Source organism: Bacteroides sp. MSK.18.37, from assembly GCF_019129155.2.
In the GTDB taxonomy this organism is placed as follows: Bacteria; Bacteroidota; Bacteroidia; order Bacteroidales; family Bacteroidaceae; genus Bacteroides; species Bacteroides ovatus.
In genome coordinates this window covers 3517961-3748646 of record NZ_JAHOIB020000001.1, presented here as the reverse complement: position 1 = coordinate 3748646, position 230686 = coordinate 3517961, and the positions used below count along the sequence as shown (strand labels likewise).

Sequence of the window (230686 nt, the reverse complement as noted above, 5' to 3'; positions counted from 1 at the left end):
TGTAAAAAATGGAGCCGTTTCTTTGAATCTTTCGGAGTGAATCCTCTCTTTATTTATGTAATGGCAGGTGTCATCGCCGTTTTGGTAGGCGCTATCACCGTCACTTATCAGGGAGAAAGTGTCCCCATCCAACAAGTCGTCTACAGATGTGCCCTCCAACCTGTTTTCGGGGATGAAGGAGGTTCTCTTGCCTATGCTATCCTCTTTGTCTTACTTAACTGGTCAATAGGCTATATATTATACAAAAAGAAAATATACATTAAGATATGATACTCATTGCAGATAGTGGTTCTACCAAAACCGACTGGTGCATCGTTTTCAACGACACCCCAATCAAACGAATTGGAACGAAAGGAATCAATCCCTTCTTCCAATCAGAAGAAGAGATTCAACAAGAGCTGACACATTCCCTTTTGCCACAACTACCGGAAGGAACGATCAACTCCGTCTTTTTTTATGGTGCAGGATGCACTCCCGAAAGAGCTCCCGTTCTCCGACGGGCCATTGCCGACAGCCTGCCCGTGATCGGAAATATCAAAACTAACTCGGATATGCTTGCCGCTGCCCGCGGACTATGCGGACATGAAGCTGGGATTGCCTGCATCCTCGGCACAGGTTCCAATTCTTGTTTCTACAACGGCGAAGAGATTGTCAACAACATCTCCCCTTTAGGCTTTATCTTGGGCGACGAGGGAAGTGGAGCTGTCCTTGGCAAATTACTGGTAGGAGACATCCTGAAGAACCAGCTTCCACCCGCCATCAAAGAAGCTTTCTTAAAACAGTTCGACCTGACGGCTCCCGAAATCATCGACCGGGTGTATCGCCAACCCTTCCCGAATCGTTTTCTGGCAAGTCTCTCCCCCTTTATAGCGCAACATCTGGAAGAGCCGGGGATACGACAATTAGTGCTTGATAGTTTTATTGCTTTCTTCCGAAGAAATGTAATGCAATATGATTACACGCAGTACCCTGTACATTTTATCGGATCAGTGGCTCACTGCTACAGGGAGATATTACAAGAAGCTGCACAAGAGACAGGAATCAGAATCGGAAAGATTCTGCAAAGTCCGATGGAGGGGCTAATTTTATATCATACCGCTTCATCTCAATCCTTGTAATTTGTATTTTTAGTCAATTGCCATTATCAATATGCAGATAACCGAACAACCGTCGCTCTACGACAATCTGGAAAAGAAGTCCGTACGGGAAATATTAGAAGACATTAACCGGGAAGACCAAAAGGTGGCGTTAGCCGTACAAAAAGCCATTCCACAAATCGAACAGCTCGTCAACCAAATTGTACCCCGCATGAAACAGGGTGGACGTATCTTTTACATGGGTGCAGGTACCAGTGGGCGCTTGGGAGTGCTGGACGCTTCTGAAATCCCTCCTACTTTCGGAATGTCTCCCAGCTGGATTATCGGACTGATAGCCGGTGGGGATACAGCCCTGCGCAATCCGGTAGAAGGTGCCGAAGACGATATGAGCCGAGGATGGGAAGAACTTACGGAATATCATATCAATCAAAAAGATACAGTGATTGGCATTGCCGCTTCGGGCACTACTCCTTATGTAATCGGTGCCTTACGGGAGGCCCGCAAGCATGGCATCCTGACAGGTTGCATCACCAGCAATCCGAATTCTCCGATGGCGGCAGAAGCAGATGTCGCCATCGAAATGATTGTCGGTCCGGAATATGTCACAGGAAGTTCGAGAATGAAATCAGGCACCGGACAGAAAATGATTCTGAACATGATTAGCACGTCGGTGATGATTCAACTCGGACGGGTAAAAGGAAATAAGATGGTAAACATGCAACTTAGTAATCATAAACTGGTAGAAAGAGGAACCAGGATGATTATGGAGGAACTGGGATTGGATCATGATCATGCACAAAAATTGTTGCTGTTACACGGTTCTGTAAAAAAAGCGATTGACGCTTACCGATATTCTCAAGATCATTAAAATCTCTACTTACTCTTGTTTAATCAAGAGTATATTATACGCATCACATACCAATCTTATTAATACGGAATATGACACATTAACCATTATTATTCATCCGACAGTCTCATAGATACAATACAAAAAGATTTTGAAACAAAATCAAAAACATTTATTGAACAAACCGGTTTGTTCACACTTCTTCATTTTATCCCCAAAGAAAAAAACTTCAAGAAATAGTAGATTGGTATCAACAGAATAAATAATTGAAACATACCCAAAGCCCGTTCTTATCAATACCAACTATCTTTGCATCGTGTCACAGTACAGACGAAAAATAAACCATTCTTGGAATTTAAGACACAAAGAAGATAATCTCACTAAATATAATATTTATGAAGAAGAACATTTGCATCATTTTGAGCCTGCTGTTATATACAATAGGAATGCAGGCAGAAGTAAGACTTCCCGGAATCTTTTCCGACAAGATGGTTTTACAACGTGACACCCCTATCCCATTATGGGGGGTTGCAGATCCTAAAGAAACTGTTGTCATTGAATTCAACGGAAAGCAATACAAAACCCGGGCTTCCCAAACAGGAGAATGGGCGGTCAACCTGCAGAAGCACAAGGCCGGAGGTCCCTACGAATTGAGAGTCAACCAGAAAATAATACAAGATGTATACGTAGGCGACGTGTATCTATGCAGCGGACAATCGAATATGGAACTTACCGTAAAGCGTGTCATGGATAAATACAGGGATGAAATCATGTCGTATGAAAACAATCTGATCCGTTATACCAAGACGTCGTACGCTTACAACTTTATCGAGCCTCAACAAGATAGCAATAATGAATGGAAAATCTGTACCCGGGAGAATACGTTGGACTTCGCAGCCCTATGTTATTTCTTTGCAAAAGAAATGCAGGCAGAAAAAGGAGTTGCAATTGGCATTATCAATAGTAGCTGGGGAGGGACAAACATAGCATCATGGTCTACCCGCCAGTCACTCGAGAAATATGCCAGATTCCGGGAAAAGCTCCAGTCCCCACAGTACTTCCATCCTGATTATCCGGATTCTGTGAAGAACGCCCAAAAAGAACAAGTGAATCAATGGCATCGACAGCAATCGGCAAATGACCTTGGGAACAAAGAAAAATGGACAAGTGACGGTTTCGACGCTTCAGATTGGAAAAAAGTGGATGTATTCAACTCCAATTGGGGAGGTAGCTGGAACACTCCTCTCAATGGAGTCCATTACTTCCGCCAGCGAATTAACATACCCGAATCATTAGCCGGACAACAAGCTGTTTTACGCGTGGGAACACTAAAAGACTCGGATGCTACCTATATAAACGGTATCTGTGTAGGAAGAACAAGTTATCAATATCCTCCGCGTATTTACCAAGTCCCGACAGACTTACTCCGTGCCGGTGAAAACGAGATTGTCATCCGCCTTGTCAGCAGTGCCGGACGTCCGGAATTTGTAAAAGGGAAGCCTTACCAATTGGAAATAGCCGGTCAGACAATTCCGCTGACCGCTATGTGGCAGCATAAAATAGGCTGTACAATGAAGCGTATTCCTTCCACTATCGGATTCCAAAATGAACCCACCGGACTATATAATAGTATGATTCATCCGCTACGTAACTACGGAATACGAGGCATAATCTGGTATCAGGGAGAGTCGGATACGGGTCCTGAAGGTAGCAAACATTATGAAAGACATCTGATTGATCTTGTAAACGACTGGCGTACCCAATGGAACAATAAAAACCTGCCTTTCGTCATTGTGCAACTTGCGAATTACCAACAAAGAAGCAAGGTGCCTGTAGAAAGCGGCAACGCACAAGTACGTGAAGCACAACGCAAGGCAAGTCTCCAGTTAAAGAATGTCGGACTGGCCACTGCCATTGATTTAGGTGAAAGTAATGATATTCATCCACTCAACAAAAAAGACTTGGCACACCGTTGTGTGCTTCAAATGAACAAACTTTCTTTCGGTGAGAAGAATATCGTAGCGGAAGGGCCTATGGCTGAAGCTGCCGAATTAAAAGAAAACGGTCGGATCGTTATCTCTTTCAGGCGAGGAACAGGCTCTTTAAAGCAAGCTAAATCATTAGAAGGCATTGCCATTGCTGCCAATGATGGAAAATATAAATTTGTAGAGGCCTATACCGAAGGGGATAAAGTAATTGCTTTATGGAACGGAGAAGGAATACCGGCAAGCATCCGCTATGCATGGGAAAACAATCCACCCTCTTCCATCTATAATACAGAAGGACTTCCTGCATCCAGTTTCCAATTACCAATTATCAACAAATAGAATATCCGGTTACAGTGAAACATAAGATCAATGATTAACAACAAATTACTAAATATTGAAACCATGAAAAAGTTATTTCTATTCTTCTACCTCTCTGTTGTGAGTATAGCGGCATTTGCCGCTGAACAATTTGTAATATTCACACCGGCCGGTAATCATTTTCCGTTGGTTGCCAACGGAGTTCCTTGTCCGATATACATAGATTCTTCCGAAGACAAAGGGGTAATGATTGCTGCCGGCAATCTTCAACAAGACATACTGCAGGTATGCGGAAAAAAGCCCGAACTCTTAACAAGCACAAGTTCGAAACGGTGTATCATTGCAGGTACTTATGGCACTCCTTTTATAAAGAAGCTGATGTCAGCAGGCAAAATAGACAAAAAGGAATTGGATGGAAAAAATGAAAAATACATCCTGCAAGTCATCGCCAATCCTTGCGAGGGAATAGATGAAGCGGTAGTTATCATCGGCAGCGACAGACGCGGCACTATTTATGGTATCTACGAGCTTTCTGAACAGATGGGAGTATCTCCCTGGTATTGGTGGGCAGATGTTCCCGTCATGAAACAAGCAAATGTATATATTAAACCCGGACAATACTCGGACGGAGAGCCGGCCGTAACCTATCGCGGTATCTTTCTGAATGATGAAGCGCCGTGTCTTACCCGATGGGTAAAACACACATACGGCACCAACTATGGCGACCATCGTTTTTATGCACGGGTGTGTGAACTGATACTACGCCTGAAAGGTAATTTCCTTTGGCCGGCCATGTGGAGCTGGGCTTTCTATGCTGACGACCCGCAGAATAGTAAAACAGCAAGTGAAATGGGAGTCATTATCGGCACGTCCCACCACGAACCAATGGCACGCAACCATCAGGAATGGTCACGCAAGCGCAAAGAATATGGTGCATGGGATTATACAACTAACCAAAAAGTGATCGATCAGTTTTTCCGTGAAGGCATCGAACGGATGCAGGGTACAGAAGATATCGTAACCATCGGTATGCGCGGAGACGGTGACGCAGCCATGAGTAAAAGCACCAATGTGAAACTTCTGGAGAATGTAGTCAAGAATCAGCGCAAGATTATTGAAGAAGTCACCAAACGTCCGGCCAAAGAGACTCCGCAAGTATGGGCGTTGTATAAAGAAGTATTGGATTATTACGATAAAGGTATGCGTGTGCCCGATGATGTAATCATGCTATTGTGTGATGACAATTGGGGCAATGTATGCCGCCTGCCAAATGCCAAAGAACGCAAGCATCCGGGCGGTTGGGGCATGTATTACCATGTAGACTACGTAGGTGCTCCGAGAAACTCCAAATGGCTGAACGTAACCCCTATACAAAATATGTGGGAGCAACTTCAACTCACATACGATTATGGAGTAGAAAAGCTGTGGATACTGAATGTAGGCGATTTGAAACCAATGGAATATCCGATCACGCTCTTCATGGATATGGCATGGAATCCCAAGCAATTCAACGTCTCCAACTTGCTGGATCATCCCCGTCGTTTCTGCGCACAGCAGTTTGGCGAAGACCAGGCGGATGAAGCCATGCGAATCTTAAACCTGTACAGCAAATACAACGGCCGCGTGACGGGAGAAATGCTCGACCGGAATACTTATAACCTGGAGACCGGCGAATGGAAACAAGTATCTGATGAATATCTGAAACTGGAAGCGGAAGCTTTGAGACAATACATATCACTGAAACCGGAATATAAAGATGCCTACAAGCAATTAATCCTCTTCCCCGTTCAAGCCATGGCAAACCTGTACGAAATGTATTATGCACAAGCCATGAACCATAAATTGTATAAAGAAAACAATCCGCAAGCTAACGAATGGGCAGATAAAGTGGAACAGGCTTTTGCACGGGATAAAGCGTTGAGTGACGATTATAACAACATTATGTCCGGCGGCAAATGGAAGAATATGATGATTCAGAAACATATCGGTTATACCTCATGGAATGATAACTTCCCCGCTGATACACTGCCTAAAATCTACCGAATCGAAAATCCGGAAAAGGCTGTCGGCGGATACGTCTTCACCGGACAAGACGGATATATAGCCATAGAAGCCGAACATTACTACAGCGCTAAAGCAGCGCCTGGTACGGAATGGACAGTGATTCCCTATATGGGGCGTACCCTTAGTGGCATGGCTTTGATGCCTTACACACAACCTACTGACGGAGCTTCTATCTCCTACAAGATAAAGTTGCCTAAAGGAATTGACAAGGTGACTGTCCATGTGATAGTAAAATCAACTCTTGCTTTCCACGATCGCAAAGGACATGAGTATAGTATCGGATTTGAAGGAGGAAAGGATCAGACGATCAATTTCAATCATAACTTAAACGAGCTTCCTGAAAATGTATACAGCATATACTATCCGACAGTCGCACGACGCATCGTTGAGAAAAAAGCAAAACTGAATGTACCGAATACATCAGACGGTATGCAAACAATCACTTTCAAACCTCTTGATCCGGGCATCGTGCTGGAAAAGTTAGTCGTAGACTACGAAGGCTATAAGAAATCTTATCTGTTTATGAACGAATCGAAAAGTAAGAGAGAAAGTAGATAAAAAAGCTCAATCCAATCAATGTAGAGATGAGTTAATAACTACATCACTGATTGTATTTACATATAAATTTTGCAGTTCTTATTGTCAGCCGTCATTCCTATTCATTAGATAAATGATTTTCAACCCTTTAGATGCTGACAATAAGCCCTGACAATAGGCTGACAATAACATTTTATAAGTTTTATTGTCAGCCTATTATTTTATGATTTTGCTCTCCCATATCTCCTATCCTTCCAGCTTTACTTACCTTTCAAGAAAAGCCGCCATTAAACATCCGTCATACAACCAGCATACTTATATCATTCAATAACTATTGTTCGATCAGGATACCGGTATACTTAATTCTTCACGGCCGTGGTAACTTCTTCCCACAGCCGTGACGAGTTCCTACCACGGCCGTGGGAAGATCTTGTCACGGCCGTGGGAAATTAATGATACCGGTACTTTAATGGAACAATACCGGTATCCCAACGCAACTATAGTGGCTTCTCTTCTTATACCTCCCTACTTAATCAGCTTGCAAACAAGCTACTTGACAAGAAAACAAAGCTGATAATAAAAAGAACACCAATCACGATGTATTACCTGAACACAAGATAGATTATACATAAAAACAGCCCTCGCACGGAGAATAACTCCGTAGCGAGGGCTGTTTCTTTCAACAAATAAATACTTAATCTATTTCATCTGTCAGCACAAACTTGACAATCTTGGTTATACCTACCTTTGATTTAGCTATGTAAATCGCCTGCACCTTATCTATATGCTCAAGTTCACAAACGGCTTTCGTTTTTCCGGCATCTATTCCCCCTATACAAGTGCTCTTTTCAACCCCTTCATAAAGTACATAGATTTCCACACGAGAGTCTGTAGCCTCTATCTCTAAAACAATATGATTATAAACGGAAAGATCCACATTTTTTGTGTTTTTCCAGCCGTACTGTCCGTAAGCATGGTCATAAGTAATCGTCTGTGTTTCGCTGTCTCCTCTGGAGAAATACCCATACGTCCGAGGGAAAAGTTGAACAGGCTCTTCTTTTGCGTTCGCCGCTATTGCGGCGAACAGACAAAAAACTAATAAAAGATTTCTCATTATTATCTCACAATTAAATGATTATTCAAAAGCCACAGGTGTAAGTGGAACCAAACGCATGTTGGCAAGCCCCATTTCAAAATTAACGATATTTACGCAAGCCCACTGAGGATCCGGTGTGTTATTCCCACTATTGCGCATAAAATTACCATTGGCAAAAGTAAACAGGGAAATATACGGACTCCAAATTCCGGTTGTAGAGTTTCGTTTCATAGCATACTCTGCCAACCAAGTTTCCAAAGTATAGGTTTCTTTCACTTCTGTACTCAAAACAAAGTCTGTGAGTTTATAAGTAAATGTATGCCATTCTCCGTCAAAATCAAAGGGATTACCGACTGTCCATGGAGCAATATTCATGATACGATTAGAATTCAGAGTTCCACCATCTTTATCCATACGCCATGCTAACATTCCACTATTCCAAGGATTTGGCATATAAACATCTACTTGCATTGCAACATTCTTAATTAAAGTTGAATTTGAAATTTCGGTATTCGTTGCCAATATTTTTTTGATATGCTCATATGTCGAAAACCTCAAATAAGCCCCATGGTTACCGGTACTTGTACTTACCGGAATAGAAGCATTTTTGAAGTAAATAAAGTAATCGGGATTCACCGGATTCATATCATTTGCCGGACGGTTTTCCGGATTATACAGTGCTGATTTATTCTGCGTCAAACTCCCCGACGAAACTCCCAGTTTCAACTCTTCATCCGTAAACTCCTTCAAAAAGACTCCCTGTTTGTAGAACATGACAATTCCTTTCACCTCAACATCAGCACCTTCGCTCTCTATACGAATATATCCTGCTTTATCTCCCACACCTTCCGGCACGAGTACATCCATAGAAGTCGCATCCGATGAGGCACTCTGAACGAGACCTTCCTTTTCACCTGTGGAAGATGGAAAGAAAACCTTCGCTCTATTATACAGATTGACACCTGTAAGCCGGATCACATTACCGGGTTTAGGCATCGTATATGAAATTTCCGTCACACTAGGGACAAAACCTAAAAGAGTAAATTCCCGGCTAACACCAATTTCATCATACGCATTGACAACAGTCAGTTCTCCGTCTCCCACTGTAAAATCTTCCGTATCTACCGGTACGGTGAAAGTGATACGATTGCTTTCTATCGTTGTCGGCTCTATTTCCTGGTTGTTAAAAGACAGTTTTTGAAAAGTGGCAAAGTATTTTCCTTCAATGACCACCACCGAGTTGCGCCCGGCTTCCGTAATGGCATTACCATTTGCGTCCGTAATTCGGTTGATTTCTACCTGCTTGCCCGCAATAACACAATCCAGCGTGCGATCATCATAAGCCGTCACAAGGCGCATTTTATTCCGGCTGTCCGGATTCTCGACAGCATTCCCGAAAGGCAAAGTTTCCGGAATAGTCACAACCAGGAAGGCATCGTTCTTTTCTTCGGCAGGAATACCGGCCAAATCAACAGAAGTACCATTAATATACAGTTCATTGGCTGTTTTCAGTCCGTTACCCTCAATACGTATCTTACCACCTACCGGCAGTTCTTGCACGGCTTCCCACGTTCTTCCTTCATTTTCAGTCAGCGAAAAACCGGTCACAGTAATTTGCCTGCCAAAGAATTGAAAATCTTCGGCCGTACAAGTAGCAGCTCCCGCCTTATTCACTACCCGGATCAAGTTGAGGTTCATCTCTTTAATCTCTCCCTCATCTACAGGAATGTCCGGAATAACAAGCTCTATCGCATTGTCTTCTGCATGAAAAGCAGAAATGAGCCCACCATTGATATAGACGGCAATCGTCTGCGCCATGTTAGTACCCTCAATACGCAAAGGGGTACCAATCCGAATTTTACTTTCTGCTCCAGGAATAATCCATTCTTCAATGTCTTCATCCCAAACACATACTTTTACAATGGTAGGAGGCAGCAAATTATCTACCGTTTCATTGTCATCGCTGCAAGAAAATAATCCCATTACAAAGGTTATTATCAGGCAAGCAATTATTCCCGATTGTATAGATTTAAAAGTTTTCATATCTAATCTGTTTCATGTTTATATTTTATTCTTCCGGAGTCACATAGGGAACCAAACGCAAGTTAGTGATGAACATACGGAAATCCGCTCCCTCTTTCATGGTCAATCCGGCCGACAGGACATCGAAGTTGAGGATAGTGAACAGTGAGTGCACACCGCTCGCACTCCAAGCATCAATCGCCTCGCCCAAGTTGGCATACTTGGTATGTATCTCGAAAGTAAGCGTCTTCCAGCTGCCGTTAAATGCGTATGGCTTATTGTTAGTCCACGAAGCCACATTCCATGCACTTTCACCATTACCCTTTCCTCCATTCTTGTTCATGCGCCAGCCTACCACGCCGGTGCTCCAATCATGATTCATATAGATGTCCGCCTGCAAAGCCGCCTTGCGAGCATCCGTTTCTCTGGCCCATTCTCCGTCGCTGTTGTCTATCAGATACTGTAATTGCATTCCTGTATTGAAACGGAAATAACCGAAAGGCGAATTATTATCGCTCACCACCGGAAGAGTGGCCGGAGCAGTTTCGGGTATACTGAAGATATATGCTCTGGCACCTGCGGGTACTTGCGGCGCATCTGCCGCGTTGATTGAGTAATAGGCGCATTTCTGCGGAGAGATGACACTTCCGGACACACCATAGTTCAAAGCTGTGGTTCCTTCATGATCGTGCGCAAACATTGCTTTGTCGTAGAACATATAATTGGGAGTGTAATAGTTCTCACCCAATTCTGCCATCTCCACCCGGAGGGAACCACTCCGTTCGCCCACTCCATCAGGCACCTTGACAGTTATCCGCGTTCCATCTTCGGACACTACCATATCTCCGGTGCCATCGATATAGGGAACCTGCACTTCATTGCCGTCATTGCCTGGAAAGTAAACGGCTGATGCACCATTGAGGTACTTCCCTATAAGGGTGATGTGATCGCCTGGATGGGGCAACGTGTATGACACGTCTGTAATGCCGGGCATCTTGTTCACATCTTTAAAGATGAAACGGTATACTCCTTCACCGTGGGAAGTCACCACCCTGAGGGTATTTTTCACTGATTCATCTTCTATCTCATGTGCCATCGGAACACTGGAGGGTACTTTAAACGTGAGATGGGAGTCACTCATGTAAGTAGAGTTGTATTCCGTCACCTGCAAACCGTTGCAATAAATAGCTTGCAAACCACTAAAGCCACTACCGTCCACCCGAATCCAGGTTCCGGTATAAACAGAGGTAATCTGTTTGGCTTCTTCACCAAGCATATTACTCCACACACTGTATATGCGGACATCATCGTCGTCGTCAGAACAAGAAAATACGCTAAACAACGAGAACAGCAATAAAGTGCTCAAACACAAATTCGTTAATATCTTATCTGTTATCTTCATAGTAGTCATCTTATTTGTTAAAATCATAAGCAACAGGTGCTGTATTTAATAACGGGTCACGGGTACTTTCCACTTCCGGATAAGAAAATGCCCATACATTATCATCAGAGGTATTCGAATGTACGTAATCTCCTTCCGCCAACGGAGTATGAGTAGCTCGTACCGCCAGTTTGGCTCCGTCGGACTGGCGGGGACTGTCAGAACTGAATGCCGCCTGAAGAGTGTTCTTGTTTATCGTATAATAGTAAGCATACCATCTGTTGCTGTCCCATTCGTCACTGCGCACCTGTTCTCCTTCATCACCTTCGGTCATAATAACCAACTCGTTATTGATAAAGTCGGTCACCCACTTTGTGTCGTAAAGCGAACGGCGTACCAGCGTAGGCCACCAAAGGCCTTCCATAAAGAACTCTACACGAAACTCTCTCAACAAATCATTACGGGTGAGATAGTTGGTGTCATAGTAGGTCAGTTCGCCACTCTCTATCTCCATCTTGTAGCCGCGTTTCCGGACATCGTCGTAATATTTCAAGGCATCCCGGTCGGTCAGCTCATCACTGGTGCCCATGCAAGCCTCCACGTACAACAAGTACACTTCTGCAAGGCGCAACATCGGTGTGCAGAAACCGGAGTTCCCGGCAATAGCGATATTATTCGTGTCTTCAGCACTACCCACTACCTGTTTCTTGAAGGCAACTTTTCTGTTCGTTTCTAATCCGGCAGCTTTCTGTCCGCCTTTATATCCGGCAGCCCAACCACCATCCACCAAATGTGTACCGATATAGTCATAGAACTCTCCCGGACAAAGCACATTACCACGCAGACGGGAACGTCCGCCGGAATTAATCAGCATACGCAAGCAGTCGTAAGATACATAAGAGGAGTTATAGGCACTCAAACCGTTCAGCAATTCTGTGTAAGAGCACAAACCGCTTCCGTTGCTGTTACCCATTCCGTAGGAGTCGACACCTTGCAGCGGTTGCAAAGCAAACAATACCTCTTTGCAATTATTGTTCTGTACCCGGAAAATTTCTTCATATTCTTCCATCAATCCATATCTGTTCTGAGCAAGAATCACTTCTCCGGCAGCCTCCTTGGCCAAATCATAAAGAATGTCAGCCAAGTCGTGAGAACCGCTGGCTTCATAATAATCCATAGTAGCCTGTGTACAGTGTCCGCCACGCGCATACGCTGCCAGCGTTACATAATAGCGTGCCAGTAGTCCCAAAGCCGAATAGCGAGTCACACGACCGTCCGCGTCGGCAAGCGGCAACCACTCCGCAGCGTACTCCAAGTCGCGGATACCGTAGCGAATCACATCCTCGAAGCGTGTGGGAGCCATATTGAAAGCTTCCGTATGAGCAATTGGATTCTCCATAATGGGCACATCGTGCCAGTAAGAAGCCAAATAGTAATAAGCCGCCGCCCGCATGAAACGTGCTTCTCCCTCGCAAGCATTCGCTTGTGCTTCACTGAAATGTTGGCGTCCCTGTGGTGCATAATCGTTAATGATGTAGTCTGCCTGCGTAACAACAATGTAAAGTGAATTCCACGCATCGGCAAGTCCGGGTGTATTGGGTTTGTCGGTAAAGAGGCAATAAGGAGCATAACCTGTCTCGTTGTTGTTGTCACCATAGATATTGTTTCCGCGTGCATCTCCCATCGCAAACAGACGGGTACTGTGAAAACCAAACCAAGGTTTCATATAAAGATAAGCTGTTGCCAAACGCAGCTCGTCATAAGTAGTAAAGGATTTGTCCATTTCTTTTTGGTTGGTGGCACTTACTTGCAAGAAGTCATTGCAGGAAGTGAGGCTTGCCATCGCGACCATTCCACAAACCACTGATAATATAATATTCTTTTTCATGGAAGTTTTCTATTTAAAAGGTTAAATCAATACCAAATGTATAAATACGGGGAGAAGGACAACGTCCCGTATCCACTCCGTACATCAGCATACTCTGACCGGAATAAGAATATTGCGCCTGTGTAGAGCCAATCTCCGGATCGTAACCGTCATAGCCTGTGAATGTATATACATTTTTAATATTCGCATAAATGCGCGCATTCTCTATCTTCAGTTTTTTCAACCAATTCTTCGGTAACGTATATCCCAAAGCAATATTCTGTATACGCAAGAAAGAAGCATCCTCCACATAACGGCTACTGATGCGGTCGTTATCATTGGCATCATTAACAGACATACGGCACAAACCGTTAGAGCCGGGCAATATATACATATTCCAGACATCGGTATTATCCGAATTTCCATCAAGGTATCCCAAACGGGCATGGTTGGCAACGGACGCGTGTACATTACCACTCGAATTGGGGTTAGTAATACGACGGGACAAATAGTTCATCGCTTTGTTTCCATACGAACCATATAAGAATATAGTCAAATCGAAATTCTTATAATTAAAGGTATTATTAATGCCATAGGTAAATTTAGGCAACGGACTTCCCAAGAATGTCTGATCTTTTTCGTCAATCACTCCGTCATTATTCAGATCCTCAAAAATATAATCGCCAATATAAATTTGTTTGATAAGGCTACCTTTATCCGTACCCGAGTTAACCACCTGTTCACCTACCCGCAATACTGGAGTAGCAATCTTTACCGTGCTAGTTCCATCACCATTATCTATCAAATAATCGGAAGCGCTATTGATGCGGCCGATTGCCTTATAGCCATAGAACTGGCTGACAGGCTTTCCGACTGCAGTGCGGGTAATCACTTCCGTCTGACCACTATTTTGATAAGTCTTGTCGATAAAGGCATTCTCTGTATTCATACTTGCTACCTTGTTACGGTTCAAACTGAATGTAACATTTGTACGCCACTGAAAATCCCTATTGGATATATTTACCGTGTTCAATGTAAATTCAAAACCTTTATTCTCCATGGAGCCTATATTCGCCCATTGAGCTGTTGCAGCACCATTGCCCGTAGTTCCCATATATCCCGGATAATCTTGTTGCAACAAGAGGTTTCTTGTCTTTTTGATATATGCATCCAGAATAAACTCGACACGGTTATTAAAAAAGTTCAGGTCGATACCTGCATTCCAGGAACGGGTACTCTCCCATGTCAAATCGGGATTAGCAATATTGGCGGTCTGCAAACTCGTCCCCCAGATAGACTGCACATACGTTCCCATCCGTTGGTAAGCAAATGCACTGACATTGGAATTACCGACTTCACCATAACTCAAACGCAACTTGAAGTTATTAACCACATCTTTCAGCGGACGCCAGAATGACTCTTCGGAAAGACGCCATGCCACAGCTACTGATGGGAATGTCCCCCACTGATTTCCTTTGGCAAAACGGGATGTCCCGTCGCGCCGTACCGTAGCCGTTAACTGGTAACGGTTGTCGTAACTATAAAACAGACGACTGAAATAAGAGAGGTACGTTGTCTTGCTTGCCCTTCCACTATTGGTGGCATACGCAGCATCACCTGCATCCAAGTCTGTCAGCAGATTATCACCATGTGTACGTTTTCCCTGAAGATAATCTGAACTTCTGGAAGTCATCTCATGTCCTAACATCAAACTCGTCTTGTGCTTACGTTTGAACGTCTTCTCCATCGTCACTACATTCTTCCATCCCCAGTAAAGCCCGTAGTTTTTGGAGTGTTCATTAGTAGGATAAGGATTCTTTGAGTATCCCAATTCATATTGGGGAAGGAAATATTGATAATTATCGATATTGCCGTCTGCCGTAAAATCAGTACGGTAAGTCAGCCATTTCCATGGATTGATTTTCATGAAAAGATTGGCACGAGCACCTCCCTTTTCATTATTACGCTGTGTTAACGCTGCCAACGCCACCGGATTACTGTAATTGCTTAAATTCTGCTGGTCGTCCTCTTCCGGTCCGGAAAAGTTACCATTCTTATCACGTACGGGAACATCCGGTGCCTGATAAAGTGCATTGGGAATGATAGACCAGCTAGCCATGCCTGTACCTTGCTTGGTATAAGAAACATTCACCGTACCTCCGAAACGAACCTTAGGAGTAACCTGTATCTCTGTTCCCATACGGAAGGTGTAACGCTCAAAATCCGAACCGATGCAAATACCATCCTGCCCCAAATATCCGCCGGACAGATTATAGCTGACCGTTTTTGTACCGCCACGAATTGACAGGTTATAGTTCTGCAACAGAGCATTGCGGAATATCTCATCCTGCCAGTTAGTACCGTCACCTAAAGTTTCAGGATGACTAAACGCATCTTTCACCCTGCTGGCATTTATAAGAGCATATAGTTCATTATAATGACGGGCATAGTCACGCAAATTCATCATGTCGATTGTTTTCGGTATTTCCTGATTTCCCACAGAGGCTTGGAAGTTAATTCGAGGCTTGCCTGTTACACCAGCTTTCATCGTAATCAATATGACCCCATTAGCCGCCTGTGCACCATAAATGGCAGTAGCCGAAGCATCTTTCAAGATCTCAATGCTTTCAATATCAGCTGGATTAATACCTGCCATAGCATTACTTGTATTCGAGCCTGTTTCACCGGAGATAATAACTCCGTCTACTACATAAATAGGTTCATTGGTACTGTTTAATGAATTCACACCACGAATCTGAATAGATGTACCTCCACCCGGAACACCGGAATTCTGCGTCATCTGCAATCCTGCCGCACGTCCTTGCAACGCCTGGTCAATGGTAGAAGCCATTGATTCTTCTATGGACTTGGCATTGATGGAAACGACCGATCCTGTCAAGTCCGAACGTTTCATGGAGCCGTATCCTACAGCTACCACCTCGTCCAACATATTCTCATCATTCTCCATCGTGATATCCAGCTTACCGCCTTTCGTCACTTTCCGTTGAATGGTCTTCATTCCGATATATGAGAATACAAGGGTAGAACCTGATGCTATATTTAGTGTATAAATACCATTCACATCAGTAGTAGCACCTTTACTAGTACCTTTCACTTGAATACTAACACCTATCAAAGGTTCTCCGGCATCATCAACCACTTTACCGGTAACAGTAATGTCTCCTTCAGAGACAGCATGTGGAAGAGGAGAAAATGCACCTCCGGTCGCATAAACAGGAGTGACTGCAAAAACCATAATAACCGAACATAATCCGGCTAGCAGCACACATCTTGAAAAATAATTGTTCTTCATATATATTACATTTATAAAATATTGCTTTATAATTTCACACCCATATTTAGCAAATGTCCGACACAAAAGTATGAACTTACATTCTATTACACTATTTGAAATGTAACATCAAGTTGCACATACGTTTATTCGCTTTTTAAATACGTTTCAATTTGTTTTGAATTTGAAATAAACAGTGGTAACACTCATTTTTGATAATACTAATTCGACAAATGGATCAGTGTTTTTCAGCTCCTGATACCAACTTTCTTTTTGAGTATCAGTCTGTATTACTTTCCTTATGGAGGATACCTCCTTACTGCCAATATTCTTCAACCTGACCGTTTTCTCCTCCTGTTCGGAGTAATTGACTAAAACGACAGCTATCTGATATTCATCAGGGTCTTGAAAAGCAACTACCTCCACCTCTTTTAGTTCATAATCCACTCCGATCCGCCGCCAACCCGGTTTGACGTACTTTGTAAAGTGCTTAAGCCCATAGAACTCACTCCTTACCACATAGCCTTTTTCCGTCGTCCAGCGGGAACTACTCCAAGGCCACTCGACAGCGATGCAACCGTCACCCCCCTTTTTTAATTCATCAGCATCTGCATATCCCCATAATAGTGCCCAGTGCAAATAAACAGTGGCATTTGCATAACGGAAGGAGTTTGATATAAAATGTGCAATATTCACAGCATCTTCGGGAACAGCAGGATGATAAGAACAGTTCTCCGTCATCATAATTGATTTGTTGCCAACTTGCCGGGCTATGTTTTGAAATTCAGTTTTAAAAGCATGGGCGGAAGAATAACGGTCGTTATCTTTATAATCGGAAGTCTTACCACCATGATAACAATGGAAAGCAGCAGCATCCAATAGGTCAGGATTCAAGTCTCTGTAATAGTTACTAAAAGTACCATAGCCAATTCCAAGCACTTCCGGGCCGATTAACCTGGGACGGTCAGACACCTCTTTGAATGCTTCATAAGTGGCTTCCAATGCTTTCCCGTAATTCGCCTTTTGGGAGTCGTCGATACCGTAGCCTAAGCGGATTTTGGTTCCTGCACTGTTATCCCCATCCGGCTCATTCATCATGCTCAAGTAATCCGGTGACATATCTGCTTCCTGATAAGCTTTTAATGTCATGCGACACCATTCACCAAATTCTTTATACATGTACTTCCCTTCATTATTTCTTTTAAGTGTCGCTCCCTTTTCTTTCGGCCTATCTATCAAATCGGGTGCTACCAGCCAATTAGACATCATTACAGAGAAATTGCTACGCCCCAGTCTTTGAGTTGCTGCATCCATTATCTCTTTTTGCTGTTTAAGAATATCGGGATTCTCACCCGATATCTTCTTTTCGTACCAGTTTCCTATACGAATCATGGAAATCTCCAAATCTTTGAAAATCAAATCAAACAAATCTTTCTTATTGGGGTGTTGACAATACCAATTCTCATAATTGGCTATCCCGCCGCCAATCCCTTCCACTGTCTGATATTGTTCGGAAAGATTTAATTGAATAACCGTTGCATTATCAGTATGATCCCCATCTTGGATCGTACCAGATTCCGTATTTTCCTCTGACGATGAACTCTCTTCCGAGCATCCAGATAAACCGATTACCAATAAAGTAATCCATAAAAGCCTGTTCATACAACTTTGTGTTTTCATGCATTCATTATTAAAATATAGGAAAAGGAGTCAAGAGTAAAATACAAGATTGTACTTTTGCATCTGTCGATTCTTTAGATTGCCCTCAACCAGCACAAAATTACAATCTTGTATTTCAAAACGTTTGGTAAAATGTAACGTAAAGTTAGTTATATGTATAACGCAGTTTTAAATTTGTATCATTCGCCTTTATTTCTGATAGACGCAGCATATTCCGAAGGAGATACTCCATAGAACTTCTTAAAAACAGTCGCAAAATTAGCCTGACTATCAAAGCCTACCGCATCCGCTATTTCTGAAATATTCAGCTTCCCTTCCTGAAGTAGTGCTGCCGCTTTCTTCATCCGTAGATTCCGGATAAAGACAGATGTTGAAACTCCTGTAATATCTTTCATTTTACGATGAAGCTGTACACGACTCAATCCGACTTCCCTGGCAAGCATTTCTACATTGAATTCCGAATCATCCAGAAACTTATTCATCACATTCATAACCCGTTCCATCAATCGTTCATCTCCGGATTTATTTTCAGCAATTTCAATCTTTCCCACCTGATCCCTGACACCAGAGAACTTTCCTTTCAATAACAATCTTGTCTCAATCAGATTCTTGATATGTACTCTCAACTCTTCAACGACAAACGGTTTTCCTAAATATGCATCCGCACCTTTACTTAATCCTTCAATACGGTCTTTATATTCCGCTTTTGAAGTCAATAGGATAAACGGTATATGACTCACATTCGGATTGTTGCGAATCGTTTTCAAAAGTGAGATACCATCCATTTCAGGCATCACGACATCAGAAATTATAAGATCCGGTTGTTGTTTCAGAATGGTTTGCAAACCCTCTTTCCCGTTACGGCAAATGTATACCTTGTATTGCGAGCTCAATTCCGCCTCCAGGAAACGAAGAATCTCGTCGTCGTCATCTACGATCACAATCCTATAATTCGCTTTATGGTTTCTTGTCTTAGCCGTTTCTTCTTCACTTTCTTGAGAAAGCCCCAAGACAGAAGGGACTCTTGAGGTAGTTTTGTTTTCCGCATCCACCCATTCGGATTTCTTCAAATGATCTTTCCCATAAGGAATATGAATAATGAAACGACTTCCTTGTGCATCTTGCCGATTACAAGCATTGATAGTGCCGTGATGCAATTTAACTATCATCCGGCACAGATTCAGTCCTATACCAAAACCGATACTTCCATTGAAACCATTGGAAGGCGCCTGATAAAAACGTTCGAATATCTTTTCCAGTTTATTGGCGTCAATGCCGGATCCGCTGTCAATCACTTCAATCTCAATAAAATGCTGCAAATCTCCAACAGTAAGTTCATTCACCTTCTCGCGCAGGCTGATTTTTATTTCACCTCCATCCGGCGTATATTTAAAAGCATTCGACAGCAGGTTTACCAATACTTTATCAAAATTATTAGGATCAATCCACGCCGGAAGCTCCTCCTGTTCATAATCAAAACACAAGTTTATGTTCCTTTTCTCCGCCTGATAAGTAAATAAAGAGATTAATTCTTTGATATAATCCACCATGTCCGTTTCAACGCAATGAATATTCAATTGCCCTTTTTCAATTTTACGCATATCAAGCAACTGATTCATCAGATTAATAATACGATTCGCATTCTTCTGCATCAGACGCAGCATCTTCATCGTATCGGCATCATAGTCTCTCTTTAACAAATTCTCCAACGGACTCACAATCAAAGTCATTGGAGAGCGAATCTCATGCGAGAGATTGATAAAAAGTTTGATTCTCTCTTCATTCATTTCTTTCTGGTGCCGGCGACGAACACTCAAATAAATCTGGAATGCAACAGCAAGCAATATCAACGCATAGCAGACATAAGCCAGAGACGAACGCCACCACGGTGCCGCAATATCAATCCGTATCACCTTCACAGGGGTATACTGCCCGTTCTCACAGGCACGTATTTCAAATGTATACTTACCGGAATTTAAATGATTGTATGTAATCTGATTGATTCCCAATTGAGTAGAGGTCCAGTTCTTTTCATACTCTCTGATACGATATTCATAGAAAATATTTCCAGAATTACGATAATCCAATGTGGAAAATTCAAGCGTAAACGTGTTGTCTTCATAAGCCAGGCTGATTTTGTCGGCACGTGTTACAAAAGTGTCCAAAATGGGTTTTCCACCGGATTTACTTTTAGCGGTCACTGCTTCTCCTCCCAAATAAAGATTGGATAATATCACAGTCGACTTCCCTTTTTGCGCAGTGACGCTATCCGGATGAAAAGTCGTTATTCCCTTCACACCTCCCAAATAGATAAGGCCATTCATTGACTGGTAGCTGGCACCAATAGTATACTCATTATCCACCAATCCACGTTCGGAATAATAGGAAGCAATCTTATTCTCTGCGACTTTTATCAGGTTAATGCCTTTCAGGGTACTACACCAGATATTCCCCCTCTCATCTTCTGCCAACCCATATACAAAATTATTAGAAAGTCCGTCTTCTTCATCATAGTAATGAAATTCTTTTGTTCCGGGATGATAGCACATAAGTCCCTTATTCGTTCCCGCCCAAATATTTCCACGTACGTCTTCCAATAATGAGTAAGTGATGAAATTACCCAACGATTGACTCAATACAGGGGTAAATTTTTCCGTTACAGGATCGAAATAATCCACTCCATTACAGTGGCCTATCCACAATCTTTCCCGGGAATCAAGAAGTAGAGTATAAATCCAATTGTTCCTTAACCCACCGGAGGAACTTTGATATTCCGTGACTGTTTGAGTGGGCAGGTGATATCGTATGAATCCGGAACCGAATAAAGAAAGATATAGGTTCCCTTTATCATCACCTGTGATCTTCTTTATATCCTTCAATTTAATTTCCGGTAACATAAAACGTACGTTCCCTTTGGCATCCTGCATATAAAGCCCGGAATAATAGCCTCCAAACCACAAATTACCACTATAATCCTTATAGATGGATGAAACCGTTTTACCTGAAAACAAATGATCGGTTATATTTCCTTCCGAAGTAATTTTAAACACTCCTTCGCCTTCCACACCGCTAACGATATGTCCATCATCATCTTTATACAAGGCAGTTATCACACCAGCCTGCGGATATTCACGGGTAGGAACACTCCAAAAATGGAAAGGTGTAGATTCTTTAGACACCATAACCATTCCTCTATGATAACATCCTATCCATAAGTTTTGGTTATGATCTTCATAAATAGCACGTATTTTAGCATTATCGACATCAATAAAAGGGAGAGTGATCACCTCGGAACGGAGTTCTTTCAAATCGGGTTGAATAACCTTCAGCCCTTTGCCAAAGGTTGCCAAATAACGTGTCCCTTTTTGACTTACGAGTATGGAACGTGCCGGCAGCCACGATTCATTATGTTCTATTTTGGTAAAGCGGTCATTCTCTCTATCATAATAATAAGCAGTAGTACCCGTGGAAAGGAGAAAATTTCCCGAATGGTCCTCGGCCATTCCGGAAATTGTAGAACCGCCATCTAAAACTGCCCGTGTGTATATCTTACTCGTTCGTGTAGAAGGATCATATCGAAGTAAACCGGTACCGTTTACTCCAATCCAGATGCTCCCATGACGGTCTTCATATATGACTCCATAATGAGCATGTTCGGATACATCAGGAATATCTGTCATTTGCTCACCTGTTCCTGTATCTTTCCGAATACGGAATATTCCTCTTCCGGAAGATCCAACCCATATTTCGCCCGAACGCAATTGAGTGATACACATGATATGGAAAGATGAGCTTTCTTCAAACTTAATTGTCCGAAATGCATTTTCTTCCGGAACATAATATTGTAATCCGCCAATACCTCCCACCCATAACGTGCCTTCATTATCGAGCATCAAGGCTTTTACAGAGTTATCGGATAACGAAGTGCTATCTTTTGGATTATTATAATAATGCGTAAATTGTATGCCATTGAATTTATTAAGGCCATAATCCGTCCCGATCCAAATAAACCCATCTTTATCCTGGCAAATGGAAGTAATCAGATCGCAAGTTAATTGTTTGGAATCATAGAACAATGTATTCTCGGCGACCACCTGTACAATTCCACCCCAAAATACAATTATCAGCAGTAATAGTCTTTTCATAGTAAACAGTCCTTTCTTTATGCAAAGAAAGTAATTCTTTTCAAAATCGGACTATTTAATTCGTTTCATTTGTTTTTAAATTTAGTCCCCTTTGCACCAAAAGAAGAATGAAACATATACAAAAACTATTGAAACACAGATTTTTTATCTCTCCGAAAAGATATCCTAACTTTGCCAATAGAAAATAAATCAGCTATTAACCTCTAAAAGAAAATAACATGAAAAAGTATTTAGTAGCAGCATTAGTTGCATGTCTGGGAATCTTAAGTGTCAATGCACAAGTAGACAAGACTATCGAAGTCAGTCAATGCGAAGCCAATAATAAACTGACAGTAGAAGGGCAGACCTTAATTTCCACCGGTTATGGAAACTTGGTATTTCCTGAAAATGATTACACTAATTACACCGGAATAAACTTTGAAGCGACCAACTTCGAAAAATTAGATGAAAATGCCACAAATGCCATCTGTTCATTAAAAATAGAATATACCCAAGACGGTGAAACGGTAAAAGTTTCTATGGGATTTTATACCCAAGGCAAGAAGAAGGTGCAATTCAGTGCTTTTAAAGATGAAAAAGCCGGTAAAATTGCAATTGATCCAAGTTCTATTACCAAAGTTTCCATTGGGATGGGAAAAAACAAAAAAGTAGATATCAATAATATAGTTTTAGTTGCTAAAAAGTAACATAGATCAGTATATCTGCTAGTTGCTTAAATAATAACTGCCGGTGCTTGTAAAAAGAAGCCGGCAGTTATTATTTTATCCTGTGGAACATACACCATATATATTAGTAACATTAATATGGAAAGAAGTTACTTCCAAGGTAGATTTCAGAAACAGTTTTTTGCCTTTTGTATTGGGAAATGAGCTACCTTTGCTACAAATCCATATAATATGAACAGAAACACTTTTTTTGTATTATTCCTATTAATAAGCAACCTTGTTTCAGGACAGGATCTGAAACTGTGGTATAGTCAACCTGCACAAAATTGGTCGGAAGCTCTCCCTATTGGTAACTCCCGTCTTGGAGCCATGGTATATGGCGGAATCGAACGCGAAGAATTACAACTCAACGAAGAAACATTTTGGGCAGGTTCTCCATACAATAATAATAACCCGAATGCCGTACATGTGCTACCGGTTGTACGCAAACTGATTTTTGAAGGGAGAAACAAGGAAGCGCAAAGACTCATTGACGCCAACTTCTTAACCCAGCAACACGGAATGAGTTATCTGACATTAGGTAGTCTTTACCTGGAATTTCCGGAACACCAAAACGCATCCGGCTTTTACCGCGATCTGAATCTGGAGAATGCAACGGCAACTACCCGTTATCAAGTGGATGACGTCACTTATACCCGCGCCACTTTTGCTTCATTTACTGATAATGTCATTATTATGCATATCAAAGCAAGTAAAGCAAACGCACTGAACTTTACTATTGCATATAACTGCCCTCTAGTACATAAGGTGAATGTTCAGAATGATAAGCTGACCGTCACCTGTCAAGGGAAAGAGCAGGAAGGTTTGAAAGCCGCACTACGGGCAGAATGTCAAATCCAGGTAAAAACGAATGGCACTCTCCGCCCGGCAGGAAATACGCTCCAAATAAATGAAGGAACAGAAGCCACCCTTTATATATCGGCAGCAACCAACTACGTAAACTACCAGAATGTCAGCGCCGATGAATCCCACCGAACCAGCGAATATCTGAAAAGAGCAATGCAAATACCTTACGAAAAAGCTCTCAAAAACCATATCGCTTATTATAAAAAACAATTTGACCGTGTACGCCTTACATTACCGGCAGGCAAAGCTTCCCAACTGGAGACTCCCAAACGAATTGAAAACTTCGGAAATGGGGAAGACATGGCAATGGCAGCTCTACTTTTCCATTATGGACGTTATCTGCTGATTTCTTCTTCACAACCGGGTGGGCAACCGGCTAATCTGCAAGGTATATGGAATAACAGTACTCATGCACCCTGGGATAGCAAATACACCATCAATATCAATACAGAAATGAACTATTGGCCGGCAGAAGTCACTAATTTAAGTGAAACACATAGTCCGTTATTCTCTATGTTGAAAGATTTATCCGTCACAGGAGCAGAAACAGCCCGAACCATGTATGATTGTCGGGGATGGGTGGCACATCATAACACTGACTTATGGAGAATCTGTGGTGTAGTCGATTTTGCAGCAGCCGGCATGTGGCCTAGCGGCGGCGCATGGTTAGCTCAACATATCTGGCAACATTACCTCTTTACAGGAAATAAAGAGTTCCTGAAAGAGTATTATCCCATCCTGAAAGGAACAGCGCAGTTCTACATGGATTTCTTGGTAGAACATCCAGTGTATAAATGGTTGGTAGTGTCGCCTTCTGTGTCGCCGGAACACGGTCCCATCACGGCCGGTTGCACAATGGACAATCAGATTGCCTTTGATGCACTGCATAATACCTTATTGGCTTCATACATCGCAGGTGAAGCCCCCTCTTTTCAAGACTCCCTCAAACAAACACTAGAGAAGTTGCCACCTATGCAAATAGGAAAGCATAACCAACTACAAGAATGGCTTGAAGATATTGACAATCCCAAGGACGAGCACCGTCATATTTCACATTTGTACGGGCTATATCCGAGTAATCAAATTTCTCCATACTCAAATCCCGAGTTATTCCAGGCAGCAAGAAACACATTGCTTCAACGCGGTGATAAGGCTACCGGTTGGAGTATCGGCTGGAAAGTCAATTTCTGGGCACGTATGCTGGATGGAAACCATGCCTTCCAAATCATTAAAAATATGATTCAACTATTGCCCAACGATCACTTGGCTAAAGAATATCCGAACGGGCGTACCTATCCCAATATGCTGGATGCCCATCCGCCTTTCCAGATTGACGGTAATTTCGGTTATACAGCCGGAGTAGCGGAAATGTTGCTCCAAAGTCATGACGGTGCCGTACATTTATTGCCGGCATTGCCTGATGCATGGGAAGAAGGAAGTGTGAAGGGGCTGGTGGCACGTGGAAACTTTACTGTCGATATGGACTGGAAAAACAATGTGTTAAATAAAGCGATCATCCGATCGAATATAGGCGGTACGCTCCGCATCCGGTCTTATGTCCCACTGAAAGGGAAAGGCTTAAAACAAGTAAACGGGAAAGAGTGCTCAAATAAATTATTCGCCACCACTCCTATCAAGCAACCTCTCGTAGCCAAAGGGGTAAGTGCGCAATCTCCCAAACTGCAGAAGGTTTATGAATATGACATCGAAACAAAGGCGGGTAAAACCTATATTGTAAATACAATCGAAGGAAAACAATAATACAGAAGAAGGGATAAATCTTTTCTCATGTTACATTATTTACAAACGATGTTACAACATCTGATTGTACTCCCGGAGCCTAATGAAAATATTCATTTTTTATTAGGTTATATTTAGGTTTTTAGTTTTCTTTGTACAACAAACAACGATCTATAACTATGAAAAATGTATTCACTTTTCTATTATTATTGTTTTCTTTGTTATGCAACGGGCAATCTCCTAAGTTATTCACTACTGACAAAGAACTCTCCAGTAGTCTGATTAATCAAATATATCAAGACCGGAACGGTTTCATTTGGATTGCAACAGAAGATGGTCTGAACCGTTATGACGGTGCTAAATTTACCATATACAAACATGAGCCCAATAATGAACATTCGTTAGCCCACAATTTTGTTCGTACTGTTTTTGAGGACAGCAAAGGTCATTTGTTTATCGGTACATATATGGGAATTCAAATGTATGATCCGGCTACAGACAATTTTACCCCACTTGCAATAAGGGAAGACAATGGAGAAATATTTGAAAGCAATATTGTTTCCTTTATCGAAAGGAGAAATGGAGAAATATGGGTATCCGGAAATATGTTGTGCAGGTTGAATATCAAAGATTACCTGTTGACTGTTCAAAAAATTGATATCCCCATGACATCAACAGGATTTATGATTGAAGACAAGAAACAGAATGTCTGGATAGCAAAAGACGAAGAAGGAGTATATCGTCTTGATTCTAATAACCAACTTACTTTATATTTATCTAAAGACAACGGATATGTCAAAAGTATATGTGAAGATTCACGTGGGAATATTTATGTAGGAAGTATGAGAAAAGGACTATTCGTCTATAACAAAAGACAAGACTCCTTTATACCTATTGATTTTAAAGAAAAGAGAGAACTTCCTATCTGTTTCCTCTATTCCGGACCGCAAAATGAATTATATATCGGAACTGATGGTAAAGGTATGAGTGTCTACAATAACCAAACTCATGAAATCTCCGAATACAATTTTGACAACAACTATTTTGATTCAAAAAATTCAAAAATACATTCTATCCTAAAAGACAATTCCGGTAACTTATGGTTGGCTGTTTATCAGAAAGGAGTCATGCAGATACCTGCCCGAACAAACAGTTTCAAGTATATAGGACATAAATCTATGGATAAAAACATGATCGGTTCCAGTTGTATAACCTCATTCTGCAAAGACAACAACGGTATGTTATGGGTTGGAACAGACAATGACGGAATTTATGCCCTGACAGAAAAGTTAGAACCGGCTAAACATTTCTCGCATACTAATCACCCTAATTCTGTGCCTTCAACAGTTATAAAACTATATGAAGATTCCGAGTACAACATTTGGGTCGGCTCCTTTATAAACGGTATGGGAAAGCTGAACAAACAGACAGGATTATGCGATTACCAGTACAAACTGGTAGATAAGAACAACAACTATATACAACGTGTATATGATTTCGCAGAAGATAAAAACAAGCGTCTTTGGATTGCGACAATGGGATTCGGTTTGTTCTACTATGACCTGAAAACGAAAGAATTTACATCCGTACAATCTCGGACATCTCTAATCAACGAATGGATAGATTGCCTGCACTATTCCGATGATAATAAGCTGTATGTCGGAACTTATGACGGTGTCAACTGTATAGACCTTGACAGTCCTGATTTTCAAAGTCATAAGATACTCTCACAAAATGTTATTTATTCAATCTTTGAAGATGCCGACGGAGTTGTCTGGTTGGGCAGTTCCGAAGGATTATCCGGTTGGAATAAAAAAACGAAAGAACTAACCACTTATACTACTGCAGACGGATTGCCCAGTAATACAATATATGCCATACAAGGAGACGGAAAAGATTTTCTTTGGATAAGCACCAATGCCGGAATTTCCCAATTCCAAAAGAAAAACAACAAATTTATCAATTATTATGTCAGCGACGGATTACAGGGAAATGAGTTCTACAAGAATGCCTCCTTCAAAGATAAACAAGGTATTATCTGGTTTGGCGGAATGAATGGTATCACCTATTTCAATCCGCAAGACATTATCAATCCGGCAAAAACATGGAATATCCGGATTACCGACTTTTTCCTGCATAACAATCCGGTTAGAAAAGGAATGAAATCCGGTATTCACAATATTATCAACTGCCCTGTATTCAACGCAAAAGAGTTTTATCTATCCCATAAAGACAATGTGTTCAGTATCGAGTTTGCCACTCTGGAATTAAATGCCCCCGAACACATCAACTACCTTTATTCTATCAACGATGAAAAATGGATTAGTTTGCCCAAAGGTGTAAACCGTATCTCATTCAGCAATCTGAAACCCGGTACCTATAACTTTAAAATCAGAGCAAAAGACAACACTGTGTATTCAAATATAAAAGAAATTACCATCTTTATATCTCCTGCATGGTATGCTTCATGGTGGGCCAAAGTTATCTACTCCTTATTATTACTGACCATTATATTTATCATTATTCTTCAGATCAGACATCGGTACAGAATGCATCAGGAAATGCTGCAACATATCCATGCCGAACAAATCAATGAAGCAAAATTGCAGTTCTTTATCAACATCTCTCATGAGATACGCACTCCGATGTCTCTAATCATCAGCCCTCTACAGAAACTGATTAAGAATGAGGAGAACAATGAACGCCTGAAAATATATCATATTATCTACAGAAATGCGGAACGTATTCTAAATCTTGTCAATCAACTAATGGATATTCGGAAAATTGATAAAGGACAAATGTTCCTGATGTTCCGGGAAACCAATATTATTCCTTTTATTGAGGATTTATGTACAACTTTCGGTCAACAGGCAAATACAAAAAATATCCGGCTACAACTTCACAGTACGCTCCGGGAACTGAATGTATGGGTAGACACAGGTAATTTTGATAAGATTATCCTGAATATTCTGTCTAATGCCTTCAAGTTTACTCCTGAAAAAGGAAACATAGATATTACCATCCGTACGGGAGAAGATAATACACTGCCCGATCCCTTGAAACAATATGCCGAAATAATTATCGCGGATACCGGAACAGGCATCGATGAACAGGAAAAAGAACATATCTTCGAACGTTTCTATCAGATCCGTAACAGCCAACAGAATCCGAAAGGAGGCACGGGAATAGGATTACATCTTACTCGTTCATTAGTGGAATTACATCATGGAATTATCTATGTAGAAAATAATAAAGAACAACCGGGTTGCCGTTTTATTATCCGATTACCGTTGGGTAACAAGCATCTACGACCTGAAGAAGTTGACAACAATGAGCAAAAGGTAACAGTAGCCGTACCAACTGTTCCTGTCATCTCTCCCATTATAGAAAATGAGGAAGAAAAGAAAGTCAGGGTAAAAACTAAATATCGCGTATTAATTGTAGAAGACGACGAAGAAATCCGAAATTATATAGCGAAGGAGTTTGGGGACAAATTTCATATCATGGAAAGCCGTAATGGTAAAGAAGCATTAGAGCAAATATTTAAAAAGGCTCCGGATTTAGTCATTAGTGACATCATGATGCCCGAAATGGACGGACTTACCTTATGCCGGAAGATCAAGCAGAATGTAAACCTCAACCATATCCCAGTCATTTTGCTTACTGCGAAAACGAGGGAAGAAGACAACCTGGAAGGTCTGAATACAGGAGCCGACGCCTATATCATGAAGCCATTCAATATCGAAATTCTGCAAAAGACGGTAGAAAATCTAATTAATACACGGCAGCAGTTACGCAAAGTATTTACAGGCCAGCAAAATCTGGAAAACAAGGTTCAGAAACTGGAAGTGAAATCACCCGATGAGAAATTGATGGAACGTATTATGAAAGTGATCAATGAAAACATCAGTAACCCTAACTTGACAATAGAGACAATCACCACCGAGGTAGGTATCAGCCGCGTACATCTTCACAGGAAACTCAAAGAGCTCACCAACCAGACAACCCGTGACTTTATACGTAATATACGTTTAAAAGAAGCCGCTCGTCTATTGTCCGAAAAACAGCATACCATATCCGAGATAGCCATGTTAACAGGATTCACTGATCCTAATAATTTCTCGACAACATTCAAAGAATTGTATGGAATGCCGCCTTCAATGTATATGAAAGAGCAGTTGAGTAAAAAAGAAGAGTAACCCAACTGCTCTCTAGCATGTTTATCTATTAAACTTGTACCAATCAAAGTTAAACAGTTTGCAGCCTTTACGTCCTTTGAATACAAAATAAATATCTTGTATTCCTGTGACCGGTTTTACAATATCAGCCTGCAATGTTTTCCAGCATTCCCAACCTCCCGTTGAAGGAATAGTCAGTTCCGCAATTAATGGTCCGCTTATACTGTCTGTACGTACTTCAAGTGTCCCGCCACGAAGGGCACTGGCAACGGTAGCAGTGAACCGTTTGGGAGATTTATTGCCGAAATCCACTTCACGTACCTTTATATAATCTCCATTATGAATGTCAGATATATATATACCGGTTTTCACATTTGGTTCGGACTTCACACCTTCAGAAAAAGCGATTGTTTCAGCTTCCACCCTTTCGTAAGGATTGAGCGTACCTACCGGTGACACCCCTTCCCGGGTAGCATTAATAATCGGGAAAGTGCCGTCAGCGTTATACTTAAATTGCTCCACCGCCGCACTTCGCCCGAAGCCTCCACCACCCGGCAGCTTACCCGTATGATAGAAGAAATAAGAATTGCCTTTATAGTCTATCACTCCACAATGGTTAGTAAACGAGCCCGTATCTTGTAAAGGCATGATTTCTCCCATATACTTCCACGGACCAAGAGGTCCGTCACTCATGGAATAGGCAATATGTTCGGGTACACCTCCGGCAGCATAAAGAAGATAGTATTTTCCTTCCCGTTTATAAAGCCATGGACCTTCTGTATAAGTATCTTTATACTTAACACCTTTGACACGCTTTTCCGGATTGGGTGCACCAAAGCTCTCAACAGTCTGTTCCAGTTTGCCCACTTCACCTTTCAAGGAAATCATGTCGTCATTCAGTTCTGCATAATAGATATTCGGATTTCCCCAATACAGATAAGCACGACCGTCATCATCTATATATACGGTAGGATCTATATAATCCCAGCTCCCGTCATGAAGCGGTTTGCCGATGGCATCTTTAAAAGGACCGACAGGCGAATCGCCTACCGCAACACCGATTGCCATCGTATTGGAAAGTTTGGAATGCAGGCAGACATACCAATAAAAGTTACCATTACGTTCGATGCACTGTGCTGCCCAGGCACGGTCGTCCGCCCAGTCGAATGATTCGATGGCAAGAGGAGAGCCGTGATCGGTCCAGTTCACCATATCTTTGGTAGAATACACGCGCCATTCCTGCATCCAGAAAAAATCAGCCTTATCTTCATCATGTCCCGTATAGACATACAATGTGCCATCATGCACCATAGGAGCAGGGTCTGACGTATAACAGGTTTGCACAAACGGATTTTGCGCTCCTGCCTCATGGGGTAGAGCACCTCCAAGCAGCAATAATGCCGCCACAAGTTTTGCTTTCAGATTCATATCATTTTCAATGTTTAAACAAGTGTGGAACAAACTCTTTCAGACAGCGTCTCCATGTGAGCCATTCGTGGCCGGTGCCTTGCGATTCATAATAAGCCACGTTGATGCCCAGTTTGCGGAGAGACTCCACCAACTGCTTCGTGCCCATCTGTTCGTCCGTGCCGCAGCCGAGGAAGAGATAATGCACTTTCTTGTTGAACTTACCTGCATCGGCAAACACACCGTCGAAGCACGTTTTCACGTCCAGCCCGAAAATCGCCCCGCTGAACCCGCCAATGTAGGAGAACATGTCGAGACGCGGCAACGCTGTTTGGAACGTCTGGTGTCCTCCCCACGACAAGCCTGCCATTGCACGGTGTTCGCGGTCGGTCTTGGTGCGGAATGTACGGTCTATCATCGGAATGAGGTCTTTCAAAATGACATCATAGAAAGAAGCGCCGTAAAGCGCACGCTCTTCGTTCACATCTTTCCCCGGACGCGGCACGAAGGGAGTCTCCACATCTCCGCTATCCATCACCACGAGCATGGGCACGCACTTGCCGGTGGCTATCAGGTTGTCCATGATGTAGTGCATATATCCCTGGGTGCTCCAGCCGGTTTCATCTTCTCCCATGCCGTGCTGCAAGTAGAGCACCGGATAGCGTTTTTTGGGGTGAGACTCATACTCTGCCGGTGTGTACACCATGCAACGACGAAACTCTTTCTTCGCTTCCGAATAATAGGTGCAGGAGCGCACTTGCCCATGCGACACTTGCTGCGGGCGATAGTAATCGCCCTCTGCCCCTTCGGGTATCTCGATGCCGCTCGCCATGCGGCAACAACCGAAGAAGGTGCACGAAGAGGGATCTACCACCCTGAATCCGTCTACCAACAGGAAATAATAGTGGAATCCCACCGGCAGCGGGTCGGTCTTCACGCTCCACCAGCCGTGCTCGTCCATGGCCATCTCATACTTCTTGCCGCAGACGTCTGCCTGCAAGCGTTTCACATCGGGAGCGTAGCAACGGAAATAAGCACGGTTGTCCTTGTCGATACGAGGGAAGTCGCTGCCGTGCATATTGGTGGGGGCTGCCACTGTGTGCTTACACACATCATCGGGCGAAGGAAGTTCAATGCCCATCAGGTGGAGTGCCTGTGCCGCATAGCGGCGTCCCAGCACCCGGTAACCGGCAGCATCGAAGTGAAGATGGTCGGGAGCACAGCTCAACCCCTTGGAGGAGACAATAGCGCAGTTCTTTATCACCTGCGGCAACATAGCAATTACCTCGTTCATGCCTGCACAAACACCACCGTGGTCGGCATTCACCACTTCACCGGCAATCAGGGGCACCTCGTCAGCCTGCAGATGAAGGTCAGCAAGCAGGTTGTCGTATACGCTCTTCACCTTTTGGGGCCACTCCTTGTCACCGGTGTTCGACTCGCCCTGATGTAGAAGTATCCCTTTTATCACACCGCTTTTCTGTGCAATGCGTGCCATCTCCACCAAACGGGTATACGGGTCGTTGTCATACTCTTTCAGCGTATTCACCATCCAGTCGGGAGCTGTTTTGATATACTCCTCGCATTTGTCTTTCTGGAAAAGCTCGATCCGGCACCCGCCTATCGCCACGTGCACCACTCCGATGCGCACATGCGGGGGCAAGTTTTCTACCAAGGTCCGTCCGAAATAATCAGCCGGTGTCAGCCCGGTGTTCGGACGGCACAGCGGAGCGCGGGCGGGATACCATTCGCCTTTCACGCGTCCCAACTCTTTATTGTCTACCGCCGCCAACACTTGGAAGCGTGCATCCACCAGCGTATCTTGTGCTTCATAGCGGGCATTGCCTTCCATGTTAGACTGCCCCAGACACAGATAAATGTAAAAGTTTGCATCCTGTGCAACCGCGCAAAGGCTTGCACACAACAAACAACTCAACAATAAAACCTTCTTCATTTACTATCTTTCTATATTATATTTATTCCAACTTCATGCTGCTTATCACAATCGGCTTGCCACCAGTCGACCAGAACCCGACAATGTAGAGGTGCGACGGGTCTACCCTATTGCCGTCAGTATCTTTCATCTGCTGCAAATCTACCACCACTCTGCGTGTCTGTCCGAAATCGTAGGTGGCGGGCTTCGTCCAGTAGTCGTTCTTGTCAAAAAGGCGGAAAGAGACACCGCACTCGTTGTCGTTGCCCAATTCCACGGTCAGCCTCCGGTAGCCCGACAAGTCAAGTCCGCCGGGGTATTTCCATCCGCCAAAGCCATATTTGCCTGTCACCAAGGTGCGGGTCGTTTCGTCAAAGGTGCCTTCTTCCCATATCGAAGGGTCAAACACGTCTTCCGTCAGCACAAAAGGCGAAACCACCGTCACCTGCAATGTCTGTTGCATGCTGTTTCCCGCTGCTGTGCGATAAGTCACCGTTACCGTAGCATTGCCTGGTGCCACTGCCACCAGTTTGCCAGTCGGCTCCACCTTCAGCACTTGTTCGTCCGAACTATTGATAGTCGCCTCGGCAGTCACCATTCGCGAGGTGCCATCTTTATACACCGCCTTCACTTTCAGGTAGTGCACTCCTCCCATCTGCAACGAGCGTGTCGCCTGCTCGCCCATCAGTTCCAGTCTCTCGGGCTCGCCATTGACGGTCACTCCTTCGGCATACTCCTTGAACCAATGATACATTGCCCACGGACAGGCTTCGGGATCGTTGAGGAACGTATAGTTGCCCTCTGTACCCGGCACGTCCTTAAACGCTGCCAGCTCGTGGCTTCTTGTAGTGAAAAAGAGCCACGACACATTTCCCGCATTGTCGGCTATATACTTGAAGTTGGCGCCGAACCCCTTGCCACCGGCTTCGCCTGTGATGCTTTTTCCCCAAGTAGCATCGTATTTCAAAGGTGCCCAATCTATTTCCGTCACCATGATGGGGGCAATCGCCGCCACCGGACCTACTTGCTTATCCCATCCGCGCTGGAAGGACTCGTAGCCGCCACCGGTAGAAGAGCCGATTCCTTCGCCACTGTCTTTTTCGGCATCGCTGCCATACCATCCGGGATAGCAGTGCACGGCAAAGCCGATGTTATCGCCCTCGATGCGGTGGGTGGCATACCCGGCATACTGCGACTGGTAGGCCAAGCCCGGCACCCAAATGATATTACGGCAATGGCTCCTTATCTTGTCTACAATGGACTGGAAGTAAATCTTTGCATTGGCAAAGCAGGCATCGGAGGTGCTGCCATAGGCTCCGTCGGTCCCTTTGATGTTGACCGGCTCATTGGCTAGTTCGAACATGATGTCCGTATTGTTCTTCACTTTGGGGTGTTGCGAAACGATGTCCCACACGTTAAGCAGAAACTGTTGATAGCTATCGCCCACCTCTATTCCCTGATAAGGAGCTTCGTTGGGGCATACCCCGGGCGGGCGCATCACCACATACATTCCCTTAGATACAAAATACTCCGCCATCGGCACAAACAGTTCGTCGAGATACTTGCGGAAACGGGTCTCGGAAAAGCGTTCGTGTCCTTCGTATCGCACAAACGGCTTTGAAGTATCATCGCTCCAATAAGGGTCGAGATGCATCCGCACGAAGTTGAACTTCCATCCGGCAGCCACAATTCCGTCTACCATACGTTTGTTATAGCTGAGACACGACTGCACATCGTAGTTAGTCCATGCGTTATCGTTAAAAAAGGGGCTGTAGGTCTGTGTAAATCCATGAAGATTGACCGTCTCGCCCTTTTCGTTTTTAAGGTAGCGTCCCTCTACGTGCAACACCGGCAACTGATGATAGTCTTTCTCCGGAGCAGGTTCGTCCTTAGGCGTTTCCGGTTCGGCAGGAATCTCCGGTTGTATAGGCAGAGAGCTTTCGTCCGAACAAGATACCAAAGCCACACCTATCCATGCCAGCAAATAAATTATCTTTTTCATATATGATGTTGATGTTACATAGTTGTTGCAAAAATATGCATTAAAACAATAAAGGCAGCGGATTCAATTCGCACCGCTGCCTTTTCTCACAAAACTCTATTATTTACCTGCCAATCCATCAGCAAAACCGGCATAAGTATGCTTACGATTGTAGTTAGAATCCCATAAACCTACAGGTTCACCGCCACGCCAGTTAGAATCACCGGGGGCACCAGGAGCATCGGTAGCACACCACTGCGTGATGCCGTATTGCTGTGCCACAGGAATAATCTCGAAGTATTTCTTCACGATAAACTTATAATATTCAGCCATCGCTTTATGTTGTTCTTCTGTCATATCCTTTGTCAACACCGTAGTGCCGCTTTCATCCACATATCCCATATCCAGCTCAGATACTTTCACGAGTTTGCCACTCTTGGCTAAGATTTCAAACATTTTCACTACATGTTCTTCTTGCTTCTGCTGGTCAGCAGCATTGGCGCGATAAGCCACGTGCATCTGTGTACCGATACCGTCAATCTTTGTCACACCGTCAGATTCCCACTTCTCTATCCAGTGTACCAAGCTCTTGGCTTTCTGATTGTTATCCCAAGTGGATTCCAGATTGTAATCGTTGATGAAAAGTTTGAGAGGTTTAACACCACCGTTTTCTGCATAATATTTACGGGCGGCAGCTACAACAATACGAACATAATCTTCACTACCCAAGTAATCTTGCCAGTAGAAATTATTGGCAGCGTCAGCACCGGCATTAGATGCAGATTGCAAGACATAGAAACCTTCACCGTCGTTGCCACCACCTGAAATAGCTTCGTTCACTACATCCCAAGTAGTCACGTAACCACCAGTAGCTTTCATCATTCCTTCAATCCAATTGTTCATTGCCCGAGTAAGCGCTTCTTTTTTCTCTTCGGGAGTAAGAGGAATAGTGTTACCTTTAGTAACTATTTGCAATTTGATATTATCAAAATAATATTTATTAGCAGGTGCATTGGGCGCGCCTACATCCAAGTTCCATGCAAAAGTCTGCATGTTTCCCTCAGGAGAAAGGGTAGTGTTAATAGTAATAGTTTTTTCAAAGTGTTGCCATTCCGTAGTGAAACTAACAGCACACCCACCATCATAATGAATATAAGCTCCAGGGGCAGCATGAGCCTGAGACTCAGAATTATTGGGTGTATCTGCACGATAATCGAAAGAGATACGTACAACATCATTTTCCACCAACGGACGGTCAGCATACAAAAAGAATTGAGTATCCCAACTGTTTGTTCCTCCACCAGCAGAAGTAACAACGAAAGCACGACTACCGTCTTTACCTACTCCATCAACAATATCGCAAGCAGCATTAGCTCCTCCCACATGAGTAGAAACAAAATTGGTAGTTTCACTGCCTTGCGCATCACCATTAGTAATGATGTCAGTTAAAATCTCTACTGCCGCATCTCCCGGTGTAGGTATAATTGAATAAGAATGCGCATGCCAACTTGGTTTAGACCAATTAGAAGGCAGATTTCCTTCTTCAAAAGTTCCGTTCTTTATCATATTTTGCTCAGAACCTTTTTCAACCAGCACCATGTCATCAAACCAAAGATCTCCTCCAAACTGTCCGAAATTGAATAACAAACGAGAACAATCACTATTAGGTGTAAATTCAATGCTTATTGTGCTCCATGTAGTTCCTGCTGAAATCTGTGGTATGCCATAATGTGTATTACCAGCATTCGGTGTTTCTATCCAAAGCGGAAATGTCACAGCTGATGAAGCCTTGGTTCTCATAGAGAATACATAAGATTTCCCTTGTAAAAGAGGAGATTCCAAATCATAGTAATTTTGCCAATCCCATGGATTCGCCTTCGCTTCAGAAGTATTGATATGCAAACAATTTCCTTCTCCTACAGAGGGCGGCAATTCTTTGTCTTTAATCAAAGAATTCAAATACTTATTATTCTGCTGTGCATGCCAAGCCAATGTATGTCCATATATAGTAATTCCGGCAGCTTGGGCGGCAGTGACAAATTTATCCACAGTTTCGAAATTCATCTCCCCTTTATCGTTCACACACGAAGCATATTTCATCGCATTGCCTGCGGTCACTTCGTCGAAGTTGGCTTCCGCTAAACGAAATACCAATCCTCCTTCGATAAATTCGTTGGCTGCCAACGCTAATCCCAATTTAAAATCGGGATTAGCTGCACGGTCTATGTACGATTTCAGCGGGGCATAATCATTCAGATACTCGTATTGCGCTATCGACTCCGGTTTTGTCACCGTGACATCGGCAATCTCGGTATCCACGCAAGAAGCCAGCAAAGCTGCTACCAGCGTGCCCCATACCATATTATTTTTTCTATTCATCTTCATGTAGTTTTCTTAAATTGTTTAGATTGCGGTTCACTTCAACTTCACGTTAAAAGTTTCAAATTTGCTCTGTCTGTCGCGTGACACCAGCGCGTCCGTGCTGCTACATTTGGCAGTGCCCGTTTCACCGGTCACAGCATTCAACACATAAGGCGCATAAGTCACTTCATAGGTCAGTTCGAACAGGTCGCGGTCTTTGTCGCCCCACGCTTTCTTGGCACCATGATAGGTCCACTTGCCCGAACCGCTTGCCTGAGCCCCCGGTGTGTCGGTAGTGATGGAGCAATTGCCGTTGTCGTCAACCGTTATCACCAAGTCCATTGTCAACGTTTGCTTGGAAGATTCGCCTTTCTCATTCACCACATCCACCGAAAGCGAAAGAGGATAACGCACTTTGTTGAGGGCAATAGTTCCCAATGTACGTTGGTCTGCTTTCTCTATATTCTGCGGGTTACGGTTGAGCGTAGAAGTGTTGCCATTGATGTCGAGCTGGTCTGTGCCACGACTCAACCAAACGCCCTCATACTTGTTTTTGTAGGTCACCCCATAAAGCGCATAGTCTTTGGGAAGCACGTCCCAGTCTGCCACATTCAAGCGATTGGGAGACTCAACTTTAGGTTTGCCCGCCAAGATAGAGTCTGAAGCCTGTGCTAACCGTACCGGAATGACATAGGTGAGTTCGGGCGTGAGAGGATCATTGAAGAAAGCATCGGTCAACTGTATGTCCATACGTCCATAAATGTCTCCTTTGGGAAATACCACCTGTTCCGAAGAATAAGTATAATATTCCTTAGGCATAGGAAGTATCGGCTTGCCATTGTCGAAATAAGCATTGGTACACAAACTTTCATCGATAACAATCTGTGCTGTGCGCTCTTTGCGGTTTGACCACACACCGCCCAATGTAGCGATGATCTGCATCCGATATTCATTGTCTTGTTCGGTAGGATATACATCTTCGCCCAATGTGATGGTGCGTATAGGAGTCTGAGTAGCAAAACTGATGGTCTGATATTCGTAATCGTCGAATTCTTTGTCTCCGTTTTCACAGCCGGCAAACAACAAGCCAAGGACCATGCATTTCATTATTGTCTTATTCATAATCATTGTATGCTTTAGCATTTTATTAAATTTACACTATCGGTTTACCAACCCTGATTCTGTTTCAGTTCGTCATACTTAAGAACTTCCGAATAAGGAATAGGACCGTAATACATATACTCACTGAACGAGCGTTTGTCTACCTCCATTGGAGTATAACGGGTTCCACTGATATTCATCCCTTTAGCGGTTTCGGTCAGATTGCTCTTCCAGCGGCGCAAATCCCAGAAACGGAAACCTTCGAAACAAAGTTCGATGCGACGTTCGTTGCGGATGAGTTCCGCCATCTTTGCCTGATCGTTCTTGATGGATTCCAAGTAAGCATCACCATTGTCGCGACCGATGCCGGCACGGTGGCGCAACTTTTTCACCACATCATAAGCAGAATAGCCGTTGCCTCCTTTATCTTGCGGACCGTACGCCTGATTTGCCGCCTCGGCATACGCCAAGAATATCTCGGTATAGCGGATGCGCGGTGTGTAATGATACTGGTCGGCTTTCGCATTCGGGTCGAGGCTGATGTCCTGACGCAACAGTTTGCGCAGATAGTATCCGGTACGGGTAGAACGTCCTACCACCTTGTTCAGTGCATCATTGGTAGTTCCGTCGGCTGCCGTAAAGATTTCCTTATTCGTATTGCCTGCCTTACAACCATTATAGAGAATGTATGCTTCCAAGCGCGGGTCACGGTTGGCATACGGAAGATTTTCATCATATTCGCCGGACAGATGAGACACCGGATAACCGTTCAGCATCGGGAATGCATCCACCAGATTTTGAGTTGGGTTGATACGTCCGTTACCGTAGAGTGTGGGCGGGAAGTTATCTTCTTCGAGCGAGAGGGATTTGGCACGTTCACCACGCCACAGAATTTCAGCAGGTGATTCGGTTGGGCTAAGTTTTTCAATATCATCTACATTGCAATACCATGTCCATCCGGTAGGATCCATACCGTCTACCCCTCCGATATGATTCAGTACCTTTGCAGCACTAGCAGCAGCCGTTTTCCAATCAACGCCTGACTGGTCACTATATGCCGGACTGGCAGCAAGCAAATCCGCTTTTGCCACAAACGCTTCCACCACCTTTCCAGACATACGGCCGATAAAGTTTGCGCCAAACACACGGGTGACTTTGCCTTGGTCTGCTCCTGCATATTTAGCAGACAAGCGTTGCATTTCCGCTGCGTCACCATATTCCCAAGGCAATCCTTCGAGTGCCCACCGGGCGTCTTCTTTCAACGCCTTCATGCAATCTACAAATGTGCTGCGGGGCACATTGAAATTGGATCCGGCTGCTTCCGGTTCGGTCAGGATGGGCACCCCCATCAACACACCGTCTTCGGTATAGCCCGCATGGGCTTCGAGGAGGTAATACATATACATGGCACGCAAGCCATAGGCTTCCGCTTTCTCACGGTCGCAGAACATCTGCGCCACCACTTCGTCTTTCGCCCATTTCACCTTGTCGGCATTGGCAAGGAAAAGATTGATATACTGTATGGCGGAACGGCAGGAAGTCCAACGGTCGGCAGGATTGTTGTTTGCCGTCCACATGCCGGAGGCTATTTTACGCCAGCTGTTTTCCGCATCATTGCTCACAGCGTCATCGGTAGCCACGTCGTTGAAAGAATAGCCTGCGCAGGGTATGCGTGTATAGGCATTTGCCAGTATTCCTTCGGCATATTGCGAATTCTCGTACATATATTCCAGTCCGAGGTTGTTCTCGATAGCCGGTTCGAACAAGTCATCGCATCCGGTCAGACAAGCGGCAAAGGCACATATTGTTATAATTTTCTTCATGACTTATTTATTCTATATTTTTATATTCTACAACGAGAGACCCATCAAAAGTCTACCTTTACACCCAGTGCGTACGAACGGCATTGGGGAGAAGTCCCTACATTCATCTCCATATATTTACGCTCCTTCGCCAAGGTCAACAGGCTTGTTCCGTTGGCATAGATTTGTAAACCTTTCACAAGTTTGCCTTTCAGCATAGCAGCCGGGAAGTCGTAAGACAATTGAACACGGTTCAAATCGAAACGTGAAGTGTCGTACAACCAGAAGTCGGAAGCCACAAAGTTCAGGTCGCCACCTTGTGTTGTGAGACGCGGGTATGTGGCGATATCTGCCGTCTCTTCCGTCCAGCGTCCGCGAACCACTTCAGAATATTTGCGATCGCCATACACGTGCATATAACTATTATTCTTCAGTCCTTTGCCACCAAACGATCCGGTGCCTGCCACAAACAATGTGAAGCCTTTGTACTTGGCAGTCAGGTTGAGACCCATCACCCAGGAAGCACCCCACTTGCCCAATACCACCTGGTCTTGCTCATTGATGACACCATCGTTGTTTTGGTCTACATACTTCAAATCACCGGGTTTGGTATTAGCATTCACCTTTGCCGAGCTTTCCACATCGGCAGCGTCTTTGAAGAATCCGATGCATTGATATCCGCGCAAAGCATCAATCGCCTCACCTTCGGCTTTCAGCCAGTCATATTTCACATTCTCGTCCCATTTGGTGTTCTTGGAGGTGTAGTACATACCCACAAGCCCCACATTCCATTCAAAGTCACCGTGCTTTTTGCCCACATTTACACTCAAGTCCACACCCGTACGACGTTGGTTGTTCATGTTAATATAAGGACGCATATCGGACTTCGGATAATAAGTCTGGAAATAAGACGGATAATTTTGGGGCTGCGCCAGCAATCCTTCGGTATTGGTTACGAAGTAATTGGCATTGAGTCTCACCAATCCCTTCCAAAGAGAAGCGTCCAATCCTACCGTAAATTCCTTACGCTTGATGTAGCCGAGGTCGGGGTTTCCACCTTGCAGGAAGTCGGTGGTCTGCATCGAGTTGTTTACCTCGCTCCATCCCCACCACGTACCTGCCTGTGTAAACTTGGTAGCATACATGTAGTAATCACTGATATCCAAATCCTGATTGAGCACACTATAGCCTGCCATCAGTTTCAGGTTATCGAGCCAATCGGCATCTTTGAGGAAACCCTCTTCGGAAAGACGCCATCCCAACGTAAACGAAGGCGAAAGCCCTATCCGGTTGCCTTCGGGCAATTTGGCGGAATGAACCGCTGCCATGCTGAAATCGGCGTAATACTTACCGGCATAGTTATAATCGAGTTGCAAACCCAAGTTGGAATTGCTAGTGCGATGGTAGGTACCCGAATAGGTCTGCTGGCTGCCTTGAGCCAACAACAATGCATTCACATGATGATTGTCGGCAAAAGTGTTCTGATAGCCGAACTGTGCAGAGAAATAAATGGTCTGATACGCCGTACTGCCCGATACGTTTTGCGTACCGGTATGCTTGTCCATATTGTACTTAGTCAATGAAGTAATACGGTCGCCTCCGAAAGCATTGTTCCAAGAGGCTTCATACACTGCATAGTCGTCGTCGATAGAAGTGATGTAAGAAGTTCCGTAGTCTACGGAGAACTGTGTACGGAATGACAATCCTTTCAGTACTTTATACAAATCGAGGTTGATTCCCGCATCAAACTGGAAACGACGTGAAGTAGCTTTCTGATAACCGGACGCATACATGGCAGCAAAAGGATTAGTCATGTTCAACTGCGTACCTCCCAATAGATATTTGCCGTCAATAAGGTAATTGCTATTATTGATCAACGTCCACGAAGCAGCATCGTTTTTATCGACAAACTCAATGGGAATGAAAGGTACAAGAGGCGCCGAACCGGGAGCAGTCGGACGTAACGTAGCCGAGTTAGCCCAGTAGTCTGCCTTATCGTGACGGGAATCGTAGAAGATAGCATTTGCATTTACCCAACCGCTGATCCAATCGTTCATACGCAAATCCACATTACCGCGGATATTCAGGCGCGAATTGCGGTTGTTCTTACTTTCACCGAAGTTGAGCAAGTCGTTGGAACTCTCGTAACCGATGTTCGTATAGAAGTTGGCGTAGCGTCCGCCGCCCGAAAACTCGGCCACTCCGTTATAGTCCTGACTTGTCTTCCGAATATAGTCATCGGAAAAGAAGTTGATGTTCGGATAACGGTAAGGGTTACTTCCGCTTGCATAGTTGTAAATCTGCTCATCCGAGAAAGCGGGATCCAACCCGTCGTTACGCAACGCCTCGTTATACAACGTCATGTATTCGGCAGAAGCCAGATATTTAGGATAGCTTTTAGGCACATTGATACCGGCATTGGCACGCGCACTCACCCGCAAGTCTTTATCGCATCCGCGCTTCGTGGTGATAAGAATGACTCCCTTCGCACCACGGCTGCCGTAAAGCACCACGGCTTGCGCTGCTTTGAGGAATGTGATTTGGGCTATTTCGGTAGGACGAATGTTGTTTGCCTCACGAGGGACTCCGTCTACCAATACCAACGCTTCGCCCATGTTCCATAATTGTCCGTTGTAACCTCCCACTAAAGATTGCATATTGTCGAGACTGTACAGCGAATAACTTTTATTAGTCAGTTCCTCTACATTGACGGACGAGACACCACCCATCAAATCCGCCCGGTCCACTGTGCGGAAAGCCACATTCACTTTCTGAGCCAATGTATCAGTCTTCTCCACATCCGTCTGAGCCATCAGCCCGGCAGAAGCAAACAATAGTCCGGCGCTAAGAATTATATTTTTATGAATTTGTTTCATGATATTCTATTTCGTTTAATAAGTCACTTGTTTACCATCCCGGATTCTGATAGAACTCCGGATACAAGGTCACGTCAGACAATTTCAGAGGCAACCAGTAATGCTTCTCCGTGAAATTACGCGTCACGATTACCCGATATGTATAGCCGCTTACAGCTGTTTCCTGAGGGTTCTCGGCAAGGTCGCCTACCCGTTGGAAATCGACAGCAGTCTTTTCGGTATAAGGTTTCTTGTCGATAAGCAACCAGCGACGCAAGTCAGTGAAACGGTGTCCTTCGTATGCAAGTTCTACCGCACGTTCGCGGCGAATCTCACTGTTGAACAGATCGATTGAACCGGTATATTTGGCATTGACACCTTCTACTCTCGCACGTTTGCGGATGGTGTTGACTGCGGCCAGTGCCGTAAGTGTACAGTTGGTTGACTTTCCTGTAGACGAGCCGGTAGCATTTGCCGCAGCTTCAGCATACATCAGATAAATGTCTGCCAGACGCATATAGCTGCAATAGATATGCATCTGCGGACTCCATCCCCAGCCATCATCCCATTTATTGGCTGTCACCGGAATAAACTTGCCAAGCAGGAATCCGGTACGGCTTCCGAACTGGTCGTCACGGGCGTTTCCGCCTGTGTAGAGGGATGCAACGGCTAAGTCACCGACCTCCTCCGAATCTTTTTTTGCATCAGATACCATAGGCGAACCGTCGAAGCGAATATCATGATAGAAACGTGGGTCGCGTCCTTTCCAAGGATGAGTCTTGTCCCACTTGGATTCCTGGTCGTCGAGCGGCAATCCATTTGCCATACCGTAATAGTGTACATAGTTGGCTGTGGGCGAGAGTTGCGGATTGTTATCTTTCTTATAGCTGGCAGGCACAAACTGAAGAGCTAAACCAAAAGTTGAGTTTTGCCAGCCATCTGCCACCAATCCTCTGAACAATGCTTCTGTAGAACCCGGCATTTGGGCATTCTTTCCGTATGTGTAGAAGAGGTCGGAATAGTCCTCAAAGTCCACCAAGCTATATTGCGTCTGTCGGTTCTCTACCAGCGTAAGCAACTCCCCGAACGCTTCGGCAGCCTTCCGGCAATATTCCTGATTGTAGGATTCACTTCCTGTGGACACCTTGTTCATCAACGGACTTCCTGCCCACAAGTAGTTTTTACCTAAATAGCCCAGTGCCATGATTTTGTTGATGCGCAGTTGGTTGTATCCTTTCGTGCTCGGGCTGATAGATGTCTTGTCCCAATCAATAGGCAGCAGATCGGCAGCCATCCGGAAATCATCGGCAGCCTTGTCGGCACATTCGTGATAGCTGAGTCGCGGCTCGTTGAATGTTTCGTTGGGAGGCAACACCTTATCTATATAAGGCAATCCGCCGAAATATTGTATCAGCATGAAATGAAACCACCCGCGGAAGAAATAAAGCTGTCCGGCAATGGCGTTCTTCTGTTCCTGCGTTGCATCGGTAAGCAGGTCCAGATTTGCTAATCCCGTATTACATTTACGGATTCCGTACCAAGAAGCGGGCCACAAGTCGCGGTTCCATCTGAATCCGTCGTTCGGAGTAGTAAAGTCCAGATTCAGAGTTCTGCAATCCATAAATCCGGCCCCCCAGCCGTCGTGTTCAGCCTGCCACCCCCAAAAGTCGCCTTGGTCCACTTTATAGCCCATGTGATAATTGCAGTCTACACCAATCACTTCGTCTTCACCCCAGTTCCAAGAGTTTGACCAGTATTGTTTGGCCATGTCGGGAATACAAGCATAAAGCTCTTCTACAAATCCCTGAAAATTGTGGAAGTCCTTAAAGGCATTTTCCGGAGTGACATCCGATTCGGGTGCCTTGTCCAGATAGTCGGTACACGAAGCAGTCGTACCCGTCAATCCGAGACTCAAACAAGCCATTACAGCATATTTTATAATGTATTTTTTCATAATTCGATGATGTTTTAAAGGTCAAATTTAATACCCAGATTGAAACGACGTACAGTAGGATAAGCACCTTGCGAAGCCAATCCCGTACCTGCAAAGTTCGATTCGCGGTCATCCGGCATACGCGACCATACCCAAAGGTTGTTTCCGTTCAGGAATATTTTAAATCTGTTCAATCCAATTTTCTTTACCCAAGGTTGTGTAAAAGTGTAAGCCACTTCAGCATTCTTCAGACGAATAAACGAACCGTCGTAATGGAAGCGAGTACCTTCATAATAACTCGGAGTAGAATTGATACGAGGCATGGGAGCATCTGCATCAAAACGATCTTTCGACCAGAATACTCCTTCGTCGAATACAGTATTCACGTTATTGTGCAAGGAAGTAAAACCCACATAACGGTTGACGTTGGTCACTCCATAGAACTGTACAAAGCAGCTGAATCCCTTGTAATCGAATCCGATAGTAGCGTTGTACGTATTTTCGGGAGTACCCGTATAGCCGTAAGGAGCGCTGTCGTTGGCATCTATCACGCCATCACCATTATAGTCCATAGTGATATACTGTCCGGGCAATTTCTGATCGTTCATCGTATTGTGTGTAGGCATGGCGAATACTTCGTCCCACGTGTTGGCAAATCCTGCCGTAAGATGAGCGTGGTCTTGTCCGATGGCAAATCCTTCCGACTTCTGGTATGCGGGACGCAACACAGGGTCATCGTATTTGAGAATCTTGTTTTCAGCATGAGTCATATTGAAGTTACCCCACAGACGAAGACCGTTGTTCAATGTTTTATTTACACGAAGTTCCAATTCGTATCCTTTCGTACGCACGCGTCCTAAGTTGGCAGCCGGGGCGGAAATTCCTAAATAACCGGGAGTGGCACGTTTGTCGCCGGCTACAAGAATGTCCGAACGCTTGTCATAGAAAAATTCCAAACTACCGGCAAGCAAACCATCGAAGAAAGCGTAATCAACACCGATATTCTGCTTCAAAGCTGTTTCCCAATGTACATCGGGATTACCTACCGTAGCTTCCTTGTACCAAGTGTAAGGAGACTCGGTTCGATTGTTCAAACCGTGGAAAGACTTACCTCCGTAAGCCCACTGTGTAGCATATAGAAAACGAATACCAAGATTATCGTCACCTACCTCACCGATAGAATAACGTACTTTCAACATATCTACCCACTTACGGAGAGGCTTGAAGAATCTTTCTTCGCTTATCATCCAGCCCAACGCACCTGAGTTAAACAACTCGAAACGATAGTCGGGACTAAACTTCTCGGAACCGTTGTATGCACCGTTGTATTCCAAGAAATAACGGTTGCCATAACTATAAGTGGCGCGGAACGCCCAGTCTTCACGATAGTGAGGGAATTCGCTACCAGTGCTTCGTTCGGTACGGTTGAACACTCCCATGGCGCTGACATCGTGGTCACCGAACTTGCCGCTCCATGACAATTGTCCTTGATAAAAAAGATTGCGTTGAGTAGACCAGTCCCGCACAGCACCACCTGCTGTAGACCACAAGATACCTTCCTGAAAATCGAGTCCGGTTTTAGAGTCGGTTTGCGCGTTGCTATAATGCACCTCGCCTGTTTCCGGATCTATCCATTTGGTCTGCGTCCCGTGATTCAAGTCATTGACACCACGACCGGCTTCCACAAACACGTTGTCCCACGAAATCATGGCACTTGCACGTAATCCTTTTACGAGGAAACTCAAATCCTGTTCCAATACAAAGTCAGTATTGACGCGGGTAGTAGTAAGCATTTCATAGCCTGCATTGGCGAGATTCAACACAGAGTTCGGCGCACCTTGCGAATTGGGCTTGTAGTATCCCCACGTACCGTCGGAATAACGGGGCAAGAAAGCGTCTGACGGAGAACTGTAGGCAGCCTGCCACAACTGCGAGGCACCAAATGAATCGTCGGCAACTCCCCACGGTGATTTCTTCACACCGTAAGAACCGAAAATATTGGCTTTCAATACGGTAGTTTTGGTAATCTTGAAGTCCAAATTACTACGTGCATTAATACGGTTGAATCCGTAACCTGCCTGATAACCACGGTTATTGTCCCATTCGCGGAACAAGTCACCTTCATGCAGAAAGTCTACCGCAGCGAAATATTTGACGTGGCGTGTACCACCCGACAGGTTGATGCTCGGATTGTATGACATGGCATAATCTTTGAAAAGCTCTTTCTGCCAGTCAACGTTCGGATAACGTTCGGCCTCTTCCAAATTAGCAGGATGGCGATATTTGTCAATCGTCTCCATCGGCAATATTTTATTCCAAGAAGCAGGATTCAAGCCTAACTCATATTCGGCAGCCTGATTACGCACATACAACGCATCCGCCGACTCCATTCTTCCCGGCAGAGCAGAAACCACTTTAGCCGTCATGTTCATACTTACGTCAATCTTGGCCCGACCTTCGTTACCGCGCTTAGTGGTTACAAGAATGACACCATTGGCACCCTTCACACCATAAACAGCAGTTGCCGACGCATCCTTCAATACAGATATAGACTGTACAGAACTCATGTCCACACTGCTCATCGGACGTTCGATACCGTCCACAAGGATAAGCGGTTCGCTATTATTCCACGAGCTAACGCTACGAATTACAATTTTCGGGTCTTCGTCACCCGGCATACCAGTAGAGGCAGAAGTCACCACACCCGGCAAATTACCCGTCAATGCCGCACCCACATTCGACACACCACCTGCACGCTGTAATGTCTCACCAGTGGTTTGTGCAATAGCACCTACCACAGACGCTTTCTTTTGTTGTCCGTAACCCACCACAACCACTTCTTCCAGTTGCTTGGTGTCATCTTCCAATGTTACTTTAATAAGACCTTTAGAAACCACTTTTACTTCCTGCGGTTTCATTCCTACATACGAAACAATAAGGACAGACTTCTCACCGGGCACAGTCAATACAAAATTGCCATCTATATCTGTGATTGTACCTATTGAACTATTACCTTTTAAAGTTACTGAGGCTCCAATGATTGTCTCACCATTACTGTCAAGAACCGTTCCCCTCACCGTTATCCCTTTCTGTGCTGATGCTGTTACAAAACTAAACAACATAAGGAGAAACAGGTAAGGAATTTTTTGAATTTTCTTCGTTACATTTTTCATTACCATTAGTTTAAGATGTTAATTAACTACATTGTTTTCTAATCATCATTCTTTTTTAATTGCATTAGCTATCATTATAAATATCACCCATAGTTGCTAGTATTAGATTTATATAAAAAAAATAATTATTTGCAAGTAGCGTATAATCCAATTGTAGTACCGGTAAATCCACCAGCCGTTGTAGTAGAGAGATAACTGGAATCTACATCTTTACAAAGCAGTTTCCAGTTTTTTTCACCATCAATAGAATAATAGAAGTCGTAACCAATTCCTTGAGATACTAATTTCAAATATACCTCATTTGTATCTGCGTCTATTTCATCTGAAGCCAATGTCTGTTCCTTTTCACCGATTTGTTTCAGAGAAATATTTTTATTCTCACCCACTTTATTCAAGCAGAAGAAATATTGATGCGCCTCATCTTTAAACAATAACATTCCGGCTGTTTCCTTATCGTTAGAAGGATTGAACAACATACGGGTAGCACATTCAAATTTATGATGTTGTAACCGACGACAGACAAATGCCGGAGTTTTCTTTTCCGTAGCGCTAATATCTGCACACTTCAAGGTCAGGTATCCGGGCGTTTCCGTCAATGAATATAAATCGGAAGCAGAAGCTCTTAAAGTCATCCATGGCATATCAAGTACAGGAGAATCAAAGTTCGCTATTAACTCGAAATTACCATAAGTAACTGTCGTATCGCGTTTCGCACCTTCACGTTTTACAATCATAGGTACTAAATCATCTCCTTGTGTCATGTACGGGAATCCGTCTTCACTCCATTTCACCGGCATCATAAATGTTTCACGTCCCAAATTCTCAAACTGATTATTAATAGGGCGACAAGCCAGAAAAACAGCCCACCAATCTCTCTCTTTTGTTTGAATCAGGTCTGCATGACCAGCACAGGTTACCGAATTAGGACGGTCAGAATTCAAATGTCTTTGCGTCAGAATCGGATTGTTTTTCCATGGAAGAAACTTACCCATCGGAGAATCACCACGGAAAATCACTTCCGAATGCCAGTTTCCCGTTCCACCTTCGGCGGACATCAAGAAGTACTTTCCATTTATCTTATATAAATGAGGACCTTCTATCCAAATTGGTTTGTCTGCCGGTTGAGCTCCTTTGTTTACAAGAATTTTACGGGGACCGATCGTCTTATCTGTTTTCACATCAAACTCTTGTATGCGTATAGTACGGTGTCCGCTATATTCAGGTTTATTATCCGGAGCCTCATCATTATTAACAATATATGCCTTACCATCTTCATCAAAAAAGAAAGAAGGATCAATACCTCCGACCTCCGGCAACATGATGGGTTCCGACCATTCACCAAACGGGTCTTGCGTCTTAACAAAGAAATTTCCGGCTCCGACATTGGTTGTTACCATATAATATGTCTTGTTATACGGATTATAAGAAATAGCCGGAGCAAAAATACCGCCACTCACTTTCTGTCCTTCCATATTCACTAATTGCGAAGCACGGTTCAACACATGCCCTATCTGTTTCCAATTCACCAAGTCTTTGCTGTGAAAAATAGGAATACCGGGGAAATAAGTGAATGTAGATGTTACCAGGAAATAATCACCTTCTCCATTTGTACAAACACTAGGATCAGAATACCATCCCGGCAAAATAGGATTATAGAAATAGTCTTCACCTGACAGAGGATTGGAAATATAAAAATCATCATTTCCCTTATAAGAAAAATAATCAAAGAGGGCCACAGATTTTCCAATAGCCGGTAATTGTTGTTCCTTCTTTGAGCTACATGACATCATTGTTATCCCCAGCATAAATATGGAGAGCCAGACGATTGACATTAATTGTATTACCTGTGTATTCTTCATAATACTTCTTATTTTCTTTATAATCAAATATGAATTACTGATCTTTTCTGCAAAGATATGCCAGTTCATAAAACTACAAACATAATTATGTTACGGGCTTCTTTTCCTAAATAACATCTTCATTTTCAATGTTACATCTATCTTTTCCCTTGTAGCACACCCAAACAATTGCACTGATTATAAACACATTACAATCTTATTTTTTTTTGAATAAAAGCTATTCAAATTCCCAATAATCCAGATTGAAAAGTTTGTTTCCTTTCTCTCCTTTAAAGCAGAAATAAAGATCATGTACACCCTTTGCATTCTTTATCCGACATGACATCTGTTTATATATATCCAGTCCTCCTGTCGGTGATATACTGACACTACCTATTACCGGCCCTTCAGTGCTATCCAGACGAATTTCTATCATTCCGCCTTTTTCAACACAAGCTGCGCTTACACTGAATTTCTTTGCTCCTTTCTTGCCAAAGTCGACACCACGCACACACAGATATTCATTATTATCGATATCGGTTATATACAAACCACCATTCTCATGATTTCCAGTTTTAAGACCATATCCCCAAGCCATCGTTTCAGCTTCCACTCTACGGTAAGGATTAAAGTTTTCAATCTGTTCCAGTTTCGTCTCCTGCCAATAAGGAACTTCCTGAATAGTTCCATCCGGATTATAATGCATTTTTGCAACAGACGTGGAACGACGTTCCTTATGATCCAATGTTTCCAAATGAAGCAAATCATAATTTAGGCCAAATACATAAGAGCTACCTTTATAATCGATAATTCCAGGATGATTTCCTCTACTCCGCTCTGTTGGACGCATAATATATCCTTTTGTACTCCATGGTCCGGTAGCTTTTTCGCTCATAGCATAGCCAATCCCTTCCGGACAACAAGTTGAAGCGAAAGCCATGTAATAATGCCCGTTCCGTTTATACACCCACGGACCTTCCTGGTAATGTTCCGGTTTATTTTCCACTTGTACAATTTCCCCCGAATATGAAATCATATCCTCATTCAGTTTCACATAATAAACATTCGGATTGCCCCAATACATATACGCTTGTCCGTCATCATCAATAAATACGGTCGGGTCAATGTCGTACCAATGCTCCTTCTGCCAAACCAACGGTTTGTTCAAAGGGTCTTTAAAAGGGCCGTAAGGAGAGTCGGATACCAATACGCCAATACCATTACCGTGAATCGGACAATACATATAAAATTTGCCATTACGTTCGATGACTTGTTCTGCCCAAGCACCGTTATCACGTTTCACCCAATCAAAACTCTTCAGAGAAGCGACAGCTCCATGATCGGTCCAATTGACCATATCGGTGGAAGTATAAAGTAACCAGTCCAACATTTTGAATCCTTCGGCATCATCCTCATCATGAGTTGTATAAAGGAAAACGGTATCATTATATACCATCGGAGCCGGATCAGCGGTATATTTTGTCTGGATAATAGGATTTTGTGCCACCCCCGAAGTGGCAGCAGTCATTGCCAACAAAAACGACACGCCTAAAAATTTTAAGTTTCTCATATTCTTTTATTTTAAATGGTTATCTGGTTATTAATACTCCACCATTACAAGGAATAGCCAACTGTAATTCTTGTTTCTTCCCTATTTCTATTTGTTTCACACCGCCCTGCAATGCCTTATCATCACTAAACAGTCTTACCTTTTCTCCATTGGAGAACATCGGCAAATTAACTTTAAGTTTCAGTGTTTCCTTCTGCGCATTTACTCCGGCAATATACCATTTGTCACCATGACGACGGGCAAGAATAACGTATTTACCAGGATAACCGTCAATGAAACGTACTTCGTCCCAAGTCGTTGGAACCTCTTTCATAAAATCAATTGCCCACGACGGAGCATCGGTCAGGTTATTCGGTGCCAAAGCGAAATGCTGTACCGGACTCTGAAATAGCACCGCCGTAGCCAGTGCGTAGACATCTGATGTCACCCGCCGGCTTCCCCGTGGGGCATTATCCGCATTATAATATTTGTTCAATGCACTACCTCCAAAATCCATGCTACCTACCGTGTTACGGATAAACGGATGTAAGGTAGCATTAAAGGCCTCATTATCACAGCTGCCTTGAGAGAAATGAAGATTTTCACTAGCCAATACAGCCTCACTCGATGCGAAGTTAGGATACATACGTTCCCAGCCACGAGGCAAAGTGCATCCATGAAAAATAACCAGAAGGCCGTACTCGTTTGCATCCGACAAGATATCCTCATACAACTGCATAGTCATTTGCTTGTCACCTCCGAAAAAGTCAACTTTTATTCCACGAATGCCAATGCTTTGCATCCATTTCATCTCCTTACGTCTGGCTATCGCATTATCCATGATACTTCTCGGAGTTTGCGGAGCATCATTCCAATACCCATTCGAATTATACCACAAATAAAGAGCTACCCCTTTGTTCTTCCCATATTTAGCCAATTCTTCAATTTTATCACGTCCTATTTGCTTATCCCACAAAGCATCCACCAACACGGACTGATAGCCCATTGCTGCCGAGAAATCAATATACCGGAGTTGCTCTTTATAATTAGTACTTCCATCCATACCGATAATCCAGCTCCATGAACCCCTGCCATACGTATACTCTCCTTTTGCCTGATAAAGCGGTTTTACAACATCAAAAGGAACGGTTGTCTCCACTATTGGAGCCAAAGTCTTGCCCACAGTAATAGTACGCCAAGGCGTCTCGCCCGGCAATGCTATCCCCGGAGAAACTGTACCATTCCCATTTGCTTCACCTTCTTGCGGAAATCCAATGGTATACACCCCTTCTTTGTGTCCCAACAGACGGCTCGCACAATATCCACCATTTACTCCCGTTTCGGAAACAAGCACCCAACCGTTATCTCCATTACGGAACAGACAGGGAAATGTGTATCCTTCTCCCCAGCCATTTTTGCCTGCGACATCATCTGCCGTATAAGACGTCTCATAACTTGGAGAAGTACGGGCAAATCCCCCCATCGGTTTACTTTGCGGACAAAGAAAAGTGATGGTTCCGTCAGGAAACGCAAATCCTGTAGCTTCTTTCTTAATCACGCAACTTAGTGTCTCACCTTGCGGATACATCCTATATTTAAAAGCAACATCGTTATTACTTATGCGGAATATAACATCATAAATTGTTTTCCCTTGTTGCGTAAACGAAAATACAGCTTCATTCGCCACATAATGTACCTTACTCTTTTTAATAGAAGCCAACTCGTATGTTTCATCTATTTTATTTGTTGAAACATTCTTCTCCAGCGACATCCCCGATGAGAAATCTCCTATATTTGCAATCATCCCCAATGGAGATGGTTTCAAAAAGAGAACATTGTCATAACTAACAGAATAAGAGGGCCTTCCATCCATATCTGCGACTGTTACTACCAGCTTTCCATCAGGACTTGTTATCTGTTTATTTTCTGCACTTGCAACGCTACTACCCAATAACATAGCCATTACTATAAAAAACTTCACCATATTTCTACTTTTTAGATTCTTCTCTATTGGCATAATCACACATTCTATTACAATCAAAACTTTACAGAAATAGCCTTTCCATTATAATCGACGTTTTTTTGAGTCCCGTCCTGGAGAGTTACAGTAAACTTACAGTTCTTCAACATTCCCTCATACGCACCTTTTCTTGCTCCTATCGTCAATTTACAAGATGTATTATTCCACGAGATTGGAATTTCCGTATAAACGCCTTTTTCGTAGTTGTAATTATCAAATTCATCTTCATATAAAATGAAGTTTCCATTCGCACCCGCATACACCTTCAGTTCAAGATGATCCCACGGTTTTTCAGTTGCATACTGAACTTGTGGACCGACAGGAATAATACTACCCGCTTTTACATACAATGGAATAACATCAAGTGTAGTCTCTTTGGTAATTTCCTTTCCGCCTTCGTGTTTCTCGTTCGTCCAGAAGTCATACCATAGCGTTCCTGCCGGTAAGTATATGTTAGTAGGTTTCGTTTCCATGAAATCCACAGCAGCGTCAGTTTTTGTTTTTTTCGCTCCATCTCTGTTCCATCCTTCTTCTTCGGAGACTTTTACCACAGCTTCCGGTGTATATTGTGCATGAGTAATCGGAGCCACAAGGATCGATTTTCCAAACATATATTCGTCATTGATATCCCACACCTTTCTGTCATCTACAAAATCCATCATCAAAGCGCGCATAAAACTCGATTGACGATTGCTTACCTCCCAAGAAGTAGAATAAATATAAGGCAACAGAGAGTAACGTAAACCTATCATCTTCTCGATAGCATCATATACAGGCTCGCCTTTCTTTCCGAACTTATAGATTTCCCTATAAACATCCGTCCCGTGCGAACGCATCATCGGATTGAACGTTCCAAACTGCAACCAACGCACATAAAGCTCCTGATACAATGGATTTTTTGAAGCACTATCATCATTCCAGCTTTTATTATAATGTCCTGCAAAAAAGCCACCAATATCACTATTCCAGTGAGGCATACCACACAAAGAAAAGTTTAATCCGGCAGGAATCTGATTTCTAAAACTCTCCCATGTGGAAGCGACATCACCACTCCATACATTTGCACCATAACGTTGCTGCCCCAAGAATCCGGAACGGGTTAAAATAAACACGCGTTTGTCCGAAGTCACTGCACGCTGATGGTCGTAAACCCCTCCGACAGTCATCAACGGATAAGCATTGCGCACCTTACGGAACGAGCCCAGATAGGTTTTGGTATCCATATCCTCCGGCTTCCAATCCAGATGATCGGGTTCGGTAGAGTCCATCCACCAGGCATCCATTCCCAGCTTGAAAATTCCATCATTCAGATATTTCCAATAAATATCACGTGCTTCGGGATTGTAAGCATCATACACCCTTACACCGGAAGGATATTCCATGTTGGGGGGCCATGACTCCAATCCCGATTGCGGCCAGGTAGTGAAGTTAAACAACATACCTTTTTTGTCCAATTCTCTATAAGGTTTGGTCATCGGTCCGAATGACGACCAGATAGATATAGCCATGTGTGCGTTCATCGCATGGACATCCTCCATCATCTTTTGAGGATTATTGAAAGTCGGATTCTGAAAATCCATCGCATTCCACAAATAGTTATGCCCCCAATATTGCCAATCCTGAATAATACCATCCAAAGGAATACCCAATTCACGATATTTACGAACAACGTCTACCACTTCCTCCTGGCTTTTATATCTTTCTTTACTTTGCCAGTAACCATAAGTCCATAAAGGAAACATCGGCGCTTGCCCGGTCAGGTTGCGTACCTGTGCTATAACACCGTCGGCATTTTTCCCATACATGAAGTAATAATCCACACAGTCACCTACTTCAGAACGGAAAGATGTTTCAACTTCGTTATCCGTAAAAAGAGTCGGCGAATAGTTATCCCAAAACACACCATATCCTTTAGTAGACTGGAAGAAAGGTGACACATCTTCAACATTTCCCTGTATCAGATTTTTAGTCATGTTCCGCTGAATCATCTTTCCATTTTGCAATTGTCCCAAACCATAAATGGCTTCCTCCTTATCTAATACAAAAGGTTGATAAACCTGATAAGTTTTTGTCCCGGCATCATCGAAATCGATAAACTGCATACCGGATTTCTCTGCCAATAACGACTTGCCATCCTTTGAGCAATAAGAAACAATTCCCGTTCCGGTGTCCACACTGACACTTAGTTCACTGGTGTTCAATACAATCTTATTATCTTGCATATCAGCCTTGAAATTCACCTTTTCGGGTTTGGCAATTACAGAAAGACTCTGTTTTTCATAGGCAACCCCTTCCGGAGACTTTATTACTCTCGCCACAGCAGGCGCAAAGAATTGTATTTCTATATCCACTGCATTTACAGTGGTTTTGATGCCGGACGATGTTTTCTGATAGTTCTGTGCGAATAAGATATTTGTGCTGAAGCATAAACATATACCCCAAAATAGATGATGTATTTTCATAATTATGGAATGATAAGGTTTCTAATTAATTACCAACAGATGTTGCATACAGTCCGATCATTGCTCCTGTAAAGCCACCAGCCACATTGGTAGAAAGAATATCACCGGAAACGGTTTCTCCTACATTTGTAAAACTTTTGCCATCAATCGAATAATTAAAACGATAATCATCTCCATTGGCTGCTACTTGCAGTGTCACAGGTTTCTCTATTTCTATTTTCACCTCAGCCAGGACACTCGCTTGTCCTTTTTCGGTTCTTTGCAGCATCAGGTAATAGTCTTTTCCCTTTTTAGTGATACCGAAAACATAGTGATATCTTTCATTTTGGTAACATGTTATACCGGCAAAATCTTTCTCATTTTTCGGTTTGTACGCCATGGTCGCTGCCGCTGTAAATTGATTATGCTGCTGACGGTAGAACAAGGTAGAAGTAGGTTTCACTTCATTGATATTTGAGGTAAAAGGGATGATCCGCAACCCTTTATCGGTCATCTCAACGAAATCTTCACGAGGACCTCTAAGACCAATCCATCTTAAGTCTAATGTTTTATCAGAGAAATCATCCTTAAAGACAAAGTTGCCACTAGGCAAATAACCGTTTTCCCCTGTCTGGTTCTCTACTCCCGAAGGCATCTTCAATGTAGGTTTCATAGGGATAAGCCCATTCTCGAAAACGGGAAATGTTCCGCTCCAGTCCACCGGAAGAATAAAAGTTTCGCGTCCGGTATTCACTCTGTTCTTCTCATTGGGGCGTATTCCTAAAAATACACCATAATATTTTCCGTCGGGTCCCTCCACTAAGTCTGCATGACCAGCCCAGTCTACTTTATCCGTCCGGTTTGCAGGAAAATAACGTTGAGTTAAAATAGGATTATTATTTGCCGGAAGATAAGGTCCTTTCGGATGATCACTTACAAAAATGACTTCGCTATGCCAACCTCCGGTTCCTCCTTCGGCACACATTAAATAATAACGTCCATCTTTTTTATAGATATGAGGAGCTTCAATCCATATCGGCTTTTCTTCTATATTGACGCCACCGTTTACTATGATCCGGTCCGTTCCCGGAACCACTTTATCATTCTCCACATCATAATCCCATATTTTTATGACACGGTGTCCTGAGTAACGTTCTTCTCCCTGAGCAGGAGCATCATTATGTACCACGTATGCCTTGCCATTATCATCAAAGAAGAGAGAAGGATCAATGCCTTCAAATTGTAGTTTGATCGGATCACTCCAGCCATTCTCCGGATTCTTTGTCTTTACCACCATATTTCCAAAGCCACCTGAAAATTGAGTGGTTATCATATAAAACGTATCATTATTGGGATTATATCTTATAGCAGGAGCATATACACCTGCACTAATACCACAATCTTCAACCTTTAATTGTGACGTTCTGTCCAGCACATGACCGATTTGTTTCCAGTTGACCAGATCATTAGAATGGAAAATAGGCACCCCGGGAAACATAGCAAAAGATGAGCACACTAAATAATAATCATTACCTTTCCGCGTTATACTCGGATCGGGATAGCAACCCTGCAAAATAGGATTATAGAACTCACCCGGCTTTAAAGGATTGTTTTGATAAATAGCATCCTCCCCCTGATAAATAAATTGCGTAAAGACAGGAGCATTTTTTGTTATTTTACCCTTACCACTCACCTCCATATTAAAAAACAGCATAAAAAATACGACAAGACCCACGGATTGCCAGCCCGACAAAATCAATTTTAATGTTCTCATATTATCACTTTTTATTTTCTATAATTTCCTGTTCCATAGTAGTGTTTGCAAATGTATCGATTCGGTTTTATCATATATGTACAATCATGATACAGGCATCTATATACAGGTTACATTTATCACAGACATGTAACATGATTCTTTTCTGATGTAACAAAAAGCCTCAAAACAGAAAAATGGTAAGATAAATAACTACATTACCTATTATTTCAGCACTTTTATTCCCCATCATGTAAAAGACTGAATATCAAATATTAGCAAATATTCATTTTCCTTTAAAGGAAAGCCCCCGTTGGTTTAAAAGAAACGGAGGCTTGGTTTAAAAGAAACGACCCGTTCCTTTTAAAGGAACAAGGTCGTTCTTTCTTTATTCATTCAATAAATAAATCCGGATTGTCTATCTGTAAAAATAAACAAAATTCCAAAGCGGTATTACTGTACGTTCATTACAATCGTTTTCAACTTATTTCTATCAGAAGTTCCTCCATACAGTAATTCATAAGTACCTTCCAACGGACGCATCGTATTCGACTCTGCATCAAACCATTCAAAGTTCTCACCGGTAAGAGGAATAGCTACTGATTCAGTTTTCCCTGCCGGAATATGAACGCGTTTGAAAGCACGCAAAGTATAACGGGGACCTTCCTTATCACCCGGACGTCTCAAATAAACCTGAACCACCTCTTCTCCATCACGTTGCCCGACATTGCTTACCGGAATAGTCAATACTACATTTTCACCTTTCGCGATTGTATTCTTGCTCAATTTAGCTTCTCCATAAGTAAACGTAGTATAACTCAACCCATGACCGAATGGGAAAAGTGGTTGCTGTTGCATATATCGATAGGTACGCCCCTTCATAGAATAGTCTTCAAAGTCCGGCAATTGATTCACATCCTTATAGAAAGTGACCGGCAGGCGTCCACCGGGATTATACTCTCCCCAAAGAGCATCAACGATAGCTGTACCACCCGCCTGTCCCGGATACCATGCCTGCAGAATCGCTTCACAAGTAGTCGTTTCGGGCACTAGTCCGATAGCTGAACCGGAATAATTGATAAAGACAACCTTTTTACCAGCCTTCTTCAAAGCTTTCAACAAATCACGTTGAACGTCCGGAAGTTCAATATCCGTACGGTCACCACCCTTAAATCCGGGAACTTCTACCGGCATTTCCTCACCTTCCAGACTTGGAGAAATTCCACCAGCAAAAAGAATCACATCAGCATCCATTACTCTCTTCACTGCGAAGTTCAAGTCGATCCCGACCTCTTTGCCCAAATCAAAATCAAGTGTAGCCCTTTCATTCCGTTGTTTGAATAAAATCTCGATATGATACTCTTTTCCAGCTTTCGCCTGTAACGTATAGAGGTTCGTCGGATTCTTAACATATATTTTCTGAGCCACTTGCTCACCATTTATAATAAGAGTCACTTCACCATCCAGTTGGAAACGGAAAGCAACATCACCCGACTGCGAAGGACGAAAGACAGATTCATAACGAGCCGAGAAATTAGTAATTTCCACACCGGGCGCAAACGTAGTAGCCCCTGTTGTCGCAAAATGGAACGGAGTGGAAATCTGATCGGTAGCAACCACTTCCCCTTCACGATCACGATTATTCCAATATTCTGCCAAGAAACCGGGTTTACCATTTATGCTACATTCATCAAACAGGCTTTGGAGTGTCTTTCCGTCCACACGGTCACAACCCGGTTCGTATATGATTTGTCCTTCCGGTAGTTTGGCACGGACAGCTTCCAATAAGGTAACCGTATGTGCCGGAATACCGTTATAATTTCCCCACTGCATCACGGAGTCATTGGCATTAGGTCCCATAACGGCTACTTTCAGATGGGTATTCAGAGGCAGGATGTTGTTTTTATTCTGCAAGAGCACCAATGATTCACGGGCCATACGCAAAGCCAGTGCCTGATGTTCCTTACTATTCAACACAGAGGTTGGAATTTCCGCCCAGGCCGGTTGTTCGTCCATTTCTCCCAGTTCAAAACGTGCTGTCAACAAACGTTTCAATGAAATATCTATTTCTTTTTCGTCAATCAAACCGGCTTTTACAGCATCCGCCAGTGAAGCATATTCACTTCCACATTCAAGGTCTGTGCCTGCCCGCACAGCATCGGCCGAAGCGTGTTCCTTATCCGGGTGAGTCTCATGCGTTCCCGGTCTATAGAAATCGGAAATCGCTCCACAGTCAGAGACTACAATGCCTTTGTATCCCCATTCATCCCGCAATATTTGCATCAACAGGCGATTACTGCCACAACAAGGCTCTCCCTCAAAACGATTATAGGCACACATCACTTCCTTTACATGCGCTTTCTGTACCAAATCTTTAAAAGCAGGCAGATAGGTTTCCCATAAATCCCGGGGATCTATATTCTCCGCATCAAAACTATGCCGGTTCCACTCCGGTCCTGAATGAACGGCAAAGTGCTTGGCACATGCGTGCAGCTTATCATACCTGGCATCTTCCGGTCCTTGCAAACCACGGACTACAGCCATTCCCATTTGTCCTGTCAGATAAGGGTCTTCACCATAAGTTTCCTGACCGCGTCCCCAACGAGGGTCACGGAATATATTGACATTCGGTGTCCAGAATGTTAATCCCTGATAGCGTTTCAGCACGCCGCTTTCACCGAAAATACGCGATTTTACGCGAGCCTCATCGGAAGTGGCATTGAACACTTCATATAATAATGAATCATTAAAAGAAGCTCCCATACCGATAGACTGGGGAAAAACAGTAGCCAATCCGGCACGTCCCACACCGTGCAACGCCTCATTCCACCACTCATATTCTTTAATTCCCAGTCGAGGGATAGCAGGTGACGCATTTTGCATTAATGATACTTTTTCTTCCAAAGTCAACCGGGGCAACAAATCCTCCGCCCGTTGTTCCGCCGTTAAAGAAGTGTCCTGGTAAGGCAGCAATTGCTTACATGCCGAAAACGATAACACCAAACAAACACCCATAATCGGTATCCAACCTCTTTTCATAATATTATACTTATTAGTTATGATTAATTTGGAAACAAAAATAGCCTATTTTCCAATAAAACAATGTTTCATTGGTTACAAATACATATTTGTGTGTTACATTGACGCATCACAGAACGAATAATCAAAAGAGTCCACATCTACATAACCGCCCACAGAACGTGTAGCATAGTTAAATATGGCAAACTTACTGCCCATAAACATACGGGTGTAGTCAAATTTCATCTTGACAGGCAGACCGACAGGTATCCATGCTTTCCCATCAAGACTATAAGAAAAACGAGCCTCATCCCGTCCATTGGTAAAGTCACCTTCCACACGCAAGTAGACAAGCTCTTTGTTAAGAGGTATACGGGCTTGTTCGGTCATATCCACACGGCTAATGGCACGCTTCGTTTTCTCAAATACACTTTTCTGTTCACTCATCACAAGAGACAGTTTATTTCCGTTCTTTTCAATCGTAAGCACACCGCTGTCACCATTAAAAGCCGATAATCCTGCACGGTCACCATCTTTCATGCCCCCCAGAGAGAGACTGACAGTGCCCATACATTTCGGTCCTACCATACGTTGAGTCAACGTATTGGGAGCAACAAACAGGTTATCTACCACACGAGAGGTTTTCAAACGCAGAAATCCGGGACGGTCGGTAAGACTCCATGCCTGATCGACGGGGTTATGATTCCACTGCCAATAGAGGGAAAGCCCGGAAGCGGAAAAATCATCCGAACCGCAGATACCATCCATTGACATATACGATAAAGTGGTATCATTCGGAATGTGCCCATCCTTGTCTCCCAGCATAGGCCAACCATCTTCCGTCCATGTACAAGGCATAAGACACGGCACACGCCCTACGCCACCACGATCCTGAAAAATCAGTCCGTACCATTCACCGTTTTTCCCGTCTACGATGCATCCCTGACCAACACCGCCATGCCCGTCAAACTCCGTTTCAAGAATGACACGCTTTTCGTAAGGTCCGGTAATCTTATCGGCACGATAGCATACTTCACGACGCAGACGGCCGGGAATACTCCAATCCATAGAAATCATCAGCAAATAATATTTCCCATTATGCTTGATGACGGAACTACCTTCCAACAGCCCTTGTTCGTCAGCATCCCGTTCAAATATTTGCTGATTGATACCACCGGGAAGTACATCGGTCAAATCGGGTTTCAACTCCGTAAGCTGTCCTGTACTGTGAAAGAGATACACCCGCCCGTCATCATCAAACAGAAGCGAACCGTCATGGAAATGCGGGGGGCGCGAAAGAAGTTTCCAGGGACCGGCCGGATCTGTCGCAGTATAGACAAACCCACGTCCGGGCGCACCATTGGCTGTAAACCATACATAGAATTTACCGTCATGATAGCGGATAGATGATGCCCATTGTCCTTGCCCGTAAGCAGTGCCTTCGAGCAGATCATAACGGGGACCATCGTCAATGCGGGGAAATACGTAGCTGATAGTTTCCCAATGTTTCATGTCCGGCGAACGCATGATAGGCGCTCCCGGCATCAGGTGCATAGTAGTGGAAACCATGTAAAAGTAATCACCTGCGCGACACACCGACATATCGGGCACGTCAGCATAAAGAATAGGATTACGGTATTGTGCTCCGGCTGATAGCGGAAAGAACAATGTAAAAAGAGTACACAGTAGAATAGTGTTGATTTTTGTTTTCAGCATAATCATCGTTTTTTATTAACTGGCTACATTATCTATTATTTGAAAGCTAATTATTTAAAATGTTTCTTGTTATCTTCCACATCACAAAAATAGAAAATGCAAACAGATATATTGCCCAAAGTATGCTACATGATTTCTTTGTGATGCTACATATCGAATGAAGAATGTTACATCTATATTTACTCATGTTACATCACCCTATCTCCCAAAGAGAGGAGACTGTATTCAGCCTCCTCTCACTTATTACATACCCGAAACAACAGGCATCAACAACTATTCTTATTACAAGAACTTATCAGAACTCAACCAGTATGCGGAACACCTTTCCCGGATTAGCCGTCCATTCCTGCATAGCTTCCAAAGCTCCTTCCGGTTTGGCAATCTTCGAAATCAGTTCTTCCACCGGACAGTTGCCTTCTTTCATATAATTAATAACCGCACGGAAATCGGCAGGTAACGCATTTCTGGAACCACGGATATCCAGTTCTTTCTGAACGAAATATTTCGTTTGGAAAGCTACTTCGCTTTTGGCATAGCCAATGCAAACGACCCGTCCTGTAAAACCGACTTCATCCACCGCCATCACATAAGTGACCGGACTGCCGACAGCTTCAATCACCACATCGGCACCGAAGCCCTCCGTTATCTGTTGCATCCGTTCGTGTACATTTTCTGTCTTGGAGTTAATCACATGAGAAGCACCTACCCTTTTCGCCAGTTCCAGTTTCTCGTCATCCAAGTCGACAGCAATGACCGTTGCCCCTCTCAAAGCAGCACGTACAATGGCACCGATACCGATCATACCGCAACCAATAACCATCACATATTCATTATCGATCACCTGCGCACGAGATACCGCATGGAATCCGACACTCATCGGCTCAATCAACGCACAATCGCGAGGAGAGATATTACCAGCCGGAATAATCTTCGTCCAAGGCAATACGGCATATTCGCACATCACTCCATTGCGCTGTACCCCTAACGTTTCATTATGCTCACAGGCATTGACACGACCATTACGACAGGAAGCACATTTACCACAATTGGTATATGGATTCAATGTCACGTTCATCCCTTTTTCGAAGCCGGCCGGAACATTCGGCCCAACCTCCTCAATCACCGCTCCTACCTCATGTCCCGGGATTACCGGTAACTTCACCATTGGGTTACGTCCTAAAAAGGTATTCAGGTCGGAGCCACAGAAACCCACATACTTGATTCTTACTAATACTTCACCGACACCAACGGTCGGTTTTTCCAGTTCAACCACCTTCATTTCGGAGGGATTGACAATTTGAACTGCTTTCATTGGATATGTTTGATAAATAAATTTATTAATCGATTACTTTATAACCTTTCCAACCATAATATGCACAGAAGACAAAGCAAATCATCGGTACACAATAGGCCATATAATAGATATGCTCATTGGCATGCATGAAATAAGCCGTCAACTGTGGCAGGCAGGCATTGCCGACAATAGCCATTACCAGAAATGCCGAACCACTCTTTGTCTGACTCCCCAGTCCTTTTAGCGCCAATGAGAACTGCGTGGGGTACATTATAGACATAAAGAAAGAGATAGCCAACATTGCGTATAACCCGATCATACCTCCCCATATCATCACTGCCCCGCACAAAAGAATATTCATCAAGGCGTAAACCAGTAGCATATCCTGTGGACGGAATTTCACCATCAATCCGGTACCGATCCAACGCCCCAAAAGAAATGCGAGCATATACAATCCGAAGAAAGTAGTCGCCGTATCTTCCGGCAATCCGGCATAAGTACAACAGTAAACCAGGAACAGACTGTTTATCGCCGTCTGTCCACCGTTATAGAAGAATTGCGCAATCACTCCCCACCGCAAGTGTGAGTGCTTCAATACACCGAAGTCTATCAATTTTTCTTTCTGGCTGCCCTCTTTCGTTTTACCCGAAGAAGTCATTTTATCGGAAGAAGCCGTTTCTCCTTCGTCCCCAATCTTCGGCAATTTTGAAAAGACGAAGACAACAGCTATGGCAATCAACAGTATAGCCAATATCAGATAAGGAAGTTTCATGGCATCCGTTTCCAATTGGATATAGGCCTGCCAGCCTCCCGGATAATCTACAGGAAGGGTCTCTCGCGTGTAATGAGTTCCGCTAAGGATGAGCTTACTCAAAAACATGGCAGCGATAAAAGCTCCGAGTCCATTGAAAGACTGCGCCAGATTCAATCGGCGGGGAGCTGTTTCGGGGGCTCCTAAAACCGTCACATACGGATTGGCAGCTGTCTCCAGAAAGCACATTCCCGTAGCGATAATAAAGAAGATACAGAGGTAAGCCCAATATTCTTTTAAAATGGCGGCGGGAAAGAAAAGCAGGCCTCCGATTGCAGCCAATACCAGTCCGAAAATAATTCCCGCCTTATAGCTGTAACGTTTCATAAACATCGCTATGGGGATGGGGAAAATAAAATAAGCCAACCAGTAGGCAGTCTCGGTAAAGGAGGCTTCAAAGGTATTCAGTTCACATGTCTTCATCAATTGCCGGATCATTGTGGGAAGCAGATTGCTGCTTATCGCCCACAGAAAGAAAAGGCAGAAAACCAACGCTAAAGGTATTGTATATGTATTCTTTTTCATGGTATAAATCTAGTTTTACGATAAGGATGTTTTCTCTATCATTCGGACATGTTCTTGATGTAAGGAAGTACGGGGAGATCCGTGAATCTATAGAAGTTCCGGGCATTTTCTCCCAAAAAGAGTCTTTTGTCCTCTTCCGTCAACTCGGAAGACTTCACCACAAAATCGTATGACATCTTGTAGGTGATTGCTGTAATGGTGCGCGGATAGTCCGATCCCCACATCAGTTTCTCCATGCCAACTAAATCCGCCGCTTCCCGAATGGCTTTCACTGCTCCTTTGAAAGGATAAAATTCATCATTGAAAAGCCAGGTGATTCCGCCGGATTCAATCATCACATTAGGATGACGTGCCAGGCGGATTTGTTCTTTCCAGCCCGGACGTGTCACCATTCCGAAGTGTCCGACAGCTATTTTTAGGCGGGGACATTCCTGAATAATCTCTTCCATTTCGGAAACCTGTGTTGCTCCGTCAGCCAAATCGATGGAAAGCATGACATTCCGTTCTTCCATAGAATGAAACATCTGCATCATTTCCTCATTATTCAGCATTACCCGTCCCTCTTTTAACAACAAGCGCTGGGCAGGGATTTTTATAGCCTTAAAACCTTTGGCTATAAGCTCTTTCGCCTGCTCCAAAAATCCAGGTTTACGAAACTCACACATTCCGCAAACAAAGAAACGGTTGGGATAATGGGAAACGACTTCCGACAAATAATCATTCTGAATACCGTCAATAAACTCTTGAGTAATGACAGCCGCAGCCACTTGCGCATAGTCCATATTCGAAAGAAAAACTTCCGCGCTATTCACACCGTCTACCATAAAGGGCGGAACCATTTGCCGGATTTCTCCCATAAATTCCGAACGGCCATTTTCCAAAGTCCGGATAGGCAATCCGTCCACAACAGTATCCTGCCGTAACCACAGATGGGCGTGCGCATCAATAATTGTATAGTCCATACGAATGACGCTGTTTTATGAGTTTGCCCAACTTACACGTTTCTGCTCTCCGATAATCTCCTGCACTTCCCGAACGAGTTCCCAGTCAATAGGTTCTTCGATGAAAGCGATGTTCTTTTTCACATTCTCCGGATTAGTTGTACTAAATAAAGTCGTTGCTATACGGGGATTGCTGACGGAGAACTGCATAGCCAGCTTCTCAATCGGATAATTCTTAGCTTTGCAATGTTCCATTGCTTTACGGCAAGCCTCTACCAAGGGTTTGGGAGCCGGATGCCAGGCAGGAACACCACGTTCACTCAACAGTCCCATTGAAAGGGGAGAAGCATTAATCACGCCGATTTCTTTGGATTCGAAGTAGTCCAGGAAGTCTGCTAATTTATCATCACACAGGCAATAATGACAGAAGCTAAGCACAGATTCAATCGTACCGCTTGGTGAATGGTCAATTACCCATTTCAGGTTTTCAAGTTGCAAGTCGGTAATTCCAACGTGTCCTACCACTCCTTTTTCACGCAGTTCGACCAAAGCAGGCAGAGTTTCATTAACTACCTGATTCAAATCGGCAAATTCCACATCGTGCACATTTATCAGGTCGATAAAATCTATATTTAAACGCTCCATGCTCTCATATACACTTTCTGTCGCACGTTTTGCAGAGTAATCCCACAGGTTCACTCCATCTTTTCCATAACGTCCCACTTTGGTAGAAAGGTAATAACGGTCGCGAGGAAGATCTTTAAGCGCCTTCCCTAAAACAGTTTCCGCTTTATAATGTCCGTAATAAGGAGACACATCTATAAAGTTCATTCCTGCTTCAACAGCAGTAAACACTGCTTGAATTCCTTCTTTTTCTTTCAAATCATGGAAAACTCCTCCCAAAGAAGAAGCTCCAAAACTAAGAGATGATACTTTCATCCCTGTCTTTCCGATTTCATGGTATTGCATACTTTTAGGTTTTAAATCATTTTGTATGCGACAAAAATAGGTCAGTAATAGTTTCAGTGCAGCAGAGAGCGGTCGAAAAACCAACGTAACGGTTTACGTAAAAAATATTGCTTCAGATGCTCTTAATTTTCCGGGAATGTGCTTTCTTTGTAAAAAGAATCTAAGTTGCAGACTTTCAAATGGAAAACCGGAAACATACTTCACTCAAAGATCTCGCCCAAGCATTGGGGGTATCAATTCCTACTGTATCCAGGGCACTAAAAGATAGTCCGGAAATCAGCCGTGAACTTTGTACTAAAGCAAAGGCACTGGCTAAAGAGATGAACTACCGTCCCAATCCTTTTGCCATGAGCCTGCGGAAAAATGCGCCACGTATCATTGGAGTGGTAGTCCCGGATATTGTCACTCATTTCTTTGCATCAATTCTGAATGGAATAGAGAATATGGCTATTGCCAACGGATATTTCGTGATTATCACGACCTCACATGAGTCTTACGAGCACGAAAAAAGAAATATTGAGAATCTGGTCAATATGCGCGTGGAAGGTATCATTGCCTGTCTGTCTCAAGAAACAACCGATTTCTCCCACATCTCCGCCTTGAAAGACATTAATATGCCACTTATCCTGTTCGACCGTGTTTGCCTGACCGACCAATTTTCATCGGTGATAGCAGACGGGGCACAATTCGCACAGATGGCTACACAACATCTCCTGGATAATGGAAGCGAGCGGGTAGCTTTTATCGGAGGAGCTAATCATCTGGATATTGTAAAGAGAAGAAAACATGGCTATCTGGAAGCCTTGCGTGAGAATCGTATTCCGATCGAAAAAGAGCTGGTAGTCTGCCGGAAGATTGATTATGAGGAAGGCAAGATTGCCACAGAAACTTTACTGTCACTTCCACAGCCTCCGGATGCTATTCTTGCCATGAATGACACATTGGCTTTCGCAGCAATGGAAGTTATCAAAAACCATGACCTCCGGATTCCGAATGATGTGGCAATCATCGGGTATACAGACGAGCAGCATGCTAATTATGTGGAACCGAAATTATCAGCAGTATCACATCAGACCTATAAAATGGGAGAAACTGCCTGCCAACTACTTATCGATCAGATAAAAGGAGATAAGACTATCAAGCAGGTGACGATTCCGACACATTTGCAGATTAGGGAGAGTAGTATAAAATACGATAAGAAAAAATAAAAAACAAGACACGATTTATACCTAAAAAGAAAAAGTTATTTGACGTTCTATAAACAATCAAATAACTTTTTCTTAAATAACAATATATTTTTTAATCTTTTGACGGCTCCGACTTCTTCTGAATACTATCTGCATCAAGCAGTTGAATATCAAAAATCAAAGCTGAATAACCAGGAATGAGAGTTGTATTACTATTTCCAGTACTGCCATAACAATATTTCCAAGGTATATATATCAACCAACGTTCACCAACTTTCATATGAGGTATCGCTTCTTTCCAGCCTTCTATTACGTTACCTGACAAATCGAATGACACTGGAGGGGTATCTGGTTGAGAGGCATTCGAATCTCCATCCACCGGATCAGCTCCCTCAAAACCATCGAAACGTTCACCCAATATATTCGTACCTTTATAGAAAGCCTTCACAACCGCTGTGGATGTCGGCTTCTCTCCGAGAACTTCCGTATGTACGCTATTCACAGTAATCGGAGTTTTCGTCTTATAATAAATATAATCATTGCCTTGTTCCACTTTAATCCGTAGTAACAGGGGGTCAGTTCCCGCTTCAAACACATTTGCCAAAGAATCAATAAATGATTCATTGCGTGAACGCCAATTATCATACTTGTCTACTGTTTCCGTTTCACTGCAAGCAGTGAACGCAAGAGCCAGCAATACTAAGGAGAATAAATAGATCTTTTTACTCATTCGTCAAAGGTTTATTGTAAAGTTTTCAATAGAGAAGTGATGCTTACTCTGTCTGCAATAATGTTATTCAGTTCAGAGATAGCTACACGCTCTTGTTGCATGGTATCGCGATTACGCAATGTCACGCAGTTATCTTCTAATGTCTGATGATCGACTGTTACACAGTACGGAGTACCAATAGCATCCTGACGGCGATAACGCTTACCGATACTATCTTTTTCGTCATATTGGCAGTGGAAGTGGAACTTCAGGCTGTCAATAACCTCACGGGCTTTTTCAGGCAGACCGTCTTTCTTTACCAACGGCATAACTGCCAGTTTCACCGGAGCCAAAGCAGCAGGCAATTTCAGAACCACACGGCTTTCACCATTCTCCAATTGCTCTTCGCAATAAGATGCGCTCATGATGCTAAGGAACATACGGTCAACACCGATAGAAGTTTCGATAACGTACGGAGTATAAGACTCGTTCAGTTCCGGATCGAAATATTTGATGCTCTTGCCGGAGAACTTCTCATGTTGAGACAAGTCGAAGTTAGTACGAGAGTGGATACCTTCCACTTCTTTGAATCCGAACGGCATCAAGAACTCGATATCAGTAGCGGCATTTGCGTAGTGAGCCAGTTTATCGTGATCGTGATAACGATAGCTTGCATCGCCGAAGCCAAGAGCTTTATGCCATTTCAGACGGATTTCTTTCCATTTCTTGAACCAGTCAAGTTCAGTTCCCGGTTTTACAAAGAACTGCATTTCCATCTGTTCGAACTCACGCATACGGAAGATGAACTGACGGGCAACGATCTCGTTACGGAAAGCCTTACCAATCTGTGCGATACCGAAAGGAACTTTCATACGACCCGTCTTCTGTACATTGAGGTAGTTTACAAAAATACCCTGTGCAGTTTCCGGACGAAGGTAAATCTTCATTGCTCCTTCAGAAGTAGAACCCATTTCAGTAGAGAACATCAGATTAAACTGACGAACTTCTGTCCAGTTCTTAGTACCGGAGATCGGGCATACGATTTCTTCATCAATAATGATCTGGCGCAATTCGTCCAAATCACCATCGTTCAGAGCTTTAGCAAAGCGAGTGTGAAGAGCGTCACGTTTTTCCTGATGCTCCAATACACGTCCGTTGGTAGAACGGAATTGAGCCTCATCAAAAGATTCGCCGAATCTCTTGGCAGCTTTCGCTACTTCTTTATTGATTTTATCGTCATACTTAGCCAGCTGATCTTCGATCAACACGTCAGCACGATAACGTTTCTTAGAGTCTTTATTGTCAATCAAAGGGTCATTGAATGCGTCTACGTGTCCGGAAGCCTTCCAGATAGTAGGATGCATAAAGATGGCAGAGTCGATACCGACAATGTTCTCGTGCAACAGCACCATGCTGTCCCACCAGTATTTCTTGATGTTATTTTTCAATTCAACGCCCATCTGACCGTAGTCATACACAGCGCCTAGTCCGTCGTAGATATCGCTCGAAGGGAATACGAAACCATACTCTTTGCAATGCGATACAAGCTTCTTAAAAACGTCTTCTTGTGCCATTTTCTTTTCTATATCTATTAATTTGAATTTGCTTTTTTCGTAAAAAGTGCCACAAAGATAGGGATTTATCTCATAAATAAGACAGGGAGGGTATTAATTTATCTTATTTACCCAACAACCACTTCCAAACCGGTATTACCTCAATCGCACATTTTTCCAACTCAATCCGTTCTTCATCGTCATACGTTATTATCAATAACTGCCGACATTCAAATACCTTATTCAATTTTACTAATGCCTGAACTTCCCGTTGGAAAGTCTCATCAGAGAGATTCATGGTATAACAGACCTGTATAGCCACTCCTGTATCAGGCAAATAAAAATCAACCTCTACATTTCTATTATAAAAGAATACAGCATCGTCCGTCCCATAACGCCGCAATAGTGTCACAGCAACCAAATTCTCAAGCAACGAGGTATCAGCATCCAAAAGAAGCAAATTGAGAATGCCATTATCCGCAAAATAATATTTCGGATTAGTTTCACGCTCCACCAATTTATCCGCAATATTTTGTATAGGAATCAGCAAGCAAGCATCTTTGGCATATTCCATGTAGTTAATGACAGTATTCTTCGATATTTTCACTCCGGTTGAAGCAACAATATTAGTTATACGAGTAAACGAAACCGGTTGCTTTATACTTTCGGCCAATTTGCGGAAAAGGATGCGTAAAGCAAAAGTATTTTCGATGGAATGTCTTGCAGCAATATCTCCTAAATATATCTTTTGGTAAACACTTGTCAGATAATCCCGTTTTGCGGCAAGCGATGCCCCTTCCGGAAAACCACCGGAACGAAAATAATCATTGAATATACGCTTTATTTCTGCCCGGCTCTCTGTTGCAAACAAAGAATTCTCTGTAACTTCAACCCCATTAGCATAAAGAAACTCTTTAAAATCATAAGGGTATACATGTACTGTAATGTATCGTCCCCCCAAAGTGGTAGCTACATCCTGACTAAGCATTTTAGCATTGCTTCCTGTCACATAAGCCCTATATTTATTATCAGCCAATCGCCGAACAAACTTGTCCCAACCATCAATATTCTGAATTTCATCCAAGAAAAGCATCGGCCTGTCTGTTGACATCTCGGCATGTACTTCCAGTATGAGATTTAAATCTGCCGCCGTCATTCCAATCAAACGTTCATCTTCAAAGTTCACATATAGCATTTCATTCCAAGTATGCCCACTATGCAAAAGTTCCTGTATCCGTTGATAAAGTAAAAATGATTTTCCTGCTCGCCGGATACCTACAAATACATAATTTCCAAACTCTTCAAACTGAAAGCTACGAGGTATAACTTGATGTTTGACCACCTCATTTCTATTATCTAATAGAACTTCTTTTAGTATTTCTCTTCTAATCATATTTCAAGATATTGTTCTAACCACTGAACAAATATAATCTAATTCTGTTCAATTAACAAGACAATATTGTTTTTTATTCAACTATTCGTCGATTTCCGGCTCTTCCACAAAAGGAATTCTTCTGTATTTGTGTTATCCCTACATCCGATATTTCTAATAGTTCATAAAACTGTCCAAAAGAGAAGCCCAAGCCTCATTAAGTAGTGGCAGATTTTGTTCGCGGGCAAGAACAATGTCGCATTGGCGACAGAAATCTTCCAAAAGTGCTTCGGTTTTAGCATCTTCCACTTGTATTCTTTGAGGTTTACCGGCATTCCGACGAAAAATTTCAGCAAGTTCCATAAGCATTAACACAGGACTTTTCTCGAAATCATCTCCACAAAAAAACAGGGAACAGATATTCAGAATTCGCATCTATACAAAGCAATATAGCCGGAAAATAAGGAACCTCATCCACTTTGCTCTCTACAGGAGCAGGTGCATGAACAATCCGCAGTTGCAAAACGCCAGATGCGGGAAGAGACTTCACCATACTTGTGAGTATATCATTTTCGAACTTCACCACAGCATACCTGTCCTGCACAAAAGCAGGCAACTTAACGGTACTCCATTCGTATGTTCCGTCAGCGGCAGGAATAAGGTAAGGAACAAGTTTTCCCCCTTTCATCGTGGGATAAGCCCCTTTGATGTCGAACCCAAGGGTTTCAAATTTATGCATTGCCAACTGCTCATCCACAGCAATTGCTGCACGAAGTGCTTCAGTAATGTCGCGAGCATCTTTCTCACATGTAATGCCATATTGCACCTTGTACGGTTGAAACCGAGTAAAATCCGGCCATCCTTTGGAACGACAAATCTTCAGACCAGCGTCAGTGGTATATCTGCGAATTATTTTCTTCGTCGCATCATCCAAAGCAGAAGCTGCCACAAAGTCACAATTAATGCAGTCAAAAGTCATCACAGCTTCAAACGTCTCGCAGCCAAAAGTTTGCTGGCTGCCCATTTTCAAAGTCTTCAAATAGGTTGAAAAACCTTTCTTGCCTCTAATAGAATCCAAGGGAGAAATGCTCACCTGCATTGCCCATTACGCTACAATAACCCGTCTCACCATCCGACAAGCGAAAAGCGAACACATCACTGTCAGTTAGTTTTTCCCATAAACAAATGCTGCGAAAACGAAACGCAGCCTCAAACATTTCATCAGTAAGTATCATATTTTTAGTCCAAATTTTATTTGATTACAAATAAACAATAAATTTATCGGTTTCCCTAACTTTACTATTTTTTTCTGCTATAGAAACCTCCAACCTGCTCTCGAGTATTAATTTATCTTATTCCTGAACTTCTTCATCGATTTCCGGTGCCACCATACGGTCATATTCTTCCCGCTCCTGCTCCCGGTCCGCTTTCTTCATTTCTTTGGTAAGCATCTCTTCGGGCATATACAGATTAAAAGGAATACGCATACATTTCATTTTTTTCACTTCCCGGCTAAATTCAGGACAAGCCACGAAATAGACACGTGAAACGGACACCTTTCCCGGAGTTACCTGTTCGGGGCGTTCAAATCCCGGACTGGTCAGTGACGTATGGAATGTGCCAAGTCCTTCGATAGTAACCGGCTGTCCGATAGACAATAAACTACGAATAGCATCAACCATTTCCGTCAATATACCATCTATCTGCCCACGATGGAATCCACTCCGTTTTTCCATGTACTCGGCAAATTCTCTATTCCGAATCGGATCTATCAGTTTTTTGGGTACACCATACCATAATTCTTTTCTTTCTCCCGATGTTAAATCGGCTTTTTTTCTCACTACATAAGGCACTGCCATCGTCTATACTCCTTTCTTTTTTCGTTTATACTCGCGTTCTATTTGACACCCGGGTGTCAACACCATTGAGACCCGGGTCTCAGACATACCAACACCCGGGTGTCAGTGCTCATGAGACCCGGGTGTCAGATAAGTGTTGGCTGCAACAAAATTAAGTCTTTATTATAGGAAAACAAAGGAATTCTTCTATATTTGTGCATCACTACATTATACTAAAGAAAAACATAGAACTATGATTAAGATTCTTCTATTGATAGACTATTCAAGCGAATTTGACAGGAAACTGCTACGGGGACTTGTCCAATACTCCAAAGAAAACGGCCCCTGGCTCTTTTACCGGCTACCTTCTTATTATAGCGCAATGCATGGTGAACAAGGCATTTTGAAATGGGCGAAAGAATGGAAAGCCGACGCCATTATCGGTCAGTGGAATAATGATACGATCGATTTGCAGAAGGAGCTGAATATTCCGGTAGTACTACAAAACTATCATCACCGGAGCGTCACTTACTCTAATTTGACAGGCGACTATAAAGGAACGGGAAGAATGGCAGCCCAGTTTTTTGCCAAAAGAATGTTTCGCAATTTTGCTTATTTCGGTGTTAAAGGGGTGGTTTGGTCTGACGAACGTTGCGAAGGGTATCGGCAGGAAGTAAAACGTATCGGAGGCGAATTTTTCAGTTTCGAATCGGATAAACAAGAAGATGAAATACGAATGGAAGTCAGCCGGTGGTTACAGGAACTTCCCAAGCCTGTTGCCTTATTCTGTTGTGATGATGCACATGCCTTGTTCATTTCCGAAACTTGCAAAATGACGAATATACCGATTCCGGAGGATATTGCCTTATTAGGTGTGGACAACGACGAACTGATGTGTAACATTTCCGACCCTCCCATTTCATCCATAGAGCTCGAAGTAGAAAAGGGAGGATATTCTATCGGCAGACTGGTCCACCGACAAATAAAGAAAGAACATGAGGGTACTTTCAATATTGTTATCAACCCTATCCGTATCGAATTGCGACAATCTACGGAAAAGCACAATATCAAAGATCCCTACATACTGGAGGTTGTGAAGTACATAGAAACCCATTACAGTTCCGACCTGACCATAGAATCTCTGCTTGCAAATATTCCATTATCCCGCAGAAACTTTGAAGTGAAATTCAAAAATGCACTGAACACTTCCATATACCAGTATATTCTGAATTGCCGGTGTAATCATCTTGCAGACTTACTACTCACAACCGACCGACCATTAGCCGATTTAGCCATAGAAGTCGGCTTTAAGGATTACAATAATATCTCACGTGTCTTTAAAAAATACAAAGGATGCCCACCACTTGAATATCGCCAAAAGAAGACTAGCCAGAGATAACCTTTCGTTTTCTGAAGATTAGTTTTCGGATTTAGATTGAATAATATTCCAGTAATTCCGCACTTTTGCCAAGTAAACATCAAATATCTTGATATTATGAAACGAATCTTTCTAGCAACCGGACTATTATTTTTTATATTCCAACTATTATCAGCTCAAAAAACAATACGTATCTATCCAACCGATGATACTTACATACATGGTGGAAACAATAAAGCGAAGTATGACCGTGTGCAGGGATTAGATGATCCCTTACAACTGAAAAGTTATTATAATAAGGCAAAAGTATATCAATACACGACTTATCTCAAATTCGACCTAAGCAAAATGTCTGCAAATCCGGAATGGATACAAAGTATCAAATTGCATATATACGGAAAAAGTCATAGTAAACGAGAACATATCTTGAACGTTTCTTTAACGAATAGTACTTCATGGGCAGAAGACGACCTTTGTTACAACACACATAAGGAAACGGGGAAAAACAAATTTATTACAAATACAAGAGAAGTGCCGGCTGACGGGAAATGGATAACTTGGGATTTAACCGGAAAACTCCAAAGAGACAGTCATCTCAAAGGCAATCTTATCACATTGGAGATCTGTGACAGCACTAATATAAAAGATGAATCGGGAAAAGGTGATATTGTTGTTTTCAAATCGAAAGAAAACAACAAGACATATAGACCTTATCTTGAAATCACTCAACTAAACAAAGATCACATTTTATTATCCGATATAAACATTAATGGTTCTACGATTGAAAACTTCTCTCCTTATCAATTGAATTATACAGTAAAATTGAAAGCAGATGCGAAAGCAATACCTTCCGTAGAAGCCTGCCCGTTCGTAAAAAGCGCAAAAGTAAATATAGAAAGTTCCAATCAACAATCACCAAACGATAGAGAACAGACAACGATTATTTCCGTAAAAAATAAGGGAGAAAGCTTAAATTACAGTATTCATTTCATAAAAGCCCCTATTACTTCAACAACTACAATAAAACAGATTTCAATAGACGGAGAAAAAATAGAATTTTTCAAACCGGGGAAAAAAGAATACCGTTACTACTTACCTTATAATTACAAGCAACAAACGCCTCTAATTTCCATTACAAAAGAAAATCCTAATCAACAAGTTAAAATTACTCCTCCTCAATCCTTGACCGGCAAAAAGGAAGAAAGAACAAGCTATATACAAATAATAAGCGGAGATAGAAAAAACAGCAACACTTATAGAATAATCTATGAAATCCTCCCGCCACTGGATATTTTCATCTGTATAGGACAATCCAATATGTGTGGAAGAGGATATATGGATGAATCAAAAGGTGATTTAAAACCTGTGGACAATACCTTCCTGCTCACTCCCGCACTCAAATGGGAAATTGCATCAAACCCTTTCAACAAATATTCTTCTGTACGTAATGATATCAGCGTACAACAAATAAGCCCTTCGTATGGATTTGCTCATTATCTAAGTCGGCACATTCATTCCAAAATCGGCATGATCGTGAACGGAAGAGGGGGGACATCTATATCCGAATGGACAAAAGGTAGCGGCATCGGACTTTATGAGGCCGCTATCGAGCGTGCGAAAGAAGCACAAAAATGGGGAAGAATAAAGGCAATATTATGGCATCAGGGAGAAGGAGACGACAGGTCAATCTCTCCTGATGAAGACTGGAGTAATCCTTCCAAATATCCATGCAGACTTCGAGAAATGATTACTAATTTCCGAAAAGATCTCAACGAGCCTAATCTTTGGTTCATTGCAGGAGAACTCGGGCACTGGAGAATAGATTCCAAGACTCAACATTCCCGTTCACAAAACTTCAACAATATGATTCGTCAGATCAATAAACATATACCATACACAGATTACGTCAAGGCTGATGAACTTGTATCCAGAGGAGATCTTTCCGATTCCCACTTCAGCAGAGAAAGCTGTATTACATTAGGAGAACGATATGCACAAAAAGTACTCCAATACATATACAATAAAGAAAAGATTGCAATATATGGTAACAAGTTCAATACTCTTACCTTTAAAAATGAATTAGCCGCTAATAACATTGAGCCTTCATTTCTGACAAGAGCCGAACTAAATACACTTTCCATAGATAAGGGGGCTTTGCTGTTATTATCCGGAGAAACTCCACTCCCACCTGAAAGCCGAATAGCCATTAATCGCTATTTATCAAACGGCGGCAATATTATCTTAGTTGGCGACAAAGGATTCGATTATACCCCACAAGCTACCGATGAAGTCCCTTTAATTAAGTTCTCCGATCGATCTTCTTATCAAATAAGTCGTGAAAAGAAGGATTTTAAGGCCGGTTCTTTGGAGAAAGCAATCATCAACATCATCACATTACCTAATGGAAAAGAAGCTTTAGAATTATCTACGACAAGAAAAGCCATGCATAGTACAATGATAAAGATACCCGTTCAAGATAAAGCCAAGCCGGAACTCTCACTTTTAACATTCAATGCGAAAGGTTCTCCATATATGGATTTACTAGCGATAGAAATAGTTGACAATGCAGAAAAAAGATGGTACAACTTTATCAAACTAACCAATACATGGGATAAATATACTATTTCATTCGCAGATTTTGTACCTGAAGATTATAACAACCCCAATGAGGCTTATAGATTATTGCGGCCTGAAAATATCAGAACAATATCCCTCGGTGTGAATTTATTAACTGTATGGCGCGAGAAAGAAATGCATTGGGCAGTCAGCAGCTTATCCTTAGCCAAAAACAAAAAAGATATTTATGCTCCTACCTCCGCCTTGAAACCCATGGAAATTCCGTTTAAAGAAAATAACATTTGTTTCCCTACCTGGCTATTCGATCCATTTTGGGGAGAACGAAATAATTTTCAACCTTATCCCGGCAGTAAGATGGGAACTGACGTCAGTTCCAAATATGATACAAAAAAGAAACGCGAAAGTCGTATTATTCCAATTCATTCCCATTTTTCCTCTCCCAAAGCTGAGCAACCGATTGCTAATCTTGAGTTATATGCCGGAGGAGAATATAAAGGTTCGGCGGTGGCAACATTCAATCTTCCGCCAGCAACAGTCCTCAAGAACCAAGAAAGCCGGAAGGCCCTTTCCAACATGGCAAACTATCTCCTGAAGAAACCTAGAATCATCGCAACCAAACTAAATACCTGTACAACAACCCAAGGTACATTTCCACAATTACGTGTTACCATCAAGAACCCCTTACACCAAACAATGACCGGTACACTACATATTGAGATTGCCGGAAAATTATTATGCAAAGAGAGTAATATCATAATTACTCCCCTGAGAACCAAAGAATACGACATCGTTCTTCCTGAAATACCGGAAGATTTTCCTTTTCAGCATTTCAATTGGCAAATAACGCTAACAACTGATGAGGGAGGAATAACAGATACTTTCTGTGATTCGGTTGACGTAGAAAAAGCAATGCTTTATGCGTTCAAACATCTGATACGCAACCAACAATTTTACCCGGACGGGCGTATCAGTCATCATTATTTCGGAGATGCTTACGGAGTAAGAGCCATGTCTGCCTATCTGCATTTCTTACAAAAAGAGAAACATTGTGGCGCACAAAGCAATAATACTTTACCAATCGTAACTTCTGAAGAAATAGAAAATTGCGTCTTTCGGTTTTATGACATGTTAGCTGACAGACAATCCGAAGACGGCAAACTCCCCATGGGATATTTGGAACATTCAGGCGGATATAATGTTGCAGATGGTGGACAAATAGCCCTTGCTATCGCACAATCCTTACGCTACATAACAGATCCTGTACGAAAAGGAAGATATCAGAGGTTGTGTTCACGCTTCTTTAATTGGGCGGAAACTTTTTATATAGACAGTATACGTTCTGCTTCATTGAGAGAAAGTCACCCCCAGGAGTTTGCAAAAGGGCATGCTAACGAAGGAATGTACGGATTGGGCAAATATGGGAAAAAGAAAATACAAACAGGACCATCCTGGGTAGGAGCAGATATTCTAGCTTTTCAACTCTGCATGGGAATCTTACAGAAAGACTCTACTCAAATGCAATACCAAGCAATTGCAAAACGCAATGCCAATTATTATGTCAAAGCAACATACCCTGCCTCGGGCTACTACCAAGCAGAAGCCTTGTTCTGGGTACGCCTTGCACTACACGATGATAACCTGAATAAAATTATAGATGACAACCTGAGGCGGACTTTCCTCCCGCCTTTATTAAAAGGACGTGAGAATGAGATGTACTTACGAGGAGGACGTTGTACTTTAAATGCCTTACCACTAATATACTATAGAGAATACATCCAAGATTCACCGGAATTACGGGCTGTTTTATTGAAATATATCTGGGCATTCGGTTCCGAAAGTTCATTCAGTTCCATGAAACGTTTATCAGAAGCTTATCCTAAGGCCGTACACGGAGAGTCTTTGGCTGTCTCCAAATATGCAGCATTAAGTGCTCTTTGGGCCATGGAGTTATTAGTGCCAGGTTCTACTATTTTGCAAGAAATGAGGAATTCCCAGAATATCTTTAGCGTAAAATGAGGATTGATTTGCGTATTTCCACTAACTAAAGAGCACTAAATCCTTTACTTTTGTTGTGAGCTTACGTAAAAGATATAAAGCACTTAAATCGTTTAATTCAAATTTACTGTATGAAAAACAAAATCCTTCTATTACTAATTGGAATCACCGCCTGTTCCATGAGCCTGTTTGCACAAGATAGAAAAGTGTCCGGCATCGTAAAAGGGAAAAGTGACCAAGAGCTGATCATCGGAGCAAATGTCCTTATTAAAGGAACAAAGCGGGGAACTGTAACCAACGTTAATGGAAAATTCGCTATTTACGTTGGACAATCCGACAAAGAACTTGAAATAAGTTATGTCGGAATGAAAAGGAAGATAGTCAAACTGGAAGCAAATAAAACCAGTTATATGATTGAATTAGAAGAAGATTATAATTCACTGGATGACGTTGTGGTCATAGGTTACGGAACTCAAGCCAAGCGAGATATTATTGGCTCGATCACGACTATCTCTTCTAAAGATTTGGACTCTAATTCCGGTGGGAATATCAATACAGCTTTACAAGGAAAGATTCCGGGCATGCAAATTGTGTCAACTTCCGGTGAACCCGGAGCCGGCTCATCGATTAAAATTCGCGGTGCGTCTTCCATTAACGGAGGTAGTGAACCACTGTATATTGTAGATGGCGTACCTATTGAAAGCGAGAATATTTCTTCCATCGACGGTGATGCGACGTTTAGTCCCATAGCCGGTATCAACCCAAGCGACATTGAATCTATCGAAGTGCTGAAAGATGCGTCTTCAGCAGCTATTTACGGTTCACGTGCCGCCAATGGCATTGTTATGATCACCACCAAAGGTGGAAACAAGTTTGAAAAGTCAAAGCCTATTGTCACTGTCAGCCATACGTCAAGCGTCGTCTCCATTTCACGCAAGCTGGATGCAATGAACGCCGAGCAATTTCGTACAGCATATAAAGAAGCACGCGCAAACAATTACCAGGTTGCCGAACAAGGTTGGATTGTCAATCCATTCCATCCCTACTACAATCGCACGACAGATTGGCAAGACGTAATATTCCGGACAGCATACCAAACCCGTAACGATGTAAGTGTACGCGGTGGTAGTGACAGTTTCTCTTATGGAGTATCAGCCGGATATCGAGATCTTAAACCAGTAGTTATTAATACGAAATACAACCAAATTAATCTGAGAGCCAATTTCCTTTACAAGGTAGGGAAACGTATCACTGCAGGAACTAAAGTTTCTTTCAGTAACATGGATTATACCCGTATCCTCTCTTCAGGAAGCAACAATTACAGTGCATTAAGAGCCGCCTTGTTCACTAATCCTTGTTTCTCTCCATACGATCCTCTAACCGGTGAAGTGGTAGACTGGCTAGGAGTAAAAGAACAACGTAACCCACTGGCTGTAGCGACCAAAGTTCCTATACACTTTAAACGCAGGTGGTTGACAATGAACCAATATATACAGATAAATCTAACGAAAGGTCTTAACCTAAGAGTCAGTGTATCCGGAGATATCAGCAAAACCAATCAAGACAGTTTCATGCCTAAGGAATTCGATTCCAATACACCAGCTCGCGATAATGGCAAGTTCCGGCAGAGCGAAAGCCAAAGTTTTTTAAACGAAAACACACTGTCATATAACGGAAAAATCAAATCTCATCATTTAAATGTAGTACTCGGACAATCATTCCAACAAGACAGAACAGAAGCAATCGTTTTAAACGGAAACGGCTATATTGACAAATCTGTTATAACCATTCAAAATGCCTCTACTTACACCAACATATCTAGAAGCGAATCAGAAAGGGCACTACTCTCTTTCTTCGGGCGTGTCAGTTATGACTGGAAAGGACGTTACCTCGCGTCAGCCACTCTTCGAAGCGACGGTTCCTCCCGTTTCGGAAAGAACAAACGATTCGGGACATTTCCATCAGCCTCTATCGGGTGGCGCTTTTCCGACGAGAAATTTATGAACTTTGCGAAAAAGATATTACGTGATGCTAAGTTCAGAGCCAGCGTCGGTGTAACAGGTAATCAGACAATTTCGAATTACGCCTCATTGGGTTCTTACACAGCCTCATCCAACAAATATGACGGAAATGTAGAAATTTTGTATAACGCAATGCCCAACGATATTATCGGATGGGAAAAAACAACTCAATATAATATTGGCTTGGATCTTTCATTCTTCAATGGACGTGTAGTATTCAACGCCGACGCGTATCTAAAGAAAACGAATGATTTATTATTTGACTTTCCCGTCCCCAATTACACAGGTTTCTCCTCCGTTCCAAGAAACTACGGAAGTGTAGAAAATAAAGGATTGGAATTTCTGCTTGAAACGGTCAACCTTACCGGTAAATTTAAATGGAAAACGTCATTCAATATTTCCATGAACCGGAATAAAATCACCGAACTTCCCAACAATGAAGATATCATCATAGGAGACTTCTCACTAGGAAGAGTTGGCGAACCAATGGGAGTATTCTATGCTCACAAAGCACTTGGTGTCTACTCCAAAGATGAAGATAACGTTTATATACTGCCCAACGGACAAAAAGACCAGGTACGAAAAGGAGCCTCTACAGGTGCCCCATTTAAAGGCGGTGACATGATTTGGGAGGATATTGATGGAAACGGAGTTATTGACGACAATGACCGCGTCATCATCGGTGATCCCAATCCTAAGTTTATTGGCGGTATGTCTAATACATTCTCCTACAAAGGAGTTTCACTCAATATCATGATGCAATGGTCATACGGAAATAAAATAATGAACGAGTTGAGACGCACCCGTAATGCCATGAGAACAACTAGCAATCTAGGACAAGACGCATTAGCACGTTGGAAAGCACAAGGCGACATTACAAACTTCCCGATGATTCGCTATCAAGACAAAATGGAAAACTTCCGTCCTTCTTCTTTTAACATGGAAGACGGCTCTTTCCTACGCATCAAAGAAATCACATTAAGCTACAATATTCCTCCTAAATGGTGCAAGAAAGTATTCTTGAAATCAGCCAATGTATACATATCCGGCACAAACCTCCTCACATGGAGCAAGTATAGCGGATACGACCCGGAGGTAAACACTTCGACATCACCATTTATCCAAGGAGTTGATAACGGTGCTTTCCCTAAGAGCCGTTCTTATAATCTTGGTGTCAATTTCACATTCTAATCATCCGTAAATACCATCAAATATGAAAATGCTATCTATTTTAATATGCTTTATAGGCACTTGCTTTTCCAGCTGTTCTCTTTTGGAGTTGGAGCCGACTACTTCCTGGACAGCAGAAAACACACCTAAAGAAGAGTCACACTTATACGGAATCTTATACGGAGGATACAATACACTCCAGTCGGATTTGAGTATCAATTTCCTAGCCTATGGCGAAATGAGGGGTGATGCATTTTACAACAACGCATTTAACGTGAATGCTGATAAAGTAGTGAACAATTCACTTGATAATAATATATTTTGGGCTTCATGGTATAATTACTATCGTGTTATCAAACAAGCAAATGCTGTCATTAAGTTTACTCCACAAGTACTTGAAGCAGGCGGCATAAGTGCAGAAAAAGCCGATGATGTAATGGGACAAGCTTATTGCCTACGAGCGTTCACCTATTTCTGGATTATCCGCATTTGGGGAGATGCTCCATTGGTAACAGCACCTTATTTAGACTCCAACGATAGTTTTGACCTCCCCAAAGCTGCTGTTGCCGACATTGTCGAACAAATTCACAGTGATTTAGAAAATGCATCTAACATGATTGATAAAAATTCGACTTCACGAACGACGTTCACCCAAACAGCAGCTTATGCCATCAATGCTCACGTATATGCATGGGAACATAAATATGAAGAAACAATCAATATGGCTGACAAAGTATTGACTAATACCAATTATACTTTAGCGAACTTATACGACGAAAAATATACCGGTACGACAGACGATGTCAAAAACAAAAATTTCAAAGCATTGGTACAAGCCAGCGAATATGCACAAATCTTTAATACCGGACGCAGTAAAGAATCGATTTTTGAATTGGCAAGCAATGTTGCCGATGGAGATGACCAAAAGAATCTAACAACTTATCTAGCCGGCTCATGGCCTATCTTACGCCCTCGCCCTAGATTCGGAAAAGCCATTGACGCTGAAGGAAGCACTTGGAGATCAGCTGCAATACAAGAAGTAGCCGGTAGTAAATACAAAGTCACCAAATTTACAATTGGCTTTGACTACACTGCTGACAGCCGTAACATTGTCATGCTTCGCTTGGCAGACATCATCCTGTTGAAAGCAGAGGCTATTGCCAATCAGGAAGATACAGATGAAAATCGTAAAGCAACAATGAAACTAGTAAACCAAATAAGGAAAAGAGCCGGAGGAAGTGATTACGAGATTCCCGAAGAACAGTTTCTCAATCGCGAAGAATATGACCAGGAAGGAATAAAAGAAATCGTTCTCAACGAACGTAAATATGAATTAGCTTACGAGGGCCATCGCTGGTTTGACCTAATCCGCACAGGCAAAGTATTTGAAGCCGTTAAAAATAGAGGAAACGATATCGGAGAAGACGAATCTCCTGTCATCGAATTGAGTCCTAAAGCACTAGTATGGCCGATTCATTTAGAGGAACTACGTCGCAGCAAGCTAATCGAGCAGAACGAGTATTACAAATAATTTTATCATTTAAAATATGAAAATATGAAATCGACTCATTACATACTATCAATTATAGTACTACTTTTCTCCGGTTGTAATTTAATAACCGATTATAAACTAGACACCAATCCCGATTATCTAAAAGAGGTATCTTTGATACAGTACCTTGAAGAAGGGAAAGAAAGTACACTGACAATGTATTTAGAAGCAATTAAATACGCAGGTCTGGAGGAACAAATTTCAACAGGAAACCGAACACGCATCATTCCTACTAATGATGCTATAAAAAGTGTATTATCAAGTGCCGGAGTAGAACAAATCAATCAACTTTCCAAGGGGGTCATCCGCAATCTATTTTCTTACCTGACTTTTGACGGTACTTATCGTTCTATCGATATGGAAACTGACCAAAGCGTAAAAGGAATAAGTGATTCCGGAGAACCTATTTTCTTAACTCGTAAAGAAGGAGCAAGTGACAAATTCCTACTCTATGTAAACGATAGTAAAGAAATCGACGGACAATCTATCGCTGTCATCCGGCAAGATTATCTTTTCAAGGATGGTGTAGCACATGTCGTAGGTCAATTGCCCCTATATATTAAAAAAGTAAAAGAGACAGACCCGATTCCGGATGATGTCGACCACTCGCAAGCTCCTACTTATAATTTACCTGTGACCGAAGATGCCAATGTATATCATGGCGCTGCCAATACTAACTACAACGGTTCTAATAGATTGAACTATCTTTGTAACCGCGCCTCTCGTTACAGATATACCTTTTTCAAGTTTGCATTATCAGAGGTGGATTTTATAGATAATCTTTTCTCCGCCAAGCTATGTTTTAATGTAAAAAGAATAGTTGGTTCATTCATTCCTTCATGCGCCGTTTATGCAACGTCAAATGAATGGACAGAAAAAACACTTACTTATAATAATCGTCCGGAGTTCGGACTAGAGGTCTCTATTTTCGATTTGTCAACGGCCTGGAATGAAACCGACATCACACAATACATTCAAAATGCATATAATAATTCTGAGACTGAAGTTTCTTTTGGATTAAAAGTGTTGAACGGCGAAGCAATCAGTACTTCTCAAGTAGAGATATATCCGCGAGAGACCTCTTCTACTAATTTGAATAATAGTCCTAATGCTGCCTATATCAAATTACAGGGTGCCATCGACAGTGAGCTCCAGCTAGATCATAATCAACAGATAAAGGGCAGCGCCGGCAGTATCATTACACTGACCAAAGTGCATCTGCAAATGTCTGCCGGCCCCAACGCACAGTATACATACAATGATAATAATATTATTTTTATTATAGAACACTTACCCGCCAATGGCACACTTGTACGCAACGGACTTCCTATGACCAAGTCGGCTCGATTCACACAAGCGGAACTGGCTGCCGGTATAGTAAAATACATCCATAACGGTCAAGGTACAACAGATACATTTATACTCAAAGTACAAGACTATACCGGTGGAGTATACACAGAACGAATACCTATGCAAATCACTATTCAATAATAAAGTAATCATTACATTTATAAAAATAGAAACAGAATGCCAAACTCTTGTAAACAAAAGCAATATTTCATATCGCTGACGATCCTAGCCGGAATGTTTTTTATATTCGGATTTGTATCATGGGTGAACTCCATCCTGATTCCTTATTTCCGTATCGCTTGCGAACTAACCCATTTCGAATCCTACTTCGTGGCTTTTGCTTTTTATATAGCCTATTTTGTCATGGCTATTCCTTCAGGAATCCTCCTGAAGAAAGTAGGTTTCAAACGAGGAATCATGTATGGTTTTATGTTGACGGCATTAGGAGCTTTTCTTTTTGTTCCGGCTGCTTTAGTTCGACAATTTGAAATATTCCTGATCGGCCTATTTTCTATTGGAACAGGCTTGGCTATTTTACAAACTGCCGCCAACCCCTATGTAACGATCATCGGTCCTATTGAGAGTGCCGCCCGACGAATCAGCATCATGGGAATATGCAACAAGTTTGCCGGGATTATTTCTCCACTCATTTTCGCAGCTTTAATTTTAAAAGCAGACGACAGTGAACTTTTCAGCCTCATAGAATCTGGTACATTGGATGCAATAACTAAAAGTGCCATGCTTGACGAGTTGATACAACGTGTCATTGTACCTTATGCCATACTAGGGGGGCTATTAGTATTAGCAGGAATCGGAATCCGCTATTCCATATTGCCGGAGATTAATACAGATGAACAAAATGCAACTGACGAAAAAGAGAACGGGCATAACTCTAAAAAAAGTATTTTCGATTTTCCTTATCTTATATTAGGAGCTTTAGCTATTTTCTTCCATGTAGGGACACAGGTAATTGCTATAGATACCATCATCAACTACGCCAATTCAATGGGAATAGACTTGCTTGAAGCAAAAGTATTCCCCTCATATACATTAGCTTGTACTATGATTGGCTATATATTAGGCATCCTTATAATTCCCAAATATGTCTCACAGACAAAGGCATTGATTATATGTACCGTATTAGGATTGTTGCTTTCATTCGGAGTTGTATTCGCTGATTTCAACGTGACTCTATTCGGACATCAAGCAAATATTTCCATCTTCCTGCTTTGTGCACTCGGCTTCCCGAATGCTTTAATCTATGCCGGGATTTGGCCTTTATCTATCCACGGGCTGGGCAAGTTCACCAAGACAGGTTCTTCACTACTAATTATGGGACTTTGCGGAAATGCCATTTTACCATTGATATACGGTTATTTTGCTGAAGTATATGATCTGCGCATTGGCTACTGGATATTAATTCCGTGTTTCCTTTATCTGATATTCTTTGCAACCAAAGGCCATAAAATCAATTCCTGGAAACGAAACTATTGATAAAAAGACATACTTCATACAATGAAAAGACTTATTATTACCAACGGAAAAATCATTTTACCTACAAGCATAGAAACTGATAAAATACTGATATGTATAAATCAGAAAATCAGGCAAATTGTAGCGAGCAATGAATTTATGCCTCAACCCGATGACCAAATAATAGATGCTGCCGGTAATTACGTAGCACCAGGATTCATCGATATGCACATTCATGGCGGTGGTGGTCACGACTTCATGGATGGCACCGTAGAGGCGTTTCTAGGCATAGCAGAAACTCATGCGAAATATGGAACTACTTCCATGGTTCCCACTACATTGACATGCTCTGACACAGAATTAATGAATACGTTTGCTACCTATCGGAAAGCTAAAGTCCTCAACACAAAAGGAGCAAAGTTCATCGGTTTACATTTAGAAGGACCTTACTTCTCCCCCAAACAAAGCGGAGCACAAGATCCTATATACTTGAAGAAGCCACAACCGGAAGAATATAACGCCATTTTAGAATCTTCGGAAGATATTATACGCTGGAGTATCGCTCCTGAATTGGAGGGAGCTATTAAAATGGGACATGTTTTACAAGAGCACCACATACTTCCTTCTATTGCCCATACCGATGCGATCTATGAAGAAGTAACACAAGCATATAAAGCCGGTTATACGCATATAACCCATTTATATTCAGCGATGTCATCTGTCACACGCAGAAATGCCTTTCGCTATGCAGGAGTAGTAGAAGCTGCATACCTAATTGATGATATGACAGTGGAAATCATAGCCGACGGTATCCATCTCCCTAAACCATTACTGCAGTTTGTTTACAAATTTAAAGGAGCTGACAAGATAGCTCTCTGTACTGATGCCATGCGGGGAGCAGGTATGCCTGACGGAGAATCCATATTAGGAAGTCTGGCTAACGGACAAAAAGTAATCATCGAAGACGGAGTAGCCAAAATGCCTGACCGTTCCGCATTTGCAGGAAGTGTAGCTACCACTAACCGTCTGGTCAGAACAATGGTACAACTGGCCGACGTCAGTCTCATCAATGCCATTCGTATGATGACACTTACTCCTGCCCGTATCCTCCATATCGACAAGTCAAAAGGTTCACTGGAGGCCGGGAAAGATGCGGACATCGTTATTTTCGACAATCAAATTAATATCATTCACACAATATCAGAAGGCCATGTTATCTATAGTAAATGAAACTGAAACTAAAGTATTTCAACAAAATCAATTAACTGTCAAAATCTACCCAACCGTCCAGCAAATGGGAAAAGCCGCCGCTCAAGAAGTAGCTGACAGAATATGCAATTTATTGGAAGGAAAAGCTGAAATCAATATGATATTTGCCGCAGCTCCTTCACAAGAAGAATTTCTACATCACTTGATCAGCGATCAGCGAATTAGCTGGAACAGAATCAATGCTTTTCACATGGACGAATATATTGGAGTGCTGCCTGATGCGCCGCAAAGTTTCGGAAACTTCCTCCGAATACGTATTTTTGATAAGGTACCTTTCAAGAATGTCTATTATTTAAACGGGCATGCTACTGATCTGGAAGAGGAATGTACACGATACACCAGTTTATTGTCACAATTCCCCACTGATATTGTCTGTTTAGGAATCGGTGAAAATGGACACATTGCTTTCAACGACCCTGATGTTGCCAATTTCAACGATCACAAACTAGTAAAGATAGTAAAACTTGATCATGTGTGCCGCCAGCAACAAGTCAATGAAAAATGTTTTGAGACACTTGAACAGGTGCCTACGGAAGCTTTAACTCTTACTATACCGGCATTATTAAAAGCCAAATGGATGTTTTGCATCGTGCCTTTCAAGAATAAGGCTCAAGCTGTCTATCGCACAATCCATGGAGATATTTCTGAAAAATGTCCGGCCAGTATATTGCGGAGAAAAGAAAAATCTTCGTTATATTTGGACACAGAAAGTGCACAGTTACTCAATTTATAACTTCTAATATTTTAATTGAAAAGAATTATGAAAAACAAACTATGTCTACTTCTTATTTTATCAAGTTTCGTTTTGAATATTCATGCACAAAAATCTATACGGATAGGAATTATCGGTCTAGATACTTCCCATTCAGTAGCCTTTACAGATTTAATTAATGGAGATAAAGACAATGCTTTTGCCAAAGGCTTTAGAATCGTTGCGGCCTATCCGTATGGTTCAAAAACTATTGAATCCAGCGCTAAACGTATTCCAGGTTATATTAAGAAAGTAGAACAACAAGGAGTAGAGATTGTATCTTCAATCAGTGAGTTATTGGATAAAGTAGATTGTGTACTTTTAGAAACAAATGATGGCAGGCTTCATCTCGAACAAGCTATCGAAGTCTTCAAATCAGGAAAAATCTGCTATATTGATAAACCGATCGGCTCAACATTAGGCGAAGCCATTGCTATCTTCGAGATGGCAGAAAAATATAAGGTCCCTATTTTTTCTTCTTCAGCATTAAGATACTCTCCACAAAATCAGAAATTAAGAAACGGAGAATTTGGAGATATTATAGGAGCCGACTGCTACTCTCCGCATAAAGTGGAACCTACACATCCGGATTTCGGTTTTTACGGAATACATGGAATAGAAACTCTATATACGATTATGGGAACCGGATGTGAATCAGTCAACCGAATGTCTTCAGAAAATGCAGACATTGTGGTCGGACGTTGGAAAGATGGACGAATCGGAACTTTCAGAGGAATAAAAAAAGGGCCTGCCATTTATGGAGGAACAGCGTTCGGCGCCAAAAAAGCTATTGAAGTAGGAGGTTATCAAGGATATAAAGTACTTCTTGAACAAATTTTGAATTTTTTCCAAACAGGAATCTCTCCTATCTCCAGAGAAGAAACAATTGAAATATTCACTTTCATGAAAGCATCCAATATGAGTAAAGAAGAGAATGGAAGAATTGTCACATTGGAAGAAGCTTACCAAAAAGGATGGAAAGACGCCCGGAAATTAATCAAAACCTATAATAAATAAGAAAATGAAATTTATATATAAAGGAATCGGGCTTATATCAATCTTATTTATAGTTGCTTCATGTTCTTTCTCCAAGAAACAGACTATGAATAAGGCGGAAGCCAATGATTCATGTAAAATAGAAGTAGTCGTTCTTGATCCAGGACATTTCCATGCCAGTCTGCTTCAGAAAGATGCATTAGCTGTTATTAATGATACCATCCGGATATACGCTCCTGAAGGAATAGGCGTCAATCAATACCTGGAAAGTATAGATTCTTACAACCATCGGCCAAAGTCTCCCACCACATGGAAGAAACAAGTATATACAGGCGAAGATTATCTCCAGAAAATGCTTTCAGATCATAAAGGTGATGTCGTAATTCTGGCTGGAAATAATCAGAAGAAGACACGATATATTATAGAATCTATCAAAGCCGGATATAATGTTCTTGCAGATAAGCCACTGGCTATTAACTCACAGGACTTCCAATTATTGACAGAGGCTTATCAGCTAGCACAACAAAAGGGACTCCTTTTATATGATTTGATGACGGAGCGATATGATATTCTCAACATCATAGAAAAAGAACTCTTACATCAAACAGAATTATTTGGAGAATTACAAAAAGGCTCACCGGACAACCCTTCTGTAATAATGGAAAGCGTACATCATTTCTTTAAAAAGGTTTCCGGTAAACCGCTGGTTCGTCCTGCATGGTACTATGATATAGCACAACAAGGAGAAGGAATTGCAGATGTAACAACACATTTGATAGATCTTATCAACTGGCAATGTTTTCCAGATGAAGCAATTCATTATCAATCGGATGTCAAAGTACTTTCGGCCAAACACTGGCCAACCCCAATCACATTGGCAGAGTTCAGCCAATCAACGCAAACAGACTCTTTCCCTATTTATCTGAATCAATACATAAAAAATGATGTATTGGAAGTTATGGCAAACGGAAGTCTCAACTACACCGTCAAAGGAATTTATATGGGAATGAAAGTCACATGGAATTATATGCCACCAGTTCATGGAGGAGATACGTTTACTTCTATCAAAAAAGGTAGCAAAGCAACTTTAAAAATTGTTCAAAATGAGAAGAATGGTTTTGTGAAAGAATTGTATATTCAGAAAAAGCCAAACATTGACAGCCATGCTTTTGAGACTCAATTACAAAAGACGATAGAACAACTTCAAGAAAGCTACCCGTTCTTATCCGTCAAAAATAAAAGTAACGGGATTTATCTTATTGATATACCACAGGAATACAGACTAGGACATGAAGAGCACTTCAGTAAAGTAGCAAAAGCTTTCCTGCATTATATACGTAACAAAAACATCCCGGAATGGGAAAACGAAAATACATTAACCAAATATTACATTACTACAACTGCTGTAGAAATGGCTAAGAAAGAAAATAAATAAGACAATAGGTGTTAGAGACAAGATGTAAATATTATAAAGATGAAGCCATGTTTCATGGCTTCATTCCTCATATCATGGGGACACGATTCGATATATTGCTTATTCATTCTGATGCAGAACGTTTAAACGGACTTTGGTACCATATCATCAACGAGCTGGAACGTTTGGATAAGATCTTGAACCGTTTTGATCCCCACAGTGAGGTCTCCGGAATTAATAAACATGCTTTGCAAAGTTATATTCAAATTAGCAAAGAACTGGAGGAAATATTGCAACTTTGCCAATATTATTACGAAAACACCTTTCATCTATTTGACATTACATTAAAAGATTTCTCCAAAATACAAATTCACGACCATCAACGCATTTCCTTTGCATCTTCCACTATTTCACTCGATTTCGGAGGCTTTGCCAAAGGGTATGCTTTGAAGAAAATCAAAAGATTCATTGAACAAGAGAACGTCAACCATGCATTTGTCAATTTCGGTAATAGCTCCATTCTGGGCATGGGACATCATCCTTATGGAGACAGTTGGAAAGTGAGTTTTCTGAATCCGTATAACCAGTCTCTTTTAAATGAGTTCAACCTTCAAAATACAGCATTATCCACTTCCGGTAATACGCTGCAATATACCGGACACATTATGAATCCACTTACGGGTTTATTTAATGAACAACGAAAAGCAAGCTCTATCATATCTACAGATCCGTTAGAGGCTGAAATTCTAAGTACCGTATGGATGATTGCGAATAAAGAACAACAGCAATTACTCACAGAGAATTTTAAAGATATACAAGCAACCCTATATGATTTATAACATGAAAGACAATAAAAAAGAAGGAGTAGACTTAGGGCTCAGACAATTTATAAAAAGTCTGGGATATGTTGCCGGAGGAACCGCTTTATTAGCTACCACTCCCTGGCTTACCTCCTGTACCCCCGAAAAATTGAAAGAGATTAAACATGAAAAAGCACGGATTGCTTTAATTGGCACAGGTTCCAGAGGGCAATACCACATCCATAACCTCAAGGAAATACCTCATGCACAAATTGTAGCCGTGTGTGACAATTATGCTCCCAATCTTCAGCAAGCATTGGAGCTTTGCCCGGATGCCAAGTCCTATACAGACTACCGTAAGCTGCTGGAATCGAAAGACATTGATGGAGTCATCATATCCACACCACTAAACTGGCACGCACCTATTGTGTTGGACGCATTAGCTGCCGGCAAACATGTCTTCTGTGAAAAAGCAATGGCACGCACCCTTGACGAGTGCAAGGCTATCTATGACACTTACAACCAGTCTGAAAAAGTACTCTACTTTTGTATGCAACGAATGTATGACGAGAAGTATATCAAAGGGATGCAAATGATTCATTCCGGACTGATCGGAGATGTGGTAGGAATGCGCTGTCATTGGTTCAGAAATGCAGACTGGCGTCGTCCTGTTCCTTCACCGGAATTGGAGCGCAAAATCAATTGGAGATTATATAAAGCCAGTTCGGGCGGACTAATGACCGAACTGGCTTGTCATCAATTGGAAGTATGTAACTGGGCAGCTAAAAGAATGCCGGTAAGTATCATGGGGATGGGTGATATTGTTTACTGGAAAGACGGTCGTGAAGTATACGATAGTGTAAATGTGACTTACCGATATTCCGATGGAACCAAGATTGCCTACGAATCATTAATCGCCAACAAGTTCAACGGAATGGAAGACCAAATTCTGGGAAGTAAAGGAACGATGGATATGGCCAAAGGTATTTATTACCTGGAAGAAGACCATTCTACTTCGGGCATCCGCCAACTGATTGACCAGGTAAAAGACAAAGCTTTTGCCGCCATCCCAACGGCAGGACCTAGTTGGCGGCCGGAAACAAAAATGGAATACACTCCACATTTTATCATTAATGGAGATATTCACGTTAACAGTGGTTTAAGTATGATCGGAGCAGACAAAGACGGATCGGATATCATTCTATCCTCTTTCTGCCAATCTTGTATCACTGGAGAGAAAGCACAGAATGTAGTAGAAGAGGCTTATTGTTCTACGGTCCTTTGCTTACTTGGGAATCAAGCAATGGATGAACAACGCCATATCCTCTTCCCCGACGAATATAAAATACCCTATATGAAATTCTAAACTATGAAAGATATTATTATCACCTCAAAAAAGTTGAAACAAGAAAGGAATATCTTTCTTCTAAGTTTCCTGCTTGCATTTATCATCAACGTAATTGCAATCATTATCTATTCCCGCCCATGGATTGAAATAATATCCCAAATCGGGTATGTCATCGTGATTAGTTTTTTCATCTATCTTATCTTATGGATTCCCCGAGGAATCCTGATATTCTTGAGTCACCTTTTCCGAAGAAAAAAATAAGAGATTTACGTTTTTTGAAGGAGAATTGACGGAAAAGCTCATTCACATATTCTAATAACAACCTAATTTTGGAGAAAAATAGATACTATGACAACAAGAAGAGATTTTATCAAAAAAACAGTAGCAGGTACAGCTGCACTTTCATTAGGAAGCATACTTCCAGGATTCGGTTCAAGCCGTTATCAAGATATTCTGGGAGCTAACGAAAAAATACGTATCGGAGTCATTGGAGTGAATTCGAGAGGTAAGGCCCTGGCGCAAGGATTTGCCAAACTTCCAGATTGTGAAGTAACTTACATTTGCGATGTAGACTCTAGAGCATTAGAAAAATGCCAGGCTGCTATCCACAAAATAACCGGACGTACTCCCAAAGGAGAAAAAGACATTCGTAAGATGTTAGAGTCGAACGATTTTGAAGCAGTGGTGATTGCTACCCCTGACCATTGGCATGCCAAAGCAGCCATTATGGCTATGCAGGCCGGAAAGCATGTTTATCTGGAAAAACCGACCAGTCATAATCCGGCAGAAAATGAAATGTTGGTTCGAGCCGCTTTGAAATATAACCGGATTGTTCAAGTGGGTAACCAACGCCGCTCCTTTCCCAATGTAATTAAAGCTATGGAAGAAATCAAATCCGGTTCTATCGGAAAAGTGAGATATGCCAAATCTTGGTATGTCAATAATCGCCCTTCCATTGGAACAGGGAAAGTTGTACCTGTACCTGATTATCTGGATTGGGATTTATGGCAAGGTCCTGCCCCACGTGTTGCAGATTTCAAAGATAATTTCATCCATTATAACTGGCATTGGTTCTGGAATTGGGGAACAGGTGAAGCGCTCAACAATGGAACCCACTTTGTTGATATACTCCGCTGGGGATTGGGCGTAGATTATCCTACAAAGGTTGATTCTATCGGAGGTCGGTATCGTTTTCAAGACGACTGGCAAACTCCTGACACACAACTCATCACCTTCCAATTTGGCGACGAAGCATCTTTTTCATGGGAAGGACGTAGTTGTAATACGATGCCGGTAGACGGATATGGAGTAGGAACCGCATTTTATGGAGAAAACGGAACTCTCTTCATTGGCGGTGGCAATGAATATAAAATTGCAGATATAAAAGGTAAAACGATTAAAGAGGTAAAAAGTGATTTAAAATTTGAGACCGGCAATCTGTTGAATCCATCCGAAAAGTTGGATGCCTTCCACTTCCGAAACTGGTTTGATGCCATTCGTAAAGGAACAAAGTTAAATTCCGGAATTGTAGATGCCTGTATCAGTACCCAGTTAGTACAATTAGGTAACATTGCCCAACGTGTCGGACATTCATTACAGATTGATCCGGGAAGCGGACGAATTCTCAACGATTTGGAAGCCAATAAACTTTGGGGAAGAGAGTACGAAAAAGGTTGGGAAATACGGGTTTAAATCAACTTCTCATTAAATTATCAGAGATATGTCATGTATACGACATATCTCTTTCTACTATAAAATCCACCCATTATCATCACACTTCCTTCTCTTCATCTAAAGAAACCACCCTACAAAAAGAGCAAAGAAGCTCCCTAATTGTTCCTTAAAAGTACGGAGAGCCAGTTCTATATGTTTCTCGACAGTACGAATGGAAATACCAAGTTTATCTGCAATCTCCTGATTAGTCAGAGATTTAAAGCGACTAAGGCAAAACACACTCCGGCGTTTAGGTGGCATCGTGTTAATCACACTTTGTACTGCCTCTCGCAATTCACGATAGTCTGTAGTCGGTTCATCTATACTTGAAGGTCGCTCCAATGTCATCATGTCTTCCGTTAACACTACATGAGTATTGTATTTGGCCCGAAGATAATTAAAGACTTCACGTTTGGAGAGTACATAAATATAGTTTTTGATTGACATTGTTTCGTCCAGCGCCTCACGGTGTATCCAGATTTTCATAAACACATTCTGAATAATATCTTCCGCTGCCCCTGCATCTTTCAGCATACCTTTGGCAAAAGCAAAAAAAGTAGGATAATAACGATGAAACAAGGTTTCATAGCTCCCCATGTCCCCTTCTCTCAACCGCTGTAACAACAGTTGCTCTTCAGTAGCAGAAGATAAATCAGTTTTATTCATCGTTTTTTCTAAAAAAGATTCTAGTCAACAAAGCTATAAATAATATAGAAGATATACCAAGCCGTATTTAAAATCACATCATATTGTAATATGTAAGGGAGAAATAAACAGGGAGTAGCATACTTCTGGTGACAAAATTATGAAATTAATATGAAAAATTCAAGTCTTATTGAAAATAGTGATGATTTTAAAAAAAAGTTCAAATCCGATTACGTACCCCCGTTAGATGATGTGTTCTTCATTATAGAAACGAATCACACATAGCGCGCTATTAACCATTGAATCAATTTATTTAAAGAACATGAGAAATTTTCTACTTTTATTCCTGCTACTCATGCCCGTGATTGGCAGTTGCACCGATGACTATGATGACTCGGCTGCCTGGAAGGACATTGATGGAATCTACAAAGATCTCGATCAACTGAAAGAGAAGCTAAACAGTTTACAACTGCAAGCGAATGCGTTGAGCCAGATTGTGAAAGGAGGAGCCATCACCTCTGTCACAGAAGCTGCTAACGGTGGTTATGTCATTTCTTATAAAGGAAGTGACAATATTGAGCATAGTTTCACCATTGCTACCACTGACCAAATGGTTTCCAGTCCGATTATCGGAATACAAGAAGAAGCCGGAACATATTATTGGACTACTACCACCAAAGGTCAAACGACTTTCCTGCTGGATGCCAACAAACAAAAAATACCGGTATCAGGTAGCGCCCCTCAAATACGAGTGGATGAGAATGGATATTGGATTATTAACGGCCAGCAAATTCTAGACAGCAACCAAAAGCCGATTAAAGCTGAAGGAAAAACAACTTCACTTATTACTAAAGTGGAAATGAACGATAACGGAACTGCTTCAATTACTCTAGGCAACGGAGAAACTCTATCGGTCAATACCTTTACACTATTTAATGTGGAGTTTAAAAATACAGATCAGACTGCCATTTCTCCTATTATTATAGAGGAAGGAACAAAAAACCTTACCTTAAATTATAATATCATTGGGAAAAAGGCAGCACAAGCATTGATGCTCATCACACGCAACGACGATGGATTAGAAGCCAGGTTAAATAGTAGTAATAAAACATTGGTCGTCACCTTCGCTGATGATTTCGAAGAAGGGGTAACAATGATTATGCTTTATGACACTGAAGATAACGTACTGATCAAACCGATGCGCTTCACTTTGCCTATCATTGAAAACGGAGGCATTGCTACTGCAACAGACTTCAAAGCATTTATAGATGCTGTGACCAGTGGAAGTAGTTTGCGTAAATTCAAAGATACGGAAGGAAACGTTATTCTGTTGAACGATATTGATATGAAAGATATCACGTTGACGAGCGGTGCAGGAAGTAATGTAACAAGCAATACGACCAACGCCAATACAAAAGTGGTTTATACAATCGGCGAGCAAACCTTTAACGATGTATTTGATGGTAAAGGACATTCAGTTATTAATCTGACTTTTACATATAATCTTGAAGACGGCAATATTGCCCATGGATTATTCAATGCACTCGGCAGTTCCGGTGTCATCAGGAATTTAGTGATTTCGGGTAATGCCACCATTACAGGTAAAGCTCCGCAAGGAGCTGCTATTGGCGGCTTAGTAGGCTATTGTGAGGGAAGCATACTGGCATGTACCAACCAAATAAATCTATCTTTTGAAGGAACAGACGCTGCTAATGTAGGTGTTCGAATGGGAGGTTTAGCAGGTGTATTATACGGAAATAAAATAGGCGACACAACACAAGCAAACGGTTGCAGCAACGAAGGTAACCTGACGTGCAGCAACATAGTCAACACTGCTTCCGGTGCCTATTCAGCTTTCAACCAAGGAGGTATTGCGGGATATATAGAAAATGATGAGGCTTATATCGGCTACGCAATTAACAAAGGAAATATCAGTGCACCTTCCGGGCGTGGTGGTGGAATTGCAGGAACTCTACAGGAAGGAATTATTGAAAACAGCACTAACGAAGGAGTCATTCAAGATGACGTGAATGGTGTTTTTGCTTCAACTTCCAAACGATATAATGTGAAACGCATCGGCGGACTTGCAGGAGGTATAAATACAGATAAATACCTCAAAAATTGTATTAACAACGGAAATGTCTATTCCCAAAACGGAAGTCGTGCAGGTGGATTTGTCGGACACAATGCCGGATTTGTTCAATCGTGTACAAACAATGGAATCATCTTGTCCGATGCAACTGCTGATGGAGCCAACAAACATGGTGCCGGATGGGCCTGTGGTTATAGTGGCACCAAAAACGGTACGAACTATATCACAGATTGTCATATCGGAGGTAAAGTTGGAGATTACAGTATTTACAAAAATAATCCGGAAGATACTCCGGGAGCAACTTACAGTAACGCTGTCCGTCACGGAGCTTTCTCCAAAGAAGCCAATAATTTCTCTAACCAGGATGAGGCATACTATGACTGGCAGGTGACCGAGGACCGTGAACTAGCATCAGGTATTGTGTACAAACACTACTCCTTTATCAATTTCAATCAAAATATCTATGCTATTGAAATTGACATGAACAACCCCAAAGTTACATTCGAGACAGTCATGGCAGACGAAATTTGCCCAAACCCGAATGGTAATAATAATTCAAATAATGGTAAAGTCCTCCGCGAAACCTTATCGGAGACTTGTACCAGACGAAGAGATGAAGGAAGAAACATTATTGTAGGTATAAATACCGGCTTCTTCAATTCACATGACGGCTTCCCCAGAGGAATGCATATTGAAGAAGGAGAACCGGTATTCATCAATAACCCGTATGTACGTTCTATCTTAACTAATCATGTCTGGGGATTCACCTTCTTTGACAACCGTACGGTTAGCTTCGAAAAAAGAGATTTCACAGGCAAACTGAAAGTTGGTACCAAGGAATATGAATATTATTCAGTCAATGATACTATTGTCCGTTTGAGTGGAAAACCATCATACGATGCAAACTTGTACACCTTCAGGTATGTAAAAGAGCCCCATCCCGGATTAACTAACCCGATAGGAACTAAAGCCCTATTTATCATCGGCAAGAACAACCAACCGCTAAAGGTTAACTCTGGTGATTTTGAAGCCACAATTACTAAAATCATTGACGGACGAGGCACTACAGTAGAAGCCCCATACGTAACAGATAAAAATGAATGGGTACTGCAAGTAACAGGAGACAAAGCTGACGAACTAGTTCAAAACCTAAAAACCGGTGATAAAGTACAAATCAGTGCCGAACTTAAAATAGGCAGTTCTACTAATCCAATCAAAGTACACAACTCCAGTATGTACCGCTATGTATATAATGGCGTATACTCTGCACCTCCTAAAAAAGAAGATGCAGAGACAATCAACCCGACCACCAATCTCGGTATGACACAGGATAAATCAAAGATTGTTATTTTCTGTGTAGACGGAAGGACAGATAGTGACAGAGGACTTGATTTCTACGAAGCTTACCGTGTTTGCAAAAAGTTGGGATTATATGATGTAATCCGTTTCGATGGGGGAGGCTCTACAGTAATGTGGACTTATGAGAATGGTATCGGAAAAGTAATCAATCACGTGTCGGATACGAAAGGTGAGAGAAGTTGTATGAACTATCTGCATGTCAGAGTACTCGAATAATGAATCAAACGAATGTTAATCACTGAATATATGAAAAAGTTTATAAGTATATCATTATTTATATCTGCCTGTTTTCTGGGAAGTTGCAGTTCTTACGACGACGAACGAATCTGGCAGGACCTCAACGAAATAGAAAAGACGATCGGAGATTATGAAGCTCAAGCCGAAACATTGACCAAGCAAATGACTTCACTGTCTAAAGTGATCGGGAGTTCGTTTATCACTTTAATCAGTCAGGATGCCGATGGCAACCACGTAATATCTTACAGTGACGGTGGTGGGGAAACCCACACCGTTACGATCGCTACTCAAGAAGATGCCATCAAACTTCCTATCATCACGGCCAAACAGGATACTGACAGTAAATTCTATTGGGCGCAGACGACTGATAAAGGGAAGACTTATACATTCATTCTCGACGGTGACGGAAAGAAATTTCCGATAGGCGGAACGATGCCTGACGTTAAAATAAACGAGAACGGTTATTGGAGTGTGAATGGCGCCAGCACCGGTGTATTAGCCAATGATTTAAGTAATCTGTTATTCAAATCGGCTTATATAGATGATAAAACAGGAGAAGCCGTATTTATTCTGGCAGACGGTCAGGAATTGCGTATGAGTTTACAAGAGGCACTCGGTATCCGGTTCAACAGTCCGGTTTACAATGCAGTAACAGACTATGCTACTCCGGTTAGTATTCCATATGAAATATATGGTACCCAATCGGAAAATGCATATGTAGACTTGTTTACTGCCTACAATATGGAAGTCAAAATAGATAAAGCCTCTTCCACCCTCATCGCTACCATGAAAGAAGGAGCGACTGAAGGAAATATTCTGTTGCTGGCAAGTGCAGGAAATAATACCGTATTGAAACCGATATACTTCACATACGGTACCGCAATTCTGGACGATCCACTATACCAAGGTCATGTAGGTCCTATCCAACTCAAAGGCACCCAAATGGACATAGAAATGCAGATATCTGCCAACATATTCTATCAGGTCAGTACAGAAAACGAGTGGATCACTTACAAAGGAACCCGTGCATTAATTACAACCACACATGCCTTCACCATTCTGGCTAATGAAACGGGTGACGAACGTTCCGGGAAAATAATATTCTCTAATTCGCTGTATAATATATCTTCAAGTATCGATGTGATACAAGAAGCTAAAGAAGTGGAAGCTAAAGGAGGAATCAGTACTGCTGCCGATCTAGTTAATTTTGCAAAAGCCGTAAATAACGGAACAAGTACCTCCCGCTGGCAGAATGACGCCGGAGAGATAGTATTGTTGAATGATATTGATATGTCATCCGTGACCAGTTGGACACCTATCGGTGATATAGATGCTTCCAACTATACTACGGCCGAGCCCTATGTTTCCATACATCCGTTTACTGGAACTTTCAACGGACAAGGCCATGCTATCAAGAACCTGAATTGTAGTGCAGATATAACAAATGGTGGATTGGCGTATGGTTTATTCGGTTCGATAGAAAATGCGACAATCAAAAATTTAGTTTTAGGAGATGCCAGTACCACTATAACTTGGATGATGAGCGGAACAGCATCTAAATATACTGTCATAGCTCCTCTTGTCTGCTTCGCCAAAAAATCGGTAATAGAGGGCTGTACCAACTATTATAATATCGACTTCACAGCCGATAATAAATCCGGAGAATTTAACGCACTTTCCGGCCTGGTAGGTACAATTGCCAACACAACCATTGGAGGAGAATCCAAAGCACAAGGTTGTTCCAACAGAGGATTTGTCCGTACAGGACGCATCAGCAATACAGCTAATGGCGGTACAGGTATGCAGACAGCCGGAATCTGCGCCTTCATGGCTAAAGCAGAAGGAGGAAAATTGAATTACTGCACCAACTATGGCGATATCAGTTGTCCGAGCGGAAGAACGGGCGGAATTGTAGCAACACTAATGTATGGTAACATTTACAACTGTGACAACAGAGGAACCATTGAAGATGACAAAGTAGGGCAACATGAAGGCAAAGAAGCGAGTGTGACCTACAATTACAAACGTATGGGTGGAATTGTAGGAGGTACAGACGACCTGAAAACCAAACCGGAATATACAGTAGAGTCCTGCACGAATTACGGAAATGTCATGACTCACCTAAGTGTCCGCACAGGAGGCATCATCGGTCACTCTAACATACAGATTATCGGTTGCGTAAACAAAGGTGCTGTTTTGGGAGATGTATTCACCGAAGGAAATGGGACCAACAGACATGGTCCGGGCTGGTTATGTGGTTATTCTGGTGCTTCCACTGCAACCTGGACCAATTGCAAGGCTTGTGTATGTGGAGGCTATGTCGGTGATTACAGCAAGTATAAGGACGATCCTACTTCTGCACCAGATGCCACTAACCAGAATGCATTTTGTCATGCAAACCAAAATTTCGATCCTAGTATTAATTTCTAAAAGACACAAGATATGAAAAGAATATATTTTGTCTGTTCGGTGCTTTTTTCCCTCCTGCTCACCAGTTGTGGGGATTATGATGACTCTTCGATTCAGAATAAGCTCAATGATTTCAAAGAGCGAATAGCCGCCCTTCAAACCAAAGCGGATAAACTCAATGAAGATATCTCAAAACTGGGATATTTGACGGAAGGAAATGTAATTACCTCTGTTTCCCGAAACTCGGACGGGCAATATGTTATTACCTATAAAGACAACAATAATGAAGAAAAAGCAGTTGTTGTAGCAACCCAGGAAGATGTAATAGAAGCCCCTATACTCGGTGTACGCCTCAACGATGACGACCAGTTGTATTACTGGACCACCACTATTGGCAATGAGACAAACTGGCTCACAGATGATACCGAAAAAAAAGTACCCGTCTGTGGCTATACCCCCGAAATGGGGGTAAATGCCGACGGTTACTGGACAGTCAATGGTGAGATACTCAAGGATAACAAGGGGACTCCTATTACAGCTACAACCGACGAGACGGCCATTTTTAAAAATATTACCAAGACTGATGAGGGATATCTCAAAATCACATTGGGTAATGGGGAAACACTCACACTGGAAGTGTTCAGTTCTCTGAATCTCAGGTTAAAAGCAAATGCTGTTACAAAAATAACCGATCTTTCCAGTCCCCTAAAAATTGAATATGAAGTAACGGGAGCATCTGCAGAAGAAGCATTAGTCACTATTGCCCAAGCGGTGAACGTAAAAGCAACAATCGACAAAGAGACTCATACCCTTACTGTAATATTCGAAAACAATTTTGATGAAGGTCATGTGATCATCACAGCTTACGATCTTCAGCATCTTGTACTTCGTCCTCTTTTATTCAAAAAAAATTAATCCTTAAAATGATATGAATATGAAAAAAAGAATCTTATTCACCGGACTTCTTCTGTTGCTGACTCTAGGCACTTTTGCAGTCACTCCTGTCGCTCCGGACAAGACACATGCGCAAAAGATAGTAGAAGCCATTCACAATCCGAAAACAGACTATGTAGTGGTAGTATCCCACCGGGGAGACTGGCGGGATTATCCGGAGAACTCCATCCCTGCCATCGAATCGATTATCCGCATGGGAGTTGATGTCATGGAACTAGACCTGAAACTAACAGCAGACAGTGTACTTGTCCTTTGTCACGACGGTACTATCGACCGGACTACCACAGGAAAAGGCAGAGTCAGCGACGTAACTTACGACTATATCAAAAGCTGTTTCCTGAAAACAGGTCATAACTGCCCCACTAAATACAAGATGCCGACCTTAAAAGAAGCATTGGCCGTCTGCAAAGACCGTATAGTGGTTAACATAGACCAAGGGTACCAATATTATGATTTGGTAATGGCTATCACAGAAGAATTGGGAGTCACAGAACAAATCTTGATTAAAGGTAAAAAGTCGGTTGATTTTGTAGATGCACAAGCTAAGAAGTATAAACACGCCATGATGTACATGCCCATTATTGATATCAACAAACCAAGCGGACAAGATTTGTTCCGTCAATATATGGACAAGAAAATCATTCCTCTAGCATATGAAGTATGCTGGCAGCAAGAAACTTCGGAAGTAAAAAAATGCATGAAGGATATACTTGCACAAGGTTCTAAAATCTGGGTAAATACTCTTTGGGCCTCACTCTGCGGAGGTGAAGAAGCAGGTATGTACGATGACTATGCTTTTGAACATGGGGCAGAAGTTTACCAAAAGGTATTAGATCTCGGCACATCCATCATACAAACCGACCGACCGGAGTTATTAATCAGCTACCTGAAGAAAATCGGACGGCACAATTAATCCCCGAAAGTAATTATTCTATTTACCAGATAAGAAAACATGAGAAATTTCAGATTGCTCCTTTTGGCTTCGCTTTTGGCACCGACTATCCTATGGGGACAAAGTATAAAAGACATCCGCTATGTAGATGCCTCCCAACTGACCCTTGTAGGAAAAGCCTTGCCTACCCCACATCTATATCACCGTATAGATACGGTAGCTTTCAAGGGATTTTCAAAATCAGAAAACCAGCAAGCCAGATGTTCAGCAGGATTAGCGGTTGTTTTCAGGACCAACTCACCCCAGATTGACCTGCTTCCCTCGTATAAATGGGAATACAGGAAAGATAATGTAACAGGAATAGCAGCTGCCGGCTTCGACCTCTATATCAGACAGAATAATGAATGGATATATGCCAATTCGCTAGCTCCTGCTAAACGGAACGAAGCATTCACACTGATGTATGGTATGGAGCCAAAGGAAAAAGAATGTCTGCTTTACCTGCCGATGTACAGCGAACTCGAATCTCTGAAGATAGGCATTCAGCCGGGATCTTCAATCGAAACGATCCCGAATCCTTTTGGGCAAAAAGTCGTATTCTTCGGTTCCAGTTTTACGCAAGGTATTGGAGCAAGTCGTCCGGGGATGAGTTATCCGCTGCAAATAGAGCGTAATACAAACTTACATGTCTGCAATTTAGGATTCAGTGGCAATGCCAAACTTCAGTCTTATTTTGCGGAAGTGATAGCAGCCACCGAAGCCGATGCTTTTGTATTTGATGTGTTTTCCAACCCCGACGCAATGCAAATCAAGGAACGTTTACAAGCATTTGTAGATATCATTGTAGCCAAACACCCTAAGACTCCTCTGATATTCGTACAAACTATTCAACGGGGCAATGAAGCATTTAACACCTTGATTCGAGCCAGGGAGAGTGACAAACTGGAAATAGTAGAAACTCTTATGAAAGAGATCATCCGGAAATATCCGAATATCTACCTGATAGGCAATCCGTTGCCATCTCCCGAAAACAGGGATACCTGTACCGACGGAACCCATCCGTCTGACCTCGGCTACTACTTTTGGGCTAAGAATTTAGAGAAAAAAATAATCGAAATACTAAATAAAAACAAGTGCTTATGAATATGAGATCAGATTAAAAATACAAATCTATCCCAAATAGAATATCTTATTCAGAAATAATCAACATAATATACTCATTGATAAAGAAAAAAAATGCATTTTTGTACTTTAAACAAATACGCTATGAAGATAACTAATGACATATTAAAAGATTATTTCTATGATAAGTGTTCTCACGAGGAAGAAATAGAAATCCAAAAGTGGTTGACAGAAAATGACAATAGCCTAGTGGACCAGAGTTTCCGTGAGATTATCTCTGAAATTCAAATGGAGAATCATGAGTTATCTCAAAAAGCTTTTGAGAAATTTCAAAAAGCAACTCAACCCCAACAGGTCCGCACACCACGCCCGGGACTTCAGCGTTCAATCCGCTGGATGCAGCGTGTGGCAGCCGTCCTTTTTATACCACTCTTATTTTTAGCCGGATATTTACTTCTTGACAAGAAGGCAAATACACACTGGAATGATATCACCGTACCACACGGTATGCATCAGACACTCACTCTTTCGGATGGAACGACGCTCCATGTCAATTCAGGCACGCGAGTAATTTACCCTTCCGATTTCACAGAAAATAAAAGAGAAATCTTTGTCAGTGGAGAACTCTTTGCCGATGTGGCAAAGGATCCAGACAAGCCTTTTATCATTTCTGCTGGTGACGTCCATGTGCAGGTGCTGGGTACAAAGTTCAATCTCCGTGCCTACGAGAATATCGAGACAGTAGAAGTCGCGCTCGTAGAAGGTTCGGTACTGTTCAAAACTCCAACTCATCCTAATGAGATTTTGAAGAAAGGAGAAATGATTCAGTATAACCGAACTTCACAGAAGATTGTCCGCGATACATTCCTTGCCAATCTGTACAAGTGTCCGGCCAAAAACGAAGGATTCTATTTCAGTAATCTTCCCCTTAATGATATTGTGAAGGAACTGGAATATTATTTCGATACCAGAATCATCATATTAGATCAAAAGCTAGGTGACAGCACTTACATTGCTTACTTCACTAACGGGGAAACTCTCGATGAGATTTTATCCAATCTCAATACAGACGGACAAATGTCCATAACCCGGAGTCAGGGAGTAATCTTGATTACTTCTGCAGCTCCATAAAATTAGCAGTAGTATAACCTGATATGAAGCAAACTAATATTTATAAAAAATATATATCAACGATCTGGTTTGCTTGTGTGATGATATTTTTCTCTCAACCCATTCTAGCACAAGACATAACCTTACAATTAAAGAATGTTACTGTAAAAGAAGCAATAGAAGCTTTACATAAGACCAAAAATTATTCTGTTGTGATCAAATCCGCAGAGATCAACATGAGTAAAAAAGTGTCAGTCAATGCCACTAATGCGCCTATTAAGGCCGTTTTGGATCAGATTTTTGTGGGACAGAATGTTAGCTACGCCATCAACGGGCATAGTATCATTATCAGTAAAAAGTCAGATACCAGTCAGCAAAAGCCCGGTGAGAAAAAGAAACAGACGATTACCGGTATTGTTTATGACGAAGAAGGTAATCCTGTTATAGGCGCTTCAGTGATGAACAAAGAAACCGCACAAGGAGCAATTACCGATCTGGATGGAAAGTTTTCTTTAGAAGCTTTCATACCCTCAACAATCGAAATTTCGTACGTAGGTTATGAAATGGCAACAGTCAATGTAAAAGACAATCAGACCAAGACCATCCGCCTGATTCCTTCCAGCCTGATGATTGACGAGGTAGTCGTAGTAGGCTACGGTAGTCAACGCAGAAGTAACCTGACAGGTGCCGTTTCCACCATCTCTAGTAAAGACCTGAACAACCGCCCGGTAGTGTCTGCTGCCAATGCATTGCAGGGAGCCGATCCATCTGTAAATCTTACTTTTGGTACAGGCTCGCCCGAGTCAGGGTATTCATTAAACATTCGTGGAGGTATCTCTGTCAACGGTGGCACGCCGTTAGTATTGTGTGATGGTGTAGAAGTACCGCTAAATCAAGTCAATGCAAATGATATCGAATCGATTTCTGTATTGAAAGATGCATCTTCATGTGCCATTTATGGAGCAAAAGCATCGGCTGGTGTGGTACTTATTACCACTAAATCGGGAAGTGCCGCAACAAAAGGAAAAGCCAAAATTTCCTATAACGGTCGTTTCGGATGGACACAGAATACGACTTCCACTGATTTTATCCGTACCGGGTATGATTATGTAACTTTCGCCAACAAGTTCTACCATGCATACAATGGTGTGAATATGTATTTGTATGAAGATGAAGAACTCCAGAAGCTCTACGACCGCAGGAATGATATGACTGAGAATCCTGAACGCCCCTGGGTAGAAATCGGAGAAGACGGGAAGTACTATTATTATGGAAATACAGATTGGTATGGACACTTCTACAATCGCACCCGCCCACAGATGGAACATAACGTTTCCATCACCGGAGGTGGCGAGAAGGTGAATTATTATATCAGTGGACGCTACTATCAGCAGTATGGTATGTTCAACATTGATAAAGACCTCTATAAAGATTACTCATTCCGTGCCAAGATGGATGCCCAACTGAATAAATGGATAAAATGGTCGACAAATATCGGATTGGACAACAACAATTACAGATATAACGGAACTTCCAATTATGCAATGACCATTGCTCGTCTGGAATCGAATATCAGTCCGTCATTCGTGCCTTTCAATCCTGACGGAACAATTGTGCAATATACAAACCAACTTTATGCCAACTCCCCTCTCGGAGCCGGCGACGGTGGCTATCTGACATCTCAAAGAGGGCATAACACCAAATCCAGAACACTCTTGTCTGTAGTCAACCAGATTGATATTACTTTACTGGAAGGATTGACTTTGACTGCCAATTACAGTTATCAGCAAAGAAAACAGCTGTATCGCTATCGCAACAACTCATTTGAATATTCACGTAGTCAGGGAGTGACACAGACATTCACTTCCGGAAGTATCTTTAACAACTATGAAGAAGACGAATCTTTCCCCGTCACTCATATGCTGAATTACTATGCTACTTTTGAACATTCATGGGCAAAGAAACATAATCTTAAAGTGGTGGCAGGTAGTCAGTATGAGACTTACCGTAATGTCAACAAAGATACTTCCATGACCAACTTGTCCAATGATAACCTCGACTCCTTTTCGGCAGTAACACCCGAAAGTGTGCTTACCGTATCACAAGATATCAGTGCCTATAAGACTCTTGGTTTCTTTGGGCGTATCAACTATGACTACATGGGCAAATACTTGCTTGAGGTATCCTGCCGTGCTGATGGTTCTTCCCGATTTGCAGAAGGAGACAGATGGGGAATATTCCCCTCGGTATCAGCAGGGTGGAGAATTTCTGAAGAAAACTTCTTCAAACCTGTAAGTGACTGGTGGAGCAGTTTAAAATTACGTGCTTCTGTCGGCAGTCTGGGTAACCAACAAGTAGATTATTACGCTTATCTGCAAACAATCACTTCCGATAACCAATTCAGTTATACCTTTGATGGAGAAGGAAAAGCATACTATGCGAAAATTTCCAATCCAATCTCTTCCGGGCTGACCTGGGAAACTGTTACAACATACAATGTCGGATTGGATATGTCATTCCTTAGAAACCGTCTAAGTATGAGTGCCGACTATTACGTCCGTAAAACAACGGATATGCTGACCACCTCATTGACTTTACCGGATGTATACGGTGCTTCTACCCCAAAAGCCAATTGCGCTGACTTACGGACAAACGGATGGGAATTATCTGTTTCATGGAACGATTCGTTCAAAGTAGCCAACAAGCCTTTCCGATATGGGATACAAGCTACCTTGGGAGATTACCAGCGCACAATCACCAAATACAACAACCCGGACAAACTGATTTCCGACCACTATGTAGGAAAGAAAATGGGAGAAATCTGGGGATACCATGTAGACGGATTGTTTAAAACAGACAAAGAAGCTGCGGAATATCAGGCAAAGATTAATGACAAAGCCGTGAACGGACGTGTTTACAGTAGTAAAGTAGACGGTTATCTACGTGCCGGTGATGTACGCTTTGCCGACTTGAATGGAGACAACGTGATCGGAGCAGGAGCAGGAACCGTAGATGACCCGGGCGACAAACGGATCATCGGAAATACGACTCCAAGATACAACTATTCTTTCCGCCTGGATGCAAGCTGGAATGGTTTTGACGTATCTGCTTTCTTTCAAGGGATCGGTAAAAGAGACTGGTATCCGTCCTCCAGTTCCAGTTCACAAGGAGCGAATTCTTTCTGGGGCCCCTACTCTTTCCCTTCTACCTCATTTATAGAAAAGTCATTCCCGGAAGACTGTTGGACAGAAGATAACAGAAATGCCTTCTTCCCACGCATCAGAGGTTATCAATCCTACTCCGGAGGTTCACTCGGAACAGTCAATGACCGATATATACAGAACATTGCTTATCTGCGTTTCAAGAACCTCTCTATCGGATATACCCTGCCCATCAACAAGCGTTTTTTCGAAAAAGTCCGTGTTTATGTTTCAGGAGAGAATCTATACTATTGGTCGCCTCTGAAGAAGCATAATAAAACCATTGATCCGGAATTGGCTATCTCTAGTAGCACTTACTCATCCAACACAGGTTCGGGATATGCTTATCCACGTGTTTATACTGTTGGAGTAGATATTACTTTTTAATTAATGATTAATCAGATATAGTATGAAAGCTATCAACAAAATAATTATCCTGGGAATGGTGACAACCCTGTTCAGTAGTTGCGACCTGACACTCCTACCGGAAAATGCAGTGACACCGGAGAATTACTTTCAAAATAAATCCGACCTGGAGTTATGGACCAATCAATTTTATACTTTGCTGGATGAACCGGACGCTTCAGCCGGTACAAATGCAGACGATATGATTGACAAAGGCATGGGACAGGTGATTGAAGGTACCCGTTCGGCTGCTAGCGAAACCGGATGGTCATGGAGCAAACTCCGTCACATCAATTATTTTCTGCAACATTCCTCCAATTGTGATGATGAAACCGCCCGCAGCCAATATAACGGTGTGGCACAGTTCTTCAGAGCTTATTTCTATTTCGTAAAGGTACGTCGTTATGGAGACGTGCCCTGGTATGATCAGGTATTAGGTTCGGAAGATCAGGAATTACTGGCTAAAGCCAGAGATTCACGCGAATTTGTGATGGATCGGGTCCTCAAAGATTTCGAAGATGCCGCCACCAGCTTACCAACTAAAAGCACAGACACTCGGAACACAAGAGTCACTAAATGGGCGGCATTGGCATTTGCCAGTCAAGCTGCACTTTATGAAGGGACTTATCGGAAATACCATGGACTGGATAATTATGAGAAATACCTGGAAATTGCAGCAAGCACTGCCCGGCAGTTTATTGACGAAAGCGGCTTCAGCCTGTATAAAGAAGGAACGGAACCTTACAGAGATATGTTCTGTGCCGACAACGCCAAAACCACAGAAGTCGTACTGGCAAGAGCTTATAACTTCGAAGGTTTGCAATTATCACACTCCGTACAATTCAGCATCGCTAACCTGCAAATGGGATTTACCCGCCGGTTTATGAATCACTACCTGATGGCGGACGGAACACGTTTCACTGATAAACAAGGATATGAAACAATGTTTTACACAGACGAGGTGAAAAACCGCGATCCACGCCTGCAACAAACCGTACTTTGTCCGAACTATATCCAAAAAGGAGAAACAACCGTGACCGCCAATGACTTAACTGCTTATTGCGGCTACAGACCTATCAAATTTGTAGGTACCAAAGATCATGACGGAGCCGCTAAAAGTACCTCCGATTGGCCTTTGATGCGAGCAGCGGAAGTCTACCTGAATTATGCCGAAGCCAAAGCCGAACTGGGAACACTCAAACAAGAAGACCTGGATATCTCTATCAATAAAATTCGAGAACGGGCTAAAATGCCGGATCTGAATCTTACGGATGCCAACAGTAACCCTGATCCTTATCTGGCAGCTTGCTATCCGAATGTTGAGCAGGGAACGAATAAGGGCGTCATTCTCGAAATCCGTCGCGAACGTACAATTGAACTAGTAATGGAAGGGTTGAGACAATGGGATTTATTCCGTTGGAAAGAAGGTAAACAAATGTTCAATCATTACGTACCTTACTACGGTATTTATGTTCCCGGAGTAGGAACATACGATATGGATGGTGACGGGAAGCCTGATCTGGAAATCTACGAAACCACAGCGACCTCCCAATGTGATAATAAAAAGAAACTGGATAAGGATATCTATCTCTCCAACGGAACATCCGGTTATATTATCGGATTCCCCAAAGTTACTTATGGCAAAGACTGGAAAGAGGAAAGAGACTACTTATGGCCTATCCCTGCTGACCAGCGCGTACTTACACAAGGCATTCTAACCCAAAATCCGGGTTGGGAAGATGGACTAAGCTACTAACTAACTCTTTATTTATTTCTTCATCAGAAGGTGTATCGGAAGATAATCGATACACCTTCCCATTACTATCGCCTTTCACTAGGCTATCAAATCCTACCACCATGTTAAAACAACTTATCAAATTTTATCACATCAGCACTCCTGCGACTCCTCTTAAAAAAGACAAGAAAAAACTTAAAAGATTGCAGTGGGCTACCTTTCTTTCCGCCACAGCCGGATATGGTATTTATTATGTCTGTCGGCTAAGCCTGAATGTAGTAAAGAAACCGATTGTTGAAGAAGGAATCTTTTCAGAAACAGAGCTCGGTATTATCGGAGCAGTGTTATTTTTCACCTATGCTATCGGAAAATTCACTAACGGATTTCTGGCAGACCGCAGCAATATCAGGCGTTTCATGTCCACCGGACTGCTAATTACAGCCCTGGCAAACTTATGCCTAGGATTCACCCACTCTTTCATTCTATTCGCCATATTATGGGGAATCAGCGGATGGTTTCAGTCAATGGGGGCTGCTTCTTGCGTAGTCGGATTATCCCGTTGGTTTGAAAATAAGAAACGGGGATCGTTCTATGGCTTCTGGTCGGCAAGCCACAACATCGGGGAAGCAATGACTTTCATTATTGTCGCCTCCATTGTCAGTGCTTTAGGATGGAGATACGGTTTCATTGGAGCCGGAAGTATCGGAATAATCGGGGCATTAATCGTCTGGAGATTCTTTCATGATTCTCCGGAAAGTGAAGGGCTGCCTGCCGTCAATCATCCACAAATGCAAAGTGAAACAGGTGATGCTGCCGATTTCAACAAGGCACAACGGCAAGCTCTAATGATGCCCGCAATTTGGATACTTGCCATTTCGAGTGCATTGATGTACGTCAGCCGCTATGCCGTAAACAGCTGGGGAGTCTTCTATCTGGAAACCCAGAAAGGATATTCTACACTGGACGCCAGTTTTATCATTTCTATCGGTTCGGTTTGTGGAATTATCGGTACAATGTTTTCCGGTGTCATCTCCGACAAGTTTTTCAGTGGGCGCAGAAATGCTCCTGCACTCATCTTCGGTCTGATGAATGTAATGGCACTTTGTCTGTTTCTATTAGTTCCGGGTGTCCACTTTTGGGTAGACGCGTTATCCATGGTACTGTTCGGTACTGCGATCGGAGTACTCCTCTGTTTCTTGGGCGGATTGATGGCAGTTGACATTGCTCCCCGGAACGCTTCAGGTGCAGCATTAGGAATCGTAGGTATTGCCAGTTACATCGGGGCAGGTATACAGGATATTATGAGCGGTATTCTCATAGGAGGGCATAAAAGCATTGTCGATGGCAAAGAAATCTATGACTTTTCTTATATCAATATTTTTTGGATCGGAGCCGCATTACTCTCCGTCTTTTTTGCTTTATTGGTATGGAATGTGAAATCAAAGGATTAACAGAACTGTCAGTATCATAAAAAACGTGAGTTCTTTTCGTCCTCATATGAATTTATTTCGTATTTTTGCGTGGACATCCCCTTTTTTGATGTTCAGGAAGATAATTTGTTGTTAAAGCAAAGCGAAGATTGATATATGAGTGACGAAATCAACGAGATAACGGAAGGACATTCAGACTACAAACCGGCGGACACGCGGGACGAAAACGTAAAGCATCAGTTAACAGGCATGTACCAGAATTGGTTTCTGGACTATGCTTCATACGTTATACTGGAACGTGCCGTGCCTCATATCAATGACGGTTTAAAGCCTGTGCAACGACGTATTTTACATTCAATGAAACGTCTGGACGACGGACGGTATAATAAAGTGGCTAACATTGTGGGACACACCATGCAGTTCCACCCTCACGGTGATGCTTCTATCGGAGATGCCCTGGTACAGTTGGGACAGAAAGACCTGTTGATCGATTGTCAGGGTAACTGGGGTAATATCCTCACCGGAGACGGCGCAGCTGCTCCCCGTTATATCGAAGCACGCTTGTCCAAGTTTGCGCTGGATGTTGTCTTCAATCCCAAAACTACCGAATGGAAACTTTCTTATGACGGACGAAACAAGGAACCGGTCACTCTTCCTGTGAAATTCCCGTTATTATTAGCACAGGGAGTGGAAGGTATCGCCGTGGGACTTTCTTCAAAAATTTTACCACACAATTTCAACGAACTTTGTGATGCCTCTATCAGCTATTTACGCGGAGAGGAATTCCAACTATATCCTGATTTCCAGACAGGAGGCTCTATCGATGTAGCCAAATACAACGACGGAGAGCGTGGCGGAGCCGTGAAAGTACGTGCCAAGATCAACAAGATTGATAATAAAACGCTTGCTATCACAGAAATTCCATACGGAAAGACGACTTCGACAGTGATCGACTCTATCCTGAAAGCTGTTGATAAAGGAAAGATCAAAATTCGTAAGGTAGACGACAATACGGCTGCCAACGTAGAAATATTAGTGCACCTCGCACCCGGCACCTCATCAGATAAAACGATTGATGCTCTGTACGCTTTCACTGACTGTGAAGTAAGTATCTCGCCCAACTGCTGTATTATCGATGACAGTAAGCCACATTTCCTCACTGTGAGCAAAGTCCTGAAAAAGTCGGCAGACAATACGATGGATTTGCTGAAGCAGGAGCTGGAAATCAAGAAAGGAGAAATTCTGGAATCCCTGCATTTCTCTTCTCTCGAAAAGATATTTATCGAAGAACGCATCTATAAGGATAAAGAGTTCGAGCAATCCAAAGACATGGATGCAGCCTGTGCACATATCGACGAACGTCTGACACCTTACTATCCGACATTTATCCGTGAAGTTACGAAAGAAGATATTCTCAAGTTGATGGAAATCAAAATGGGGCGTATCCTGAAATTCAACTCAGACAAAGCAGATGAACTGATCGCCAAGATGAAAGAGGAAATTGCCGAGATTGATAACCACCTGGCTCACATCGTGGATTATACCGTCAACTGGTATCAGATGCTGAAGAACAAATACGGCAAGAATTTCCCGCGCCACACGGAATTGCGAAACTTCGACACCATCGAAGCAGCCAAAGTAGTAGAAGCAAACGAGAAACTCTATATCAACCGTGAAGAAGGATTTATCGGAACGACCTTGAAGAAAGATGAGTTCGTAGCCTGCTGTTCGGATATCGACGATGTCATTATCTTCTTCCGTGATGGTAAATATATCGTCACCCCCGTTGCCGATAAGAAATTTGTCGGTAAGAACGTTCTTTATGTCAATGTATTCAAGAAGAACGATAAACGTACAATCTACAACGTAGCCTACCGCGACGGAAAAGAAGGAACGACCTACGTAAAACGTTTCGCCGTAACTTCCGTGGTCCGCGACCGCGAATATGATGTGACACTGGGAACTCCCGATTCACGAATTACCTATTTCAGTGCCAACCCGAACGGAGAAGCCGAAATTATCAAAGTGACATTGAAGCCGAACCCGCGTGTACGCCGCATCATCTTCGAGCATGACTTCAGCGAAGTCAGTATCAAGGGACGCCAGGCACGGGGGATAATTCTCACCCGCTTGCCGGTACACAAAATATCCTTGAAACAGAAAGGCGGCTCTACTCTCGGTGGACGTAAAGTCTGGTTCGACCGTGACATACTTCGCCTCAACTATGATGGACGCGGCGAATACCTGGGAGAATTCCAAAGTGACGACTCCATACTGGTTGTACTGAACAATGGTGATTTCTACACCACCAACTTCGATTTGAGCAATCACTACGAAGACAATGTGAGCATCGTTGAGAAATTCGATCCCCATAAGGTATGGACCGCTGCACTTTATGATGCCGATCAACAGAATTACCCGTACCTGAAACGTTTCTGCTTCGAGGCCTCCAACCGCAAACAGAACTATCTGGGAGAGAATAAGAATAACCGTCTCATCTTGCTGACCGATGAGTACTATCCGCGTCTGGAAGTTATATTTGGCGGACACGACAGCTTCCGTGATCCGTTGGATATCGATGCAGATGAATTCATAGCTGTCAAAGGGTTCAAAGCCAAAGGAAAACGCATCACGACCTATACCGTGGATACGATCAACGAACTTGAACCGACCCGCTTCCCCGAACCTGAACAAGAGCAGCAGGAAAGCCCGGAAGAGGAACCGGAAAATCTGGACCCGGACAGTGATAAGAGCGAAGGCGATATTATTGATGAGATCACCGGGCAGATGAAATTATTCTGATGAAGAAAAAACTAATATATCTGGGGCTGACAGGATGCATCCTGTTCGCCCTTTGCACCAGATTACAAGCGCAGATTGACAGTCTGCAAACCCATCGGTATGTAACACGTGCCACCATGTACGGTGTAGGATTTACCAACGTATTCGACACCTATCTTTCACCGCAGGAATACAAAGGAATTGACTTCCGTATTTCCCGCGAGACGATTCGGATGACTAAGTTATTCGATGGAAATGTGTCTGTGCAGAATTTCTTTCAGGCAGACATCGGTTATACCCATAACCGTGCCGATAACAATAACACCTTCTCCGGATTAGTCAACTGGAATTACGGATTACACTACCAGTTTCGACTGACGGAGAATTTCAAATTATTAGCCGGAGGATTGATAGATGCCAACGGAGGCTTTGTCTATAATCTCCGGAACACCAACAATCCGGCATCCGCACGGGCATACGTCAATTTGGATGCTTCCGGAATGGCTATCTGGCATTTGAAAATCAAACGGTACCCGATGGTATTACGCTATCAAGTCAATCTACCGGTGATGGGAGTAATGTTCTCACCGCACTACGGACAATCTTACTACGAGATATTCTCTCTGGGAAATTCGAGTGGAGTGATAAAGTTCACCTCCCTGCACAACCAGCCTTCACTGCGGCAGATGCTCTCGGTCGACTTACCGATAGGATATACAAAAATGCGATTCAGCTATCTGGCTGATTTGCAACAATCCAATGTAAACAATATCAAGACACATACCTACTCGCACGTATTCATGGTAGGATTTGTGAAAGACCTATACCGTATCCGAAACAAAAAAGGAACAGCTTTGCCTTCATCGGTCAGAGCCTACTAAGAGAACAAAATTTAATGTTGAAACTTCAAGTGAGATCAATTAAGAATGAGAAATAAGATTAGACAAATGCTTTGGCTGCTCTGCTGTCTTCCGGTATTGACCGGTTGCATCGGAGAAGAAGACTACGCCAATGATCCTGTAGGAAACTTCGAACAACTATGGAAGATCATCGACGAACAGTATTGTTTTCTGGAAGCAAAAGGTATTGACTGGGATGCCGTTCACGACAAATATAGCCCACTGATTATTCCGACAATGTCTAATGACGACCTGTTCGACATCCTAAGCCAGATGCTATACATTTTAAAAGACGGACATGTCAATCTATCCTCTGCCAAACGTACTTCTTTCTACGATGAATGGTATCAGGGTTACGACTGGAACTACCGGGAAGATATTCTCTATCAAACTTATCTGGGCAGTGCCAGCACAGGATACTATACATCCGCCGGTTTAAAGTATAAAATATTCGATAATAATATAGGATATATTCGTTATGAAAGTTTCAGTTCCGGAGTGGGCGATGGCAACTTGGATGAAGTTCTCCTCTACCTGGCCACCTGCAACGGATTAATCATCGATGTACGTGATAACGGAGGCGGAAACCTGACCAACTCCACCCGCATTGCCGCCCGGTTTACCAACGAGAAAACACTTACCGGATATATACAGCACAAAACCGGACCGGGACATAATGATTTCTCCAAGATGGAGCCGATCTATCTGGAACCATCCAACAGCATCCGGTGGCAGAAGAAAGTAATCATTCTGACCAATCGTCGTTGTTATAGTGCCACCAATGATTTTGTGAATGCGATGCGCAGCTTAAACAAGGACAACGAAGAGAAAAGAATCATCCAGTTAGGTGACTGGACCGGAGGTGGTTCGGGACTTCCCTTCTCATCGGAATTACCTAATGGATGGAGCGTCCGTTTCTCCGCCAGTCCGCATTTCGACAAAAACAAGCAACCCTTGGAAGAAGGTATTGAGCCGGACATTGCCATCAATATGTCTGAATCAGATCAACTTAAGCACAAAGACACTCTGATTGAAAAAGCATTCGAAATCTTAAGTGAATAACTTTATTGTCGAATTATTTGCCAAATCAGAAAATCTTCCTATCTTTGCACCGCTAAACAAAAAAGCTACACATGCGGATGTGGCGTAATTGGTAGCCGCGCCAGACTTAGGATCTGGTGCCGTGAGGCGTGTAGGTTCGAGTCCTATCATCCGCACCAAAAATAAACTATAAGCCTTCAAGATACTATCTTGGAGGCTTTTTAATTAGTTAAACATGAATAAACATCAACTTTGCTGCATCGGTCACATCACATTAGACAAAGTAGTCACTCCTCAAAACACTGTCTACATGCCGGGAGGAACAGCTTTTTATTGCTCACATGCCATCCGCCATTTTAATGATATCGATTATGCGCTGGTAACGGCAGTAGGTGCCACTGAAATGAAAGTTGTAGAGCAGCTGCGCAAAGTGGGTATTAACGTAACTGCCTTACCGAGCAAACACTCCGTATACTTCGAGAACATCTATGGAGCCAATCCGGACGACCGTACCCAACGGGTATTAGCGAAAGCCGATCCGTTCACAGCCAGTCAGTTGAAAGAGATAGATGCGCAAATCTACCATCTCGGCTCTCTGCTGGCTGACGACTTCTCATTGGAAGTAATCAAAGAACTATCTCAAAAAGGGTTGATTGCAGTAGACTCACAAGGCTATTTACGTGAAGTGCGTGACACCCACGTCTATCCGGTGGACTGGACAGATAAGAGAGAAGCCTTGCAATATATTCATTTCCTCAAAGTCAACGAGCATGAAATGGAAGTACTGACCGGTCTTTCCGACCCGCATGAAGCTGCCCGCCAATTATATGAATGGGGAGTGAAAGAAGTATTAGTCACATTAGGCGGCATGGGCTCACTTATCTTCGACGGAAAAGACTTCTATCGTATTCCGGCTTATAAGCCCAGAGAAGTGGTAGACGCAACGGGATGTGGAGACACGTATACCATCGGCTATTTATATCAACGGGTATCAGGTGCCGGCATCGAAGAAGCCGGTCGTTTTGCAGCCGCCATGTCTACATTAAAAATAGAGAAATCAGGTCCTTTCAATGGCAGCAAAGAAGACGTCATTCAATGTATGACCACTGCGGAACAAATGTTTTAAAACAGGAAAGGCATGAACCACACCGGTTCATGTCTGAACTTTTTCAACAGTCTCCTCACCCTTTTGTGTTAAAAACAAGCATCCTCTCTTTTTTCCCAAATCTTTTTTGAATTTCGTTTGTTTCCTTTGTTACTCTCGCCAAAAGACGGCAGAAAAAAGACTTCAACCTAAATAATAACAAATGGAAAAATTTAATGCAATGAGGACTAGACTTTTACAACATCTTCAGAAAAAAGCCATCAGGTCAAAGAGCATCATGACGCTTGTTTGCCTGCTACTGGCCTCTGCATCAGCCTTTGCACAGACAAAGACGGTGACAGGAACAGTGACGGACGCTGCCAATGAACCATTGATCGGCGCATCGGTACTCGTACAAGGAACTTCCACCGGAACCATCACGGACATGGACGGTAAATATTCAATCTCTGTCACTCCGGAGGACGTACTGGCATTTTCATACGTGGGGATGACTTCGCAAACCATTAAAGTGGGGACACAGAACGTCATCAATGTCACTTTAAAAGAAGATTCACAAGTACTAGCCGAAACAGTCGTTATCGGATACGGTAGTGCAAAGAAAAGAGACTTGACAGGTTCTATCACCAATATCAAAGGAGAAGAGTTAGCCAACAAACCGGCAATGAATCCGCTGTCTTCCCTTCAGGGGAAAGTGGCAGGTGTGCAGATTGTAAACTCCGGACGAGCCGGATCGGACCCGGAAATCCGTATTCGCGGAACAAACTCCATCAACGGATATAAACCGCTGTACATTGTCGACGGATTATTCAATGACAACATCAATTTCCTGAATCCGGAGGACATCGAATCCATGGAAATCCTGAAAGACCCGTCATCTCTGGCTATCTTCGGTGTTCGCGGTGCGAATGGTGTTATCATCATTACCACAAAGAAAGCCAAAGAGGGACAGACACTAGTCAATATTAATACTTCTTTCGGTTTCAAGAAAGTGGTAGATAAAGTGAAACTGGTGAATGGTTCACAATTCAAGGAACTATATAACGAACAGCTTGCCAATCAGAAAGATGACCCTTTCGATTATACCGGCTGGGATGCCAATACCGACTGGCAAGACGAAATTTTCCAGACTGCTTTCATTACAAACAATAACATCAGTATTACAGGGGCTTCGCCCAAACATAGTTTCTATCTGGGTGTAGGCTACTCTTACGAACAAGGCAACATCGAGCATGAGAAATTCAGTAAGGTAACCATCAACGCAAGTAATGATTATAAGATTACGGACTTTTTGAAAGTCGGTTTCCAATTCAACGGTGCACGTATGCTTCCTGCTGATTCCAAACAGGTATTGAATGCCCTGCGTGCAACTCCTATCGCTCCGGTGTATAACAACGAATACGGATTATATACGGCTCTGCCCGAATTCCAGAAAGCGCAGATTAGCAACCCGATGGTAGACGTCGAATTGAAAGCGAATACTACCAAAGCGGAGAACTACCGGGCATCCGGTAATATTTATGGTGAAGTAGACTTCCTGAAACATTTCACGTTCAAAGCAATGTTCTCCATGGATTATGCGTCGAACAACGGACGGACGTATACACCGATCGTAAAAGTATACGATGCCGCTGTCAACGGAGGGATCTCTACTTTGGGAACAGGCAAGACCGAGGTCAGCCAGTTTAAAGAGAATGAAACAAAAGTTCAGAGCGACTACCTGTTGACATACACCAACAGCTTTGATAATGGAAATCATAACCTGACAGCTACCGCCGGTTTTACTACCTATTATAATTCGTTGAGCCGATTGGACGGAGCACGCAAGCAGGGGGTCGGACTGGTTATTCCGGATAATCCGGACAAATGGTTTGTCAGCATCGGCGATGCGGCTACCGCTACCAATGGAAGTACTCAATGGGAACGCAGTACATTATCCGTACTTGCACGTGTGATCTACAACTATAAAGGTAAATATCTGTTCAACGGATCTTTCCGCCGGGATGGTTCTTCCGCTTTCTCCTACACAGGCAATGAATGGCAGAACTTCTTCTCACTGGGTGGAGGTTGGTTGATGTCCGAAGAAGAATTTATGAAAGACATCAAATGGCTGGATATGTTGAAAATCAAAGCATCTTACGGTACGTTAGGAAACCAGAACCTGGATAAAGCCTATCCTGCCGAACCCTTATTGACCAATGCTTATTCGGCCGTATTCGGTAAACCGTCCATCATTTATCCCGGATACCAGCTTGCCTATCTTCCTAATCCTAACCTGCGTTGGGAAAAAGTAGAAGCCTGGGAAGCCGGATTTGAAACGAACCTACTTCGCAACCGCTTGCATTTTGAGGGTGTTTACTATAAGAAGAACACCAAAGATTTGTTAGCCGAAGTTCCCGGAATTTCCGGAACTATCCCCGGTATCGGAAACTTGGGAGAGATCCAGAATAAAGGAGTGGAAATGGCTGTAACCTGGCGCGATCAGATTGGTGATTGGGGATATTCCGTCAGTGCCAACCTGACTACTATCAAGAATGAGGTAAAAAGTCTTGTTCAGGAAGGATACTCCATCATTGCCGGAGATAAGCAGCAAAGTTACACAATGGCAGGTTATCCTATCGGATATTTCTATGGTTATAAAGTGGCAGGCGTTTATCAGTCACAAGCAGATATTGACGCATCACCCCAAAATACATTGGCTACCGTTACCCCCGGTGACCTGAAATTCGCCGATGTGAACGGTGACGGAGAAATCACCCCGGAAGACCGTACCATGATAGGCAACCCGACTCCAAAGGTCACTTACGGTTTTTCTCTCGGAGTAGACTACAAGAATTGGTCGTTAGGCATCGACATGATGGGACAAGGCGGAAACAAGATTTTCCGTACATGGGATAACTACAATTTTGCCCAGTTCAACTACCTGGAACAACGTTTGGACCGCTGGCACGGAGAAGGTACGTCCAACACCCAACCGTTGCTGAACACCAAACATTCTATCAATAACTTGAATTCCGACTATTACATTGAGAACGGTAGTTTCTTCCGTATCCGCAACGTACAGTTAGCGTATACGTTCGACAAGAGCTTAATTGCCAAAATACGTCTGCAAGCCCTGAAAGTCTATGTCAACATACAGAACCTGAAGACATGGAAACATAATACCGGATATACTCCCGAACTTGGAGGAACCGCCACCGCATTCGGAGTAGATAACGGCAGTTATCCTGTACCTGCAGTCTATACCTTCGGTATCAACCTAACATTCTAGTGGCAAGGTGCCACTGCCAGTTTTCCATGCGGAACACAACTTTAATCTTTAAAACTATCATTATATGAAACTGAATAAATATATATTTGCAGCCCTTATTACTTCAACTACATTATTTCTAGGCAGCTGTAGTGACTTTCTGGATCGTAGTCCACAAGGACAGTTTACGGAAGATGATAATCCGAACGCTCTGGTCAACGGTAAGATTTATAATGTCTATACGATGATGCGTAACTATAATGTGACAGCCGGCCCTCCTGCTTTTGCCATCCACTGTTTCCGTTCGGAAGATTCGGAAAAAGGAAGTATTGCCAGCGATGGCTCTGATGTAGCCGAAATGTATGATGATTTTGTGTATACACCGACCAACGGCCTACTGGGTGCTTATTGGGGACAGAATTATGCCATCATCTACCAATGTAATGAGATTCTTGATGCCATTGCAGAAAAAGAAACAGCCGGACAAACAGAAACTGAAGACATCATCAATAAGGGAGAAGCCTCTTTCTTCCGCGCTTATTGCTACTTCAATCTGGTAAGAGCTTTCGGCGAAGTTCCTTTGGTGACTTACAAAATCAACGACGCTTCGGAAGCCAATATCCCGAAGACAACCGCTGATAAAATCTATGAGCAGATTGACAAAGACCTGAAAACAGCAGAAGAGTCATTGCCGGAAACATGGAGCAGCGAATACACCGGACGACTGACTTGGGGAGCTGCCCGTTCCTTACACGCGCGTACTTATATGATGCGCAACGACTGGAACAATATGTACACAGCCTCCACCGATGTCATCAAAAAGGGGCTCTACAACTTAAAGACTCCGTATAATGAGATTTTCACGGATGATGGTGAAAATAACGGAGGTTCTATATTCGAGTTGCAATGTACAGCTACTGCCGCTCTTCCTCAAAGTACCGTTATCGGTAGCCAGTTCTGTGAAGTACAAGGTGTACGCGGAGCAGGTCAATGGGACTTGGGATGGGGATGGCACATGGCAACAGAGTATATGGCGCAAGCATACGAACAGGGTGATCCACGCAAAAACTCTACCCTACTCTACTTCCGCCACTCGGACAGCGATCCTATCACACCGGAAAACACCAACGAACCATACGGCGAGTCTCCGGTTTCCCCGGCAATGGGTGCTTATTTCAATAAGAAAGCCTATACCGACCCGGCATTGCGTAAAGAATATACCAACAAAGGATTCTGGGTAAACATTCGTCTGATCCGCTACGCAGATGTACTGCTGATGGGAGCCGAATCAGCTAATGAAAAAGGTATTCCGGGTGAAGCAATCGACTATTTGGAACAAGTACGCGCACGCGCCAGAGGCACCAACAGCAATATATTGCCTAAAGTGACGACTACCGATCAGGGAGAATTGCGTGAGGCCATCCGCCACGAACGCCGTGTGGAATTAGGGTTGGAATTCGACCGTTTCTATGACCTCGTTCGTTGGGGCATTGCAAAAGAAGTGTTGCACGCAGCCGGTAAAACCAATTATCAGGACAAAAACGCACTGCTTCCACTGCCGCAGACAGAGATCGACAAGTCTAAGGGAGTGTTAGTACAGAACCCCGACTACCAATAAGAAAGTTCCTCGGTGCCGAACGGTTGTTTCCTCGGTGCCGAAACTACTGTTCCTCGGTGTCGAACAATGTCCTCCTCGGTGCCGAACATTCAACGCATCAGGAGGACTTTATATGAATAGAGATAAAATTAACTATAATAATATGATATACAAAAAGTTAAGTCTATCCGTCCTGTTGTTTGCCGCAGGTTTTCTAACCGCGTCGGCACAAAAGTCGCCACAGGATATGGATCGTTTCATCGACGTATTGATGAATAAAATGACGCTGGAAGAAAAAATCGGACAGTTAAACCTTCCCGTCACCGGAGAGATCACTACGGGACAAGCTAAAAGCAGCGACATTGCCGCAAAAATCAAGAAAGGCGAAGTGGGAGGATTGTTCAATCTGAAAGGAGTAGAGAAAATACGTGAAGTACAGAAACAAGCTGTGGAAGATTCACGGCTGGGCATTCCGTTATTGTTCGGGATGGACGTTATTCACGGGTACGAAACGATGTTCCCTATCCCGCTCGGTTTGTCTTGCACCTGGGACATGACAGCCATTGAAGAGTCTGCCCGCATTGCAGCCGTAGAGGCAAGTGCTGATGGAATCTCATGGACTTTCAGCCCGATGGTGGATATTTCACGTGACCCTCGTTGGGGACGCGTATCCGAAGGTAGTGGCGAAGACCCGTTTCTCGGTGCCATGATTGCCGAAGCAATGGTGCGCGGCTATCAGGGGAAAAACATGGAACGGAATGACGAAATCATGGCCTGCGTAAAACACTTTGCGTTATATGGGGCAGGCGAAGCCGGCCGCGACTATAACACCGTGGATATGAGCCGCCAACGAATGTTCAATGATTATATGCTGCCGTATGAAGCAGCCGTTGAAGCGGGTGTAGGCAGCGTGATGGCTTCTTTTAATGAAGTAGACGGTATTCCGGCCACTGCCAATAAATGGCTGATGACGGATATTCTCCGCGGACAGTGGGGATTCAACGGTTTTGTGGTAACTGATTATACGGGCATTTCAGAAATGATCGACCACGGTATCGGTGATCTTCAGACAGTATCCGCCCGTGCCATCAACGCCGGAGTGGATATGGATATGGTAAGCGAGGGTTTTGTAGGGACACTGAAGAAATCCGTTCAGGAAGGAAAAGTCTCTATGGAAACATTGAATACGGCTTGCCGTCGTATTCTGGAAGCCAAATATAAACTGGGATTGTTTGATAATCCTTATAAATATTGCGATCCGAAACGTCCGGCACGCGACATCTTTACCAAAGCCCATCGTGATGCAGCCCGCAGAATTGCAGCAGAAAGTTTCGTTCTTCTGAAGAATGACAGTCCCGACGGTAATCCGAACGGAAATCCGTTGTTGCCTTTCAACCCAAAAGGAAATATTGCAGTTATCGGTCCGTTGGCAAACAGCCGTAGCAATATGCCGGGTACATGGAGCGTAGCAGCTGTGCTCGACCGTTGCCCTTCTTTGGTAGAAGGATTGAAAGAGATGACAGCCGGAAAAGCGAATATCATGTACGCTAAAGGAAGCAACCTGATTAGTGACGCAAGTTACGAAGAACGGGCAACGATGTTCGGCCGTTCCCTGAACCGTGACAACCGCACCGACCAGCAGTTGTTGGACGAAGCATTGAACGTAGCCCGTCGGTCGGATATCATCATCGCAGCGCTAGGCGAATCTTCTGAAATGAGCGGTGAAAGCAGCAGTCGTACAGACTTGAATATTCCCGACGTACAACAGAATCTGTTGAAAGAACTTTTAAAGACAGGCAAACCGGTGGTACTGGTGTTATTCACCGGACGTCCGCTTACGCTGAACTGGGAACAGGAGCATGTGCCTGCCATTCTGAATGTATGGTTCGGAGGTAGTGAAGCCGCTTACGCCATTGGTGACGCCCTCTTCGGTTACGTCAATCCGGGTGGTAAACTGACTATGACTTTCCCGAAGAATGTCGGCCAGATACCTCTTTATTATGCGCACAAAAATACCGGACGCCCATTGAAAGATGGCAAATGGTTCGAGAAATTCCGCAGCAACTATCTCGATGTGGATAATGATCCGCTTTATCCGTTCGGTTACGGCCTTTCTTATACGACGTTCTCTTACAGCGACATCGACTTGAGTCATTCTTCCATGGACATGAACGGTTCGTTGACCGCGGCAGTGGAGGTTACCAATACCGGAACATGGCCCGGCTCGGAAGTGGTACAGCTTTATATCCGCGACGTTGTGGGTAGCAGTACCCGTCCCGTCAAAGAGCTGAAAGGTTTCCAAAAGATATTCCTGGAACCGGGAGAAATGAAGATTGTCCGTTTCAAGATTGCTCCGGAAATGCTTCGATACTATAATTATGACTTGCAACTGGTTGCCGAACCGGGCGACTTTGAAGTGATGATCGGTACGAACAGCCGTGATGTGAAAACCGCGAAGTTCACGTTAAACTAAACTTTTATCACCTTGATTATGAACGATAAATATAAAAGAATAATAGAAATGAGTGCACTTCCGCTCATGTTACTATTTCTATCCGCCGTTGCCCTGACTTTCCAGAGCTGTAAAGGGAAAAGCAAAAGCAACAACCTTTCCACAGCCACCGACTCGTTATCGGACGACGCCCTGATGGATACCGTCCAGCGACGGACTTTCCTCTATTTCTGGGAAGGTGCCGAGCCGAATAGCGGCTTAGCTCCCGAACGTTATCATGTGGACGGCGTTTATCCAGAAAACGATGCCAACGTAGTCACTTCCGGCGGCAGCGGTTTCGGCATCATGGCTATCCTTGCGGGAATCGACCGCGGTTACGTCACCCGCGAAGAGGGACTGGCACGAATGGAACGCATCGTTTCTTTCCTCGAAAAGGCAGACCGTTTCCACGGAGCCTACCCTCATTGGTGGTATGGTGATACGGGCAAAGTGAAACCATTCGGCCAGAAAGATAATGGGGGCGATCTGGTAGAGACCGCTTTCCTCATCCAAGGGCTGCTGGCCGTACACCAATATTACGTCAACGGAAACGAGAAAGAGAAAGCCCTCGCCCAACGGATCGACCAGATTTGGCGGGATGTCGACTGGAACTGGTATCGGCAAGGCGGGCAAAACGTTCTTTACTGGCATTGGAGTCCGACGTATGGCTGGGAAATGAATTTCCCTGTACACGGCTACAACGAATGTATGATTATGTATATTCTTGCCGCCGCTTCTCCTACCCATGGAGTACCTGCGGCTGTCTATCATGACGGTTGGGCACAGAACGGAGCCATCGTTTCTCCGCATAAAGTGGAAGGAATCGAGTTGCACCTCCGCTATCAGGGCACCGAAGCCGGACCGCTTTTCTGGGCTCAATACTCTTTCCTCGGACTTGACCCAGTGGGACTGAAAGATGAATACTGCCCCAGCTACTTCCACGAAATGCGCAACCTGACACTAGTCAACCGTGCTTACTGCATCCGCAACCCTAAACATTACAAAGGTTTCGGACCGGATTGTTGGGGACTGACTGCCAGCTACTCCGTCGATGGATATGCGGCTCATTCGCCCAATGAGCAGGAGGACAAAGGAGTAATCTCCCCTACCGCCGCGCTTTCATCCATTGTCTATACACCGGAATATTCCATGCAAGTGATGCGCCATCTATATAGTATGAGAGATAAAGTGTTCGGTCCTTTCGGATTCTACGATGCTTTCAGCGAAACGGACAATTGGTATCCGCAACGTTATCTGGCTATCGACCAGGGTCCTATTGCTGTCATGATCGAAAACTACCGGAGCGGATTATTGTGGAAACTCTTCATGAGCCATCCCGACGTACAAGCCGGATTAACCAAACTTGGTTTTAACACCAACAAGCAAGACGTGAGACAGAAATAAGAGGGAATCTCGGTGTGCGGAAGTGGTCTACTGGCCACCTCCACCACCGGTGTTTCCACCTCCGCCGCCGCCACCTTTCACATCGTCATTGTCGATGCTTCGTGCGGCTTTCTTCACACTGGCTTTCAACTCTCCAAGCCGATAGCTGATACTGAAACCGTAATACCGGCTCGGATATTTGCTCGAACTCTTCGAAATAAAGTTAGCTCCTTCTGTGTGATTATTGTAAGTTCTGTATTTCTCCAGAACATTGCTGCAATAAATATTCAAAGAAAGACGTTCTTCTTTCAGGAAAGAACGGCTCAATCCCAAACTATAATAACTATATCCTGAACCTTTTCCCTGCAAACTGATTCGGGGTGTGCTACCTCCGCCGTTCAGGCTCAAACGAACTTTTCCCGGTAAGGTCTGCTGAATTCCTCCATAAGCAGAAGCATTCCATCCATAATTGTGCAGCTCTTGGGCAGGACTCCGCAAATCGCTATAATTGCCACGTCCATTGACGTAAATTCTCGTTTTAGGAGAAGCATTCCAGTTCAAATAAAAGTTCAATCCTGTTTCCCGGCTCTTTCCGATATTACCGTATGTGCTATACAGTGCACCGTAGGGAGCTTTATGCCCGCCTTCAAAGATTTCTCCGTCTTTATCAGTAATCAAGCGGCTGATTCTTTCAATTCCGTTGTTATTGAAAGAATGACGCAAAGAAAGATTGATGTTGAACTTGGACGTAAAACTGCTGTAAGACAAGTCGAACGAATGACTCTTCTCACTCTTCAAGTTCGGATTTCCCTGACTGATAAACATCGGATTCTGATTATCGAAATAAGGATTCAAATTCCAGATACCCGGACGCCAGATACGCATATTATATCCACCACGCAAATTCTGCGTCTTTCCTAGTTTTATTCCCAAGGAAACGGAAGGAACCAGATCACTAAAATTCGAATCAAAGTTCTCGCCCGGACCCACCAGATACTTCACCTCTTGTATGGTTTGCTCATAACGCAATCCCGGTTTGAAAGTAAATCCCTTGTATTTCAGCGTATATCCGGCATAAGCAGAGAGAATATGATTCAAATGACGGTACTCGCTACTACGATTCTCATTATATGCATAGTTTTCACTTGCTCCCTCGGCTTCATAAAACCGATTATCACTGGAGTTACGTCGGAAAATATATTTGGCACCGGTTTCAATTGTATGCAGCTTTCCAATCGGAGTAGTATAGTCCACCTGGAAAGTCTGCTCCATCGTATTTGTCTTTCCGTCCGAATGGAAATTCTTTAATGACAATTCTTTGATGATATCCAGTTTATTCTCATCAGGCTCGATATCCAGATAAGTATTATATGAATCATTCGTTTGGGGTTGGGAATTGATTTTATAAGAAAGCGTAATCATTCGTTCTTTATTCTTTCGGGAAGTACGCTGATAGTCTATATTTCCGTTGATAGAATACCATGACCCTTTTCCATGATTGTCGGTTCTATAACGGTACGCAAAATTCTGTCGGTCAGCTCCGTGCATAATCGTATTTCCGCCACTGTTACTTTTGTCACTGCTACCGTACATTCCGAAAGCCACGGTCAGCAGCCTCAACGTATCAATCTCGTAACTGGCTTCCAAATTGCCATATTGGAAATTCCCTTTCGACTTGGAGCTACTTTCCGATTCCAGATATTTTTCATTCTCTTTATCCGGTTCGTAGTTTTCGCGATAACTGTCGGAATAGCTGCGCGGGCTATTATTATAATTGTAGTTATAGTTGGCAGAAACAGTCAGTTTACCTTGTTTCACCATTGCGTAAGTGCCGGCACCTACTCCGTTATTATTAGCATTTCCTCTGAAAGTAGCCGTGTATCCTTCAAATCCGGAACCTACTGTGACGATATTCAGAATACCTCCGATACCTTCCGCATCATATTTAGCTCCCGGTGAAGTTATCACCTCAATATATTTGATCGTGTTTGCCGGCATACTTTTCAGAACTTCCTTCGGATTATTACTCATCATATTATTGGGCTTTCCATTTACATGTATCTTGAAACTGCTACTGCCGTTCACCTGTACATTGTCTTCTCCATCCACCGTTACCAAAGGCACTTTCCGAAGCATCTCCAATATACTGTTCGATTTTGAGTCCGGGTCATCTTCAATATTATATTCAATCTTATCCACATCTACCTTTACCAAAGGTTTTTGTGCAACTACCTCCACTCCTTTCAATACGTTATTGGCCTCTGAAGAAATCATTGTGCCCAAGTCAACCTCCTTCACGGACGGTTTTAGAGTAAATTCCTTTACTATCGGCGCTTTACCAATCGAAGAAATAGTGATGATGTAATTGCCCGCAGCGACATTCAGTTTCTCCTGAAATTTACCATTCGCCCCAGTCACCGCCATCTTGACTGCTTTATCCGGAGCATTTTTCTTTGCTATTTTGATGGTAGCATACGGTTCTCCCTCTTGTGTTAAAGAATCAATAAGTACTCCTTTGACTGTATAAGAAGGAGCTGTGGATTGTGCCCACCCCGCCACGGAGATAGCAAATACGAATAGAATTAGTAGTAACAGTCTGTGTTTCATGACTAGAATATATTAGTTTATGTTTATTAGACGCAAGACATCCAAAAATGCTGCAAATTCGAGAGCCAAAAGTAGTTGGTTTATCTACACTTACGAATTTTTCGGAGTTAAGAATATAAAACGAATGGATAAAAAATCTTACTACAGTATATTTCTAGTATTTTTAAACTTCATTTACCCTCCCCTTATTTTTCCCATCATGAAAAGACTTGTTATCTATAATCTTTTGGCAACATTCCGAATTTCTCTTTAAAACATTTTGCAAAATGGGAAGAAGAAGCAAAGCCTAACCGTTCTGCAGCTTCAGCTATTCGAACACCATTTGCTATTAATTCAGCTGCTTTGTTTAAGCGGAAATTCTTAACATAGTTATTAGGAGGCATACCAAACAAACTTTTCATCTTCCGGTAAAGATTAGAATGACTCATATTCATTTGATCTGCCAATGTTTCAATTGAATAATTTTCATTAACAACCTGCTCCAATAAAATTGCATTGATCTTGTCTATAAATTCTACATCTTTTTGAGAAATGGCAAAATCCGAAAGTGAAGAGGATGAACCAATTGTGATGTCCGTCATCTGTTTATGAAACGCCAATCGCAGTTTTAATAAATTCTCGATCTGTTTATGGAGCTGCTTAATAGAAAACGGTTTCTCTAGATATACATCAGCACCACTTTCAAGTCCTTCCACTTTAGATTCCAATGTCGTTTTTGCAGTCAGCAAAACAACAGGAATATGAGAATAAGCCATATCGGATTTTACATGATTACAAAGTTCAAGTCCATCCATTTCAGGCATCATAATATCACTGACAATAACATCTACACCCTGGTGTGCAAGTATTTCCAGTGCTTCTTTTCCATTACCGGCACGTATCACCTTGAACCAAACACTTAAAGCTTCTCGAGTTAAATTTAACAATTCAATATTATCCTCCACCAATAAAACTGTGAATTTCCTATTACCGAATTCAGAAACAGAAGTCACTTCTTCTCCAACACCTACAACATCCGTTTCAGTCAATCCATCAGATGCATCTTCCGTTTCTACAACTCCCAATGGTAAAGATAACACAAATGAAGCCCCCTCCTCGGAATTATTTTCCAGAAACAAATTCCCATGATGGGCTTCTGCCAAGGATCTTGCAAATGCCAAACCAATTCCGGTACCCTTAGATGATGCCACCGGGTCGTCAGGCAATTGATAAAAAGCTTGAAATATTTTATCGTGTTGGTCCTCCGGGATGCCGGGGCCATCATCAGTAACCGCTATCCTCACCTCGTCATCTACTGATAATACTTTCAATTCCATCCTGGATTTCGCATATTTCATCGCATTTCCCATCAGATTTACGAGAATCTTACTTATCTTCTCCGAATCAATCATCGCATTAATTTCTTCACGAGGCAAGCAAAGATGTAATGTCAGTCCTCTCAACTCCGCAGAACCGCTGAATTGATTAAAAATATCACTTACCAATGCATTAACATTGCATTTCCTCAAATTCAACTGCAAAGCACTACTTTCCAACTTCTGAAAATCAAGTAACTGATTGATGATTCCCAATAGATAATCTACATTCTTTTCTATCACAGAAATATACTTGTTCTCTTTCCCTTTGATTTCCTCTTCTCTCAATTTCTCCAACGGCAAACGAATCAAACTTAGCGGAGTACGTATTTCATGTACAAGATTAATAAAAAAATTGATTTTCGATTTATACATTTCTTTTTCTTTGGTAGTCTGATACTCCTCCATCCGACGTTTATACTTACGCCTGACATACAAATTCCAACGCCAACCAAGAAATACGATGACGGCAAGTAATAACAATGCATATACGACATAAGCAATAGTAGTCCGCCACCAGGGAGGAGTAACCACAATCCATAAAGAAATTGCCTTTTCATTCCAATAATGGTCATTATTCGAACCACGAACCAAAAACTCATACTCCCCCGGAGGAAGATTGGTATAGGAAGCCGTATTATTAGAAGAGTTGTTAATCCATTCCTTATCTACTCCGTTCAAAATATACGCATAACGGTTTCTAAGAGGATCTTCATAGCTAAGTGTCGCAAAACGGATGGTAAGACTGTTATTCTTATAAGGTAATCTTATCTTATCAACTGTATAAAAAGGCTTATCCAGCTGGAGCAGCCGCCTCACTTCCCGCTCATTATTCAAATTAGGAAAACTGATATCCATAACATAAACAGGAGGAAGGTAGGTGTTATCTGCAAATTCTTTCGGTTCAAAAACATTAAAGCCGTTCACTCCTCCAAAATACAACTTCCCCGTCGATGAGGCCAATGAAGATTGCGCCGTGAACTGATTTCCCTGCAAACCGTCATTTATAGTAAAAAGCCGGTTCTCATTCTTATTTATCGGATTAAACTGATATAACCCGGAATTACAGGAAATCCAAAAATTACCTGCCTGATCCTGCTCTATCGAATAAATAACCTTATCCGGCAACCAGACATTTTCCGGATCAAAATCAACAAAAGTTTCTGTTTCTTTGGAAAAAGAGCATAATCCTCCACCATTGGTCCCAAACCACATCGTACCTTTCCTATCTTCAAATAATGTTATCACAGAGTTACTCGTAATAGTAGTCAGGTCCTCCCGGATATGTTCAAAATGCTTCCACTCTTCACCAACTGTATTATAACAGAAAACGCCACGATTTGAGGTCGCAATCCAAAGATTATTGTACATATCCTCATAGATATCAGTTACAGAAGCCATAGCACCGACATTAATCACAGTTATAAAATTATCCGATTGCGGATTATAGCGACATAATCCCCAGCTTGTTCCGATAAAGATTTCTCCTTTACGGTCTTTAAAAAGGCTTAGTACATCATTACTGCAAAGCGTATTCGGGATATTACGGGAATAAGTATAACTTTTAATATTCCCGGTTTTCAGATTCAATACATGCAATCCTTCAGCATAAGTTCCCACCCAAAGATTATCGCCCTCCAACAACAAGCTACGTACATCGTATCTTATATTCGATTTCTTCAAAGAATACTCATAAAAAGAATGAGTTTGTGAATTGAAAAACCACAATCCATTCCGGGTTCCCACCCAAACATTCTTCTCCCGATCTTCACAGAAAGGTCCTATCCCCCTATCTGCTTTTTCCATCCCCGTCAAAGACAGGGAATAAGTAGAAAAACGCTTCGACTGTTTAGACATATAATTTATTCCGCCGGAATTAGTCATTACCCAAAGCGTGCCTTCATTATCCCACATCATCGCGTGTACAGTCGGATCACTCAAAGTCCATAAACCAAACGGAGAGTCTCCCCTACGAAATGTTTTACGCTCACGGTCAAACAAATAAACGCCATTGTCCGTACCAACCAGCATTTCTTTCCCGTTATAGTCCATCAGACAAAGAATAGAACTGAAACTCTCTGCAGATGTATCATATATTTTTAATTCCCGACTTCCTTCCTGATAACACCCTAACGAATTCGTCCCCACGCCACACCAAATCTCATGTTCAATACTATGGAGACAGTTAATCCTTTGATTGCCAATACTCAATTCGGATGAAACCGGATAGTTCTGCAGAAAAGTTCCCTCTTCATCAAAGCAAAGTAACCCCTCCTGCATAGAAGAAACATAGACAAGAGAATCCGTACCCTGGCAAATATCCCAAGCAAAAAAAGTCCGAATACTATTTTGAGTCAAAACATCTTTTGCCGGATCATAAATAAAGATGCCTTGCCCCAAGGTAGCGATCCAGATCAAGCCATTTTTCGTTTTTACAATTTTCTTGACTTCGCAACTAATAAACACTCCATATTTGGTTGTCTTATCAAAATACAAGAAATGATCGTCAGAGCGATCATAAATGTATAGTCCGGAACTTGTTCCTATCCAAAGGTCTTCACCCTCTTCCATCAGAGAACTGACAAAGTTGTTCCCTAAAGAATATTTGTCATTTAAAACATTCCGATAAATCTTATTTCCGCTACCATAATAGCAGTTCAGCCCGTTACTTGTCCCTATCCATAAAAAGCCATAACTATCTTGAATTGCACACCAGGTTGTGTTATGAGACAGTCCGTTCTCTACCTGATATTTCTTAAAGGAAAACTCGGCAGATGCCATTAATGGCTCAATACAAAGAGTAATAAGACTGATAAATGCTATTATTGACTTTTTCATATTATATACTCATGTCGATTCAGTGAGCCAAATATAGCTATTTTAGTAACCTAAGCCAAATCTCAAATTTATTTTCACTTGGAGAATAGATAAAAGCAACACAGATAACGTCTGTTTATATCATCGACGTTATCTGTGTGCCAAACAATACATTTTACCTCATTGTCTTCAGACGATTAATCATGCAATCCCTTTTTTCTCAAATAATCCAGCATGAATCCCGGACGATCAGTCTGGAGAATCCGTGCCCCTAGCTCTTCAATCAGATATCCATAGTTTCCATCCGGATCTTTTAAAGCCTGATCGTCTTCATGCCCTCCCGCAAGAGAAGCCCACAACGTATTGTACCAAATCCGACTCTTTCCCAGAATAATCGATTTCACTTTTCGAGGCAAAGGACTGGAAGAATCCGAATAAACCAATTCGAAGGCAGCAGGATGCAGCTGTGTCATATAGTCCCTGACCTTCTTTTCGCCATCCTTTCCGTCAAGTCCTATCACCGGTATGTAAATCACTTTATCCAGATAATCTCCAAACTCACTTTTGACAGTTTCCACCGGCTGGCCTCCTTTCATTATCACCAAACTGGCAGTTCCGGTTTTCTCGAGCACAGCGTATACCTCGTCAAACACAGAATACGCCTTATCCAAGTTAAACATAATCTGACCTTTGCCTGCCAGCAATGCCTCTTCCAATGTTGGAACAATATGTTCTGTCAGATTTCCATCCTTATCTTTCAGTTTCAACTTCTTGATTTCTGCCAATGTATAATCCTTAATCAATCCTTTACCATTGGTTGTCCGGTCTACACGGTCATCGTGCATCAATATTAATTGTCCGTCTTTAGTCTTGTGAATATCAATCTCCACAATATCCACTCCCATTTGTATGGCACTATCAATTGCCGCTACGGAATTTTCCGGTGCACTCCGCCAGTTCCCCCGGTGTGCCACGACTAACACCTGATCGGACTTCGGATCTAAAAATGCCTTACGGATCGTTTCTCCCCGTTGTGCAAACAATATAAGAGGTTGCAAACAACAGAATATCCCTAACCATATCAGTTTGTAGTTTTTCATTGTCATTCGTTTAAATAAATTGTATCATTATTCTTGATAAGCTCCCGGCCACATCGCATTTTTATCACGCGGATTCCCCAACTGGTCAGTGGAAAAAGCATCCATCTCTTCCAACCATTTTCCAAACTCCTCACCTAAATTCTGGAAAGGACAACTATCCGGTTTAAAGCCGGTTGTGATCGCATTCTTAACAGCGTCGGAAGCAGTCCGGGTAAACTCATTCACATTCCCGTCCCAAGTATAGACAGAACGATTGGCATCCCATACGACATTTAAAGAGCTAATCGTACTGTTATACTTATCAAACTCTGATGTTGTAAACTTGTTGGTTGATGCAGGCATGATCGTACCGCCCATCAGATTATACCCTTTGGATGTCAAATGGCGAGTATCATCACCGGACATTTCAACAACCGGATTAGCTGCATTTTTATTCAGGATGATATTATTCATCAAGAATGATTGCCGGGCCGGCCAGGATTCACAACGAATAACAGCCCCGCTATTTTGAGCACCATCCTCGATAATGGTAGAGTTTACAATCAACATACTCCCCGCGCCGTTAATGGTTCCATCTCTACCACTATTATTGGTAACAGTTGTATTATTCATACATAAATGACCGTTTGACATTTGAATAGCATAACCGAACTGTCCGCCTTCATTGCCTGTAATGGAGCAATTATTCATAAAAAGAATACTCCCACTGTCATTGACGCGAATTGCGCCTCCACGCGAAGATGCCTTGTTGTTTCTCAACTGCACATGATTTAGTTTGGCTGTCCCCTTATACATGAATATACCGGAACCACCAGCCTCACCTGAACCATTTACTCCCGCATTATAGCACTTTTCAATGATACAATGATTCAACTGTAATGTTGCATTGCCACTGCTACCATTCGCAATCAGGAATCCACCGCTATAGCCATTTATTTTCTCATTGGGATGATAACCGCAAGAGAACGTACAACCTTCAAATGTAATATCTATCTGGTTTCCTAATGTAAACAAGGAATAATCACCCGCATCCGCAATGCCGTTATTATTTGCATCTCCTGTGAAAGTAGTCAGATACCGGACAGGATCACGCTTGCTTAAATCCTTCCGGGTACTTTGAGGATCATATCCACACACAACCTTTATTTCGACTTGTTTGCTATATCCGCTATACTCTATTTTCAGACCGGCTTCCTGATCTGCTATCAAATAGGTACCGCCTGCCACATAGATATTCTTACCATCCAATTTCTTAGCATTCGCAGTCGTGATCGCACTGTTAGTGTTAGTTCTCAATAGATTGCGTAACCCGTCTACTCCCATTGCATTATCCCAATCCATACCGGTAGCATTCCCTGTAGCATGCTCTTTCACATAATAAGCGTCCAATTGCAATTCCGTTGCATCTCCCCCATTGATTGTACCAGTCTCCCATGGAGTGACAATCGGTTCACTCAATCTAATGACCGAACCTTCTACTTTCAAAGTAAATTCATAACAAAATCCGGCCTTTATTGCAGGAATGCCCGGCAATACCAGATCTTCCCCTTTGTAATTTAAAGAAACGAAAGTACTATTAGGATTTGCAGCTCCCGGAGCTACGATCGCCGTATATTTACATCCGCTTTGTCCGGCTTTCCCTCCTTCAGGAATGGTGACATACGGTGAAACAAGTGCAGTTCCCGATGAAACATTTCCGTCCGTATATCCCTGATAGGAACCGATTTTAACTCCTAGAGCTTTACTTTGTGAGTCTATATCGTCCAATGTCATGATAACTTTCGCCATTCTCCGGTTCATATTCAGATGAAGGACACCTGATCCCTCATTTATAGTATCTTCTACTGTGCAAGTCATGTAGTCTGCGCTCGCCAGATTTTCCAAACTCTGCTGATTAATAGGAAGAGAGAAGTTGGCTACGCTTGTTCCTTCAGTCACCGGATAAAAGGCAGAATAAGTAACAGGTTCATTTCCCCACCTAAGATAATAGTTATCCGTAGGAGCCCATTGCCCTCCAGACAACATATAAGTCACACTACCATCTTCGCAACTCAACAGAATCTGGTCTCCATTATTAAATTGCATTTGCTGTTCATTTGTTCCTGTAGGATTACTACGGGTATATGCAGCATCAATAACAGCATTGATCTTGATTGCACCGGAGTCTTCATTGAACACGGCTATCTCTTTATCCGTATCACAAGCTGCCATACCCGTTAATATACATGCAGCCAATATATGTTTAGTAATTTTCATAACTCATCTCCTCCTTTTTATTTCTGATAGATAATCTGACCGGTTGCCCGATATTTCATTTGCATGGTAGCCAACCGTGCCGTTTCATTTACATTCAGTGTCAGCGTATGCTCTACTCCCTTTTGCAACTCAATGGGCTCTTCGGCAGTCCATATATACAATTTTCCGTCATAACTGAAATTGACAGAAAAGCCTTCTATTATTGTTTGCGGGAGAAGAATACATTCATACCCATCCGTACCCTTATAAGGGGCGATAGTTGTAGCTACAGCATCTTCCCGTGGAATGACTACCGGTTCCGGCACTGACAAATCACAAATACCACCCGCTATTGTACCATTTACAGCCATATCGCCCAGTTTACTGATCGCCGCATCTTCCATACCATTATTTACCGTCACTTTTATAATCAGCTTGCTCATGGCATGATCCAAAGTAACTTTCAATCTACCATCTGCGGTGAGATCCTGTTTCGGATCAACCATTGATTTAGTCAACAGGAAATCAGAAGCAATCACATTTTCTTCAGTAGTTTGGTTGCTTTGTATGTTGATAGCTAACGGAGTGTCTAAACTAGCTTCCGAAATGTAAGGAGCATACGCCACTACTGTTACCGGAGTTCTTGCATTATCCCAAAGCATTTGTTGCCCGTCCGCCGTATTCCAGTCATTATTAGATTTTACCATTTGCGAATTATAATCATAAGCAATGTTTTCACTGTTATGAATGATCAGTCCAAAACTCTCCAGATTACTTGCATCATATCCGGCACGCGACACAGGAGCCTTCACTTCTGTTACAACACGGATTATATGATCTTCGGGAAAGTTGCCGGTCGGCTGCGTCCCGTCTTCAATGTTTGAACAGCCTGTCAGACTAATGACCAAAGCGGTCATTATATAAAATTTGTTTTTCATATCACAATTACTTTTTAAAGATTCAGTTGGACAATACAGCATCATAAGCTCCCATTTGCATCTTATCAGGATTGCGTGTCACGCCACGCTGATCCAATCCGAAAGCATCTTCACCCATCCATTCCACGAATACCTCACCTAAATTAACCATAGGAGAAGCAGCAGGATTGAAACTTTTCACAGCATTGATTACAGCTTGTTTGGTAGCATAACCACCCACCTGTCCGATCTGGTCAATATTCCACTTATAAACACCCTCTTCCGTCAGGTTGCCATTCACAAGGGTAGGATAAGCAGTATCAGAAACGCCCATTGTGAAATTATTAACTCGCTGATACAAGTTATATCCCATGGAGTAAGCTTCTTTATTCGCTCCGTTCAAAATGAAGCTTGGAGCGGTAGAATTCTCGGAAATCAACAGGTTATTAATAAACTTAGTATCACCATCAATAGAGGTTTCACATCGAAAGGCGCCATACTCCTGATCAATATCATGCCCTACAATCGTACTATTAGCGAGCATGAAACTACCTCCCCCGTTTAAAGCAGCACCTTTTCCCGGATTTCCGACAATGGTTGTGTTATTCATACAAATATGTCCCGATGATATCTGAATACCGACCCCAAAAAGTTCTCTTACTGAATTGCCAGTTATCAGGCAATTATTCATAAACACAACAGCCTTATTGCTGTTACACCGTATTGCTCCGCCACGGCTATCCGCCGCATTATCCAGGAACTTCACATTGTTCAGTTTTGAGCTCCCGGAAGCAATAAGAATAGCTGTACCTCCCGCTACTCCTCCTTGCCCGTTGACAGCTTCCGTTTTACAATCCCTGATAATACAATCCGTTAATTCGACAGAGGTGCTATTGACGTTACCATTGATATAAATTCCGCTACCACACTCGTTAGACTTGGCATCATTATTAGAAAGGTACCCATATTGAAAAGTAACTCCTTCAATCCCAATAATCCCTCCTTTCACCAACAATAGTCCGCAATCACCGGAATCAGCCTGATTATTACCGTTTACATCTCCGCTGATCACTGTCTTATACGTATCAATACGACGATTAGTCAGATCTGTCCCTTCGCTCAACAAACTATATCCTCCTTTGATCGCTTTAATGTCTTTGCGGATAATCACCCCGAGTCCTCCGGTCTCGGACATCACATATTTTCCCTGGCTCATGTAAATAGTACTCTTGGACAGATCGATAGATCCACTCAATAATTTGCGAAAACCAGCTACATCCATTGCCTGATCCCATGAAGTACCATCCATGTCCCCTTCACCGAATTGAGTTACAAAATAACTTTCCAGTCCTTTTTGCAAGACAACTTCTTCATCCAGATCATCATCATAATCAGTAATCATCGGAGGATCAACCATCTCATAATCTTCCTGACACGCCTGGCTCACTAAAATAGTGAAGGCCAAAAGCCCAATCTTTGATATTGTGAGCAACTTATTTTTCATTTTTCTTCATTTTAAACTTGTACACTAAATTGAAATAATTACAGTTCACCGCTTAACGGGCAATATCCGGATAACCGGGATTCTGTTTCAGATATTCATTCTGCTCCAATTGGGTCTGTGAAAACGGGAACAATTCATAATGAGTATCTGCATCCCGTTTCTTGTCCCACCATGCATCCTGAAATCTTCCGAAGCGGATCAAATCCGTACGACGACGGCTCTCCGCAAGAAATTCCCGCCCCCATTCATCAAGCATTTCTTTTAGATCAAGTACCACGTTACCTTCCGGCTGATAAGCGATATCTGCAGTAAAGTTTTCATAGTTGCGTTTACGCACGCTGTTCAACAGCTTGCCGGCCTCGCCTGCCTGTCCGAGACGAAGAAGGCATTCCGCCTGCGAATAAATAATCTCCGCCAAACGGATTTCCGTATAATCCGACTCTATAAAATATCCTCCATCAAACGGATAGAAAGGATACTTCACACAGTAAAGCCCCGAGTTGAAATCTCCGTTTCCCAGTTTAGACTCCTGATAATTCGGGTTGGCAATATAACCGGATTCTGCGTTACCTTCAAAACGTCCCACTTGATCAAGTAGGTAAAGGACATATTGATTATCCGGATTCTTGGCATATCCCCCACTAATACTGGAATTAGCTATTTTCCCTTCCATGAAGAACATACCTTCCCGTGTATTATTACTCGTATTTACATATTGTTTATAACGTTTATCGCCTGCATATTTGGCGAATTTCTGCGTAACCATGCCCAATTCATAATCAAACAATGCACGTGGTTGCTGGTTATTATAACTTGGCGAAAGTGCATATTTGGGATTTCGGCTGCCATTTCCTTCAATTTTCAGGTATTTCTCACAACCATAAGGAAGGGCCCGTCCGTAAACAGTTCTCTTGTCATTTTGCAGATGCCAGCTAGTCAGTCCATAAGAACCGGGAAAACCGAGAATTACTTCATTACACATTTCATTATTCCAGTCAAAAGGTTCGTACCAGTTATTAGCGATTGCATAATAACCGAATTCTCCTCCGGTGATACGCTCACACATATCGATACATTCCTGCCATTTGGGCTGTCCAATCCACTTTTCCGCATTCAAATAAAGACGTACCAGCAATGCAGCAGCTCCCGCCTTGGTAAATTGTCCTTGTTGACCGCCATTACCAGATTGTCCGATTTTGGAAGGTAAAGCTACCAGACAGACATCTCTCAACTCACTTTCGATAAAATCAAACATAACCTGTGGAGATACCTGCTTCCGGTTTTCCGGCTGTTCATTGACCGCTTGGTCAGAAGTCGTAGTTAAGATACAATTACGGTAACTATTAAGCAGGCGAAGATAACAGTAAGCTCTCATACAACGTAGTTGCGCTTTAAAACTATCAAACTCACTGTCACTTAAATTAAATTTAGAAGGATTCAATTGAGACAAATCATCCAACACCAGATTGCATTGACCGATACCGCCATACATGCCTTCCCACTCGTTTGTCCAGTCTTCCTGATTAATGTCATCGTATTGATGATAATGATATTTTTCCCATTTACCGCCATCATACCACCAAGTTCCCCGAGTAGGCGTTATCAACTGATCCCCTGTCAGTTCTTCGTGTTCATGACGTCTGACAATGGATTCATAGATATGCTCAAACGGACGAAAAACGGCGTTGATAACATCCTGTTTGGTATTATAATAGTTTTGAGACATGACCTGATCATACACCGTTTCCGACAGATCTGTACAGGATGGCAAACTAATGACTGTACCTGCCATTATCCCTAATCCAATGATATATTTTGTTATTTTCATAATCGTCTTTTATTAGAAACTTACTTGTAATCCTAAAATAAACTGAAAAGCAGACGGATAATAGTTATATCCTCCTCCGAAAGTACCCGGTGTCAGTCCGTTCACTTCGTAGGTAGAAGGATCTACACCGGTAAACTTCGTAAACGTATAAAGATTGTTGGCCGTACCGAACAAACGTATCTTTTCAATATATTTCCTATTCAGGTTCATGGTATATCCTAAAGTGACGTTGTCTATCTTCAGATAATCACCCGGTTCAATGAAGTAGTCGGTAATCACATTCTTACCTGTCGTGATATGTGCATTCTTCGAATAAGCGGTCGTCAACTGGTTGGTAGTCATGCTCTGCAATCCGAAATAGAAATCATGCACGTTGAATATGTCAAACCCGGCAGCACCACGGAGGGCAACAGACAAATCAAAGTTCTTATAAGTGAAGTTATGCGTCATAGAGCCGGTGAATTTCGGCAAACCGTTTCCGGTCACAGACTTATCCTCTTCCGTACCTTGGGCTACAGGAATCACATTCCCCTTTTTATCATAAATCAGCCAGTCACCTTTTTTATCCACTCCTGCATAACGATATGTAAAGTAGTTACCAATACGTTCCCCCTCTTCAATCCGCTGCAAATATCCCGGATTATTCGGATTCGCCATGCTACAGGTAGAGTAATATTTTTGTCCTTTATATATATCGTTGGAAAAACTGACAAACTTATTGTTATTAGTAGCCCCCACTAATGTGAAACTATAAGTGAAATCCTTTGTCCGGACAGCATTTACTGTAACATCAAGTTCGAAACCGGTATTACGCAATGTACCTACATTGGTATAGATGGTGGAGAACAAGTTAGGTGGTACCGGTACAGAATAATCTCCGAGCAAATCACTTTGTTTACGATGGAAATAGTTAAATGAACCGGTCACTTTGTGTGAGAAGAGTGAGAAGTCCAAACCCACATTCTGATTATGTCCCTTCTCCCAGCGCAATTCCGAGTTCGTATTTTTGCTCGGTCCCCATACATGAAAACGGTTACCATTGTATTGATACCAACCGAAAGCCCGGTAAGTAGCCAGAGAATTATAATTTCCTATTTCCTGATTACCTGTCACCCCATAATCATAACGTACTTTCAAGTCATCAATCCATGAAAGTCCTTTCATAAACTTCTCATCCGAGATACGCCAACCGACAGATACAGCCGGAAAATTGCCCCATTTATGATTCTCGCCAAAGCGGGAAGACCCTTCGTGGCGTAAAGAGAAAGTAAACAGGTAGCGCTCTTTCCAATCATAATTAACACGTCCGAAGAAGCTGATTAACTTATGGTCATTCTTATAGGAGCCCATCATTGTTTTTCCATCTTTTGCCGCTTCCAGCCCGGAACCCAGATTATTATACGTCAATCCATCCGAAGAGAAATTCCAGTTTTCAGCAGACATTCCGGAATTTACACCATAATTATAGCTATACCCCACCATTGCACGGATCTGATGATTCTTGATACGTGTAGAGAAATTTGTTACCCATTCCAGATTGTTAGTCGTACTTTTGTCGAAGTCACGGCTGGCTTTTCCGGTGACACCATCATTTACGTTAGAACCATAAGTAGACGGTGTAAACCATCCGTTAAATTTATCAACTTGATATTGAGAAATAGTGACCTGCGACTTCAATACCATGTCCGGATTCTTCGGATTAAACAGAGGCAGCAGATTAACGGCAGCCGTAGCATTCCATTCCAGCAACTTAATTTCCGTACCATTCTCTTCTTCATTCAATTGCTCTACGATATTAGAACCTTCCGTTCCACTGGGAAAACGATAGTACCCATTAGCCGATTCCGAATCATAAATAGGCATTGTCGGATTGTTTTTAATAGCATTGCTATATACATTGGCTGATTTGTTCCGGTCGATAACACGAGGAGTTATATTAGCAGAAAACGTGAATAGCCCGTCTTTGGTTGTATGGTTAATATTGGCACGTGCTCCATATTCACGACGGTCGGAACGCAAATCAATACCACGGGCATTACGATAGTCGGCGGTCACCCGATAGTTGGTTCTCGCATTACCGCCGGAAAATGTCAATGTATGCATGTGAGTCACCCCCAATTGAGTAACGGCATCAAACCAGTCTGAATCAGCTCCCATATCGGAAAGCGGATTAGACACTGTGCGATAAGCACGGTATTCTTCCGCATTCATTATGTCGAGTTCTTTTTTAGCTTTATTAAAAGTAACGGAAGTACTATAGGTTGTATGAACCTGTCCATCTTTGGTCCCTTTCTTTAGATTAATCAGGATAACCCCGTTACTACCCCGCGTACCATAGATCGCAGAAGCAGCACCGTCTTTCAATACATCAATCGATTCAATATCGGCAGGGTTAATATTCGTCATATCACCTCCCGGCACTCCGTCTACCACAATTAACGGTCCTAAACCTGCATTACGGGAAGAGACACCACGAATCTGAATACTTCCTTGATTGTTCGGATCGGCCAGAGCTGTGTTAGAAACCGAAACGCTGGAAACTTTCCCCTGCAAAAGCATGGAGGCATCGAGGCTGGATATCTGATTCAGATCTTTCGCACCTATATGCGAAATAGCCGAAGTCATTTCTTTCCGTTTCATCGTACCGTAACCCACCACTACCACTTCATTCAAAGCGGTCGATTCTTCTTTCAATACGATCTTCAATAACTGGCCGTTTTTAACAGCCACTTCTTGTGTTTCATAACCGATATAAGACACTTTCAGGTGTCCATTCTTAGGTACGTTCACCAGAAATTTACCGTCTATATCTGTAATAGTACCCTGCTTCGATTCTACGACTACTACGGAAGCGCCAATAACTGGTTCGCCCTTTTCGTCCGTCACCGTACCTGACACCTTACTTTCCTGCTGAACTTCCAAAGAAGCTCCCTTTACCTGTATACCGGAAAACAGTATCAGCAGCATACCTAACAGACAGGTACACGTTTTGAAATGAATATTCTTCATAAATAAATGATTTTATGTTAGATGATAAAGTTAACGCAATCCTCTTGCTTGTAAAGCGGAGATTAATACTTCCGGTGCATCTGTCTGTATCATACGTACTTCAGGATAAATCTGAAGAAGCTCATCCAGATAAGTCGTATTTATATCATATTCAGGTATCAATCCGGATAATACATGAAGCATATTGACTGTAGGAATCATTCCCTCACTGACGGCAGTTCCTATAGGAGTACTTTGCCCGTCGGGAGCATAAGAATATTGCACGAAGTAATTGCCCGGAAGCCCAACCAGAGGTTTGTAAGCGCTTTGTGCCCATGTGTACACGTGTGCCTTTTTAGAAATAGACAACACTTCTTCTGCTTTCTGGCTACTGTTACAATAGAAAAAGACTTGTTCCATCATATCCAGTTCCTTGACAACATTCATCACTTCTTGGGTAGAGGCTGTACGTGGAGAATAATCCAGATTGAAATATATTTTTCCACGCCCTGCTTTCAGAAACTCTTCCAATGTGGGCATCTTCTCATCGGTCACCCTTCCATTCCGGTCCAACAGATTATATTGCTGAATTTCAGCATAAGTCATTTTCGTAATATCCCCTGTGCCGTTAGTCGTAGCATTGATTGTCTGGTCATGGCACACCATAACTACTCCATCGCTTGTGAGATGAGTGTCACATTCAATCACATCCGCTCCTGCATTGATGGCAGCTTCTACAGCAGATACCGAATTTTCGGGAATAGTCTTGTCTGTTGTATGAGAGCGATGCGTCATAGCCCATACCATTTTGTTATCTGCATCCCTGAATTGCTTCATGGCTTCTGTCAGCGCCAATAGGTCGTAAATACGGATCCTTTTCTGTACTACGCGCTCACCCGCTGTCACTAACATCGTGTAGTCACCACTTTGTGTATAAGCATGAGTGATAGGCGTAGCAGCTTTCCCTTCCTTGACCGTTCCGTCACCAAAGTCGACAGTAATGTCAGTATTACTATCGATATTGTTAAACACCACTTCCACTACCTCTTTCAGCATAGCACGGGTGCTCGTTTGCAGATAAGGATTCTTTTTTACGGGATCATCATCTGAACATGCCATAAAACTAATTCCGCATAAAACAATTAAACTGTATGCATATTTTATAGCCAGTAATTTTAAAATTCTTCTCTTTATAAGAAGAAAGGACAATAGATTTTCATTTCTCATTGCGCGTTTTACATTAGTTGATTTATTTAATAGATTACGTTGCAAACATAAGTAATACGCACTAAAAAAAAGGAAAAAAAACATTCAATAAAAGATGAGAATTTTTCTTTTCGTGAAAAAGAAGACCATTTGAATAAGAAAAGAAAGAAACGGGCTCTTTTTGAATAAAACGGGCGTATTGCAAAAAGTACGCCCCCTATTTTCATTTGCGTTCAGGAGTGCCTGACGGTTTGCGAAGCGGGAATCCTTCTTTCTGCGGAATTCCTAAAACAGGGATTCCTTCCTTATCCCACTCTATTTTCTGCATACGCGGCGTCCGGCTATCCAAAACAAGCATATCATACAAACTCTTGCGGGCGTGATAAAGCATATACCATTCCTTACCGTCAGGTGAAGGAATAAAACAGATACTACCGGGTCCATATACATGATTTTCCGGTGCTTGCTTAAACACAGGCTCCGGTGCCTTTTTCCAAGAAGCCGGATTCAGCAGATCGCTGTCAGTATCGGCAGTCAGCAGTCCTACACAGTAGTAAGGAGTCCAATTACCACTTGCCGAATAATAAATCAATAACTTATCTTTCTTCAAAGAATAGAAGAATTGCGGTGCTTCATTGACACGAATCGGATAGGCAGTTTTATTACCATCTATACTGATCCACTGACATTCCCATTCATATTCTGGTTCGGAAATCAAAATACGGTCAGAAGCCAGTGTCCATGGGTTCTCCATTTCGGCAATATAAATACATTGATTTTCCTGATAAACTCTACGTTTCTGCCATCCACACCAGATTAAATAACGCTTTCCTCCATGTTCAAAAGTACTGGCATGAATTGCCCAATTATTATCTTCATCAGTTGATATTCTTCCCTTCATGACAAATTCCCCTTTCATCGGGTCAGCAGACTCATTCTCAAGCACATAAATCTGACGATTATCAATATTTCCATCATCCGCACAACAATAAATATACCATTTATTATTAATGTAATGTATTTCAGGTCCCCAAAGATGAAATGCGTTTGACGAATTTTGAGGTACCCACACATCTTTCTGGGATGCTTCCGCCAACCGGGTTATATCATCTGTTGCCCATAAAGTGATGCGGTCGCTCATACTTTGGGTATAATAATATATTCCGTTATGGAATACCGCCCATGGGTCTCCTCCTCTTGACAAAAGCGGATTCGTATAAACAGGTACGGAATCGAGGTCTACCCGCTCATGTGTTTTTTTATTCTGACCGGATGAGCAACCCACTAAAAGAATAAGGAGAAAATACAATAAAATTCGCATAGTAATACTTATAATATATATAAATAATAGCCTGTTAAATGACCAATTAAGAAATTCAAGACAGATACAACGAAAATGGGACGGCAATATATAACAAAAGTGTTGAACCTGCAAACAAAGAAAGTGAAAAAACAAATCAAAACAGCCCTTTACAAGCAGCAATATATGAAATAATTATTTTTCCGGCAATTTGGTTGATTCTCGCTATTTATTGGCAAATAATCAACCTTTATTTCATTGATTTTTCATCATTTTTGTGGCATAACTTTAATATTTATAGACATGAATTCCAAAATAGTATTCTTTTTCATGATTATGTGTTGCTGTTCAGTAACCTTATTTGCTCAAACAAATACGGGCAAAAAACAGACAAGTACTAATCCGGTTTTTGACGGTTGGTATGCAGATCCCGAAGGAGTCGTTTTCGGTGATAAATACTGGATTTATCCGACTTATTCAGCTCCTTTCGAACAACAATTGTACATGGATGCCTTTTCTTCCCCAGATTTGGTACACTGGAGAAAACACCCGAAAGTCCTTTCTGTCGAAAATATCAGCTGGTTAAGGAATGCTTTATGGGCACCTGCCGTGATAGAAGCAAATGGGAAATATTATTTCTATTTTGGAGCAAACAACATATATCATGAGAGTGAAGTGGGAGGTATAGGTGTGGCTGTAGCCGATCGTCCGGAAGGTCCTTTCAAGGATGCGCTCGGAAAGCCGCTGATTGGCAAGATCGTGAACGGAGCGCAACCTATTGACCAGTTTGTTTTCAAGGACGATGACGGTCAGTATTATATGTATTACGGCGGTTGGGGACATTGCAATATGGTGAAGATGGGATCTGATCTAATCAGTATCGTACCTTTTGAAGACGGAACAACTTATAAAGAAGTGACTCCGGAAAATTATATAGAAGGACCTTTTATGCTTAAACACAATGGCAAATATTATTTCATGTGGTCAGAAGGCGACTGGACAGGCCCCGATTATTGTGTAGCGTATGCCATTGCGGATTCGCCTTTTGGTCCGTTCAAAAGAGTCGGAAAGATTCTGGAGCAGGACACTAAAATAGCTAATGGTGCCGGACATCATTCCATTATCAAAGGTCCGGGAAAGGATGAATGGTATATTGTCTATCATCGCCGCCCTTTGGGTGAAACCGATGGGAACTACCGCATTACTTGCATTGACCGAATGTATTTTAATAAAAACGGTACTATCAAACCTGTAAAAATGACCTCCGGCGGAATAAAAGCCAGCCCATTGCGCTAACCAGTTATTTATTATAGCGATGAAACTTAAAATAATATCCATGAAAAAGTCCTTATTAGTCTTAGCTTTATTGTTTTTATTGGTATCCTTTGCTCAATCTCCGGCCGATAAATCTTTTCCTCCGGAAGAGTTGTTTGCTCTAGGATCTTACTATTACCCCGAGCAATGGGATTCCTCCCAATGGGAACGTGATTTGAAGAAAATGTCGGAGATGGGGATCAAGTTCACCCATTTTGCGGAGTTTGCCTGGGCCATGATAGAACCGGAAGAAGGAAAGTATGATTTTGAGTGGCTGGATCGTGCCGTCTCTTTAGCAGATAAATATGGTCTGAAGGTAATTATGTGTACTCCTACTCCCACACCTCCCGTCTGGCTGTCAAAAAAGTACCCCGATATATTGATTCAGCGGGATAATGGCATTTCCATTCAGCATGGGAGACGTCAGCATGCTTCCTGGAGTAGCGACCGATACCGTCGTTATGTAGAAAACATTGTTTCCTGTCTGGCAATGCGTTATGGCAATCATCCTGCTGTTATCGGCTGGCAGATTGACAATGAGCCGGGACACTACGGAGTAGTGGATTACAGTGAAAATGCACAAGCCAAATTCCGTGTCTGGTTACAGAAGAAATACGGTACTATTGACAAACTGAATGATACCTGGGGTACCTCTTTCTGGAGTGAAACCTATCAGAACTTCGAGCAGGTTCGCCTTCCCAACCAGCAGGAAGTACCTGAAAAGCCCAATCCTCATGCCATGCTCGACCTGAACCGTTTCATGGCGGACGAATTGGCGGGCTTTGTTAATATGCAGGCAGACATCCTCCGGCGGCATATCCACAAAGACCAATGGATCACTACCAACCTGATTCCTGTTTTCAATCCGGTTGATCCGGTACGGATCGATCATACGGACTTCCTGACCTACACCCGCTATCTGGTGACCGGACATAATCAGGGAATAGGTAGCCAAGGTTTCCGGATGGGGATTCCCGAAGATCTCGGATTTTCAAATGACCAGTTTCGTAACCGCGTCGGCAAAACATTCGGAGTGATGGAACTACAGCCCGGTCAAGTAAACTGGGGAGTGTATAACCCTCAACCCTTACCCGGCGCTGTGCGTATGTGGGTGTATCACGTTTTTGCAGGTGGTGGGAAGTTTGTGTGCAATTACCGTTTCCGTCAACCTCTGAAAGGCAGTGAGCAATACCATTACGGCATGATAATGACCGATGGGGTGACTCTTTCTCCGGGCGGTGAAGAATATGTACGTATTACGCAGGAGATGAAAAAGCTTCGTGCCGCCTACGATAAGAAAAGCCGTATGCCCAAACAGCTGGCTTCCCGACGCATTGGACTGCTTTTCGATATGAACAACTATTGGGAAATGGAGTTCCAGCGTCAGACAGACCAGTGGTGGACGATGCCGCACATACATAAGTATTACAACCTGTTGAAGTCCTTTGCCGCTCCCGTCGATGTGATCTCGGAGAAGGAGGATTTTTCGGGTTATCCTTTCCTGATTGCGCCGGCTTATCAGTTGCTTGATAACAATTTGGTAGAACGTTGGACTGAATACGTGAAGAATGGAGGACATCTGATTCTGACCTACCGTACCGGTCAGAAAGACCGTGACGCCAAATTGTGGGAGGCTCCTTTAGCGGCTCCTATTCATCAACTGGCCGGAATAAACAGCTTGTACTATGACCATCTGCCTCACAGTCTCTACGGAAAAGTAGATTTCGGCAGTGAGGAATACGCCTGGAACAATTGGGCGGACGTACTAACCCCAGCTGCCGGAACAGATGTGTGGGCTGTGTATGCGGACCAGTTTTATAAGGGAGCTGCTTCCGTGATACACCGTAGGCTGGGTAAAGGAACGGTCACCTATATCGGAACGGATACCGATGACGGCAAATTGGAGAAAGAAGTAGTACGTCGTGTATATACGGAAGCCGGCGTACCGACTGAAGATTTACCGTACGGAGTGGTGAAGGAATGGCGTGACGGTTTTTACATCGCCTTGAATTATACGTCGGACATTCAGGAAATAGTCATTCCCGATGAGGCAGAAGTACTGATTGGCAGTGCACGCCTTGAACCTGCGGGAGTAGTGGTGTGGAAAGAAAAATCGGACAACAAGTATAAATAACCCAATAACAAGAAAAATGAAGATAAGAAATCTTATATCTTGCGCCCTTTGCGGGCTTACTCTCTTTGCCTGCTCACCATCCGGGGGAGGGAAAGATAGGGAAATGGACCGTTTCATTACCGACTTAATGGACCGGATGACTCTCCGTGAGAAACTCGGACAATTAAACCTGCCTTCGGGCGGTGATCTCGTGACAGGTTCGGTGATGAACGGTGAACTTAGCGATATGATTCGCAAACAGGAAATAGGCGGCTTCTTCAATGTCAAGGGGATCCAGAAAATTAATGCCCTGCAACACCTTGCGGTAGAAGAAAGCCGGTTGAAAATACCTCTACTTGTAGGTGCAGACGTTATCCACGGTTACGAAACTATTTTTCCAATCCCATTGGCACTATCCTGTAGTTGGGATACGCTGGCCGTCGAACGTATGGCACGCATCTCCGCCATTGAGGCCAGCGCAGACGGTATTAACTGGACATTCAGCCCGATGGTCGATATTTGTCGTGATGCCCGTTGGGGACGTATCGCAGAAGGGAACGGAGAAGATCCTTACCTGGGTTCTTTAATGGCAAAAGCGTATGTGCGTGGTTATCAGGGAAACAATATGCAAGGCAACGATGAAATTCTTGCCTGCGTGAAACATTTCGCACTTTATGGGGCGTCCGAATCGGGACGCGATTACAATACAGTGGATATGAGCCGACTACGTATGTATAACGAATATCTGGCTCCTTATAAAGCTGCCGTTGACGCTGGTGTAGGCAGCATCATGAGCTCGTTTAATATCGTTGACGGTATTCCAGCCACAGCCAACAAATGGTTACTGACCGACCTGCTCCGGAATGAATGGGGCTTCGGAGGACTATTGGTAACAGATTACAATTCGATAGCCGAAATGTCCTCCCATGGTGTCGCCCCTCTGAAGGAAGCCTCCATTCGCGCTTTACAGGCAGGAACGGATATGGATATGGTTTCATGCGGGTTCCTCAATACATTGGAGGAATCCCTGAAAGAAGCGAAGGTAACGGAAGAGCAGATTAATATGGCTTGTCGCCGTGTATTGGAAGCCAAATATAAACTGGGACTGTTCTCCAATCCGTATAAATATTGCGATGCCCTGCGTGCCAAAGAGAAACTTTATACGCCTGAACACCGTTCTGCTGCACGTGCGATTGCAGCTGAAACATTTGTTCTGTTGAAGAATGACAACAACCTGCTTCCACTTGAACAAAAAAGCAGGATTGCCCTGATCGGTCCAATGGCAGACGCACGTAATAATATGTGCGGTATGTGGAGCATGACATGTACGCCGTCTCGTCACAGAACATTGTTGGAAGGAATTCGCGCGGCAGCGGGTGACAAGGCTGAAATTCTATATGCGAAAGGCAGCAACATATATTATGATGCGGAAACAGAAAAAGCAGCTACGGGCATTCGCCCGCTGGAACGTGGAGACAACCGGGAACTGTTGGACGAGGCTTTACGCGTGGCTTCCCGTTCAGACATCATTGTTGCCGCTTTGGGTGAATGTGCGGAAATGAGCGGTGAATCGGCTTCACGCACCAGTCTTGAGATACCCGATGCACAACAGGATTTATTGAAGGCTTTAGTGAAGACGGGCAAACCTGTCGTACTTCTTCTGTTCACGGGACGTCCTTTAGTCTTAAACTGGGAGGATGCGAATGTTCATTCCATATTGAATGTCTGGTTTGGCGGTAGCGAAACAGGGGACGCGGTTGCCGATGTATTGTTTGGCAAGATCACTCCAAGTGGCAAACTGACAACTACCTTCCCGCGTTCGGTGGGACAGCTGCCGTTATTCTACAATCATTTGAATACGGGTCGTCCTGATCCCGACAGTCGTATGTTCAACCGCTATGCCAGCAATTATCTGGATGAGAGCAATGAACCTCTGTATCCGTTCGGATATGGTTTGAGTTATACGGACTTTGTTTATGGTGAGTTGCAGATTAGCTCGGAAACCTTGCCTAAAAATGGTGAGTTGACTGTGTCTGTCACTGTAACAAACAAGGGGAACTATGATGGTTATGAAACGGTACAACTGTACCTTCGTGATATTTACGCGGAGGTCGCCCGTCCAATGAAAGAGTTGAAAGGTTTTGAACGCATTTTCCTGAAAAGCGGGGAAAGTCGTGATGTTAAGTTTGTTATTACGAAAGATGACTTGAAATTCTATAATTCCGAATTACACTATGTTTACGAACCCGGAGAATTTGATGTTATGGTAGGGCCGAACTCCCGTGATGTACAAACTAAAAGTTTCCAAGCAGAATAAAGTAACACCTGATAAAAGTTGTATTGTAGGGAGTACTTATTATAATCGCACGAGCTTGCACTCATGACATAGTACAAGCCGAAGATATTGTTGCCGACACTATGATTTTGTTATGAGGAAAGTTCTGCAACTCGGAAGAAATCAGCGCGACGTTACCTTTAAATGAAATCAAGGTGTACCTTCTACTTTAATGAACAGATTAAATTATTCACTATTTAAAATAAAAAAAGATATGCATTATTTAAGAACACTGACTTATTTATGGAGTTTACTTACTCTTCTTTTAATGGTTGCTATCACAACAATCTGCTCCTGTGTCTCTACACCCCAAAGAAGCGGACAGTTGAAAGAACAAGATGAATATGATGTGGCAGCTTATATTTGGCCGTCGTGTCACAATGATCCGATGGGACGCGACACACTGTGGAGTGAAGGTACAGGCGAATGGGAAATTATCAAAAAAGGTAATCCCCGTTTCGAAGGACACTATCAGCCAAAGGTTCCTTTGTGGGGATACGAAATGGACGATGACACGCAGGTGATGGAGAAATGGATTGACGTGGCAACCGCTCACGGCATCAATACGTTTATCTTCGATTGGTACTGGTTCAACGGACAGCCTTTTTTAGAAAGCACCGTAAACAATGGATTTCTGAAAGCCAAGAATAATAAAAAAATGAAGTTTTACCTGATGTGGGCCAACCATAACGTGGCACACAACTATTGGAATGTACACCGTTACAAGGACAACAACTCGCGTCTGTGGACCGGTGTGGTAGACTGGGCCAACTTTAAAATCATTGTAGAACGAGTGATACGCCAATACTTTCACAAGCCCAACTATTACAAGATAGACAATTGTCCGGTATTTTCCATATTTGGTTTTCATGAACTGTTGGAAAGTTTCGGTAATGCAGACGGTGTGAAGAAGGCTATGGATTATTTCCGTAGCGAAGTGAAAAAGGCAGGATTCCCTGATTTGCACTTGCAACTCATCGGTGACGGGTCTCCCACCGACAAGTTTATAGAACTTGTTGTAAAGGCAGAAGTAAACAGTGTGACAAAATACAATTGGGGATGGCCATACGAAGAAGATTATCTGGCATGGGGTACAAAAGCCATGCAACGTCGCGATCAATGGACAGCGAAACTGGATTCATTGGGTGTGCCATTCTTCCCAAATGCATCAATAGGATGGGATGACACCCCGCGTTTCCCGAATAAAACAGCCAAAGAAGTGGTTCATTACAATGACTCGCCAGAAAGTTTTGCAGCTTTCTTGCAGAAGACGAAAGAATATGTAGACCAACGCCCCGACCGCCCCAAACTGATTACAATCAACTCGTGGAACGAATGGGTGGAAGGAAGTTATCTCTTGCCCGATATGAAGCATGGTTATGGTTACTTGAATGCCGTAAAACGGGTAATGAATGGTGAATATGATTACAAGCCCTAAAAATGCGAATTACTAAATAATGGAAAATTTGACACTGTATAAAAAAACATCATACATAATAGTACTTATTTCTATTTTTCTATTCCATGTTGTCACATCATTCGCTCAACAACGTGATAGTCGTGTGCGTGAGTATCTTTCTCCGACACGTATTGTTTGGCAGCAGGAGAGTCAACTGATACAGGGTGCAGAATATTTGCTTCGACCAGGGCATGGACAAGCAAATCTTGTGAATAATGAACTCTGCAAACTTTCGAGTACCGAGCAGCAGCATCCTGCTATTCTTTTTGATTTCGGAAAGGAATTGCAAGGTGGCTTGCAAATTGTCACCGGTATGCCGGATTCACATGCTCCTGTTACTATTCGTGTTCGCTTGGGAGAGTCGGTAAGCGAAGCTATGTGTGACATAGACGAGGTGAATGGAGCGACAAACGATCATGCTATGCGTGATTTTGTTATTAGTGTGCCTTGGCTTGGGGTCTTGGAGGTAGGGAATTCCGGTTTCCGGTTTGCCCGGATTGACCTTTTGGATGATTCCGCAGAATTGCACCTTAAAGAGATACGGGCTATTTCTGTTTATCAAGATATCCCTTATAAAGGTTCGTTCCGATGCAACGACGAGCGCTTGAACCGGATTTGGCAAACCGGAGCTTATACGGTGCATTTGAATATGCAAGAATATATCTGGGATGGGATAAAACGTGATCGCTTGGTTTGGATTGGAGACTTGCACCCCGAAGTGATGACTGTCAATACGGTTTTTGGGTATAATGAAGTGATTCCCAAAAGTATCGACTTGATCCGTGAATCTACACCACTTCCCAGATGGATGACAATGTGTACGTATTCTCTTTGGTGGATATTGATTCAGAGAGACTGGTATCTTTATCAAGGCAATTTGGATTATTTGAAAGAACAGAAAAACTATCTGTGTGACTTGTTGCAACTTTTAATGACGAGAATTGGAGAAGACGGGCTTGAAAAATTCAATGATGATGAAGGTCGTTTTCTTGACTGGCCTTCATGTGAGAATCCGTTGGCTATCAATGCCGGTGTGCAAGCTCTGGTGATACAGGCAATGAAGGCCGGATATGAACTTTGCAGCGTGTTGGGAGAAGACATGTTGGCAGCTAAATGTGAAGCCGTACGAAGAAAGATGGTTAATGCTGCTCCCAAAGTAATAAAACCATTTCTGAAATCAGGCATGGCTCCGGATGCTCCGGGACAGAAACAGGCGGCTTCATTATTGGCGTTGACCGGGTTGATCTCTCCTAAAGAAGCCAATCAGAAATATCTTTCGGTTAATGGTGGTCATGGATTCTCTACTTTCTATGGCTATTATATGCTTCAGGCAATGGCTGCTGCAGGGAACTATCAGGGAGCAATTGATGTAATCCGCCAATATTGGGGAGCAATGATCGACCTTGGGGCTACAACTTTCTGGGAAGATTTTAATTTGGATTGGTTGCCTGATGCTTCTCGTATTGATGAATTGGTAGCTACAGGTAAGAAAGATATTCATAGGGATTACGGAGATCATTGTTATAAAGGTTTTCGTCATAGTCTTTGCCATGGATGGTCTTCAGGTCCAACCTCTTGGTTGAGTGAGCATGTACTGGGTGTGCAGGTTGTGGAACCTGGCTGCCGTGTGGTTCGTATCACACCGCATTTGGGCGATTTGGAGTGGGTGGAAGGAACATTCCCTACGCCTTACGGACAGATTGTTATTCGCCATGAGAAAGGTGCGGATGCAAAGGTGCGAAGTAGGATTGATGCACCGTCTGAAGTAAAAGTTTTGCAATAGCCGGTTGGTGAAATAGGATAAAAGAATATTTACTCGTTCGCTTTTTAGTGGACAATAATAAAAGAATCAAATGAATAAGTTTTTAGTATTATTTTTGTTAGTATTTTCCCTAAGTATTTACGATATACATGCAGAGTGTGCAGATAGCCTGGCATTGACTCCCCCTATGGGATGGAGTAGCTGGAACTGTTTTAATAGCGATATCAGTGAACAGAAAATACGTGAAATCGCTGACTTCATGGTGTCTACAGGAATGAAAGATGCCGGATATGAATATCTGAATATTGATGACTGTTGGCAAACAGGACGTGATGAAAATGGAAATATTATTGTAGATGATAAAAAATTCCCTTCAGGAATGAAAGCTTTGGCAGATTATGTTCATTCTAAAGGCTTGAAGTTTGGAATTTATTCATGTGGCGGAACGATGACATGTGCCGGTCGGCCGGGAAGTTTCGGATATGAGTTTCAAGATGCGCGGACGTATGCTTCATGGGGTGTTGATTACTTAAAATATGATTGGTGTAACAATGAAGGGCGGAACGCACCAGCTGCTTATAAGATAATGGGTGATGCTTTGAAAAAGTCCGGGCGTCCTATCATATTATCAATTTGCGAATGGGGGCATAGCAAACCTTGGACATGGGGACATGGAATCGGGCAACTTTGGCGGACTACCCATGATATAATTAGCGTTTTCAGTGGTACTGTTCACTGGGGAGCTTTGGGCATAGTGGATATTATAGATCAAAATGCAGAACTATATAACTATTCCGGTCCCGGACATTGGAACGATCCGGATATGCTTCAAGTAGGTAATCCCGGACTGTCTATGGAGGAAAATCGTTCACATTTTACAATGTGGTGCATGCTTGCTGCACCGTTAATAGCCGGCAATGACATTTGTAAAATGGACAAGGAAGTTGCTAAAATACTAATGAATAAAGAAGTTATTGCCGTTGACCAAGATCGGTTGGGTAAGCAAGGTCGTCGCTATAAGGTATTGGGCAAAAACGAGATCTGGGTAAAACAATTATCTGGCGATGAGGTTGCCGTTTGTCTTTTCAATCGGGATGATCACTTTTCTTGGAACTTGAACATTGACTGGCAGAAAGAAGACTTTTCTTTGGTCGGCGTGAATCTTATCGAAAAGAAATATAAGGTACGTGACTTATGGAAACAGAAAGATTTAGGAACAGCCTCAGATAAGATGTCATTTGATGTTCCGGTACACGGTGTTGTTTTACTCAGACTAACTCCGGAAAACTAAGTGTAGAGTGATGTACATGATATAAAAAGTAAAAACATCTAATGAGTAAGAGCTTATATTTATTTGTTTTATTGCCCGGTTTGCTCTGCAGTTGCGGCGGACAGCGATGGACGGAATCCGTAGAAGACGGCTATCATCTGATCACCCAAAAAGGCGGTGCTACATTAGGATACAGTCCGAAGTCGGGAATCTCTATCATACAGCAAGATGGATATGTGTTCAAGGACTTGAACCGCAACGGCAAGCTGGATGTGTATGAGGATTGGCGCCAGTCGGTAGATGTGCGTGTGGCAGACTTGACAGCCCAACTCAGTATGGAAGATATTGCCGGGCTTATGTTATACAGTAGCCATCAGACTATCCCTGTGAACAGAAATGTCTATAACGGGAAAACATACACAGAGAGTGGTGTGCGCGCATGGGAACTGACTGATGAACAAAAGGTATTTCTTGAGAAAGATGGTGTGCGCCATGTGCTGATTACCGCAGTGGAGAGTCCGGAAACGGCTGCTCGTTGGAACAATGCTGCACAGAGTTATGCGGAAGGATTGGGATTCGGCATTCCATGCAATAATTCTTCTGATCCTCGCCATTCATCACGTGCAGATGCAGAATTTAATGCCGGTGGCGGTGGCAAGATTTCTATGTGGCCGGGCAGCTTGGGCATGTGTGCCACTTTTTCGCCCGAAATAATGAAACGTTTTGCAGAGATAGGCTCCGTAGAGTATCGGGCATTGGGATTTGCCACTTCTCTTTTCCCGATGGTGGACGTGGGGACTGATCCGCGATGGATGCGCTTTTGCTATACGATGGGAGAAGGTACCAAACTTGCCACTGATATGGCACGCGCCTATTGTGATGGCTTTCAGACATCAGAAGGTGATGCGGAAATTTGTGACGGATGGGGGTGGAACAGTGTGAACACGATGGTGAAGCACTGGCCGGGCACTGGGGCATGCAACGAAGGTGGCCGGGATGGTCATCAGGGATTTGGAAAGTATGCTGTATTCCCCAATGGTAACTTTGAACTGCACACGCTGCCCTTTACGGAAGGTGCTTTCAAATTGGAAGGCAAGACCAAGATGTCCGCTGCTTTGATGCCCGACTATTCTGCTTGCGTAGGAATCGAACCGGAAGGGGTAGGAAGTGGCTTCAGCAAGAAGTTCATCCAAGAAATGTTGCGTGAACAACAGAACTATGACGGAGTGATTTGTACCGACTGGATAATTACACATGATGAGGAAGGGGTGTATGCCTGTGCCGGAAAACCTTGGGGAATGGAAACCAAGAGTGTGGCGGAACGTCACTATAAAGTGTTGATGGCGGGAGTAGACCAGTTTGGCGGAAACAACGATCGGGGTCCTGTGATGGACGCTTACCGCATAGGGGTGAAAGAGCATGGTGAAGAATGGATGCGGAATCGTATGCGGACTTCTGCACGGCGTTTGCTGACTAATATCTTCCGCACCGGCTTGTTTGAGAATCCTTATCTCGATCCGGCACGAACAAGTGAAGTGGTGGGTTGCCCCGAATTTATGCAGGAGGGGTACAATGCGCAACTGAAAAGTGTTGTCATGTTGAAGAACCATGCCGGTGTGCTGCCATTGGAAGGGAGAAAGAAAGTGTATATTTCCGAGCGTTATGTACCCGCATACGTCGGTTTCTGGGGCGAGCAGATTGAGGAGCGGCATATCATCCCGCTAAGCAAGGAACTGGTGGAAAAATATTTCGAACCGGTTTCTACTCCACAAGAGGCTGACGTGGCTATTGTGTTCATAGATTCTCCTAACAGTGGTTACGGTTTTGATAAAGAAGCTGCACGGAAAGGAAAAGATACGGGCTATCGTCCGATCAGTCTGCAATATAGTGATTATACGGCAACGTATGCCCGGGCGCAGAGTTTATCGGGCGGTGATCCATACGAGGAATCCACCAACCGCAGTTATCAGGGGAGAAGCGTGAAGACTGTCAACAAAGGGGATATGGATTTGGTCATCCAAACGAAAAGGAGTATGGGGGACAAACCGGTGGTTGTAGCCATTAATGTGCTGAATCCTCCTGTGCTGAGCGAAATTGAACCTTATGCGGATGCATTGTTCCTTTTGTTTGATGTGCAACACCAGACGGTTCTGGATATGATGGCAGGGAAAGAGGAGCCTTCCGCTTTGTTACCTTTCCAAATGCCGGCAGATATGAGAACTGTAGAAGAACAGGCCGAAGACACTCCACGCGATATGCGTTGTTACCAAGACGCAGACAATCATGTTTATGATTATGCGTATGGGCTGAATTGGCAGGGAGTGATAGATGATGAACGGGTGAAGAAATACAAATAGTTTTTACGAACTAGTCCTTATAGATAAGAATAGGTCCTTATAGAAAAGATAATGAAAGAAAAATCGAAGTACTCATATATTTATGGGGTGTTAATCTTGTTGGTGTGTTGCACTAACTCTTACGCCCAATGGAAACCGGTCGGAAACAGAATTGTTTCCGACTGGGCAACGCAGATAGATATAAATAATGTATTATCCGAATATCCGCGTCCTTTGATGGAACGGACGGAGTGGATGAATTTGAACGGGCTTTGGAAATATGCCATTCTTCCATCGGGCAAGGCGATGCCACAAGTGTATGATGGTGATATCTTGGTCCCTTTTGCCGTAGAGTCTGCTCTATCCGGGGTAGGAAAGGAATTGGGAGAGAATAATGAGTTGTGGTATCAACGCCGTTTTTCCGTGCCTTCTTGTTGGAAAGGACAACGGGTGTTGTTGCATTTTGGTGCTGTAGATTGGAAAACTTCTGTATGGATAAACGGTATCAAACTTGGTGAGCATTGTGGCGGATACACTCCTTTTGCATTCGACATCACACAGGCGCTGAAGAAAGGTGATAATGAGGTTGTAGTGCGGGTATGGGATCCGACGGACAAGGGTTGCCAGCCTCGTGGAAAGCAAGTGAGTAACCCAGGGCATATCTGGTATACACCGGTGAGTGGCATCTGGCAGACTGTATGGTTGGAACCTGTGCCGGAATATGCCATTGAAAACATTCGGACGACTCCAGACATAGACGGTGGCAAACTGACGGTGGAAACGACAGTGAACTGCCATAATGCTACTGACCGGATAGAGGTGAAAGTACTTGATGGCAACAAGGTGATTGCATTCGGTAGTGCATTGAATCACGCTTCGGTGGAAATACCGATGCCTGCCGATTGCAAATTCTGGACTCCGGATTCTCCGGCTCTTTACGATTTGGAGGTTTCGTTCTACGTCAATGGAAAGCTACAGGATAAAGTGAAAAGTTATACAGCAATGCGTAAATTCTCTACTCGGAGAGATGCGAAAGGGTATATGCGCTTGCAACTGAATAATAAGGATATCTTTCATTTTGGTCCGCTTGACCAAGGATGGTGGCCTGACGGACTGTATACCGCACCGACAGACGAGGCTTTGCGCTATGACATCCAAAAGACCAAAGAACTTGGATTCAATATGATACGTAAGCATCTGAAAGTAGAACCTGCACGCTGGTATGCACATTGCGACCGTTTGGGGATAATCGTATGGCAAGACATGCCCAATGGTGACAAGAATCAAGATTGGCAATATAAACAATTTTACTATGGTCCGGAAATGTTGCGCACTTCAGAGTCGGAAGCCGTCTATCGGAAAGAGTGGAAAGAGATAATAGATTGTCTCTATTCTTATCCTTGTATTGGCGTGTGGACACCGTTTAATGAAGCAATGGGGCAATTCAAACCGGTGGAAATAGCCGGATGGACCAAGGAGTATGACCCGATGCGTCCGGTGAATCCTGCCAGTGGTGGCAACTATTTTCCTTGTGGAGACATTCTTGATCTGCATAGCTATCCGGAACCTGTCATGTTTCTTTTTGATGCCGACCGTGTGAATGTGGTCGGTGAGTTTGGCGGCATCGGCATGGCGCTGAAAGGACATTTGTGGAACGAAGACCGTAACTGGGGGTATGGCGACTTGAAAGGCAAGGAAGAGGCTACGGAACAGTATGTGAAGTATGCCAATCGCCTCAAGGAGTTGTCAGCATTGGGACTGTGTGGTGCTGTATATACTCAAACAACTGATGTGGAATCGGAAATCAATGGATTGATGACCTACGATCGCAAAATCGTGAAAATGGATGCAGATGCATTGCGGAAGGTTAACAGGGAGGTCTGTCATTGCTTGAACAATTCACTTCCGGAACAAGAGAAATAAATTGTAGACTGAAATTTGTGCAATCTGTAATGATTATGAATAAAAGAAATCTATTTGTTGGCATTTTTGCCTTGTTGTCACTATTTCTACAGGGGCAAAATATTGTTATATCCACCCCTTGTACACAGTTGCTTCTTTCTGCACCGAAGGGCGGCAGTTTGGAATATTTGTATTATGGATCACGTACTTCGGATGCAGATATCCAAGGTATTTACGAAACGACACACGGAGTAGATGCTTATCCCGTCTATGGAATGGGGTATCCATGCGAAACGGCATTGTCTGTCCGCCATGCCGACGGCAACCTGACACTTCAAATGGCAGTCATAGGCGTAAAAGAAACACGCCTTACAAAAGAAAATGCCACTTTGACGGTGATAGAACTGAAAGACAAAGTGTATCCTTTCTTCGTCAACATCTGCTACAAAGCATGGCAGGATGCAGATGTCATCGAGACATGGACTGAAATCCGTCACGAAGAGAAGAAGCCTGTCCAACTTCAGCAGTTTGCTTCTGCCTACTTGCCTGTCCGCCGCGGCAATGTCTGGCTGTCACATCTTTCCGGTGCCTGGGCAAACGAAGGACAACTCTGCCAGGAAGCGTTGCAACCGGGTATGAAAGTCATCAAAAACACGGACGGGGTACGCAACTCCCAATCGGCACATGCAGAAGTGATGTTCTCGCTCGACGGCAAACCGCAGGAGAACACGGGACGCGTCATCGGCGCAGCGCTTTGCTACAGCGGCAACTACAAACTGCGTATTGACACGCAAGAAGACGACTGGCACCATTTCCTCGCCGGCATCAACGAAGAAAACTCCTGGTACAACCTGAAAAAAGAAGAAGTGTTCCGCACCCCCGCATTGGCACTAACCTACAGCGATGAAGGGATGAGCGGATGCAGCCGGAAATTCCACCAATGGGCACGCCTGCATAAACTCGCCAACGGGAACACTCCCCGCAAAATTCTGCTGAACAGTTGGGAAGGCGTCTATTTCGACATCAACGAACAGGGCATGGACCAGATGATGGGTGATATCGCTGCCATGGGAGGCGAACTGTTTGTAATGGACGACGGTTGGTTCGGCGACAAATATCCGCGCAAAAACGACTCTTATGCCTTAGGCGACTGGACCGTAGACAAGACCAAACTCCCCGGCGGACTGCAATCATTACTTGACAACGCCCGGAAACACGGCATACGGTTCGGCATCTGGCTGGAACCGGAAATGGCTAATACCAAAAGCGAACTGTACGAAAAGCACCCCGAATGGATTATCAAGGCACCCGAACGGGAAGTGGTATGCGCCCGCGGCGGCACACAAGTCGTGCTCGACCTCTCCAACCCGCAAGTGCAGGATTTTATCGTACAGACGGTGGACGAACTGATGAATTCCTATCCCGACATTGATTATATCAAGTGGGACGCCAATATGTCCATCATCACCCAAGGTTCGCAATACCTGACCAAAGACAATCAAAGCCACCTGAACATCGAATACCACCGGGGTTTTGAGAACGTGTGCCGACGCATTCGCGCCAGCTATCCGCAACTGACGATACAAGCTTGCGCCAGCGGCGGCGGACGTGTCAACTACGGTGTACTGCCCTACTTCGACGAATTCTGGACAAGCGACAATACGGATGCACTTCAGCGTATCTACATCCAATGGGGCACTTCCTATTTCTTCCCCGCCATCGGCATGGGGGCGCATATCAGCGCAAGCCCCAACCATCAGACATCGCGTTCCGTTCCGTTGAAGTTCCGTATTGATGTAGCGATGAGCGGACGATTAGGTATGGAAATACAGCCCAAGAATATGACGGAAGAGGAAAAGGCATTGTGCAGAAACGCTATTGCCGAATACAAGACGATACGTCCCGTCGTACAGTTCGGAGATATTTACCGTTTACTTTCTCCGTATGACAAACAGGGCGCAGCTTCGCTGATGTATGTATCGCCAGAAAAGGACAAAGCCGTATTCTACTGGTGGAAAACGGAACATTTCTGCAACCGGCACTTGCCACGGGTGAAGATGGCAGGACTTGCTCCAGACAAATATTATAAGGTGCATGAGCTGAACCGCATCGACACTGAACCTTTGAAATTTGAAGGTAAAAGTTTCAGCGGTGCATATCTGAATGACAACGGACTGGAAATTCCCTCTACCCACAGAGTGGAACCTTCGAAACAAAACGAATATGCCAGCCGCGTGCTTTATCTGGAAGAAGTAACTCCCTCATTTTCCGACAACCGGATAGAACAACGCCCTCCGTTACGTGTTCTTTGCTTAGGCAACTCTATCACCCGCCACGAATATAAAGCGGACATCGAATGGTTCTCCGAATGGGGCATGGCAGCATCCAAAGAAGAAAACGACTATTGCCATCAATTGGAGAAGATGCTCTCGCAAAACCGTCCCGGCACAGTGGTTACCCCGCTGAACATCGCTTATTGGGAACGTAACCTGAATTGCAATATCGACTCGCTGATTGGCACTCATGTTACGGACAAGGATGTGATTGTTATCCGCTTGGGAGAAAACGTACAAGATAAGGAAGCATTCAAATCAGGTATCCTCCGATTGGTGGAATATTGCAAGCGGAAAGCAGACAAAGTAGTCATCACCGGTTGTTTCTGGAAGGATGAGGAAAAAGAACGTGCCATCATCAACGCTGCGCATATGCATGGACTCACTTTCATTCCGATTGACTGGATAGACCGCTTGTATGATTCACGTCCGAAAGTCGGAGACACTCTTTATGACATACACGGAAAGCCATATACTGTAACCAAGGATTTCATCATCGCACATCCCGACGACGAAGGCATGAAGAAGATAGCGGAAGCAATATATAGGGTTCTCTAATGCCCCCGGTGCTTCATTCTTCCATTATTTACAACTGTATAGTTTCCAATTAATGAGAAACTACAGTTGTATGAATAAAGAATTTCAGTTTAAACCCAAAATGGAGAGAACGCCTTGGCTTACCTCCAGAAGAGTCATGGAAAAACGTTCTGGAAAAACTCGCTCCTCTCCCCATGGAAAAAGGAGTATATGTGACTTATGAAGGAATACCTGAAATGTGGAAAAAATAGTCAGTTGCCCGTCATTGATAAACCTCACATCAATGGCGGGTTTCCTTTCAAAGAAACAGTATGCAGCGATAGCCGACAAGGAATTTGCAATAAAAAAGGAGAAAAGACTTACCAAGTCTTAGAATTCCTTTTACCAATATTCTTGAGGAGAAACAAAGATATGGAACTTTAGACAAATAAACTACACCATCAAAGAGTATAAAACACCAGTGCGACAAACAAATTTCTATTGTTTATCGCACTGATATTTAACTATTTAGCTTATCTGTGGATGTTAGTACTCCTCCTCGTTGAAGAAGAAATCCTCCTTACTAGGATAATCCGGCCAAATATCTTCGATACTCTCATAGATTTCGCCCTCATCTTCCATCTCTTGGAGGTTCTCAATAACTTCAAGAGGAGCACCCGAACGCATGGCATAATCAATCAATTCATCCTTGGTTGCCGGCCAGGGAGCATCTTCAAGTTTTGATGCTAATTCCAATGTCCAATACATAATCTTGAGTATTTAAAATGAATACTAAATTTGTCTCGTTTTCTATTTTTCGGCAAAAGTATAATAAAATCTATCATTTCCAACTATTATCCCAAAATATTTCATTATTTTGTTCATCAAAATTAATTTTTCGGGATAATACAAACAAATAATCTGATAATCTGTTGACAAAAGCTAATACTTCGGGAGAAATTGTACAAGTTTCGGACAAAGCCAGAATGCGTCTTTCAGCTCTCCGGCAAATCGTGCGGCAAACATGGCAAACGGCTGCTCCACGACTTCCGCCGGGAATGATGAAAGCACAAAGTTCGGGTAATTGCTCGTCCAGCTTATCAATCTCCCGCTCGATACTTTCCACATGTTCGGGGGTAATGATACTGGCGGGTTTCAGTTGCATTTTCTCCTGGTCGGTGGCCAGGTGTGAACCGATGGCGAATAACTTATGTTGAATACTCAAGATAAAATCCCGGTCGGACTCCTCCTGCAGATAAGTGTGCAGCCATCCCAGGTGAGAATTTAATTCATCCACCGTTCCGTAAGCTTCCAGGCGGATATGAGTCTTTGGAACGCGACTTCCGCCGACAAGACTGGTAGTTCCTTTGTCTCCGGTCTTTGTATATACAAGGCTCTTTTTCATAACTTTCTTTTTTACTATTATAGATGGTAAACGTACAAAGGTTCTTAGAAGTTGATGATATACTGCTGTTTTATCTTCGTTTTATCAAAAAATAGCAAACCGACATCATACAGGTCGAAAGTTATTCCGACCCTTTCGTCAGCCTGCCACTTTTTCCAAAGCACTTTCATCTCTTTGGAATAGCAGATACCATGGACTACAAATACACTTTTAAGGGTAGTACGGTGTACGCAAACCCGAAATACTTCTTCCAATAAGTCCGGATTTTGGTAATCGTTCAGATACAGAAAATCGACTGAAGTATCCGCATCCAGAAACAGTTCCGACAAATCGGAAGCAAAGAGATAAGAAGCCGATGGTTTAGCAGACTGTAAGTACAGGGCTGTCGAGGAAGGACGCCCAACCTCAATAATCGTATCAGGCTGCACTCTATTTACCAACCGGAACAAAAAACGGTTTACCTTTTGAGAACCTTTGGTCCACCCACACTCTCTTACCATCTTTTTTTGTTCTTCTTTCAAGGAAGAATAAGCATAGTAAGGCATCTTCTCATAAATTACATCGGTAATGAGACTGAAAGCAAATGGGGAATGGACACCATATCCGCAACGATGACGGAAGCGGGAAAGCCAGATAAAAGGTCTTTTTATACAGAGTAGAAGATTCATAAAACAATCATTCGTATTTTTATTCTCCCGACAAAGATATATTTTTTTATTGAAAAAGGGTTGGTTCTTTGCAGGAACCAACCCTTATTCATTTATTCCAAGTTACTACTGCAGTCTGAATGACACAGGCACAGTATATTTCACTCGAACTTTCTTACCATTTTGCACTCCGGGAGTCCATTTCGGCATAGAACTTATCACGCGGATAGCTTCTTTATCCAAATAAGGATCAACCCCTCGCACCACTTCAGGATTAGAAATCGTTCCGTCTCTATCTACTACAAACTGAACAATGACTTTTCCTTGTGAACCAGTTTCTTGCGAAATCGTCGGATATTTGATATTGCTACCTAAATATTTCATTAAAGCAGCTGTACCTCCAGGAAACTCCGGCATGACTTCAACACTTACGTGAATAATGTCTTCAACTACCGTTTCTGTTTCTACCACTGGTGGTATCCAAATAACGTCATGAACTGCATTCATATCCTCTGACACTGTAGAAACGTTATCCGTCACCTCCATATTGTTTTCCACTATTTCGAACAATTCTGTTACCTTAGTTTCGGGAGGAGGAGGCGGTTCCAGTTTCTCTTCAAGGAATGTGATCGGAACTAGCTCTGTTACAAAGATGGATTCATCATCTGGTGATAGTGCTGCAACTCTGACATCATGTTGTGTCCATTCGAACGAAACGAACATGAAGGCTAGCGCAACAACCAAACCCATCAACAACCAAGAACCCCGTTGATTCTCAATTGCAGCCTTTTTTGATTTCTTGGCTTCCATAAAAAATGTGTTTAAGTAATTAATAATAGAAAATATATAGTATATATACTACTTTTCGTTTTTCCTCTTAAGCATTACTTAAAGTGCTCTCTTGCTGCAATAAATATAATCTTTTTATGGATAGCTTGTTACAACGTCTCTTGTTTATTTTATTCTTTTCTCTTCTTTTGGATAAAATTAATGACTTTTTTTCTCCTCTTTTTCCTCATAGGCCTCACCAGACCAACAAAAAATCGTGTTGTCTCCGCAAATTAAATCATGAAATCCATTTGTCTTATTCTTTGTGATTCCTATTCGGGAATATCCGGTGTGATATTCTGTCTGCTTACCATTAACAGTTATATTAAAAAGTAAAGCGTCCCATCTATCCCAATAAGTACAATCAATTTGATCCATTATCCCATTTCCATCAAGGTCATAAGTCATTGAAATTGTTTCATTTTCTTTTCCATTATGAAAATCCTGTGCACTTATTTCTTCTATCGCCGTAATAGAATTCTTCTTTGAAGACTCTACTCTCACAGCTCTCCCCTGTTGCAAAACGAATCGTTCACGTAATTCGGTGTCTCTACCATTACGATCTATTATCTGAACAGATAGTTTCCCATTCCATCTTTCAATTTTGGGCGTTTCAGTTACGTTATTTCCAAACTCATTCGTTACAGTAAAGAAACCTGTACCAGCATATTTTACAAAAAAGAAAGAATTACCAATAGCGTTTCCACCACAAGCTTGTATATTCTCAATCAAAGCGTCTTTAATTCCATCCTCATCAAAATCTTCTTGTGCGACAATATCCATACACATATCAGAAGGAATATCTATTTTATACTCATACCCATCTACTTTTGCATATAAACTATTATAGAAGAAACTTTCACCAGCTTTCCCATAGAATATGATATCTACATTATTTTCAATAATTTGAGAAGTATCTTTTGATGTTTCCTCGTTATACTTCGGTTCTTCAGAAGAATTCAACATAAAGAACGATATAACAGCCATCACAATTAGTATACAGACAGCCAGTATCCATTTTCTACTAGATCTGACCGGCTTTGACTTTATAAATCGCTCTTTTAATACGTCATAGAACTCATTAAAATAATATCTATTATATTCCGGTCCATTTTTCTTCACAACTCCCGACACATCCGAAGGCAATCCCTCCGGAAACCCCTTTACTCCCGATAAAAAGACAGGAATTATATTCTTATTTTTTGCTAAAGCATACGCTAGTTCATTCCTCAACCAATCTTTCTGAGGATTAAAGTTCACATCTAATGTACGTTCAAAAGCTTTTTCATCAACAATTAAAATAAAATCTTCACACTGATCTATGCGATTTAATAACTGGACATCAAAATCCCCATTTCTAAGGGTGTCAATATCAAAACTAACCCGATAACCATCACGTACTAAAAGATCATTGAGATGCTTAGCCGTATCATAACCGCCTTGACGACGATAACTAATAAATATATCAAAAATTTTCATTTACAAACTCTTATTGTATGGCATTATTCAAAAGTTGGAATAGCAAAAGTTGTCATATTACGGTAGTAATTATATTACTTTAAAATATCACTCTCGCAACTTAATTCGTCCACATCAACATCATTCGGTACAAAGTAATCAAAACTGCATTTCGTGAATGAGCCTTGCCATATTACAGATTTACAAATATTATCAGCAGTCTCTATAGTAACGTTAATACCAGCTCCATACATCGGGCCTCTGTCTTTCACGTTCATAATCCAATACATAAGATCATCTGTCGCAGTATTTGTAGTTTCGATTTCATTCCTTTCCTCAACAAAGTAGAAAAAGCAGATTTCTGTACCAGTCAATCTGTCGATTCTTCGAGCATTGTCTACTATTTCCTTTACAATGTTCTTGTCATTATAATCAAAGCTACTTACAAAAAGAAACATAAACTTATAATTTTGCTGGTGATAAAACCAATCAAGTACTTTTTTGAATTTTAATGGTGTTATATACATAACAAAAAACTTCTTAAATGATGTTGATCTTATGATTCAGTTTTAATGAATTTAGTATGAGCAAACATTTCTGTACTGCTATTTTTTATATCCCAATATTGAATCTAAATTGTATTAGGACTCATATAATTAAATACCATAAGAGCGATGGCTTAATAAAACCATCGCTTTTAACTCCTTACAATGCCTGCCCACATTCCGAACAAAACTTTGCACCTTTGATATTCCGATATCCGCAGTTCGTACAGAATACCATACCGTTAATATCCAAATTCAGAGTTGTAAAAGAATTCCGATTTCTTAGTACCTCTTCTGCTATTTCGAGTGCCTTATCATCAAGCTTGGACTGTTGCACCATCCCCCAAATTTGCGTGATAAGTACCGGCCAGAAGAATAGCATAGAAATGATAGTAGGAATAGCTTGTTGCCCAAAAATCCCTATCCCAGCTTCAAACGCTATTGCATTGTCTTTAGGTATCAAGCTGACTTTTAATGCAGACTTCAAACCAAGTACGGCTTTAAACAAATTACCTTTGGATATAGAAATATCAACACCACCACTTAATAAATTATCTATTTGTACCTCAAACTGTTCTGCCATAAATTCTGTTCTTATCTGTTCGGCAATGGCAGGAATCAAGGAAGGATTACCCGGAAGTATTTTTTTTGTTGCAAATGTTCCCATAATTCTATTTTTTAAAAGTGTAATGACTGTAATGCATGATATTGGCTCGTTGTAAATAACACACCGGTTTCAACAAGCAATTCCTTAATCTCACGCTGTTGTTCTTCCGTATAGTTCTTTTCCATAGACTTCAATATAGAAATAATTCTTTCAGACTGTTCCTTGACCTCCTGTTCAGTAACTATACCATCTTCCATAATCTTCTTGAATGTGGGCTGGTTCATGACCGCCTCATCTAAATTCAACATTCCTTGTTCATTAAAAAACATAAGCTATTATATTTAAAGTTTATTTCCACAATGTTTGCAATAAGTCCAGCCATCCGCTATCGGTTGCTTGCAATTCAGGCATATCTTGCCTGATTTCTCTGTCGAAAGATGATCGACGATAGTCTTATATTGGGAACTTTTCCCCCATTTCAAGATCTCCTTAACCCGCACGGCCGAAAACGGATGATTCTGATTCATTATAGCTGCGACTTGCAATGTCTTATTCCATAATCCGTCATTACGGATAGCTTCATATTGGTCTGCCTGCTTAGCCCACTCCACCAGATCGATATTCTTTGTTATAGAAGACGGACCTCCAGATAGACGAGCCATCGTGCTTGCCACTATGGCTGGAGTAGTCACAATACTGGCAGCTCTGTCACAAGACAACTCACTTTTACGTTCCCAATACAAAATCGCATATTGGATGGGGACTCCCAAACTTCCCAAAACGCCAAGTGAATCCAAACCATCCATCACATAATGAGCTATGGAATGATATAAGACATGATGACAAAGAATATGCCCGCATTCATGGGCAATCACTGCATCCAGTTCCTCTTCTGTCATCATATCAACCAAGCCGGAAGTGATAGTTATAAAAATCTTTGTATCGCCAAAGGTCCATGCGTTAGGATTAGGGTCCATAGAGAGATAGAATTCCGGTTGTTCAATCCCCAACTTCTTACAAATCGGTGGCAGACGATTATACAATTTAGGCAATTGATTCGGTGATAAACGAATTGCAGATGCCATATTAACGCCATATTGCAGTTGTTCCAATCCCATTGACATCAATTTTTTCACTAGGGTCGGGAATCCGGGAATACTTTCCAGCTGCCTCAATGCAGCTGCATCCTCCGGATGAATAAAATCTGTTGCTTTAATCATGGTTATCAATATTAATATCTATTGTTTTTATGACCTTCATTACAAAACACATCAAGTTCAGTCTTTTCATATCACTGGTATACGCAACAAACTCCTCGTAAGCACCACAGGTTAAAATCCTGATATACAATAAACCGGAAACATAAAAAGAATTATGCGAATAAATTCTTCATTTATCTGACAAAATAAGAAAGCAGCACGATAATCAGTATTAGCTTTTAACAGATACAAATATCATGCTGCTAAAACGTTGTCCTTGTGCAGTCCTTTCATTGGCGATTTCAGAGACCTGGACAAACATATTCTCCATATTCTAGTTCACTGCATCATCTTTACAAGTCTCAAATATAACGAATAATATAGCAGGAAAAAATTACAAAAGTCCCAATCATGCCTAAACAACCCAAAAACAGAACTATTGATACGAAAAACATGTCTATCATGACATTTTTTATTTTGCAAATCACAACAACAAAAAGATAGCATTCATTACAAATACATTATTTATATCTTTCATCTTTCACCGAAAGTCATAAATCCTTTTGTTCATCGCACTTTCAAACCATTGACAGTTCTTTTTCAATCTATCACCTAATCTTTCATCTTTCACCACTTATCACATTCAAAGAAACAGCTATTTCTTTCCTGAACTATTAATAGATAAGTTCCTTTCCATTAAATATAAACTTCCTTTTCATTAATAGATAACTTATTCCTCACCTGATTCAAACTATAAATGCAAGTTCCGTTTTTATAAATGAAACTTGCGTTTATAAAAACGAAATTTGCATTTATATAATCAAAGCTTTCATTTATAGATTGCAAACAGCCAAAAGGAACTTCTCTATTAGACGAAAGAAACTTTGCATAGGAAAGAAAGGAAGTTTTCTATTAATAGCCAATGTAAGAGACAGTACATAAGAAGGTTCCAACAAAGAGAAGATGATATATTTGGAGAGTCCGATAATAAAGCATACCTTTACTCGCCTTTTAAAGAAAGAAACATAAACAATAAACACATCTATCATGAAACTTACTTTGATGCGGGACAACGGAGAGACGACAACCATGCGAACGTTGGACATCAACACACAAATAGAAACGATGAAGCATGAAACGAAAGCCCAGCCAGTCAGCAACCTACGCACGAGCATCCGTTACGCATCACCGGACAGCAAACTGGATGACGTCAAGAAATTGGCCAAAGTTGTCCCGGCTGCCACTTTTCGTAAAACAGTCAATGGTATACAAATGACCGGATATAACGGCATTATACAAATAGAAGTGAATCATCTCGCCAACCGGATGGAAGTAAACCGGGTGAAGCAGGAAGCGGCCGAACTTTCACATACATTCGCAGCCTTTATGGGGTCCGGAGGACATTCCGTGAAAATATGGATACGATTCACACGTCCCGACAAGTCACTTCCTCAAAAACGGGAAGAAGCGGAAATATTTCAGGCAAATGCCTACAGAAAAGCAGTCAGCCTATACCAGCCCGCCCTTTCCTATGCTATCGAGCTGAAGAATCCTGCCCTGGAACAGTTCTGCCGACAGACTTATGACCCGGAACTTTATTACAACCCTGAATCTACCGTGATTTATATGCGGCAGCCATTGGAAATGCCTTCGGAAACAACTTACAAGGAAGCTGTGCAAGCAGAAGCATCTCCATTCAAACGGTTGATTCCGGGATATGACAGTTTCGACACATTATCCGCTCTCTTCGAAGCTGCTTTATACAAGGCATATCAATCACTAAGCGAATTACAGCCAAGAATCCATATTCATTCCGATGAAGACCTGAAGCCTTTGCTGGTTCAGGTAGCGAAGAACTGTTTTCAGGCAGGAATACCGGAAGAAGAGACGATCCGTTGGTCTACCGCTCATTTCTATACCAAGAATAAAGAATTCCTGATCCGGCAAACCATACAGAATGTATATACGTGCGAAAAAGGTTTCGGAAAGAAATCTCCCTTATCAGCAGAACAGGAACTGGAATTTCGGACGGAAGAATTCATGCAACGCCGATATGAATTTCGCTACAATACAATGACGACAGTTACGGAATACCGCGAACGAAACACGTTTTGTTTCTGTTTCCGCCCCATCAGTAACCGCATACGGAACAGCATCGCAATGAACGCACGCCTGGAAGGGCTTAACTTATGGGACAGAGACGTCATCCGGTATCTGGACTCCGACCGTATCCCTATTTTTAATCCTATTGAAGATTTCCTTTTCGGGTTGGACATCCGTTGGGACGGGCGTGACCGGATTCGGGAACTGGCAACCCGGGTTCCTTGCAACAATACCCACTGGCCTGACTTGTTTTACCGCTGGTTTCTGAATATGGTAGCCCACTGGCGTCAGACAGACCGGAAATACGCTAATTGTACTGTACCGTTACTGGTCGGTCCACAGGCATACCGAAAATCCACTTTTTGCCGAAGTCTGCTTCCACCTGAATTACAGGCTTATTATACCGACCGCATTGATTTCAGCAATAAGCGGGATGCCGAACTTTCTCTAAATAGATTCGCACTCATCAATATGGATGAATTTGACCAGAACCGAGTGAGCCAGCAGGCATTTCTGAAACATATTCTTCAAAAACCGGTTGTCAACGTCCGGCGTCCGCATGGCACCGCTACTCAAGAGATGCGCCGATATGCATCTTTCATTGGGACAAGCAATCACAAGGACCTACTGACTGATACTTCCGGCAGCCGACGCTACATCGTCATTAACGTAACCGGTCCCATCGACTGCTCCCCCATTGATTATGAGCAGCTTTATGCACAAGCCATGCACGACTTATATAGAGGAGAGCGATATTGGTTCAACACGGAAGATGAGCATGTCATGACGGAGAATAATCAGGAATTTCAAGTCATGCCGGTTGCCGAACAGTTGTTTCACGAATATTTCCGAGGGGCAAAAGAAGGAGAAGAATGCGAGCAACTCCTTGCTATTGAAATACTGCAACAGTTACAACATGACAGCAAGATTCATGTATCTATCTGCAGTATTGTCCAGTTCGGAAGAATATTGCAAAAGAACAAAATACCTTCTTTGCATACGAAACGCGGTAATTTCTACAAAGTAATACGAATCAAGCCAGGAAGAGGATAAGTTTGCAATAAAAAATATCCGGTGAAAGATGACAGATCGGTGACAGATCATTTTACATCTATCACCAACGTACAACTACCATAGACAGGGAGTTTCAGTAGAAGGTGAAAGATTGAAAGATAAAAGCATGAAGAAAAGCTTTAGTGGAGGGAGTATAGATATAAGACGAAACATCATCTAACAAATTTTCGTTCTACTTAAATTGAAAAATAGACTCATTTAAATGGAGCCTGCATTCAACTTTAGTAGAACGAAAATGGTCATGTAGATTAAATAAATTATTTATGAAAGAACCGAAAATAAGCATAGCGTCATAACAGATTGTCTTTTACGATTCTCTATTTGACAGGTTTAGATTAAACGAATAGTACTTATTTTGCTTTTTTCTTTTTCTTCGCGTTATCCTTCTTACGCATATCCTGGTATTTCTTATATTGTTCATCGGTCAGAATGCTTTTTATTTTAGCATCTATTTCCTGCCTTTTCTTTTGCATTTCTTCCCGCGTAGGTCTTTCATTCGATTTATTTTTCGCAGGTCTCATTTCTTCCATGGCAGCTTTGAAATCTTTGGCCTGCTTTTCATTCAAGCCCAGATCGGCAACAATCTGTTCCATACGTTTCTCTCTATCAGCCTTTCCATTCTGACGATTTTGAGCCATACATACAGTTGAGCCAATCAATAACGCAACTGCCAAACTTAAAATTTGCTTTCTCATCATTTTAATTCTCATATTAAATAAGTTATGTATGTTAGACCTCACAAATGGGTGAAAGTTAATTCGATGATGAGGCTAAAATTGTTTTTTCACATTATTTATCAAAGGGCAACTAGTATCACATCGAAAAACGAATAAACGTTTTCTTATCCGGTAAAAAAACAGCAGCATCCAGTTTATCGGTTTAGAAATATTATTTCTATATTTGCAGGAAACAGATCAAAACTTGATATACCCTATGCAAACCTATTACAAAACCGATTAATAATTAAAACGATGAGAACACTTTTTTTTATTCTGCCATTTATCTTTATCACTACAGGATGTATTAAACAGAATACAGAAAAAAGTGATATTTTGACAACAGAGGATATAGCCAAATTTGACAGTTTATTTAATGCCTGGGAAAAAGAAATACACAACAATCCCAAAGCACAATTAAGTTCAAGTACCCGTGCTTACACCATTTTACCCCAATTCAAAGAGCTAAAAGCTATGGGTAAGAAAATTATCCCATGTATCATAGAACAGTTTGAAAAGGGCAATAACACTTTTTTTGCTTTACCTCTTTATGACGAATTACAAGATAATGACAGCCTAAAATCTCACAGAGAAACAAGCGAACAAGATAAAGTGAGCGAGATTGTGCAGAAATTCAGAGAACAGGAAAAAAGAAAGATGTGGGAAGAAGCTAATAGCTACAAGACGTCTATAACCGACACTACTTTCCTGAAGACAAGAGGGACGATGTCGTATGCTGCAATAGATTTATTCACGGGACGAGGTTTCAATAAAGATTACGCATTTAATCAGGTTGTCTATTTGAAAGCCTTACAAAGAGCCCAGAAACATCTGTCTGTCGTAAATGGTCAGTTGGCATGCGACTTAAAGTCAGGTACAGAAATATATATTTCCGAAGATTTATACCTATTTATCACCGGTCTTTTTAAGGATTGGAATACGTGGCTGGAATCGGGAAAATATGAGATAATAAAAGACGAACAAGGGCTTTATACAGTGTTACCTAAGAAAACCAACCAATCATCGCAAACGAACTCCGTCATATTGCGACCTATTCCCCGTGACATTCCGACTGGAGAGAACATAAGTCCCGCTTCGCTTTCTATAGAAACAGAACACGATCATTATCCGCTATCAACTACAGAAGTAAAAATAACCATCACCAACCACTCTCACTATGAATACGAGTGCGGAGAAAAGTACAGCCTTGCTTACTATAACAAAAGTAAACGGCAATGGGAAACATTGCCGACCGATCCTGTCGTTAATGATATACTGTGGATTTTCCCACCGGAGCACCCCAGTCACCAACAGACAATCAAACTCTATACATCAGAATCCCCCAACCATCCAGGGAAATACCGTATCTACAAATCATTCAACAGAGGCACCAAAGTGGCTTATGGAGAATTTGAATTACTACCTTAATGTGAATTTCCAACAACAAGCACACTCCAGATCAGTAACATTCGGATAACAGCTAATCATTTCAGTAACGATTCTTTCGTCTATGACGCGTGCAAATCCATCATGCCCGATAAAACCAGGCGACGCACAAGGATGAAACGGCATGCCTTTATTCTTTCGGGCAGTCTGCACCCTGCATTCATTGATACGATATATAAGAGAATCTCCTTCCTTGAAAAGGCTTACCGAAGGATTCGACAATGCAGAAAATCTGATCGCTAATGCTTTCTCCAGTCCTTCGAGTCCTGCCTGTTCAGGAAGTTCCAGAAATTTCTTGATTCTCCGGGCTTCCGTACGGGTGAATTTTCTCCATGCATTTTCATCGTGCAACATAGCTTCATCCATACCGTTTTTTCCTTCTACGGATTGAAACCATACTCCATCAAGTGCATAGATGTTTCTTGCGTATATTCTGACCAGTTCCTTTAGTTCATCTTTTGATAATAAATCCAGTTTATCAATCATCATTTCTTAATATTACATTTTACCTTATTTTTTATCCCGCTTTGATTTTATATTGATCCGAATTTCGGTATGACCAACAATTTACGAGGAGTAGAAAAGAAAAACGGAGAGAGTATTTCTACTTTCTCCGCTTCAGTACCCAGACCCGGGGTCGAACCGGGATGGAAGTGAATCCACTGGTGTTTGAGACCAGCGCGTCTACCGATTCCGCCATCTGGGCGCATACTTGATTTCTCAATTGCGGTGCAAAGATACGACATTATTTTGATTCCACAATAGTTTGGCAAAAAAAAGGAGAAAAAAATAATAAAACATATCTTAAACACTTCTCTATTCAGAGAATAAACCGTACATTAGCAGAAACTTTAAAATAGAGTCACTATCATGACAAACCAGGATAATTATTGCGTGATTATGGGTGGCGGCATTGGAAGCCGCTTCTGGCCGTTTAGCCGCAAAACATTGCCCAAACAATTCTTAGATTTCTTCGGAACGGGCCGTTCACTTTTACAACAGACTTTCGACCGGTTCCAAAAGGTTATCCCAACAGAAAATATTTTCATCGTTACCAATGCAATGTATGCGGACTTAGTGAAGGAACAATTGCCCGAAGTGAACGAAGAACAGATTCTGCTGGAACCCGCAAGACGAAATACCGCTCCGTGTATAGCATGGGCCGCTTACCACATCCGGGCACTGAACCCGAACGCCAATATCGTAGTCGCTCCTTCAGACCATTTAATTTTAAAAGAGGATGAGTTTCTTGCCGCTATCGAAAAAGGACTTGATTTTGTTTCACGCTCGGAAAAGCTACTGACATTAGGTATTAAACCCAATCGCCCGGAAACAGGGTACGGATATATACAAATAGACGAACCCGCAGGAGGAAACTTCTATAAAGTAAAAACATTCACAGAGAAACCGGAACTGGAATTAGCTAAAGTATTCGTAGAGAGCGGAGAATTTTACTGGAATTCCGGCCTATTTATGTGGAATGTAAATACAATCATCAAAGCAAGTGAAGATTTACTGCCTGAATTAGCTTCCAAACTGGCACCGGGAAAAGATATTTATGCCACCGACAAGGAGAAAGCATTCATCGAAGAAAACTTCCCAGCATGTCCTAATGTATCCATCGACTTCGGCATTATGGAGAAAGCGGATAATGTGTATGTATCATTAGGAGATTTTGGCTGGTCCGATCTTGGAACTTGGGGATCACTTTATGATTTATCGGAAAGAGACCCGGAAGGCAATGTTACGCTGAAGTGCCATTCACTTATATATAACAGTAAAGATAATATGGTAGTACTTCCGAAAGGCAAACTGGCCGTTATCGATGGACTGGAAGGATTTCTGATAGCCGAATCGGACAACGTTCTTTTGATTTGCCGCAAAGATGAAGAACATGCCATCCGTAAATATGTAAACGACGCCCAAATGCAACTGGGCGATGATTTCATTTAATAACACGCAACCTGACGCCGGAGCCAAAACCGGATAAGAGCATACAAATAGTGAACGGTGAACAAACTGCATAATTGATTGCAGAGAGTTCACCGTTCACTGTTTATAATCGAAAAACTTTGTGTGCCTTTAAATAATCATAAGTTTCTAAATAATCTCTATTCCCTGCTCCTTGCAAAGTTGCAGTCCCAAATCTTTCAATCTGAACTTCTGAATCTTTCCACTACCCGTCATCGGGAATTCATTCACAAAGAAGATATATTTCGGAATCTTATAACGGGATATCTTATTTCTGCAGAAATCACGTACATCGGCTTCCTGCATTTGTACTCCTTCCTGCAAAATAATAAATGCTCCGACTGCCTCACCATACTTTTTAGAAGGAATACCAGCCACCTGAACATCTTTCACTCCGTCAAGCTTATAAAGAAACTCTTCTATTTCGCGCGGATAAATATTCTCGCCACCACGAATAATCATATCTTTGATACGTCCGGTAATCCGGTAATTTCCATCTTCATCCTTAATACCCAAGTCGCCGGAATGCAAGAAGTTGTTTTCATCAAGCACTTCCGCCGTTGCTTCCGGATTCTTATAATATCCTTTCATGGTATTATAACCACGGTTACACATTTCACCTTGTACACCAACCGGACATTCTTCACCTGTTTCAGGATCAATCACCTTCACCTCCGTAAATTCAAAATCATGTCCTACCGTATTACAACGTACATCGAACGGATCATCAATACGAGAAGCTGTCATACCCGGAGCGGTCTCCGTCAGTCCATATACACTAGTCACCTTCATATACATTTTCTCTTCTACCTGCTTCATCAGTTCGACAGGACACAGCGAACCGGCCATAATACCTGTACGAAGACAAGACATATCAAAGAGATCGAACATCGGATGATGCAACTCGGCGATAAACATAGTCGGCACACCATAAAGAGCCGTACAACGTTCTTTATGAATAGAGGCCAGCACAACCAACGGGTCGAAACGTTCTACCATCACTTGTGTACAACCATGAGTCAGACAGTTCATGGTAGCCAATACTACCCCAAAACAATGGAACAACGGAACGCAACAACAAAGTTTGTCATCTGCCGTGAACTTCATGTGTTCCCCCGTCAGAAATCCATTATTGGCAATATTATAATGTGTCAGCATCACCCCTTTCGGGAAGCCGGTAGTGCCCGATGTATATTGCATATTTACTACATCGTGACAATCCACTTTGCTTTTTAGTTCGTTCAAACGGTCATCTTCCACATTATCTCCCAACAGCAGGATCTCCGCTGTATTATACATACCACGATGTTTTTCCTGACCTACATATACTACATTTCGCATATATGGAAAGCGTTCGCTCTTTAAATGTCCACGCTCACAAGTCTTCAATTCAGGAAGCATCGTGTATGTCATCTGCACAAAATCACTATCCTTCTCACCATTCACAATACAAAGCGTATGCATATCCGAGTTCTGACAAAGATATTCCAACTCCGATTGCTTGTAGTTCGTATTCACTGTAACATATACCGCACCAATCTTCGCGCAGGCATATAACAATGTCAACCAATCGGGAACATTAGCCGCCCAGATACCCACATGAGTACCACGTTCCACACCAATGGCAATAAGCCCTTTTGCCATATCATCCACACGACGGTTCAACTGACTCCAGGTAAAACGGAGATTTCGGTCGGAATATACGATATATTCCTTATCGGGAGTCTCTTCAGCCCAGTGTTCCAGCCACTGCCCCAAAGTACGATCAAATAATTGCATGTAATTATACTTAAGTCTTGGTTCCTACTATTTCATTAAATCGGTGTGTAAACTACTGCCAAGATTTTTGCAGCCTGTCCCTCATAAGCATGTACATGATGAGGAACAATGGAATCATAATAAATGCTATCACCCTCTTCCAGCAGATAGGTGTTCTTGCCATAACTGATTTCCATGATACCTTCCATAACCATGATAAACTCTTCTCCTTCATGAGAAGAAAGCACGAAGTCGGTATCTTGCGTCGGCATCACATCGATAATAAACGGTTCCATGTGACGGTCCGCCTTTGACTTGGACAACGAGTGATATTCCATGTGTTTGCGAGAGTGAATCGCATTATTGGAAAAACTGATCGCATCTTTGGCTTCTTTCTTACGGCATACGACCGGTCCGACTTCATCCTGATCATCAAGGAAAGTACCCAGACGTACTCCCAACACACGCGCAATCTTAATCAGCGGTGCGAGAGAAGGTATATCAATGTTATTCTCAATACGTTCAATCTGTTCGATAGCCAAACCTGAACGTTGCGCCAACTCTTCTATGCTTATTGATTTATCTTCGCGGAGGGCTTTAATTTTCTCGCCAACAATCTTACTTGTATCCATTTTGAAAGCATTTTAGTTATCAAAGGTGATAAATTATAATAATTAAGCTGCAAAAATAGCAAAATCTTTAGATGAACACAATTATAACCGAAGAAAATACGACTATCAGGAAGAAAAAGAAGAAACTAAAAAAAGCCGTTCCTCTATCATGAGGAACGGCTTTAAATCTTTTCGCGACAAGTAGATTACTTACGCAAACCGAGCTCTTTAACAATAGCACGATATCTTTCGATATCTCTTGCTTTCAGGTAGTCGAGTAAGCGACGACGCTTACCTACCAACATTGTTAACGCTCTTTCAGTACTATAATCTTTTCTGTTGAGCTTCATGTGCTCAGTCAGGTGAGAAATACGGTAGGAAAACAATGCCACTTGGGCCTCAGCTGAGCCGGTGTCAGTGTTAGACTTTCCGTACTTTCCGAAGATTTCTTGCTTTTTAGCAGCGTCTAAATACATAATTCTTAGAATTTTAATTGATAAATTATTCTTTTGAGCGTGCAAAGATAGGCATTATCTTTATATCACACAACGATTTACAAGAAAAAATTGCTATCATTGCGCATATTTCTAATCCTATTTTCGTACCTTTGCAGCCAAATAATAGGTATTATATGCAAAATATTCGAAACATTGCAATCATTGCCCATGTTGACCATGGGAAAACAACGCTGGTTGACAAGATGCTATTGGCCGGAAATTTATTCCGCAGCAACCAAAATAGTGGTGAACTTATCCTGGATAACAACGATTTGGAACGTGAACGTGGTATAACGATTCTCTCCAAAAACGTATCCATCAATTACAACGGTACAAAAATTAATATTATTGATACTCCGGGACACAGCGACTTCGGTGGTGAAGTAGAACGTGTATTGAATATGGCCGATGGCTGTATTCTGTTGGTAGATGCCTTCGAAGGTCCGATGCCACAGACTCGTTTCGTACTGCAAAAAGCGCTCGAAATCGGTTTGAAACCCATTGTGGTAGTTAATAAGGTAGATAAACCTAACTGCCGCCCGGAAGAAGTTTACGAGATGGTTTTCGACTTGATGTTCAGCTTGAACGCAACGGAAGATCAGCTGGACTTCCCCGTGATTTACGGTTCCGCCAAAAACAACTGGATGAGCACCGACTGGCAGCAACAAACTGACAGCATCACTCCGCTACTGGATTGTATCGTCGAAAACATTCCGGCACCGCAACAGTTGGAAGGTACTCCCCAGATGTTGATTACTTCTCTGGATTATTCTTCTTATACCGGTCGTATTGCCGTAGGTCGCGTACATCGTGGTACATTAAAAGAAGGCATGAATATAACGCTTGTGAAACGTAACGGCGATATGTTCAAGAGCAAAATTAAAGAGCTCCATGTTTTCGAAGGTTTAGGCCGTGTGAAAACAAATGAGGTTTCTTCCGGTGACATCTGCGCGCTGGTAGGTATTGACGGATTCGAGATTGGAGATACTGTTTGTGATTTCGAGAATCCGGAAGCATTGCCGCCAATCGCAATCGACGAACCGACCATGAGTATGTTGTTTGCTATCAACGATTCTCCTTTCTTCGGTAAGGATGGTAAGTTTGTGACTTCACGTCACATCCACGACCGTCTGATGAAGGAACTCGACAAGAACCTGGCTCTCCGCGTAAGAAAGAGTGAAGAAGACGGTAAATGGATTGTTTCCGGCCGTGGTGTACTCCACCTTTCTGTATTGATTGAAACAATGCGCCGCGAGGGATATGAATTGCAGGTAGGTCAGCCACAGGTTATCTTCAGAGAAATCGACGGTGTGAAATGCGAACCGATTGAAGAGTTGACCATCAACGTACCGGAAGAATATTCCAGCAAGATTATTGATATGGTTACCCGCCGTAAAGGTGAAATGGTAAAGATGGAAAATACAGGCGAACGCATCAATCTTGAATTCAATATGCCTTCACGCGGTATCATCGGTTTGCGTACCAATGTACTGACGGCCTCTGCCGGTGAAGCCATTATGGCGCACCGTTTCAAAGAATATCAGCCGCACAAAGGAGAAATTGAACGTCGTACCAATGGTTCTATGATTGCTATGGAAAGCGGAACAGCTTTTGCTTACGCCATCGACAAATTACAGGATCGTGGCAAGTTCTTTATTTTCCCGCAGGACGAAGTCTATGCAGGACAGGTAGTAGGCGAGCATTCTCACGACAACGACTTGGTTATCAACGTAACCAAATCGAAGAAGTTGACGAATATGCGTGCTTCCGGTTCGGATGATAAAGTACGTCTGATTCCGCCTATCCAGTTCTCACTTGAAGAAGCATTGGAATATATTAAGGAAGACGAATATGTAGAAGTTACTCCTAAAGCAATGCGTATGCGTAAAGTGATTTTGGACGAAATCGAACGTAAACGTGCAAACAAGAACTAACTATTCTTTCATAATATTATAAAAGAGCCCCCGGTTAAACGCAGTGTTCAACCGGGGGGCTCTTTTTCCCATAAGTATACTAATACAACAGTAATCCTACCACACCCGCCAGACAAATCAACAGAATAGGGTGAAGATTCCATTTCCATGTAACCAAAAAGGCGGCTGCGAAAATACCGATACTTTTATAGTCTATAAAATTCTCTCTATTCATCATAAGTAATGCAGCCGAAGCAATCAGCGCGACCGACATAGGAAGCAGTCCGGACATAGCCGCTTTAATATACTTATTATCCTTACACTTCGCAAAGAAATAAGAAATTAGCAACACCAAAATAAAAGAAGGCAAGCAAACGGCTACAGTGGCCAACACAGCGCCCCAAACACTTTGTGTTACCGCATAACCTACGTAAGTAGCACTATTTATGCCAATCGGTCCCGGAGTCATCTGCGAAATTGCGACCACATCCGTAAACTGTTGAGGAGTCAGCCAATGATGAAGATCCACTATTTCATGTTGAATCAGGGAAAGCATCGCATATCCACCCCCAAAACCGAACATACCTATTTTAAGATACACCCAAAGTAATTGCCAATATATCATACCTGTTTATTCGCTATTTTTTCTTTCAACCATAATGTATATACCAATCCCCCTATAATTCCGGCCACCACAATATAAATAGGTGATAAGCCGAACTGCCAGATCAACACGGTAGCTATGGCAGGAGCAATCAACTGAAAACACTTCAGTTTCAAAGCTCTAACAGCAGAAATGCAAGGAAACAGAATCAATGCTACCACGGCAGGACGTATTCCATTAAAGATACGAATCATCACTTCATTATCTTGAAACCGTGCAAAAAACATGGCTATCAGCATCATGATAACGAAAGAGGGAAGAATCGTAGCCAATGCACACACCAGGCTACCACCCACCTTATACAACTTATATCCTACAAAAATAGAAATATTCACTGCAAACACACCCGGAAGCGACTGCGTCAAAGCAAACATCTCCATAAATTCTTCCTTATTCATCCATTGCTTGTTAACAATCTCCCGTTCAATCAACGGAATCATGGCATAACCGCCACCAATAGTAAACATCCCAATCTTTGCAAATGTCACGAATAATTTTAAATACTCCAGTACCATCCTTTCTTTCTAATTTTCCGATATTTTGTGTTTAATTTTTAATGAGCCCTTTGGCTGCATCATATCCAATCTGATAACTGCGTCCTTTCACTGTTTTAAAGGAGATAGTCTGATCCAAATACTTTATGACACAGTTGCCTCCTGCATTAGAGCGTACAACAGCTTCTTTCAACTGATGATTCTCCCAGATCACATCCACCTCAAAATTTCCTTTTGCACAGATACCACTGATAGAACCGTCTTTCCATGCATCCGGCAAAGCCGGTAATAATTGAATAAAGCCCATGTGACTTTGGAGCAGCATTTCGGTGATTCCCGCTGTCCCACCAAAGTTCCCATCAATTTGGAAAGGCGGATGCGTATCCCACAAATTATCCATGGTTCCGTTCTTCAATAAATTGCCGAATAAAGTATAAGCATGATTACCATCCTGCAAACGCGCCCACTGATTCAACTTCCAACCCATACTCCAACCGGTAGCACCATCACCACGATGCACCAATACCACTTTAGCAGCTTTCGCCAGTTCGGGAGTAGTGACCGGAGAAACAGTATGTCCCGGATGCAGGCCGAACAGATGATTCACATGACGATGTTCATCTTTCGGATCATCAATATCCACCGACCATTCCATCAACTGACCATAACGACCTATTTGATAGGGAACGAGATTGGCAAGCACATGCTCCCATTGCTTACGTTCTTTCTTATCTACACCCAACACTTTGCTTGCTTCAATCGCATCCATCAGAATTTCACGCACTACGGCATGCACAAAAGTAGCTCCCTGATCGATAGGACCATGCTCGGGCGAAGTGGACGGAGCAGCCGTATAGGTTCCATCCGGCTTATGCCACAGGTAATCGACTGCAAAATCCGCACTACTCTTAATTAGTTCATAGCCGGTTTCTTTCAGAAATTTCAAGTCTCTTGTATAGTCGTAATACTCCCATATATGAGTAGCCAGCCAGGGACCTGCCATCGGATTGAAGTTCCACGACATATCCTGACTTTCCAACGGAGTGGTAAAGCCGAAAATATTGCCGGAGATAGATGCCGTCCATCCTCTTGCTCCGAAATAAGCTTGTGCAGTCTTCTCCCCCGGTTTCACCAGTGTACGGATAAAGTCAATCAACGGAAGCACGCACTCATTCAAGTTGGTAGAACAAGCAGGCCAATAATTCATCTGGATATTGATGTTATTATGATAATCCACACGCCACGGTCCATCGACATTATTGTGCCAAATCCCCTGTAGATTAGCAGGCATATTGCCCGGACGGGAACTGGCAATCAGAAGATAACGTCCAAATTGATAATACAACTCTCCCAGATAATAATCCGGCTGTCCTTTCCGATAATTTTTCAGACGTTGGGAAGTAGGCAGATTCACTCCTTTCACCGCTGGGTTCAGATTCAGCCGAACCCGGTTGAACAGAGTAGCATAATCATTATAATGTTGATTGAATAAAGCTGTATATCCCTGCGCCACTGCATTATTCATCCACTGCTTTGTCGTTTCTTCGGGATTAACGCCTATATATGTTTTCGGATCTTTGAAATCCGGATCAAAGTTAATCTTATAGTCAGTGTCCGCTGTGATATAAAATACAACTTCGTCTGCATCCTTCACTGTCAACTTTCCATCTGCATTAGACAGTGTTCCTCCTTTTGTTTCTGCCTGGATGCACACAACATACTTCATTCCATTATTATCCAAAGAAGCTGTGTAAACCAGTCCTTTATTTCCATCAGAAACCATGCTGCCGGTAGACAGGGGATTGGGCGCATAACTGAAAACCAGATTTTGTTTCCCCGATTGATCCGCGCTGAAACGTACCACCATTACATTGGCGGGGTAAGAGATAAAAAAATTGCGTTGATAAGCCACACGATCCTTTTTGAATTGTACGACTGCCATAGCCGAATCCAAAGAAAGAATGCGCTTATAATCGCTCATTCCTATCATATTCAGTCCGGTTTCTACATAAAACTCTCCCATTGTAGTAAAGCTACCGAAACGGAAAGGATTTTCTCCGTCAGCTTCATACGAAACTTCACTATTGAAGTTCTGTCGCGTTAGCATTTCAGCCTTTTTCTGATCTCCCTCTGTAAATGCTTTGCGTATTTCATCTAAAAGATGGGCCGATTGTTTATTGACATTCCAATAATAGTCCACACCTTTCGCTGTGTTCGGACCACCGCGCCAAAGCGTTTTTTCATTGAAAGTGATACGTTCGGCTTCTACCGATCCCATAATATTTGCGCCGAGGCTACCGTTACCAATAGGCAATGACTGTGACTCCCAACTGGCATCCAGATTATGTCCGCTTCCTGCTGTTACCGGTTTATTTTCATCTTTCCACAAATCCGGTCTTCCGCCATACCAGGCAGCATATCCCTGCAAAGTATTCGGAGTATCAAACCAGATGGAAAGTCCTTGAGTATAATCTGTTTCTCCCGCATAAAGCCCGGAGGTAAGGAATAGGGAACTAATAAGAAGGAAATAAAAATTCTTCATGGTCGTCGCGTCGTTATTTAAGATTAATAACCCATTTATAGTCTGTACAAAAGTAGTCAAAATATATATCTAATAAAAATAAAACAGAATCTCAACAACCTCTATAATGAGGTAAAATTACATCAAACCATCCGACAGTATTTTTTTCACGACCCAATACCCGACTCTGGCCTCTGAAATCCCTGACAACAACCGATGAGGACAGACAAACGCATCATCAATAATTTCTGCTTCCATATAATAAAAGCAACAGGAAGAATCCTTTTCAAAGGCTTTCGCATATTCCAAAATATGTGTCGATATCAAGAAATGACAATGAGAGAAGCTTTTCAGTAATTCATTGACGGCAACGGAGGCTTGAAACGCATCTTTAGCATTCGTCCCGCGAAACATCTCATCTAATACCACCAAACAGCGTTTTCCGGTCACAGCTTTTTGCATCACTTCTTTAATACGGAGTACTTCCGCCATAAAATGACTTCGTCCGTCCCGCAAAGAATCCGGCAGATTAATAGAGGTATAAATCCCCTCGTAAAGAGGACAAATCATTGATTTCACAGGAACAGGCAAACCGCAATGTGCCAACCAGACAGCCAAGGTCAATGCCTTTAAAGTTGTTGACTTTCCCGCCATATTAGAGCCTGTAAAAATGCATATATTTCCCCGGGACATCTGCCAACGGTTTGGCTGCGCATCTTTCACAAAAGGATGAACGACTCCCTCCACCGAGAAGTCCATTGTCGGTACCATTACCGGCATACAACAGAAGCTCTTCTCTTTTGCCACCCGGTGAGCTGTACGGCAAACATCAAGTAGATATATAACAGACAGAAGTTCCTTCAAAGATAACAACCGAGTACACCGGAACAGATAATCGAATTTGTCTATGACAAAGTTAGATAGTCGTTTTTCCTCATCAGAGGTCTGCTCCAATACTTCCTCCAATTCACTTCCATGGAGAATATTATCAATCATAGCAGCAGATTCTTTCATGAGTTGCGGGGCGTCCTGTGGTAGTTCTGTCGCCCATTCCTTCAGACAATGCAAGAGATGAACCACTAATTTCACCCCTCTGCAGATCACATAACGGGTCGAATCATATCGCACCAGACGGTCGATAACAGTAGCACATGAAAGTAAAATATGAGCTTCCCGTATCTGGTCACGATAAGCCAAGTAATACTCAATAAAATCCAGCTCTTCTTCATTCAAAAGAAGTTCGGGCAAAGCATCCCAGACAATAGCCTCCTGTCTTTTACGGATTTCCCCCAAATCACTTAGCGGATACATAATCCAGTTCAACATCAGCGCTTTTCCTTCTTTTGTCTCTGTTTTGGAAAACAAAGAGAAAAGAAATTGCTCATTATTAGCAGTCTCTGTAATGCTTAGATCCGCATAGGTCTGTTTGTCAGTAGCTAGATATACCATAACCGCCTTTAAAGGTTAGTACTCCTGTTTTGGCAAATATAGGGAAAAGTTTTAAACAAACAGCATTTATTCTCATAGAAAGGCACAGGCATAAACAAAAAAGGCGGTTCGAAATCGAACCGCCTTCCATATTATATCTGATTCTCCAATTAGAGTTTCGGACCAGCAGCAACCAAAGCCTTACCAGCTTCGTTACCAGTAAATTTAGCGAAGTTCTTGATGAAACGTCCAGCCAAATCTTTAGCTTTTTCTTCCCATTGGCAAGCACATTCGTAAGTGTCGCGTGGGTCAAGGATCTTCGGATCAACACCCGGAAGTTCTGTAGGAACAACAAAGTCGAAGAAAGGAATAACCTTAGTAGGAGCTTTGTCAATAGAACCATCAAGGATAGCATCGATGATACCACGAGTATCTTTGATAGAGATACGTTTGCCGGAACCATTCCATCCAGTGTTAACCAAGTATGCTTTAGCACCAGTCATCTCCATCTTCTTAACCAGTTCTTCTGCATATTTAGTCGGATGCAATGACAAGAAAGCAGCACCGAAGCAAGCAGAGAATGTCGGAGTCGGTTCAGTGATACCACGTTCTGTACCAGCCAATTTAGCTGTAAATCCAGACAAGAAGTAGTATTGAGCCTGTGCCGGGTTCAAGATAGATACTGGAGGCAATACACCGAATGCATCAGCAGACAAGAAGATAACTTGTTTTGCGTGAGGACCTTTAGACACCGGTTTAACGATGTTTTCGATGTGATAGATAGGATAAGAAACACGAGTGTTTTCAGTCACGCTCTTATCTGTGAAATCAATCTTACCGTTAGCATCAACAGTTACGTTTTCAAGCAAAGCGTCACGTTTGATAGCATTGTAGATATCCGGTTCACTTTCTTTATCCAGGTTGATAACCTTAGCGTAGCAACCACCTTCGTAGTTGAATACACCTTCGTTATCCCATCCGTGTTCGTCGTCACCGATCAATTTACGTTTCGGGTCAGTAGACAAAGTAGTCTTACCTGTACCAGACAGACCGAAGAAGATAGCAGAGCTAGTTCCTTCCATATCGGTGTTAGCAGAGCAGTGCATAGAAGCGATACCACGAAGCGGGTTCATGTAGTTCATGATAGAGAACATACCTTTCTTCATTTCACCACCGTACCAAGTATTCAGGATTACTTGTTCTTTAGTCTTCAGGTTGAATACTGTAGCAGTTTCAGAGTTCAAGCCCAGTTCTTTGTAGTTGTCAACTTTTGCTTTAGAAGCATTGAAACATACGAAATCAGGTTCTCCGTAGTTAGCAAGTTCTTCAGCAGTCGGGCGGATGAACATGTTAGTTACGAAGTGAGCCTGCCAAGCTACTTCCATGATGAAACGTACTTTCATACGAGTAGCTTCGTTAGCACCACAGAAAGTATCAACAACGAACAAACGTTTGCCGGAAAGTTGTTTTACAGCTTTAGCTTTCAAGTCAGCCCAAGCTTCTTCAGTACATGGTTTGTTGTCGTTTTTGTAATCTTCAGAAGTCCACCATACAGAATCAGCAGAAGCTTCATTCTTAACGAAGAATTTATCTTTAGGAGAACGACCGGTATAGATACCTGTCATCACGTTCACAGCGCCTAATTCAGTTACTTGACCTTTTTCAAAGCCTTCCAGACTCGGTTTTGTTTCTTCAGCGAACAAAACATCATAAGACGGATTGTGCAAAATCTCGGTCACACCTGTGATGCCGTACTTGCTTAAATCTAAATTTGCCATTTTCTTTGAATTAATTAAAATTGGTATTTTGTTTTCTATCTCTTTTCACCTTAACATGGGGAGCTTTGGATAGCCCCTTGTAAATCCGGCTACAAAAGTAATACTTTCTTTGGAAAGGAAGAAGGTATTAGAGAAATTTTTCCCTAATTGAAACTCTTTTATAAATTCCTAACAATATCTGCAAACTGAATATTGCAATTTGAAAGATTATCGTTTACTTTGCAAGTCAGTATGCTAGCAATGCTGTGAAAATGAGATTAAAATCTGATTAAAAAATAATATGAAAGTAATTGATTTTGGCCAAACTAATTCGATTCTAAACCAGTACATATCCGAAATTAGAAATGTAGAAGTTCAGAACGACCGCCTGCGTTTCCGCCGTAACATCGAACGGATCGGAGAAATCATGGCTTATGAAATGAGTAAAGAGTTTAAATACTCGGTAAAGAACATCCAGACACCACTGGGAATCGCTCCGGTCAGTACACCGGACAACAATTTAGTAATCAGTACGATCCTGCGTGCTGGTCTGCCTTTCCATCAAGGTTTCCTTAGCTATTTCGACGGGGCGGAGAATGCGTTTGTTTCCGCTTACCGCAAATATAAAGATACGCTAAAATTCGATATACATATAGAATATATCGCTTCTCCCCGCATTGATGACAAAACGCTGATTATCACCGACCCTATGCTGGCAACAGGAGGGAGTATGGAACTTAGTTACCAGGCAATGCTGACCAAAGGACACCCTGCCGAAATTCATGTTGCTTCGATTATCGCCAGCCAAAAGGCTATCGATCATATAAAGAATGTATTTCCTGAAGACAAGACAACAATCTGGTGCGCAGCCATCGATCCCGAACTCAACGAACATTCTTACATTGTTCCGGGACTGGGCGATGCAGGCGATCTTGCCTATGGTGAAAAAGAATAAACGTTTAAAGATTCTTCCGATATTGCTGCGGTGAAACCCCAACCTGCTTCTTAAAGAACGTACCGAAATAAGAAGCATTGGGGAAGCCGAAGGCATTTGAAATCTCCTGAATATCTTTCTGCGTATTTTTAAGCAATGAGATGCTCTTACGAATGATAGCTTTGAATACAAGTTCCTGCACGGTATATCCGCAGATACTCTTAGAAACGGCAGAAAGATATTTAGGAGACAAACACAATTTATCCGCATAAAACTCAACACCCCGTTCCTGCATATAATATTTTTCGATTAACTGGATCAAGTGAATAAAGACTTCGTTTTTGCGTCCTCCCACTTCCCGCCCGTCATTGACGAGTTTGCGATTATAAATAGAACAAATCCTGTACGTCAATGCAAGTAGAAGTAATTTCTGCTCATAAAGTTTAAATGAATTTTCTTCCGACTGTAACACATTGTCCAATAAGGACATATACTTTACGATCTCTTCTTCCTCACCAGTAGACCATACACAAGAAGGTTCTTCGGGAGTAAGGCGGGAATACATATACATGGAAACAACCAGATTCCCCATAATATCCCGGATCGGTTCTATCTGATAAATCAAAATCCGCACCTCCATGTCTTCCGACTCTTGCAAAACCTGAAACTCGCCGTCTTCGGGAATAAACAAACTTTCGCCTGCTCCTGCGAAATGCTTTTTCTGATTAAGCGAAAACTGGAAATTACCCTGGTGGCAAATAATCAGCCCCAGTCCTTTCATTTGAAAAGGTTTCTTCAGTGAGGGTGGAAAATTTACAAATATCCCTTCGGAGCTACATATATTTTTCCCACTTAACAAATCGCGTTCAAACTGCAATAAACGATCTTGTCCGCTATCCATCATACTAATATATTAACAGATCATTATCAAAAACGACGCTAAGTTAGCAATTTTCGTTTAGGATAAGGAACAACGAGCACAAATATCATACAAATTAACCCACCATAAATTGTCCATCCCGCCATCTCTTTGAGTGCAGAGAGCGTGGCCTGCACCTGAATACGCCCTTTGGTAGATATAGCAGCCATGTTACGGGCTTCCGTCTCACTCTTTCCCTGATATTTCATACCTTGTACCGTACCAAGGAAGGAAGTGGAAGCATCCGGATTAAGCAGGTCCACATTTTGCGCATAACGGGTTATATAGTGTTGTTGCCGCTCCTGCAAAACATTTGTATAAATTGCTCCGCCAATACTCGGTCCCACAACCATACGCACAGTAAGCATAATACAGATCCAGGTGGAAAGATATTTAAAAGGCATACGTTGATTGGCATAAGCAGCCGTCAGCGCATACAGAATCATCATGCCTGTAGCACGGATGATAACTGCATATTTCAGACGCTCGTAAACTCCTGCTGTCTGTACCTCGAAATACATGAAAACAGCTGATAAAGACAGGAAGAAGAATCCCATCGCAAACAGATACTTAAAATGTAATCCTTTACCTCCCAACACCATAGCAACCACGGCACCAATAGCATAACCTACCATACACCAATTACCTAATGAAGCATTTTGCAGATTATCGAGATGCATCCCCACTCCTGCAAACACATTGACAAACATAGCACTGGAGTTTATCACCATCAATAATAAATAAAGTAATGCTCCCATACGTATAGTACGCAGTTTGAACGCATCCAGCAAAACATAAGGCGACCGGCGCGTTACGTCCATATATAGAAAAATTCCCGCAAACAGAATACTTACAGCTGTCGCCCAACGGATAGATTCGTCATCATACCAGTCGAGTACTTTTCCATAAACCAGCACATACGTGAGACAAGTCAGCGAGATGCAAAATGCAGTGACATTGCCGAACTTACGGAAATTAATAGGAAACCTTCCGGGAAACTTATAATTCGGCATGGTAATAAACAAGAGCAAAATAGAGATCAGGAGAATCCCCATCATAAAGTAATACACATATTTCCACTCATATTCAAAGGACAGCCAAGCCGTCAATGCTGTGCCCGACTGTCCCAGAATCATAAAAAACAGATAAACAGCCGGCTGACTCACACATCTTTCAATGTCCAATTTATTCCAACCGACAGTATCTTTCGGCTCCAACCCCGGAGTAATATTGCGGGTAGCTTCCATTCCACCCGCATACCAAATGAGTGTGAACAGATTGACCATCATCAGTACCATACGCAAGAAACCCGTCAGAAGACTACAAAGCGCCAACAGAAAAACGCTGTCTGTCTTTGCACAGATATAACTGAATATATACATGAACGCAAACCCGACAATACACATCATCTTCTCCCGCCGTACACACACCAACTGATATAGGAAAGGAGCAAAGGCTGCCATACCAATAGAAGTAACAAAGTTGGCAAACTGGATATGCTCGGATATTATGCCAAGCCCGCTCATCATTTCGGTGCTATTCACCGAATAAACCCCGCCTACCGTAAGAATCGGCAGAAAGAAAAATAACAGAATGATAATACCCAACGGCTTGGGCATCCAACCATAGAAAGGATAATTTTTAGGATAAGAGGGCATCGGACTAATTAAAAATATAAATTAAAAATTATAAGGCACTGTATATAGACAGAAGAGGCGGAGGGATTAGAGTCTGGCTTTCACTACTACCATCATGCCTGCTGCTAACCGTTCGTTATCTTCTTTCGATAAATCGGTGAAATCGATTCGTACGGGAATACGTTGCTGAATCTTCACAAAATTACCTGCCGAATTATCCGTCGGCACTAATGAATATTTAGACCCGGTAGCTCCTGATATAGAGGTGACTTTGCCTTTAAACTCTTTATCGCTAATGGCATCTACTGTGACAAATACTTCCTGTCCGATATGCAGGTTCTCGATTTGTGTCTCCTTATAATTGGCAACGATCCATTTCTGGGTATCAGGAAGAATATAGGTGATGGTCTGCCCTGCCGAAATAAACTGTCCTTCCTCTAATGAACGACGGCCGAGTTTTCCGTCACAAGGAGCTATTACAACCGTATAGGAAAGATTCAACCGGGCCATTTCGAGCGCAGCTGTTGCTCTTTGAATAGCCGCTTCGGTATTCATGCGACGGTAGGACACTTCATCTACACCGGAAAGAGCTGCTTTTTTCTGCCTTTTCGTAGCTTCCAGCTTCTTACGCGTAGCTTCATAATCAGTGACAATCTGTTCAAGTTGGATAGGAGTAGCCGCATTTCGTTTCACGAGGTTCTCATATCGTTTCCGGTCTTTTTCCAGTTTCGCCAACCGTACTTCAATCTCGGCAATAGACGCATCGTAAACAGATGCTGTTGTCTGCGTGGTATTGAGTGTAGCATTGATGACGGTCGCACCGGCTTGCGCATCCTTCAAGGCAGCTTCAGCCTCCATTACGCGAATTTTATATTCACGATCATCCAGTACCAGCAAAGTATCTCCTTTATGTACCTCCTGATGTTCTGTAAAGTAGATTTTGTCAATGTAACCTGAAGCACGTAGATTGATAGGAGACACATATTGTTCTATTTGTGCATCGTTACTAGTCTCCGTCTGGCTATAATTCAAAAAAAGGCAGATCACTTCAATCACTCCCCAAACAATAATAGCCACTCCGAAAAGGCTGATAGCAATCTGCCAGCGACGAAGTTTCTTCATTTTTTTTGCTTTCTCCTGATGAGTAGCGGAAGGAAGGTTATTTTCCATTGTTTCCATATTTATGATTGTTATTTGCGTATTATTTGACTAATGATTCTATTTGTCCGGTTAGTTTAAGCAGCATCAGGTTAGTCACCCGATAGTTATAATGTGCGCTGATATAGTTGTTTTGAGCTTCGCTCATCTGCATTTCATCTTGCAGCACTTCCGTCATAGAAGCAATGCCTTCCCGGTAACGGTCGGAAGTGACTGCGTACACATCTTCGGCAAGCAAGTAGTTATCCTTCTGTTTCTTAAAGTTACGCTGATTGTTCATCAGGTCGTTCACAGCATTCAGATATTGAGTTTGCAGATTCTTCCGGGCATCTTCCCATGCCAGCCTTTTGTTCTCTATATCGATCATCGCCTTCTTTATTTTATAGGTTTTATCCAGTCCGTCGAAAATCGGAATACGCAAGGTTAGCCCCACTCCATAGGAACGAAACCATTGATTGGACGGACCGGAGTGGAACCAATGATAACCTTTATCCGTATATGCGGCATATCGCCAGCTGCCTGTCAGACTAAGAGAAGGGATATATCCATTAGTAATGATCTTCTTTTGTCGTTCCGCCAGTTGCACTTGCGATTGTGAGAGTTGAAGTTCATAGATATTTTCCGACAAGCCGGTCAGGGCTACCGTAGTAATGCTATCGGTATTTACCGGTGTCAGCGCGATTTCCTTTTCAGCCGGATAATCCATAATGTATTTCAGCATATTCAATTGCTGTTTCATCATTGCTTGTGCATTGTCATATTGCACCTTCAGATTTTCCAAATTGATATTGACTCTTTTCAGATCGACTTCCATAGACATTCCATTATCGAAGAAAGCCTGTGTAATATCTCTCAATTCTTCCAGACGGGTGATATTTGCTTTTATCAGCATGATTTGTTCGGCCGTGACCTGTCCGAGATAATACATCTTACTGATTTGAAGAATAACATCTTCCCTGGCTTTTCCATAAGACAGACGACTGATTTCTTCCATCACTTTAGCTATGGACATAGAAGTATAAAGAGTCTGATTGAAAAGCGGCATCTGCATTTCCAGTCCTGCATTAGCAGAATGTTGCAATGTTTTCGTTATATTATAGGGAACTCCGTAAGATGAACCGTCTGTGACTGACACCGGAGGATCAAAATTGTTATTATAACCGGCTATCGCATTAATTTGCGGCAGCAACTTCGAACGGTTTTCAGATACGCCATATTTACTTTTTTGTATTTCTTTACGTTTCCCTTCTAACGACAAGTTATTGTCAATACCAATGCGGAGGCAATCCTCTAATGTCAGAATCTCTACCTCCTGTGTTTTTCCGTTTAACACGAACAAGAAAAAAAAGGAAAAAATGAATAGTAGTCTTTTCATAATATATGCTCTATTATTGGCTACAAATTTAGCAGCTTATAGCATAATGAGACTATCCACAAACTATTTGTTTATATTCATATTTTCCTTTTTCAATGGGTAAATGAATGGACAGTCACTCTCATAGATAAAAACAAGAATCCTCTTTCAACCTATCACCTATATTATCAAACCCTTTATTCATCGTATATTCAGTATGGTAATAGGTTACTGTTGTAGTTTCAAGGCGGGGAACCTTCCTCCATCCTAAAGCATAATAGCATAAACCCATCGGACGAAGAAAAGTCAGGCATTTGATAGACAAATCTCCACCCTTAGTCGATTTTATTTTTATCTGCTCCAGTATCTACTTAGCTTTGAGATATTAAAACAAATAAAAGCAGTAAGAGAAATGAGAAAAAACATGAAATTGATAGGATTGGCAGTCAGCTTAACATGTTGTGCAGGTTTTATAAATGCACAAGAAGCCTATGAGCCGCAAGAAAGGCAGCAACAAGAAAAGCATCTTCCACGCAAAGTTCTGAATCCAGAGAAGGTAGCAATCCAGATGACAGAGCAAATGAATAAGTTGCTCCAACTGACAGATAAACAATATAAGAAAATATATAAGCTGAACCTGAAAGAGCAAAAAGCATTTTTCAAGGCTATGCAAAATTCGGATGACTATCGCCCACCAATGGGAGAAGGTCCCGGTATGCGGGGAGGACGTCCGCCAATGGGTGGAGGCCAACCGCCAATGATGGGAGAAGGTGGTTTCCCGGGCAGAATGGGAGGTGGTCCGATGATGAACAGAGATACCAATTCTGCCGACTCACAAAAGAAAGCCGCAGAAACCAAAGAAAAGAAAATAAAAAAGATTCTGACAAAAGAACAGTATGAGAAATGGCAGGCCGAACAAAATTCCGCACGTAAAAAAGCTTCTCAAAGAAGAATGCACAAAGATAATCATCCTGACAAGGGTCCGGATTTTGAACAAAAAAATCTCTAAAACATCACACTTAATATGTTTCTATGAACAGCGTTTGTTTTTCATAATTTTTTAGTGAATGTAAAGTAGCGGCTCTCTTCGTGAGGAAGAGAGCCGCCCTTATTTGATATGAGTTTGAAAAGTCCCTAAAAAGAAAATCACCTTTACTGCACAATATGTTGCAGCAAAGGTGATTTTTATAAGATCAAGGCTTTTGAACGATCTCTATTACATTTCGCTTAAGACTTCTTCGCTATCTTGCTCCGCTGCGTCCACGCAAGAACCATAACTCCGATCAGCAACAAAGCCAGTGCTGCATAAGCAATACTTTCCGTGACGTGTATGCTTTGCGGATCAAACCACATCTCGATGGTATGTTCCCCTGCCGGCATATTTATCGCACGCAAGATATAGTCTGCACGGGCAATATCCACCGGCTGGCCATCGATATTCACCTGCCATCCCGGATAATATATTTCAGAGAAAACAACAACTCCGTCTTTAGGAGTGGAGGCCTTATAAACCAAACGATTTGGCTCGTAACTGGTTAACTGGATGGTAGATAGTGAATCTTTATATCCTTCTGTCACACCTTTCAGCTGTTCTTTAAACTTCACATCCACTACGGCTGTTTCCGTTGGAAGAATATCGTTCAAAGCATCTATTTCTTCATTTGCATTATTTACATACTGCACCTTATCTACGAACCATGCATTACCGTATGCATAAGGATTCATGACAGGAACAGCCTGCCCTTGCTCTCCGGCAGGGAAAATGAAGTATTTGGTATTCAGCATATTCAGTACACGGAATTTAGAAGCATCCACACTGTCCATCTGTCCACCGGCAGTAGCCACAGCCTGATAAGTTTCTTTCATTTCGGGCACGATGTGATGGTCTATCATTTCCTGATAGCGGCGAAGTTTCGCTGCATGATAGCCACCGACACTCTTATGCCAATATGCTGTATTGTTTTCATTAAATGTATTACCGGGGAAACCGATGAAGTTCAGTACACGATAATTCGGAGTCGTATCCTGAAGAATAATCTCATCCGCCTGTGTTTTCACGAATGCTTCTGACCGCTTCGACTTCGGCACGAACTGTTCGTCATTCAAATAGCGTTTATTGACACTCCACATATCTATCAGACACAAAAGTGCAATACCCGCCAGTGTAAAAGAGGCTTTCAACTTCCGCAGTTGATACAAGAATAAGAACAGGCAACCGATCACTATAATAAAGAAGCTGCGCCATGCATCCGAAGCAATAATGGCTTCGCGCATTTCAGTCAGATTGGCCACAAACGGAGCCAAATGTTCGGCAGGAAGTGCTTGTTTCAAAGCAGTCATCTCCTGTGTCGTTATAAAGCTGGAGAAGAAAGTGCCCGGGGCGACAGCTAAAATGAGTGCCACACCGGCAGTTAGTACCAACGCAGCAATCACTCCTCTGCAGTTCTTTTCCTGTTTCAGCATATCCGGTTTACTCAAAATCTCTTTCAAGGCAAAAATCGCCAACAAAGGTATTGTAAATTCAGCTATTACCAGAATAGAAGATACAGCGCGGAACTTATTATACATCGGGACATAATCGATAAAGAAGTCCGTCAGCCCCATGAAATTCTTTCCCCATGAAAGCAGAATCGAGAAGATAGTAGCTCCCAGCAGCGCCCATTTAAGAGGACCTTTCACTATAAAGCACCCCAATACAAAGAGGAACATCACAAATGCCCCCACATATACCGGACCGGCTGTCCACGGCTGCTCACCGAAATATTGAGGTAACTGTGAGTAAATACCGTTATACATTGGATTGGCCTTTGCCATAGCAGCTTCGCTCTGTGACATCGTAGATCCTGATCCTCCCCCCTTTACATTCGGAACCAGCAACGTCAACGTTTCACCGATACCATAACTCCAGTTGGTTATATAATCACGATCCAATCCGCTACTAGTCTGACTGGCAGCAGCTCCCTCCTGCTTCAATTCGCTCTTGCCGCGCATCGTCTCCTTACTATATTCATACGTATGATACAGATTGGAAATATTGATGCAGACTCCTACCACGGCAGCCAGTGCTAAAACCCCGCTAGCCTTGAAGAAATGAGGCAATTCTTTCTTTTTGTAAGCATCTTCAAAGTAAGCTCCTACAAAAAACAGGATCACAAACATGAAATAATAGCTCATCTGAATGTGATTCGACTGAATCTGAAGGGCGATGAACAGGGCCGTAACGATTCCGCCCAACAGGTATTTCTTCCGGTAAGCCAGAACGACACCTGCAATCGTAGGTGGTATATAAGCCAATGTCACAAACTTCCAAATATGCCCTGCCGGTATCAGAATGAAGAAATAGGAAGAGAATGCCCATATCACTCCGCCTAATCCTGCCAGCCAGGCCGATATTCCAAACGCCCGCAAGAGGATATAGAATCCCAGCATCATGATAAAAGTCAGCACTACATAATCCGGGAGAAAGAGGCGATAAACCTTCTCCACCCCTTTCAGGGACGTTGTCGAGTCGTAACTCGGAGACATCTGATAAGTAGGCATACCTCCAAAAATCGAGTTTGTCCAGCGCGTACGTTCTCCGGTACGCTCGAGATACTCTTTCGATTCTTGTCCTGCACCGACTCCGGCAGCCGTGTCATGCTGAAACAAGATACGACCTTCGATATCAGCCGGAAAAAAATAGGCGAAAGAAAGAATGATAAAAGCCAGAATGGCTATTAAGTCAGGAAGAAACTTTTTCATTTACGATGACACGATTTACTATTTACGATTGAAGTTTGAATATAAAAATAAATACGACCGGACAATCTAACATTTACAATTGATAACAGTGGAATATCGATCTCCCTTATTTATCAATCGTAAATGGTAAATCGTCTAATCGTAAATCAAATTAGTATCTATAATGATCTGCTTTATAAGGTCCATCCACCGATACACCAATATAAGCGGCCTGTTCGGGAGTCAGCTTAGTCAGTTTCACACCGATCTTTTCAAGATGCAGGCGAGCCACTTCCTCGTCCAGATGCTTCGGCAAGCGATATACATTGATATCATATTTCTTGTTGAACAGTTCTATCTGCGCCAATGTCTGATTGGTAAATGAATTACTCATCACGAATGACGGGTGTCCTGTTGCACATCCCAGATTTACCAGACGACCGTCGGCCAACAAGATAATGCTATGTCCATCCGGGAAATAATAACGGTCTACTTGTGGTTTGATGTTCACACATTTGATGCCCGGATAATGTTTCAAAGCATCTACCTGAATTTCATTATCGAAATGGCCGATGTTGCAAACGATAGCCTGGTCTTTCATTTTCTCCATGTGGTCGATACGGATAATATCGATATTACCTGTCGTAGTCACAAAGATGTTACCTTCCAGACAAGCCTCTTCCATCGTCACTACTTCGAAACCTTCCATTGCAGCCTGCAGTGCACAGATCGGGTCTACCTCCGTCACGAGCACCCGCGCTCCATAAGAACGCATGGAGTGAGAACAGCCTTTACCCACATCACCATAACCGCATACCACTACTACTTTTCCGGCAATCATCACATCTGTTGCACGCTTGATTCCGTCGGCCAACGATTCGCGGCAACCGTACAGATTATCAAACTTAGATTTCGTTACCGAGTCGTTTACATTGAATGCCGGGAACAGCAATTTGCCTTCTTCCTGCATCTGATACAAACGGTGTACGCCTGTCGTAGTCTCTTCAGATACGCCACGCACTTCTTCCGCTACGCGATGCCAGCGAGTACTGTCTTCTGCCAACACTTTCTTCAAGATAGCATTCAGTTCTATTTCATCCTCCGCGTGTACTTCCTTATCCAATACGGCAGCATTATTTTCAGCATCATAACCCACGTGGATCATCATTGTCGCGTCACCACCATCATCTACAATCACATTCGGTCCCTTGCCGCCGTCAAAGCTCAATGCCTGCAACGTGCACCACCAATAATCGGCAAGAGTCTCGCCCTTCCATGCAAATACCGGTACACCGGCAGCAGCTATCGCAGCAGCAGCATGATCCTGCGTTGAATATATATTACAAGAGCACCAACGTACTTCAGCTCCTAAAGCCACTAATGTTTCAATCAGCACAGCCGTTTGAATGGTCATGTGCAACGACCCCATAATGCGGGCACCTTTTAACGGTTTGGATTCTCCATACTTTTCGCGAAGAGCCATCAGGCCGGGCATTTCTTTTTCTGCCAAATCGATTTCCTTGCGTCCGAAATCAGCAAGTGTAATATCTGCCACCTTATAGGGCAGAGTAGAGAATAATTCTGTAGACATATTGTAAATCATTTATATATAATGGATGCAAAGATAGAACATTCTGATTAGTAGGGCAAAAGCTATCCGTTTTTTTTATATTATAATAACTAGGGAGGCTGTCAGCATCTCGGAATATTGTTTTATATTTGCAACAGATAAAACAACTTCTACAACATTCTAATGAATAATAACGAATCTTCTATGAGAAATTACGAAAACAAAACAAAGGAAGATCTTTTGGAAATAATCGAACAATTAGAGAAGAAAATAGATTTTCTTTCCTCTCATTCTTCTTCTGATTCTTCCTCTCCTTCCAAAGAACGTTTTCGTGATAAATATAGTACCCGGATACTGGATGCTCTTCCTGACATGCTCACCGTCTTCGACCATGACGCCAATATCATAGAGCTTGCTTCTTCTCCGGCAACTAATCACGTAGAAGGTATCAGCCCCAACAATATCACTACCACTAACGTAAAAGACATTCTGCCCAAAGAAGCTTATGAAAGTGTCCGCAAGAATATGGATAAGGTGATTCTCACAGGAGAAAGTTCAACAGCCAGACACGATCTTATGTTGGATGGTGTTTTACATCACTACGAAAACCGTATCTTTCCTTTGGATAAAGAGTATCTGTTGTGTATGTGCCGTGATATATCCCAACAATGGGAGGCGGAACAGACGAATGCCCAGCAACAGAAAGAACTAAAGGCTGCCAGAATCAAAGCGGAAGAGTCGGACCGGCTGAAATCTGCTTTTCTGGCAAACATGAGTCATGAAATACGTACCCCACTCAATGCCATTGTAGGATTCTCCAAACTAATCACTTACGCAACATCTGCAGAAGAGAAGAATCAATATTCGGAAATCATCGAACGAAATTCGGAAATGCTGCTGAATCTATTCAATGATATTCTGGATCTAGCATCACTTGAAGCTGATTCTCTAAAATTCAATATCCGCCCGATCAAATTAATAGATATCTGCCTGCAGCTGGAACAACAATTCTGTCATAAGACGCAAAACGGTGTCAAACTTATTTTGGACGACGTAAATACGGACATGTATACTTCGGGAGACTGGAATCGCATCATACAAATTATAAGTAACTTGCTTAGTAACGCTACGAAGTTTACCCCGAAAGGAGAAATTCATTTCGGCTATCGGGAAAAGGAGGATTTTGTAGAGTTCTACGTTAAAGATAGCGGCATCGGCATTCCGGCAGCAAGAATTGCCACAATTTTCCGGCGCTTTGGAAAGGTCAACGATTTTGTTCAGGGAACAGGATTGGGATTAACTCTTTGCAGAATGTTAGTAGAGAAGATGGGTGGACGTATCTGGTTGCGCTCTCAGGAAGGCCAGGGAAGCAGATTCTATTTTACCCTGCCTTTGGTTCGTCAATAAAGATCGATTAAGGACACAAATATCAGTGTCCGGGCATGACCTTACAGGACTTTTACAATTAAATATAGATATACAGAAAACGCGGCTTGTTGGTAACAAAACCGCGTTTTCCGCATATATCTATGTTTGAAATATATTTATTTATTCCTTAGCAGCCGGAGCACTAAGCATTTCTTTATATTTCACCGGATCATTCAGAATTTTCATCGCTTCCTTCAAACCGTCATCATCCTTCAACTGCTGGATGATATTACCACGTTGGTAATAGTAACGCTTGATAATTTCAGTAGCAATCATCTTCTTTATATCAGATGAGAAATAATCCAAGTCGCGATCAAGATCATGGTTCAACTTCTTTTCAAGTGCTTTGAACTCCTCTGAAGCATCATCCATATACCCTTCAAACTCGGCAGCTTCTTTCAACGTTTTCAGAATTTTCTCGCTTTGCTGGTCATATTTGAAGTCGGCTTTCTTCACCAACGCTTTAAAATCATTATAATCGGCATCTGTCACCTCAAACTCCTCCGGAGCAACGATGGTAGGATGTTTCAAACAATACTGCGTTGCATAATCGAAAATCAGATTATCGCGTACCAGATAGAAGAGGATATTCGGTAATTTCTCCTGTTTGATAACAATATCCGGCATTACACCACCTCCGTCGCGTACTTCACGTCCGGCAGCCGTATGGAATACCTTAGTCAAACTATCAGGAATGGTTCCTACACTTCCATCTTCATTACGATGCTTGTAGTCAATAGCCTGTACACAACGGCCACTTGGAATATAATATTTAGAGGTAGTCACTTTCATCGTTCCGCCATAAGGCAAAGAGCGGGGAACCTGTACCAGTCCTTTTCCGAAGGTACGGTTACCAACTATAACGGCACGGTCGAGATCCTGCAGAGAACCTGATAAGATTTCGGAAGCAGAAGCGGTTCCACTATTTACCAATACCGCAATCGGAATATCCAAGTCCAACGGCTCGCGCAATGTCTTATAAGTGTTACTAGCTTGTTTGATTTTCCCTTTGGTCGTTACAATCACCTTTCCACGCGGCAAGAAATAATTCGCAATTTCTACTGCTTCATCCAGCAATCCACCGCCATTACTACGGAGGTCTATCACCAACGAAGTAGCTCCCTGTTTCTTCAAATCCAGAAATGCTTTCTTAAACTCTTTGGAAGGGTTGCCGGAAAAAGTGCTAAGGCTAATGTAACCTACATTATTATCCAATACGGCAGTATAAGGAATCGCCGGATTCTGAATAGACTCACGTACAATCGTGAACTCCATCGGCGTACGTCCACCTTTCTCATTCGGGCGCTCAATCTTTAGCTTAAAACTGGTACCTGCCTGTCCGCGTAACATCTGGCTGACTTCCGCATTATTCTTACCGGCAAGATCCTGTCCGTCAATCTCCATCAGTATATCTCCCGCTTTCAGACCGGCTTTTGCAGCAGGCGTTCCCTCAAAAGGTTCAGAAATCATCGAACGTTTTAGTTTCGTATTATAAGCAATGTAAGAACCCATCCCACCAAATGATCCTTTAATCATCTGCTCCAGTTCACTCTGATCTTCTTCCGGGAAATATTCCGTATAAGGATCCAGCGTATAAAGCATATTATCGATTCCTTCCCGAATCGTTTTATTCGGATCAATGGTATCTACATAGAACATATCCAGTTCTTTCACAATCGCATTAAATATATCCAGATTCTTTGCAATCTGGAAATTACGGTCGTCTCCACTCTTGAAACTAAAGAAAGCAACTGTGGCTATCACCGCTACTGCAACAATAGCTATCTGCCTGTTCAGCAATTTTTTCATACCTCTTTCAATCTAAATGAGTCGTAAAAGTAGCTCAATCCTTTGTTATTCCGCCAGAATCCTGTTAATATTTAACTTAATTTCATCCCAGCGTTCCTGTGGTATCGTTGTTCCGATTACCTGAATAACATTTCCCGAGAGAATAGAACCTATTTTTGCACATTTATCCAACGAATATCCGCAAGTCAATCCGTATAAGAATCCGGAAGCAAAATAATCACCGGCACCGGTAGTATCTACCACTTTTTGAACCGAAATGGCCGAAACCTTTATTTCTTCTGTCCCTTTGCGGATATAAGAACCCTTTGCCCCGACTTTTACGATAGCAATACTGCATTTCTTGGCAATCACTCTCAAAGCTTCCTCCGGCTCCTTGCCGGTAAAGGCTTTCGCTTCCTCTTCGTTTGCAAAGACAATGTCGACATATTTGTTTATTAACAAGGTGAAGAATTCCAGATCATTAGCCACAATGTTATAACTAGCCATATCGAGACAAATCTGCAAACCGGCTTCTTTAGCCAGTTCAATGGCGTGAAGAATCATTTCGTGGTCCTGAACAAGATAGCCTTCTATAAATAGGTACGCGTAACCTTTAAACATATCCAAGGTCAGTTCCTCTGCTCTCAAAGAAGCCGCTGCTCCCAGATAGGTTCCGAAAGTGCGCTCTCCATCCGGTGAAATAAAAGTGGATGCCACACCGGAAGGCAGTCGATCCGAGGTCAATAATTTGTCTTCAATCTTATTTTTCTGCAGATTTTCACGAAAAAATTCTCCATAATTATCATTTCCCACTTTTCCGATAAACCCTGTTCCAGCACCCAAACAAGCCAGTCCGAGGATGGCATTTCCTGCTGATCCGCCTGTTGCCAAGTGAGTTTTCATCTGTGAAAATTTTGTGTTAATCTGCTGTAACTTAGCGTCATCGATGAGCTGCATGCTTCCTTTGGGTAAACCCATTTCATCCAAAAGAGTATCATCCTTCAGGGTTGCGAGTACGTCTACCAGGGCGTTGCCCAATCCTATTATTTTGTCCATTCCTAATATTTTTTTTGCAAAGATATTGCATATTTCAAAAAAACCTAGTACTTTTGCATCGCAATTGAGAAAAACATTCTTCCTTAGCTCAGTCGGTTAGAGCATCTGACTGTTAATCAGAGGGTCCTTGGTTCAAGTCCAAGAGGAAGAGCAAAGTTGAAAATCTTGATTGCAAACATTCTTCCTTAGCTCAGTCGGTTAGAGCATCTGACTGTTAATCAGAGGGTCCTTGGTTCAAGTCCAAGAGGAAGAGCAAAAAAGAAGCCACCTAGAAGGGTGGCTTTTCTATTTATTCACCTTTCTTATCATCCAAAGGACTAATAATATATCTTGTGGGATTTGGCTCAGAACAACCATATCTCTAAAAGTAGGTACATCATATCGGTACAAAAAGGAATTAAATAGTGATTAACCGGTGTGGTATTGAATCACAACAGAATCGAATAAATTCTCTTATTGGATATTTATTTTCCATTTTTCCATGTCCCCCTTCATCTTTTCTCTGTCTCTCCGATAAACAAGGAATTTGCGGGTGAAGGGTAACAACTTCACCATCTCTTCTCCTGTAGCGATTAGTTTCAAAAATTGTTTTAAGGCTTGAAACAATCCGTTTCACACCGAGAAACATCTAGTTTCAAATAGGGTTGAAACTAATTACAAAATAGCTTTACTAATCTTGCTCAATGGTGGAATCTGAAAGTAGCAATTTGACTTGATTCACGATGAAGAGAAGGTGAAGGGGCGGCTATTCACCTGCAAACTCCTTGTTTATCGGCAATACAGAAGAAAAGTAAAGGAGCTGGAAGAATTGAACATGTTATAGAAAAGAGCATCGAATTGTTCAAAACCCATATGGAATGAGTCGAATCGTCTATTCATAGGAAATGATTTTAATTGGGCATTTCTATTTATCCGTTTGCCTATCCAGATTCGTTCCACTTGCTATTTTTATTTCGTTCCACTATAGTGTTCTTTACGGGAAACTATAGTAGAACGTAAGGGACACTATAGTTACTTTTGCGTTCCATTATAGTGGGACGAAGTAAAAGTAGCTAATTGAGATAATCTGACTAGGCAATAAAGATAATTTGTTTGGGCAATTAAAAAAGTCTTATTGGCACACCTAACGGAGATACGGTGGCGAGGCATGCATCCGTTTAGCTCAAAACTGTGCAGGAACGAACTTTTTTGGTATAGGCTGCCCTGAAGCACATTACCCAAACTTTTAAACTGTTCCCCGATTTTTCGGACTAATCTAAAATTTATCCCCGCTGATTTGCTACTACTCCAAAGACAGCGGTTCAGTTTGAAAACGGCGGCTTAGTCTGAATATTGGGGATTTGGGGATCAGTTTGAGAACAAAGACGAAAGAATAAGGGGAACCTCCCGGATAAATCCATTAGTCCCCCTCTGATACTGGTCGTACCTCATCGTTTCTTGATAAAGGCAAGTAGTTACACATAAATGTAATGTTTTCGACCTTTTAGCCGTCAGACACCACTCTGTCCCATTTGACTTGCCTTTAAAGTTTAAATAACATTAAATCTTGGCGAAAAATAGCAAACCACAACCAACTGGCTGCTATGGATTCGCCGTGACACTTCATTTGTTTAATGAAAAAATAGACGAGGCAGTCCTACCGTTTGGATATAAACCACCTCGTCTTGGGGTCTTAGCCGAACCTGTTTATTTCTCTATCTTCATTCATTTCAAATCGGTTTATATACATGAAAGAAGGAAAGAATACCATAAGAGATGTCCAGCCAGAGATTTCTTGATTGTATGGCAATGCAGCCAAGAGGGGGATTCTCAAGCAAATCACACGATTGCTTTGAGGAGAAAGCGGGCATATCTTTTTTGTTCTTTCCATTTATAACAAATGATGGTTTGCGCCCTATTACAAACCCTATATATACAAAAAAAGCGGTAGGGCATTTGCCTATCCGCAAGCGAGGGAGTCGAAGCCCTATGTGCACAAACAGGAAACACCCCCCGCATATCGCAAGGAGCATTTTACTGTTTCATGTGCACATTTGAATTTTCGACTTTTCGCTTGCACAGAAATCAGCTAAACGCTTTTTTTCTTCAAAAACATAAAAACATGTCGATCTACGACAGTGCAAATATAAGAAATTATTAATTCATTCGGTTCTCAATCTCGTTTTTTTTATAAAAAGTCATCTTTGAGAAGCCCTTTATACATTCTTGAAACAAATTTAAGCCGTTGCCAACGTCAATATACTAATCCGTATTCCTTCCACATTCACTAGGCAGGAAGCACATGCCAGAGTAGTAGAACCAGTGGTCAACACATCATCAACTATCAGTATGTGTTTCCCTGCAAGTGTTTCGGGATGCTGAAGCTCGAAGATACCTTCCACATTATCCCGACGTTCAAACACAGATTTACGCGTTTGCGTTTCCGTATTTTTCTTACGTAATATTGATTCTGTATCGATGGGGATTCCTGTTACAGCAGCAATACCACGGGCAATCCACTCACTCTGATTATAACCACGGATTTGCTGTTTTTTCTTATGAAGCGGTATGGGGATTATCACATCAATTCCCTGAAAAAAATTGGAAGACAAAAGTTCGGCAGCCATATACCGCCCCATAATTGCACCTATTTCCTTTTGTCCACCATATTTCAACCGATGAAGAATCAACCGGAAGTCGCTTCCTTTCTCATAAAAGAAAAAAGAAGTAGCCCGTTCCAAAGGGATTTGTCCCCAGAAGAGCCGTTCTACCGGATTATCTTTTCGAAGATGATAATTAGTACGGGGTAGATTGATATTACATACTGTACAGATACATTCTTCACCCTTTGCTAACGGCCGGCCGCAAACAACGCAGCAATGGGGAAATAGCAAAGATAAGAAAGAACTAAGCCAGTCTTTGATAAGAAGTGTGTGTTTCATAATAATAGCAATTTGAAGTTACAATAGCACCTACATATTCAATGGAGGGACTTCTGCCAGGAGCTTCTGAAAGAAAGGATGAAGATTCCCGTTCGTTGCGATAATATGATGTCCTTCTATGAAATGATCCTCACCATAAAAGTCAGTCACCTTTCCTCCCGCCTCCTGAACAATCAGTGCCGCTGCAGAATAATCCCATTTTCCGAGAAATGCTTCCATCCATGCATCAAAACGTCCAATAGCCACATAGCAGATTGCGGCAGCAGCCGAGCCATTCATTCGAATACCACCCACTACTCCATAAAGCTGATCGATGAGATGAAGAGCGGTCTGTTTATATTGCAGATGATTATAAGGCAATTCTGTAATGACGAATGCATCTTTGATGTTTTCAACGTTCGACACATGAATTTCTTCGCCATTCATAAACGCTTTTCCGCCTTTCCAGGCATAAAAACATTCATCCCGGCAAACCTCATAAACGACGCCTAAAAGAAGTTCGGTACGGCTACGTAAAGCGATGGACACACAATAAGGAGCCTCATCATGAATATAATTCGTGGTTCCATCCAAGGGGTCAATCACCCAACAGTAGGGTTCATCCTGATAAGTGGCAGAGCCTTCTTCTGTAATGAATCCCGCTTCAGGCAATAAAGCAGTAAGGGCTTTCACCACTCGCACTTCAGATTCTTTATCCACATAAGACACATAATCGTGTGCATGTTTTTCCACCACACGCTCACGACGGAAGTTCTTTCGTTCTTCTTTCAAAAAACATCCAACTTCGGTAGCAATCCGGCATACATCAGTTGTAAGCTGCTTCAAATCTAACATTTATTATTCAAATTAAAAAGTGCTTCGAAGTTATAGCTTTTCCGGCAAAAAGCATAAAGGAAAATAATATTTTCGTGTTTGATACGCAAATTAATGAGATAACATCAAAACTATTATAACCAATATTTAAAGAAACATCTAAAAACAAGGCCGGCTCATTTTCTTTTATGAGCCGACCTTTCTTTACTTTTACATCAAAATATAAATGTATTGTTCTTTATTCCTTAATTTATAATAACCTTACTTTTGAACCACAATTTTCAACTTACAGGTACGTCCGTAAAGTAATGCCACACCGTCATAGGTGAGTCCGGTTATGCCAGCTCCCGAGTAGGCTGGCCCCTGGCTTCCTACCACTCCTGTAGGAGTAGCTATTTTACATCCTCCGGCAACTAACGCATCGGTATCATTTGCGGCTTCAATGACATGAATGACACCATATTTGCCCGCCGCAGTAACAAAGGCAATATAAGAACCGTCTTTTATCTGCAAACTACAAGGATCATTCGGATATCCATCAGACGCATTGACTCTTTGCATTAACATATCGGCACCTCCTTTAGCTATACTTTCCAATACATTCAACGCCTCAAAAGTCTTGACGTCCGAAGCCGCGTTCGCCATCATCACATCAATACCAAGATCAGTAACCTTATCATCAGGTATAAGAGTAAACAACGTTTTGTTGGTAGCAACACCTGCCGGTTTGATCCAGTCATTCACATCATAAGCTCTCCCTATCGGCCCTCCATTAATTCTTGACGCACTGACATAAGAGAAACCTCTGTTTTTAACGGCAACAAAGCTCGGATTTCTCCATATATTGATGAAAGCAAAGTCTACGCTATTTGCCTTTGAGCCATATCCTTTAATTTCCTTCAAGCTTAATACATGTTTCTGCACACCCCGTATCATTATTCCCTCTATGGAGAAAATATAAGGTTGATCCGGTTCTGTTGAATGTTCCCATTCAGGTGCCATTTCGATATCGTTGAAAACAAGCGCAACATTATTGTCAACACCCTCAAGACCTTCGACATTGATAATCTTTTCCTCTTTCAACCCTTCTATATCTTCCACCACGATCTTGATTCCATTGGTCTCTTTATTGTCTACGACAGTTTTCAGGATAAATTCCATTTCCAACGGATTGCCTGATACCGGAATAGTCGTATATTCCTTCAGGTCACCCAGTACTTTATTACACAACGTATGTTTTATAGACTTAATGCCCACAGCTGAACGAATCACTACAGACAGAGAAACCTCTTCATCGGGTACTAAAACAGGGAAATCTGATGGTTCGGTAAATATCTGGGATGGAAGTTTGGTTATCTTTTTAATAGGTATTACCTTTTGTGCCGTTTTTGTCAAAACGTCCGTTGATGTTACCAGTATCCCGGCTGCTTCACGCGTATTGACCTTGACATTCAAGTCAAATTCAAGTGTCATATCAGTTTGCAAGGTATCTATCTTTAAACGTTGACGTTCAGTCGCGTTTATCTCTTCATATTCTCCATTTTCATCCATCTTCAACAAGGTAGCATATATACTGTGTATACCCACAGCAGAGAAACTTCTGGCAGATACAGTCACCGTCGAGTTATACTCCACCACATCTATTTCAGAAGGAGAAGTGAGCTCTACAGTAGGTGGCGGATATGCGTTGTCGTCCGAATAATCGGACTCACTATCACTACAATTTGTCAACAACAAACCCCATGGAAGGGCAAGTATCAGGATCATTATATTTTTGATATATTGCTTCATGACCGTTCATTTTTTATTTTAAAGATTCAATTTGTAATTGAAAACAATGTAAATCTCCGCTTACACTTGTTTCGGTTCCCCCCCTAAAAACCCATTTGTGTGAAGTCAGGACAAATATACAATACTCGGAGTCTCTATTTCTATTTTCCACTTCTACAAAAGAATAGGTATCAGAAGTTAAGTTAGAAGTAATTGCCGACTCAAGATTAGGCAATAACGCACGTTTAACAGTGCCTACCAGAACCGTCTGTTCGTTTACCTTTTTCTTGAAAACGTCGACAGCCGGAGCTATCAGGTCTTCACTATTTAATGATACAGAACAGAAGAGCATATCTATTCCGTTCACTGCTTCTGTTTTTGTTTCAAGATATCTGCAATCGTTTTTTACTACATATTGTGTCATCTCGGAAATAGTAGAAGGAAAAAGAACCGTACTACCGATTATCTTTTTCTCTCCGTTACTATAGCTGACAGGTACAAACACCGGCACTTTCTTGCTCTCTCTAGCAGTCTCCGTACCCGTATTTATGATTGCTGTTTGCCCATAGACAGCGTTCGTCCTGTCCAGCAATGCCACTGAATGAACAGTGTTTCTGATAGATGACGCCACCTCTTTATAACTGCAAGAGCTAAATAAATTTTGCTCTGACAAGTGCGCATAAACCAATACGTTAGTTGTTCTGAACCGGTTCCATTCCGGAATTTCTTCTCCCTTATTATCCTCATCACTACACGAAACGAACAGGCAAGAGATGACACATATAAATAGCAGATATAGATAGTTTGATTTCATATTTCATTCATTTTACAAATTCAACTTCAGCAAACAAAGCCCTATGGTCAGAAACCTCCGGATTAGATAAAACTTTAAACGATTTCACTTTCCACTTATTCTGTGGAAGTCCGAATATATAATCAATCTTGATTGTCGGCTGATCTGCCGGATAGGTGAATGTATCATCGCAGATTCTCTGCCAATTCTTCATTACCTCACAAATCACATTAGAGTCGGTCCGGGCATTAAAATCTCCCCCCAGCAGTGTCGGGGTATCTCCCGTACCAATCCGCTCATTAATCTGTTCGGCCATCGCACTCCTTATCAGGTCTGTCGAATGATCCAAGTGAGTCGTTCCTATCCTGATTACGTCTGAAGTTCCCGGCTCCTGAATATCTACATATAATAGCGTCCGGGGTTCTTTGGCTCCGTCTATACCTTCAAAAGTTTTGTTATTGATATAAACAAAAGGATATTTTGAAAGGATAGCTACTCCATATTCTCCCCCCCCAGTATCCATCGCTTTCCCGAATACGGAAAACAATCCCAACTCCGCAGCCAGTTGAGTGGTGAAATCCTGATTTTTGTTCCTTTTTGTGTTGTAATCTATCTCTTGCAACATTACAACATCCGGATTGTATTTCCTGATAAATACAGCATACTCCTTCACCGAGTAACCGGTCATTTCCCCGGACATCCGGCAATTATAGCTCATTATTTTAAGAGCCTGCGCATACGTACTTTGATACGCAAAGAAGAAAAGGCATACCCATACAATGGGCTTTAAAAGTGCTTTCATAAATTTGTTTTTGTTATTAGATTAAGTTTACTTATTCAACGGTATATGTATATTCTGATATTTTTTTAAAGCTAACCGGTGTTATGGATTGCATCACCTCCAACACATAGTTCAAATCGTTCCCTTTACAAACGAAGTCGTACGTAAACGAAGCAATCTTTTCGTTTTTAACTGTAATCTCTATATCAAAATGACGCGAGAGTGTTGTAAGCACCTCTTTCAGTGATGCATTTCTGAAAATAAGCCGGTTGCTTTTCCAACTCGAAGCATCATCGTGATATCTATCAGTTTTTATTTTTATTACATTACTCCTTTTTTCATAAACTGCAGTTTGTCCGGGAAGCATTTGCTGCATAGGCCTGCGGCTTTGCATATGCCCGATATTTATACTTCCTTCGTCGAGTGTAGTTTTGATTACCTTATCCGAAGCGTATGCTTTTACATTGAAACACGTTCCCGTCACTTGTATTTTCACATTCTCGGCAAGCACCTGAAAAGGGGATTTCTTGTTTTCTGCTATCTCAAAATAAGCCTCTCCTTCCAGCGTAACATTCCTGTTGTATTTTGCAAACTGTTCCGGATAGGTCAATTTAGAATCGGCATTTAACCACACCCGGCTACCATCAGGAAGTAATACGAGTAGCTTCTCCCCCCTTACAGCACAGACCTCCCGATAAACAAGGTTTGCCTCATTATGACTTTGATAGAAATTATATCCCACACCTATCACTAGCAAAACAATTGCACAGGCTACCGTCCACTTAAAGAACAATGGCATCCTTATTCTCCTGTTCTTTCGTTTTTCTTCCCGCATCACGGCTGCCTGAATATTCTTATAAATGCGATATTCATCAAAAGGAGGCAATTCTCTGTCGCCCAATTCGAGCTGTTTGCCTTCTATTATCCTCTGAATGTCGTCATCCATATATTTCCCGATGCCGTCAACTACTTCAAAGTCCTGATTTGTATGTTTCTTTTTTGATTTCATATTTCAATATCTATTAGTAATACACACTGTTACAAAAAAGTATTATACAGACTACGTTAAACCGTGTTAATTCAAAAGAACGTTCCATATCAGCAAAAAGTGATAAAACTACATCATACAATAAAGCAACAATAGGCTAAGCTCTCCCACTGTCGCGCGAATCTGCTTCAAAGATTGGCTATATTGAAATTTAATTGTATTGATCGAAAGATTAAGTTTATCGGCTATTTCCTGATTGGAGTATTTTCCCGAAACTTTCATTTCAAAAACCTTGCGGCGTTGTGGCGAAAGTTGCTCAAGAGCTTGCTGTATGATGTTCATTTGTTCTTGTTTAAGGTTTTCGTTTTGAGAATTGTCTTCCAATTCCAAAACCATTGAAAGGCAATCCTCAAGTAAATAGATATTTTTCTTTGAGTCTCTCAACGTATTGAGCAGATCGTTCTTCAACATTGTAAAAAGGTATCTGTTTATAGGTTTTGTCTCGTCGATTTCTTCTTTTTTCAGCCAGAGTTTTAAGAATAAGTTCTGCACAGCATCTTCAGCCAATTCTTTATTCAGCAAATATTTAAATGCCAAAGAAAAGGTCTGCGCCGCATACGTCTTGTATACAATACTAAATGCCAGCTGGTTCCCCTCTTTCAGAGCCTTAACCAAAGCTTGGGCTTCATCCTGTGAGTATTTCTGGGACATCTTAATCATTTTAAATATGAAAATAAAAAACTTATTATATTAAGTCCTTATTTTCAAATATATTAATTCTTTCTGATATAGCATGAATCGCGAGCAACAAATAAAACAGGCCTCTTATTTATTTCACCAGTCTTTGATATTTGCTGAATAAAAAGGTGGAGAATGATAATAATCCGTCAGTTGTTGAATGAACATCTTTTCGAGTATCCTTCCGATCAGTTGCATTTACCCAACCTTCTTCTATTTCTTTTAATTCATCTTCAAGTTGCTTCTGATCCACCTCTACACCTTCCCCGACCGCTTTGATGAATGTATTGATATACACCTCCCAGCGCTTTGCATAATAATCACTTATCAGTCCTGCCCACGAACGGCTGGCATAATCGTTCAGGCTTCCACCCCAAGTAGTAATCAAGTTGCGAGCATTCTTTTCATAATAGTCTTTCAACTGGGGAGAATCCCCCATCTTCCGTGCATCATCAATCCATTTATCCAACGAACAGTAAGGATGAAAGGCATTCAGCTTATCCAAATCATTCAATATCTCTTTCATTTTCTCGCCACAAGCTTTCAAAGCCTGATGGTCTTTAGCTTCAACCATCCTGTCAAACTCCACTTTCACATCAAGAAAGTAGTTTCCAAGCACCTGTCTGCCTACAGTAATCAAATCCAGGCGAAAAGCATCTCTCCGGTCAGAAGGTGCCTCATTCAATTTTCTCCAGACCTCTAGTAGTTCAACATTGCTGTACACATTACTTGTCCGTTTTTCACTGTTCCTATTCAATGCAGGGCGATACCCGGGTAAGGTACCCAATGTGCGCGGCACCTGTACATAAATGTCATTGAATAATCGTTTCCAAGCATCGCGCACAGGCTGCGACACGCATCCCACATGTCTGTCAGCCAGACATTCAATCCATTTATCATCATCTACATTCAGATTCCATGCTTTCTCAAGAATGTATTCGTAGGGAAACTGCATCACATCCAATCCTTCCAGCGTAGAGCCGATTCCTTTAAGGTTACCTCCACCGTTAATGAGAGCATTCTCAAGTCGTTCGCCACTTTCTTTGACGTTACCTGTCAAAGTCGTGTTTCCCCCGAAATTGCCCAGATAACACCAAATATAGGGCTGATCATGAAAATGCTCTGTTCTTTTCCATAATTCAACATTTTCACAATGATAATCAAGTAATATCATTTTATTCTGTGGCACTCCTGTCAGCAAAGCCTTCATTCGCTCGGAAGTCCATTTATCTTTATCAAAATAAAACATCCACGTCATTTGCATCCATTGGGCTTTGGGATCGGCAGCCGTCAATGTAGCGTACATATCCGATGCTATCTTCCGCAAATATTCGAGTTCGAAACTGGGCGGGTCAACCTCGTTGAAAGGATCTAAACCATAAATATGATCGGTTCCGAAAAGTTTTTTTTGTTCATCAAGAAATAGTTTCTGAATTTTCGCAAACAAAGCATCGTTAGGGTTCAGAAAGTTACAACGATATGCATCAGCAAAGCCGGCCCATTTGCCCAAATGTTGAATATCGGCCTCGGGATAGATCCGTTTTAAATCGGCAGGTACATGTCCGGCGAAGGCTGGTAATACGGGCTTCATATTCAATTCACGCTCACGTGCGAGTATTTTTTTTTGCAAGCTTACCTGGTGTTCCAGCCATTCCATCGGCAACGGACCGTTCCAGCGATCTATGTTAGCCATCCGATGCCAGGGCAGATACGGCGGTCCCGTGAAGTAAGAGCGTATTTCGATGTCCGACATTCCCATTTTCGACCAAACTTTATACCACACAGCTTCCTGTCCGGTAATTGCCAAAGGCATATTTATACCATTAAGGGCCATCCAGTCAATAAAACGTTCCCATTCTTTCCATTGCCACCAAGGCATCGTGTAACCATACGTGCAGTAATTCAGGAAAAAGCGAGTATCCACTCTCGCTTCCGAAACCACCTTCTCACCAACCATCGGCAATTCTTCAGGAATTTCAACGGCTATATCCGCATACCATGACACTGTAGTGAGACAGTAATATTTCAAGTAATGGTTCAGTCCCATCGCCATTGAATTGGCGTTGTTTCCACCGATTACAATTTTATCTTTTACGGACTCTATCGTAAAGCAGTCTTTCTCTCCTTTTAACTTTTGAAACTGAAAACTCTCGATGTATGACGGCAGCAAACGTTTCAATAATGCTTCCGCAACAGCTACGTCTTTGTCTTTAGCCTGAAGAGCCAACGACATAAGCAGCATAACCAGACACGTGTATACACTTTTTCTTTTCATTCTGATTTATAATTTTATATAGATTTTTCTTTTTAACAAAATATATCCCAACAGCCCATTGAACAACAGGAAAAATACACCGTACATAAATGAACCGAAATAATTTCCGAATAACGGGTTAAGCAAATTATTGAATACAGCCGTATGGATATGCCAATGCACAAGCAATCCTCCGGCTATGCAACTAAACACATAAATTACAAGCGGATTCGCTCCAAATGCTTCGAAAAACGAAAACCACTTTTTATTCTGCTTCACATCAATGATATAGAGCAACAATGCCAATGACAATGCCGCAATCCCGCAAGTAAGCAAAACGAACGAAGGAGACCACAAACGTTTATTCAAAGGACAGGCATAGCTTAACAAATAGCCGACAAACAACAGAGTGGTACCTATAAGAAATAGATTCAGCATCCGGCGGTCATTGTCTTTAATGTCAATGATTATCTTTCCGCAAACAAAACCGATCATCACTTGAGACACAGCAGGAATCGTACTAAGTATCCCTTCGGGATCGACAAACTGGCGGCCCTGAAGATACATGTGGTTAGATCCTAAAATAGCCGAATCAATCATGCCGACGATATTATCCGCACTTTTCTCAAATCCGTTTCCAAATAACTGAAAAATAAAATAAACAGCCAGCAAAATGATGGCTAATGGCATAAACCGCTTATGCGGTATTGTTACAGCTAATAAGGCTGTAATACCATAACAAATCCCAAGCCGTTGCATAACTCCCATCAACCGGAGCTGACTCAAATCAAAATAGTTACCACTATCGATTGATGTAATGAACCACTCCATAACCAGACCTATAAATATTAATAAGAGACTTCTTTTTATGATTTTCGCAATGGCCGGTCGACACTGGAAGTTATACTTACACAAGGAGATGTAGGTCGAAATACCCATCAGAAACATAAACATCGGGAATACCAAATCGGCCGGCGAAAAGCCATCCCACTTGGCATGTGCAAAAGCGGCAAAGTTATACCCGCACTTTCCTGTATTGTTGACCAAGATCATCCCGGCAACAGTAATACCCCGAAGTACATCAAGCGAAAGTAACCGTTTGTTCGGATTCATAATATTTGATTCTTTTAATTACTTATTATATATAAAATAGTCGTTCCGGCAGCTAACACTATCCCTATAAGCGATTCATAAGGTATCAGCTTCAGACGTTCCTTAAAATTGAGTTCGCATACGCCTCCTGTCGCATGAAAGAACGAACCATGTGGCAAATGGTCAAGAACTGTAGCTCCGGAATTAATCATAGCCGCTCCCCAAATTGCAGAAATGCCTATAGCCAATATCGTTTCAGCGAACGAAGAAGAAGCCAGTGTCGCTCCGGCTGTTGTCGATGCGGTAGCCGCCGACATCAACGCGCCTGATATAGGAGCAATCAATGCATCACTCATATGAGCATGATCCAATCCTGTAAGAATCCAATCTTTCAAAGAAGAGTTCTTTATGATGCCGGCAATAGTTCCGGTTCCTATCAACAGAATAGCTACCACAGACATCTTTTGCAGTCCATACGCTATACTCGGAAGAATATTTTTCCATTGTTTCATACAGATAGCACCACATAAACCACCTACCGGCAAAGCTATCAAAGGATCGATATTAATTCCTGCCACAGGACGTAATGCCAATAAAACAATCGTAACAACAGGAGCAATCAGACTTGTTCTTAACGACGGCAGATTTCTCTCTCCCTCTTTATCCTCTGTTTGCATCATCGTTTTTTTGTTTTTCACTGTTTGAGGCATCAGACGGACAATAACGAAAACAGTGAAAAACAAACCGATCACCGCCGGTAAAATATTGGCAAACATTACAGCCGATAGATCTGCATTAAAATTTCCGGCTGCTATAATGGTGTTCGGGTTAGGTGATATGATATTTCCACACTTACCTCCTCCGATCATAGCAATAAGTAACACAGATGGAGACAGGTTTAGACGCTTGCCTATCGAAAGAGCCACCGGCGCAACGGTTATCACAGCCACATCAATAAAGACGCCTACCGTACAAAGCAACATCGTTGCGAGTGCCAATGCCATAAATACCCGTTTTTCACCCATTTTGTTTATAATCGCATTGGAGATGACCGTGGTAGCCCCGGTTTGTATTAATATGCCTGACAAGACTCCGGCTGTCAGAATCCGCAATACCGCCGGGGTGACCTCTTTCACCCCTTCGGTCATCACCGTAACAGTCTCATTTAAAGATAGTCCTCCCAACAACCCTCCGACTATCGCTCCAATAATCAGACTGTATGTTGGAGAAAGCTTTCTTATGATTAACAGTATGGATAATGAAAGCCCGATTAATGCGCCTATCGCTGTCATTGAGTATTATTTAGTAAATTGTTTTATGATTCTCACCACCTGTCGCACCGTTCTCTCTATGTTTTCTTTCGTAAACTCCGGTTGCATCGCTTCTTCAAGTGTTACCGGAAAAGGTTGAATAGGCAGTACGGCAGTAAACCCCATCCTATTAAGCGCTTCGGTGGCTTCGACCGCTCCCCCCAACGCTATCACCGGAACCTGACATTTCTCACCGACACGTAAAATTCCGTCCAGCGCCTTTCCCATACCAGTCTGGCGATCCAGTTTCCCCTCTCCGGTCAGTATCAGGTCTGCCTGTCGGACGACCTCCTCGAAACGAAGCGTTTTCAATATAACTTCTATTCCGGATTGCAATTCTGCATTCAAAAACGGAAGCAAGCCGCCTCCCATTCCTCCGGCTGCTCCAGCACCGGGAAGCTGGGATATATCCATATTTGTATATTCCTTTATCACCTGTGCATAATGCCGCAACCCATTGTCCAACTCTATCACTTGCAACATAGTTGCCCCTTTTTGGGGAGCATATACATAGGCCGCACCCTCTTTTCCAAAAAATGGATTACTAACATCACAAGCGATCGTAAAACGACTTTCCTTCAATGCCGGATTTAATTGGGAAATATCTATTTGATGGACTTTTATCAGATTTTCGCCGACAGGCTCCAACTCACCGTTTCCGTTATCTAAAAAGCGTGCACCTAAAGCCTTTAGCATACCAATTCCCGCATCATTCGTAGCACTTCCGCCGATCCCGATAATGAATTCCCGACACCCGCGTTTTAATGCGTCAGCAACCATTTCTCCAACTCCATAAGTCGTAGTCTTCATGGGATTTCTTCGATTTGAATCAATCAATGGCAGACCGCAGGCCGAGGCCATTTCGATAATAGCCATCGCACCATTGTTTACGATGCCATACGATACTTCAATTGGCTTCATAAATGGATCATGCACCCGACATGACACCGTTTGAGCATGAAGGGCAGAGCATAGAGCTTCTGTAGTCCCTTCGCCGCCATCAGCTATGGGGAAACGTATAATCTGACAGTCGGGTAATTCCTCCTGAATCGCTTTTTCGGCAGCTTTCGCTATCTCGAAAGAACCGACCGAACCTTTAAACGAGTCGAATGCCAATACAATCTTTTTCATAAAAGCTATCACTTATTTGTTTTCTCTATTAAATTCAATGCAGCCTCGACCGGGTCATCAAACGGAGTCGTACTGTTGCTCCAGGGAGATGTAATCCATTGCTCCTCCCATTCTCGGATTTTATTCCGGTCTTTTGTGAAATAGAGCTGTATACGAGGGATATAGTAGTCTTTAATCAGCCCGCTCCAGAAACGGGCAGCATAATCTTCCTGAATACCACCCCAACTTGTAATCAAGCGTTTGGCATTTGCTTCATAAGCATCTTTTTCCTGAAGAGTTGTTCCGCTATTGCGCGCAAGTTCCACCCATTCTTCTAATCGATATAAAGGATGAGAAGCCAATAGCCTGTCAACGTCCATCAACAAATCAACAGTTTGTTGCAGATTACGTTGCGCTGCGAGAACACGATTCTCCGAATCATCTTTCAGGGCCTGCTTATAAAAATTTTCAGCTTTAGCCGCTACATAATACGAAACAAACTCTATGAGGTCGTTTCTGTATAATTCAGAGCCTTTCAGTTCGTCAGCGCAACTAGCATACAAACGTATAGCCTGCAAGTAATCATCACTAAGGTCGATTTTACTGATCCGCCGTTGATCGGGTACTACAGTTTGCCAGGTAAAACGGGGGTATGAATATAAAGAGCTATATGCTGTTTTCCGAAAAAGCTTCCAAGCTTCCTCCATGGCATCGGGATATCCTCCATAACGGGCCTCGCAGTATATCTTCATCCAATCGTCCAGGTCGATACTATCTGATGACCATCCCATATCGGCTAACAGTTCGTAAACAACCTCATTGTTTTCGAGTCCTTCAGGGGCAGAACCGAACCCAATCAAGTTACCTTTATTTGCGGCACGTAATGCTTTGACCGAGGAACTAGCATACATGTCCAAGTCTCCTGTCATGGTGTTTTTCCCGCCAAAGTTGGGTACATAGCTGAATATCCATTTCTTTCCGTAAAATCCATCATGTACTTTCCATGTTTGCTCGGTGTTCCACACCCATTTCGGATAATCATTGCCCAAATCAATGATAATCATTTTATCATCAGGTACATTGCTTAACAAGGCTTTAAGCGATTCTTTATCCCAGAATGAATGTTGATATCCGAATGTCCATCCCTGTGTAACCCAAACGGCATCCGGGTTTCCGGCTGTAATTGATTTATAGATCGTTTCTCCATACTCGGCCAATAACTTATATTTCGCCTCTTTATCTTCCTTATCGATAGGCAGTTCCATCTCATTAAAACTGTCCGAGAGATAATACGTATTTTCTCCAAACTCTTTTTCCCACTCTTCGACAAACAGTTTGCCTATCTCTTCGAAAAAAGGTGAATCCGGTGGCAATACATAGGCGTTGTACTCTTCATCAAAACCACCCCACCGCATGTGCCGGAATTGTGTGTCGGGATGTTTCTGGACGAATCCTTCCGGCACGAAACCTGCAAACGCGGGTGCTATGGGCTGCATACCCAACTCGCGCATACGGGTCAGGATTTGATGCTGCAAAGCGATTTGGTTCTGTTGCCAGGCATCAGATAAAGGACCGTCCCACTTGTTCAGATTGCCCATGCGATGCCAGGGAAGGTGTGCAGGGGCAGTGAAAAACTCACGGATTTCTTCTTTGTTCAATCCCATACGCAGCCATACCCGTTCCGCAATGGCTTCGCTGGCCACGGTAGCCAAGGGCATATTTACACCATAAAGAGCCATCCTGTCAATTTCCTTTTCCCAACGCTCCCAGTCCCAGTAAGGGGTAGTGTAGCCGAATGTACAAACATTAAGGAAATAGCGCAACTCATAAGGGGACACCTGTTCATACAATTCATAATCGGGCCACGGCATCACCGACGTTATATGTTCACCGCTCCATGTTTTCATACTCTTGCAGGCCTCTTTCATGTACGTATGAAAAGCGTAACAGATAGCAACGGAGCTACTTCCCCTTAGGGTAAGCCGGCCGTCGCTTGCTATCACTTCGAATATATCTTTACCGTCGGATGGTTCGATATATTCAAAGTGGATAGACTGTGCTCTTTCCCCAATCTGACGTTCTATTAACTGTTTGGCGGGGGTGATAATATCCGTCTTAGGCTTGTGGCATGAGCAGAAAAAAAGCGTTGCTGAAATCAGTAAATACTTGATTATTGTATGTATCATAGAAAATCATAAATGTTATAAGTGAGTATCAATATTTTTTCTTCGATGCTTCTTTCACATATTCCAGTTCCGTAATAATCGGTAAATGGTCTGACAAAAGCGACTGAACAGTTTGTGTACTAATCACACGCCATCCTTTTTGCGGGTAAGCAAACAAGTAATCGATCTTAATCACAGGCTTCCATGCCGGCATTCCAAAATCATCGTTGCTTGCAGCAAACCAACTATCCATACCACGTATTACCTCCGAGTAATGACGCGCGTTGAAATCACCTCCCAAAATTACAGGATATTTATAATTTTTGAAATGCCCGGTAATAAATTTTATTTGCTCCGCCCGTGTTTCTTGAGAGTTGACGTCCAGATGCGTAGAGGTAAAAACAATGGTATCATTACCCATTTCGAATAATCCCTCCAGCATGGCCCGTCTCTCATGCTCTTTGACCGGATGGGGCAGCATTATCTTTTGAACAGAAATATATGGATATTTACTTAACATCCCAATACCGTAATAACCGGTAGAATAGTCAATCGTTTTTCCGTAAAGCCCAAACATCCCTGTATGATAGGCAAGTTCGGATATAAAATCCTTCCCCTTCTGATGCGGGGTACGCTTACGGTCTGTTTTGCTATCCACTTCCTGAAGCGCCACAAAATCAGGCTTGAAGGATTTGATGTGATGAGCAAGTTCCTCTAAAGATGCCAGTTCGCCAAATCTCAAATTATAGGTCATTACCCGCACCCGTAGAGTATCTTGCGCATAGGCAACGCCCAAAGTCAGGCATAAAAACAATAATAAATATTTCTTCATTGAATACATGGTTTCTATTTTTAAATGATTACTTTTCCCAGCCCGGATTTTGTCCTAACAGAGGATTCTTCTGACGCTCGGGATTAGGCACGGGCCACAAATAATGTTTCGTTGCGTCGAAGTAGCGTGCGCCGCCTTCCGCGGTAGACTTTTCGTAGATAACATCACCAAACTCATCTACTCCGGTATCGGGATATGGGTTGGCACCCAAATCGTTCATACAAACTTTCAGGCTGGGACCGGTGATGGCACGTCCAAAGCGAAGTTCGCCTTCACGCCAGCGCATCACATCGGCGTATCTTGTTCCTTCACCTGCCAACTCAATGCGACGTTCTCTTCTCAATTCGGTTTCGAGATCCATCCCCCATGCGCTAAGTTCGTCAAGGTTCATACGATGCATATTCACACGATCTCTAAGCCTGTTGATGGAGTAATCAATCTGTGTTTGTGTCAGTTTCTTGCCTTGTAGTTCGAAAGTGGCTTCGGCATAAATCAGCAAGATTTCGGCAAAGCGGATGACATTGAGATTCCCATGTCCACCCACACTTGAGCCGGCCAAATCAATATCGTTATACTTTTTCAGATAGAAACCTGTACGGCTATTTGCCCCCACACGGTTATTATCTTGCAATGAAGCAAAACGAGGCAGATTAAATATCTCGTTGGCCTTATCCGTATCAGGATCACCGTCATCTCCTCCCGGCCATTTGTCACCCGGAGCATATAAAGTCATCTTCATTCTAGGATCTCTGTTCTGGAAATAATCCACATAATGCTCTTCAGGCGACTTGTATAACGATGAGGTCTGCACACCGGTCTTTTTATAATATTCCAATCCGGTTTTTGCCGGTTTACCGTCTGTACACAGATAAGCATCCACTAACGACTTCGTTGGATTGAGGCGTATATAGTCCGTCGGACTGCAAGTTTCATTGGGCAGACTTTGTGTACGGATTTCGGGTACAAAAAGGCTATATACGATGGCTTCGATATTTTTCGGATCATTCTCGACATCCCCTTCGTGATGAAATAGTTTTTCGTATTCATACAGGCCATAGGGACTGTTTTCGATGATATATTCACTCGTTTTTGCAGCCAGTTCCCATCTTTCGTTTTGCAAGGCAATACGTGCCAATATGGCTAAAGCGCCCCAACGGTCGAGTCTTCCCAGTTTGTCGCCTGTATACCTTTCTTCAGGCATGCGCTCTGCCGCCCATTTCAAATCCTCGACGAGCTGGTCAATGACTTTCTCTCTGGGAGTACGTTCGATATATGCATCTTCGGGCTGGATGACTTCTCCTACCCAAGGTACATCACCCCAAAACACCGTAAGGTAAAAGTACATAAGCGCCCGGATGGTTTTTACTTCTGCGGCATAAACGTCCTTCTTATTTTGAGCTACCTGCGCTTTATTATAGTTGTCCAGAAAATTATTGCAGCGATAAATATAGCTATATGCTCCTGTCCAATAGGTAGTGAAGGGGAAGCCGTCAGTATAAGAGTGCTTGCCTCCGGAAACCTTACTTAGTCCACTAGTAATATTCCCCCACATAACAGTTTCGGCCGTCGATTCACTCCAATTCACGAGATAGTCTTTTTGTAAAGCTTCGTAACAGGGAGGCAAGGCATTTTTAAGCTGATCTTCATTTACCCAGAATGTTACATTGTCCGGCTCGTTAGGGTTCGTTCTATCCAGAAAATCGCTACATGAGGTAACTATACCAAAGAAAGCAATGATTAAAAAGTATTTTGAGTATTTCATCTTTATAGTCGTTTAATAGGTTAGAATGTTATTGATAATCCAAAAACATAGGTTTTTACTTGCGGATAGACATCTCCGCTGGTGGTCCTCACTTCAGGGTCATAAGCTCCGAAGTAATCGGTTTTAGTAAACAAGTTATCTGCCGAAGCATATACTCTAAGACTATTAATGCCAAGAGGTGCCACCATCCGGGCAGGAAAACGATAACCTATCTGAATATTCTTCAGGCGCAAGTACGATGCATCCTCTTTCCAGTAGTCACTGAAGAGCCTGTTGTGCTCCTGCGACTGATAAAGTCTGGGATAAGAAGCATTTGGATTCATAGGCGTCCATCTGTCAAGATGCTCTTTTTTAGGGATTGAGTAGTCATTGATAAACGCATGCCGAGCCTCATCCTCAAGGTAACCGGCAACTTTGCCTACTCCTTGCAAATAGAAACTGAAATCAATGCCTTTCCATTCCAAACCACCCTTGATTGCATAGGTGTAATGGGGCTCTTTCTCGCCAAACACCACTTTGTCGTAGTCATCAATTACCCCGTCGGGAGCGCCGTCAGGACCACTGATGTCCCGATACTTAATATCTCCGGGCTGTACAATGCCGTTTTGTGATGCAACAAGAGGAAATTTTGGTTTCTGGTACTTACCTGTAGTTGTATTCACTGATTCAAAGTCATACACTTGCGCCAGCCCATCAGTCAGATAACCATAGAAAGCACCTATCGGATCACCGACCCGACGATACGAACCGGAAGCCGTACTGGTCAGCGACTCCGGAGTTCCACCCAAATCGGTAATCTTATTACGAGCGTCCGACAGATTGAACCCGAGATTGTAATTTACATTTCCGATCTTATCACGCCATGACAGATTAAGTTCCCATCCTTTGACATCAATCTTACCAAGATTGACATAACCTACGTTACTACTGGAAACCCCGACAATAGCCGGAACATCGGGACGAACCAATGCATCAATATTTTCTTTCTTATACCAATCAAAGTCCACATTCAGTCTATTGTTCAAAAAACTAAGGTCTACCCCGAAATTAAGCATGCGGATGGTTTCCCACTTGATGTCGGGATTACCGATTTTGTTTTGCCAAAGTCCCATAACAGGTGTATTAGAAGCTCCGATAGGATAAGACTCTTCGGTTATGATAGGTGACAAGTAGGGGTAGTAATTACCGGGAATGTTTTGATTTCCCAACTCACCCCAGGAAGCACGCAGCTTACCCGAGCTCAATACCGAAGTAGCGAACTCCATGAATTTTTCACGTGAGAAGTTCCATCCTGCCGAGAATGATGGAAAATATCCCCAACGATTGCCCTTGGCAAATCTTGAAGTTCCGTCGGCACGCAGGTTAGCTTCAAACAGGTATTTACCGTCAAAAGCATAGTTGACACGACCAAAGTAAGAACGCAAAGCCCACTCGTCTTTTGTTCCGCTATTCATAAAATTAATCATTCCGGCACTAATAACGTGAATATCCTCAACCATCACATTATCACGCGTAGCCCCCAACGTACTTCTATTTTCCCACTCTTGCGAAAATCCCAACAATGCTCCCAACTCGTGGCGTCCTATGGTCTTATTAAAGTTCAGGGTGAATTGCAACGTTTGGGTCATAACGTCAAGATGGCTTTGTGAGATATAGTCCTTGGCATCTTCATTTGCTTTCAACGGGCTACCGTCCGAGTAATAAGACAACATCTTCGGGTTAAACTCATCCACCTGGCGGGTATATATATTAGCAGAGTACTGCATACCTACGTTCAGTCCGTCTATAATTTTGAGATCTGCATTGAAAATACCATTGAGCACACGTGTTTTCCGTTCTTCCATTCCCGACTCATAGGCTACCTGCAAGGGGTTACGTACCGAACCGTACGACCAGTTCTCACTATCTACCATCCGGCCATTCTCATCAGGAATTTGCCACATGACGGGAAGTAACGGAGACATACGCTGTGACAGGCGGAATACTCCTGATGTGCCGCTATAACCTAAGTCCTTTTTATAGAAATCGACATAGCTCATCTGTCCAGTCAGTTTCAGACGATCATACACCTCCGTGTTTACACTGATACGCGCATTATGTCTTTTGGAACTATATCCGTCACCTACAACCAGTCCATCCTGATCCAGGAAACCATACGACATAAAAAATCCGGTTTTCTCGCTTCCACCCCGTGCACTTACATTATGCCCCGTTTGAAAAGCCCGGCTTTTGTATATTTCGTCAATCCAGTCTGTATTGGAATATTCGTTGGGGTACAATCCCGAATCATATTTATCGAAAGCCTCTTGTGTATAGGGCTTGGAAAATCCGGCAGCACTCATGGCTTCATTGGAGAGTTCCATGTATTCCCTTCCATTAACAAGTTCGGGCAATGCTGTGGGAGTCTGGAATCCGGCATATCCGTTATATTGGAATACTACGCGCTCTTTCTTTTCTCCCTTTTTAGTCGTTACAAGAATAACACCGTTAGCGGCACGTGCTCCATAAATAGCTGATGAGGCGGCATCTTTCAGTACTGATACGCTTTCGATGTCCGAAGGATTCAATAAGTTGATGTCTCCCCCGGCTACTCCGTCAATCAAGATCAAAGGTGCTGTACTACTATTGATGGTTCCCGTACCACGAATGTTGATGCTGGGCACAGCACCCGGCTGCCCCGAAGAGGAAACGATACTAACTCCAGGCAACAATCCTTGTAGCCCTGTAGTTACGTTAGTAATAGGTCGGTTCTCAATAGCCTCCGCTTTAACCATAGATACGGCACCTGTTACATTCACTTTCTTTTGCACGCCGTAGCCTACAACTACTACATCTTCCAGGCTGACAGCATTCTCTTTCATCACCACGTTTATTGTCGTTGCTTTCGCTATGACGCTTTCTTCACGGTAGCCGACGTATGAGTACCGAAGTGTACTTCCATAGGGTACCTTGATGGAATACTGACCATTGATATCGGTGATTGTACCTGTAGTCGATCCTTTTACCGATACGGTGGCTCCGATGATCGGTTCCGTATTCTCGTCAGTAACTTTACCTTTCACATACAGTTCCTTCTTCTCTCCTTGCGAATCAATAGGTTCAGTTTTATTTTGATATTCTTTATTATAAAATAAAATACTGTCATCCAGGAAACGGAACCCAATGTTAGTCCCTTTTAGCAAAAGAGTTAGTGCTTTGTTTACATCTGTGTCTTTTACCTCCAATGACACTTTCCTACTCGTATCCACAAATTCTTTGCTATAGGCTACATTCATCGATGCCTTCTCTGCTATCTGACTGATAGCCTCTTTAAGAGGAAGCTCTTTGATACTAATCGATATTTTTTGCTGTTGTGCATAAACAAAAGCAGTGACAAATATGCACATTAGGGTTACAATACACCTTCTGCCGGTGGATGAAAAAGGAGAATCTTTTTCCATAATATTAGTCTTTAAAGTTAATAGTTCAATATCTATTAGCTAATACACAAGAGGTATTAAAAAGTATTACGGCAAATAAGTTAATGAATATTAATTCGGGAAATATAGGAGAACTTGCCGGAAATCAATCCATACTTGATAAAAAAGAAAGAAAACACTTCAAAGGTATCGTTTTTAAAAGAAAATATAAAGGGGGGATATCGTATTTTCTCATTTAATGCATAAATTAGTGTCTTTACCTGAAAAAGAATGAGCAACATCCACCTCACATATGAGTGATTCCACCAGAACCCGGCTCAATCTGAAAATTTTGGGGATTTGATTCAGGGCAATCACACCCTTAAAAATAGATTCATTCCGGTACGGAAATGAACTAAACAGTAGCTTCCAATAGTCAGTAAGAGATAACCTGTCTTAATACTGTATTTAGTTTCCTGGCTTTTATAAATAATAATTAGATCTGCACTTCAGTTTTCGTTCTACTTAAGTCGAACGATAGAACCACTTAAGTTGAACTATCGCTCCACTTAAGTGGAACGAAAACTCATTAGGGAACGAAGAAAATAATAGTTCTAAGAAGAATTACTAAAAACTGTATTGCGTTAGATTAGTCCTTGTAACTATGAATTTAGCTCAAAATAGTACCGGAATGAATCAATTTTTAGGGATGTGATTGCCCTGAATCAAATCCCCCCAATCCCCAAGAATTACAACTGAGCCCAGAACTCTTGATACTTATAAATTCATATAGTTGGTGTCAAAAGGCAATGGTGTCAAGTACGCCTGACAATGGAAATGAAGGCAACGGAGAAGGTGGAAATGAAGGCGGTGGTGAAGCACCAGATCCGGCAGCATAAGAAACGGTATTAATATGTAAAAAATCGGGCTTGACATTGTTCAAGCCCGATTTTTTCTATTATCTAAAATACTACTTTCTATCAGTTAACACCTTTATCGAATCCCGTTTTATAATATTAGGTTTCAAAAGAATCTCCGAATGTAGTTCAGTTTCTTCCAAAATCTTCTGCATCAACATTTTTACAGCAATAATGCCAATATTCTCCAGTGATTGTGCAATACGAGTTATAGGAGGATTTAGATAGTCCAGATATAAGTTATCATCAAACGAAATGATAGACATATCTTGAGGAATTCTCACTTTATGCTCATTTAATGCTTTGACGGCTCCCAAAAGAATTGTACTACTTAACGCAAATATAGCAGTAGGTTTTGTAGTAGAGTTCAGAGCCAACTTAGTCTCAATATAACCATTCTGAATCGAGAACTCATTTCCTCTTATCATTGCGTTATCCTGATAACCAGCTTCGCGAAGCGCATCAAGATACCCGCGCACACGTTCCTTAGTTGTTATAGAAATATCCGGCCCCTGAATACAGAGAATCTTACTATGCCCCGATTCTAATAATAATTTCGTTGCCTGATAGGCTCCTACATAATTATCAGTAGCTACGTATGGCAAATTATGCTTCTCAAAATAGCGGTCAATTAGCACAATCGGAGTTTTAGTACTAATCTCCTCGAGTTTAGAAGGGTTTTCACCAGTCGGAACCAAAATAATTCCGTCTATCTTACGTGACAGAAGCGAATCAATAGCTTTATTTTCCTGAATAGGATCTTCCAGGGTATCGATAAGCATGACAGTATAATTA

The 230686-nt window shown here is 42.4% G+C and carries 144 protein-coding genes, 4 tRNA genes and 1 pseudogene (2 of these 149 cut by a window edge); 59 read left to right on the top strand and 90 right to left on the bottom strand.

Annotation, left to right across the window (positions count from 1 at the left end):
- From KSX81_RS14600 to KSX81_RS14580, 5 genes are all read left to right on the top strand, one after another.
- On the top strand, positions 1 to 270 hold the final stretch of the coding sequence (locus KSX81_RS14600) for an acyltransferase family protein (protein ID WP_004299692.1). 846 nt of this gene lie to the left of the window's left edge; the window shows 270 of its 1116 coding nt (coding positions 847–1116); the start codon falls outside the window, past its left edge; the stop codon is at positions 268 to 270.
- Positions 267 to 1118, top strand: a complete 852-nt coding sequence (locus tag KSX81_RS14595) for an ATPase (RefSeq protein WP_004299691.1) — start codon at positions 267 to 269, stop codon at positions 1116 to 1118. Before KSX81_RS14600 ends, KSX81_RS14595 begins: the two co-directional genes overlap by 4 nt.
- A 31-nt stretch (positions 1119 to 1149) precedes the next feature.
- Entirely contained in the window at positions 1150 to 1965 is an 816-nt protein-coding gene (murQ, locus tag KSX81_RS14590; protein ID WP_217725422.1) for an N-acetylmuramic acid 6-phosphate etherase, read from the top strand.
- 374 nt (positions 1966 to 2339) lie between these two features.
- The gene (locus KSX81_RS14585) at positions 2340 to 4271 is read left to right on the top strand and encodes a sialate O-acetylesterase (protein WP_217725423.1); all 1932 of its coding nucleotides are present in this window, start codon (positions 2340 to 2342) and stop codon (positions 4269 to 4271) included.
- Between the two features lie 63 nt (positions 4272 to 4334).
- On the top strand, positions 4335 to 6872 hold the full coding sequence (locus tag KSX81_RS14580; protein ID WP_217725424.1) for a glycosyl hydrolase 115 family protein: 2538 nt from the start codon (positions 4335 to 4337) through the stop codon (positions 6870 to 6872).
- A 673-nt stretch (positions 6873 to 7545) separates the two neighbouring features.
- Here the strand turns inward: KSX81_RS14580 and KSX81_RS14575 are convergent.
- The 7 genes from KSX81_RS14575 to KSX81_RS14545 all read right to left on the bottom strand — a co-directional run bounded on the left by KSX81_RS14575 (position 7546) and on the right by KSX81_RS14545 (position 22334).
- Positions 7546 to 7965, bottom strand: coding sequence for a hypothetical protein (locus KSX81_RS14575; RefSeq protein ID WP_217725425.1), 420 nt, complete (start codon positions 7963 to 7965; stop codon positions 7546 to 7548).
- A gap of 21 nt (positions 7966 to 7986) precedes the next feature.
- Positions 7987 to 9990 carry a glycan-binding surface protein gene (locus KSX81_RS14570; RefSeq protein WP_254884166.1) on the bottom strand — a complete coding sequence of 668 codons (2004 nt, stop codon included), beginning with the start codon at positions 9988 to 9990 and terminating at the stop codon, positions 7987 to 7989.
- A 25-nt stretch (positions 9991 to 10015) separates the two neighbouring features.
- On the bottom strand, positions 10016 to 11371 hold the full coding sequence (locus tag KSX81_RS14565) for a glycan-binding surface protein (RefSeq protein ID WP_217725426.1): 1356 nt from the start codon (positions 11369 to 11371) through the stop codon (positions 10016 to 10018).
- Between the two features lie 10 nt (positions 11372 to 11381).
- A complete protein-coding gene (locus KSX81_RS14560; protein ID WP_004299682.1) occupies positions 11382 to 13238 on the bottom strand; it encodes a RagB/SusD family nutrient uptake outer membrane protein in 1857 nt (618 codons plus the stop codon).
- A 13-nt stretch (positions 13239 to 13251) separates the two neighbouring features.
- Complete coding sequence (locus tag KSX81_RS14555; RefSeq protein ID WP_004322237.1) at positions 13252 to 16530, bottom strand: SusC/RagA family TonB-linked outer membrane protein; 3279 nt, start codon at positions 16528 to 16530, stop codon at positions 13252 to 13254.
- A 147-nt stretch (positions 16531 to 16677) separates the two neighbouring features.
- Positions 16678 to 18171 carry a hypothetical protein gene (locus KSX81_RS14550; protein ID WP_254884656.1) on the bottom strand — a complete coding sequence of 498 codons (1494 nt, stop codon included), beginning with the start codon at positions 18169 to 18171 and terminating at the stop codon, positions 16678 to 16680.
- A 197-nt stretch (positions 18172 to 18368) separates the two neighbouring features.
- Positions 18369 to 22334: a two-component regulator propeller domain-containing protein gene (locus KSX81_RS14545; protein ID WP_217725428.1), complete on the bottom strand. Its 3966-nt coding sequence runs from the start codon at positions 22332 to 22334 to the stop codon at positions 18369 to 18371.
- A 218-nt stretch (positions 22335 to 22552) separates the two neighbouring features.
- On the opposite strand from KSX81_RS14545, the gene KSX81_RS14540 reads away from it, so the two are divergent.
- The 3 genes from KSX81_RS14540 (at position 22553) to KSX81_RS14530 (ending at position 29844) form a co-directional block, all read left to right on the top strand.
- Positions 22553 to 23020, top strand: a complete 468-nt coding sequence (locus tag KSX81_RS14540; protein ID WP_032846749.1) for a hypothetical protein — start codon at positions 22553 to 22555, stop codon at positions 23018 to 23020.
- Between the two features lie 210 nt (positions 23021 to 23230).
- Positions 23231 to 25666: a glycosyl hydrolase family 95 catalytic domain-containing protein gene (locus KSX81_RS14535; protein ID WP_217725429.1), complete on the top strand. Its 2436-nt coding sequence runs from the start codon at positions 23231 to 23233 to the stop codon at positions 25664 to 25666.
- 158 nt (positions 25667 to 25824) lie between these two features.
- Positions 25825 to 29844, top strand: coding sequence for a two-component regulator propeller domain-containing protein (locus KSX81_RS14530; protein ID WP_217725430.1), 4020 nt, complete (start codon positions 25825 to 25827; stop codon positions 29842 to 29844).
- Between the two features lie 21 nt (positions 29845 to 29865).
- Here KSX81_RS14530 and KSX81_RS14525 read toward each other — a convergent pair whose 3' ends face one another.
- From KSX81_RS14525 to KSX81_RS14430, 20 genes are all read right to left on the bottom strand, one after another.
- On the bottom strand, positions 29866 to 31251 hold the full coding sequence (locus KSX81_RS14525) for a glycoside hydrolase family 43 protein (RefSeq protein WP_217725431.1): 1386 nt from the start codon (positions 31249 to 31251) through the stop codon (positions 29866 to 29868).
- Positions 31252 to 31258: 7 nt separating this feature from the next.
- Positions 31259 to 33184: a sialate O-acetylesterase gene (locus tag KSX81_RS14520; RefSeq protein WP_217725432.1), complete on the bottom strand. Its 1926-nt coding sequence runs from the start codon at positions 33182 to 33184 to the stop codon at positions 31259 to 31261.
- Between the two features lie 22 nt (positions 33185 to 33206).
- Complete coding sequence (locus KSX81_RS14515; protein ID WP_217725433.1) at positions 33207 to 35165, bottom strand: cellulase family glycosylhydrolase; 1959 nt, start codon at positions 35163 to 35165, stop codon at positions 33207 to 33209.
- Between the two features lie 99 nt (positions 35166 to 35264).
- On the bottom strand, positions 35265 to 37529 hold the full coding sequence (locus KSX81_RS14510; RefSeq protein ID WP_015532249.1) for an endo-1,4-beta-xylanase: 2265 nt from the start codon (positions 37527 to 37529) through the stop codon (positions 35265 to 35267).
- Positions 37530 to 37559: 30 nt separating this feature from the next.
- The gene (locus KSX81_RS14505) at positions 37560 to 38627 is read right to left on the bottom strand and encodes a DUF5627 domain-containing protein (RefSeq protein ID WP_224262915.1); all 1068 of its coding nucleotides are present in this window, start codon (positions 38625 to 38627) and stop codon (positions 37560 to 37562) included.
- 44 nt (positions 38628 to 38671) lie between these two features.
- Positions 38672 to 40429, bottom strand: coding sequence for a RagB/SusD family nutrient uptake outer membrane protein (locus tag KSX81_RS14500; protein ID WP_217725434.1), 1758 nt, complete (start codon positions 40427 to 40429; stop codon positions 38672 to 38674).
- A gap of 44 nt (positions 40430 to 40473) precedes the next feature.
- Positions 40474 to 43284 carry a SusC/RagA family TonB-linked outer membrane protein gene (locus KSX81_RS14495; protein ID WP_004309632.1) on the bottom strand — a complete coding sequence of 937 codons (2811 nt, stop codon included), beginning with the start codon at positions 43282 to 43284 and terminating at the stop codon, positions 40474 to 40476.
- Positions 43285 to 43315: 31 nt separating this feature from the next.
- Positions 43316 to 45217 carry a RagB/SusD family nutrient uptake outer membrane protein gene (locus KSX81_RS14490; RefSeq protein ID WP_217725435.1) on the bottom strand — a complete coding sequence of 634 codons (1902 nt, stop codon included), beginning with the start codon at positions 45215 to 45217 and terminating at the stop codon, positions 43316 to 43318.
- A 14-nt stretch (positions 45218 to 45231) separates the two neighbouring features.
- A complete protein-coding gene (locus KSX81_RS14485; protein WP_004309630.1) occupies positions 45232 to 48375 on the bottom strand; it encodes a SusC/RagA family TonB-linked outer membrane protein in 3144 nt (1047 codons plus the stop codon).
- A gap of 119 nt (positions 48376 to 48494) precedes the next feature.
- Positions 48495 to 50228: a glycoside hydrolase family 43 protein gene (locus KSX81_RS14480; protein WP_151923096.1), complete on the bottom strand. Its 1734-nt coding sequence runs from the start codon at positions 50226 to 50228 to the stop codon at positions 48495 to 48497.
- A gap of 217 nt (positions 50229 to 50445) precedes the next feature.
- On the bottom strand, positions 50446 to 51777 hold the full coding sequence (locus KSX81_RS14475; RefSeq protein ID WP_217725436.1) for a glycoside hydrolase family 43 protein: 1332 nt from the start codon (positions 51775 to 51777) through the stop codon (positions 50446 to 50448).
- A 19-nt stretch (positions 51778 to 51796) separates the two neighbouring features.
- The gene (locus KSX81_RS14470; RefSeq protein WP_217725437.1) at positions 51797 to 53773 is read right to left on the bottom strand and encodes a glycoside hydrolase family 97 protein; all 1977 of its coding nucleotides are present in this window, start codon (positions 53771 to 53773) and stop codon (positions 51797 to 51799) included.
- A gap of 20 nt (positions 53774 to 53793) precedes the next feature.
- Positions 53794 to 56238 (bottom strand): TIM-barrel domain-containing protein, encoded by a 2445-nt coding sequence (locus KSX81_RS14465; protein WP_118418517.1) that lies wholly within the window; start codon positions 56236 to 56238, stop codon positions 53794 to 53796.
- Positions 56239 to 56263: 25 nt separating this feature from the next.
- Positions 56264 to 57991 carry a glycoside hydrolase family 43 protein gene (locus KSX81_RS14460; protein ID WP_118418516.1) on the bottom strand — a complete coding sequence of 576 codons (1728 nt, stop codon included), beginning with the start codon at positions 57989 to 57991 and terminating at the stop codon, positions 56264 to 56266.
- A 432-nt stretch (positions 57992 to 58423) separates the two neighbouring features.
- Positions 58424 to 61009, bottom strand: coding sequence for a xylan 1,4-beta-xylosidase (gene xyl3A / locus KSX81_RS14455; RefSeq protein WP_004322254.1), 2586 nt, complete (start codon positions 61007 to 61009; stop codon positions 58424 to 58426).
- A gap of 96 nt (positions 61010 to 61105) precedes the next feature.
- On the bottom strand, positions 61106 to 62704 hold the full coding sequence (locus KSX81_RS14450) for a glycoside hydrolase 43 family protein (RefSeq protein ID WP_004322255.1): 1599 nt from the start codon (positions 62702 to 62704) through the stop codon (positions 61106 to 61108).
- Positions 62705 to 62999: 295 nt separating this feature from the next.
- On the bottom strand, positions 63000 to 64016 hold the full coding sequence (locus KSX81_RS14445; RefSeq protein WP_004322256.1) for a zinc-binding alcohol dehydrogenase family protein: 1017 nt from the start codon (positions 64014 to 64016) through the stop codon (positions 63000 to 63002).
- 25 nt (positions 64017 to 64041) lie between these two features.
- Entirely contained in the window at positions 64042 to 65334 is a 1293-nt protein-coding gene (gene fucP / locus KSX81_RS14440; RefSeq protein WP_149939020.1) for an L-fucose:H+ symporter permease, read from the bottom strand.
- Positions 65335 to 65372: 38 nt separating this feature from the next.
- A complete protein-coding gene (locus KSX81_RS14435; protein WP_004322258.1) occupies positions 65373 to 66296 on the bottom strand; it encodes an amidohydrolase family protein in 924 nt (307 codons plus the stop codon).
- Positions 66297 to 66311: 15 nt separating this feature from the next.
- A complete protein-coding gene (locus KSX81_RS14430; protein ID WP_004309617.1) occupies positions 66312 to 67244 on the bottom strand; it encodes an aldo/keto reductase in 933 nt (310 codons plus the stop codon).
- Positions 67245 to 67423: 179 nt separating this feature from the next.
- Here KSX81_RS14430 and KSX81_RS14425 point away from each other — a divergent pair, with 179 nt between their 5' ends.
- Positions 67424 to 68452: a LacI family DNA-binding transcriptional regulator gene (locus KSX81_RS14425; RefSeq protein WP_217725438.1), complete on the top strand. Its 1029-nt coding sequence runs from the start codon at positions 67424 to 67426 to the stop codon at positions 68450 to 68452.
- A 91-nt stretch (positions 68453 to 68543) separates the two neighbouring features.
- On the opposite strand, the gene KSX81_RS14420 is transcribed toward KSX81_RS14425, so the two are convergent.
- The 7 genes from KSX81_RS14420 to KSX81_RS14390 all read right to left on the bottom strand — a co-directional run bounded on the left by KSX81_RS14420 (position 68544) and on the right by KSX81_RS14390 (position 73924).
- Positions 68544 to 69161 (bottom strand): FKBP-type peptidyl-prolyl cis-trans isomerase, encoded by a 618-nt coding sequence (locus tag KSX81_RS14420; protein WP_149939014.1) that lies wholly within the window; start codon positions 69159 to 69161, stop codon positions 68544 to 68546.
- An 11-nt stretch (positions 69162 to 69172) separates the two neighbouring features.
- Positions 69173 to 70714, bottom strand: coding sequence for a glycine--tRNA ligase (locus KSX81_RS14415; protein WP_118418512.1), 1542 nt, complete (start codon positions 70712 to 70714; stop codon positions 69173 to 69175).
- 103 nt (positions 70715 to 70817) lie between these two features.
- Positions 70818 to 72086 (bottom strand): ATP-binding protein, encoded by a 1269-nt coding sequence (locus tag KSX81_RS14410; protein WP_149939012.1) that lies wholly within the window; start codon positions 72084 to 72086, stop codon positions 70818 to 70820.
- 153 nt (positions 72087 to 72239) lie between these two features.
- Positions 72240 to 72428, bottom strand: coding sequence for a DUF6930 domain-containing protein (locus tag KSX81_RS14405; RefSeq protein WP_149944000.1), 189 nt, complete (start codon positions 72426 to 72428; stop codon positions 72240 to 72242).
- Between the two features lie 28 nt (positions 72429 to 72456).
- Positions 72457 to 73089 (bottom strand): hypothetical protein, encoded by a 633-nt coding sequence (locus KSX81_RS14400; protein ID WP_151923484.1) that lies wholly within the window; start codon positions 73087 to 73089, stop codon positions 72457 to 72459.
- A gap of 40 nt (positions 73090 to 73129) precedes the next feature.
- Positions 73130 to 73300 (bottom strand): hypothetical protein, encoded by a 171-nt coding sequence (locus tag KSX81_RS14395; RefSeq protein ID WP_153882653.1) that lies wholly within the window; start codon positions 73298 to 73300, stop codon positions 73130 to 73132.
- Between the two features lie 117 nt (positions 73301 to 73417).
- Positions 73418 to 73924: an HU family DNA-binding protein gene (locus KSX81_RS14390; protein ID WP_004299627.1), complete on the bottom strand. Its 507-nt coding sequence runs from the start codon at positions 73922 to 73924 to the stop codon at positions 73418 to 73420.
- A gap of 232 nt (positions 73925 to 74156) precedes the next feature.
- On the opposite strand from KSX81_RS14390, the gene KSX81_RS14385 reads away from it, so the two are divergent.
- From KSX81_RS14385 to KSX81_RS14320, 14 genes are all read left to right on the top strand, one after another.
- Positions 74157 to 75302 carry a xylose operon transcription regulator XylR gene (locus tag KSX81_RS14385; RefSeq protein WP_055235191.1) on the top strand — a complete coding sequence of 382 codons (1146 nt, stop codon included), beginning with the start codon at positions 74157 to 74159 and terminating at the stop codon, positions 75300 to 75302.
- A 96-nt stretch (positions 75303 to 75398) separates the two neighbouring features.
- The gene (locus KSX81_RS14380) at positions 75399 to 79874 is read left to right on the top strand and encodes a sialate O-acetylesterase (protein WP_151923485.1); all 4476 of its coding nucleotides are present in this window, start codon (positions 75399 to 75401) and stop codon (positions 79872 to 79874) included.
- Positions 79875 to 79984: 110 nt separating this feature from the next.
- Complete coding sequence (locus tag KSX81_RS14375; protein WP_151923486.1) at positions 79985 to 83065, top strand: SusC/RagA family TonB-linked outer membrane protein; 3081 nt, start codon at positions 79985 to 79987, stop codon at positions 83063 to 83065.
- Between the two features lie 22 nt (positions 83066 to 83087).
- Entirely contained in the window at positions 83088 to 84575 is a 1488-nt protein-coding gene (locus tag KSX81_RS14370) for a RagB/SusD family nutrient uptake outer membrane protein (RefSeq protein ID WP_055235185.1), read from the top strand.
- A gap of 24 nt (positions 84576 to 84599) precedes the next feature.
- Positions 84600 to 86087, top strand: coding sequence for a DNRLRE domain-containing protein (locus KSX81_RS14365; protein ID WP_118418508.1), 1488 nt, complete (start codon positions 84600 to 84602; stop codon positions 86085 to 86087).
- Between the two features lie 36 nt (positions 86088 to 86123).
- Positions 86124 to 87440, top strand: coding sequence for a sugar MFS transporter (locus KSX81_RS14360; protein ID WP_151923487.1), 1317 nt, complete (start codon positions 86124 to 86126; stop codon positions 87438 to 87440).
- Between the two features lie 21 nt (positions 87441 to 87461).
- Complete coding sequence (gene nagA / locus KSX81_RS14355; RefSeq protein WP_151923488.1) at positions 87462 to 88649, top strand: N-acetylglucosamine-6-phosphate deacetylase; 1188 nt, start codon at positions 87462 to 87464, stop codon at positions 88647 to 88649.
- Positions 88630 to 89421 carry a glucosamine-6-phosphate deaminase gene (locus KSX81_RS14350; protein WP_120144804.1) on the top strand — a complete coding sequence of 264 codons (792 nt, stop codon included), beginning with the start codon at positions 88630 to 88632 and terminating at the stop codon, positions 89419 to 89421. Before nagA ends, KSX81_RS14350 begins: the two co-directional genes overlap by 20 nt.
- Positions 89422 to 89448: 27 nt before the next feature.
- Complete coding sequence (locus KSX81_RS14345) at positions 89449 to 90456, top strand: Gfo/Idh/MocA family protein (protein WP_120144803.1); 1008 nt, start codon at positions 89449 to 89451, stop codon at positions 90454 to 90456.
- Between the two features lie 4 nt (positions 90457 to 90460).
- A complete protein-coding gene (locus KSX81_RS14340; RefSeq protein ID WP_120144802.1) occupies positions 90461 to 91870 on the top strand; it encodes a putative oxidoreductase C-terminal domain-containing protein in 1410 nt (469 codons plus the stop codon).
- A gap of 47 nt (positions 91871 to 91917) precedes the next feature.
- A complete protein-coding gene (locus KSX81_RS14335) occupies positions 91918 to 92688 on the top strand; it encodes an FAD:protein FMN transferase (protein ID WP_164497217.1) in 771 nt (256 codons plus the stop codon).
- Position 92689: 1 nt separating this feature from the next.
- Positions 92690 to 94015: a Gfo/Idh/MocA family protein gene (locus tag KSX81_RS14330; protein WP_151923490.1), complete on the top strand. Its 1326-nt coding sequence runs from the start codon at positions 92690 to 92692 to the stop codon at positions 94013 to 94015.
- Between the two features lie 3 nt (positions 94016 to 94018).
- Positions 94019 to 94258, top strand: a complete 240-nt coding sequence (locus KSX81_RS14325) for a hypothetical protein (protein WP_004299591.1) — start codon at positions 94019 to 94021, stop codon at positions 94256 to 94258.
- Positions 94259 to 94345: 87 nt separating this feature from the next.
- On the top strand, positions 94346 to 95689 hold the full coding sequence (locus tag KSX81_RS14320; protein WP_008998018.1) for a Gfo/Idh/MocA family oxidoreductase: 1344 nt from the start codon (positions 94346 to 94348) through the stop codon (positions 95687 to 95689).
- A gap of 99 nt (positions 95690 to 95788) precedes the next feature.
- Here the strand turns inward: KSX81_RS14320 and KSX81_RS14315 are convergent, their stop codons facing one another.
- Positions 95789 to 96376 (bottom strand): RNA polymerase sigma-70 factor, encoded by a 588-nt coding sequence (locus tag KSX81_RS14315; protein WP_008998019.1) that lies wholly within the window; start codon positions 96374 to 96376, stop codon positions 95789 to 95791.
- Between the two features lie 301 nt (positions 96377 to 96677).
- On the opposite strand from KSX81_RS14315, the gene KSX81_RS14310 reads away from it, so the two are divergent.
- The 18 genes from KSX81_RS14310 to KSX81_RS14225 all read left to right on the top strand — a co-directional run bounded on the left by KSX81_RS14310 (position 96678) and on the right by KSX81_RS14225 (position 127865).
- Positions 96678 to 100022, top strand: a complete 3345-nt coding sequence (locus KSX81_RS14310) for a PL29 family lyase N-terminal domain-containing protein (protein ID WP_008642881.1) — start codon at positions 96678 to 96680, stop codon at positions 100020 to 100022.
- A gap of 30 nt (positions 100023 to 100052) precedes the next feature.
- Entirely contained in the window at positions 100053 to 102473 is a 2421-nt protein-coding gene (locus KSX81_RS14305; protein ID WP_225739704.1) for a PL29 family lyase N-terminal domain-containing protein, read from the top strand.
- A gap of 12 nt (positions 102474 to 102485) precedes the next feature.
- On the top strand, positions 102486 to 103367 hold the full coding sequence (locus KSX81_RS14300; RefSeq protein ID WP_008642877.1) for a PL29 family lyase N-terminal domain-containing protein: 882 nt from the start codon (positions 102486 to 102488) through the stop codon (positions 103365 to 103367).
- 13 nt (positions 103368 to 103380) lie between these two features.
- Positions 103381 to 104319, top strand: a complete 939-nt coding sequence (locus tag KSX81_RS14295) for a glycerophosphodiester phosphodiesterase family protein (RefSeq protein WP_008020125.1) — start codon at positions 103381 to 103383, stop codon at positions 104317 to 104319.
- Positions 104320 to 104358: 39 nt separating this feature from the next.
- Positions 104359 to 105441 (top strand): SGNH/GDSL hydrolase family protein, encoded by a 1083-nt coding sequence (locus KSX81_RS14290; RefSeq protein ID WP_004312647.1) that lies wholly within the window; start codon positions 104359 to 104361, stop codon positions 105439 to 105441.
- A 123-nt stretch (positions 105442 to 105564) separates the two neighbouring features.
- Complete coding sequence (locus tag KSX81_RS14285) at positions 105565 to 106551, top strand: FecR family protein (protein ID WP_004312646.1); 987 nt, start codon at positions 105565 to 105567, stop codon at positions 106549 to 106551.
- 23 nt (positions 106552 to 106574) lie between these two features.
- Positions 106575 to 110117 carry a TonB-dependent receptor gene (locus KSX81_RS14280; RefSeq protein ID WP_008998020.1) on the top strand — a complete coding sequence of 1181 codons (3543 nt, stop codon included), beginning with the start codon at positions 106575 to 106577 and terminating at the stop codon, positions 110115 to 110117.
- A 22-nt stretch (positions 110118 to 110139) separates the two neighbouring features.
- Complete coding sequence (locus KSX81_RS14275) at positions 110140 to 111891, top strand: RagB/SusD family nutrient uptake outer membrane protein (protein ID WP_008642871.1); 1752 nt, start codon at positions 110140 to 110142, stop codon at positions 111889 to 111891.
- Positions 111892 to 111992: 101 nt separating this feature from the next.
- The gene (locus KSX81_RS14270; RefSeq protein WP_008998021.1) at positions 111993 to 113321 is read left to right on the top strand and encodes an MFS transporter; all 1329 of its coding nucleotides are present in this window, start codon (positions 111993 to 111995) and stop codon (positions 113319 to 113321) included.
- Positions 113322 to 113456: 135 nt separating this feature from the next.
- Positions 113457 to 116102 (top strand): DNA gyrase/topoisomerase IV subunit A, encoded by a 2646-nt coding sequence (locus KSX81_RS14265; RefSeq protein ID WP_004309592.1) that lies wholly within the window; start codon positions 113457 to 113459, stop codon positions 116100 to 116102.
- Entirely contained in the window at positions 116102 to 116962 is an 861-nt protein-coding gene (locus KSX81_RS14260; RefSeq protein WP_008642868.1) for a DUF3316 domain-containing protein, read from the top strand. Before KSX81_RS14265 ends, KSX81_RS14260 begins: the two co-directional genes overlap by 1 nt.
- Before the next feature lie 45 nt (positions 116963 to 117007).
- Positions 117008 to 118042 (top strand): S41 family peptidase, encoded by a 1035-nt coding sequence (locus KSX81_RS14255; RefSeq protein WP_008649432.1) that lies wholly within the window; start codon positions 117008 to 117010, stop codon positions 118040 to 118042.
- Positions 118043 to 118115: 73 nt separating this feature from the next.
- Positions 118116 to 118200, top strand: a tRNA-Leu gene (locus KSX81_RS14250).
- 56 nt (positions 118201 to 118256) lie between these two features.
- On the top strand, positions 118257 to 119147 hold the full coding sequence (locus KSX81_RS14245) for a carbohydrate kinase family protein (RefSeq protein ID WP_008642866.1): 891 nt from the start codon (positions 118257 to 118259) through the stop codon (positions 119145 to 119147).
- 181 nt (positions 119148 to 119328) lie between these two features.
- Complete coding sequence (locus KSX81_RS14240) at positions 119329 to 122394, top strand: SusC/RagA family TonB-linked outer membrane protein (RefSeq protein ID WP_009039766.1); 3066 nt, start codon at positions 119329 to 119331, stop codon at positions 122392 to 122394.
- A 64-nt stretch (positions 122395 to 122458) separates the two neighbouring features.
- Complete coding sequence (locus KSX81_RS14235) at positions 122459 to 123991, top strand: RagB/SusD family nutrient uptake outer membrane protein (RefSeq protein WP_008024295.1); 1533 nt, start codon at positions 122459 to 122461, stop codon at positions 123989 to 123991.
- A 142-nt stretch (positions 123992 to 124133) separates the two neighbouring features.
- Positions 124134 to 126443 carry a beta-glucosidase BglX gene (bglX, locus tag KSX81_RS14230; RefSeq protein WP_004324488.1) on the top strand — a complete coding sequence of 770 codons (2310 nt, stop codon included), beginning with the start codon at positions 124134 to 124136 and terminating at the stop codon, positions 126441 to 126443.
- Between the two features lie 18 nt (positions 126444 to 126461).
- Complete coding sequence (locus KSX81_RS14225) at positions 126462 to 127865, top strand: glucoamylase family protein (RefSeq protein WP_171033843.1); 1404 nt, start codon at positions 126462 to 126464, stop codon at positions 127863 to 127865.
- 27 nt (positions 127866 to 127892) lie between these two features.
- On the opposite strand, the gene KSX81_RS14220 is transcribed toward KSX81_RS14225, so the two are convergent.
- The 10 genes from KSX81_RS14220 to KSX81_RS14175 all read right to left on the bottom strand — a co-directional run bounded on the left by KSX81_RS14220 (position 127893) and on the right by KSX81_RS14175 (position 147722).
- Positions 127893 to 130451, bottom strand: a complete 2559-nt coding sequence (locus KSX81_RS14220; protein WP_004322298.1) for an outer membrane beta-barrel family protein — start codon at positions 130449 to 130451, stop codon at positions 127893 to 127895.
- Between the two features lie 212 nt (positions 130452 to 130663).
- On the bottom strand, positions 130664 to 134644 hold the full coding sequence (locus KSX81_RS14215; RefSeq protein WP_332058575.1) for a two-component regulator propeller domain-containing protein: 3981 nt from the start codon (positions 134642 to 134644) through the stop codon (positions 130664 to 130666).
- A gap of 176 nt (positions 134645 to 134820) precedes the next feature.
- Positions 134821 to 135723, bottom strand: coding sequence for a glycerophosphodiester phosphodiesterase family protein (locus tag KSX81_RS14210; RefSeq protein WP_004322301.1), 903 nt, complete (start codon positions 135721 to 135723; stop codon positions 134821 to 134823).
- Positions 135724 to 135750: 27 nt separating this feature from the next.
- On the bottom strand, positions 135751 to 137979 hold the full coding sequence (locus KSX81_RS14205) for a fimbrillin family protein (protein ID WP_217726110.1): 2229 nt from the start codon (positions 137977 to 137979) through the stop codon (positions 135751 to 135753).
- 17 nt (positions 137980 to 137996) lie between these two features.
- On the bottom strand, positions 137997 to 138896 hold the full coding sequence (locus KSX81_RS14200; RefSeq protein ID WP_217732408.1) for a fimbrillin family protein: 900 nt from the start codon (positions 138894 to 138896) through the stop codon (positions 137997 to 137999).
- A 22-nt stretch (positions 138897 to 138918) separates the two neighbouring features.
- Positions 138919 to 140379 (bottom strand): right-handed parallel beta-helix repeat-containing protein, encoded by a 1461-nt coding sequence (locus tag KSX81_RS14195; RefSeq protein WP_004322305.1) that lies wholly within the window; start codon positions 140377 to 140379, stop codon positions 138919 to 138921.
- 52 nt (positions 140380 to 140431) lie between these two features.
- Positions 140432 to 142207 carry a RagB/SusD family nutrient uptake outer membrane protein gene (locus KSX81_RS14190; protein WP_004322306.1) on the bottom strand — a complete coding sequence of 592 codons (1776 nt, stop codon included), beginning with the start codon at positions 142205 to 142207 and terminating at the stop codon, positions 140432 to 140434.
- 12 nt (positions 142208 to 142219) lie between these two features.
- Positions 142220 to 145216 carry a SusC/RagA family TonB-linked outer membrane protein gene (locus tag KSX81_RS14185; RefSeq protein WP_332058572.1) on the bottom strand — a complete coding sequence of 999 codons (2997 nt, stop codon included), beginning with the start codon at positions 145214 to 145216 and terminating at the stop codon, positions 142220 to 142222.
- A 30-nt stretch (positions 145217 to 145246) separates the two neighbouring features.
- Positions 145247 to 146422 carry a glycerophosphodiester phosphodiesterase family protein gene (locus tag KSX81_RS14180; RefSeq protein ID WP_008642680.1) on the bottom strand — a complete coding sequence of 392 codons (1176 nt, stop codon included), beginning with the start codon at positions 146420 to 146422 and terminating at the stop codon, positions 145247 to 145249.
- 202 nt (positions 146423 to 146624) lie between these two features.
- Positions 146625 to 147722 (bottom strand): family 43 glycosylhydrolase, encoded by a 1098-nt coding sequence (locus tag KSX81_RS14175; protein WP_004316154.1) that lies wholly within the window; start codon positions 147720 to 147722, stop codon positions 146625 to 146627.
- Between the two features lie 282 nt (positions 147723 to 148004).
- Here KSX81_RS14175 and KSX81_RS14170 point away from each other — a divergent pair, with 282 nt between their 5' ends.
- From KSX81_RS14170 to KSX81_RS14130, 9 genes are all read left to right on the top strand, one after another.
- On the top strand, positions 148005 to 148997 hold the full coding sequence (locus KSX81_RS14170; RefSeq protein WP_008642677.1) for a glycoside hydrolase family 43 protein: 993 nt from the start codon (positions 148005 to 148007) through the stop codon (positions 148995 to 148997).
- 40 nt (positions 148998 to 149037) lie between these two features.
- Positions 149038 to 151149 (top strand): beta-galactosidase, encoded by a 2112-nt coding sequence (locus KSX81_RS14165; protein ID WP_332058569.1) that lies wholly within the window; start codon positions 149038 to 149040, stop codon positions 151147 to 151149.
- A gap of 16 nt (positions 151150 to 151165) precedes the next feature.
- Positions 151166 to 153445: a beta-glucosidase BglX gene (gene bglX, locus KSX81_RS14160; RefSeq protein WP_254029198.1), complete on the top strand. Its 2280-nt coding sequence runs from the start codon at positions 151166 to 151168 to the stop codon at positions 153443 to 153445.
- A gap of 232 nt (positions 153446 to 153677) precedes the next feature.
- The gene (locus KSX81_RS14155; RefSeq protein ID WP_004316150.1) at positions 153678 to 154901 is read left to right on the top strand and encodes a glycoside hydrolase family 99-like domain-containing protein; all 1224 of its coding nucleotides are present in this window, start codon (positions 153678 to 153680) and stop codon (positions 154899 to 154901) included.
- A 19-nt stretch (positions 154902 to 154920) separates the two neighbouring features.
- A complete protein-coding gene (locus KSX81_RS14150; protein ID WP_254029199.1) occupies positions 154921 to 156705 on the top strand; it encodes an alpha-L-rhamnosidase C-terminal domain-containing protein in 1785 nt (594 codons plus the stop codon).
- Between the two features lie 70 nt (positions 156706 to 156775).
- Positions 156776 to 157975, top strand: coding sequence for a glycoside hydrolase family 27 protein (locus KSX81_RS14145; protein ID WP_217725541.1), 1200 nt, complete (start codon positions 156776 to 156778; stop codon positions 157973 to 157975).
- 41 nt (positions 157976 to 158016) lie between these two features.
- A complete protein-coding gene (locus tag KSX81_RS14140) occupies positions 158017 to 160311 on the top strand; it encodes a glycoside hydrolase family 3 protein (RefSeq protein ID WP_217725540.1) in 2295 nt (764 codons plus the stop codon).
- A gap of 51 nt (positions 160312 to 160362) precedes the next feature.
- Entirely contained in the window at positions 160363 to 162213 is a 1851-nt protein-coding gene (locus KSX81_RS14135; protein WP_217725539.1) for a glycoside hydrolase family 2 protein, read from the top strand.
- 29 nt (positions 162214 to 162242) lie between these two features.
- Positions 162243 to 165083 (top strand): alpha-galactosidase, encoded by a 2841-nt coding sequence (locus KSX81_RS14130; RefSeq protein WP_410492454.1) that lies wholly within the window; start codon positions 162243 to 162245, stop codon positions 165081 to 165083.
- Positions 165084 to 165305: 222 nt separating this feature from the next.
- Here the strand turns inward: KSX81_RS14130 and KSX81_RS14125 are convergent.
- From KSX81_RS14125 to KSX81_RS14080, 10 genes and pseudogenes are all read right to left on the bottom strand, one after another.
- Positions 165306 to 165416, bottom strand: a pseudogene (locus tag KSX81_RS14125) (IS982 family transposase); the annotation flags it as partial.
- Positions 165417 to 165587: 171 nt separating this feature from the next.
- Positions 165588 to 165809 carry a DUF2795 domain-containing protein gene (locus KSX81_RS14120; protein WP_002558131.1) on the bottom strand — a complete coding sequence of 74 codons (222 nt, stop codon included), beginning with the start codon at positions 165807 to 165809 and terminating at the stop codon, positions 165588 to 165590.
- Between the two features lie 73 nt (positions 165810 to 165882).
- Entirely contained in the window at positions 165883 to 166446 is a 564-nt protein-coding gene (locus KSX81_RS14115; RefSeq protein ID WP_008642670.1) for a cob(I)yrinic acid a,c-diamide adenosyltransferase, read from the bottom strand.
- Positions 166447 to 166490: 44 nt separating this feature from the next.
- Positions 166491 to 167114: a hypothetical protein gene (locus tag KSX81_RS14110; RefSeq protein WP_015531739.1), complete on the bottom strand. Its 624-nt coding sequence runs from the start codon at positions 167112 to 167114 to the stop codon at positions 166491 to 166493.
- Between the two features lie 105 nt (positions 167115 to 167219).
- Complete coding sequence (locus KSX81_RS14105; RefSeq protein ID WP_008642667.1) at positions 167220 to 167903, bottom strand: energy transducer TonB; 684 nt, start codon at positions 167901 to 167903, stop codon at positions 167220 to 167222.
- Between the two features lie 177 nt (positions 167904 to 168080).
- The gene (locus KSX81_RS14100) at positions 168081 to 169400 is read right to left on the bottom strand and encodes a toll/interleukin-1 receptor domain-containing protein (protein WP_217725535.1); all 1320 of its coding nucleotides are present in this window, start codon (positions 169398 to 169400) and stop codon (positions 168081 to 168083) included.
- 74 nt (positions 169401 to 169474) lie between these two features.
- Complete coding sequence (locus KSX81_RS14095) at positions 169475 to 169906, bottom strand: hypothetical protein (RefSeq protein WP_217725533.1); 432 nt, start codon at positions 169904 to 169906, stop codon at positions 169475 to 169477.
- A 178-nt stretch (positions 169907 to 170084) separates the two neighbouring features.
- Positions 170085 to 170591 (bottom strand): zinc ribbon domain-containing protein, encoded by a 507-nt coding sequence (locus KSX81_RS14090; protein WP_217725531.1) that lies wholly within the window; start codon positions 170589 to 170591, stop codon positions 170085 to 170087.
- A gap of 11 nt (positions 170592 to 170602) precedes the next feature.
- Positions 170603 to 170860: a hypothetical protein gene (locus tag KSX81_RS14085; protein WP_004296405.1), complete on the bottom strand. Its 258-nt coding sequence runs from the start codon at positions 170858 to 170860 to the stop codon at positions 170603 to 170605.
- A 12-nt stretch (positions 170861 to 170872) separates the two neighbouring features.
- Positions 170873 to 171751 carry a M48 family metallopeptidase gene (locus KSX81_RS14080; protein WP_004296404.1) on the bottom strand — a complete coding sequence of 293 codons (879 nt, stop codon included), beginning with the start codon at positions 171749 to 171751 and terminating at the stop codon, positions 170873 to 170875.
- A gap of 1026 nt (positions 171752 to 172777) precedes the next feature.
- Between KSX81_RS14080 and KSX81_RS14075 the strand changes: the two genes are divergently transcribed.
- Entirely contained in the window at positions 172778 to 174886 is a 2109-nt protein-coding gene (locus tag KSX81_RS14075; protein ID WP_217725530.1) for a BT4734/BF3469 family protein, read from the top strand.
- Positions 174887 to 175257: 371 nt separating this feature from the next.
- Here the strand turns inward: KSX81_RS14075 and KSX81_RS14070 are convergent, their stop codons facing one another.
- Positions 175258 to 175602, bottom strand: a complete 345-nt coding sequence (locus KSX81_RS14070; RefSeq protein ID WP_008776923.1) for a hypothetical protein — start codon at positions 175600 to 175602, stop codon at positions 175258 to 175260.
- A 276-nt stretch (positions 175603 to 175878) separates the two neighbouring features.
- Between KSX81_RS14070 and KSX81_RS14065 the strand changes: the two genes are divergently transcribed.
- Positions 175879 to 177051, top strand: coding sequence for an immunoglobulin-like domain-containing protein (locus tag KSX81_RS14065; RefSeq protein WP_004323145.1), 1173 nt, complete (start codon positions 175879 to 175881; stop codon positions 177049 to 177051).
- Here the strand turns inward: KSX81_RS14065 and KSX81_RS14060 are convergent.
- Both KSX81_RS14060 and KSX81_RS14055 read right to left on the bottom strand, forming a co-directional pair.
- Entirely contained in the window at positions 177043 to 177558 is a 516-nt protein-coding gene (locus tag KSX81_RS14060) for a DUF6125 family protein (protein ID WP_217622103.1), read from the bottom strand. The two genes, KSX81_RS14065 and KSX81_RS14060, sit on opposite strands and share 9 nt — an antisense overlap.
- Before the next feature lie 133 nt (positions 177559 to 177691).
- Positions 177692 to 177775, bottom strand: a tRNA-Leu gene (locus KSX81_RS14055).
- A gap of 164 nt (positions 177776 to 177939) precedes the next feature.
- On the opposite strand from KSX81_RS14055, the gene KSX81_RS14050 reads away from it, so the two are divergent.
- Complete coding sequence (locus KSX81_RS14050; RefSeq protein WP_004317553.1) at positions 177940 to 179022, top strand: mannose-1-phosphate guanylyltransferase; 1083 nt, start codon at positions 177940 to 177942, stop codon at positions 179020 to 179022.
- A gap of 147 nt (positions 179023 to 179169) precedes the next feature.
- Here KSX81_RS14050 and KSX81_RS14045 read toward each other — a convergent pair whose 3' ends face one another.
- The 3 genes from KSX81_RS14045 to rpsO all read right to left on the bottom strand — a co-directional run bounded on the left by KSX81_RS14045 (position 179170) and on the right by rpsO (position 181885).
- A complete protein-coding gene (locus KSX81_RS14045; RefSeq protein WP_118418344.1) occupies positions 179170 to 180819 on the bottom strand; it encodes an AMP-binding protein in 1650 nt (549 codons plus the stop codon).
- Positions 180820 to 180854: 35 nt separating this feature from the next.
- Positions 180855 to 181430 (bottom strand): helix-turn-helix domain-containing protein, encoded by a 576-nt coding sequence (locus tag KSX81_RS14040; protein WP_004317551.1) that lies wholly within the window; start codon positions 181428 to 181430, stop codon positions 180855 to 180857.
- A 185-nt stretch (positions 181431 to 181615) separates the two neighbouring features.
- The gene (gene rpsO / locus KSX81_RS14035) at positions 181616 to 181885 is read right to left on the bottom strand and encodes a 30S ribosomal protein S15 (protein ID WP_004296393.1); all 270 of its coding nucleotides are present in this window, start codon (positions 181883 to 181885) and stop codon (positions 181616 to 181618) included.
- Positions 181886 to 182040: 155 nt separating this feature from the next.
- On the opposite strand from rpsO, the gene typA reads away from it, so the two are divergent.
- Entirely contained in the window at positions 182041 to 183840 is a 1800-nt protein-coding gene (typA, locus tag KSX81_RS14030; RefSeq protein WP_118418353.1) for a translational GTPase TypA, read from the top strand.
- A 79-nt stretch (positions 183841 to 183919) separates the two neighbouring features.
- Here typA and KSX81_RS14025 read toward each other — a convergent pair whose 3' ends face one another.
- From KSX81_RS14025 to pckA, 5 genes are all read right to left on the bottom strand, one after another.
- Positions 183920 to 184444 (bottom strand): chromate transporter, encoded by a 525-nt coding sequence (locus KSX81_RS14025; protein ID WP_004296410.1) that lies wholly within the window; start codon positions 184442 to 184444, stop codon positions 183920 to 183922.
- A complete protein-coding gene (locus KSX81_RS14020) occupies positions 184441 to 184998 on the bottom strand; it encodes a chromate transporter (protein WP_195645868.1) in 558 nt (185 codons plus the stop codon). Before KSX81_RS14020 ends, KSX81_RS14025 begins: the two co-directional genes overlap by 4 nt.
- A 31-nt stretch (positions 184999 to 185029) precedes the next feature.
- Complete coding sequence (locus KSX81_RS14015) at positions 185030 to 187519, bottom strand: glycosyl hydrolase family 95 catalytic domain-containing protein (protein ID WP_217725529.1); 2490 nt, start codon at positions 187517 to 187519, stop codon at positions 185030 to 185032.
- A 117-nt stretch (positions 187520 to 187636) separates the two neighbouring features.
- Positions 187637 to 188947 (bottom strand): MutS-related protein, encoded by a 1311-nt coding sequence (locus KSX81_RS14010; protein ID WP_004323126.1) that lies wholly within the window; start codon positions 188945 to 188947, stop codon positions 187637 to 187639.
- Positions 188948 to 189096: 149 nt separating this feature from the next.
- On the bottom strand, positions 189097 to 190704 hold the full coding sequence (pckA, locus tag KSX81_RS14005; RefSeq protein ID WP_004296417.1) for a phosphoenolpyruvate carboxykinase (ATP): 1608 nt from the start codon (positions 190702 to 190704) through the stop codon (positions 189097 to 189099).
- Between the two features lie 280 nt (positions 190705 to 190984).
- Between pckA and upp the strand changes: the two genes are divergently transcribed.
- A complete protein-coding gene (gene upp, locus KSX81_RS14000) occupies positions 190985 to 191638 on the top strand; it encodes a uracil phosphoribosyltransferase (RefSeq protein WP_004296418.1) in 654 nt (217 codons plus the stop codon).
- A 4-nt stretch (positions 191639 to 191642) separates the two neighbouring features.
- Here upp and KSX81_RS13995 read toward each other — a convergent pair whose 3' ends face one another.
- The 4 genes from KSX81_RS13995 to KSX81_RS13980 all read right to left on the bottom strand — a co-directional run bounded on the left by KSX81_RS13995 (position 191643) and on the right by KSX81_RS13980 (position 196706).
- Positions 191643 to 192518, bottom strand: coding sequence for a helix-turn-helix domain-containing protein (locus KSX81_RS13995; protein ID WP_004323125.1), 876 nt, complete (start codon positions 192516 to 192518; stop codon positions 191643 to 191645).
- A 38-nt stretch (positions 192519 to 192556) separates the two neighbouring features.
- Complete coding sequence (locus KSX81_RS13990) at positions 192557 to 194194, bottom strand: hypothetical protein (RefSeq protein WP_004323124.1); 1638 nt, start codon at positions 194192 to 194194, stop codon at positions 192557 to 192559.
- A gap of 66 nt (positions 194195 to 194260) precedes the next feature.
- Positions 194261 to 195352 carry an HlyD family secretion protein gene (locus KSX81_RS13985; protein ID WP_004296422.1) on the bottom strand — a complete coding sequence of 364 codons (1092 nt, stop codon included), beginning with the start codon at positions 195350 to 195352 and terminating at the stop codon, positions 194261 to 194263.
- A 22-nt stretch (positions 195353 to 195374) separates the two neighbouring features.
- A complete protein-coding gene (locus KSX81_RS13980; RefSeq protein WP_004296423.1) occupies positions 195375 to 196706 on the bottom strand; it encodes a TolC family protein in 1332 nt (443 codons plus the stop codon).
- Between the two features lie 391 nt (positions 196707 to 197097).
- Here KSX81_RS13980 and KSX81_RS13975 point away from each other — a divergent pair, with 391 nt between their 5' ends.
- Positions 197098 to 197694 carry a hypothetical protein gene (locus KSX81_RS13975; RefSeq protein ID WP_004296425.1) on the top strand — a complete coding sequence of 199 codons (597 nt, stop codon included), beginning with the start codon at positions 197098 to 197100 and terminating at the stop codon, positions 197692 to 197694.
- Positions 197695 to 197912: 218 nt separating this feature from the next.
- On the opposite strand, the gene KSX81_RS13970 is transcribed toward KSX81_RS13975, so the two are convergent.
- Together KSX81_RS13970 and ahcY are read right to left on the bottom strand one after the other, a co-directional pair.
- On the bottom strand, positions 197913 to 200426 hold the full coding sequence (locus tag KSX81_RS13970; protein WP_004296426.1) for a YfhO family protein: 2514 nt from the start codon (positions 200424 to 200426) through the stop codon (positions 197913 to 197915).
- Between the two features lie 151 nt (positions 200427 to 200577).
- Positions 200578 to 201996: an adenosylhomocysteinase gene (gene ahcY, locus KSX81_RS13965; RefSeq protein WP_004302401.1), complete on the bottom strand. Its 1419-nt coding sequence runs from the start codon at positions 201994 to 201996 to the stop codon at positions 200578 to 200580.
- Between the two features lie 183 nt (positions 201997 to 202179).
- Here ahcY and KSX81_RS13960 point away from each other — a divergent pair, with 183 nt between their 5' ends.
- A complete protein-coding gene (locus tag KSX81_RS13960) occupies positions 202180 to 203382 on the top strand; it encodes a PAS domain-containing protein (RefSeq protein ID WP_004323123.1) in 1203 nt (400 codons plus the stop codon).
- A gap of 141 nt (positions 203383 to 203523) precedes the next feature.
- Here KSX81_RS13960 and KSX81_RS13955 read toward each other — a convergent pair whose 3' ends face one another.
- Positions 203524 to 205212 (bottom strand): S41 family peptidase, encoded by a 1689-nt coding sequence (locus tag KSX81_RS13955; protein WP_004296429.1) that lies wholly within the window; start codon positions 205210 to 205212, stop codon positions 203524 to 203526.
- Positions 205213 to 205257: 45 nt separating this feature from the next.
- Positions 205258 to 206247: an adenosine kinase gene (locus tag KSX81_RS13950; RefSeq protein WP_004296430.1), complete on the bottom strand. Its 990-nt coding sequence runs from the start codon at positions 206245 to 206247 to the stop codon at positions 205258 to 205260.
- Positions 206248 to 206324: 77 nt separating this feature from the next.
- Between KSX81_RS13950 and KSX81_RS13945 the strand changes: the two genes are divergently transcribed.
- Both KSX81_RS13945 and KSX81_RS13940 read left to right on the top strand, forming a co-directional pair.
- Positions 206325 to 206398: transfer RNA gene (locus KSX81_RS13945), tRNA-Asn, on the top strand.
- 28 nt (positions 206399 to 206426) lie between these two features.
- Positions 206427 to 206500 (top strand) — tRNA-Asn (locus KSX81_RS13940).
- Between the two features lie 1963 nt (positions 206501 to 208463).
- Here the strand turns inward: KSX81_RS13940 and KSX81_RS13935 are convergent.
- The 16 genes from KSX81_RS13935 to KSX81_RS13860 form a co-directional block, all read right to left on the bottom strand.
- Positions 208464 to 209168 (bottom strand): ComF family protein, encoded by a 705-nt coding sequence (locus KSX81_RS13935; RefSeq protein WP_004296434.1) that lies wholly within the window; start codon positions 209166 to 209168, stop codon positions 208464 to 208466.
- 30 nt (positions 209169 to 209198) lie between these two features.
- Complete coding sequence (locus KSX81_RS13930) at positions 209199 to 210002, bottom strand: inositol monophosphatase family protein (RefSeq protein ID WP_004296435.1); 804 nt, start codon at positions 210000 to 210002, stop codon at positions 209199 to 209201.
- A 240-nt stretch (positions 210003 to 210242) separates the two neighbouring features.
- Positions 210243 to 211772 (bottom strand): hypothetical protein, encoded by a 1530-nt coding sequence (locus KSX81_RS13925; protein WP_217725528.1) that lies wholly within the window; start codon positions 211770 to 211772, stop codon positions 210243 to 210245.
- Between the two features lie 13 nt (positions 211773 to 211785).
- The gene (locus tag KSX81_RS13920; RefSeq protein ID WP_217725527.1) at positions 211786 to 212565 is read right to left on the bottom strand and encodes a hypothetical protein; all 780 of its coding nucleotides are present in this window, start codon (positions 212563 to 212565) and stop codon (positions 211786 to 211788) included.
- Between the two features lie 7 nt (positions 212566 to 212572).
- Positions 212573 to 213346, bottom strand: coding sequence for an endonuclease/exonuclease/phosphatase family protein (locus tag KSX81_RS13915; RefSeq protein ID WP_004296439.1), 774 nt, complete (start codon positions 213344 to 213346; stop codon positions 212573 to 212575).
- A gap of 31 nt (positions 213347 to 213377) precedes the next feature.
- Positions 213378 to 214334: a FecR family protein gene (locus tag KSX81_RS13910; protein WP_004296440.1), complete on the bottom strand. Its 957-nt coding sequence runs from the start codon at positions 214332 to 214334 to the stop codon at positions 213378 to 213380.
- Positions 214335 to 214442: 108 nt separating this feature from the next.
- A complete protein-coding gene (locus KSX81_RS13905) occupies positions 214443 to 215024 on the bottom strand; it encodes an RNA polymerase sigma factor (protein ID WP_004317492.1) in 582 nt (193 codons plus the stop codon).
- A 118-nt stretch (positions 215025 to 215142) separates the two neighbouring features.
- Positions 215143 to 217326: an alpha-N-acetylglucosaminidase gene (locus KSX81_RS13900; protein WP_217725526.1), complete on the bottom strand. Its 2184-nt coding sequence runs from the start codon at positions 217324 to 217326 to the stop codon at positions 215143 to 215145.
- Between the two features lie 6 nt (positions 217327 to 217332).
- A complete protein-coding gene (locus tag KSX81_RS13895) occupies positions 217333 to 218418 on the bottom strand; it encodes an acyltransferase family protein (protein WP_217725525.1) in 1086 nt (361 codons plus the stop codon).
- A gap of 14 nt (positions 218419 to 218432) precedes the next feature.
- Positions 218433 to 219689 carry a GntP family permease gene (locus KSX81_RS13890; protein WP_217725524.1) on the bottom strand — a complete coding sequence of 419 codons (1257 nt, stop codon included), beginning with the start codon at positions 219687 to 219689 and terminating at the stop codon, positions 218433 to 218435.
- A 6-nt stretch (positions 219690 to 219695) separates the two neighbouring features.
- Entirely contained in the window at positions 219696 to 220838 is a 1143-nt protein-coding gene (locus KSX81_RS13885; protein WP_217725523.1) for a glycerate kinase, read from the bottom strand.
- Between the two features lie 8 nt (positions 220839 to 220846).
- Complete coding sequence (locus tag KSX81_RS13880; RefSeq protein ID WP_217725522.1) at positions 220847 to 223003, bottom strand: alpha-N-acetylglucosaminidase; 2157 nt, start codon at positions 223001 to 223003, stop codon at positions 220847 to 220849.
- 28 nt (positions 223004 to 223031) lie between these two features.
- Entirely contained in the window at positions 223032 to 223823 is a 792-nt protein-coding gene (locus tag KSX81_RS13875) for an endonuclease/exonuclease/phosphatase family protein (RefSeq protein ID WP_009000988.1), read from the bottom strand.
- A 19-nt stretch (positions 223824 to 223842) separates the two neighbouring features.
- A complete protein-coding gene (locus tag KSX81_RS13870; RefSeq protein WP_004296448.1) occupies positions 223843 to 225576 on the bottom strand; it encodes a RagB/SusD family nutrient uptake outer membrane protein in 1734 nt (577 codons plus the stop codon).
- Positions 225577 to 225596: 20 nt separating this feature from the next.
- Positions 225597 to 229016 (bottom strand): TonB-dependent receptor, encoded by a 3420-nt coding sequence (locus KSX81_RS13865; RefSeq protein WP_004323120.1) that lies wholly within the window; start codon positions 229014 to 229016, stop codon positions 225597 to 225599.
- A 928-nt stretch (positions 229017 to 229944) separates the two neighbouring features.
- Positions 229945 to 230686 carry the 3' portion of a LacI family DNA-binding transcriptional regulator gene (locus KSX81_RS13860; protein ID WP_004323118.1) on the bottom strand. It continues 275 nt past the right edge of the window, so the window shows 742 of its 1017 coding nt (coding positions 276–1017); its start codon lies off the right edge, out of view — the gene reads right to left on this strand; it ends in the stop codon at positions 229945 to 229947.

Coding starts and splice junctions, on each gene's coding strand:
- KSX81_RS14415 (WP_118418512.1), bottom strand. CDS start 70,714: ATGGCACAAGAAGACGTTTTTAAGAAGCTTGTATCGCATTGCAAAGAG.
- KSX81_RS14070 (WP_008776923.1), bottom strand. CDS start 175,602: ATGAGAAAGCAAATTTTAAGTTTGGCAGTTGCGTTATTGATTGGCTCA.
- KSX81_RS14295 (WP_008020125.1), top strand. CDS start 103,381: ATGAATATGAAAAAAAGAATCTTATTCACCGGACTTCTTCTGTTGCTG.
- KSX81_RS14375 (WP_151923486.1), top strand. CDS start 79,985: ATGAAAAACAAAATCCTTCTATTACTAATTGGAATCACCGCCTGTTCC.
- KSX81_RS14190 (WP_004322306.1), bottom strand. CDS start 142,207: ATGAAAATAACAAAATATATCATTGGATTAGGGATAATGGCAGGTACA.
- KSX81_RS13865 (WP_004323120.1), bottom strand. CDS start 229,016: ATGGAAAAAGATTCTCCTTTTTCATCCACCGGCAGAAGGTGTATTGTA.
- KSX81_RS14165 (WP_332058569.1), top strand. CDS start 149,038: ATGAAAAAGTCCTTATTAGTCTTAGCTTTATTGTTTTTATTGGTATCC.
- KSX81_RS14495 (WP_004309632.1), bottom strand. CDS start 43,284: ATGAAACAAATTCATAAAAATATAATTCTTAGCGCCGGACTATTGTTT.
- KSX81_RS14195 (WP_004322305.1), bottom strand. CDS start 140,379: ATGAAAAATAAGTTGCTCACAATATCAAAGATTGGGCTTTTGGCCTTC.
- KSX81_RS14565 (WP_217725426.1), bottom strand. CDS start 11,371: ATGAAGATAACAGATAAGATATTAACGAATTTGTGTTTGAGCACTTTA.
- KSX81_RS14200 (WP_217732408.1), bottom strand. CDS start 138,896: ATGAAAAACAAATTTTATATAATGACCGCTTTGGTCATTAGTCTGACA.
- KSX81_RS14105 (WP_008642667.1), bottom strand. CDS start 167,903: ATGGAAGCCAAGAAATCAAAAAAGGCTGCAATTGAGAATCAACGGGGT.
- KSX81_RS14390 (WP_004299627.1), bottom strand. CDS start 73,924: ATGGCAGTGCCTTATGTAGTGAGAAAAAAAGCCGATTTAACATCGGGA.
- KSX81_RS14550 (WP_254884656.1), bottom strand. CDS start 18,171: ATGAACAGGCTTTTATGGATTACTTTATTGGTAATCGGTTTATCTGGA.
- KSX81_RS14535 (WP_217725429.1), top strand. CDS start 23,231: ATGAACAGAAACACTTTTTTTGTATTATTCCTATTAATAAGCAACCTT.
- KSX81_RS14580 (WP_217725424.1), top strand. CDS start 4,335: ATGAAAAAGTTATTTCTATTCTTCTACCTCTCTGTTGTGAGTATAGCG.
- KSX81_RS14595 (WP_004299691.1), top strand. CDS start 267: ATGATACTCATTGCAGATAGTGGTTCTACCAAAACCGACTGGTGCATC.
- KSX81_RS14380 (WP_151923485.1), top strand. CDS start 75,399: ATGAAACGAATCTTTCTAGCAACCGGACTATTATTTTTTATATTCCAA.
- KSX81_RS13905 (WP_004317492.1), bottom strand. CDS start 215,024: ATGTCCCAGAAATACTCACAGGATGAAGCCCAAGCTTTGGTTAAGGCT.
- KSX81_RS14320 (WP_008998018.1), top strand. CDS start 94,346: ATGACAACAAGAAGAGATTTTATCAAAAAAACAGTAGCAGGTACAGCT.
- KSX81_RS14460 (WP_118418516.1), bottom strand. CDS start 57,991: ATGAGAACATTAAAATTGATTTTGTCGGGCTGGCAATCCGTGGGTCTT.
- KSX81_RS14505 (WP_224262915.1), bottom strand. CDS start 38,627: ATGAATAAGACAATAATGAAATGCATGGTCCTTGGCTTGTTGTTTGCC.
- KSX81_RS14500 (WP_217725434.1), bottom strand. CDS start 40,429: ATGAAGAAAATTATAACAATATGTGCCTTTGCCGCTTGTCTGACCGGA.
- KSX81_RS14130 (WP_410492454.1), top strand. CDS start 162,243: ATGATTATGAATAAAAGAAATCTATTTGTTGGCATTTTTGCCTTGTTG.
- KSX81_RS14420 (WP_149939014.1), bottom strand. CDS start 69,161: ATGAGTAAAAAGATCTATTTATTCTCCTTAGTATTGCTGGCTCTTGCG.
- KSX81_RS14140 (WP_217725540.1), top strand. CDS start 158,017: ATGAGTAAGAGCTTATATTTATTTGTTTTATTGCCCGGTTTGCTCTGC.
- KSX81_RS13870 (WP_004296448.1), bottom strand. CDS start 225,576: ATGAAATACTCAAAATACTTTTTAATCATTGCTTTCTTTGGTATAGTT.
- KSX81_RS14215 (WP_332058575.1), bottom strand. CDS start 134,644: ATGAAAAAGTCAATAATAGCATTTATCAGTCTTATTACTCTTTGTATT.
- KSX81_RS13935 (WP_004296434.1), bottom strand. CDS start 209,168: ATGAAACACACACTTCTTATCAAAGACTGGCTTAGTTCTTTCTTATCT.
- KSX81_RS13970 (WP_004296426.1), bottom strand. CDS start 200,426: ATGAAAAAGTTTCTTCCTGACTTAATAGCCATTCTGGCTTTTATCATT.
- KSX81_RS13930 (WP_004296435.1), bottom strand. CDS start 210,002: ATGTTAGATTTGAAGCAGCTTACAACTGATGTATGCCGGATTGCTACC.
- nagA (WP_151923488.1), top strand. CDS start 87,462: ATGAAAAGACTTATTATTACCAACGGAAAAATCATTTTACCTACAAGC.
- KSX81_RS14330 (WP_151923490.1), top strand. CDS start 92,690: ATGAAAGACAATAAAAAAGAAGGAGTAGACTTAGGGCTCAGACAATTT.
- KSX81_RS14400 (WP_151923484.1), bottom strand. CDS start 73,089: ATGGGCAGCCAGCAAACTTTTGGCTGCGAGACGTTTGAAGCTGTGATG.
- KSX81_RS14170 (WP_008642677.1), top strand. CDS start 148,005: ATGAATTCCAAAATAGTATTCTTTTTCATGATTATGTGTTGCTGTTCA.
- KSX81_RS14570 (WP_254884166.1), bottom strand. CDS start 9,990: ATGAAAACTTTTAAATCTATACAATCGGGAATAATTGCTTGCCTGATA.
- KSX81_RS14205 (WP_217726110.1), bottom strand. CDS start 137,979: ATGAAAATTACTAAACATATATTGGCTGCATGTATATTAACGGGTATG.
- KSX81_RS14315 (WP_008998019.1), bottom strand. CDS start 96,376: ATGAATAAAACTGATTTATCTTCTGCTACTGAAGAGCAACTGTTGTTA.
- KSX81_RS13990 (WP_004323124.1), bottom strand. CDS start 194,194: ATGCCCTCTTATCCTAAAAATTATCCTTTCTATGGTTGGATGCCCAAG.
- KSX81_RS14025 (WP_004296410.1), bottom strand. CDS start 184,444: ATGATATATTGGCAATTACTTTGGGTGTATCTTAAAATAGGTATGTTC.
- fucP (WP_149939020.1), bottom strand. CDS start 65,334: ATGAAAAAGAATACATATACAATACCTTTAGCGTTGGTTTTCTGCCTT.
- KSX81_RS13875 (WP_009000988.1), bottom strand. CDS start 223,823: ATGTATTCAATGAAGAAATATTTATTATTGTTTTTATGCCTGACTTTG.
- KSX81_RS14280 (WP_008998020.1), top strand. CDS start 106,575: ATGAAGCAAACTAATATTTATAAAAAATATATATCAACGATCTGGTTT.
- KSX81_RS13890 (WP_217725524.1), bottom strand. CDS start 219,689: ATGACAGCGATAGGCGCATTAATCGGGCTTTCATTATCCATACTGTTA.
- KSX81_RS14175 (WP_004316154.1), bottom strand. CDS start 147,722: ATGCGAATTTTATTGTATTTTCTCCTTATTCTTTTAGTGGGTTGCTCA.
- KSX81_RS14305 (WP_225739704.1), top strand. CDS start 100,053: ATGAAAAAGTTTATAAGTATATCATTATTTATATCTGCCTGTTTTCTG.
- KSX81_RS14480 (WP_151923096.1), bottom strand. CDS start 50,228: ATGAAGAATACACAGGTAATACAATTAATGTCAATCGTCTGGCTCTCC.
- KSX81_RS14515 (WP_217725433.1), bottom strand. CDS start 35,165: ATGAAAAAGATAATTTATTTGCTGGCATGGATAGGTGTGGCTTTGGTA.
- KSX81_RS14185 (WP_332058572.1), bottom strand. CDS start 145,216: ATGAAGAATATTCATTTCAAAACGTGTACCTGTCTGTTAGGTATGCTG.
- xyl3A (WP_004322254.1), bottom strand. CDS start 61,009: ATGAAAAGAGGTTGGATACCGATTATGGGTGTTTGTTTGGTGTTATCG.
- KSX81_RS14530 (WP_217725430.1), top strand. CDS start 25,825: ATGAAAAATGTATTCACTTTTCTATTATTATTGTTTTCTTTGTTATGC.
- KSX81_RS14540 (WP_032846749.1), top strand. CDS start 22,553: ATGAAAAAGTATTTAGTAGCAGCATTAGTTGCATGTCTGGGAATCTTA.
- KSX81_RS14240 (WP_009039766.1), top strand. CDS start 119,329: ATGGAAAAATTTAATGCAATGAGGACTAGACTTTTACAACATCTTCAG.
- KSX81_RS14585 (WP_217725423.1), top strand. CDS start 2,340: ATGAAGAAGAACATTTGCATCATTTTGAGCCTGCTGTTATATACAATA.
- KSX81_RS14395 (WP_153882653.1), bottom strand. CDS start 73,300: ATGATACTTACTGATGAAATGTTTGAGGCTGCGTTTCGTTTTCGCAGC.
- typA (WP_118418353.1), top strand. CDS start 182,041: ATGCAAAATATTCGAAACATTGCAATCATTGCCCATGTTGACCATGGG.
- KSX81_RS14475 (WP_217725436.1), bottom strand. CDS start 51,777: ATGAGAAACTTAAAATTTTTAGGCGTGTCGTTTTTGTTGGCAATGACT.
- KSX81_RS14325 (WP_004299591.1), top strand. CDS start 94,019: ATGAAAGATATTATTATCACCTCAAAAAAGTTGAAACAAGAAAGGAAT.
- KSX81_RS14050 (WP_004317553.1), top strand. CDS start 177,940: ATGACAAACCAGGATAATTATTGCGTGATTATGGGTGGCGGCATTGGA.
- KSX81_RS14335 (WP_164497217.1), top strand. CDS start 91,918: ATGTTTCATGGCTTCATTCCTCATATCATGGGGACACGATTCGATATA.
- KSX81_RS13985 (WP_004296422.1), bottom strand. CDS start 195,352: ATGGAAACAATGGAAAATAACCTTCCTTCCGCTACTCATCAGGAGAAA.
- KSX81_RS14410 (WP_149939012.1), bottom strand. CDS start 72,086: ATGATTAGAAGAGAAATACTAAAAGAAGTTCTATTAGATAATAGAAAT.
- KSX81_RS14385 (WP_055235191.1), top strand. CDS start 74,157: ATGATTAAGATTCTTCTATTGATAGACTATTCAAGCGAATTTGACAGG.
- KSX81_RS14275 (WP_008642871.1), top strand. CDS start 110,140: ATGAAAGCTATCAACAAAATAATTATCCTGGGAATGGTGACAACCCTG.
- KSX81_RS14115 (WP_008642670.1), bottom strand. CDS start 166,446: ATGAAAAAGAGCCTTGTATATACAAAGACCGGAGACAAAGGAACTACC.
- KSX81_RS14560 (WP_004299682.1), bottom strand. CDS start 13,238: ATGAAAAAGAATATTATATTATCAGTGGTTTGTGGAATGGTCGCGATG.
- murQ (WP_217725422.1), top strand. CDS start 1,150: ATGCAGATAACCGAACAACCGTCGCTCTACGACAATCTGGAAAAGAAG.
- KSX81_RS13995 (WP_004323125.1), bottom strand. CDS start 192,518: ATGGATAGCGGACAAGATCGTTTATTGCAGTTTGAACGCGATTTGTTA.
- KSX81_RS14290 (WP_004312647.1), top strand. CDS start 104,359: ATGAGAAATTTCAGATTGCTCCTTTTGGCTTCGCTTTTGGCACCGACT.
- KSX81_RS14015 (WP_217725529.1), bottom strand. CDS start 187,519: ATGAAGAATTTTTATTTCCTTCTTATTAGTTCCCTATTCCTTACCTCC.
- KSX81_RS14255 (WP_008649432.1), top strand. CDS start 117,008: ATGAGAAATAAGATTAGACAAATGCTTTGGCTGCTCTGCTGTCTTCCG.
- KSX81_RS14310 (WP_008642881.1), top strand. CDS start 96,678: ATGAGAAATTTTCTACTTTTATTCCTGCTACTCATGCCCGTGATTGGC.
- pckA (WP_004296417.1), bottom strand. CDS start 190,704: ATGGCAAATTTAGATTTAAGCAAGTACGGCATCACAGGTGTGACCGAG.
- upp (WP_004296418.1), top strand. CDS start 190,985: ATGAAAGTAATTGATTTTGGCCAAACTAATTCGATTCTAAACCAGTAC.
- KSX81_RS13910 (WP_004296440.1), bottom strand. CDS start 214,334: ATGAAATCAAAAAAGAAACATACAAATCAGGACTTTGAAGTAGTTGAC.
- KSX81_RS14470 (WP_217725437.1), bottom strand. CDS start 53,773: ATGCCAATAGAGAAGAATCTAAAAAGTAGAAATATGGTGAAGTTTTTT.
- KSX81_RS14040 (WP_004317551.1), bottom strand. CDS start 181,430: ATGGATACAAGTAAGATTGTTGGCGAGAAAATTAAAGCCCTCCGCGAA.
- KSX81_RS14260 (WP_008642868.1), top strand. CDS start 116,102: ATGAAGAAAAAACTAATATATCTGGGGCTGACAGGATGCATCCTGTTC.
- rpsO (WP_004296393.1), bottom strand. CDS start 181,885: ATGTATTTAGACGCTGCTAAAAAGCAAGAAATCTTCGGAAAGTACGGA.
- KSX81_RS14235 (WP_008024295.1), top strand. CDS start 122,459: ATGAAACTGAATAAATATATATTTGCAGCCCTTATTACTTCAACTACA.
- KSX81_RS14285 (WP_004312646.1), top strand. CDS start 105,565: ATGAAGATAACTAATGACATATTAAAAGATTATTTCTATGATAAGTGT.
- KSX81_RS14095 (WP_217725533.1), bottom strand. CDS start 169,906: ATGTATATAACACCATTAAAATTCAAAAAAGTACTTGATTGGTTTTAT.
- KSX81_RS14155 (WP_004316150.1), top strand. CDS start 153,678: ATGCATTATTTAAGAACACTGACTTATTTATGGAGTTTACTTACTCTT.
- KSX81_RS14020 (WP_195645868.1), bottom strand. CDS start 184,998: ATGGTACTGGAGTATTTAAAATTATTCGTGACATTTGCAAAGATTGGG.
- KSX81_RS13925 (WP_217725528.1), bottom strand. CDS start 211,772: ATGAAGCAATATATCAAAAATATAATGATCCTGATACTTGCCCTTCCA.
- KSX81_RS14080 (WP_004296404.1), bottom strand. CDS start 171,751: ATGATTAAAGCAACAGATTTTATTCATCCGGAGGATGCAGCTGCATTG.
- KSX81_RS14520 (WP_217725432.1), bottom strand. CDS start 33,184: ATGAAGAAGGTTTTATTGTTGAGTTGTTTGTTGTGTGCAAGCCTTTGC.
- KSX81_RS14340 (WP_120144802.1), top strand. CDS start 90,461: ATGAAATTTATATATAAAGGAATCGGGCTTATATCAATCTTATTTATA.
- KSX81_RS14085 (WP_004296405.1), bottom strand. CDS start 170,860: ATGTTTTTTAATGAACAAGGAATGTTGAATTTAGATGAGGCGGTCATG.
- KSX81_RS14445 (WP_004322256.1), bottom strand. CDS start 64,016: ATGAAAGCAGTTCAAATTGTCAATCCCTCCGAAATGAAGGTGGTTGAA.
- KSX81_RS14245 (WP_008642866.1), top strand. CDS start 118,257: ATGAATAAACATCAACTTTGCTGCATCGGTCACATCACATTAGACAAA.
- KSX81_RS14465 (WP_118418517.1), bottom strand. CDS start 56,238: ATGAAAATACATCATCTATTTTGGGGTATATGTTTATGCTTCAGCACA.
- KSX81_RS13885 (WP_217725523.1), bottom strand. CDS start 220,838: ATGAAAAAGATTGTATTGGCATTCGACTCGTTTAAAGGTTCGGTCGGT.
- KSX81_RS13900 (WP_217725526.1), bottom strand. CDS start 217,326: ATGAAAAGAAAAAGTGTATACACGTGTCTGGTTATGCTGCTTATGTCG.
- KSX81_RS14555 (WP_004322237.1), bottom strand. CDS start 16,530: ATGAAGAACAATTATTTTTCAAGATGTGTGCTGCTAGCCGGATTATGT.
- KSX81_RS14110 (WP_015531739.1), bottom strand. CDS start 167,114: ATGAATCTTCTACTCTGTATAAAAAGACCTTTTATCTGGCTTTCCCGC.
- KSX81_RS14150 (WP_254029199.1), top strand. CDS start 154,921: ATGGAAAATTTGACACTGTATAAAAAAACATCATACATAATAGTACTT.
- KSX81_RS13915 (WP_004296439.1), bottom strand. CDS start 213,346: ATGAAAGCACTTTTAAAGCCCATTGTATGGGTATGCCTTTTCTTCTTT.
- KSX81_RS14545 (WP_217725428.1), bottom strand. CDS start 22,334: ATGAAAAGACTATTACTGCTGATAATTGTATTTTGGGGTGGAATTGTA.
- KSX81_RS14360 (WP_151923487.1), top strand. CDS start 86,124: ATGCCAAACTCTTGTAAACAAAAGCAATATTTCATATCGCTGACGATC.
- KSX81_RS14180 (WP_008642680.1), bottom strand. CDS start 146,422: ATGAGAAATGAAAATCTATTGTCCTTTCTTCTTATAAAGAGAAGAATT.
- KSX81_RS14575 (WP_217725425.1), bottom strand. CDS start 7,965: ATGAGAAATCTTTTATTAGTTTTTTGTCTGTTCGCCGCAATAGCGGCG.
- KSX81_RS13895 (WP_217725525.1), bottom strand. CDS start 218,418: ATGAATCCGAACAAACGGTTACTTTCGCTTGATGTACTTCGGGGTATT.
- bglX (WP_004324488.1), top strand. CDS start 124,134: ATGATATACAAAAAGTTAAGTCTATCCGTCCTGTTGTTTGCCGCAGGT.
- KSX81_RS14060 (WP_217622103.1), bottom strand. CDS start 177,558: ATGATGATTGATAAACTGGATTTATTATCAAAAGATGAACTAAAGGAA.
- KSX81_RS14075 (WP_217725530.1), top strand. CDS start 172,778: ATGAAACTTACTTTGATGCGGGACAACGGAGAGACGACAACCATGCGA.
- KSX81_RS14090 (WP_217725531.1), bottom strand. CDS start 170,591: ATGGGAACATTTGCAACAAAAAAAATACTTCCGGGTAATCCTTCCTTG.
- KSX81_RS14405 (WP_149944000.1), bottom strand. CDS start 72,428: ATGGAACTTGCTGAAATTTTTCGTCGGAATGCCGGTAAACCTCAAAGA.
- bglX (WP_254029198.1), top strand. CDS start 151,166: ATGAAGATAAGAAATCTTATATCTTGCGCCCTTTGCGGGCTTACTCTC.
- KSX81_RS14485 (WP_004309630.1), bottom strand. CDS start 48,375: ATGGTAATGAAAAATGTAACGAAGAAAATTCAAAAAATTCCTTACCTG.
- KSX81_RS14425 (WP_217725438.1), top strand. CDS start 67,424: ATGGAAAACCGGAAACATACTTCACTCAAAGATCTCGCCCAAGCATTG.
- KSX81_RS14010 (WP_004323126.1), bottom strand. CDS start 188,947: ATGGTATATCTAGCTACTGACAAACAGACCTATGCGGATCTAAGCATT.
- KSX81_RS14270 (WP_008998021.1), top strand. CDS start 111,993: ATGTTAAAACAACTTATCAAATTTTATCACATCAGCACTCCTGCGACT.
- KSX81_RS14135 (WP_217725539.1), top strand. CDS start 160,363: ATGAAAGAAAAATCGAAGTACTCATATATTTATGGGGTGTTAATCTTG.
- KSX81_RS14370 (WP_055235185.1), top strand. CDS start 83,088: ATGAAAATGCTATCTATTTTAATATGCTTTATAGGCACTTGCTTTTCC.
- KSX81_RS14045 (WP_118418344.1), bottom strand. CDS start 180,819: ATGCAATTATTTGATCGTACTTTGGGGCAGTGGCTGGAACACTGGGCT.
- KSX81_RS14265 (WP_004309592.1), top strand. CDS start 113,457: ATGAGTGACGAAATCAACGAGATAACGGAAGGACATTCAGACTACAAA.
- KSX81_RS14210 (WP_004322301.1), bottom strand. CDS start 135,723: ATGAAAAACTACAAACTGATATGGTTAGGGATATTCTGTTGTTTGCAA.
- KSX81_RS13950 (WP_004296430.1), bottom strand. CDS start 206,247: ATGGACAAAATAATAGGATTGGGCAACGCCCTGGTAGACGTACTCGCA.
- KSX81_RS14220 (WP_004322298.1), bottom strand. CDS start 130,451: ATGAAACACAGACTGTTACTACTAATTCTATTCGTATTTGCTATCTCC.
- KSX81_RS14345 (WP_120144803.1), top strand. CDS start 89,449: ATGAAAAACAAACTATGTCTACTTCTTATTTTATCAAGTTTCGTTTTG.
- KSX81_RS14430 (WP_004309617.1), bottom strand. CDS start 67,244: ATGCAATACCATGAAATCGGAAAGACAGGGATGAAAGTATCATCTCTT.
- KSX81_RS13960 (WP_004323123.1), top strand. CDS start 202,180: ATGAGAAATTACGAAAACAAAACAAAGGAAGATCTTTTGGAAATAATC.
- KSX81_RS14145 (WP_217725541.1), top strand. CDS start 156,776: ATGAATAAGTTTTTAGTATTATTTTTGTTAGTATTTTCCCTAAGTATT.
- KSX81_RS14525 (WP_217725431.1), bottom strand. CDS start 31,251: ATGAATCTGAAAGCAAAACTTGTGGCGGCATTATTGCTGCTTGGAGGT.
- KSX81_RS14450 (WP_004322255.1), bottom strand. CDS start 62,704: ATGCTGAAAACAAAAATCAACACTATTCTACTGTGTACTCTTTTTACA.
- KSX81_RS13955 (WP_004296429.1), bottom strand. CDS start 205,212: ATGAAAAAATTGCTGAACAGGCAGATAGCTATTGTTGCAGTAGCGGTG.
- KSX81_RS13920 (WP_217725527.1), bottom strand. CDS start 212,565: ATGAAATCAAACTATCTATATCTGCTATTTATATGTGTCATCTCTTGC.
- KSX81_RS14510 (WP_015532249.1), bottom strand. CDS start 37,529: ATGAAGATGAATAGAAAAAATAATATGGTATGGGGCACGCTGGTAGCA.
- KSX81_RS14065 (WP_004323145.1), top strand. CDS start 175,879: ATGAGAACACTTTTTTTTATTCTGCCATTTATCTTTATCACTACAGGA.
- KSX81_RS14490 (WP_217725435.1), bottom strand. CDS start 45,217: ATGAAAAAATACATTATAAAATATGCTGTAATGGCTTGTTTGAGTCTC.
- KSX81_RS14300 (WP_008642877.1), top strand. CDS start 102,486: ATGAAAAGAATATATTTTGTCTGTTCGGTGCTTTTTTCCCTCCTGCTC.
- ahcY (WP_004302401.1), bottom strand. CDS start 201,996: ATGTCTACAGAATTATTCTCTACTCTGCCCTATAAGGTGGCAGATATT.
- KSX81_RS13975 (WP_004296425.1), top strand. CDS start 197,098: ATGAGAAAAAACATGAAATTGATAGGATTGGCAGTCAGCTTAACATGT.
- KSX81_RS13880 (WP_217725522.1), bottom strand. CDS start 223,003: ATGATACATACAATAATCAAGTATTTACTGATTTCAGCAACGCTTTTT.
- KSX81_RS14435 (WP_004322258.1), bottom strand. CDS start 66,296: ATGGACTATACAATTATTGATGCGCACGCCCATCTGTGGTTACGGCAG.
- KSX81_RS13980 (WP_004296423.1), bottom strand. CDS start 196,706: ATGAAAAGACTACTATTCATTTTTTCCTTTTTTTTCTTGTTCGTGTTA.
- KSX81_RS14365 (WP_118418508.1), top strand. CDS start 84,600: ATGAAATCGACTCATTACATACTATCAATTATAGTACTACTTTTCTCC.
- KSX81_RS14350 (WP_120144804.1), top strand. CDS start 88,630: ATGTTATCTATAGTAAATGAAACTGAAACTAAAGTATTTCAACAAAAT.
- KSX81_RS14120 (WP_002558131.1), bottom strand. CDS start 165,809: ATGTATTGGACATTGGAATTAGCATCAAAACTTGAAGATGCTCCCTGG.
- KSX81_RS14225 (WP_171033843.1), top strand. CDS start 126,462: ATGAACGATAAATATAAAAGAATAATAGAAATGAGTGCACTTCCGCTC.
- KSX81_RS14100 (WP_217725535.1), bottom strand. CDS start 169,400: ATGAAAATTTTTGATATATTTATTAGTTATCGTCGTCAAGGCGGTTAT.